General features: G+C 52.1%; 166 protein-coding genes (2 of these 166 running past the window's edge). 112 read left to right on the forward strand and 54 right to left on the reverse strand.

The window, feature by feature from the left end:
- Positions 1-1954, forward strand: the 3' portion of a protein-coding gene (locus D4L85_RS22725; protein WP_119756458.1) for a response regulator. Its footprint begins 806 nt before the window's first position; 1954 of the gene's 2760 nt are visible here — the last part of the coding sequence; the start codon falls outside the window, past its left edge; the stop codon is at positions 1952-1954.
- 65 nt (positions 1955-2019) lie between these two features.
- Here D4L85_RS22725 and mddA read toward each other — a convergent pair whose 3' ends face one another.
- The gene (gene mddA, locus D4L85_RS22730) at positions 2020-2793 is read right to left on the reverse strand and encodes a methanethiol S-methyltransferase (RefSeq protein ID WP_119756459.1); all 774 of its coding nucleotides are present in this window, start codon (positions 2791-2793) and stop codon (positions 2020-2022) included.
- Positions 2794-3292: 499 nt separating this feature from the next.
- Between mddA and D4L85_RS22735 the strand changes: the two genes are divergently transcribed.
- The 10 genes from D4L85_RS22735 (at position 3293) to ligD (ending at position 15752) form a co-directional block, all read left to right on the forward strand.
- On the forward strand, positions 3293-3937 hold the full coding sequence (locus D4L85_RS22735; RefSeq protein WP_119756460.1) for a hypothetical protein: 645 nt from the start codon (positions 3293-3295) through the stop codon (positions 3935-3937).
- Positions 3938-4267: 330 nt separating this feature from the next.
- Positions 4268-5815 carry an MFS transporter gene (locus tag D4L85_RS22740; protein ID WP_119756461.1) on the forward strand — a complete coding sequence of 516 codons (1548 nt, stop codon included), beginning with the start codon at positions 4268-4270 and terminating at the stop codon, positions 5813-5815.
- 68 nt (positions 5816-5883) lie between these two features.
- Positions 5884-6426, forward strand: a complete 543-nt coding sequence (locus D4L85_RS22745) for a hypothetical protein (protein WP_119756462.1) — start codon at positions 5884-5886, stop codon at positions 6424-6426.
- Between the two features lie 296 nt (positions 6427-6722).
- On the forward strand, positions 6723-7286 hold the full coding sequence (locus D4L85_RS22750) for a carboxymuconolactone decarboxylase family protein (protein WP_119756463.1): 564 nt from the start codon (positions 6723-6725) through the stop codon (positions 7284-7286).
- Positions 7287-7337: 51 nt separating this feature from the next.
- A complete protein-coding gene (locus tag D4L85_RS22755) occupies positions 7338-10109 on the forward strand; it encodes a TonB-dependent receptor (RefSeq protein ID WP_119756464.1) in 2772 nt (923 codons plus the stop codon).
- Between the two features lie 30 nt (positions 10110-10139).
- Positions 10140-11396, forward strand: a complete 1257-nt coding sequence (locus D4L85_RS22760; RefSeq protein ID WP_119756465.1) for an MFS transporter — start codon at positions 10140-10142, stop codon at positions 11394-11396.
- A 12-nt stretch (positions 11397-11408) separates the two neighbouring features.
- Positions 11409-11963: a carboxymuconolactone decarboxylase family protein gene (locus D4L85_RS22765; RefSeq protein WP_119756466.1), complete on the forward strand. Its 555-nt coding sequence runs from the start codon at positions 11409-11411 to the stop codon at positions 11961-11963.
- A 1-nt stretch (position 11964) separates the two neighbouring features.
- The gene (locus D4L85_RS22770; protein WP_119756467.1) at positions 11965-12513 is read left to right on the forward strand and encodes a carboxymuconolactone decarboxylase family protein; all 549 of its coding nucleotides are present in this window, start codon (positions 11965-11967) and stop codon (positions 12511-12513) included.
- A 154-nt stretch (positions 12514-12667) separates the two neighbouring features.
- Positions 12668-13411, forward strand: a complete 744-nt coding sequence (locus D4L85_RS22775; RefSeq protein WP_119756468.1) for a DUF4184 family protein — start codon at positions 12668-12670, stop codon at positions 13409-13411.
- Positions 13412-13424: 13 nt separating this feature from the next.
- Positions 13425-15752 (forward strand): non-homologous end-joining DNA ligase, encoded by a 2328-nt coding sequence (gene ligD, locus D4L85_RS22780; protein ID WP_119756469.1) that lies wholly within the window; start codon positions 13425-13427, stop codon positions 15750-15752.
- Between the two features lie 9 nt (positions 15753-15761).
- On the opposite strand, the gene D4L85_RS22785 is transcribed toward ligD, so the two are convergent.
- Entirely contained in the window at positions 15762-16964 is a 1203-nt protein-coding gene (locus D4L85_RS22785; protein WP_119756470.1) for a tetratricopeptide repeat protein, read from the reverse strand.
- Positions 16965-17036: 72 nt separating this feature from the next.
- Between D4L85_RS22785 and D4L85_RS22790 the strand changes: the two genes are divergently transcribed.
- A complete protein-coding gene (locus D4L85_RS22790; protein WP_119756471.1) occupies positions 17037-17753 on the forward strand; it encodes a TetR family transcriptional regulator C-terminal domain-containing protein in 717 nt (238 codons plus the stop codon).
- Between the two features lie 16 nt (positions 17754-17769).
- Complete coding sequence (locus D4L85_RS22795; protein WP_119756472.1) at positions 17770-19062, forward strand: ABC1 kinase family protein; 1293 nt, start codon at positions 17770-17772, stop codon at positions 19060-19062.
- A 108-nt stretch (positions 19063-19170) separates the two neighbouring features.
- Here D4L85_RS22795 and D4L85_RS22800 read toward each other — a convergent pair whose 3' ends face one another.
- A complete protein-coding gene (locus D4L85_RS22800) occupies positions 19171-19755 on the reverse strand; it encodes a DUF7010 family protein (protein WP_119756473.1) in 585 nt (194 codons plus the stop codon).
- 33 nt (positions 19756-19788) lie between these two features.
- Complete coding sequence (locus tag D4L85_RS22805) at positions 19789-20661, reverse strand: alpha/beta fold hydrolase (protein ID WP_160143929.1); 873 nt, start codon at positions 20659-20661, stop codon at positions 19789-19791.
- A gap of 289 nt (positions 20662-20950) precedes the next feature.
- On the opposite strand from D4L85_RS22805, the gene D4L85_RS22810 reads away from it, so the two are divergent.
- The 4 genes from D4L85_RS22810 (at position 20951) to D4L85_RS22825 (ending at position 24348) form a co-directional block, all read left to right on the forward strand.
- The gene (locus D4L85_RS22810) at positions 20951-21982 is read left to right on the forward strand and encodes a sensor histidine kinase (RefSeq protein WP_160143930.1); all 1032 of its coding nucleotides are present in this window, start codon (positions 20951-20953) and stop codon (positions 21980-21982) included.
- Positions 21979-22686 (forward strand): LytR/AlgR family response regulator transcription factor, encoded by a 708-nt coding sequence (locus D4L85_RS22815; protein WP_119756476.1) that lies wholly within the window; start codon positions 21979-21981, stop codon positions 22684-22686. Before D4L85_RS22810 ends, D4L85_RS22815 begins: the two co-directional genes overlap by 4 nt.
- Positions 22687-22761: 75 nt before the next feature.
- Positions 22762-23628 carry a non-homologous end joining protein Ku gene (gene ku, locus D4L85_RS22820; RefSeq protein WP_119756477.1) on the forward strand — a complete coding sequence of 289 codons (867 nt, stop codon included), beginning with the start codon at positions 22762-22764 and terminating at the stop codon, positions 23626-23628.
- 120 nt (positions 23629-23748) lie between these two features.
- Positions 23749-24348, forward strand: a complete 600-nt coding sequence (locus D4L85_RS22825) for a tetratricopeptide repeat protein (protein WP_119756478.1) — start codon at positions 23749-23751, stop codon at positions 24346-24348.
- Between the two features lie 20 nt (positions 24349-24368).
- Here D4L85_RS22825 and D4L85_RS22830 read toward each other — a convergent pair whose 3' ends face one another.
- From D4L85_RS22830 to D4L85_RS22840, 3 genes are all read right to left on the reverse strand, one after another.
- On the reverse strand, positions 24369-25229 hold the full coding sequence (locus D4L85_RS22830; protein WP_119756479.1) for a DUF3667 domain-containing protein: 861 nt from the start codon (positions 25227-25229) through the stop codon (positions 24369-24371).
- Positions 25230-25275: 46 nt separating this feature from the next.
- On the reverse strand, positions 25276-25578 hold the full coding sequence (locus D4L85_RS22835; protein ID WP_119756480.1) for a hypothetical protein: 303 nt from the start codon (positions 25576-25578) through the stop codon (positions 25276-25278).
- A gap of 425 nt (positions 25579-26003) precedes the next feature.
- Entirely contained in the window at positions 26004-27218 is a 1215-nt protein-coding gene (locus D4L85_RS22840) for a Pycsar system effector family protein (RefSeq protein WP_119756481.1), read from the reverse strand.
- Between the two features lie 149 nt (positions 27219-27367).
- Here D4L85_RS22840 and D4L85_RS22845 point away from each other — a divergent pair, with 149 nt between their 5' ends.
- Positions 27368-31099, forward strand: a complete 3732-nt coding sequence (locus D4L85_RS22845; protein WP_119756482.1) for a BamA/TamA family outer membrane protein — start codon at positions 27368-27370, stop codon at positions 31097-31099.
- Positions 31100-31165: 66 nt separating this feature from the next.
- The gene (locus D4L85_RS22850; RefSeq protein ID WP_160143931.1) at positions 31166-34480 is read left to right on the forward strand and encodes a DUF7948 domain-containing protein; all 3315 of its coding nucleotides are present in this window, start codon (positions 31166-31168) and stop codon (positions 34478-34480) included.
- Between the two features lie 10 nt (positions 34481-34490).
- Here the strand turns inward: D4L85_RS22850 and D4L85_RS22855 are convergent, their stop codons facing one another.
- Positions 34491-34916 (reverse strand): DUF1801 domain-containing protein, encoded by a 426-nt coding sequence (locus tag D4L85_RS22855; protein ID WP_119756484.1) that lies wholly within the window; start codon positions 34914-34916, stop codon positions 34491-34493.
- Positions 34917-35046: 130 nt separating this feature from the next.
- On the opposite strand from D4L85_RS22855, the gene D4L85_RS22860 reads away from it, so the two are divergent.
- The 4 genes from D4L85_RS22860 to D4L85_RS22875 all read left to right on the forward strand — a co-directional run bounded on the left by D4L85_RS22860 (position 35047) and on the right by D4L85_RS22875 (position 40613).
- A complete protein-coding gene (locus D4L85_RS22860; protein WP_119756485.1) occupies positions 35047-36954 on the forward strand; it encodes a M61 family metallopeptidase in 1908 nt (635 codons plus the stop codon).
- A gap of 47 nt (positions 36955-37001) precedes the next feature.
- Positions 37002-37553 carry a cupin domain-containing protein gene (locus D4L85_RS22865; protein ID WP_119756486.1) on the forward strand — a complete coding sequence of 184 codons (552 nt, stop codon included), beginning with the start codon at positions 37002-37004 and terminating at the stop codon, positions 37551-37553.
- Positions 37554-37743: 190 nt separating this feature from the next.
- On the forward strand, positions 37744-38187 hold the full coding sequence (locus tag D4L85_RS22870) for a response regulator (RefSeq protein ID WP_119756487.1): 444 nt from the start codon (positions 37744-37746) through the stop codon (positions 38185-38187).
- Between the two features lie 2 nt (positions 38188-38189).
- Complete coding sequence (locus D4L85_RS22875; protein WP_160143932.1) at positions 38190-40613, forward strand: PAS domain-containing sensor histidine kinase; 2424 nt, start codon at positions 38190-38192, stop codon at positions 40611-40613.
- A 24-nt stretch (positions 40614-40637) separates the two neighbouring features.
- Here the strand turns inward: D4L85_RS22875 and D4L85_RS22880 are convergent, their stop codons facing one another.
- Complete coding sequence (locus tag D4L85_RS22880) at positions 40638-41807, reverse strand: metallophosphoesterase family protein (RefSeq protein WP_119756489.1); 1170 nt, start codon at positions 41805-41807, stop codon at positions 40638-40640.
- A gap of 142 nt (positions 41808-41949) precedes the next feature.
- On the opposite strand from D4L85_RS22880, the gene D4L85_RS22885 reads away from it, so the two are divergent.
- A complete protein-coding gene (locus tag D4L85_RS22885) occupies positions 41950-42468 on the forward strand; it encodes a hypothetical protein (RefSeq protein WP_119756490.1) in 519 nt (172 codons plus the stop codon).
- A gap of 269 nt (positions 42469-42737) precedes the next feature.
- The gene (locus D4L85_RS22890) at positions 42738-45914 is read left to right on the forward strand and encodes a PKD domain-containing protein (protein WP_119756491.1); all 3177 of its coding nucleotides are present in this window, start codon (positions 42738-42740) and stop codon (positions 45912-45914) included.
- 162 nt (positions 45915-46076) lie between these two features.
- On the opposite strand, the gene pckA is transcribed toward D4L85_RS22890, so the two are convergent.
- Positions 46077-47690 carry a phosphoenolpyruvate carboxykinase (ATP) gene (pckA, locus tag D4L85_RS22895; protein ID WP_119756492.1) on the reverse strand — a complete coding sequence of 538 codons (1614 nt, stop codon included), beginning with the start codon at positions 47688-47690 and terminating at the stop codon, positions 46077-46079.
- A 234-nt stretch (positions 47691-47924) separates the two neighbouring features.
- On the opposite strand from pckA, the gene D4L85_RS22900 reads away from it, so the two are divergent.
- Together D4L85_RS22900 and D4L85_RS22905 are read left to right on the forward strand one after the other, a co-directional pair.
- On the forward strand, positions 47925-49187 hold the full coding sequence (locus D4L85_RS22900; protein WP_119756493.1) for an MFS transporter: 1263 nt from the start codon (positions 47925-47927) through the stop codon (positions 49185-49187).
- A gap of 26 nt (positions 49188-49213) precedes the next feature.
- The gene (locus tag D4L85_RS22905) at positions 49214-51250 is read left to right on the forward strand and encodes an OPT family oligopeptide transporter (protein WP_119756494.1); all 2037 of its coding nucleotides are present in this window, start codon (positions 49214-49216) and stop codon (positions 51248-51250) included.
- Between the two features lie 88 nt (positions 51251-51338).
- Here the strand turns inward: D4L85_RS22905 and D4L85_RS22910 are convergent, their stop codons facing one another.
- Positions 51339-52775, reverse strand: coding sequence for an alpha-L-fucosidase (locus D4L85_RS22910; RefSeq protein WP_119756495.1), 1437 nt, complete (start codon positions 52773-52775; stop codon positions 51339-51341).
- Here D4L85_RS22910 and D4L85_RS22915 point away from each other — a divergent pair.
- Complete coding sequence (locus tag D4L85_RS22915) at positions 52774-53007, forward strand: hypothetical protein (protein WP_119756496.1); 234 nt, start codon at positions 52774-52776, stop codon at positions 53005-53007. The two genes, D4L85_RS22910 and D4L85_RS22915, sit on opposite strands and share 2 nt — an antisense overlap.
- A 65-nt stretch (positions 53008-53072) precedes the next feature.
- Here D4L85_RS22915 and D4L85_RS22920 read toward each other — a convergent pair whose 3' ends face one another.
- The 4 genes from D4L85_RS22920 to D4L85_RS22935 all read right to left on the reverse strand — a co-directional run bounded on the left by D4L85_RS22920 (position 53073) and on the right by D4L85_RS22935 (position 56128).
- On the reverse strand, positions 53073-53588 hold the full coding sequence (locus tag D4L85_RS22920; protein ID WP_119756497.1) for a hypothetical protein: 516 nt from the start codon (positions 53586-53588) through the stop codon (positions 53073-53075).
- Entirely contained in the window at positions 53585-53968 is a 384-nt protein-coding gene (locus D4L85_RS22925) for a tellurite resistance TerB family protein (RefSeq protein WP_160143933.1), read from the reverse strand. Before D4L85_RS22925 ends, D4L85_RS22920 begins: the two co-directional genes overlap by 4 nt.
- A 214-nt stretch (positions 53969-54182) precedes the next feature.
- Positions 54183-55823, reverse strand: coding sequence for a chaperonin GroEL (groL, locus tag D4L85_RS22930; RefSeq protein WP_119756499.1), 1641 nt, complete (start codon positions 55821-55823; stop codon positions 54183-54185).
- Between the two features lie 26 nt (positions 55824-55849).
- A complete protein-coding gene (locus D4L85_RS22935) occupies positions 55850-56128 on the reverse strand; it encodes a co-chaperone GroES (RefSeq protein WP_079686059.1) in 279 nt (92 codons plus the stop codon).
- Positions 56129-56490: 362 nt separating this feature from the next.
- Here D4L85_RS22935 and D4L85_RS22945 point away from each other — a divergent pair, with 362 nt between their 5' ends.
- Positions 56491-57207, forward strand: a complete 717-nt coding sequence (locus D4L85_RS22945) for a hypothetical protein (RefSeq protein WP_119756501.1) — start codon at positions 56491-56493, stop codon at positions 57205-57207.
- A 73-nt stretch (positions 57208-57280) separates the two neighbouring features.
- Here the strand turns inward: D4L85_RS22945 and secG are convergent, their stop codons facing one another.
- The 5 genes from secG to miaB all read right to left on the reverse strand — a co-directional run bounded on the left by secG (position 57281) and on the right by miaB (position 62051).
- Positions 57281-57637: a preprotein translocase subunit SecG gene (secG, locus tag D4L85_RS22950; RefSeq protein ID WP_119756502.1), complete on the reverse strand. Its 357-nt coding sequence runs from the start codon at positions 57635-57637 to the stop codon at positions 57281-57283.
- A 2-nt stretch (positions 57638-57639) separates the two neighbouring features.
- On the reverse strand, positions 57640-58647 hold the full coding sequence (locus D4L85_RS22955) for a tetratricopeptide repeat protein (RefSeq protein WP_119756503.1): 1008 nt from the start codon (positions 58645-58647) through the stop codon (positions 57640-57642).
- Between the two features lie 33 nt (positions 58648-58680).
- A complete protein-coding gene (locus D4L85_RS22960) occupies positions 58681-59241 on the reverse strand; it encodes an LptE family protein (RefSeq protein WP_228450587.1) in 561 nt (186 codons plus the stop codon).
- Positions 59231-60502 carry a sigma-54 interaction domain-containing protein gene (locus D4L85_RS22965; protein ID WP_119756505.1) on the reverse strand — a complete coding sequence of 424 codons (1272 nt, stop codon included), beginning with the start codon at positions 60500-60502 and terminating at the stop codon, positions 59231-59233. The genes D4L85_RS22960 and D4L85_RS22965 overlap by 11 nt, the downstream gene beginning before the upstream one ends.
- 94 nt (positions 60503-60596) lie before the next feature.
- The gene (gene miaB / locus D4L85_RS22970; protein ID WP_119756506.1) at positions 60597-62051 is read right to left on the reverse strand and encodes a tRNA (N6-isopentenyl adenosine(37)-C2)-methylthiotransferase MiaB; all 1455 of its coding nucleotides are present in this window, start codon (positions 62049-62051) and stop codon (positions 60597-60599) included.
- 319 nt (positions 62052-62370) lie between these two features.
- Between miaB and D4L85_RS22975 the strand changes: the two genes are divergently transcribed.
- The 12 genes from D4L85_RS22975 (at position 62371) to D4L85_RS23030 (ending at position 75938) form a co-directional block, all read left to right on the forward strand.
- Entirely contained in the window at positions 62371-62880 is a 510-nt protein-coding gene (locus D4L85_RS22975) for a gamma carbonic anhydrase family protein (RefSeq protein WP_119756507.1), read from the forward strand.
- Positions 62881-62972: 92 nt separating this feature from the next.
- Complete coding sequence (locus D4L85_RS22980) at positions 62973-63551, forward strand: hypothetical protein (RefSeq protein WP_119756508.1); 579 nt, start codon at positions 62973-62975, stop codon at positions 63549-63551.
- Between the two features lie 272 nt (positions 63552-63823).
- On the forward strand, positions 63824-64441 hold the full coding sequence (locus D4L85_RS22985; protein ID WP_119756509.1) for an OmpH/Skp family outer membrane protein: 618 nt from the start codon (positions 63824-63826) through the stop codon (positions 64439-64441).
- Between the two features lie 69 nt (positions 64442-64510).
- Entirely contained in the window at positions 64511-67669 is a 3159-nt protein-coding gene (locus D4L85_RS22990; protein ID WP_119756510.1) for a HEAT repeat domain-containing protein, read from the forward strand.
- Positions 67670-67673: 4 nt separating this feature from the next.
- On the forward strand, positions 67674-67871 hold the full coding sequence (locus D4L85_RS22995) for a hypothetical protein (protein WP_119756511.1): 198 nt from the start codon (positions 67674-67676) through the stop codon (positions 67869-67871).
- A gap of 689 nt (positions 67872-68560) precedes the next feature.
- Positions 68561-68947, forward strand: coding sequence for a hypothetical protein (locus D4L85_RS23000; protein ID WP_160143934.1), 387 nt, complete (start codon positions 68561-68563; stop codon positions 68945-68947).
- A 134-nt stretch (positions 68948-69081) separates the two neighbouring features.
- Positions 69082-69627: a YceI family protein gene (locus D4L85_RS23005; RefSeq protein ID WP_119756513.1), complete on the forward strand. Its 546-nt coding sequence runs from the start codon at positions 69082-69084 to the stop codon at positions 69625-69627.
- Between the two features lie 10 nt (positions 69628-69637).
- Positions 69638-70519 (forward strand): DUF5777 family beta-barrel protein, encoded by an 882-nt coding sequence (locus tag D4L85_RS23010; protein ID WP_119756514.1) that lies wholly within the window; start codon positions 69638-69640, stop codon positions 70517-70519.
- A 77-nt stretch (positions 70520-70596) separates the two neighbouring features.
- Positions 70597-72009 (forward strand): high affinity choline transporter 1, encoded by a 1413-nt coding sequence (locus D4L85_RS23015; RefSeq protein WP_119756515.1) that lies wholly within the window; start codon positions 70597-70599, stop codon positions 72007-72009.
- Positions 71978-72397, forward strand: a complete 420-nt coding sequence (locus D4L85_RS23020; RefSeq protein ID WP_119756516.1) for an OsmC family protein — start codon at positions 71978-71980, stop codon at positions 72395-72397. The genes D4L85_RS23015 and D4L85_RS23020 overlap by 32 nt, the downstream gene beginning before the upstream one ends.
- 47 nt (positions 72398-72444) lie before the next feature.
- Positions 72445-73623, forward strand: coding sequence for a trans-sulfuration enzyme family protein (locus tag D4L85_RS23025; protein ID WP_119756517.1), 1179 nt, complete (start codon positions 72445-72447; stop codon positions 73621-73623).
- 938 nt (positions 73624-74561) lie between these two features.
- Positions 74562-75938: an amidohydrolase family protein gene (locus tag D4L85_RS23030; RefSeq protein WP_119756518.1), complete on the forward strand. Its 1377-nt coding sequence runs from the start codon at positions 74562-74564 to the stop codon at positions 75936-75938.
- A 506-nt stretch (positions 75939-76444) separates the two neighbouring features.
- Here D4L85_RS23030 and moeB read toward each other — a convergent pair.
- Positions 76445-77602: a molybdopterin-synthase adenylyltransferase MoeB gene (moeB, locus tag D4L85_RS23035; protein WP_119756519.1), complete on the reverse strand. Its 1158-nt coding sequence runs from the start codon at positions 77600-77602 to the stop codon at positions 76445-76447.
- A gap of 272 nt (positions 77603-77874) precedes the next feature.
- Here moeB and D4L85_RS23040 point away from each other — a divergent pair, with 272 nt between their 5' ends.
- Positions 77875-78306, forward strand: a complete 432-nt coding sequence (locus D4L85_RS23040; protein ID WP_119756520.1) for a PRC-barrel domain-containing protein — start codon at positions 77875-77877, stop codon at positions 78304-78306.
- 84 nt (positions 78307-78390) lie between these two features.
- Here the strand turns inward: D4L85_RS23040 and D4L85_RS23045 are convergent, their stop codons facing one another.
- Entirely contained in the window at positions 78391-79695 is a 1305-nt protein-coding gene (locus D4L85_RS23045) for a hypothetical protein (RefSeq protein WP_119756521.1), read from the reverse strand.
- 243 nt (positions 79696-79938) lie between these two features.
- Here D4L85_RS23045 and D4L85_RS23050 point away from each other — a divergent pair, with 243 nt between their 5' ends.
- The 15 genes from D4L85_RS23050 (at position 79939) to D4L85_RS23120 (ending at position 109567) form a co-directional block, all read left to right on the forward strand.
- On the forward strand, positions 79939-80679 hold the full coding sequence (locus tag D4L85_RS23050) for an electron transfer flavoprotein subunit beta/FixA family protein (protein ID WP_119756522.1): 741 nt from the start codon (positions 79939-79941) through the stop codon (positions 80677-80679).
- Positions 80680-80727: 48 nt separating this feature from the next.
- The gene (locus D4L85_RS23055) at positions 80728-81681 is read left to right on the forward strand and encodes an electron transfer flavoprotein subunit alpha/FixB family protein (RefSeq protein WP_119756523.1); all 954 of its coding nucleotides are present in this window, start codon (positions 80728-80730) and stop codon (positions 81679-81681) included.
- Positions 81682-82281 carry a bifunctional nuclease family protein gene (locus D4L85_RS23060; protein ID WP_119756524.1) on the forward strand — a complete coding sequence of 200 codons (600 nt, stop codon included), beginning with the start codon at positions 81682-81684 and terminating at the stop codon, positions 82279-82281.
- 139 nt (positions 82282-82420) lie between these two features.
- Positions 82421-83728, forward strand: coding sequence for a NupC/NupG family nucleoside CNT transporter (locus tag D4L85_RS23065; protein WP_119756525.1), 1308 nt, complete (start codon positions 82421-82423; stop codon positions 83726-83728).
- A 103-nt stretch (positions 83729-83831) separates the two neighbouring features.
- A complete protein-coding gene (locus D4L85_RS23070) occupies positions 83832-84518 on the forward strand; it encodes a TrmH family RNA methyltransferase (protein ID WP_119756526.1) in 687 nt (228 codons plus the stop codon).
- Between the two features lie 26 nt (positions 84519-84544).
- Entirely contained in the window at positions 84545-85198 is a 654-nt protein-coding gene (locus tag D4L85_RS23075; RefSeq protein WP_119756527.1) for a SanA/YdcF family protein, read from the forward strand.
- A 59-nt stretch (positions 85199-85257) separates the two neighbouring features.
- Positions 85258-87798 (forward strand): DUF5686 and carboxypeptidase-like regulatory domain-containing protein, encoded by a 2541-nt coding sequence (locus tag D4L85_RS23080; RefSeq protein ID WP_160143935.1) that lies wholly within the window; start codon positions 85258-85260, stop codon positions 87796-87798.
- A gap of 136 nt (positions 87799-87934) precedes the next feature.
- Positions 87935-89869, forward strand: coding sequence for a threonine--tRNA ligase (gene thrS, locus D4L85_RS23085; protein ID WP_119756529.1), 1935 nt, complete (start codon positions 87935-87937; stop codon positions 89867-89869).
- A 73-nt stretch (positions 89870-89942) separates the two neighbouring features.
- Entirely contained in the window at positions 89943-90515 is a 573-nt protein-coding gene (gene infC / locus D4L85_RS23090) for a translation initiation factor IF-3 (protein WP_073141136.1), read from the forward strand.
- 22 nt (positions 90516-90537) lie between these two features.
- Entirely contained in the window at positions 90538-90732 is a 195-nt protein-coding gene (rpmI, locus tag D4L85_RS23095) for a 50S ribosomal protein L35 (RefSeq protein WP_119756531.1), read from the forward strand.
- 82 nt (positions 90733-90814) lie between these two features.
- Entirely contained in the window at positions 90815-91159 is a 345-nt protein-coding gene (rplT, locus tag D4L85_RS23100) for a 50S ribosomal protein L20 (RefSeq protein WP_073141140.1), read from the forward strand.
- A 186-nt stretch (positions 91160-91345) separates the two neighbouring features.
- Entirely contained in the window at positions 91346-94501 is a 3156-nt protein-coding gene (locus D4L85_RS23105) for an nSTAND1 domain-containing NTPase (RefSeq protein WP_160143936.1), read from the forward strand.
- A complete protein-coding gene (locus D4L85_RS23110) occupies positions 94501-95625 on the forward strand; it encodes an outer membrane beta-barrel protein (RefSeq protein WP_119756533.1) in 1125 nt (374 codons plus the stop codon). Before D4L85_RS23105 ends, D4L85_RS23110 begins: the two co-directional genes overlap by 1 nt.
- On the forward strand, positions 95612-96871 hold the full coding sequence (locus tag D4L85_RS23115) for a hypothetical protein (protein WP_119756534.1): 1260 nt from the start codon (positions 95612-95614) through the stop codon (positions 96869-96871). Before D4L85_RS23110 ends, D4L85_RS23115 begins: the two co-directional genes overlap by 14 nt.
- Before the next feature lie 144 nt (positions 96872-97015).
- Positions 97016-109567 carry an immunoglobulin domain-containing protein gene (locus tag D4L85_RS23120; RefSeq protein ID WP_160143937.1) on the forward strand — a complete coding sequence of 4184 codons (12552 nt, stop codon included), beginning with the start codon at positions 97016-97018 and terminating at the stop codon, positions 109565-109567.
- A 38-nt stretch (positions 109568-109605) separates the two neighbouring features.
- Here the strand turns inward: D4L85_RS23120 and D4L85_RS23125 are convergent, their stop codons facing one another.
- Together D4L85_RS23125 and D4L85_RS23130 are read right to left on the reverse strand one after the other, a co-directional pair.
- On the reverse strand, positions 109606-111519 hold the full coding sequence (locus D4L85_RS23125) for a PAS domain-containing hybrid sensor histidine kinase/response regulator (protein WP_119756536.1): 1914 nt from the start codon (positions 111517-111519) through the stop codon (positions 109606-109608).
- A 9-nt stretch (positions 111520-111528) separates the two neighbouring features.
- Positions 111529-112890: a sigma-54-dependent transcriptional regulator gene (locus tag D4L85_RS23130; protein ID WP_119756537.1), complete on the reverse strand. Its 1362-nt coding sequence runs from the start codon at positions 112888-112890 to the stop codon at positions 111529-111531.
- A gap of 194 nt (positions 112891-113084) precedes the next feature.
- On the opposite strand from D4L85_RS23130, the gene D4L85_RS23135 reads away from it, so the two are divergent.
- The 13 genes from D4L85_RS23135 to D4L85_RS23195 all read left to right on the forward strand — a co-directional run bounded on the left by D4L85_RS23135 (position 113085) and on the right by D4L85_RS23195 (position 127058).
- Positions 113085-113549 (forward strand): hypothetical protein, encoded by a 465-nt coding sequence (locus tag D4L85_RS23135; protein ID WP_119756538.1) that lies wholly within the window; start codon positions 113085-113087, stop codon positions 113547-113549.
- 79 nt (positions 113550-113628) lie between these two features.
- Positions 113629-114192, forward strand: a complete 564-nt coding sequence (locus tag D4L85_RS23140; protein WP_228450589.1) for a rhomboid family intramembrane serine protease — start codon at positions 113629-113631, stop codon at positions 114190-114192.
- Between the two features lies 1 nt (position 114193).
- The gene (holA, locus tag D4L85_RS23145; protein WP_119756539.1) at positions 114194-115228 is read left to right on the forward strand and encodes a DNA polymerase III subunit delta; all 1035 of its coding nucleotides are present in this window, start codon (positions 114194-114196) and stop codon (positions 115226-115228) included.
- 155 nt (positions 115229-115383) lie between these two features.
- Positions 115384-118419: a tetratricopeptide repeat protein gene (locus D4L85_RS23150; RefSeq protein ID WP_160143938.1), complete on the forward strand. Its 3036-nt coding sequence runs from the start codon at positions 115384-115386 to the stop codon at positions 118417-118419.
- Between the two features lie 12 nt (positions 118420-118431).
- Entirely contained in the window at positions 118432-120147 is a 1716-nt protein-coding gene (locus tag D4L85_RS23155) for a porin family protein (RefSeq protein ID WP_119756541.1), read from the forward strand.
- Positions 120148-120262: 115 nt separating this feature from the next.
- Positions 120263-121024 (forward strand): hypothetical protein, encoded by a 762-nt coding sequence (locus D4L85_RS23160; protein WP_119756542.1) that lies wholly within the window; start codon positions 120263-120265, stop codon positions 121022-121024.
- A gap of 108 nt (positions 121025-121132) precedes the next feature.
- Positions 121133-122098, forward strand: coding sequence for a hypothetical protein (locus tag D4L85_RS23165; RefSeq protein WP_119756543.1), 966 nt, complete (start codon positions 121133-121135; stop codon positions 122096-122098).
- A gap of 9 nt (positions 122099-122107) precedes the next feature.
- On the forward strand, positions 122108-122314 hold the full coding sequence (locus D4L85_RS23170) for a hypothetical protein (RefSeq protein WP_119756544.1): 207 nt from the start codon (positions 122108-122110) through the stop codon (positions 122312-122314).
- 43 nt (positions 122315-122357) lie between these two features.
- Positions 122358-123653 carry a bifunctional folylpolyglutamate synthase/dihydrofolate synthase gene (locus D4L85_RS23175; RefSeq protein WP_119756545.1) on the forward strand — a complete coding sequence of 432 codons (1296 nt, stop codon included), beginning with the start codon at positions 122358-122360 and terminating at the stop codon, positions 123651-123653.
- On the forward strand, positions 123650-124303 hold the full coding sequence (gene trmB, locus D4L85_RS23180) for a tRNA (guanosine(46)-N7)-methyltransferase TrmB (protein ID WP_119756546.1): 654 nt from the start codon (positions 123650-123652) through the stop codon (positions 124301-124303). The genes D4L85_RS23175 and trmB overlap by 4 nt, the downstream gene beginning before the upstream one ends.
- A 145-nt stretch (positions 124304-124448) precedes the next feature.
- Complete coding sequence (locus D4L85_RS23185) at positions 124449-125303, forward strand: UDP-2,3-diacylglucosamine diphosphatase (RefSeq protein ID WP_119756547.1); 855 nt, start codon at positions 124449-124451, stop codon at positions 125301-125303.
- Positions 125300-126292 (forward strand): glycosyltransferase family protein, encoded by a 993-nt coding sequence (locus D4L85_RS23190; RefSeq protein ID WP_119756548.1) that lies wholly within the window; start codon positions 125300-125302, stop codon positions 126290-126292. Before D4L85_RS23185 ends, D4L85_RS23190 begins: the two co-directional genes overlap by 4 nt.
- 76 nt (positions 126293-126368) lie before the next feature.
- The gene (locus D4L85_RS23195; protein WP_119756549.1) at positions 126369-127058 is read left to right on the forward strand and encodes a response regulator transcription factor; all 690 of its coding nucleotides are present in this window, start codon (positions 126369-126371) and stop codon (positions 127056-127058) included.
- A gap of 142 nt (positions 127059-127200) precedes the next feature.
- Here the strand turns inward: D4L85_RS23195 and D4L85_RS23200 are convergent, their stop codons facing one another.
- Positions 127201-130653: a ThuA domain-containing protein gene (locus D4L85_RS23200; protein WP_228450591.1), complete on the reverse strand. Its 3453-nt coding sequence runs from the start codon at positions 130651-130653 to the stop codon at positions 127201-127203.
- 625 nt (positions 130654-131278) lie between these two features.
- Between D4L85_RS23200 and D4L85_RS23205 the strand changes: the two genes are divergently transcribed.
- From D4L85_RS23205 to D4L85_RS23220, 4 genes are all read left to right on the forward strand, one after another.
- Complete coding sequence (locus D4L85_RS23205) at positions 131279-136009, forward strand: T9SS type A sorting domain-containing protein (protein WP_119756551.1); 4731 nt, start codon at positions 131279-131281, stop codon at positions 136007-136009.
- Positions 136010-136272: 263 nt separating this feature from the next.
- Positions 136273-136860 carry a restriction endonuclease subunit S gene (locus D4L85_RS23210; RefSeq protein ID WP_119756552.1) on the forward strand — a complete coding sequence of 196 codons (588 nt, stop codon included), beginning with the start codon at positions 136273-136275 and terminating at the stop codon, positions 136858-136860.
- A gap of 9 nt (positions 136861-136869) precedes the next feature.
- Positions 136870-138618, forward strand: a complete 1749-nt coding sequence (locus D4L85_RS23215) for an N-6 DNA methylase (protein ID WP_119756553.1) — start codon at positions 136870-136872, stop codon at positions 138616-138618.
- A gap of 74 nt (positions 138619-138692) precedes the next feature.
- Positions 138693-138902, forward strand: coding sequence for a hypothetical protein (locus D4L85_RS23220; RefSeq protein ID WP_160143939.1), 210 nt, complete (start codon positions 138693-138695; stop codon positions 138900-138902).
- Positions 138903-138935: 33 nt separating this feature from the next.
- Here the strand turns inward: D4L85_RS23220 and D4L85_RS23225 are convergent, their stop codons facing one another.
- Positions 138936-140891: an acetoacetate--CoA ligase gene (locus tag D4L85_RS23225; RefSeq protein WP_119756555.1), complete on the reverse strand. Its 1956-nt coding sequence runs from the start codon at positions 140889-140891 to the stop codon at positions 138936-138938.
- Between the two features lies 1 nt (position 140892).
- Positions 140893-141819 carry a bifunctional riboflavin kinase/FAD synthetase gene (locus D4L85_RS23230; protein WP_119756556.1) on the reverse strand — a complete coding sequence of 309 codons (927 nt, stop codon included), beginning with the start codon at positions 141817-141819 and terminating at the stop codon, positions 140893-140895.
- Between the two features lie 479 nt (positions 141820-142298).
- Between D4L85_RS23230 and D4L85_RS23235 the strand changes: the two genes are divergently transcribed.
- The 5 genes from D4L85_RS23235 (at position 142299) to D4L85_RS23255 (ending at position 145522) form a co-directional block, all read left to right on the forward strand.
- Positions 142299-142943: a dihydrofolate reductase family protein gene (locus D4L85_RS23235; protein WP_119756557.1), complete on the forward strand. Its 645-nt coding sequence runs from the start codon at positions 142299-142301 to the stop codon at positions 142941-142943.
- Positions 142944-143112: 169 nt separating this feature from the next.
- Entirely contained in the window at positions 143113-143559 is a 447-nt protein-coding gene (locus D4L85_RS23240) for an SRPBCC family protein (protein WP_119756558.1), read from the forward strand.
- Between the two features lie 572 nt (positions 143560-144131).
- Positions 144132-144671 carry a DUF2199 domain-containing protein gene (locus D4L85_RS23245; protein ID WP_160143940.1) on the forward strand — a complete coding sequence of 180 codons (540 nt, stop codon included), beginning with the start codon at positions 144132-144134 and terminating at the stop codon, positions 144669-144671.
- A gap of 162 nt (positions 144672-144833) precedes the next feature.
- Positions 144834-145292: a DUF6934 family protein gene (locus D4L85_RS23250; RefSeq protein WP_119756560.1), complete on the forward strand. Its 459-nt coding sequence runs from the start codon at positions 144834-144836 to the stop codon at positions 145290-145292.
- The gene (locus tag D4L85_RS23255; protein WP_119756561.1) at positions 145289-145522 is read left to right on the forward strand and encodes a hypothetical protein; all 234 of its coding nucleotides are present in this window, start codon (positions 145289-145291) and stop codon (positions 145520-145522) included. Before D4L85_RS23250 ends, D4L85_RS23255 begins: the two co-directional genes overlap by 4 nt.
- Before the next feature lie 43 nt (positions 145523-145565).
- On the opposite strand, the gene D4L85_RS23260 is transcribed toward D4L85_RS23255, so the two are convergent.
- The 10 genes from D4L85_RS23260 to D4L85_RS23305 form a co-directional block, all read right to left on the reverse strand.
- The gene (locus tag D4L85_RS23260) at positions 145566-145808 is read right to left on the reverse strand and encodes a hypothetical protein (protein WP_119756562.1); all 243 of its coding nucleotides are present in this window, start codon (positions 145806-145808) and stop codon (positions 145566-145568) included.
- A gap of 303 nt (positions 145809-146111) precedes the next feature.
- Positions 146112-146741 carry a DMP19 family protein gene (locus D4L85_RS23265; protein WP_119756563.1) on the reverse strand — a complete coding sequence of 210 codons (630 nt, stop codon included), beginning with the start codon at positions 146739-146741 and terminating at the stop codon, positions 146112-146114.
- Positions 146742-146968: 227 nt separating this feature from the next.
- Complete coding sequence (locus tag D4L85_RS23270) at positions 146969-147376, reverse strand: hypothetical protein (RefSeq protein ID WP_119758907.1); 408 nt, start codon at positions 147374-147376, stop codon at positions 146969-146971.
- A gap of 53 nt (positions 147377-147429) precedes the next feature.
- Positions 147430-148032 carry an FISUMP domain-containing protein gene (locus D4L85_RS23275; RefSeq protein ID WP_119756564.1) on the reverse strand — a complete coding sequence of 201 codons (603 nt, stop codon included), beginning with the start codon at positions 148030-148032 and terminating at the stop codon, positions 147430-147432.
- 109 nt (positions 148033-148141) lie between these two features.
- On the reverse strand, positions 148142-148666 hold the full coding sequence (locus tag D4L85_RS23280; RefSeq protein WP_119756565.1) for a hypothetical protein: 525 nt from the start codon (positions 148664-148666) through the stop codon (positions 148142-148144).
- Positions 148667-149408: 742 nt separating this feature from the next.
- Positions 149409-149696, reverse strand: a complete 288-nt coding sequence (locus D4L85_RS23285; protein WP_119756566.1) for a hypothetical protein — start codon at positions 149694-149696, stop codon at positions 149409-149411.
- A complete protein-coding gene (locus D4L85_RS23290) occupies positions 149693-149998 on the reverse strand; it encodes a DUF1360 domain-containing protein (RefSeq protein WP_228450592.1) in 306 nt (101 codons plus the stop codon). Before D4L85_RS23290 ends, D4L85_RS23285 begins: the two co-directional genes overlap by 4 nt.
- Positions 149995-152271, reverse strand: a complete 2277-nt coding sequence (locus D4L85_RS23295) for a hypothetical protein (protein WP_160143941.1) — start codon at positions 152269-152271, stop codon at positions 149995-149997. The genes D4L85_RS23290 and D4L85_RS23295 overlap by 4 nt, the downstream gene beginning before the upstream one ends.
- 601 nt (positions 152272-152872) lie before the next feature.
- Positions 152873-153361, reverse strand: coding sequence for a hypothetical protein (locus tag D4L85_RS23300; RefSeq protein ID WP_119756568.1), 489 nt, complete (start codon positions 153359-153361; stop codon positions 152873-152875).
- 275 nt (positions 153362-153636) lie between these two features.
- Positions 153637-153951: a hypothetical protein gene (locus D4L85_RS23305; protein WP_119756569.1), complete on the reverse strand. Its 315-nt coding sequence runs from the start codon at positions 153949-153951 to the stop codon at positions 153637-153639.
- Positions 153952-154379: 428 nt separating this feature from the next.
- Between D4L85_RS23305 and D4L85_RS23310 the strand changes: the two genes are divergently transcribed.
- From D4L85_RS23310 to D4L85_RS23350, 7 genes are all read left to right on the forward strand, one after another.
- A complete protein-coding gene (locus tag D4L85_RS23310) occupies positions 154380-154820 on the forward strand; it encodes a helix-turn-helix domain-containing protein (RefSeq protein WP_119756570.1) in 441 nt (146 codons plus the stop codon).
- Positions 154821-154900: 80 nt separating this feature from the next.
- Positions 154901-155578, forward strand: coding sequence for a hypothetical protein (locus D4L85_RS23315; protein WP_119756571.1), 678 nt, complete (start codon positions 154901-154903; stop codon positions 155576-155578).
- 59 nt (positions 155579-155637) lie between these two features.
- Positions 155638-156135, forward strand: coding sequence for a hypothetical protein (locus tag D4L85_RS23320; protein ID WP_119756572.1), 498 nt, complete (start codon positions 155638-155640; stop codon positions 156133-156135).
- 863 nt (positions 156136-156998) lie between these two features.
- Positions 156999-159377 carry a COR domain-containing protein gene (locus D4L85_RS23330; RefSeq protein WP_119756574.1) on the forward strand — a complete coding sequence of 793 codons (2379 nt, stop codon included), beginning with the start codon at positions 156999-157001 and terminating at the stop codon, positions 159375-159377.
- Positions 159378-159966: 589 nt separating this feature from the next.
- Complete coding sequence (locus D4L85_RS23340; protein ID WP_119756576.1) at positions 159967-160665, forward strand: hypothetical protein; 699 nt, start codon at positions 159967-159969, stop codon at positions 160663-160665.
- Between the two features lie 16 nt (positions 160666-160681).
- Positions 160682-161422: a hypothetical protein gene (locus tag D4L85_RS23345; protein WP_160143942.1), complete on the forward strand. Its 741-nt coding sequence runs from the start codon at positions 160682-160684 to the stop codon at positions 161420-161422.
- 9 nt (positions 161423-161431) lie between these two features.
- On the forward strand, positions 161432-161782 hold the full coding sequence (locus tag D4L85_RS23350) for a hypothetical protein (protein ID WP_119756578.1): 351 nt from the start codon (positions 161432-161434) through the stop codon (positions 161780-161782).
- A gap of 191 nt (positions 161783-161973) precedes the next feature.
- On the opposite strand, the gene D4L85_RS23355 is transcribed toward D4L85_RS23350, so the two are convergent.
- Positions 161974-162441, reverse strand: coding sequence for a hypothetical protein (locus D4L85_RS23355; protein WP_119756579.1), 468 nt, complete (start codon positions 162439-162441; stop codon positions 161974-161976).
- A gap of 36 nt (positions 162442-162477) precedes the next feature.
- Positions 162478-162885, reverse strand: a complete 408-nt coding sequence (locus D4L85_RS23360; RefSeq protein ID WP_119756580.1) for a DUF5946 family protein — start codon at positions 162883-162885, stop codon at positions 162478-162480.
- 199 nt (positions 162886-163084) lie between these two features.
- Between D4L85_RS23360 and D4L85_RS23365 the strand changes: the two genes are divergently transcribed.
- The 9 genes from D4L85_RS23365 (at position 163085) to D4L85_RS23405 (ending at position 176746) form a co-directional block, all read left to right on the forward strand.
- Positions 163085-164086 (forward strand): FecR domain-containing protein, encoded by a 1002-nt coding sequence (locus tag D4L85_RS23365; protein WP_119756581.1) that lies wholly within the window; start codon positions 163085-163087, stop codon positions 164084-164086.
- 111 nt (positions 164087-164197) lie between these two features.
- Positions 164198-167824 (forward strand): SusC/RagA family TonB-linked outer membrane protein, encoded by a 3627-nt coding sequence (locus D4L85_RS23370; protein WP_228450594.1) that lies wholly within the window; start codon positions 164198-164200, stop codon positions 167822-167824.
- A 12-nt stretch (positions 167825-167836) separates the two neighbouring features.
- Entirely contained in the window at positions 167837-169363 is a 1527-nt protein-coding gene (locus D4L85_RS23375; protein WP_119756582.1) for a SusD/RagB family nutrient-binding outer membrane lipoprotein, read from the forward strand.
- A 41-nt stretch (positions 169364-169404) separates the two neighbouring features.
- On the forward strand, positions 169405-170346 hold the full coding sequence (locus D4L85_RS23380; protein WP_119756583.1) for an RraA family protein: 942 nt from the start codon (positions 169405-169407) through the stop codon (positions 170344-170346).
- Positions 170347-170374: 28 nt separating this feature from the next.
- Positions 170375-171658 (forward strand): mandelate racemase/muconate lactonizing enzyme family protein, encoded by a 1284-nt coding sequence (locus tag D4L85_RS23385; protein WP_119756584.1) that lies wholly within the window; start codon positions 170375-170377, stop codon positions 171656-171658.
- Positions 171659-171956: 298 nt separating this feature from the next.
- Positions 171957-172883 carry an RraA family protein gene (locus tag D4L85_RS23390; RefSeq protein ID WP_119758910.1) on the forward strand — a complete coding sequence of 309 codons (927 nt, stop codon included), beginning with the start codon at positions 171957-171959 and terminating at the stop codon, positions 172881-172883.
- Between the two features lie 117 nt (positions 172884-173000).
- On the forward strand, positions 173001-174410 hold the full coding sequence (locus tag D4L85_RS23395; RefSeq protein WP_228450957.1) for a mandelate racemase/muconate lactonizing enzyme family protein: 1410 nt from the start codon (positions 173001-173003) through the stop codon (positions 174408-174410).
- A gap of 110 nt (positions 174411-174520) precedes the next feature.
- Positions 174521-175684, forward strand: a complete 1164-nt coding sequence (locus tag D4L85_RS23400; RefSeq protein WP_119756586.1) for a bile acid:sodium symporter family protein — start codon at positions 174521-174523, stop codon at positions 175682-175684.
- A gap of 126 nt (positions 175685-175810) precedes the next feature.
- The gene (locus D4L85_RS23405; RefSeq protein WP_119756587.1) at positions 175811-176746 is read left to right on the forward strand and encodes a ribose-phosphate diphosphokinase; all 936 of its coding nucleotides are present in this window, start codon (positions 175811-175813) and stop codon (positions 176744-176746) included.
- Between the two features lie 46 nt (positions 176747-176792).
- Here D4L85_RS23405 and D4L85_RS23410 read toward each other — a convergent pair whose 3' ends face one another.
- Complete coding sequence (locus D4L85_RS23410; protein WP_119756588.1) at positions 176793-177506, reverse strand: DUF3667 domain-containing protein; 714 nt, start codon at positions 177504-177506, stop codon at positions 176793-176795.
- 232 nt (positions 177507-177738) lie between these two features.
- Here D4L85_RS23410 and D4L85_RS23415 point away from each other — a divergent pair, with 232 nt between their 5' ends.
- The 5 genes from D4L85_RS23415 to D4L85_RS23435 all read left to right on the forward strand — a co-directional run bounded on the left by D4L85_RS23415 (position 177739) and on the right by D4L85_RS23435 (position 182984).
- Positions 177739-179889 carry a TonB-dependent receptor gene (locus tag D4L85_RS23415; protein WP_119756589.1) on the forward strand — a complete coding sequence of 717 codons (2151 nt, stop codon included), beginning with the start codon at positions 177739-177741 and terminating at the stop codon, positions 179887-179889.
- Between the two features lie 45 nt (positions 179890-179934).
- Positions 179935-180588, forward strand: a complete 654-nt coding sequence (locus tag D4L85_RS23420; protein WP_160143943.1) for a hypothetical protein — start codon at positions 179935-179937, stop codon at positions 180586-180588.
- Between the two features lie 187 nt (positions 180589-180775).
- Positions 180776-181183, forward strand: coding sequence for a hypothetical protein (locus D4L85_RS23425; protein WP_119756591.1), 408 nt, complete (start codon positions 180776-180778; stop codon positions 181181-181183).
- 23 nt (positions 181184-181206) lie between these two features.
- Complete coding sequence (locus D4L85_RS23430) at positions 181207-182223, forward strand: sensor histidine kinase (RefSeq protein ID WP_119756592.1); 1017 nt, start codon at positions 181207-181209, stop codon at positions 182221-182223.
- Positions 182220-182984, forward strand: a complete 765-nt coding sequence (locus tag D4L85_RS23435) for a LytR/AlgR family response regulator transcription factor (RefSeq protein WP_119756593.1) — start codon at positions 182220-182222, stop codon at positions 182982-182984. Before D4L85_RS23430 ends, D4L85_RS23435 begins: the two co-directional genes overlap by 4 nt.
- A gap of 239 nt (positions 182985-183223) precedes the next feature.
- Here D4L85_RS23435 and D4L85_RS23440 read toward each other — a convergent pair whose 3' ends face one another.
- Positions 183224-183634 (reverse strand): response regulator, encoded by a 411-nt coding sequence (locus tag D4L85_RS23440; protein WP_119756594.1) that lies wholly within the window; start codon positions 183632-183634, stop codon positions 183224-183226.
- Positions 183635-183774: 140 nt separating this feature from the next.
- Here D4L85_RS23440 and D4L85_RS23445 point away from each other — a divergent pair, with 140 nt between their 5' ends.
- The 4 genes from D4L85_RS23445 to D4L85_RS23460 all read left to right on the forward strand — a co-directional run bounded on the left by D4L85_RS23445 (position 183775) and on the right by D4L85_RS23460 (position 189154).
- The gene (locus tag D4L85_RS23445; protein ID WP_119756595.1) at positions 183775-184662 is read left to right on the forward strand and encodes a hypothetical protein; all 888 of its coding nucleotides are present in this window, start codon (positions 183775-183777) and stop codon (positions 184660-184662) included.
- A 116-nt stretch (positions 184663-184778) separates the two neighbouring features.
- Positions 184779-187838, forward strand: coding sequence for an ATP-binding cassette domain-containing protein (locus tag D4L85_RS23450; RefSeq protein WP_119756596.1), 3060 nt, complete (start codon positions 184779-184781; stop codon positions 187836-187838).
- A 55-nt stretch (positions 187839-187893) separates the two neighbouring features.
- The gene (locus D4L85_RS23455; RefSeq protein ID WP_119756597.1) at positions 187894-188658 is read left to right on the forward strand and encodes a YdcF family protein; all 765 of its coding nucleotides are present in this window, start codon (positions 187894-187896) and stop codon (positions 188656-188658) included.
- Between the two features lie 55 nt (positions 188659-188713).
- Positions 188714-189154 carry a rhodanese-like domain-containing protein gene (locus D4L85_RS23460; protein WP_228450596.1) on the forward strand — a complete coding sequence of 147 codons (441 nt, stop codon included), beginning with the start codon at positions 188714-188716 and terminating at the stop codon, positions 189152-189154.
- A gap of 119 nt (positions 189155-189273) precedes the next feature.
- Here D4L85_RS23460 and D4L85_RS23465 read toward each other — a convergent pair whose 3' ends face one another.
- From D4L85_RS23465 to D4L85_RS23505, 8 genes are all read right to left on the reverse strand, one after another.
- Entirely contained in the window at positions 189274-190818 is a 1545-nt protein-coding gene (locus tag D4L85_RS23465) for an SGNH/GDSL hydrolase family protein (RefSeq protein WP_119756598.1), read from the reverse strand.
- Positions 190819-190837: 19 nt separating this feature from the next.
- Positions 190838-193759, reverse strand: a complete 2922-nt coding sequence (locus D4L85_RS23470; protein ID WP_119756599.1) for a TonB-dependent receptor — start codon at positions 193757-193759, stop codon at positions 190838-190840.
- A 152-nt stretch (positions 193760-193911) separates the two neighbouring features.
- Complete coding sequence (gene gldC, locus D4L85_RS23475; protein ID WP_119756600.1) at positions 193912-194244, reverse strand: gliding motility protein GldC; 333 nt, start codon at positions 194242-194244, stop codon at positions 193912-193914.
- Positions 194245-194905: 661 nt separating this feature from the next.
- A complete protein-coding gene (locus tag D4L85_RS23480) occupies positions 194906-195490 on the reverse strand; it encodes a hypothetical protein (RefSeq protein ID WP_119756601.1) in 585 nt (194 codons plus the stop codon).
- Between the two features lie 220 nt (positions 195491-195710).
- Complete coding sequence (locus tag D4L85_RS35160; protein WP_418219837.1) at positions 195711-195953, reverse strand: RHS repeat-associated core domain-containing protein; 243 nt, start codon at positions 195951-195953, stop codon at positions 195711-195713.
- Between the two features lie 48 nt (positions 195954-196001).
- A complete protein-coding gene (locus D4L85_RS34515; RefSeq protein ID WP_160143945.1) occupies positions 196002-196265 on the reverse strand; it encodes a hypothetical protein in 264 nt (87 codons plus the stop codon).
- Between the two features lie 1215 nt (positions 196266-197480).
- Positions 197481-203417 carry a DUF6443 domain-containing protein gene (locus D4L85_RS23500; protein WP_160143946.1) on the reverse strand — a complete coding sequence of 1979 codons (5937 nt, stop codon included), beginning with the start codon at positions 203415-203417 and terminating at the stop codon, positions 197481-197483.
- Positions 203418-203449: 32 nt separating this feature from the next.
- Complete coding sequence (locus D4L85_RS23505) at positions 203450-207268, reverse strand: hypothetical protein (protein WP_119756606.1); 3819 nt, start codon at positions 207266-207268, stop codon at positions 203450-203452.
- Between the two features lie 610 nt (positions 207269-207878).
- Here D4L85_RS23505 and D4L85_RS23510 point away from each other — a divergent pair.
- The gene (locus D4L85_RS23510) at positions 207879-211175 is read left to right on the forward strand and encodes an immunoglobulin domain-containing protein (RefSeq protein ID WP_119756607.1); all 3297 of its coding nucleotides are present in this window, start codon (positions 207879-207881) and stop codon (positions 211173-211175) included.
- 171 nt (positions 211176-211346) lie between these two features.
- Complete coding sequence (locus D4L85_RS23515; RefSeq protein WP_119756608.1) at positions 211347-214262, forward strand: IPT/TIG domain-containing protein; 2916 nt, start codon at positions 211347-211349, stop codon at positions 214260-214262.
- 11 nt (positions 214263-214273) lie between these two features.
- On the opposite strand, the gene D4L85_RS23520 is transcribed toward D4L85_RS23515, so the two are convergent.
- Together D4L85_RS23520 and D4L85_RS23525 are read right to left on the reverse strand one after the other, a co-directional pair.
- Positions 214274-215200, reverse strand: a complete 927-nt coding sequence (locus tag D4L85_RS23520) for a porin family protein (protein ID WP_119756609.1) — start codon at positions 215198-215200, stop codon at positions 214274-214276.
- Entirely contained in the window at positions 215200-216051 is an 852-nt protein-coding gene (locus D4L85_RS23525) for a hypothetical protein (protein WP_119756610.1), read from the reverse strand. The genes D4L85_RS23520 and D4L85_RS23525 overlap by 1 nt, the downstream gene beginning before the upstream one ends.
- 126 nt (positions 216052-216177) lie before the next feature.
- On the opposite strand from D4L85_RS23525, the gene D4L85_RS23530 reads away from it, so the two are divergent.
- The 4 genes from D4L85_RS23530 (at position 216178) to D4L85_RS23545 (ending at position 224853) form a co-directional block, all read left to right on the forward strand.
- Positions 216178-216990 (forward strand): caspase family protein, encoded by an 813-nt coding sequence (locus tag D4L85_RS23530; RefSeq protein WP_119756611.1) that lies wholly within the window; start codon positions 216178-216180, stop codon positions 216988-216990.
- Between the two features lie 2171 nt (positions 216991-219161).
- Positions 219162-222758, forward strand: coding sequence for an Ig-like domain-containing protein (locus D4L85_RS23535; protein ID WP_160143947.1), 3597 nt, complete (start codon positions 219162-219164; stop codon positions 222756-222758).
- Positions 222758-222958, forward strand: coding sequence for a hypothetical protein (locus D4L85_RS23540; protein ID WP_119756613.1), 201 nt, complete (start codon positions 222758-222760; stop codon positions 222956-222958). Before D4L85_RS23535 ends, D4L85_RS23540 begins: the two co-directional genes overlap by 1 nt.
- A complete protein-coding gene (locus D4L85_RS23545; RefSeq protein ID WP_119756614.1) occupies positions 222955-224853 on the forward strand; it encodes a polysaccharide biosynthesis protein in 1899 nt (632 codons plus the stop codon). Before D4L85_RS23540 ends, D4L85_RS23545 begins: the two co-directional genes overlap by 4 nt.
- An 815-nt stretch (positions 224854-225668) precedes the next feature.
- On the opposite strand, the gene D4L85_RS23550 is transcribed toward D4L85_RS23545, so the two are convergent.
- Together D4L85_RS23550 and D4L85_RS23555 are read right to left on the reverse strand one after the other, a co-directional pair.
- A complete protein-coding gene (locus D4L85_RS23550) occupies positions 225669-226148 on the reverse strand; it encodes a hypothetical protein (RefSeq protein ID WP_185154860.1) in 480 nt (159 codons plus the stop codon).
- Positions 226149-226292: 144 nt separating this feature from the next.
- A complete protein-coding gene (locus D4L85_RS23555) occupies positions 226293-228041 on the reverse strand; it encodes an ABC transporter ATP-binding protein (RefSeq protein WP_119756616.1) in 1749 nt (582 codons plus the stop codon).
- 317 nt (positions 228042-228358) lie between these two features.
- Here D4L85_RS23555 and D4L85_RS23560 point away from each other — a divergent pair, with 317 nt between their 5' ends.
- On the forward strand, positions 228359-228823 hold the full coding sequence (locus tag D4L85_RS23560; RefSeq protein WP_160143948.1) for a hypothetical protein: 465 nt from the start codon (positions 228359-228361) through the stop codon (positions 228821-228823).
- Positions 228824-228859: 36 nt separating this feature from the next.
- On the opposite strand, the gene D4L85_RS23565 is transcribed toward D4L85_RS23560, so the two are convergent.
- Entirely contained in the window at positions 228860-230479 is a 1620-nt protein-coding gene (locus tag D4L85_RS23565; RefSeq protein ID WP_119756618.1) for an ABC-F family ATP-binding cassette domain-containing protein, read from the reverse strand.
- A gap of 124 nt (positions 230480-230603) precedes the next feature.
- On the opposite strand from D4L85_RS23565, the gene D4L85_RS23570 reads away from it, so the two are divergent.
- Positions 230604-230686: the start of an SAM hydrolase/SAM-dependent halogenase family protein gene (locus D4L85_RS23570; protein ID WP_119756619.1), read on the forward strand. Its footprint extends 823 nt past the window's final position; only the first 83 of its 906 coding nucleotides appear in the window; it begins with the start codon at positions 230604-230606; its stop codon lies off the right edge, out of view.

Genomic DNA, 230686 nt, shown 5'->3' on the forward strand with positions numbered 1-230686 from the left:
CGAACTTGGTACCAAGAGTGCCCTGCTGGAAACCTACGCGGGGCTCGTCACGATCAAAACAAAAACCGGTCACCTCGCAGAGGCACAGGCCTACCAACAAAAGTATTTCAATTTAAAAGACAGTCTCTATGGTCTGGAAAGCGGCCGGCAAATTGCGGAGCTGGAAACACGATACGAAACCGAAAAAAAGGACCAGACCATCAAATTGCTGGAACAGGAAAAACGGATCCACCAGATCTGGAGAGACGTGTTGATGGGTGGTGTGGTGTTGACGCTGGCGATCGCTTTCCTGATCTACCGCCTGCAGCGGTCGCGCACGCAAAAAACAAAACAACTGCTCGACATCCAGCAAGTCCTCAACGACAAGCTGAAAGAGGTCGACAAATTCAAAACTGACTTCTTCGCCAACATCTCGCACGAGTTCCGCACGCCGCTCACGCTGATCCTCGCCCCGCTGGAAAATGAGTTGAAAAAGAAGTTGCCGGCCGGCGGAAAAAAGAACCTGGTCTTGATCAGGAGAAATGCCAACCGGCTGCTGGAACTGGTGAACCAGTTGCTCGACCTCTCCAAGCTCGAGTCTGGAAAGATGGAGCTGCACATCCGCCAGGGCGAACTCAAACAATTCCTGCTGGCCATCACCGAGTCGTTCGAGTCGTTGGCGCAGTATAAACAAATTGAGTTCATCCGGAACATCAACCTCGGCGACAAGCGTTATTGGTTCGATCAGGACAAAACCGAAAAGATCGTCACCAACCTGGTGTCGAATGCATTTAAATATACACCGGCTGGCGGCACCGTGAGCATTTCGGCCGACCTCGTCGACAACCGGCAGCTTTCCCTGGTGGTGATCGACACCGGCACAGGAATTCCCAAGGAAGAACAAGAGCACGTGTTCTCCGCTTTCTATCAGACCAAACAGGCGGCCTCGCAGCAACAAGGCACGGGACTTGGTCTTCCGCTTGTAAAAGAATTGATAAAGCTCTACCACGGAACCATCTCCCTGCAAAGCGAACCTGGCCAAGGCACATCCCTCACGGCGATGATCCCGGTGTACAAAGAAGCCTTCGATGCCAACGTGGTGGCCGACGACAGCGATGTGCTCTCACCGTTTTACATCGGTCACCAAACCGTTGACACCGACGGCAATCACACCACTTCGCAATCCCTTCTCCACAACAAAGACTCCATATTGGTGATCGAAGACAACACCGACTTGCGGGAATTTATGGCGGCCACCTTGCAAAATAATAATTACGCGGTGCTGTCGGCCGGCGATGGAGAGGAGGCGTTGCCACTGGCCTTGAAGTATGTTCCCAGCCTGGTGCTCAGCGATCTGATGATGCCCCGGATGGATGGCATCGCGTTCACCAAAAAAATCAAAGACGACGAACGCACCAGTCACATTCCCGTCATTTTGCTTACGGCAAAAAATGAATCGCAATCCCGCATCGATGGCCTGAAAACCGGGGCCGACGATTATCTCACCAAACCCTTTTCACCGGACGAACTCCTGGTTCGCATCGACAACCTGATCAGCCAAAGAAAGAAACTGGCCCAGAAGTTCCGCGAAAGGATCCTGGTCGCCCCAACCCCCACACGCGAAGCCTCCCTCGACGACAAATTTCTCGACAAGGCCCGCACCATCGTCGACGCCTACCTGGGCGACTATACGTTCACGGTCGAGCAGATGGCCGAAGAAATGAACCTCAGCCGCACACAATTGTTCCGGAAAATCAAAGCCCTCACCGGTCTCTCACCCAACGATTTTATCAAGGACATCCGGCTGAAACGCGCCGCCGAAATGATCCGGCAAAAAGTGGACATCATCACACAGATCGGCTATGCCGTTGGGTTCAACGACCAATCGTATTTCACCAAATGCTTCAAGAAGCAATTTGGCGTCACACCCACCGAATTCTCCATGATGACATCCACTCCAAAAATAACCTCCTGATAATTTTTCACGACCTGCCCGTTGGTCATGAACATTACCAGGAGATAATGATCCTGTCTAAAAATTTAAACCGTCACTTTCGACGCTTCCTGATCTGCCTTTTTATCTTTTGATGCTTTTGTGAAAGGGATCAGCATCGGAGCGGAACGTTTGTATTCTTTGTACCTCGCACCGAAGTGCGCGGTCAGGTCGCGTTCCTCGAATTGGATGGCCGTCAGCATATAGAGCGTGGTCATGATCGCAAAGAACAAATGCGCTGCCGTCATCACGGGTGTTGCCCAGAAGGCGATCATAAATCCCAGATACAAGGGATGACGCACATACTTATAAAAGAAGGGGGTCCGGAAGGGGAGGTCGGTATATTTTTCACCCCTGAAATTCAACCACACCTGGCGCAACCCAAACAGGTCGAAGTGATTGATCAGAAAGGTGGCGACCAAAACAATGCCGAAGCCGAGCATAGAGAGCGATTTCAGAAAGGTGGCCGCCCCTTCCGATTCGACCGACCAGATGATGCCGCCCATGGGCTGCCACTTCCAGAACAGCAGGATCAGGCACAAGCTGGCCAGCAATACGTACGTGCTCCGCTCGATGGCCGTCGGAACGAATTGTGTCCACCAGCGCTTGAAAGCGGGCCGCGCCATAACGCTGTGCTGGATGGCAAACAGGGAGAGAAGCCCTGCATTGACCAGCAGTGCAAATCCCAACGACGACTGCGGCGGGCTGTCGATATGCTTCGGCACGAACCACGAACTGACGAAGCCGACGGCATAAAGGAACGTTCCAAAGAAGATTGCGTAGGCAATGATCCCGTAGAGAAGCATGAGAGTCTTTTTCATAACTTGAGTTGTTTAATTAGTTTCCCGCAAAGGAACCCACGACAACCCACCCCAGCTTGTAATTACGATGCAAACCCAGGTAATTTTGAGGAGGTTAGCAGCCAAGTCCCCGAGACGGGAGACTTGGCCGCGACGTGATACACGAGAAAGGCTATATAGCAGCGGCGACGCGCATCCGAAGGGCCCGCGTCCCAATCAAAGTCTCCCGTCTCGGGGACTTTGATTGCTCAGAATTTACTCTTCCATGCAACATTTCTCCTTGCCGCGGCGCGACACATGAGATGGAATGGAATCCGTTGGCAGCCAAGTCCCCGAGACGGGAGACTTGGCTGCGGCGAGGATGGATCGCCGCTGTGACGCGCACCCGAAGGGCCAGCGTCCCAATCAAAGTCTCCCGCCTCGGGGACTTTGATGGCTCAAAAATTTCCTTGTCACATTCAATCCCTGATAAAAGCTTGACAGGTGTTTTGTTCTAACTTGGCAGGCAAAAAATAACGACATGTTTCAAGTTGAAACCAGAGAAGCATTAATTGAAAATCTCGCTCCTTTTCTTCGGCAGTATGGCTTCAAGTATCGTGAGGAGCCTCCTGGTTTGTGTTTTTTGAAAGAAAGCGATGGTGATGCTATAGATTTCTTTTTCCAAATCCTTTCCGGTGGTGATTACCTTATTTCACCTTTTCAAATTTCGATCGGTAAAGTTGAGAAGATACTCGGCCCCGTGTTTCAAAAATTTGCAGTCCTCTCCGAAAACACTACCGTATCATACCAATTGGCTGAAACAGTGCTGGCGATACATTCTTTGAGAAAAGAGAAAGCTCCGATTCCTGTCGTGATGGAAAAATTCAAATCGTCATTTAAGGCGCAGATGTATCAGCGGTGTCTCGATTTGCTTAACGTCGATGAGGCATATCGTGTTCTCAGAGACTACAATCAATCAAAGGAGAAGGGAGTAAGCATCGGCGGTGTTGGTGTTCCCAGAAGACTCCGGTTCCTGACGCTATGCATGCTTTGCAACGACTCAGAAAACTTTGATGTTGCACTTAGAAAATTTAATGAAGACCCTGGTGTATATGAGAGAAGTCCCGATAACCATAAGGAGATGTTTGAAGAAGGTGCTAAACTTATTCAGGACATCAAGAAATGATTCGGGTCAACTTGTTTAAAACAGCGGAGGGCAGAATCCCGGGTTTGAATTTACCTGGCGGGGAGAGGATCGGGAGAGCATGGGAAAAATATGTCCTGAATTGTACGACAAGTTCAACGGCCACGGGTAGTTACAACGGTTAGTGACTCATGCATTTCGCTCATCTTTATATCCCTTCTTTAAAGTCACTAACGACAGCCTATCGATTGGTAGGCATGCGTGTGAAAGGCTTGAGAATTTGTGCACGGCCGAAACAACCCGTCCCAAATACCTTTGCATCATTTGCATTTCTCTTTATCTTTCCACTCACAGAAATGCCAACCCTAATCCATGCAACCTACCGCCATCACCTCACAGGAAAAATCAAAACTTTGGTTCGTCATCACCGCCTCGTCGCTGGGCACTTTAATAGAGTGGTATGACTTCTACATTTTCGGGAGCCTGGCCGTCATTCTTTCCGAACAGTTTTTTCCGCAGACCCACCCCACGGCGGCCTTCCTTTCCACCTTGGCCACCTTTGCCGCCGGTTTCATCGTGCGGCCTTTTGGGGCACTGGTGTTTGGGCGGTTGGGCGATTTGGTGGGAAGAAAATATACCTTCCTGATCACGCTCGTCCTCATGGGCGGGTCCACGTTTGCTATCGGTTTGATCCCCGGGTATCAAACCATTGGCCTGGCGGCACCGGCGTTGGTGTTGGTGCTGCGTTTATTGCAGGGGTTGGCCCTGGGGGGCGAATATGGGGGTGCGGCCACCTATGTGGCGGAACACTCGCCGGCCGCTAAAAGAGGTTTTTATACGAGTTTTATACAGACCACGGCCTCGCTCGGACTCTTTGTTTCCATTGGTGTGATCCTGGCCGTCAGGCAGTCGGTGGGGGTGGAGAAATTTGCGGATTGGGGTTGGCGTATACCCTTCTTGTTGTCGTCGTTGTTGGTGGCCGTCTCGGTTTTTATCCGGATGCGGATGCAAGAGTCGCCGTTGTTTGCCAAGTTGAAGTCGGAAGGGAAGGTGTCGAAGAACCCGCTCAAGGAAAGCTTTATGCATAAAGAGAATCTCCTGTTGGTGCTCATCGCCTTGTTCGGCGCCACGGCAGGGCAGGGGGTGGTGTGGTACACCGGCCAATTCTATGCCATGACCTTTATCGAAAAGACCTGTAGCGTCGAGTTCGTGCAAACCCGGAACATCATTGCCGTAGCCTTATTAATTGGTACACCACTGTTTATTTATTTCGGATGGCTTTCCGATCGCGTCGGCCGCAAGATGATCATGATGGCGGGCTTGCTCATGGCCGTCATATTATATAGACCGGTTTATATGCAGATGTATGCCCTGGCGGACACCACGCACCAAAAAGAGGCGACCCAAGAGAAGCGCATCGAAAAAACACACACCATCAACGCGGACGGCGACTCGGTGGTGACCGTTCAGACCATCCGGATGTTCGAAGCGGGGAATCACCAGAAGGAGACCTCAACCCATTTCATCCCCAAAGCCGGCAGTGAGAAGAAAGAAAAGACGGACTCCAAGAAGGAGATCGTGTTGGGCGACTACGCCTTCTGGGCTATGGTGGTGTTGGTCTTGGTCCAGGTTGTACTGGTGACGATGGTGTACGGACCGATCGCCGCATTCCTGGTAGAGTTGTTTCCCACGCGCATCCGCTATACCTCCATGTCGTTGCCCTACCACATTGGAAATGGCATTTTTGGTGGCTTGACGCCGTTTGTCGCCACCGCGCTTTATGAGTCCAGCAAAACGGACGCAAACCCCGGGGGAGACCCGTTTGCGGGCCTTTGGTACCCGATTATCGTGGCTGCGGTCTGCTTTATTATCGGCATGATCTTCCTGAAAAATCGCAAAGTTGCGGACGTAATCGATTGAAATTCTTTATCCGAACCATTGTTATTCTGAAAATTTTCGCGAAATATGCTTTATGATCTAACCCGGATTTGAAAAAGATATTCTCCATAGCGCTCCTTTTCGTCTTCCTCTTCCAGTACGTGGGGTACTATTTTGTATATCTCGGGCTCCGTCATCAGGCCAAAACAGAGATGATCTCGCGCCTGGATGCGCGCAATTATTCTCAAGAAGAAACCGTCACGCTAAAGATCCCTTTTGCGCTGCCGTATTGGATGGACGCTAAAGACTACGAACGTGTAGACGGCGAGTTCCAGCACGATGGTCAGTTCTATAAACTCGTAGAACAAAAGCTCGAAAAGGACACATTGTATGTGGTCTGCATCAGGGATACACACGAGAAAAAGCTCTTCGACACCATGTCGGACTATGCCAAGCTCGCCAACGACCTGCCTACCTCATCGCATCAAACGTTGAAACTGCTCAGCGGCCTCATGAAAGACTATGTGCCCGGCAGCCTGCAACATGAAGTAAACTTATCACAAGGATGGACTCAAGAATGTTCTTACGCCGAGCCTTCCTTCACCCTCTTGTCTCAAACTTCCCCGGTGTTTTCACCACCTCCCGAAGCCTAGTGCTGACACCCGTCGGCGCTTACTCAATTTGTCATTCCCTTTTTACTTTCCCCGGACCCCTTATCCGGTGATGTAATACATGACAGTTTGCTAGCTGCCGTCGCGGTCAAGATTATTCCCTTTGGTCATTTTCTAAGTTTCTTCCGGTACAACATGCGTTTGGTTGCGCATGGCGAAGAACTTGGATGGTCTGAATGAAGGATGTGTCTGCCGGCTCGTTTGGGTTGTCGGCAGACCTCCTTACCCTCTCTCTCACTACAGCTTGGAGCCCCTTAGTTTTTTGTAACCTAATACCTATGCCTTATATTCCTGTTGAAGAGCATTTGCCCGGCATTACCGGCTTGCTTGAATACCGCAAAGATTCTGCGGAACCGATCCGCGACCTCACGCAATTCCTGTTGCGTGGACCCAATTCATTAACCGAAGGCGAGCGCGAACTCATCGCCACCATCGTCTCCCACAACAATCAATGCAAGTTCTGCACCACGGCCCACACCGCCGCTGCCGATCTGCTCTACGGTGAGTGCGACACCACCGACAAAGTAAAACACGATCTCGAAAATGCACCCCTCAGCGAAAAGATGAAAGCCCTGCTGGTCATCGCCCGCCAGGTGCAGCAAAGCGGCAAGAACGTGACGGCCCAATCCGTGGACCGCGCCCGCCAGGCCGGCGCCACCGATGTGGAGATCCACGACACCGTGCTCATCGCCGCTCTCTTCTGCCTCTACAACCGCTACGTCGACGGACTGGCCACCTTGGAGCCCGCCGACCCGGCTTACTACGGCACACTCGCCGACCGTTTAGTCAACCATGGCTACACGCGGCTGCCGCAAGGCTATGATCATTTGAAAAAGAAATAAAAGACCCTTTCATATACCTATCCCCACTACCAAATACCTTAACCGCCCCCTATGAAAAAACTTTTACTCTTTGTTTGTCTCACACTTCCCACGCTCCTCGTCGCCCAGACCGTCAACACGGTCACGGGCACGATCACCGACTCCGGCACCAATGCGCCGGTCAGCGGTGCCTCCCTGGTCATCAAAGGAAAACTCACCGGAACGACGACGGATGAGAATGGGAATTTTAAATTGAATACGACCGCAGCCTTACCGTTGACCCTTGTGGTGACCGGTGTAGGATTCCAGAAACAGGAAGTGACCGTGAGCTCGGCCAGTCAGCCCGTAGCCATCGGGCTCTCATCCCAAACCGAACTGCTCAACGAGATGGTGGTCACTGCCTCGCGTGTGGAAGAAAGCATTTTGGAATCACCCGTCAGCATCGAGAAGATGGATACGCGGGCGATCCGCGAAACACCTTCGTTCAGCTTCTACGAAGGTCTTCAGAATGTGAAGTCCGTAGAGATGGTCACCAGCGGGCTCACCTTCAAGCAGATCAACACCCGCGGCTTCAACAGCACCGGCAACTCGCGCTTCCTGCAATTGGTAGACGGCGTCGATAACCAGACACCGGGATTGAATTTTGCTGTTGGCAATTTATTCGGCTCGTCCGATCTCGATATGGAAAGCGTCGAACTCATTCCCGGTTCCGCCTCCGCGCTCTATGGTCCTGTGGCCTTCAATGGCGTGTTGATGATGCGCACGAAAAACCCGTTCCAATACCAGGGCCTCAGCGCCCAGGCGCGCGTGGGGGTCAACCACATCAACGAACAATATGCCGACCCGCATGGTCTCTACGACTTTGCCGTGCGTTATGCCAAAGCCTTTAACAACAAGTTTGCCTTCAAAGTAAACGCCTCCTATTTCACGGGCCTCGACTGGTATGCCACCAACTACACGGACGTCGATCCCGGCACATCGCCCGAGCAACGCGGCGACAACAACCCCGCCCGCAACGCCCTCAACATCTACGGCGACGACGAAGCCCGCCAGCTTGCCGATGTGGGTCGCGTATCGCGCACCGGCTACGAAGAACGCGATCTCATGAACTACAACAGCTACAGCGTGAAGCTGAACGGCGCACTCCACTACCGCATCAACGACAACATGGAGTTGATCTATCAATACAACTACAATCAAGGCCGCGCCGCCTACACGGGCAGCAACCGCTTTATGCTCAACAACTTCAACTTCCAGCAACACCGCGTGGAATTGAAGGGCAGCAACTATTTCGTGCGCGCCTATGCCAGCCTTGAAGACTCTAAAGATTCCTACAACGGGAAGGGACTTGGGCAACTCATCAACAAAACCTGGGTACGCGACCTCAGTGGCAACATCGTTCCCGAAGCCCAGGCCGACGACATGTGGTTTACGCGGTATCGCGAAGCCTACATCGGCGACATTGCCAACGTAACGGCCGGCAGCCATTCTGCCGCGCGTGCTTTCGCGGACCAAGACAGATTCTTACCGGGCTCTGCTGATTTCAATGCCCAAAAAGACAGACTCATTGCTACACAAGGTTTGGCCGGAGCGGGCATCCTAAGCCAAAGCAAGCTCTACCATGCAGAAGGTCAATACGACTTCAGCAGCAAGATCAAAGTGTTCGACCTGTTGGCCGGTGGCAACTTCCGCATGTACGATATGTTCACCAACGGCACACTGTTCGACGACAAGGACCACAAGATCACCATCAAAGAAGGCGGCGCATTTGTGCAGGCCTCCAAGCGTGTCATCAACGAAAAGCTGAAGCTCACGGCCTCCCTGCGCTTCGACAAGAACCAGAACTTCGAAGGCCGGTTCACGCCGCGCGCCTCGGCGGTATATACCGTGGCGACCAATCACCACTTCCGCACCTCGTACCAGACCGGCTTCCGCAATCCTACACCCGGCGATCAGTACATCAAGCTGAATGCAGGTCCCATCACCATCCTCGGGGGCGTACCGGACAACAGCAAAGGCATGAATGTGTATGAAAACACATTCACCTCCACGTCGCTCGGTCCCTTCTTCGGCGCATTTGGTGCAGCCGTAGGTTCAGGCACCCCGCCACAACAAGCGGTGATGCAAACCAAAGACCTGCTGGTGAAATCGGATGTACCCTATATCAAACCCGAGCGCGTACAAACCTTCGAAATAGGCTACAAAGGATTGCTCAACAACAATCTCCTCGTCGACGCCAACTATTACTTCAGCAGCTACAACGACTTCATCCTGAACCAAGTGGTGATGCAACCCCTCAGCCATTCCGTATTAGGGCCAGATGGCAAGATCAATCCCGACGCTGCCATGGATCTGCTCAATGGCAACAGCCACCTGTATCAGCTCTACACAAACGCCAGCGAGCGCGTAACGTCGCAGGGCGCAACGGTGGGTTTCACCTACCTGCTTCCCCGCAACTATACCCTGGGGGCCAACGGTACCTGGGCTGACTTCAACTTGCGCAACGCCAATCCCAACGACATCCCGGCATTCAATACACCGAAATACAGAACTACCGTAACGTTTGGAAACACCGAGATCGCCAAGAACATCGGCTTCAACGTGGCCTGGCGCTGGCAAGACACCTTCGAGTGGACCAGCACCTTCAACCAATTGCGCCCCGGCACCATCAACGCCTACTCGATTGTAGACGCGCAGTTGAGCTACAAGATGTCGCCCATCAAATCCATCGTGAAGCTGGGCGCCAACAACGTGTTCAACAACCAGGTGTACCAGGCATACGGTTCGCCTTCTATCGGCGCGGTGTATTATGTGAGCATTGTGTTTGACCAACTCATGAAATAGGTTTTGGAATCCAGAGTGGAAAACGATCTTATGAAAACAGATATAGACTTGCCGGCAGCGTCGTTGCAGGCTACGGAAAATGTGAGTGTAGGCCTGTGGTTCACGTTTGGGATATGTTTGCTGAGCAACATATTCGGCGGCACCGTGTCCACGCTCATGTCCGTTTACCTGCCCGTGGTGGTGCGCGACTTGTTGGGCACCGTGGACGCGGCGCGTCTTAGCGAAGTGAGTGCCTACATCAATGCCCTCTATATTCTGGGCTGGGCCTTCGGGGGAGTCACCTGGGGGCTGATCAGCGATCGCATGGGAAGAGCGAAAGCCCTGGTGCTGGCCGTAGGTTTATACGGGGCCTTCACCATCGCCACGGGCTTTGCTTCTTCATGGGAAATGGTAGTGGCCTGCCGCTTGCTGGCAGGCTTTGGCGTAGGAGGGGTGCTGGTGATCTCCGCCACCTTGCTCTCGGAAGTCTGGCCGGAGCGCACACGTGCTATTGCCATTGGCATCCTTTCGATCGGTTTCCCGGTCGGTATATTTTCCGCAGGCCTGGTGAACTTTGTTGTTTCCGATTGGCGGCAAGGTTTCCTGATCGGTGCGTTGCCGGTAGGGCTGGCGTTGCTTTCGTTTTGGGTCGTGCAGGAATCGGAGAAATGGAAAGCGTCGCGTCTCAATCCCACGGGAGATGGCTTGTTTAAGAAGGCGCAACTTCACCAGGGTAACCTGGTGCGGGGCTCGCTCATCTTCGGGTCTATGCTCATCGGCTTGTGGGCTACCTTTTCATGGCTGCCTACCTGGGTGCAAAGCCTGTTGGTGGGAACCGACGGTCAATCACAACGGGGTCTGTCCATGATGCTGCTGGGCGCCGGTGGTCTTACCGGCGGATTCTTTTCCGGTTGGGTAGCGCGCGCGTTGGGTGTGCGCAAGGCGATGATGCTTTGCTTTGGCGGGTGCTTCATCCTGGCGATATTGCTGTTCAAGTTCAATACGTCATTCTCTCCGGTGATCTATGCCGAGATCGCTTGCCTCGCTTTGTTCTTTGGCATCAGCCAGGGATTGTTGTCGGCCTATGTGCCGCAGCTTTTCCCGTCAGACATTCGTGCTACGGCCACCGGCTTTTGCTTTAATATCGGTCGCATTGTTACGGCGGTTGCTGTGTTCTTCATCGGGGCGCTGGTCACTTCGCTGAATGGCTATGGCAATGCCATCCTTACTTTTTCGGTTGTATTTCTGATCGGATTGGTGACGTTGTCTTTGACAAAAGACGAATCGTCTGCTGATCCTAAACCTTAAACTTTAAAAATTATGGCACACATAAAAGTACCTGAAGGTGTACCCGGCATCCGGAGTCTGGTGATGTTCCGGCCGGAAACCGGCAAGCCCCTGTATGAACTGGCGCAAGTGCTGCTGCGCGATCCTTCGCCGCTCACCCCGGCCGAACGCGAGCTCATCGCCACCCACGTGTCGTCGCGCAACGACTGCATGTTTTGCATGAGCAGCCACGCTGCGGCGGCGCGCGAACTCTATGGTTCCGAAGGCGAAGTGGTGGATTGCGTTATCCAAAACGTGGCCACCGCGCCCGTCACCGAAAAGATGAAAGCCCTGTTGAACATCGCCGGCAAGGTGCAGATCAGTGGCAAGGCCGTCACGGCCGATGATGTGGCCGAGGCCCGCAAACACGGCGCCACCGACCGCGACATCCACGACACCGTGCTGATCGCCGCCGCCTTCTGCATGTTCAACCGCTACGTGGATGGGCTCGCCAGCTACACGCCCACGAACTTTGAAGACTATGTTCCCATGGGCAAGCGCATGGCCACCATGGGATATGTTTTACCACATCCACAACCTGCAAACTAAGATGCCACACATCACCCTGGATGCACAACTGCCCGGCATACGCGGCCCCATGGCCTTCCGCCCGGAGACCGCCAAACCACTGAACGAACTGGCAGAAGTATTGCTTCGCAGCGAAAACTCGTTGTCGCGCGGCGACCGCGAGCTGATCGCCACATACGTATCGTCATTGAACGACTGCTTCTTTTGCCAGAATGCTCACGGGGGCATCGCGCAACATTACCTGCAATGCGATATGGCCTTTATCGACAACGTCAAAAAAGATTATGAAGCCATGCCGCTGTCCGGCAAATTGAAATCGCTGCTGGCCATTGCGAGCAGCGTTCAAAAAGGAGGGAAGAACGTGACGCCACAGCAGGTCGAGAAAGCCCGTAGCCTGGGCGCGACCGATCGCGAAATACACGACACGGTACTGATCGCCGCCGCCTTTTGCATGTTCAACCGGTATGTTGATGGATTGGATACCTGGGCACCACAGGATCGCGAGATCTATGTGAAGCGCGGCCCCCAACGCGCCGCAGATGGTTATGTGAATTTCGACCTGTATAAATGATCTTATTTCCGCCTATGGGTTAGAGCGTGAAGTTTGACCGCTACGGCCCGGCGACGAAAAGGAAACACAAACCCTCTCTGTGTCTCCCCCCAAAGTCCCGGTGCCGTGCGGTTAATTTATTTTTCCTACTTTCACCAAAATTGTAGTAGGAAAAATGCCTTTCACGCCCGCACATCCGGCCCTTGTCCTTCCCCTTCTCCGTTGGCGTTACGTTTCGGCCACAGCGCTCGTCATCGGCAGCATGGCGCCCGACTTTGAGTACTTTTTCAAAATGAGCGTGAACGGCCACCACGGCCACACCTTCTGGGGAATCCTGTATTTCGACCTACCCGTTACGTTCCTGCTGGCCTGGCTCTTTCATGCTGTCGTAAAACGCAACGCCATCCATAACCTGCCGATTTCTCTTCAACGCAAATTTCAGGATACGCTCGCACTTGATTTCGTAACATACTTCAGATCGCACGCCACCATCTTTGTGACGTCGGCGCTGATAGGGATAGCCTCTCATCTTTTGTGGGACAACTTTACCCATAACTCCGGATTCTTTGTTCAGGAAATGGAGGTCTACCAAACGGTTCACGTCCACTACGATGGCGTGCGGTACCCGCTTTTCTATGCCCTGCAAAACATCAGCAGCGGCGTGGGACTGTTCATTGTGCTGGTGTATTTGCTGGCAAAAAAACCGACCTACAGCAGGATCACGAGACTGTACAATCCGCGGATTGACTATTGGGCACTGTTGGTCGTGATAACGTTGATCGTGGTAGCCTTGCGGTTTTGGATCAAGTCGTCCGACTATCACCTGGGCAATGCCGTGGTGACTACCATTTCCGGCTTCCTGGTGGCGTTGGTGTTGTGCGGATGGATTAACTTTAACAACAACAAAGCATCATCCTAAACCAACGAAACCGGTGGCGAAGCGAAAATCACAATGGGCGCAGGTAGGCAAACGCGAAGTGGAACTTTCCAACCTCGAGAAAGTCCTTTTCCCCGAAGACCACGTCGTGAAGGCGGAGATCATCGAATACTATCTCAAGATCGCTCCCACGTTGCTCAACTACGCCAACGGCCGCGCGCTCACCCTCATCCGCTATCCCGACGGTATTACGGGCGAAAGCTTCTACCAAAAGAACCGCCCCGAATGGGCGCCGCAGTGGATCGAGTTTGTGACGCTGGGAAAAGAAAAGAAAGACTATATCATTGCCACCGAGCCGGCGTTGCTGGTGTGGCTGGCCAACCTGGCCTCCTTGGAGCTCCACCAATTGCACAGTCGCAAGCCGAGTTATGATTTGCCCGACTACATGGTGTTTGACCTCGATCCGCCGGAAGGCTATTCCTTTCCGAAATTAATACCCATAGCGCTTTCGCTGAGAACGGTACTGGAGAGTTACGGCTACACGCCGTTTGTGAAAACCACGGGAGGGAAGGGGCTGCACATTTGTTGCCCCATCGAAGCCACGCACGACTTTCACACGGTGTTTGAAGCCGCACAGGACATCGCCAAACCCTTCGTGGAGAAGTATCCCAACGACGTCACCCTCCAGATCAAGAAAGACGCCCGGAAAGGCCGCGTGCTCGTCGATATCTTCCGAATCCGCTCCGGCCAAAGCATTGTGTCGGCTTATAGTTTGCGGGGTCGCAACGGCGCGCCGGTATCCATGCCGTTGACTTGGGATGAGTTGGAGCAGGTGAAAAGCCCGCTGGAATTCAACATCCACACCGCGGTGGAAAAAGTGATGCGCGATGGCGATGCCTGGCAAGGCTTCGATGCCTACGCCGTCCCCATCCACACCCACCGCCCCAAACCGACGGCCAAAAAGAAAAACATCAACCCGGCCGGAACGAAACACAAATCGCCCGAGCAACTGGAGACCTACACAAAAAAACGCGACTTCACCAAAACCCCCGAACCCGCAGGCGCCACGCCCGATGTGGTGGGGAGTAAATTCGTGGTGCACCGCCACCATGCCTCGCGATTGCACTATGACTTGCGGCTGGAGAAAGACGGCGTGCTCAAATCCTGGGCCGTGCCAAAGGGATTGCCGCCCTACCCGGGGGTGAAACGCCTGGCCGTGCAAACCGAAGACCATCCCCTGGAATACCTCACCTTCGACGGCGCCATCCCCAAAGGCCAATACGGCGCCGGCGACATGTGGATCTATGCGCTGGGCAAATACCAGATCACCAAAGACAAAAAAGACGGCTTCTATTTCCGGCTCAACAGCAAGGAGGTGAACGGCGAATACCGCATCCACAAAATGAAAGAAAAAGAGTGGCTGCTCGAGCGCGTAGACCAACCCCAGGTCGACTACCTCCATCAAGACATCGAACCCATGCTGGCCGACCAGGACGCCGTCGTGCCGAAAGGCGAGGGCTACCTTTATGAGATCAAGTGGGATGGCATCCGCGCCCTCGTCACGCTGGAAGACGGCCACATAAAGATCAAAACACGCAACCAACGCGACGTCACCGCGCAGTTCCCCGAACTTCAGATCGGCGAGAAAGCCTTTCGCGCCACCAACGCTTTATTCGACGCTGAGATCGTGTGCTTGGATCCCTCCGGCAAACCCATATTTAAGCGCGTGATCAACCGCCTCATGAGCACCGGCGAAACCAACATCCAGAAGCTGACCAAGTCCAACCCCGCTTTCTGCTACATCTTCGACTGCCTCTACCTCGATGGCCGGTCGCTGGTAAACGAACCCCTCATCCGCCGTAAAGAGTGGCTGGCCGACACCATCCGCCCCGAAACACCCTACCGCGTCAGCGAACACGTCGACGACGGCCCATCGCTCCTGGAAGCCGCCCGCGAACACAACCTGGAAGGCATCATGGCCAAGCGCGCCGACAGCAAATACATGCCCGGCCGCCGCACCGACCTCTGGCTGAAAGTAAAGATCCGTGAGTCCGCCGAAGCGGTCATCATCGGCTACACCCCTGGCAAAGGCAACCGCGGCCAAACCTTTGGCGCCCTCCACATCGCCGAGCGCATAGGCAAGGAGTTACACTACCGCGGCAAAGTCGGCACCGGGTTTGATGATGCCACGATGAAGGAGATTTCTGAGGTGCTGAAAAAGGTGGAGACAACCCCCAAGCCGGACGTCATTGGCAAATTGCTGGATGAAAAAATATCTACGTGGCTGGAGCCGGTTACGATAGTGGAAATAAGTTACTCTAAGCTTACGCCGGACAATATGTTCAGAGAGCCTGTGTTTATAAGGTTGCGACCGGATCTGTAACAAGGCGCCTCATTCCTTACAAAACTCCTTCTTCATCTTCTCCGTCACCGCCTGCCCCAAGGCTTCCGCCTTCTTCAAATCATCACACGCCTCGGTAAGTAATTTCAGCTTCTGCTTCGCGATCGCCCGGTTGTAATAAGCCGTAGCTGACTCAGCATTATAAAGTAGCACGATCGTGTAATCTTCAACAGCCTCCTTATACCGGCTCTGCTTAATAAGCACATTACCCCGATTCAACCAAGCCTTGTCAAATTTCTCGTCCAATTCAATAGCCTGGGTGTAATCGCTGAAAGCCCCTTTCAAATCATTAAGCCTTTCCTTCACGATACCACGGTTGGTCCAGATGCGGGGATCTTTGTCGTTTATGGTGAGGGCTTTGTCATAGTCGTCGAGGGCGCCTTTGTAGTAGCCGCCTTCCAGGCGTTGGTTGGCGCGTTCCAGGTAGGGGTAGAGCATGCTGGAGTCGCTTTCGATGGCGGCCTCCAGTTGGTCGCGCGAGGCGTCTTTTTTGCCTTCATTTCGCTTCAGGATGGCGATGTTGTGTAGTGCGACGGCGTGTTGTGGGTTGATCTTCAAGGCTTTTTGATAGTCGGCGAGGGCTGTGGAGTCTTTTAATCCCTCTTTGGCGATGCCGCGGTTCACGTAATAGTCGGCATCCTTGCTTTGAAGTTGAATGGCGGAGTCGATCCAGTGGATGGCGGTCTTGTAGTTTTTGAGTTTGGTTTCGGTCAGGCCGAGGTAGTTGTAGAGCGGGGCTTGCATGGGGCCTTGCATGGTCATTACCTGGTTCTTGCTTGTGGCCGACGCCGAAGTGTTGAAGTACACCGTGGTGGTTTCACCGGGGTGGAGGGTGAGCAGTTTGGTGAAGTCGTCTTTGGCTTGGGCATACAGTCCCAGGCGGAACAGCACCTGCGCGCGGCTGTAGAGGGCGTCGGCACGGTCAGGGTAGTGTTCCAGGTAAATGCTGTAGTCGGTGTTGGCGCCGGCCAGATCGTTCAATTGTTCGCGGGTGGCGGCGCGCAACAGGTAGGCGTCCATATTGCCTGGAGCTTCCTGCAGCGTTTTGTCGAAGAGCGGCAGCGCCTCAGCAAACTTTCCTGCGTCGTAGGCCGCGATCGCCTGCTCAAAACGTTGACGTGTCGTCGATTTCTTTTCCTGTGCCCAGGAATACGTTGAAAGGAATAGAATCGTTAGGGTCAGGAGCGCTCTCATGCCGGGAAATTTAACGAAATATTCTGCGGCAAAGTGTAAACTCTTTTTTGGAATTCATGTTTAACTACGTGTATGGCAGCTGCAAAAAAATCAACCCAAAAATCCGGAACCTCATCAGCTTCCGGCGCAACAGTTACATCGGAAAACAAGGGTAACACCCAAACCGGGGAACGCATTCGAACCGCCTATGTGGAATATGTTTTGACCCAGGGCCAGCGCCCTGCATCGGTCTACAAATTTTGCCTCGACCTGGGCATCAAAGAGGAAGCGTTCTACAGCCACTACGGCTCGTTCGACGGCCTCGAAAAGCAGATCTGGAAAGGCTTCATCGACAAAACCATCACCCGCCTGAGGGCAGACGAGACGTTTGCCGAATTCAGCACCCGCGAAAAGATCCTGGCCTTCTACTACACGCTGCTGGAAGAGTTGAAGAACAACCGCAGCTACGTGCTCTATCAATTGGAACATTCCCGCAAACTGGAACTCATACCGGACTATATTAAAGGCTTTAAAACCGAGTTCGAGACCTTCTTCGAAACCCTCCTCAATGAAGGCAAAGGCAACGGCGAAGTGGCCACCCGGCCTTTGCTCGACAAGCGCTACCCGCAACTTTTCTGGATGCACCAGGGCTTTATCCTCCTCTTCTGGAAGGAAGACGACAGCCCCGGCTTCGAAAAAACGGATGCCGCCGTGGAGAAATCTGTAAACCTGGCATTCGATCTCATCGGCAAGGGCGCAGTTGACTCGGCCATGGACTTTGCCAAGTTCCTATACCAGAACAAGAAGTGACATTACCCCTGATAACGTGAAAGAATTCGATCGCATACCCGTCACCAAAGTGCAACGGGCCTCAAAGTTCCTGTCTGCCGGGGCCAAGATCGGCACAAACTATCTCAAGCACTACGGCAAACAGCTCGTTACCGGCGAAACCGACCGCGACCAACTGCACGCCGACAATGCCAAAGACATCTACAACTCCCTCAGCGAACTGAAAGGTGGCGCCCTGAAAGTGGCCCAGATGCTGAGCATGGATAAAAACCTGTTGCCCACTGCCTACCAGCAAAAGTTTGCCATGGCGCAATACAGTGCGCCGCCGCTGTCGTATCCACTGGTCGTAAAAACATTCCAAAAATACTTCGGCAAGTCCCCCGACAAGATCTTCGAAACCTTCACCACCAAAGCGGTAAACGCCGCCTCCATGGGGCAGGTGCACCAGGCCACGCTGAAGGGCAAAAAGCTCGCCGTCAAGATCCAATATCCCGGCGTCGGCGACAGTGTGAAGTCGGACCTGGCCATGGTGAAGCCCATCGCGCTCACCATGTTCAAATTGAATCCGGTAGAATACAATGAGTTTATCCAGGAAGTGGAATCGCGCATGCTGGAGGAGACGGACTATACCCTTGAGTTAAAGCGGTCTATGGACCTGTCGGAGAAGAGTAAAGGCGTCAAAAACATTCTCTTCCCCACCTATTATCCCGAATATTCGTCGGCCCGGGTGCTCACCATGGACTGGCTGGAAGGCAAACCCCTCGGCCAGGCCCTCACGGAAGAGATTCCCCAGGAAGCCCGCAACACCCTGGGACAGGCCATGTGGGACTTCTACCATTTCCAGATGCACACCCTCCGCGCCGTCCACGCCGACCCGCACCCCGGCAACTTCATCATCACCCCGGACTACAAACTCGGCATCATCGATTTCGGCTGCGTGAAAGAGATCCCCGAAGATTTCTACAACATCTACTTCCAACTCCTCGACAGCAAAATATTAACAGACGCCGCTGTCCAGAAAAAGGTGTTCAGCGACCTGCGTTTCGTCTATCCTGAAGACACGCCAAAGGAGAAGGAATTCTTCACGGGCATTTTCGTGAAGCTGGTCGAGCTGCTCAGCCGCCCGTTCCGCTCCGAACAATTCGACTTTGCCGATAATGCCTATTTCGAGGAGCTCTTTTCTTTTGGAGAGAAGCTCTCCACGATGAAGGAATTGCGCGATTCAAAAAAGGCGAGGGGCGTGAGCGATGCGGTGTATATCAATCGCACCTACTTTGGATTGTATACCATTCTTCACGATCTGAAGGCCACGATTAAAACCGCTTACTAGAAACAACAGATAAAGAAAGACGCAAGCCCGTGCATATTTCGATGCACGGGCTTGCGTCTTTTATTTGCTCACCAGGGAGAATCTGCTGAGATCCTGGCAGATAATGATCTAAACCACAGGCTGGCTTACGGTCTGAAGTGCACCCTGTGCCTGCACCCGTTTCACCTCCGCCTTGATCACAAACACCGTGATCAAATACACCCCCGACACAAAAAGAGGTACCATCACAAACCTGGCGTCGGGAAAAGCATACCACAAGGCGGTAGCCCCCACGGTGCGCACAACGGCGTGGCCAAGGTACAGCCACCGTCCGTACACCCATCCGATCACTGGCCAATGAATGCCCATACCCACCCCGATAGCCAGCGGAACAAAAGAGAGGTTGGTCTGCGCTCCGGCAAACGCCAGGGGCCAAAACATCAGCATGGAAATGAAGGCCGGCAACAACAGGTCAGTCAAGGCCGACTTGTTCATGATGTCCGACTTCAACGGCTTGGCTAACAACAGGCCCAGGGGGAAGATCAGGCCCGACGTGAATGCGGCCACCGGAAACCACATCCGTGGCGACAGGTAGAGGCCGGCAATACCCAACGCAAGCCAGTAGAGAAAACCGGCGGCGGGCAGGGCCAGGCCGCCGTTGGCCTTGAGGAATGCGTTTCGTTTTTCCTGGCGAAGAAGTTCTTTCAGTTCCATGCGTTTTGTGGTTTAAGGTGAGAATGTTGGGGGTTATTTCAAGAAGCCATCTACGGTTTCAAAGAACCATGCCGGTTCGTCGTAGAAGATAAAGTGTTTTGCCGTATCGTTGATGGCCACCTTTGCATTTTTGATGTTAGACACTTGCGCCTGGTAGGCTGCCAGCGAGCCGTCGTGGGTGGCGCCATAATCCTTGTAGGCGCTCCATGCACCAAGCAAAAGCACAGGGCTTTGGATGGCGGCTACTTGCGGGCGGAGGTCGGTGGTGAACATCTCATACATCACTTCGGCTTGTGTGGCGGGGTCGGCCTTCGAGGCGATCTCGGCTACCTGTGCCACGCGATCGGAGCTGGAGATCATGCTGGCCAGGATGCGGAGTTGATTGCTCTTGATTTGTTCGGGGGTTTGTTTGGCCATGGCGGCTTTCATGTTCTCGGCCATGGGCTTCATGCTTTCACCGGTGGCGCCGGGCGATTGCAACACGCTCAGAAAGGGGAGGCCATCTACGGCGATCACTTTTTCAAACAGGTCCGGTGCGCTGGCGGCGGTCCAGAACGACAGGAACCCGCCCATGCTGTGGCCCATGATGACGGGCTTCTTCAATTTTTTTTCCTTCACATAAGCGACGAGGTCGTTCTTCACGTCTTCCATAAAATGGTCGCTCAGGGCAGGGGCATTGCCGCCAAAGCCGGCCAGTGTAACCACATGGCATTCATAGCGATCCTGGTAATGTGCTACAGTTTCCTTCCAGACTTCGCCGGTGCAATACAGTCCATGGATAAGGATCATGGGTTTCCCTTTGCCGGTAACGTTCACCGTGAAATGTGTCTGACCGTTGGCGATAAGGTTGGCCAGCAAGAAGGACAACAGCAGGCCAATGGCGGGGAGAGAGTAGATGCGTTTCATAATGTTGGTGTTTTGCGTTTTCATAAGCCAAAGGAACGGCCCCGATTCCGCCTCGTAAATTTTTATTGACTAACTGCTTCAAAGAACTGACGAACCTACGCTGCCCGGTATTTGCGCCCACCGGAGCCCTCCTTCGGGGCAGGCTCATCCCCCGAAAATGCCGTTGGCTACGGATGGTCAATGGATTGCAGCGTTTGGTCAACGGGATTATTGGGTTTGATCCGGGATGCTTTACTTTGGTGTCCAATAGTCTCCTGTCTCAGGGACTATGTTGCTTCAAAAAAATACCATGACAGCACCGCATCTATCCCTTTGGCAAAAGCTCTATCGCATCAAGGCACATCATGTGCTGCTTTGGGTCTTATATTTTATTTTCTGGGCCGCGGTCTATAAGCATCAGTACACCTCGATGCTCTTTCTGCTCTTCGTGATCTCCATGTATTTCATATTTAATGCAGGGACCTTCTATAGTGTGGTTTATTATCTGATACCCAAGTACTTTAACACCCATCGCTACGGGCTTTTCATCCTTACGTTCATTGCAACGATCCTGCTAATGTCCGTCGGTTTGGCGGTGACGCTCCACCTTATTTTCAAAGCACACGACAATCCCTATGCGGAGTTTTACGGTCCCATTTTCATGATGTCGCTCAGCTCCAACGGCACGGTACTGGCAGCGTTGGGGGCGGTCAAACTGTTCACCGACAAGGTGAAGGGCGAGCGCCACCTGCGTGCGGTGGAGCATCAAAGGCTGGAGTCGGAATTGCAATACCTGAAGGCGCAGGTGAACCCCCACTTCCTGTTCAATGCCATCAACAGCGTTTACTTCCTCATCAAAAAAGATCCCGACAAGGCTTCCGAAACCCTCATCAAGTTGTCGGACCTGCTGCGGTTCCAGTTGTATGATTGTTCCGATGAAAAGATCGCCATCGAAAAAGAGCTCGAGTATCTCCAGAACTACATCGCCCTCGAAAAGCTGCGAAAGGGCGACAAAATTAAAGTGGCCTACGCCCCCGAAGGTATCTTGTCGGGTTTCCAGATCGCACCCTTTCTCCTGATCCCTTTCCTGGAGAATGCTTTTAAGTTTGTATCCAACAGCAACGACAAGCTGAACGAGATCCGCTTTAAGCTTTCACGCACCGACGACCAACTGACGGCCGTCTTTTACAACACCCACGATGCCCAGCCGAAAGGCCCCGTGGGCGGCATCGGCCTGAAGAACGTGAAGCGCCGGTTGGAGCTCTTATATCCCAACCGCCACACGCTGCACATCGACGACACCCCTGGCACCTACACTGTAACCCTCACGTTAACCCTATGAGCACCAAGATCCAAACCATCATCGTCGAAGACGAGCCCCTGGCGCGCGAAGGGTTGCTTTCTTATGTCCGCGAGATCGACTTCCTGGATGTGAAGGCCGTCTGCGAAGACGCCCTGGAAGCCAACCGGGTGCTGGGTTCCATGCCGGTGGACCTCATGTTCCTCGATATTCAAATGCCTAAGATCACCGGCATAGAATTCCTTAAGTCCCTCAAGGAGCCGCCCATGGCCATCATGACCACAGCCTATCCCAACTTCGCATTGCAGGGCTATGAACTCGACGTAGTGGACTACCTGGTGAAACCCTTCCCGTTCGAGCGCTTCCTGAAATCGGTAAACAAAGCCCGCGACTTTTTTGACCTGAAACGGGGGAGCAAGGAAGGCCGGGGAGGGGAAGACTACTTCTTTGTGAAGGTGGACTACCGCTACGAAAAGATCCACTTCCAGGATGTCACCTTCGTTGAGGGCATGGAAAACTATGTCGTCATTCACACGCCGACCCAAACCTACATGACGTTGTTGCGTATGAAGAACATGGAGGAGATCCTCCAGTCGCCCGCATTTTTGCGGATCCACAAGTCGTATATCGTCGCCGTGAGGGCTATCTCGGCCATCGATGGCAACGAGGTGGTGGTGGGCAACAAGCGGCTGCCCATCAGCCGGGAGAAGAAGCAAGAGATCCTGGAGCGGCTAATTAAAAATTGAGTTAGAGTTTTTAAACTTTAACATTTTCAATAACTTAGCAGCACCTGATTCATTTTTTAATCTAACTACTTTGTTATGAGAGCAATCTGGAAAGGACACATCCAATTCTCCCTGGTCACCATTCCCGTACGCATCTACAACGCCATTGATACGGGTCAAACCATCAGCTTCAACCTGCTTTCCAAAGAAGGTCACAACCCCGTGAGCTATGAGAAAAAAGACAAGGTGACGGGCCAGACCCTGCGCCAGGAAGACATCGTGAAAGGCTACCAATACGAGACCGGCCAATATGTGATCATCGACAACGAGGACTTCGCCAAGGTGAAGCTCAAAAGCGAAAAGGTGATCGAGATCGAAGGCTTCGTAGATGCTTCCGAAGTTCACCCCACGTTATTTGAAACGCCTTACTATATCGGTCCCGACGGCGACATTGCCGCCAAGACCTATGGCCTGCTCAGCGAAACCCTGAAACAATCGGGCAAGATCGCCGTGGGCAAGGTCGTGCTCCGCGACCGCGAAACACCCCTGTTGCTGGCGCCCTTCGAAGGCGGTATTGTCATGTACCGGCTCCGTTATCCCAGCGAGGTACGCAGCATGCGCGAGGTACCCCAACTCCTGGAAGTGAAGGCCGACAAAGAGCAGCTCAAGCTGGCCAAGACCCTGGTGGACTCCATGACCACCAAGTTTGCCAACATCGAGATGAAAGACCACTACTACAGCGCGCTGATGAACATCATCGACGCTAAGATCGCCGGCAAGGAAGTGGTGATCGTAGAAGAGGAAGAGCCGAAGGTAGTCGACATCATGACCGCCCTCAAAGCCAGCATCGACGCCGCCAAGAAACCCATGGAGAAAGCCAAGGGAACAACGGCCGCCAAAGCCGAGAAAGCTTCCGAGAAGACCGCCGAAAAAACAAAGACCAAGAGCCGCAAAGCCAGCTGATATTCCGCGCGGCAGAACGTGCTCGCCGCCGTCGGTTGGATCCACAATCCGTCCGCTGAAATACGGCATCGGCATCCGCGAAAGCGTGAACATTGAGAAAAACCCACTACCTTTGCGGGAATGGCGAAGGTTGTAAAATTTCCACTCCCCACTCCTGAGAAATTCGGTCCCGTAAGGGTCGAAAAGAAGAAGGATGTGCCCACGGAAAATAAGGCGGGCCAGCTCAACCTTTTCACCGGCGCCAAGATCGTGCGCCTCCATCAACTCACCGAATTCGAAGAAGCCCTGATCACCGACAACCAGGGAGACAGCAACGGAGCCCGCAAGCTCTACCTCAAAGCCATCGAGGAAGGCGAAGCCCTGGCCGATGCCTATTGCAACCTGGGCATCATCGAATGGCAGGAGGGCAACACCACCAAGGCCATCGACAGCTTCACGTTGAGCCTCAAGAACGAACCGCGCCACTTTGAGGCCCACTATAACCTCGCCAACCTCTATGGCGAGATCGGCAACTTCCCGTTGGCCAAGGTGCACTACGAAGTGTCCATCGAGGTGGAGCCGACATTCCCCAACAGCTATTTCAACCTGGCCCTCACGTTGGCCATGAACAAAGAATTTGACGCGGCCGTGAAAGCCCTCTCCCAATACCGCCAGCTCACCTCCCCCGAAAACCACCAACAGGCCGACGACCTGATCCGCAAGTTCCAGGAAGCGCGCTAGCCCGTTTTTGATCGCTGCGCTTAAATCGAATACATCGTAATGATGAAGAGCACGAAGCGATAGGCTTCCAGTGCCAGGAACAATCCCACCACACCCAACATGGCCTTGATGACCAACCGCTTACCCTTCTGGTTGTAGAAGGTCTTGGCCGCCCGGAAAATGAAGTAGACGTTGGTGAAGATAAAGATGAGCGTCAGCGTGATGTCGTTGAGGTAGCTGCCCCAGGTGAAATGGCCCCAATGAAAAAGCTTGCTGAATACCAGGAACAGCAGCGACAACCCGATGGCATTCAAGGCCATGTTAAAGCTGGTGAGCTCCACGGCAAGGGCCACGTGGTCGGTGAAGTAACGGTTCTTTTTTTGGAAGATGGCGCTCAGCGGCAGGGAGGCCAGCAGCACGAAGATGACCACCAGCAGCTTGGCGAGGTTGGTGGTTTTGTCGTTGTAGATGAGCTCGAATCCTTGCTGGCTAAGTCCCTCATGAACAATCTTTTGAGCCACCATGCGCCGGGCGAGGTTGCTGTGGGGCAGCACGTTCAATTGGGTGTACAGCGAGGCGTTGAACATCTGCAGCACCGGGAAAAAGAAATACACCAGGTTCAGGATGAAGAACATCTGCAGGGGCTTCATATACATCACGCGGCGGCCGTCGACATACTCACGGGAAAGGAACCCGGGGTTGCCCAGGGTAAGACGCAGCGACTTCAGGAATTTGTTGTCCACAATGGTGGTGGAGATCAGCACCGTGGCCAGGAATTCAAGCTTGCGGTCTTTGGGCTCGATCACTTTCTCGCCACAAATATTGCAGTAGGTGCCGTGGAAGGAATGACCACAGCTTTTGCAGACGTGTGGCACAAGAATGGGCTCTTGAGAAGTATTCATTCGAAGGCGAAAGTACTTGAAAAATCGGTAATGAAAACCGGGCGATCTATCCAATCGCCTTCAGTACCCTCATCGCGCGTGAACGGATCGCGGGGGATGCATAGGGAAGTTGGTCCTCGATGATGATCTTCAGTTCCGTTCCGAGTTCGGGTTGTACTTCCACAATGCGCTGCAACACAGTGAGGGAGAAGGCCTTCACGGCAATGGGTTCGCGCTTGCTTTGGAGGTATTGAAAACACAGGTCGGCCACCCGCCCGTGAATCCGCTCGGGCAGCTCGATATACTGTAACAGGCGCAGGGTGTTTCGCTTCACGGCATGGTGGATCCCGGGTTTGTTCAGAAAATCCAATAGACGCTTTAAATGGGGCTTTACGAGCTCAGGATGGCGCTCTACGCAGTAGCTAAGGGGCCAGGCAGCCCTTTGAGTAACTCTATAAGGGCCAGCAAGATAAACTTCAACTAAAACTTTAAATCGGGCCTGATTTTGACCCACATAATCAACAATTTTGGTCATTTGAGCTTTAGAATGCTCTTTCAACAGGGCTTTGGTCAAATCCATTCGAAGGGTTATTTGATCGGTTATCGGAACAAAAGCCGTGTGGTCATGTGGCCGTAAACGGATTTAAATTCCTTGACCTACTTTCACACCACGGAATCAAAACAGAAGGCGGTATGGAATTATTCAGTGTGTTCTTCTCAATCGTAGCCGTGCAAATCGGCCTCTGCATTTTCTGCTTCGTCAAGAAACGTTCCCATGTCGGCATGCGCCGTCACTCAGAGGTTAGCCTTAGCCGCTAACTGAAAGGCCACAAAAAACGACAGGATCGCGACCACAAAGCCGAACATAAAAATGCTGTACGCAATCCGCAAAAAGCGGTACTTTCTACCCAGCACTTTCCCCAGGTAGTAAATGTCCTTGATCAGACTGCCATATAAATAGTCTGCGTCCTTCATCATCTCCTTCATGCTCCACTCGTATTCCTCGATGCCCATGGCATGAAAGTTTCCAAAGAATAACAAATTGGTCTTCTTGTTCTTGATGTCCTCGCGTGTAAATTTTCCCGACGATACATTGGGCCGGCTGGCCAAAATGGAAAATACCATGGTGGCCAGACACACCGTGATGAGGATGATCGTGGGAATGGTCAGGTAGGGATTCTCCTCCAGCTTCCGCACCAGCACCGACACCACCAACGAAATGATGATGGAATTGATCGTGATGAGGATGTTGGCCTTGTTGTCCACCATCTGGCTCAGCATGATATGGTTGTGCGACGTGGTCCGGAACATGGTCTCGATCCCCCGGTCGGGCTTCAGCGTTTTCGCCTTTTCGAGCTTGGCCTGTAGCGAGACCACCTCTTCTTCCAGCTTGCGGTATTTCTTCTCGCTGATGCCGTCGCCGTTCAGAAGCTTCTTCAGATGCTTCATGTTCTTCTTCTTTCCTTCTTCCAAAATAGTTTGCCCATAAGGGGTTTGATAGTGATGTTGTTTCATGAAGTCGAGGGTGGTTTGCACCCAATCTTTTTCGGAGAGCTCGCGGATCCCGAGCAGCTTCCACTCTTCACGCAGTTGGTTGCTTTTGATCTCAAACGATTTGTTGGAGAGGTGAAACAAGTCCGCATCACACAGCACCTTGCCGATCAGGGTGAGGGGCTGTTGAGGAACTTTGGTAGCCGCGATGGCTTCCACCACATCGCGGATCTTTTGTTGAGAAGCTCCCAGGCCGGCCATCCACTCGGACGCCATTTTCATGGACGCTTCTTCGTGATTTTGAAATCCATTCCGGTAGCCCACGTCGTGAAGCCAGGCGGCCACGATGAGCGACTCCATTTCGTCCGCGTTCAACTGACTGTGTTTGCCAATGGTCGTGGCCGCTTCCACCACATCCCGGGTATGTTCCAGGTTGTGGAAACTGTGCCGTTCAAAAGCCTTGTCGTTGAAGATCTCCTCTGCCAGCGTTTGCGCTTGTTTAATGAGTGCCGAATCCATAAACGTTAAAAGCTAAAGGTAGAAAATATTTCATCTTCGCTGATCCGGACCATCCCGCGGATGAAACAAAGTTTTTAGCTTCGTGCTCAGGATATTCCCGGAACGGCAGAAGGCGACCGGCAACCCCCACATTCAACTGACGTGCCTGCATGATAAGAGCGATACCCTTTCTTCTTTGTGTACTCCTTTCAGCCTCCATCCAAGGCCAGACCCCAGCCACCGACGTGGCCTATACCCTCTACCTCGTGGGCGATGCCGGCGAACCCGACATCGTGAACCAACCCCTGGGCAAGGTGCTGCGCCGCCAGGTGGAACAGACCGGCCCGAATGCCACGCTCCTGTACCTGGGCGACAACATCTATCCCAAGGGCATGCCTCCGGAAGGCGCCCAAAGCCGCGCCGCAGCAGAGCTAACCCTGAGAACCCAAGCGGGCTGGATCGAGGGCCTTGGCGTGCGCGGCATTTTTGTGCCGGGCAATCACGACTGGCAAAGAGGCCGGAAGAACGGCCAGGCCATGCTGATGAACCAGCAACAATTCATTGACTCCCTGAACGACAAGAACATCACCCTGCTGCCGCGCGACGGCTGCCCCGGCCCGGTAGAGATCCCCCTGCCCGGCAACGCCGTGCTGGTCATCCTCGACACGCAATGGTTCCTTCATCCCTGGGACAAACCCCGCGGCGATGAAAGTCCGTGCGACGTGAAAAATGGGGCGGAAGCCTGGGTGGCGATCAACGATATTTTCGCCCGCAATGCCGGCAAGCGCGTGATCGTGGCGGCCCATCACCCCCTCATCACCCACGGCGAACACGGCGGCGTCTTCACCTGGAAAGATCACCTGTTCCCACTCACCGCGGTGAAACACAACTTGTACATACCGATGCCGGTGATCGGCTCGATCTATCCGCTCTATCGCAAATGGTTTGGCGATGTGCAGGACACGTCGCACCCGCTGTATAAGGAGGTGAGTACCCTGATTCAAAACATCATGCTGCAATACCCCGGCAGTGTCTACGCCGCGGGACACGAGCATGCCCTTCAATACCTGGTGCGCGACAGCCTGCACATGATCGGCAGCGGCTCGGGATCGAAGACCACTTACGTGAAAATGAAAAAGTACTCGCGTTATGCCGGTTCGGTCCAGGGGTTTGTAAAGCTGTTGATAAAGACGGATGGCTCGGCCGTTACCGAATACTGGCAAGTGGACGATGCGTTTCCCGAAGGCAAAGAAGTTTACCGCGATGTGCTTCCTGCTTTGCAGCGATTGAAGCCCCAGCCTCCCGTGCAGGAGATCTCCTTTAAAGACAAGGTGGTGAAAATAGAGGGCAGCAAACAATACACCGCAGGCAAGCGGCACGAAGCCTTGCTTGGCGCCAACTACCGGGCGGCCTGGGCGCAGCCGATTGACGTGCCCGTCTTTGATATCGGTTCCGAGCAAGGTGGGTTGAAAGTCGTTCAAAAAGGAGGGGGCATGCAGACCTTGTCGCTCCGGTTGCAGGACTCTACCGGTCGCGAGTTCGTGCTCCGCTCGGTGGAAAAATATCCCGAGAACGCCGTGCCCGAAATGCTCCGCAAAACCTTCGCCCAGGACCTGGTGCAGGACCAGATCTCGGCCTCCCATCCCTACGCCGCCGTGGTGGTTCCGGGTCTCGCACAAGCCGCGGGGATCTATCACACCAACCCCCGCGTTGTCTACATTCCCGACGATCCGCGCCTGGGGATCTACCGGAAAACCTTCGCCAACACCTTAGCGCTCTTTGAAGAACGACCGGCTGGGGATTGGTCTGACAAGGACTTCTTTGGTAATTCAAAGAACATTATTAATACAAGTAAAGTATTAGAGCGCCTCGAAAAAGACAACGACAACCAGGTGGACCAGCAGTTTGTGCTCCGCTCCAGGGTGTTCGACATGTGGATCGGCGACTGGGACCGGCACGACGACCAGTGGCGTTGGGCCACCTTCAAGTCCAAAAAAGGAGAGACCTACCGCCCCGTGCCCCGCGACCGCGACCAGGCCTTTTTCGTGAACGAGGGATTTATCCCGAAGATCTGGAGCCGCAAGTGGGCGCTCCCCAAATTTGAAGGTTTCAACGATGCCATCCGCTGGCCTTCGGGGCTATCCTTCAACGCCCGTTATTTCGATCGGACCTTCCTCACCGAACCATCCGAAGAAGACTGGATCAAGGCCGCCAAAGAACTCCAGGCAAACATGACGGACGACAAGATCGAACAAGCCATTAAAGCATGGCCTCCCGAGATCTATGCGCTCAACGGCGAGGCGGTGATCCGTAAATTGAAAGCCCGCCGGGCGCACATGGTCGAGTATGCCGTGTCGCACTACAAATTTTTAGCGAAGGCGGTCGACGTGGTGGGGTCAGATAAGGATGAACATTTTGAAGTGACGCGGTTGCCCGAAGGCAATGTGCAGGTGAAGGTGTTCAAGGTCGGCAAGGATGGTGAGCAGGGTAAAAAGCTGTATGACCGCCTCTTCCTGAGATCCGAAACGAAAGAGATCCGCCTCTGCGGAAAGGGAGGCGAAGACAAGTTTGATATCGAGGGAAGCACCGCCCACAGCATCCTGGTGCGGGTGATTGGAGGAGATGGAAAGGACTCGCTCGTGGACAACTCCCACGTCCGTGGTCTGGCGCGCAAGACCTTGTATTACGATCAAAAGAAAAGCAATACGCTGGTCTCAGACGGCGAAGCGGGCGATCGGACAAGTACTGATCCAATGGTGAACCTATATGATCGTAAAGTTTTCAAATACAACACATTGGCCCCCCTGGTAACGGGCAACGTAAACCCTGACGACGGCCTCTTTATTGGCGGCGGTTTTCTCTATCAGACCCAGGGTTTCCGCAAGGGACTCTTCAAGGCCCGGCACGTGGCCTTGTTCAGCATGGCCCCGAGAACAAGCTCGTTCAACCTGTCCTACCGCGGCGACTTCACGGACGTGATCGGCAAGTTTGGGTTGGAGATCAATGCCGACATCAAGCAACCCAACTATGTGAACAACTTCTTCGGCTGGGGCAACGAAAGCGTCTTCGATCAGAACATCGACCAGAAGCCGGGTCACGAGTCGCTGCCGTCGGCGGTGCAATATTACCGGTATCGTTTTGAGGAATGGCGCCTGGATGCCTACATCACCCGCAAGGTGGGGAACTGGGGACTGATCCAGGTGGGCCCGGCCATTCAGCGGGTGGAGGTGGAGGACCCCGGAACCAAAGACCGCTATATCAAGACCTATGCAGAGACGTTGCCGTACAAGCTTTTTGAAGGACACAACACCTACACCGGCACCACCTGGCGTTTCACCATCGACAAACGGGATCACCCTGTGTTCACTACCCGGGGCGTTGTGTTCACGGTGGCGGGGCGCAACATGGCCGGGGTGGAAAACCGGGCGGCCGATTTTTCGTCGTATGATGGTTCAGTATCTTTCTATCATTCCTTCCGCTTCCCGTCGCGCATCGTTTTCGCGGCGCGTGTGGGAGGAGGGGCCAACACAGGGCGGTATGAATTTTACCAGGCACAGATCCTCAGCGGTCGCACCGAGGTGAGAGGTTACCGGAAGACCCGCTTTTATGGTGAACAGAAATTGTATACCAACCTGGAAATGCGGATCAAACTGCTCAGCCTGAAGACGTATCTTTTCCCTGCCAGCCTGGGCATCCTCGGTTTCCACGACATTGGCCGGATCTGGTATAAGGACGCCAACGGAGTCGACCCCACGGCCCCCGACGGTTCTTCGAACGTGTGGCACAAGAGCTGGGGTGGTGGCGTCTGGTTCACGCCGTTCAACCTCGCCATTTTGTCGCTGGAAGCCGCCCATTCGTCGGAAGGTACGCTCAGCTATATCCGCCTGGGCTATTTGTTTTGACGCCGCTCGGGATTATCCCTATCTTTACAAACTTCAAGTACCCCTCTCGGCTTAAACTGAATGTGTATGTCATCGCGGACGATCAGGAGAAAGGTTATGTGGCTCGGGGTAGGGTTGCTTTGTATTTGCAGGGCAGCCTGGGGTGGACCGGGCGATCCTGCGCCTGCAAAGTTTATTGAGAATAAAAACCAGTGGCCGGCCGGCGTTCAGTTCTCGGCCAAAATTCCCGGGGGCAACATGGTGTTGCAGCCCGGTAAATTCAGCTATCGTTTTTTGGATCAAGGCAAGCTGCAGAAGCTTCATGAGCAAACGCATCACCACCAGGAAAACGGCCCGTCTTCACAGAAAGAAGAACGCATCCAGGGGCATGTGGTAGACGTCACTTTTGGCGGGGCCAACCGGGCTTCTCAGCCGCTTCCTTTTGGACAATCGTCAACGTATTATAACTACTTTTTAGGGGACGACAGTACCCGGTGGGCGTCGGGGGCGCATGCCTATTCGGGCGTGTTGTATCCTTCCTTTTATCCGGGTATCGATCTGAAAGTATACGGTCTGGGTCAGCATGTGAAATATGATCTAACGGTAGCACCCTATGCCGACCCTTCGGCGATCAACATGACCTATGAAGGCATGGACGCCTTGTTGCTGGACAAAGGCAACCTCTATGCAAAAACCTCCCTGGCCGACATCATCGAGCAGCGGCCCGTAGCCTATCAGTTTATTGATGGCCAGCGCACGGCCGTCGTGTGCGAATTTCACCTGGAAGGAAATACCTTGTCATTCTGTTTCCCGAAAGGATATGATCCGTGTTATGAACTCGTCATCGATCCGCTCCTGATCTTCTCCACCTACTCGGGCTCCACGGCCGACAACTGGGGCAGCACCGCTACGCCGGGCGAGCACGGAACGCTCTATTCATCGGGGGTGACTAACCACGATCTCGGAGGTTTCTTTCCGGTCACGGCCGGCGCCTTTCAAACCACTTTTGGCGGCAACTATGACGTGGCGCTTCTCAAATACGATTCTACGGGCGCTCAACTGTTATACGCTTCATACCTTGGCGGCAGTGACGTGGAGAGTCCGCACAGTCTCGTGATGAACTCCAGCCATGACCTTATCATTCTCGGCACCACGGGCTCCTCAAATTTTCCCACTACAGCGACAGCCTATGACAAGCACTTTGAAGGAGGGCCATTTGCTTCCAATGTTGTGGTGTACCAAGGGGGTACCGATATTTTTCTGGCGCGGGTGGCCAGCGATGGAAAGAAACTCCTGGCGTCCACTTTCCTGGGCGGTGTGGACAACGATGGACTGAACCCCAGGATAGGGCCCCTGACAAAAAATTATGGTGACGAGCTCCGGGGTGACGTCATCACCGATGCACAAGACAATATCTACATCAGTTCGGTGACCGCCTCTTCGGATTTCCCCATGGAGAACAGTATCGACCCATCCTTTAATGGTGGGGTTACGGATGCTATTCTTCTAAAGATCGACAAAGATCTTTCTGATATTCAATGGTCCACCTATCTTGGCGGTACGGGATACGACGCCTCGCATACCTTGAAGTTCGACAAGAGTGGTGACATCTACATTGCAGGCGGCACCACCAGCACCGATTTCCCCGTCACGGCCGGTGTGTATCAGACGGCATTGGCGGGTGATGCCGATGGTTGGATCGCCAAGGTGGGGCAGGCGGGCGATGCGATCAAAGCTGCAACGTTTACCGGCACCACCGGTTTTGACCAGGTCTATTTTTTGGACCTGAACGAAGACGACGAAGTGTTTGTCTATGGGCAGACCGACGGCCAGTTTCCCGTCACCCCGGGAGTATACAACAACCCCCACAGCGGGCAATTCATCCAGAAGCTGGACCCCACCTTGACGCAACGGATGTTCTCTACAGTGTTCGGGTCAGGTCGTGGTATTCCCGACATTTCCCCGACGGCCTTTTTGGTGAACGAGTGTAACAATATCTACGTGTCGGGTTGGGGCGGATTGATCAATGAAGGGCAAGGTTACTGGAATAGCGATACCTATGGCATGCCTGTGAGCGCCGATGCTTACCAACGCACCACGTCGGGCTCCGACTTCTATTTCATGGTGCTCACCGACGACGCTTCCAGATTCTTGTATGGCACCTACCTGGGCGGCAGTCAGTCGCGGACCCACGTCGATGGGGGCACGAGTCGTTTCGACAAAGGCGGCATTGTGTATCACGCCGTGTGTTCAGGCTGCGAGGCCTACAATGCCAGTGGCCGGTCTACTTCAGATTTCCCAACCACAGCCAATGCGTGGTCGCGACGAAACCGCAGTGAGAACTGCAACAACGCCGCCTTCAAGTTCGACCTCTCTTCTCTGAAGGCCCGCATTCAAACCAACTCCGTAGCGCTCGACCATCCCGGTCTGAACACGATCTGCATCCCAGAGAAGATTGTCTTCCAAAACCTGAGCACCGGTGGCGAGACCTACGAATGGGACCTGGGCGACGGCACTTACATCACCAAGCAAGACACCTCCCTGATCGTGCATCAATACCTGAACACCGGCCAATACACCGTCTGGCTGAAAGCGATCGACAAGGGAACCTGCAAAGTAAAAGACTCCACCAGCACCAAGGTGTTCGTCAACATTGCCCAGGCCAAAGTGCAGGATGACGATGCGCTCTGCCTGGGGTCGACCTACACCCTGAAGGCCAGCGGCGGCGCAACCTATGCCTGGACCAGCAGGGATGGCACGTTCAGTTCCGGTGCGGCCACGCCTAGTGTTAGTCCACAGGACACCACCATCTATTACATCACCATTGTCGAGGCCAACGGGTGTATTCATAAGGACACGGTGCAGCTCGATGTGATCCCCGTGATCCTGCCGGAATTTGAGATCGACCGGTCGGCCGAATGTTTTAACCGGCCCATCATCACCGTGCGAAGCACAACGGACAGCCTATGGCAAGGCGACCGCTTGTTCTTTGACTTTGGCGACGGCACCACGGCCGATACCGAGGAGGCCCAACACGAATATGCGAAAGACGGTTTGTATAACGTGAAGCTGGTCGGCGTCCGCGAGTTTTGCGTGACCGAAAAAGTGATGCCCATGCCCGTGTTCCGCTTGCTCATCCCCAACATCATCACTCCCGGAAAAGCGGACAATACCAACGATGTGTTCACCATTCAATACGGCGATCAAAAAGGCGCCACCCCCGCGGACTACGGATTCAAGACATCGGTAGTGATCTATAACCGGTGGGGAAAGAAAGTGTATGAGTCGCCGGATTATCAGTATGACTGGGAAGGAGAGGGGTTAGCGGCCGGCGTGTATTTTTATGAAGTCACCGTGAGCGATCATGCGGCGTGTAAGAGTTGGATCCAGTTGGTGAAGTAAGGAGCGATGCTTACGCCGGGGGCTTTGTTTGCTTGTTCTTTCGGAACGTACCGTCGATCATGTCGGCTTCATAGAGCAGCGCTTTGATCTTGTTATCATCGACTTCTTTCAATGTTTTGAAGTACATGCAGTATACCTGTTTCCGGTTCTCGGCCAGCAGGAGCCCGTCTGGATTGGCCATGAGGTTGCCCTGACAGAAGCCCAGGGTAACGCCCTTTTCCAGGTAGGACTCTTTTTTCTTTCCCCATGAGATCGAGGGAGGCCAGATGAAACAGATCAGGCGGTTTTGGCTGTAGAAGGGAACACCATACACCAGTTTTTCGGTGGCAAAAGGAAGGCACTCCAGCACCAGGTAGCGCAGGCGTTTCACGAGGACCTGTTCGCGGCGGGGGAGGTCTGGGAGAATTTCGTCAACGGTCTTTTTGGTGCTCAGCATGTACTTAAAAATACAACCCTGGAACGAAAAAACCTGCCTTCCTACCGTGTAATACAGTATTTGAGCCCTCGATTAAAACAAATGTGCCTATCCCCGCAAAATAAAATTATCTTGCGCCAAAATTATAACTATGCGGTTACGGCTGATCGGGGTGTTTCTGGGTTTTTGTGTAGCTTCTTTTGCGCAATCCGGTAAAAATCAGGGATATGTATACACAGTGGACATCACCAAAGTGGTGAAAGACAAAGTGCACGTGGAACTCGTCGCGCCGCCCATCTCCACCAACGAGATCATTTTCTACCTCCCCAAGATCGTGCCCGGCACCTACGACATTGCCGACTATGGCCGCTACGTCTCCGAGTTCACGGCTGTGGACAAAAAAGGAAAGAAACTTGAAGTGGAAAAGATCGACGACAACTCGTGGAAAATCAAAGGTGCCACCCGCCTGCACAAGATCGGCTATTGGGTAGACGACACGATCGACACGCCCATGAAAGGTCCCGAGATCTTTCAACCGGCCGGCACCAACATCGAAGAGGGCAAGAACTTCATCATAAACTCCGGCGGCTACTACGGCTATTTCGACGGCATGAAGAACATGCCGTTCCAATTCAACATCATCCGCCCCAAAGATTTCTATGGCACCACGGGCCTCATCGCCCAGCAAACCGGCAAGCCCCTGAGCATCCTGAAACTGGAGAAGGGTGGCAATGAAAAAGACAAGCTGGTCGATGTTTATAAAACCACGGACTATGACCAGTTGGTGGACTCGCCCGTCATGTACAACAAGCCCGACACGGCGGTGATTCACGTAGCCAACGCCGAAGTGCTGGTGGGGGCCTATTCGCCCACGGGCAAGATCAACGCCAAACAGATCGCGGCCAGCATCCGCGAAGTACTGATGGCGCAAAAAGAATTTCTCGGTGGCAAACTGCCCGTCGATAAGTATGCCTTCATTTTCTATTTCACCGACAAGCCCCTTTATAGCTACGGCGCACTGGAGCATTCTTACTCGTCGACGTACTACATGCCGGAGATGACCATCGACCAGATCAACCAGCAACTGCGTGATTTTGCAGCGCATGAATTCTTTCACATCATCACGCCGCTGGGCATTCACTCCGAAGAGATCGGACATTTTGATTTCAATCATCCTAAAATGTCGCAACACTTGTGGATGTATGAAGGTGTGACCGAATATTTTGCCGGTCTCGTGCAGCTTAAATACGACCTGATCGACCTGGGCCAATACCTGGAAGTGCTGTATGAGAAAATGGTCACAGCCGATCCGTTTAAAAACGATGTGCCGTTCACTGAAATCAGTAAGTACACCCTGGACAAGTATAACGATCAATATTATAACGTTTACCAGAAGGGGCCGCTCATCGGCCTCTGTCTCGACGTGAAGCTGCGCAAGCTTTCGAATGGAAAATACGGTTTGCAAAACCTGATGCTGGATTTGTCGAAGAAGTTTGGTAAGGACAAAGCCTTTGAGGACGATCAACTGTTCGACGAGATCACCCGCATGACCTATCCCGAGATCGGCACGTTCTTCGACCGCTATGTGAAGGGCGCGGAGAAACTTCCCATAAAAGAAACTTTGCAAGATATCGGCATCCTCTATGCGGAAGAAGCATCCTACTACACCGTAAGCCTCGGCATCGACGACGATGTGATCGGAGTAGAGGAAGTGGAAGGCAAGCAAAGATTGAAGATCATCAGCACCGACCACATGAACGCCGTGGCCAAAGCATTGGGCTTCCAGAAAGAAGACATCCTCATCAAGATGAACGGCGAAGTGATGCCCGAGGTGGGCCCTGATTTTGAGCCGTTCCTGAAAACACAATTCGCCAACCTGGGCGAGGGCAAGACCCTGGCCTATACCGTGTGGCGCAAAGATGAAAAGGGAAAATTCAAAACTGTGGAGCTGTCCACACCCAACGCCCGCATCGAAATCACGCGTCGCCACATCATGGAGATCGACCCGGATGCTACGCCCGAACAACTGGCATTGCGCGATGCATGGATGAAGCCGTGAACGCAACGTTGAACGCTACCCGCCGTTAAAGGAGGAAACGAAAGTTCATGGCGTACAAAAACAAGGTCATCACCAATCCTTACACGGGGCAGGCATTTAAATTTCTTCAAACGGCAAAAGACACCGGCGGCGAATTGCTGGAAATGGAGACCACCTACCGCGGTCATTCCAAAGAACCCGTGGCACACTATCATCCCTCGCAAGACGAAGATTTCAAAGTGCTGCAAGGTGAAGTGACCGTGCGCCTCGACGGCGCCCTGAGAACGTTGAGAACCGGCGACACGCTCCACATTCCCCGCGGCATGGTGCACGCCATGTGGAACCGTTCCGACCGAGAAGCGGTGGTGAACTGGCAGGTGCGGCCCGCGCTGGATACCGAAAATTTATTCGAAGTCACTACCGGCCTGGCCATGGATGGCAAGACCAAAGCCGACGGCATGCCCGGCATTCTGCAAGTGGCGCTGACTATAAAAAAATATCATCACGTGTTTCGCATGGCAAAGCCTTCCTTCGCGGTGCAGAAGATCGTGTTCGCATTGTTGTCGCCGATCGCGTATGTACTGGGCTATCGGGCAACCTATTCCAAGTATATCGATTAAAATTCAATCCGCCCATAGCGCGTGTTCTCGTCGCGCTCCTGATTTTGTGGGGAAGTAAAACGCCGTCGTGCGGGGTTGTCGCTTCATACAGGCTGCGAATCGCTTTAAAGCTCGCCGAAGTTACTTTGGAAGTGGGCCAGGACTTGGGTATTTTAGGGGACTCCTAGGCTTAGCCCATAAGCATTTTCCGATGAAACCCGAAAAAACGATTTTCCTGGCGGATGACGATGCGGACGATCGCCTTCTCTTTGAGGAGGCCCTCCGGGAGATCTCTGGCGAGACACAACTCACCATGGCCCAGGACGGACAACAATTGATGACGATCCTGGAGAATGCGCTTCTTCCCGACGTGATCTTCCTCGATTTGAACATGCCCCGCAAAAATGGGATGGAGTGTTTGCAGGAGCTGAAACAATCGCCCAAACTTAAGCATATTCCCATTGTTATTTTCTCGACTTCAACCCAACCGGAAATGATCGACAAGGTATACGAAGGCGGTGCGCACTACTACATTTCCAAACCCAGGAACTTCGGTGTACTGAAAAATATCATCCACCAAATACTGAATACGAACTGGCACGCATTTCCGCAGCCCTCTAAGGAGAAATTCATCATCCAACCCCGGCAGCGATGATCATGGAGAGCCCGCATAGCACGGAACAATTCCTTTCGGGAGGCGGCGAGCTGGGGGAATGCATACGGGCCATCGACTGGAGCCAGACGCCCATCGGACCTCCCTCCGGATGGCCACAAAGCTTGCGCACCACGCTGAGCATTTTACTCTCCTCGCGGTTTCCCATGTTTCTTTGGTGGGGACCAGAGCTCATCCAATTCTACAACGATGCATACCGGCCCAGCCTGGGGACCAACGGGAAACATCCGCATGCTGTTGGGCAACGCGGAGTGGAATGCTGGCCGGAAGTTTGGGACACCATCGGCCCGCTCATCGAAAGGGTGATGGAGAATGGCGAGTCGTTTTATTTTGAAGATCAACTGATCCCCATCTATCGCAATGGCGGTCTGGAGGACGTGTATTGGACGTTCAGCTACAGTCCCGTTCGCGGTGAATCCGGAACGGTGGAAGGCGTGCTGGTGGTTTGCAACGAGACCACTGGAAAGGTGCTGAACCTCGAGCAGGCGGAAGAAACCGGCCGGCAACTGAAAAGCCTCATTGCCGAGGCACCCATTTCTACCGCCGTGTTTAGTGGCCCTCAGTTCATCATCGAGTTGGCAAACGACGAGTCCCTGAAATTGTGGGGTAAAGACCGCCGCGTGATGGGCAAGCCCCTGCTGGAGGCCATACCCGAACTGAAAGGCCAACCTTTCCTGGACCTGATGATCGACGTGTACAAAACCGGCAAGACGTATGAAGGCCGGGAATCGGTGGCCCGTTTGGAACGCGATGGAAGTATCCGCGATGTGTATGTAAATTTTATTTTCAAGACCCTGCGGGACGCGAGCGGCAAGACCAATGCCATCCTCGCCATGGGCTATGACGTAACCGAACAGGTGGCGGCACGGCAGCAAGTTTCCGACGCCGCCGAACGCCTCACGCTGGCCACGGAAGGCACACGGATGGCCACCTGGGACCTCGACCTCAAGACTTCCGACATCATCCATTCGCCGCGCCTGGCCCGCATCTTCGGTCACCCGGAAAGCATGCATCTCAGTTTCCTGGCCATGCGCCAGGCCGTGCACCCGCGCGACTTGCGTGTGGTGGAAAAAGCATTCGACAACGCACTGAAGAAGGGAACCTACTATTACGAAGCCCGGGTCATTCACCCTGACCAGTCAGTGCACTGGATCCAGACCCGCGGCAAAGTATTTTATAGCGACGACCACGTTCCCCTGCGTATGCTGGGCACAATGATCGACATCACCGAACGCAAACGCGCCGAACGCGTCATCGAAGAAAGCGAAAAGAAGTTCAGGACCCTGGCCGACTCCATGCCTCAATTCATCTGGACCGCCGACAAGACCGGTAACCTGAACTATTTCAGCCGGTCGGTATACCAATACACCGGCATCACCGACCCCAAGCAGCTTGCCGAAAGCTGGTGGAAGACCATACACCCCGAAGACCGCAAGGCAACCCTGAAAGCCTGGCAGGAAGCGCTGACCACAGGAACCGATTTCTTGTTCGAACACCGCTTCCGTCATCACGAGGACACCTATCGCTGGCAGTTGAGCCGCGCCGTGCCCCAACGCGATGTGTCTGGAAAAATTGAGATGTGGGTGGGCACCAGCACCGACATACACGACCGCAAGCTCTTCACCGACGAGTTGGAGAACAAGGTGTTGCAACGCACCAACGAACTGAACCTGCTCAATCAAAACTTGTTGAAAAGCAACGACGAACTGGCGCAGTTTGCCTACGTGGCCAGTCACGACTTGCAAGAACCCCTGCGAAAGATTCAGACCTTCGCCGGCCGCATCCTGGACGTGGAGTCAAAAAATCTTTCGGACCGGGGTAAAGATTATTTTCAGCGCATGCAATCGGCCTCGGTGCGCATGCAGCAGCTCATTGTGGACTTGCTGTCTTTCTCGCGGGCCAACACCAACGAAAAATATTTTGAGGTGACCGACCTCAACTACATCCTGCAAATTGTGAAGGAGCAGTTGAAGGACACCATCGATCAAAAACAAGCCGTGATCTTGTCGAGCACGTTGCCGGTGTTGAACATCATCAGCTTCCAGTTCGAGCAGTTGTTCACCAACCTCATCGCCAACGCCCTGAAGTTTTCAAAGACGGATGTGCCTCCGCTCATCGCCATCCACGCCGACAAGGTGGGGCGTGATCACGTTCATCACAAGGATGCAGAAGACATCCTCTATCACCGGATCGTGATCACCGACAATGGTATCGGCTTCGAACCGCAGTTCAACGAGCGTATCTTCCAGGTGTTCCAACGGCTCCATGGCAAAGACGAATATCCCGGCACCGGCATCGGATTGGCCATCTGTAAAAAAATTATCGAGAACCACCAGGGCTTCATCGAAGCCTCCGGACAATTGAACAAGGGCGCGGTATTCACCGTCTATGTTCCTGCCAGGAACTGATCTTATTATTTTATAAACCGATGGCTACTTCGTATCGAGGCGAATGAATTTCCCTTCGCTGATCTTGCCATCCTTCACGGTATACAGCGTGAAACCCGACGGCAATTTTATTGTGCCTTCCTCCGAAGGGCCGACGATGGCCGCGGTTTGCTCATAACGCGTGGGCTGCCCGTACGACTCGAATGTGAATACCTGGCGAAAATGAAAATGACCCGCCAGCGAAAGCGGGTAGGGGCGTTGACTTAGGATGGTCACCAACTCCTGTGCGTTAGAGACCACGTGGCGATAGTGAAGGGTGCCATGCTGCCGCTCCAACGACCGGCCCGGCCCGGTTTCCTCAAAATTAGAGAGACTCAACCCGCCCGAGAAGAACGGCATGTGCGCAAAGGTGACCACCGGTTGGGTGGGAGGGATCGCGGCCAGATCGTTTTTCAGCCAGACTACCTGCGTGGAATCCACGTGGCCGTAATACCACAAGTCTTCATAGTCGATATCATCCAAGGCAACAAAGTGAATGCCGCCGTAGTTGAAGCTATAGTAGTTGGGGCCGAAATAGTGATGAAACATTTTTTTGCCGTACAAGGGATTATTTTTTCCCACCAGCGACAAATGGCGTTCGATCCCAAAGTTGTCGTGGTTGCCGGCAGCGCTCCACACGGGCATGGAGAATTTATGGGTCTCGCTCAGGTAAAGATCATACAATGCGGTCACTTCTTTTTCGGGGACTCTCAACGCATCGCGAATGAGATCGCCCGTGACCAAAACAAAAGCCGGTTTCAGGGAGTCGGCCATCGCGCGCAACCGTTGGGTGCGGGGAAGACTGGTTTCGCTGATGTGGGTGTCCGAAGCATGCAGGAATGTGAAGGACGTCACCGCCGGAGTTTTGACGAGCGCGAAATTCAACTCACCCCCGGCTTCGGGGGCCCTTTGCCAATAGGTTGGCACAGCTTTATAGCCGTCGGGTAAACTGATCATGATCAAACCATAGCCTTTCACATCGTTGATCGCATAGCGCCCATTGCCATCCGTTTGCACGACTTGTACCTGGTCCGACACGACCACGCCCCGAAGGCCGGCTTCATCCTTATCCTTCTGGCCGTTGTTGTTTTTATCGGCAAACACAAATCCCGTCACGGCCGTGGCGTGAAGGGCGGGGGAAAGCGTAATGAATAGCAGGAATAGAAAGGGTCTCATACATTTTGTTTTAATAAATGAAGATGGTGATTATGCGGGATATTAGCAATCGGCCAACGACAAGCGCATGGACCGTCTCGATACGTAATGAAAAGGTAATTTCGATTTCTGTTTTGAATTGGCTACCTTCATCACCCAGTTTATGAGCAAAGCCGAAACCAAAGACCTGTCGAAATTTCTGAAACCATTTCCTAGCGAGATCCAGGAAACGGTTTGGTTTCTACGGGATTTTGTGTGGGATCTTTACCCTCAAACCAACGAACTCATCTACGACAATTACAATGCCGTGGCGTTCGGTTGGTCGCCCACGGATCGGGTAGGGCACACGTTTTGTTCCATCGCCGTTGGGCGCACCAGCATGAATGTTCACTTCGGGTTCTATTGGGGCTCCGAAATTGCCGACCCCGAAAAGCGCTTGCTGGGTGAAGGCAATCAATACCGTTATATCCTGGTGAAAGATCCGGCAGAATTTCCAAAGGCTTATATCAAAAAGCTGATGGAGGATGCCTATGCCAATTCACTCGCCAAGGTAAAAGACAAAAAACAAATCGTCGAGGGACTGACCATCACCAAGTCCATCTCTGCAAAGAAAAGAACAACCAAAGCCAAGGCCGTTAAAAAGCCTGCGAAAAAGAAAGCGCCGGCAAAAAAGAAAAAGTAAATTGTGATGATGAAGTTCGGCCTGGCGTCGGCAAGGCGATAGCCACACTGGTCACCCACAAGATTTGCGTTAGACATTATTCAGAGTTTCCACTCTTGTGGTGATATTTTAAAAAAATGAAAGATGAAGGATGTGTCAATGAAGTGATAGACCACTGCGAAGTAACCTCGAAGGTCAACCTTCGACGAATACGGCTTGCCGAATAGGCTAAAAACAAAACACGACATGTTGTAAAATTTTAAAAATCAAATAAATCCTCAAACCAATCCATGAAAATTAAAATCCTCTTACTCTGGGTGCTCATTGTGGGCGCCGTGCAGGCTCGCGGCCAAAGTACTGCGAGACAAACGATCCGCACATTGCCAAACGGCAAGCATTATTGGGAATATCTTCCACCAACCTATTCCGCGACCGGACAAAAGATCCCTGTGGTGATCTTTCTGCACGGCCTGCTGGAACGGGGCGACACGGAGGCCGACATGAGCAAAATCATAAACGTGAATAACACTCCGCCCAACTATGTGGAGGATGGTCACGATTTTCAATTTGTATTGATCTCCCCCCAACTGCCGTCGAACCAAGGGGGCTGGAATAATAAAAATCACATCAACCCCGTAGTGGACTATGTTTTGCAAAACTACAACGTAGATCCCGACCAGCTTTATCTCACGGGGTTGAGCCTCGGTGGCGGTGGCGTGTGGGGCTATGCGCAAGACCCGGTATATGGTCAGAAGGTCAGGGGTATCGCGCCCGTGTGTGGTCATCAAAACGATAAGACCAAAGCGTGTAACATCGCCAACAACGGCATCCGCGTTTGGGCGTTTCACGGCGAGGACGATACTACCGTGAGCGTATCCAAAACCATCAACATGGTAGACGCCATCAACGCCTGCATCCCGGCGCCCAATCCCCTGGCCATCAAAACCATTTATCCAGGCGTCAATCACAACGCATGGGATAATGCCTACCGGATAGACAATGCCCTCCACAATCCAAACGTGTATGATTGGATGATGCAAACCTTCAACAAGCCTGCGGCCAACGCGGGTGTCGACCGGAGCATCACCCTTCCCAAGGACAGTGTAATACTCATGGGTAGCGGCACATCTCCCAGCAGCACCATCACCGGTTACGCATGGCAACAAGTATCGGGACCTACCTGCACGCTAAGCGGAACCACAACCAGCACCCTTTCGGTATCGGGCATGACGCAAGGTACATATGTGTTCAGCCTCGCGGTGACAGACGCTGCCAGCAACGTATCGCCGCCCGACCAGGTGACCATTACGGTCTTAGGAACCAACGTGCCCCCCGTGGCGAATGCCGGCGGCGATGTAACCATCACCCTTTCTCAATCGCCCGCAACCTTCAACGGCTCCGGCTCGGACAGCGATGGATTGATCGCCACCTACTTATGGACAAAACAAAGCGGCGGTACGTGCACCTTATCGGGAGCCAACACGGCGACGCTTTCCGTGAGCAATCTTTCGACAGGTACGTATACATTCAGGCTTACCGTCACGGATAACAACAGTGCCACCGCCTTCGACGATGTTAACCTCGTTGTCAATCCCGACCCGATTGGCGCGGCAACCAGTTGGAATGCCTATGACATTGTGATGCAGTCAACCCAGGCGCATCAGGGTTTGGTGAACAGTACAGACAACAGCGTACAGGCCACCGTTTCTTTTTTTCAGTCCACGAACGACGGCGGCGTCAAGAAGAGTGCGCTGCTGAGTACTTACAATGCAGGAGCCCACCCCAACGCTAACAGCTTTGTCGCCACCTACTGGGCCCTTGGATCCGGCAATGTCTATCCTTACGCCGGCAAGAGCACGGTGGGAAGAGGAAGCGAGACGGGCGAAGGCAATGTCCCTTCACCTACCGGTGTGTTCGATCTGCAACTACACCCACCGAACTCCGCCAAACTCATTGTGTCGGCATTTGTCGTTCCGGTAGCAGGCGAATACACGCTCAGTAACCTGGCGGTGAGAAGAGTCTCTTCGGCCACGGGAACAACGCGGCTAAAAGTATTTGACAGCGACCAATTGCCGGTTGCCGATCTTCAGGCGACCAACAACCAGGACTGGGTACAAAACACCAATACGCTTGCGCTGGGAACCCTGAGCGTGGGTGACAGCATTTACTTTGCGGTTGACCGGGAAGGAAACTACGCCTCCGATTTCACCGAAGTCATGTGGACCGTCAACCGGCTCGTCCCCAATACCCCTCCCGTTGCGAATGCCGGCACGGACGTCGCGATCACGCTCCCCCAAGACAGCGTCACCTTATCCGGATCGGGAATGGATAGCGACGGTACCATCGCCGCATACGCATGGACACAACAAAGTGGTCCTTTGGCAACGATCTCCGGAGCCGGCACGCAAAACGCCAAGCTCAGCCAACTTTCCGAAGGAGAGTATGTGTTCCGCCTCACCGTAACCGACGATGACGGCGCCACAGCTTTCGACGAGGTGACCGTTGTGGTGAATGCTCCCGTGGAGATCAGTTGGAATTCTTATGACATCGTCATGCAATCCACGCAGGCGCAACAAGGCAAGGTGAATAGCACCGATAACAGCACGCAGGCCACGATAGCGTTCTTTCAGTCGACCAACGACGGCGGTGTCCGGAAAAACGCGCTGCTCCCTACTTACAATTCCGGTGCGCACCCGAATGTCAATAGCTTTGTCGCCACCTATTGGGCGAACGCATCGGGCAACACGTATCCGTATGCTGGCAAGAGTACGGTGGGCAGAGGCAGTGAGACCGGCGAAGGCAATGTGCCTTCACCCACCGGTGTTTTCGACCTGCAATTGCATCCACCAAATTCACTCAAGCTGATCGTGGCGGCGTTTGTCGTCCCCGCAGACGGCGAATATGCCGTCAGCAGCGCAGCGGTGAGGAGAGTGTCATCCGCTGCCGGCACTGCGCGGCTCAAAGTTTTTAACAACCTCCAATCCGTCATCCTGAATCTCCAGGCCACCAACAACCAGGACTGGGTGCAAAGCCCGACCCCGCTGTCGCTGGGCGTTTTAGCCGTTGGCGACAGCATTTACTTCGCGGTTGACCGCGATGGGAACTATGCCTCCGATTTCACCGAAGTAGCCTGGACAGTCACCATGACCCCGCCTTCGAGCCAAGCGCGCATGGCCCCCAGGCAGACCGTGGCGGAGACCACGCCAAAGCAACCTTCGGTCCCGGACGAAACGCCGATCGGTTTCTATCCCAACCCGGTTAAGAATGTGATCTCTTTTCAAGGCGTTACCGCCGAAACCCAGGTCACCTTTTATAATTCCATGGGCGCCCTGTTGCAACAAACCAAAATAGATCAAGCCCACAATACGCTTGACATGAATTCGGCAACTTTCTCACCTGGCATGTACATCATGATCCTGAAAAATCCCGGCGCGCAGAAACATTTCAAGTTTTTGATCGAGCGTTGAGCTAAGATCAGGTGTAATAAAAAGAAGAGAGCATTGTGCTCTCTTTTTTTTTGTTTCATGGCGTACCGGTCTCAATACTCCAATTGCGTAGCTGTTTTACGGATAGATAAAAAAAGCCGCCCCAAAGGGCGGCTCTCCAACTACAGCCATCGGTAAGAAAAATTATGCGTGCACCTTGATCTGTGGCGCGCCCATGAGGATCTCTTCCGAAGCGGAAGATGAAAACTTTTCGAAATTTTTCAGGAACGATTCGGCCAGGTAATTTGCCTTTTGGTCGTAGGCGTCCTTATCGGTCCAGGTATTGCGCGGATCCAGGAGCTCGGAAGGGACCTGCGGGCAACTTACCGGGAAGGCTACGCCAAAGACATCGTGCGTTTTATAGTCGACCGTATGCAACGCGCCATTCAGCGCGGCCGTGATGAGGGCGCGGGTGACTTTCAAGCTCATGCGCTTGCCAACGCCATAGGCACCACCGGACCAACCGGTATTCACCAGCCACACCGTTACACCGGCTTCCTGCATCTTGGTGCTCAACATGCCGGCATACACTGTGGGGTGCAGGGGCATAAACGGCGCACCAAAGCAGGCCGAGAACGTCATGGTAGGTTCGGTCACACCTTCTTCGGTTCCCGCCACCTTAGCGGTGTACCCGGAGATGAAGTGGAACGCGGCCTGGCCTGGGGTGAGCTTTGAAATAGGGGGGAGCACACCGTAGGCATCGCAGGTAAGGAAGAAAATGTTCTTCGGGTTCAGCCCCAACGAGGGCATTGCGATATTAGGGATGTGATGGATGGGATAACTCACGCGGGTGTTTTCGGTCTTCGAGCAGTTCGTATAATCCACGTCGGTGGTACCCGGCTTGAAGCAAATGTTTTCCAGCAGCGCACCGGGGCGAATGGCGTGGAAGATCTCCGGTTCGCGTTCTTCGTCCAGGTCGATGGTCTTGGCATAACAGCCACCTTCGAAATTGAAGATCACGTTATCCGGCGTCCAGCCATGCTCGTCGTCGCCGATGAGTTTGCGATCGGGGTCGGCCGACAACGTGGTCTTGCCCGTGCCCGACAGCCCAAAGAAAATAGCGGTGTCGCCGCTCTTGCCAGTGTTGGCAGAGCAGTGCATGGACAACACATTTTTCTGATGGGGAAGAATAAAGTTCAACGCGGTGAACACACCCTTCTTGATCTCGCCCGTGTAGCCGGAGCCGCCAATGAGGATGATCTTGCGTTTGAAGTCGATGATAGAAAAGTTGTGCTGGCGCGTGCCGTCGGTGGCGGGATCGGCATGGAAGCCGGGCGCATTCAGGACGTGCCATTCGGCGGAGAACGTCTTCAGCTCGCGTTCCCAGGGCCGCAGAAACATATTATGGACAAACAGATTAGACCACGCGTATTCGGTGATCACCCGCAGGTTCATGCGATAGCGCGGATCGGCGCACGCATAAACATCGCGCACATAAAACTCCTTGCCATTGAAGTAGGAGATCATCTTGGCGTAGAGCCGGTCGAAATTGGCTGGCGAGAAAGGGATGTTGAAGTTGTTCCACCACACCGCGTCGGTGGTCAGTTCGTCTTTGACGGTGAACTTGTCTTTGGGGGACCTGCCGGTAAATTCACCGGTGTTTACAGTGACGGCGCCGTTGCTGGCGAGAGCAACCTGGCCTTCGTTCAGCGCACGGGCGGCGAGTTGTTCGGGAGGTAAATTCCAGTGCGCCTTCCCCTCCTCAATGCCGAGGTCTTCGACCGAGGCATCGGCCGGTTTTATTCCGAGTTCTTGCATGATAAATGGGTTAATGAGTTGCTCAAAGATACCTCAATTTTATACCATTTCAATCGTTTGCATTAGTAATTTTGTTACATTTGCCCGCCTTCAGGGATACTTGCGAAAATGGATTTATCGGCCTACTTTGACACCCGATTTGGAGGAAGAGGCGTGCCACTTAAAAAGATTTTTTAAAAGGCCCCTTTTGCAAAATTTTGATTGGAATTTTTACCAAAAACCTAACCGCAATTAATGGCGTTTTCACAACGACTTCACGAGATCCGTACCGGCTTTTCCTCCAACTTCTGGATCGCAAACACCCTCGAACTTTTCGAACGCATGGCTTTTTATGGTGCCAAAGCCGTGCTCGTCGTTTTTCTTGCTGAACGAGTCGGCCTGAACGAAGAGGCGGGAACCTTGGCAGGTATCTTCTCCGGTCTCATTTTTTCGCTCCCCATTGTTGCCGGCGTATTGGTAGATCGCTATGGGTTCAAGAAAACCCTGATGGCTTGCTTCTTTATTTTTTGTATTGGATACTTTCTCATCGGCCTGGCCGGCATGCAGTACGGAGAATCCATCGTGAACGTCGTCGGCAAAAAAGCCTACGCGCTATCGGTGTTGATCCTCACGGCCGTTGGCGGCTCGCTCATCAAGCCGTGTATTGTCGGCACCGTTGCGAAAACCACAAAACCCGAGGCGAAAGCGTTGGGTTTTTCTGTTTATTATACCATGGCGAATATCGGCGGCGCCATTGGGCCTATCGTTGCCTTGTATGTTCGGGAAGATTGGGGCATTGAATATGTATTGATCATGTCGTCGTTCACTTCATTCTTGCTTTTTCTTGGCGCCTGGTTTTTTTATCGCGAGCCTGTGGATCACAGCAACGAAGTAGTGGAGAAGCGCACCTTGGGTAAAGTATTTGCGGACATGCTGTTGGTCTTTGCCAACTTCAGATTCATGATCTTCCTGGTCATCTTTTCCGGGATCTGGATCATGTTCTGGCAGATTTTCTATCTCATCCCTTTTTATGCACGCACAGTGTTGGACTTTAAGGCGTTCGAATGGTTCGAAACCGTAGACGCGGCAGGCATCATTCTCCTAACGGTACCGATGGCTGCGCTCGTAAAAGAATGGAAGCCAATCACCGCCATGACGCTCGGTTTTATCTTCGCCAGCTTCGCCTGGATATTGATCGGCACTGTTCCCACCGTGTGGGCTACGGTAGCCGGCATCGCGCTATACGCCCTGGGAGAAGCCACACAAGCACCACGCTTTTATGAATACGTGAGCAACCTTGCGCCTAGGGGACAAACCGGCACCTACATGGGCTTTGCCTTCCTGCCTGTAGCCATAGGATCATTTTCAGCAGGAGCCGTTTCCGATTGGCTGCGCTTGAACTACCTGGATACGAATCCCGCATTGATGTGGTACATCGTCGCCGGCATTGGCTTCACATCAACCACGTTGATGATCCTCTACAATTTGTACCTGGCGCCCAAGCCCCAGGAATCCTGACACCGACTCATTAACCTAAACTTCCCATGGAAGAAAATAAATCGTTCAAACCTTATGTACCTCCCGAAGCCAACGTGGCCGAGTTCACCATTAAGTCGGTGGTGTTCGGCTCGCTCTTCGGCATTCTCTTTGGATCGTCCACGGTGTACCTGGCCCTGAAAGCCGGTCTCACGGTAACGGCCTCCATACCCATCGCCGTGATCGCCATCACGCTGGGGCGGAAATTTTTAAAGACAACTATTCTCGAAAACAATATCATTCAAACCACGGGTTCGGCAGGGGAGTCCATTGCTGCGGGCGTGGTGTTCACATTGCCCGGCTTTTTGTTTCTCTCACCGGGACCCGACGGGAATAGCGTGGGCGATGCCTATTTCAATTACCTCATCATTCTTATCCTGGCCGCCTTTGGTGGTATGTTGGGTACACTCATGATGATCCCACTTCGGCGTTCGCTCATCGTAAAAGAACACGGGGTATTGCCCTACCCGGAAGGAACGGCTTGCGCTTCGGTGTTGCAGGCTGGTGAGAAGGGTGGCGTATTCGCGCAAACGGCGTTCTATGGCATGGCCGTAGCGATGGTGTATGCGTTGATGCAAAAAGTATTTCACGTCATTTCCGAGCTGCCTACATACATCACAACACAGGCCAACAAATACTGGCCCTCGGCCGCCACGCGCGGTGAGATCACGCCCGAATACCTTGGCGTTGGCTACATCATCGGACCCCGCATTTCGGGTATCCTGGTGGCAGGCTCTGTTTTGGCATGGTGGGCCATGATCCCGTTGCTGGCCACATTGGTATCTCCGGATACCATAGCCCTGCAGTTGGTAAAGCTCGGCTATCTGGCGAACATCAACACCGCCGGTGGAGTAGGGGCCTGGGACCCGCAAACCCACACCTTTGCCAATTATGCCGACGCGATCTATCGTGCCTATATCCGCCAGATCGGAGCCGGCGCAGTGGCTTCCGGTGGGTTCATCACGCTGGTCAAAACCATTCCCACCATTGTCAGCTCCTTCCGTGAAAGCATCGGTTCAATGAAAGACAAGGGCGGCGAAAGCAGCATCCTGCGTACGGACCGTGACCTGTCGTTCAAGGTGGTGATCATCGGCAGTATTGCATTGGTATTGCTCACCACCTTCCTGCCCATTATTCCCGGCGACAACTTTGTTCAGAAATTTCTGATCGGCATCCTGGTCATCGTCTTCGGCTTTTTCTTCGTGACTGTGTCCAGCCGTATCGTTGGATTGGTGGGCACCAGCAATAATCCTATTTCGGGCATGACCATCGCCACACTGATGGGTACCTGTCTTATATTCACAAGTGTGGGTTGGTCCGGTAAATTCTATGAGCCGTTGGCCCTGGTCGTGGGCGGCATGATCTGCATCGCGGCTGCCAACGCCGGTGGAACATCACAGGATTTGAAAACGGGTTATATCGTAGGCGCTACACCGAAATATCAACAGCTCGCTTTGTTCATCGGGGCCATTGTTTCGTCCGTCGCCATCGGTTTGGTGGTGAAGATCCTGGATACACCCACACCGGCGATGCTCGCGCAAGGATTAACGCACGCGATCGGCAGCGATACCTATCCGGCTCCCCAAGCCACGCTAATGGCTACACTCGCAAAAGGCATCTTATCGTTCAATCTCGATTGGCAGTTTGTGATGGTGGGCGTGTTCATTTCCGTCACGATGGAATTGTGCGGCATCAAAGCCTTGGCGTTTGCCATCGGGTTATACTTACCTCTATCCACCACGTTGCCCATCTTTGCCGGTGGCGCTCTGAAGGGCTATGTCGACTGGCGTGCCGAACGCAAAGGTGAAAAGAAAGAAGACGATGAACTGGGGAAAGGAAGCTTGTTCGCTACGGGGCTTATTGCAGGCGGTGCACTCACCGGCGTGATCGTGGCCATCCTCGCCGTATTGGTGCCGAACATTGGCGTCATGAGCCTGGAACACGACCTGGTCGGAATCCTGGGTCATGGTGGCTATATGCTCATGGGCACAGTGTTCTTTGTAGCCATGATGGTGATGTTATATCGCCTCGCCACGAAGAAATAGCACAACGGCATTATAAAAAAATTGCTATCCTGGAAGCTTCTACAACGAAGGCCTTCCAGGATAGCAATTTTAGTTTTAAGGCTGACCGCTATTCTTTAAAGGAAAGCACAGCAGCAGGATAATATCCGTTGGGATCTTTCACAGCGGGCAACGTCAACGAAACGCCGTCCGTGGTTTTCGTCCAGGATAAGCTACGCCCCGTGCTGATTACTTTCAGCTTGGTTCCTTTTTTTGGTTGATGGCCTTTCCAGGAAATGGTTGTAGGGGAGGCAGGAGGGGTTTTAAAACAGATCAGCGCATACATGGTGCCGTCCTTGCCCCGTGTAAAAAACGTATCGCCATCGCGGAAATGCTCGACACTGCGGGTGCCATAGATCCCCTCACCATTCACCTTCAGCCAGTCGCCGATCTCTTTCAAACGTTGAACTTCCGAGTCACCGATCGTTCCATCCGGTCGCGGGCCAACGCCCAGCAACAGGCTGCCGCCTTTCGCCACCACTTCAATCAGGTTGTGGACCACCGTCGCTGCCGATTTGTATTGGTCGTTCGGCACAAAGCCCCAGGCACCTCCCAAGGTAATGCAGCTTTCCCACGGGGTCTCCTGGCGGTTGGCAGGAATGCTTTGTTCCGGGGTCTGATAATTTTCATAAGGGCCATGCACCGTGCGATCTACGATGAGCAGGCCGGGTTGTTTCTCGCGGGCCATCGTTGCAATGGCGGGCATATCGATGTCCTGGCTCCAGGCGGGGATGGCGGCACCCCACGCGCGTACTTCATCGTTCACGGTCTCAAGCGGTCTCACCCAGCCGCCGTCAAGCCACAGGATGTCGATCTTGTTGTAGTCGGTCATCAGCTCGCCGATCTGTGCTTTGGTGTAGGACTTGAATTTGTTCCAACGCCAGGGATTGGTGCGGATGTCGTAATTGTTGTTGCGATCAGGAGTGGCATAGCGGGGCCACCAGTAATATTCCGTGTGCCAGTCCGGCTTGGAGAAATAGGCACCGATCATGAAATTTTGTTTCCGGAAAGCATCAAACACTTCCTTGGCCACGTTGGCCTTGGGATGATCGGCAAATGGCCCGGCCGTTATTTTGAAGTCCGTCTGGTGCGTGTCGAACATGCAAAAGCCGTCGTGGTGTTTGGTGGTGAAGACCAGGTAGCGCATTCCTGCCGCCTTAGCTGCTGTAGCCCATTGATCGGGGTTGAATTGACGGGGATTGAATTTATCCTTCATCCCCCAATACCATGTCTTAAAGCCATCGTACGTCATGGTGCTGTCGCGGTTTATCCACGGCTCCGAACACAGTCCCCACGACTCAATGATGCCCGGCACGGCATAGAGCCCCCAGTGAATGATGACGCCGAACTTGAGGTCGCGCCAGGCTTCGAGTTTCTTTTTTACCAGCGAGTCGGTAGGCCATTCATATTCCTTCGATTGCTGATGGATGTTGCCCTGGCCGATCACCGGGCAGGCAGCGAAGGTCAACAGTACAATGATGATAGGGAGCTTGCGAAAATTGATCATGGGTTTAGGAGAATTAAAAAGTAAAGGTAATAAAAAGGCTGACCCGTTTTTGGATCAGCCTTGGGGGTTGTGGGGATTGGTCTTTGTAAAGGAAAGACCTGGCGAGCTGCCACTGCCGACTTTACCTCATCCACGGCAGATGGCAGCCCTCAGGTCCATTTATGAACGTTATGACTACCCAAGTATAGCGCGCATCACTGCAACGAATTTGCAGTCGCTAAAATATTTTTAAATAGGTAACTTTTTTCGACGTAAAAAATGGATCAAGAGGAAGATCAGCAATCGAATGCAGGCCAATCAAAGCATGGAAAGTAATTCGATACGATGCAGCACCTGCCCCGAAGTCTTGCTGACGAGGAGCGTATGTTTCCAGGGCGCCTTGATGCATTCGTATGCCTCAACGTTATGGTTAAGCGCTTGCCAAAAGAAATCAGCGTACTGCGATTCGACGGAGGAGAGATGGGCATATTCGTATTGCAAGGCAGCGGTCGCAACGGGACGGCACAGCGTATCGGCGATCTTGGCGTGCTTCGAAAAAGGAAGCCCTGCAATCGTGTTCAAAGCGACTTGCCGACTGGCTGGATAGACGAAATAACTGGCCGAACGGCCATCGATATATTGGACTTTGACGCCCGTCACATCCGACAACCCGAGGGCCGTCATGGCCTTTTGCGGAAGACTGTCGTGGAGCGAAACGGCCAGGGCTATGGGCAGTCTCCCGGCGTCTGCAGAGCCGTCGCCAAGGTTGGCGGGTTTCTCGCAGGCGAGAAAACAAAAGAGGAGAAATCCCTGAAAGAGCAGGCAGGCCCTCATAGAAGACTTTTGGCCGCGTGATGATCGATCACTTTTTTCAAGGCTTCCAGCGCTTTGGTTTCCGACTGGTCAACTTTGCCATCGGCCTGCACGATCTCATAAAGATCGGCATACATATCGTTGCTCACCGTAGCCCCAGGATCACCGCTAAAATGGCGGAACGATGTTTCGATCACCCCGCCCAGGGACGAACGATCCAACGCGTTGTACTCGCGCAGGGCGGCGTACAGTTTCCGTTCGATGTCGGTACCTTCCGGGAACAGACTTTTCATTTTGGTTTTGATGGCCGCCAGCTCGTTGGGATCATAGCTGTCGTCGGCATGCGACATGTGGACATAAAGGAAAAGAATAAAGTCGCTAAAGGTCTTGTGAAGCAGCATAGACATGGAGTTGAACCCCAAAATAGCAAAAAATCATATTACCTGTATCCGGGACTGTCGCGATCGCGCCTTCTCGCCTTGCGGATTCGGGGCACCCGCCTTCTCCGCCCAGGCGGATTCGGCGGGTAAATAAAAAAAAGGCCTCGCCCGTAGACGAAGCCTTTTTTATAGAGACTCTTCGTGCTCCCGTTGGTGGGGAGCCTTGGAGAATGGATTACATCATGCCGCCCATTCCACCGCCGCCGTGAGGCATAGCAGGTGCAGGGTTTTCTTCGGGGATATCCGACACCACAGCTTCCGTAGTCAACAAGAGACCTGCGATAGAAGCAGCGTTCTCCAGGGCCAGACGGGTCACTTTCGTAGGGTCGATGATACCGGCTTCGAAGAAGTTCTCGAACTTGTTGTCGCGGGCGTTGTAACCGAAGTCTTTCTTGCCATCGCGAACTTTGTTCACGATCACAGAACCTTCTTGTCCAGCGTTCTCAGCAATAGTTCTCAAAGGAGATTCCAGCGCCAGGCGAACGATGTTCACACCGGTAGCTTGATCTTCATTGCTCAGGCCAAGGTCAGCGACGTTTTTCAGGGCTTCGATAGCGCGGATATACGCTACACCACCACCAGGGACGATGCCTTCTTGTACAGCGGCGCGTGTGGCGTGCAATGCATCGTCAACGCGGTCTTTCTTCTCTTTCATTTCCACTTCAGTAGCGGCACCCACGTAGAGGATGGCCACACCACCGGAAAGTTTCGCCAGACGTTCCTGGAGTTTTTCCTTGTCGTAGTCAGAAGTAGTGGTATCGATTTGTGCTTTGATTTGCGCGATGCGGGCTTGGATCTCAGGTTTCTTGCCAGCGCCGTTCACGATCGTCGTGTTGTCTTTGTCGATGTTCACTTTTTCAGCGCGGCCCAGCATGTCCAACGTAGCGTTTTCCAGCTTGAAGCCTTGTTCTTCGGAGATCACTTTTCCACCGGTCAATACGGCGATGTCTTCCAGCATGGCTTTTCTTCTGTCGCCAAAGCCGGGAGCTTTCACAGCCGCTACGCGAAGGGCGCCACGGATCTTGTTCACTACCAGGGTAGCGAGCGCTTCGCCGTCAACTTCTTCGGCGATGATCACCAAAGGCTTGCCGGTTTGTGCGGATTGCTCCAATACAGGAAGCAATTCTTTCATGCTGCTGATCTTCTTGTCGTAGATGAGGATGTAAGGCTGATCGAGGTCAGCTTCCATTTTCTCAGTGTTGGTCACGAAGTAAGCGGAAAGATAGCCTCTGTCGAATTGCATACCTTCTACGGTCTTCACTTCGGTTTCAGTTCCTTTGGCTTCTTCAACAGTGATCACACCGTCTTTGCCAACTTTATCCATAGCATCCGCGATCATCTTGCCGATGGTCTCATCGCTGTTGGAAGAGATGGTAGCCACTTGCGCGATCTCGCTGGAATCTTTGATTTTCTTGGATTGTTTGATGAGGTTTTGAACCACAGCATCAACGGCTTTGTCGATACCGCGTTTCAGGTCCATCGGGTTGGCACCAGCGGCCACGTTCTTGATGCCGTGGGCGTAGATGGATTGTGCCAATACGGTTGCCGTTGTCGTACCGTCGCCGGCGGCGTCAGCGGTCTTGGAAGCTACTTCTTTCACGAGTTGTGCACCCATGTTTTCGATAGCGTCTTTCAATTCGATTTCCTTTGCTACGGATACACCGTCCTTGGTCACCGTGGGAGCGCCGAATTTTTTATCAAGAATAACGTTGCGTCCCTTAGGGCCCAGCGTCACTTTCACTGCATCTGCAAGCTTGTCAACACCTTTCTTGATCTTGTCTCTCGCGTTGGTATCAAAGGTTATTTCTTTAGCCATAATTGTAATTTTTTGGGTTGATTCGATTAGATGATTCCGAAAATGTCAGAGTTTCTCATGATAAGGTACTCCTTGCCATCGATGTTGATTTCCGTGCCGGCGTATTTACCATACAACACGTTGTCTCCCACCTTTACCGTAACAGGTTTGTCTTTCAGGCCTTCGCCAACGGCGACGATGACGCCCTTCTGGGGTTTTTCTTTTGCTGTGTCAGGAATGATGATGCCTGATGCGGTTTTGGTTTCAGCTTCAGCGGGTTCAACAAGTACCCTGTCCTCATTTGGTTTGAAGTTGATTTTTGCCATATCTCTAATGGTTTAAAAGGTTAACAAATTTGACTGTTTCCGCCTATCACCTACCGTGCCAAGGCGAAAAGTGACGCGAATTACGACTAATTTTTTTACATACTGTCAGGTTTTACAGGGTATTTCGACGGGGGGACTGTCAGTCAATCGTTGGAAATAGCCAGGTTGGCAGGCTCGCCCCGCCATAGCTTTAGCGACGGCAGGCTTGCTCGGCATAGCTTTGGCCGACCCAGGGCCACCGTCCTTTTGGGCGCCTTCCGGGCCCATCGCACGAAGGTGCCTTTCCTCCCCGAATGCTGCTTTTTTTAAGTTGTGACCCATTTGCGGAATCGCTAAATTGGTAGTACTGAAGCTCCGCTAATATGGAAAAACTATCGAAAGACTGGCTCACCCAGGGATTGATCGACTTCGAGTACAAGAAATATGTGCTGATGGCCTATCTCCAGACCGTGAAAAACTCTTTCGGGAAAGTAGAACTTTACCCATTCCTGGCCGACCTTGTCTTTCACTATCGCAACCTGGTGGCCCTCAAGGAGAACAAGACTCTTTTCCGCGAATCGTTTCCTAAAGAGCTCTCCGTCGAGGAATTGAAAAAACTGGAGTTGCGCTACCGCGAGATCATCGAAGACGACGCCATCATGGTAGAGCTGGAATCCATCATCAACTTTGCGCTGCCCCAGATCCGCGACTCGCTGCAGGAAGGCTCTGTGATCTATGAATATGTGGAATCGCAATGCGAGATCTCGCCCGTGGGTGTCACGCCACTCTATGCCAAGGAAGGCTATTTGTTCGTGACCCAGCCACCGGAAAAGGAAACGCACATCTACCGCTATCAAATGAGCATTTTCGAAGGCAGCCAGGAACAATTAAGAAGCCTCAACACGCAATTTATCGACCGGGTGGAGAAAAGTGCTGCCAATACCTATGAGCGGCTCAAACTCGACCTGATCCGCAGATTCAGAGACCTGCCTAATCCCGCGGCCTACCTCATCCTGGCCCGCATGAAATTCCCCTTCTCCGAAACCCTGATGCCCGTGGCCAAGAGGTTGTTCGTGAAACACATTTCAGAAGCGGCTTGATCTGCTTCGCTGATGGCAAAATAAAAAGGCTGCTTTTGGGCAGCCTTTTTTGATATAAATGGGGTTGTAAATCCTATTTGGAAGAATCGGACGCAGCCGGAGCACCCGCGCTGGTCGAATCCAGGTTCAGGCTGGGCGTTGAAGGAGCCGGAGCTTGCTGGCCTGCGCGATCCAAAAGATCGTTGGACGAGCCGCCGCCTGCCGAAGGCGTGATAAAGTTAGTCGCCAGGGAAAGCAGCATGATGCCGATGATGAACGACCATGTGAGTTTCTCCAAAAGATCGCCGGTTTTTTTCACGCCGATAATGTTGCTGGCCGTAGAGCCGCCAAACTGGCTGGTCAAGCCACCACCCTTGGAATTTTGGGCCAGGATCACCAACACCAACAGAACAGCAAAAAGAATGATCAGAGAGATAACAAGCGTGTACATGGCTAATTTTTTAATTCCTCAATTTGAGCCGCAAAGTAAGCCTTTTTTTGTGGAAACTTCCAAATCAGCTTCTTCAAAACCTCGATGGCCTTGTCTTTTTTACCTTGTTTAAGCAGGATATCCACCAATGTTTCCGACACGATGTTGTCGCTGAATTCCCCGGTTTTTATGGTGCTAAGGTCGCCCGACGCGATGTTCGAAGGCTTGTCCTTGGCATTGCTGATGGAGGGTTGTGTTTTGATGAACTGATCGATCATTTCCAACTGCTCCTTTTGCTTTTCGCTCTCGGGCTCGATCGTTTCCTTCGTGCTGGCGATCTCCTCGATGATGTCTTCGCCGGGGTTATCTCTTTTTTTCTTTACGGGCGGCCGCGGTTCAACCGCGGGTGGGTTCGGTTGCTGGCGCTGGGCTTCCAGGGCCTTGGCCAGTTCGATAATACGTTCTTTCTTGGTCTTGGGAGGCTCTTCCAGGGCTTTTGCGAGTTCGACGATCCGTTCCTTTTTCGATTTGGAAAGGTCGCGGTGAAACGAGACGGGAAGAGGCGTTTCTGTTTTAGCGGGCTTTGGCTTTTCCTCTGCCGGGGCTGTCTTGGCTTTGCCTTCAATGAACAGGGCCTCAAAGTTTTGCTTCAACTCATGGAGCTTCTCCAGGTCGTGCATCACCTCATCGGCCAGCGAATCGGGGTCCAAATCATCCTGCGGCGTTACGGGGTCGGTCATCACCGCAGCGGCGCTGCTAATGGCCGACGAAAGCCTGGCTGATTTTACCACCGACAATTGATCGGCCTGCATCACTTCCTTCAAAATACCGCGGTCGGCCGCATAAACGGCTGCCAGCTGCAATTCCTGGGTCTGGGTGCTGAATCCCTGCTCTTTGCTGAGCCGGGCCGACAGGGTGTGGAGCACCTGACTGTAGGGGAAAGCTTCCTTTAGCATGATCACTGCCTGGGCCTCTTCAGCCGTGCTTTCAGGGTAGCGTTCCAGTAATTTTATGAAGGTTTCTTTTTCCACAGTTGGATTGCCTTAAGGTAAAAATAGTAAAATTTACCAATTGGCCACCGATGCGTTGAAAAGGTCGTTGATGATCCGGTCAAAAATGGCCTTGCTGTATTGCTCCTGGACGTCCGTGAGGTTCTGGTCGTTGGGGAAGTCTTTATAGAACGAAAAGGTCTTATCCTTAAAGCTAAACGAGTCGTCGAGCGTGTTCACATAGGTGGCTTTCACCGTGATGGTCAGGCGGGTAGAGGAGGCCTGGTTGATCTGGTTCGGGTCGCTGGTGGCCACCGGCGCAATGGGGGTGACCCTAAAATCGGTGATCTCGCCCTCCATTTGAAGCTCGCCTTCTTCGGCCACCACGGCGATGCTTGAATTTTGTATAAAATAAGTTTTAAGCTGGTTCGTAAAGGTCTGCCCAAGGTTGGCGGGGCCGAGGTCGGTGTTGTTATAGAATTCGGAAATGGAGATGGTCTTTGCCGGCGTGGAAGTTCCGGTCATGGAGTAATTCACGGACACGCCGCACCCGTTAAAGAGGAGCAGGATGGCGGCTGCCGGCAAAAGGGAATACAACCATTGCTTCATTCCAGGGATCACGCCGTTAGTCTTCAAGATCGTATTGTTTAATTTTTCGATACAAAGTGCGTTCGGATATGCCCAAATCGCGTGCCGCATATTTGCGTTTGTTGTTGTTTTTCCGGAGCGCCCGCAGAATAAGTTCCTTCTCCTTCTTCTCGATCGACAGCGAGTCATCTTCCGTTTCGTGCGTAATATCGTGCACGTCCTCCAGATGTCCATTCCCCTGATCGTTGGATGACGGATTCAGATTCAAGACCACGTGGTCGGAGGCGATAGGATGATGGATCTCCTCCGCGTGGTGGATGCCCTCGAACAGTTCGGGATGATCTTTCACCAGTTGAGCGGCCTTCGCCTGGCTGGGCAGCGTGTCGAGCACCAGTTTCTTCAGGTCGTTGAAATCCTTCTTCATGTCGAAGAGAACCTTGTAGAGGATGTCGCGCTCGGAGAGGTTTTCTTTTTCTCCACCGGTGGTCTTATAGAGCGCCGGCAAGGTGTTCGCTTTGGGAAGATACCGTTGCAACGAATCGGCCGAGATTTCCTTGTTCTCGCTCGACAAAACAGAGATCTGCTCCACGAGATTTTTGAGCTGACGGATGTTTCCGGGGAACCGGTATTGCAGCAGCAGTTCCTTCGCTTCGTCGGTGAGCGTAATGGGTTTCACTTTGTATTTATCGGCAAAGTCGGAAGCAAATTTCCGGAAGAGGAGTTCGATATCCCGGCCGCGTTCGCGCAGGGGCGGAACGTATATGGGTACCGTGCTAAGCCGGTAATACAGGTCTTCCCTGAATTTTCCTTCCTCCACATTGTGCATCAGGTTCACGTTCGTGGCCGCTACCACGCGCACGTCCGTCTTCTGCACTTTCGACGAACCTACTTTTATAAATTCTCCATTCTCCAGGACGCGCAGCAAACGTGCTTGTGTGCCCAGCGGCATTTCGCCGATCTCATCCAAAAAGATGGTTCCACCGTTCGACACTTCGAAGTATCCCTTGCGGGCTTCGTGGGCGCCGGTGAACGAGCCCTTCTCGTGTCCGAATAGTTCTGAGTCGATGGTGCCTTGCGGGATGGATCCGCAGTTGATGGCAATGAATTGCCCGTGACGGCGCGCGCTCAGGTGGTGAATGATCTTGGAGAATGACTCCTTCCCACTTCCACTCTCACCGGTAATGAGCACCGACATGTCCGTCGGGGCAACTTGTAAGGCTACGCTCACGGCATTGTTCAACAACGGCGAGTTGCCGATGATGCCAAACCGTTGCTTCACACTTTGTATTTCTGAATCTGTTATGGCCATGTTGTTTCATCGTCACTGATCCTTATCAGTGTTTTTAATTTGAGGGTCTACTTCGAAAACGGCCGCAGGAAAAGAATTAAAGATGGCCAACGGGTCACACGGCTTTTCCAACCAACGTACCCCCTGTACAATCTTCCACTAAAACGTTAACATACTGCCCCTTCTGATAGTGCTCTTTCGGAAACACAATCACTTTGTTTGCTGAGTTCCTTCCCTGCAGAAAGTCGGCAGAGCGCCTGGAAAATCCTTCTGCCAGAACCTTATGAACCTTGCCCACATCGGTTTGGTTACGGATCAATGAATGTTCGCGTTGTTTTTTTATGATCTCTTCCAATCGTGTCTTCTTGGTAGAGTCGGAAATGTCATCTTTATATTTTTTCGCGGCCACCGTTCCTGGCCTTTCCGAGTAAAAGAACATGTAAGCATAGTCATACTTCACCAGGTCCATCAGGGTGAGGGTGTCCTGGTGCTCTTCTTCGGTCTCGGAACAAAAGCCGGCGATCATGTCGGAGGTAATGGCGCAATCTTCTCCAAGTATCTCCCTGATCTTCTGGACCTTAGACATGTACCACTCCCGGGTGTAGCCCCGGTCCATCAGCTCCAGGATGCGGCTGTTTCCGCTTTGCAGGGGCAAATGGATGCATTTGCAGATGTTCTCGTGGCGTGCCATGGTGTGCAGCACGTCGTCGGTGATGTCTTTGGGGTGCGACGTGGCAAACCGAACGCGCAGGTCGGGGTGCACCAGGGCCACTTGCTCCAGTAATTCGGCAAAGGTGGTCACTTCCGACACCTGGTTCTTTTCCAGGCGGGCCTTGTTATTTTCTGCTGCACTCCATTTGTAGGAGTCCACATTCTGGCCCAGCAGGGTCACTTCGCGATAGCCATTCTCAAACAATTGTCGTGCTTCGGCTACGACAGAATGGGGGTCGCGGCTCCGTTCCCGGCCGCGGGTAAACGGTACAACGCAAAACGAGCACATATTGTCGCATCCCCGCATGATGGAGATGAAGGCTGTTACGCCGTTGGAGTTCAATCGAACCGGGCTGATGTCGGCATAGGTCTCCTCGCGCGACAGGAAGGTGTTCACGGCCCGGGCGCCATCGTCAACTTGCGAAATGAGGTTGGGGAGGTCGCGATAGGCATCGGGACCCGCCACCAGGTCGACGATCTTCTCCTCCTCCAAAAGCTTGGATTTCAGGCGCTCGGCCATACAGCCCAACACGCCCACCAACATCTCGGGTTTGTGCTTTTTCAGACCATTGATGTGCATCAGGCGGTGACGCACGGTAGTTTCGGCCTTTTCGCGGATGGAGCACGTGTTCAGAAAGATCACATCGGCCTCATTGATATCGGAGGTAGTGTCAAAACCGTTTTTTTGGAGAATGGAGGCCACGATCTCGCTGTCGGAGAAATTCATCTGGCAACCGTAGCTTTCGATGTATAATTTCCGGCTGTTGCCCGTGGACGAATCCTTGGAAACATGCACCGTTTCACAAGCTTCGCCGTCCTGCTCCTTTAAAATCTCAAGTTCACTTATCAGATTATCCATTTCAGCCTGTTTCGAAGCGCAAAAATAATACATTTTACCGTCCTCGTGACATCTTGTCAGGTTAAATCTGAGGGGTTTGGTGGTGAAAAACACCGATCGGTTAAAAAAGGTTGGCCCGAGTGACTCCGGGCCACCCCGACGACTGGCGACTGATTGCCGATTTCCGGATTTAGCTACTGGCTACTGACTGCTGGCTACTGAATTCCGCCTCCCAAATTCTGGCTCCTGGATTCTGGCTCCTGGCTCCTGATAAGTTTTCTGCCCCGACTTGTTTTTACCGTCATCCGCATTGTAGCTTCGCTCCAAATTTCAACGACGTATGGCGCTCATCAAAACCGTTAGAGGGAACACCCCCCAATTCGGCAACAATTGTTTCCTGGCGGATAACGCTACGGTGGTAGGAGAGGTGGTGATGGGCGACAATTGTACTGTGTGGTTCAATGCCGTCGTGCGGGGCGATGTGCATTCCATCACCATTGGCAACAACACTAATATCCAGGACGGGGCCATCATCCATTGCACCTATCAGAAAGCAAAGACAGTCATCGGCAGCAACGTTTCCATCGCGCATAACGCCATCGTTCACGGCTGCACCATCCACGACGACGTGCTCGTGGGCATGGGCGCCATCATCATGGACGACGCCGTCATTGGATCAAATGCGGTCATTGCCGCCGGCGCCGTGATCTTGCCCGGCACCCAGGTCGAACCCGGCAGCACCTATGCCGGCATGCCCGCCAAAAGAATCAAGGATACGAGCGAAGAAATGAAGGCCGTGATCCAGCGCACGGCCCGGAACTATCCCATGTATGCCGAGTGGTTCAAATGATCTTTCAACCACCGAAAGATTCCCCCAATTTGAACAGATAGAAAGAACAAAATTCACTTTTATTGTTTATATTCAAAAGCTAAGAGACACTTATGCCCTTAACAAACAATCCATTGGTAGAGAACGACGGCTTCGATCCGCAGTACATTGCAGACTACAAAGCAAAAATGACTGCTGCGGGAAAGAACTATCTGCTGGACGAAGAGGACGAGAACTCCGACGAATATGCGCACTTCTATTTCGTGGGCAAGTTCGAAGGACGCGACGTGATCTATGACACCGTGATCTACACGCTACGGCTACAGCACGAGAGCGAGATGTATGAGATCGCCGAGCACCGCGCCGCGCAACACTTCCCTGCCTATAAAAAAATCACTTACGACGAAGACGAAAACGGCAACCTCGAAGCCCTCGATCCCCTCGAAGAAGAGATCGGTCTCTTCATGGCCGAAGTGATCCTGGAACTCGAAGAAGAAGAAGCCATCAAAGTAAAAGAACACATCGACACCGACCCCCACGCCGAATTTGGCGTCAGCCTGGACGTGGGCCTGCATGTTGAAACGATCACCCCCAAAGTGATTGAGAAATTCATCAAGGAATACAATGAGGACAGCGTGCGGCTGGATGAGACGTTGTATACTTTTCAGACGCAGGACCAGGAAGCGGAGTAAATCAGGAGCCAGATTCTTAGGAGGTTGAGCTCCTGAATGCTGACCATCGAATGCCGGCCCAGCATGCAAAACTCTAGAGACCGCTGCTCAGCTTCCGGCCGTTGAATTATTTGACTACGGGCTACTGAATACCGCCTCCCAGCTCCTGAATACTGGCTCCCGAATACCAATTCCCAACTCCTGGCCCCTTGATTCTGGCTCCTGGCTCCTGATTCCCCTTGCCAAAGCTTTTATTTCTCCACATATTTGCGCCCTGAAACTTAAAATCCTAAATGAAGAATCTGTCGCTTATTTTAAACGTCGTGCTGCTGGTGGCAGTGGGTGTTTTGTTTTATTTACATTTTTCCTCCGGGAAACCCGCCGCCGCATCATCCTCCAGTGTGCCCGCCGGCGATTTGAAAATAGCTTATATCAATTCCGACAGTGTTTTAAAGCACTATGACTACCTGGAAGTGAACCGCCAGTTGTTGGAAGATAAGACCAAGAGAGCGGAGCAGGATTACCGCAACCGCGCTATCAGCCTTCAAAACGAGATCGCTGCCTACCAACGCAACGTGTCCAGCATGACCCTGGGCCAGGTGAAAGCCACCGAAGAAGATCTCGGCAAAAAACAACAAAACCTTCAAATGTATCAGCAGAGCCTCAGCCAGGCCATGATGGAAGAAGAAGCCAAGTTGAACAAGGCCCTCTATGACCGCATCACCGTGTACTTGAAAAAGATCGGCGATGAAAAGGGCTACCAGGTGGTATTGAAATTCGACCCCACCAGCGACGTGCTGTATGCCGGCCAGAGCCTCGACATTTCCAAGGACGTGATCGACGGATTGAATGCCGAATACAAACAAGAAAAGACCGGCGCACCCGACAGCACCGCGACGAAAAAGAAATAGAACTTTCTTACATCACTATAGGGAAACCGGCCGCAAGCCGGTTTTTCTTTTTATATTTGGTTCTATACTATGGCAAATCGTTTCGTCGGAGCCCTTCAGATACAGACGCAAGAGCAGAAGCAGATCATGCTCATGCTCGCCACCGGCTTTTTCATGGGCATGTTCATCGCCACCTACCAGGTAACGGTCGACTCGCTCTTCCTCAACCGCATGGGCGACCAACTGGACAAGGCCTTCCTGGTGGCCGGCGCCCTGGGCATCGTCACGACAGCCCTCTTTTCTTTCTTCCAGAGTTGGATCAAGTTCACCACGCTGGCCCTGTGGAGCGTCGGGTTGATCTGCATATTCACCCTCAGCGCTTATTGGCTGATCCACTTTGGTGACCCTGCATTAAAAGACCGGTTCATTTTTGCGTTGTATTGTATGTCGGGCCCCAACACCGCCATCCTGCTGCTCAGCTTCTGGGGCATCTTCGGACGCCTGTTCAACTTCCGGCAGTCCAAGCGCATCATCGGGTGGATCGATACGGGGCAACTCATCGCCGCCATTCTCGCCACGCTGTTTCTCATACCGTTCACCAGCGAGTTGGTGCGGGACACTTCGAATTACCTGTTGCTTTGCGCCATCAGCATCGCCGTCGTATCGGTACTCATGTTTGTGATCGCATCCGTTTTTCCCATCTCCAAAAACGATCCACGCGAGTTTGGGGTCACCGTCCGGCGCGAGACCTCGCTGGGAAAAATATTTTCGGATCAATACATCGTGTTGCTCTCCGTTTTCCTGTTGGTGTCCATGGTCATGTTCGTGTTGAGCCAGTATAGTTTTCAAACGCTGGTAACAGAACAATACCCTAATGAACGCGACCTCACAAACTTCAACTCCTTTTTCATCGGTGCGGTGTATGGCATCAGCTTGATCTTGCAGACGTTCGTGAACCAGCGGATCATCAGTAATTATGGATTGCGTATTTCATTGTTCGTGCTTCCCATTGTGATGATCATTTTCTCCGTGGGTTCCGTCACCATGGGAACGGTCTTTGGGTTTGACAAGACCATTTCGCCCACCGGGTTCATCTACTTCTTCCTGTTCGTGTCGCTGAGTCGCTTGTTCAACTGGACGCTGCGCGACTCGATGGAGAACCCCGTGTTCAAGCTCTTTTTTATCCCCCTCGACAACCGGCTGAGGTTCAACATCCAGGCAAAAGTGGAAGGCCTGGTGAACGAAAGTGCGCGTTTCGTCGCGGGTCTGTTGATCTTCGTGTTGGCGTTCATCCCCGTCTTCAACGTCATCCACATCTCCATTTTCCTCATCGTGTTGTCGGGTGTTTATTTTATCGTAGTAAACAATTTGTATCGCGGATATCGCAACAAGATCCACCTGAAACTGGAGAGCAAGGAGGAGGCCCAGGAGAAGTTGGAGAAAGGATATGCCCAGATCACCACGCGGCTGGAGAACATGCTGAATGTTCCCTATTCCGGCAAAGCAGTTTTCTCCTACAAGCTGCTGGAAAAGATCAACGCCGCGCAGGTGCCCGTGTGGGCCAACAGCCTCATGAAGAACGAGGACGAGGCGGCACGCTATTACGCCCAGGAAAAAATAAACGAGCTCAAGGGTCTGTCGGTGTCCGACCAATACGTGATCCGCATGGACCAATCGAAAGCCGACGGTAGCGTGAAAAACGTTCTCAGTAAACTGGATCTTCAGCTCATCATCGAGAACGGGGGCGACATCACGAAAACGCGCATCCAAAAACTAACCCGTTCTGCCAATCCCAACGACCGTCACTACGCCGCCGAGTTATTGTTGCACACTTCAAAGGATGAATGCACCTCGTTCCTGATGGAATTGTTGAACGACTCGGAGCCCAAAGTAAGAAACACGGCCATCAAGACGTCGATAAAAAAGAACAACTCCGAAGTGATCAACGCCGTGATCGAAAACCTGGGCAACCCTGTGTTCAGTAACCAGGCCATGAACGCCTTGGTACTCATCGGTAACGAGACACTCATGGCCCTCGATTCTGGTTTTTACCGAAGCGGCCAGAGTACGCAAATGATGTTGCGCATCATCCAGGTGATTGGGCGCATCGGGGGGCAGCGTGCGCGAGAGATCCTCTGGGGAAAGATCGACTACCCGAACAAGATCATCGTCTCGCAAGTGCTGTTGTCGCTCGGCGAGTGCGGTTTCAAGGCAGGTATCTCACAGATCACCCGCATCAAATATGCCATCGAGTCGGATATTGCCGACATCAGTTGGAACCTCAGTGCTTTGCAAGAGGTAGGGGAGGACGGCTTCTCCGACCAGATCAAAGCTACCCTGCGCTGGGAGATCCAGAACGACATCGAACACATCTACATGCTGCTTACGATGTTGTATGACACCCGCTCCATCCAGTTGGTAAAGGAAAACATCGACAGCGGCACGGCCGAGGGCATCACCTACGCCATCGAGTTGCTCGACGTATTCTTGTCCGAACAATTGAAGCAGCGCGTTATCCCCATCCTCGACGACCTCACCGACGCCGAGCGCACCAAGCGCCTGGAAGATTACTATCCGCGGGTGCGGCTCGATTCCAAGCTCGTGCTGAAGTTTTTGATCAACCGCGACTTTGCCCAATCCAACCGCTGGACAAAGGCCTGTGTGTTGTTCCAGATCGGCATCCTGGGGATCGAAGACTTTAAGCTCGACCTCATCGCCCAACTCTTCAACCCCGACACCCTCATCCGCGAAGTGTCGGCCTGGGCGCTCTACAAGCTCAACCCGGAAGAGTATCTGAAAAACACAAAACGCCTCGGTGAAGGCATGCAGAAAGAACTGGATGCGCTCATCCTGCATTCCAGAAAAAAGACCCGGTTCGAGCTGGTGTTGTTTTTTCAGAAAAATAACTTCTTCGAAAACGTGCCCGGCATCACGCTGTCTTACCTGGCCGACATCAGTGAGGAAGTGCGCATGCGTCCGCAAGACTCCCTGCCCCTGGACGAAAAGCACAACAACAATTTCTACGTCATGATCTCCGGGTCGGTCGACTTCTACCAGCGCGGCGAAAAAGTATCGGAGTTTGAGGCCGGCCAGTTCATCGGCGAAATGTTGGGATTGCCCAACTTCGTAAACACCAACATCATCATTGCCAAAACGGAAGTGGTGATCCTGAAATTTAACAAAGACCAGTTTTACGAACTTTTGTCCGACAACGTGAAGCTGGCCGATAAGGTATTAGAGTATATTTGAGGCGATGTCGCGTGGTAAAAAGATCTTTGTAGTCCTGGCCATCGTGTTTGTGATCTTGCTGGCCTATGCCAGCTATGACATAAGCCGGAAAACGACTTTCCCCGGATCCAAGTCGCAATTGAAAGAGCGGCTCAAAGAAAAGTATGTGGGGAAAGATTCCGTTTCAAACGATAGCGTTAACGTATTTTCAAAGAAAAATTAATATTTTATTACAAATTTATGATGCAAACGGTTGTTTTGACAATCATAATTTGTATCTTGCTGCCAGATTAAAGCCAACTATAGACATGACAATCCCCCTTAGTCGAGTACTTTGGGGGATTTTCAATTTATAGACCTTCGCTTTATCCTCAGAATCGGCCTTTCGACCCTCATATTCTCCAATGACCGATTTCTGGGATGGCAATTTCGACGCCTTGTATTACCTTTACATTAAGATTAAAGCCAACTATAGACAATAACAATCCCCCGGAGTCCAGGATTTCGGGGGATTGTTATTTTATACCCCCTGGCTTCGCCCGCCGTAGCTACGCCCGCCGTAGGCAGGTGTAGCGTAGGAGGGTCCCTTATCTTGAAATAGCCCCATTCGTCTGTCTATTTTTCCAGTCGCCGATTGCGGGTAGGCGTGCCTCACAACCCCACATTACCTTTGACTCAAGATTAAAGCCAACTATAGACAATAAGAATCCCCCGGAGGTCCAGGACTTTCGGGGGATTCTTAGTTTATGCCCGCCCAGCTTTTCTGCCGGTCCAGCCAACCCTTCGCGCAGTTTTCGCGTCCCGTCCTAATTGAAGAGCCTGCAAGATGGAGCATCCGGAACCTTATTTTTGTCTTGCCAGGGATCTTTTCTACGGTAATTGTTACTATAATTGTTTTAACTAACTTTTAGCATGAGAACCCTAAATCCCCTCAGGTTGATGTTGGCCTGTACATGCGCGCTGTTGACGGCTTCGGTAGCCTCTTGCGTTGACCACAGCGCCCCCGAAAGTGAATACGGTTGCGAGTCGGCCGAAACCGTGAGCTTCACCTCCCAGATCAACCCGATCATTCAATCGAATTGTGCCATTGTAGGCGATGGCGGATGCCACAACGGAGGCAACGGCCCTTCGCTGGACTGGCGCGTGTTTGAAAACTTTCAAAGCCACGCCCTCCACGTGAAAGACCGCATCACGCGGCCGGCAAACGCCGCAGGACACATGCCCAAGATCGGCGCCATCACCGACGACCAGATCCGGCTCATTGTATGTTGGGTAGAACAGGGTGCGCAGGATAATTAATCAGCAAGGATGTGCAGCGACCTTCACCCGTTGATTTTTTTTGCTTCACATCTTTCGCGACTTGCGTTCGGCAGGATGAAGCATTCCCTGATTTTTTAAGAAACTGTTACTGGCCTTCCACCAAAACCTAACCTATGAAGTCTTTGACAAAACTCCTGCTTTTGCTCCCCGTTGCCATACCCTGGCAAGTAACGGCGCAGCAACGTTACTTCGCAGAGAAGTCGGTCGTTTCGTTTTTCTCCGATGGCGTGGTAGAAGACATCTCGGCCACCAACTCGAAAGTGACCAGCATCTTCGATGCACACGACGGCGAGGTGGCGTATTTGTTAAGCATCAAAGACTTTCAGTTCGTAAACAAATTGATGCAGGTGCACTTCAACGAAAAGTATATGGACACGGAAAAATTTCCGAAGTCATCTTTTCAGGGACAGATCACCGGCTTCAATCTCAGCAGCACCGGCAAGCAGCAGGTCAAAGCTAAAGGAAAGCTCACCCTGCACGGCGTCACCCACGACATCGATGTGCCCGGCACCATCGAAGTGGTAGACAACCGGTTGGCGCTGAAATCCAAGTTCATTATAAAACTGGCAGACTACGATATCAAGATCCCGCAGATCGTGTGGCAGAATATCGCGCAACAAGTGGAAGTCACGGTAGACTTCATGTATCGACCTCTTTAATTAAAGCAACATGAAAAAAATAATTTTACTCTTTTTGCTCACCCCTTGCGTGGCCCTGGCACAAAACGATTTGCTGGGCGAGCTCGAAAAAGATTCCAAGAAAGAAACGGAATTTGTATACGCCACCTTCAAAGGCACGCGCCTTGGCAACGGCCACACCATCGAAACCAAAGCCGGCGGCACGCTCGAATTTATTTTCGGCCACCGCTTCGGCGCCATCAACGGCGGCGCCTACGAAATGTATGGTCTCGACCAAGCCTATGTGCGTCTCGGATTGGACTATGGCATCACCGACCGCCTCTCCGTCAGCATCGGCCGCAACTCCACCGACAAGACGATGGACGGCTATCTGAAATACAAATTGCTGCGGCAATCGTCTGGTGAGCGGAACTTCCCCATCTCCGTCACGGCGTTGGGTGGCATTGCTTATAAACTCTCTCCTAAAAATAATAGCGAGGTGGCGCCTGGTTTTGAAAATGTCGACCGTCTTTCCTACACCGGCCAGTTGCTCATCGCGCGCAAGTTCTCGACGAATTTCTCTTTCCAACTCATGCCCACGTTAGTGCATAAAAACTACGTCACGCAATCCATCGAGAGCAACGACCAGTTTGCCATCGGTTTTGGCGGACGCATCAAGCTCACCAAAAGCATCGCGCTCACCGGCGAATATTACTACAATGCCAGCCGCATCAGCGGATCGCCCTACTACGACGCCATGTCGCTCGGCATCGACATCGAGACCGGCGGCCACGTGTTCCAGTTGTTGCTCACCAACGCGATCGGGCTTACCGAGCGCGCCTTCATCACGGAGACCCGAGACAACTTCTGGGACGGCGGCATCCACCTGGGCTTCAACGTGACGCGGGCGTTCCAGCTGAAAAAAAGACAGTAACATCCACGGGCGGCTATTGAAATAAACCTCCTGTTCTTTACTTTTAGACCCTTAACCGTCTAAATAGCACAAGCGCATTGTTACTTTTTTCCATCATCGCCTACCTTTTGCTTACGGTGTTGGTGGGGTTTTGGGCGTCCCGCAAGGTGAAGACCTCGGGCGATTTCATGCTAGCCGGCCGCAGCCTGCCGCTCATGCTCAGCTCGGCCGCTATGTTCGCCACCTGGTTCGGGTCCGAGACCGTGTTTGGTGCCTCCTCCGAATTTCTGAAAAGCGGCCTCTATGGCGTCATCGAAGATCCCTTTGGCGCAGCGCTTTGCCTCGTTCTTTTTGGAGCTTTCTTCGCCGGCAAACTCTACCGGATGAACCTGCTCACGCTGGGCGACTATTTTAAGATCCGTTTTGGCGGCCGCACCGAACGCGTCGCCAGCATCTTCCTGGCGCCACCCTACATCGGCTACACCGCCGCGCAACTGGTGGCGATGGGCATCATCCTCAACGTGGTCACCGGCCTGGCCACCTGGCAAGGGGTCGTGGTCAGCGCCCTGGTGGTGACCCTCTACACCTACGTGGGCGGCATGTGGGCCATCTCCATCACCGACTTCATCCAAAGTATCATCATCATTTCGGGATTGCTGGTGCTGGCCATCATCCTCGCGGGCAAGGCCGGGGGAGCGGGGCTGGTCCTTTCCGAGATGCCTAAGGAAAGCCTGAAATTTCTTCCCGACCCCAACCCGAAAGCGATCGTCACCTACATTGCCATGTGGGCGGTGCTGGGTTTGGGATCGCTGCCTTCGCAGGATGTCTATCAACGCGCCATGTCGTCGTCGTCGGAACGGACCGCCGTGTGGTCGTGTTATATTGCCGCATTCTTGTATCTGTCCGTCGCCATGTTGCCTTTGTTCATCAGCTTATGCGTGCGCCACCTGTATCCCGACCAACTGGCGGGCGACACGCAATTGGCCTTGCCCAACATGGTGCTCCAGCACACGTCGTTGCCCATCCAGATCCTGTTTTTCGGATCGTTGCTGTCGGCCATCATGAGTACCACCAGCTCGTCCATCCTGGCTCCATCCGCGATTTTTTCCGAGAACCTGCTCAAACCCCTCATCGGCCACCGCTACACCGACAAGCAACTGCTGATGATGACCCGGATTTGTGTTTTAATTTTCGCTGCATCCGCCACCATTATGGCGTGTTTACGTTCCAACATCTACGAACTGGTAGGGGAGTCGTCCATCCTCAGCCTGGTCTCCTTGTTTGTGCCCCTCACGCTGGGGCTCTACTGGAAGAAGGCCAATAGCACCGGGGCCTTGTTGTCGATGGTGTTAGGAATGATTACTTGGATTATCTTTGAAGTTTGTGACACATCGTGGCCCAGCCTTGTGCCGGCCACGATCGTCAGTTTGTTAGGCATGCTGGCAGGGGTATACTTCTGGCCGGCAAAATTTAAAAAGTATGGTAAAGATCGAGATCAATCGTTTGAATGACAACTTCCACATGGAAGCCGTCAACGAGCAGGGCGCCAAACTCCAGATGGATGCGTCGCCCGATGTGGGGGGAGAAAACCTGGGCATGCGCCCGATGCAACTGCTGCTGGCCGCCATGGGCGGATGCAGCTCCATTGACGTGATCAATATTTTAAAGAAACAAAAACAGCCCTTAAGGGACATCAAGGTGACCGTGACCGGCGAACGCGAAAAGGACGTAGTGCCCTCCGTCTACACGGAAGTACACGCCCATTTCAAACTTTATGGCGATCTCGATAAGGAGAAAGTGGCCAGGGCCGTAAACCTCGGCGTGGAAAAGTATTGCTCCGTGGCCAAGACCCTGGAGGCCAACGCCAAGATCACCTACACCATCGAGATCTTACCCTAAACCGGCATTGACAATTTTTTAGAAGTTTATTGATTTTATACGCACCCATGGAAGAAGAATTCTATTTCGAAACCAACGCCATCCGCGGACAACACGAGCGCTCGGAGTTTCGTGAACACTCCGTCCCCTTGTACCTCACTTCTAGTTTCGTTTTCGACGACGCCGAACAAGCCCGCGCCATGTTCGCCGACGAGATCGCCGGCAACATCTACAGCCGCTACTCCAACCCCAACACCAACGAGTTCATCGCCAAACTCTGCGTCATGGAAGGCACCGAAGACGGCATCGCCACCTCCTCCGGCATGGCCGCCATGTGGAGCAGCATGGCCGCGTTATTAAAATCGGGCGACCATGTACTGGCCAGCCGTTCGGTCTTTGGTTCAACCCATCAGATCCTGAATACGATTTTCCCCCGCTTCGGCATCACCTATTCCTATGCCGACATCGATCAACCCGAAACCTGGGAAAGCAAAATACAACCCAACACGAAGATGATCTTCGTGGAAACCCCGTCCAACCCCGCGCTCGACCTCATCGACCTGGAGTGGCTCGGCAAACTGGCCGCAAAACACAAGTTGATCCTCAACGTCGACAACTGTTTTGCCACACCCTATCTGCAAACACCAGCCAAGTGGGGCGCGCATATCGTCACGCACTCTGCTACTAAATTCATGGACGGCCAAGGCCGCGTCATCGGTGGCGCCATCCTCGGCACTAAAGAGCTCATCAAAGAGATTCGCTTCTTCACACGCCACACCGGACCGGCCATGTCACCGTTCAATGCGTGGATCCTTTCCAAGAGCCTTGAGACGTTGGCTGTGCGCATGGATCGTCATTGTGACAATTCGCTGAAGCTGGCAGAGTTCCTCGAAAGCCATCCTCAGGTCGTCAAAGTAAAATATCCATTCCTGCCTTCCCATCCGCAATATGCATTAGCTAAAAAACAAATGCGTCTTGGCGGAGGCATTGTCACGTTCGAGATCAAAGGAGGCCTGGAGCAAGGACGCAAGTTTTTGAACGCGCTGAAAATGATCTCGCATACACCTAACCTTGGCGACACACGCACCATAGCCATTCACCCCGCATCGACAACGCATTCCAAGTTGTCGGACGAGGAGCGCGCCGTGGTGGGCATCACGCCTGGGCTGATCCGCATTGCCGTAGGGTTAGAGGATGTGCGAGACATCATCAATGATGTGAAGCAGGCGATTCAATCGTCCATGTAGCCAGTCGACATCACTCAATCAGCAGATTTGCCGCAGGGCCTTAGCCCGAATCAGCGGTCCGCAACATATTAATGCCAGGATTCACTATTGGTAAAGGAATCCCCATCATCTCCATAACCCCAGGCTTTAGCCTGGGGTAGCGAGACACCCCATACATCTGCGCCACGCTCGCCCTATGTCAAGGATGCGCACGTTCATGGCGCACACATCTCAATACTTGCATCGAAGCGCGCAGGGTACTGCCTCACTATATTGGCGTCAAGCACACGATCAGCGTCATGCGGCCCCCCTCGGAAGCCTCGGGGCCGGGCTTTCCGTTCCAAGTCCGTCTACGCTCAAGCCCAGCGCGCTTCGGGCTTTCCACTGCAATCCCTGGCCGAGCTCGATGATATTTCCTCAAAAAACGATAACAAATATCTCGATTGGAATTTGCACATAACGATCTATCTTGATTTTAAGAGGAGGCTGACTTTCATATTGAAAGGGCATATCTGAAGAATTGAATTCGGAATGACTTCAATGAACATATTTAAAACTTATGTGATGATATGAAAAACTTTAAAACGATATCAATTATCATTTTGCTAGTATTTAGTGTTTTGCTAGTGTTTTTTGCTTACGCACAAAAAAAACAAAGTGATCGCACACGTCAAGAAAACCATAGAACCGTCAATTACTTGATTCCATGCGAATACAATTATTAGAATGTCAGCAGGGTAGTAAATAGCACTCATCCTCCGTCAAGGTATATGAAATATTTTTTCACGTATTACGAATTCAGCTATTTCAGCACTGGAATGATATTGACTGAAATGACGTAGTTGAGACGGGCACCGATTGGTTTATTCCGCGTACAAAAGATCTCACACGAATTCTGGGATAAGAAATGCGTTGAAAACTACTTAAATTCATCGTTGAGAACCCTAAACGACCTTCTTATGCCTGCGAAGAAACTTTACCTGTTACTCATCACACTGGTTCTATGTCAGTGTGCCATAGCCCAACAAGAAGTCCTTGTACTGAAAGGCGGAACAATCATAGACGTCACAGACTTTGGTAATTCCGAACGCGACATCTCCAACGCTACGGTGGTGATCGAGGGAGGCCGGATCAAAGCTGCAGGCAGCGCATCGTCAGTGAAGGTTCCAAAAGGAGCCAAAGTGATCGACGTCTCAGGAAAATATATCGTTCCTGGGTTGATCGATTGCTTTGGCATCATCAACGACCAAGCCTATGCGAACGCCTACCTGTACATGGGGGTGACCACCGCGGTCATGACAGAGGATAACCGCCGTGGAAAAATTGATTGGACGGTCAATCCCTCCCCCCACAAGATCATACTCGATGCCTACTGGGGGGCGAAGTCCAAGCGAGTTAGCGTGGGCGGCGTGGAGAATGCCGGTTTTGAGATTGTTCGGTCATGGAGTAAAGAAGAAATAGATCATGATATCGACTCGCTGGGGAAGGCGGGAGTGAAGGTGTTACTCGTTCATTATGCGGTTGTGCCCGCGCAACTTCCGGCCATTGTTGCAGCTTGTAAGCGAAACAAGATCGCAACGATTGGCGAGTTGGGCTTGTCGTCTTACCGGGAAGCGGTTCAGGCCGGCATTCAGAGCTTCGTGCACACATCGCGCTATTCGGCCGATATGTTGCCCGACTCGTTGCGAAAGGTCTATAGCACATCTCCGTTTGGTCCGCCGGCAAGGGCTTATTATGAATACATTACCGGTCAAAAAAATATAGCTGACGACCCAAAACTGTTGGAGCTGTCGAAGCTGTATCGCGATCATCGCATCGGGTTGATTTCTACTGCAGGTATGATACAATATCCTGAGATGGAATTTGCCACCAACCCCTGGCTGGAGCCGATCGCCTCCATCATCGACGAGCGAACGATCGAGTTCGAGCCGTTGGACAAGAGCACAGGGAAACCAAAAAATCCGTCGCCTGTGCGGCAGCACGCTGTGCCCGCGCTGGTCGAGATCGACAAGGTTTTTGCTAAGCAGGGGGTGCGCTATATCACGGGAACGGGTACCGATGCCTTTGGTACGCTACCCGGCATTTCCCTTCACAACGAACTGGCCATGCTCTCGCACTTTGGGCTCACCAATCGCCAGGCCCTTGCTGCGGCTACTCATAATTTTTCTTTATTGTGGGAATGGACGTCGATTGGCAAAGTGGAGACGGGAAGAGACGCCAACATCCTGGTGCTCGATCAAAACCCGGTGACCTCGCTGAAGCATCTAAAAGCGATTAGTCTTTTGATCGTTGAGGGGAAAATTGTCGACCGGAATAAATTGATGCAGAAGCCGTGAATGCGACTTCTTTTTTGAGGGTATGCTTGCGCTATTTCTATAAATTGAATACTGGATTACATGCCCATCAACCAAGTGTCAGACTCGGTGCTCAACGAAATATCGTTCGTCGCCAACGAAATGCCGTCTTAGCCTAACGCGTATTCCACTGAACCCACACGCAAATCATCCCTCAGCATCCCGGAAGATCATCCAGAGAAAAAAGATAGTAACGGTAAAAGTCATCAATAAGCTAAAACCTGAATTGCGGGTGAATGCATTGAAGGCGACGAAGACGCCATAGGCAAGAATAGGAGTAAATAAGAGTTTGACCCTCTTCTTCATTTTGACCTAGGATTAGGATGTAGCAGAGGGATACTGATTGTACGTGCACTACGGACAACAGGTTGCAACGACACCGATAGAGCGCAGACACCAACGCAAGCCCAAATAAAAAAGCCGCCTCAAATCTGAGACGGCTTCAATGTTTTAACACCTAAGATGCAACGATTGCGTAGACTCTTTGCTCAAGAAACATGCATCTCCGGATCGATCTCTCTCGCCCAGGCGAGAATACCGCCCTTCAGGTTGTAAAGATTTTCAAACTTATGATTTTTTTCCAGCCACTGCACCATGTTGCCGCTGCGTGCACCGCTCCGGCAGTGGATCACCACTTTTTTGTCACGCGAGATCTTGTCTACGCTCGACGGGATGTCGCCTTGGGGAATCAGTTCGCCGTCCAGGTTGGCGGCTTCGTATTCGTGGGGCTCGCGGACGTCGATCAGTTGAAAGTCGGCGCCGGAGTCCATGAGTTGTTTCAGTTCTTGTACGGTAATCTCCTTCATAATTTCACGTTCGTTAAAAGTCAAAGATTTATTTTTATGCTGATTTAAACCACAAAAATCTTCATAATCTATCAGTGTGGTAATAACGTAGCGATCGCGCTGCGGGTGATAACGGATAATGGTGACATTCATACTCAACGCATCCACGATGGCCAGCTTCTCGGCCAGCGGTTCGCCCAGCCCGGTAATGATCTTGATGGCCTCGGCCGCCTGCATGGTGCCCACCATGCCCGGCAAAATACCGAGCACACCGGCCTCCTCGCAATTTGGCACACTCGATGGATCGGGCGGCTCCGGGAAAAGGTCGCGGTAGTTGGCGCTGCGGTGACCGTCTTTCTGTGAAAGATTAAAAACAGAGACATGCCCCTCGAAGCGAAGAATGGAGCCATACACCAGCGGCTTGCCAAGCAGACCACAGGCGTCGTTCAATAAATAGCGCGTCGGGAAATTATCGGTGCCGTCGATCACCACGTCGTAGTCTTTCAGCACGTCGAGTGCGTTGGACGATGTGAGGGCGGTCGGATAGGGATGGATAGTGATGCCGGGGTTGAGCCGGGAGAGTCTGGTGCGGGCGCTTTGGGCTTTGTTGTGCCCGATGTCGTCGACGGTGAAGAGGATCTGGCGTTGCAGGTTAGAGAGGTCCACCGTGTCGCCGTCCGCGATGCCCAGCGTGCCGATGCCGGCGGCGGCCAGGTAGAGAAGGGCAGGGGAGCCCAGGCCGCCTGCGCCTACCACCAAAACTTTGGCTTGCTTCAGCTTCAGTTGGTTCTCCAGGCCAAATTCCCGGAGCGCGAGGTGGCGGCTGTAGCGTATAGTTTCTTCGCGGGTCAGTGTCGTCATAGCGGGTGCTGCCAAATATAAGCGGAATTATGATGCTATAAGTTCCCAGTTTAGTCGTTAGTCCTTAGTCTTGAGTACTTAGGACTAACGACTAACCGACTAGCCCCTGTGTACCCACACCCCGCTTTGAACCGACTGTAGAGAATTAATCACACTGTTTTTCACGCCACCCTCCACCAAACAAAAGCCAACCGAGATTTAAGGAGTGGCACAATTTTTACACCCATCGCGAAAGAGTACACAAAATTTCCAACCCTTAAATTCACACGGTCATGAAAAATGAAAATTTGGACGTAGACAACCTCACTGGTCGCAACCACGAAGGCGCGCATGCCAACACGCCCGTCAGGCTGCTCACGGCATCATCGGTCATGAAAGACACCATCATTGGCCCCACAGGCGAGAAGCTGGGCTATATCAAAGACATCATGCTGAACCTTGAAGACGGCACCATCGAATACATCGTCATGGAAAGCGGCGGCTTCCTCGGTCTCGGCGGAAAATTCTTCGCCCTTCCCTTCAGGGTACTTCGCCTCGATGCAGAAGAACACGCCTTCGTGCTCGACCTCGACAAAGACATCCTGAAAGCCGCCCCGGGTTTCGACAAAGACCATTGGCCCGGCACAAACGCCCACGACTTTGACACCGCCAACACCTACTGGGGTGGTTTCATGGGCCCCAACACGGGATCCGAACCGTATTGAAATCCTATCTGCAAAAGGAAAAGCACGCGTCAAAAGGCACGTGCTTTTTTTTAATGCTCGATCCTGAAAAAAGCAGGGTTGCGCCTATTTTTTTGCCGAAAGCTGATAACAGAAACTTAACAGCGCGCGCAGGTCACTTTCGTTTTTAAAATCCACATCGTTTGCTTTCAGATAGTCCTCTATTTTATTCCTTTGAGAATAGAACGAATGGATCAGGACATCCTTCGTAGCGGGGTAGACCCTGGCGTCTTTGTCGATCAGATAATAGGCGACCTCTTTCCGGTAGACCCGGTCGCCTGGCTTCAGAACAAAGTAGGGGGTAGGCGCCGAACCGGCACGAGCCTCGGCCGACAGCTCGTCGTTGATCATCTTCAACCGGCTGTGTTCCCCCAGCGACAACGGGCCCTGCATCAATACTTCAATGTAGCCCTTTGCCGCGTCGTGGTAGTACAGAAAATCATCGATAAACAACGACCGGATTTCTTGCTGATTTTTTAGGGTAGAAGTGTCTCCCGCTTGTCCGATCGATTCCATCTCTCCGGTCAGCAAATTGTAATTGAGATGGTCCACCGACGCTGCCGTTCGCTGGCTGCGATAGGTGATGCGGCCCTCCATGAAGCTGGGAAAACGTCGCAGGCTGTCACGCCACCAGAGGCTGGCAGCCGGCTGGTGCGCTTTCCAAAGCAGGAGGCGCGTGGTGTCGGAGGGATGTGAAGCAACTTTGCCATTGCAAAAGGCCAGGAGCGTCAGCAGATCTTCTTTGCGCCTGAAATTCAGGTCGCGGGCTTTTACCAGCGTCTTGATGTCTTCTTTGTAGTTTGGAAACAATTTGTTGAGTACAGCGAGCGTGGCCTTGTGCGTGGCATTGTTAATGTCAATAAAATAAAACTCTTCGCCTTTTCGATACACGCGGGTATAATCGATGCGCACGCCTCTGAAGTCGGTGCTGGTTTTTAGAAGCGGAGGTTTTCCGATGCCCATGTCTTCACCCAGCAAGATGAAGTTGTGTTTTATGCCCAAGGCCACCGGCGTGCGGGTCACTACTTCGACATAGCCGTGTTGTGGGTCGTTGATAAAGTTCACCTCGCCGATCGTCACCATTTTGACAAGGCTATAGTCCTTCACTTGCAGCGTGTCGCCTTTTTTATTGACGAGGTACATGTGCTCGAAGTACGTGTTGTAGTTGAGCATGACTTGTTGGTCGGGGGTGAAGTTGTTGTCGAAGGTGATCTTGCCGGGAAGAAAATGGGCAAACCGGTAAACGCTGTCGCGCCATGGCATTTGGTGTACTTCTTTTCGCAGCTCAAGTTTATAAAGTTGATCCGGTTGTCCTTGCGCATGGAAAGGAAACAGCAGTAACAGCAGGGCGAAACAAAATAACGCTTTCATAACTTTTGCGAACGGCGATGATGTACATTAAATATACATAATGTAAAGCTCCTGCAAGTCCCGTCGCGCACACCGCGATGGTCGTCATCACCAACCTCAGGGACGCCGTGTTTGTGAAGCTGGAAGTATGGTCGCAAAGGGGGCATTTTGAAAAATATGGCCGTTTTGGCGTTTGGAGAGCGGTTTTTTGTATCTTGACCGCAGTTTGGAAAAGCAATTTTCAACTTATTGATTTAGAGCCAGATGAAGATTTTAGTTTGCATTACGCACGTTCCGGATACGACTTCAAAAATCAATTTTACGGACAACAATACGAAGTTTGACACCACTGGAGTTCAGTTTATAATAGGCCCTTACGATGATTATGCTTTGGCGCGCGCCATCGAATTGAAAGATGCTATTGCCGGCACCACGGTAACGGTGCTGAACGTCGGCCCTGCCGACACCGAGCCTACATTGCGCAAGGGTCTGGCCATCGGCGCCGACGACGCCATCCGCGTGAATGCCGAACCCACCGACTCATTTTTTGTGGCCAGCCAAATCGCTGCCATTGCCAAAGAAACACCCTACGATCTCATCCTCATGGGAAGAGAGTCTATCGACTATAACAGCGGCGTCGTGCACGGCATCGTGGCCGAGTTGCTGGGCATACCCTCGATCTCGCCCGTCATGAAGCTAGATCTCGAGGGAACCAAGGCCAAGCTGGCACGCGAAATCGAAGGGGGCAAGGAATACCTGGAAGTGTCGTTGCCGTTTGTGGCCGGATGCCAGGAGCCCATTGCCGAATGGAAGATCCCCAACATGCGTGGCATCATGTCGGCCCGGACCAAGCCGTTAAAAGTGGTCGAACCCAAAGCCGCCGACAGCGGCGTGAAGCTTCAGAAATTCGAATTGCCACCTCCCAAAGGATCCGTGAAAATGATCCCCGCCGATAACGTGCCGGAGTTGGTCAACCTGTTGAAGAACGAAGCCAAAGTATTGTAATCCCGATTCATCGTTTTAATTCCATAAATTTTCTAACCTAATTCTTGTATGGCGATACTCGTTTTTGTCGAGAGTGCTGAAGGAAAGATCAAAAAGACTTCCATTGAAGCGGTAGCCTATGCGCATGCCCTGGGAGGGCCCGTAACGGCCATCGCCCTCGGTGCCGTGGAAAAAGCCGAACTGGAAGCCCTGGGAAAATATGGCGCGCAAAAAGTGTTGCACGTCGCAGATGAAAGACTAAGCCAGGGCATCATCCAAGCCTATGCTACCGTGCTGGAGAAAGCGCTCCAGGACGAAGGCGCAGACATCCTGGTGCTGGCAAACTCATCGTTGGGCACACCCGTGGCGGCTCGCGTGGCCACCAAGCTTGGCGCCAGCCTGGCCTCCAATGTGGTAGAGCTCCCCAAGACCGACGGCGGTTTTGTGGTGAAACGCAGCATCTACACCGGAAAGGCATTTGCCTGGGTGGAGTTGAAAAATCAAAAGAAAGTGATCGCCCTGCGCAAGAACGCGGCCGACATAAAAGAAGTTGGAAGTCCCGTACAGGTAACGCCCTATAGCGTCACCCTGGGCGACGCCGACTTTGCCACAAAGATCACCTCCTCCGAAAAGGCCACCGGCGAAGTATTGCTCCCGGAAGCTAACATCGTGGTGTCGGGTGGTCGCGGCATGAAGGGCCCCGAGCACTGGGGCATCCTCGAAGAATTGGCCAAAACCCTGCACGCCGCCACCGGCTGCAGCAAGCCCGTGTCCGACATGGGATGGCGGCCGCACCACGAGCACGTGGGCCAGACCGGCGTGAAAGTTGCACCCCAACTCTACATTGCCGTGGGCATTTCGGGAGCCATCCAGCATTTGGCGGGGGTAAACTCTTCGAAGTACATCGTGGTTATAAATAAAGACCCGGAAGCGCCATTTTTTAAGGCCGCCGATTATGGTATTGTTGGCGATGCTTTCGAAATAATTCCTAAATTGACTGAGGCGATCAAAGCTGCGAAGTAAGTGAAGAAAATAAAACTGGAAATACTCGGACTATCATCAAGTCAATCACAGACTGGTTCGTTTGCCTTGGTGTTGGGTGAAACCGAAGGCAGCCGCCGGCTTCCCATCATCATCGGGATGTTCGAAGCCCAGGCCATAGCCATCGAAATCGAAAAGATCATCCCGAACCGGCCGATGACACACGACCTGTTCAAAGCCTTTGCCAACAACTTTCATTTCACCGTAGATGAGATCATCATCTCCGATCTGAAGGAAGGCGTGTTCTTTGCCAAGATCGTTTGCTCGGATGGCCTCAAGAAAAGTGAAGTAGATGCCCGTCCCTCAGACGCCATTGCTATCGGCCTGCGTTTTGACTCGCCCATCTACACCTACGAAAACATCCTGGCCGAAGCCGGCATCGTGCTCACCGACGAGGTGGAAGAAGACAAGCCCGAGCCCAAAACAGAACCCAAAGCCAAGGTGAAGAAAGAAGCTGGACGCAAAGACGACTTCAAAAACTATTCCATCGAAAAGCTGAACGAGCTCCTCAAAGACGCCATCGACAAAGAGGACTACGAACGCGCCGCCAAGATCCGCGACGAGTTGAGCAAACGGAACTAAGAAAAAGAATAACATAAAGCATGAAGATCCGACCCTTCGTGCTTTTTGTGTGTATACGAATTACTAAATCTAAAACCAATTTGAAGACAATGCCTGGTCCGCCAAGGCGGAAACCAGCGTTGTGCTTTCGCTCTTCGTTATGGATTATTTACGCGCGCTGGGTGGCCTGGTATTTATTGTGGGTGTGGCCTACCTCTTCTCTACGAACCGCAAAGCAGTAGACTGGCGTCTGGTGGCTGCCGGCATCGCCCTACAGGTGGTTTTTGGTTTGCTCATTGCCAAAGTGGACGCAGTGCAGTCGGGTTTCGAATACGTCAGCGAGAAATTTATCGTGTTCCTCAGTTTTGCCCAGAAGGGCGCGGCGTTTTTGTATGGTGATCTATCCAAAAACTCGGATGCTGTGCAAGGCGTTCGCCACAATCTCGGATTCCTTTTTGCTTTTCAAACCTTGCCCACGATTATTTTCTTCTCGGCCGTAACAGCCGGGTTGTATCATCTGGGCGTCCTCCAAAAGATCGTATACGTATTTGCCTGGGTGATGACACGCACCATGCGCATGTCGGGCGCAGAGAGCCTCTCCGTTGCCGGCGACGTGTTCATGGGACAAACGGAAGCACCCCTGCTGGTAAGACCGTTCATTCCGGGCATGACGCAATCGGAATTGCACTGTCTCATGGTCGGTGGGATGGCCACCATTGCCGGGAGCGTGTTTGGAGCATACGTTTCCTTTCTCGGAGGGAGCGATCCCGCGGAGCAAACCAAATTTGCCACCTACCTGCTCACGGCCTCCATCATGAGCGCGCCGGCGTCGGTGGTCATGGCAAAGCTCTTCCTGCCGGAGACCGAACCCATCGACAAAGAATTGAAATTGACCAAAGACCACGTGGGCGTAAACCTGATCGACTCCATCGCCATCGGCGCATCGGACGGGTTGAAGCTGGCCCTGAACGTTGGCGCCATGTTGCTCGCCTTCATTGCCGTGATCTATGCCGTGAACTGGATCCTGGTGGGACTGATCGGCCACTATACCGGCCTCAACGAATTTGTCGTGACCAGCACCAACGGCACTTTCGACGGCTTCTCTTTGCAATATATTTTAGGCCAGGTCTTCCGCGTGTTCGCCTTCTGCATTGGTGTAGAGTGGCACGACACGCTGGCGGTGGGAAGCTTGCTGGGACAAAAAATGGTGATCAACGAATTTGTGGCCTACTCAGATTTGGGCGTCATGAAAACGGCAGGCGTGTTGAGCGAGAAGTCGATACTCATTTCGACGTATGCGCTGTGCGGATTCGCTAATTTCAGTTCGATAGCCATCCAGATCGGGGGAACAGGAGGGATGGCGCCCTCACGCCAGGCCGACATCTCCCGGTTGGGTCTGCGCGCCATGATCGCCGCCACCCTGGCCACCATGATGACGGCCACCATCGCGGGCGCTTTATTCAGTTGACCGGTGTGGCCGGGCGCTGCGTCTAGGCTGACCGGTATTTTCAGGAACGCAACGTTCAAACCGCTTTTATGGAATCCAGGAACAACCCCCTTACGTTTGGAGTATGCTAACCCGCGAAGAGAAACTGGTGTCGGCCCACCTGGCCCAATTCATTTCCGAGCATAAGCTGCAAGGCGTCGAAAAGGTATTGGACCAGCGTACGCGCCAAGTAACGGTGGTCCTGGAAGACATCTTTCAATCGCAAAATGCCAGCGCCGTCGTGCGCACCTGCGAGTGTATGGGCTTGCAAGCCATTCACATCGTGGAAAACATCAGCAAATACAGCGTCAATCCCAAAGTGCTGAAGGGTTCGCACAAGTGGCTGGACATCATCCACCACACCTCCAAAACAGAAGACAACACCGTGGCCTGCGTGCAGAAACTGAAAGGGGAGGGCTACAAGATCCTGGCCGCCGATCCCGACGAAGACGGCCTGTCTATCCACGAAGTCGACGCTTCGCAAAATAAGGTGGCGCTATTGTTCGGTAACGAACTGCGCGGCGTGTCCAAACAAGCTTTGGCCCTTTGCGATGCGAAGGTCCGCATACCGATGTATGGCTTCACGGAAAGCTTTAACATCTCGGTAAGCGTCGCCATTTGTCTCAATTCAATCGTTAGCAAGCTGCACCAGTCCGGCACGGCGTTTGGTCTCAGCGAGGAGGAGAAGGATGCTATACGGCTGCAGTGGTATCGGAAAATTGTACGGAAGTCGGACCTGATCGAACAGGAGTTTCTCCGCGCAATTGAGTAGCTTTGTTGGCAACGGGTCCATTTGCTATGCGCAGGCTGAAGAAAATTTTGTTGATCGTTATTGGGGTATGCCTGCTTTTCGTTATCGGCACCAACGTCTGGGTGGTGAGCAGCACAACCTCCAAAGTCTTCAGCGACCTCACCCTGCTTCCCGACCATCGCGTAGCGTTGGTGTTGGGCACGAGCCACAAGACCGTGGGAGGGGGCTCCAATCCTTTTTTTCAAAAACGCATGGAGAAAGCCGCGGAGCTCTACCGCATGGGGAAGATCGACCATTTCATTCTCAGTGGCGATAACCGGTCGCGCTACTACAACGAACCCATGGCCATGCAAAAAGCGCTTGTCAAAATGGGTGTGCCCGAATACGCCATCACCCTCGACTATGCCGGCCTCCGCACGCTGGACTCCGTCGTGCGCTGCCAAAAAATATTTGGTCAGAACAAGATCATTATCATCACGCAACCTTTTCACAGTTATCGGGCTCTATTCATCAGCCGGTACTATAACATCGACGCTGTGGCCATGGTGGCCGACGAACCTGACTTTGACTCCTCCATGAAAGTGCGGTTTCGCGAATACCTGGCCCGGCCAAAAGCTGTTTTGGACCTGTATGTGCTCAAAACAGCCCCCCGCTTTTTAGGGGAGAAAGAGCAGATTAAAGTCAGCACCGTGCGGCAGTAGAAAATTAGGATGGCTAACCATAGTTAATCCTTAGATTGAAAATCATAAATCCCCCCAGCGTGCGAAGAGACGTTGCTAACGTATTCTCAGTTCAATTTATTCTCTTTACCGTACTGATGTGCGGGCTCCCCTGGCTATCACAGGCTCAGGAAACCACCATCAGTGGCAAAGTGACCGATGCCAATTCAGGCGATCCCATACCTTTTGCCAATCTGATCTTCCCCGGAACATCGACGGGTGCTACCACCGATTTCGACGGCAACTACGAGATCCGCACCACTCACCCGGGCGACACGCTCGTCGTTTCCTACATCGGCTACACGCCGCGAAAAAAAGCCGTCGTAAAAGGAAAGAAGCAGGTCATCAATTTTCAGATCGTGGAAAATGCGCAGAGCCTCCAGGAAGTGGTGGTGCTGTCGGGCGAAAACCCGGCGTTCGCCATCCTGCGCAATGTGGTGAAGAACAAAAACAAGAACGATAAACGCAAAATGGTGGCCTATGAATACGACACCTACACCAAGATCGAAATAGACGTCGACAACCTGACCGACAAATTCAGGAAGCGAAAGGTTATCCAGAAAATCACCCAGGTGCTCGACAGCATCGACCGCATTGCCGGCGAGGATGGCAAGCCCATTTTGCCGATCCTCATCACCGAAAGCGTATCCAAAGTCTACTACCGCGACAACCCTTCGTTGCGCTATGAAAACATTCTGCGTTCAAAAGTAAACGGCGTCGGCGTGGAAGATGGAACCACCGTAACGCAGCTGATCGGCTCTTCATTCCAGGAGTACAATTTTTATCAAAACTGGGTCAACATCGTCACCAAAGATTTCGTGTCGCCCATTGCCGATGGGTGGCGGTTGTACTATGACTACGACTTGGTGGACAGTTTATATGTGGGCGACCAATTTTGTTATCGCCTCGATTTCACACCCCGCAGTCCGCAAGATCTCGCGTTCACCGGCTCGATCTGGATTACAAAAGAAGGCTATGCCTTAAAACAAATCGACGCCACCGTGGGGCGGCAGGCCAACCTTAACTTCGTCGAGAAAATAAAAATTCAACAAGAACTCGAGCGGGTTGAAGGCGGCGCGTGGTTGCCGGTAAAGAACCGCGTGCTCATCGACGTGAGTGAAGTCACCAACTTCAGCGCGGGCATGCTGGCAAAGTTCTACACCAGCAACAAGAACTTCGTCGTCAACAAACCGCATGAAGTGAATTTCTACCAGTTGCCCATCACCATGGCCGAAGATGCGCGCATGAATGAACAGGAAGTATACTGGGATTCCATTCGCCACGAGCCGCTCACGCCCACGGAGAAGAACGTCTACAAAATGATCGACACGCTGCAAACCATCCCCGTGGTGCGCACCTACACCGACCTGATCAAGATCGCCGTCAACGGCTATTACAAAGTAGGCAAAGTTGACCTTGGCCCCTACATCGCGCTCTTTGCGGTAAACAATATCGAAGGCGTTCGCATACAGCCGGGATTTCGCACCAACATCAACTTCAGCAACAAATGGGTGCTGGGTGGCCAATTGGGTTATGGCTTTCGCGATCAACGGATCAAGTACACGGCACAAGTCCAGAACATCCTGTCGCGGCAACACTGGACCACGCTCACCGTCCGGGCCCGCAGCGACCTGGGGCGTGTGGGCATCGACGGCGAAACCGCCGGCGACAACTTCTTGTTGCTGGCCTCCCAACGGTTTGGCTATTTCCGCCGCGGTTACTACACACAGGAAGGGCGGGTTGATTTTAGACGCGAGGTTTTCAAAGGCTTCACACAACGGGTGGGGTTCCGTTACTTCACCTTCCGGCCTACTTACGCCTTTGCGTATTACGACAACCCCGAAGATCTATCAGCGTCTACTGTAAGTCAGAATTTTGAATCGGCCGAAATGATCCTCGAAGCGCGCTACGCCCGCGATGAACTCTTTCTCCAATCCGACAACGACCGCATCAGCCTCGGCACCACGCGTTGGCCCATCATCACAGTGCGCTACACACGGGGGTTCAAAGGCATCCTCAACAGTGATTTTGACTACGACAAACTGCGGCTCAGCCTCTTCAAACGCATCCGCTTTGGCCCACTGGGCACGGCCTATGTCGACCTTATGGGAGAATACGTGTTCACCGACATACCGTACCCGCTACTGGGCCTGCACCTGGGGAACCAGACGCCGCTCTACAACAGCGTGACCTACAACCTCATGAACTATGGCGAGTTTGTGAGCGACCGTTATGCCGCGTTGCAATACCGTCACTACTTCGAGGGCTTGTTCCTGAATCGAATCCCTTTGCTCCGGAAACTAAAATGGCGTTTGCTCGGCACCGCCAACGTCATCTATGGCGGTCTGAGCCCGGGCAACCAAGCGTTGATCGCACCCTATACGCCGTCGGGCGAACCTACTTTGCCCGTGGGCTATTTCAACAAGGGACCCTATGTGGAACTGGGGTATGGCGTGGAAAACATCTTCCGGTTTTTGCGCATCGATTTCATTCACCGGCTCAACTACCTCGATCACCAGCAGCAGCCCAATGTTCCCGTGCGTAAGTTCGGGGTGTTCTTCAGCTTTCAATTCCAACTGTGATCGATTTTCATAACCTGGAAAAAGTCCAGTCCGTTACACCGAAATAAAATCCTGCTTTCCTCAAAAATCTGCGTAATCCAGGGTTTAATGTTGCATATTTGCACCCTGAATTAATTTTGTAGTTTAGTTCACGTCCATGAATGTAAAAATATCACTTCCCGACGGAAGCGTCCGCGAATATCCCCAGGGCGTTAAGGGTTCCGAAATTGCGTCCAGCATCAGTGAAGGACTGGCGCGTGTCTCATTAGCCATCGAAGTAAACGGAGAGGTATGGGATCTGTCCCGCCCGATCACCACGGATGCCTCCATCAAAATACTGACCTGGAACGACAAACCCGGCAAGACCACTTTCTGGCACTCGTCGGCCCACTTGCTGGCCGAGGCTCTGGAAGCATTGTATCCGGGGGTGAAGTTCGGCACTGGCCCGGCCATCGAGAACGGCTTTTATTATGACGTCGACCTCAATGGCAAGCCTTTCGGCGACGATGATCTGGCCGCTGTGGAGGCCAAAATGAAAGAGCTCGCCAAACGCGACAGCCAATACGTCCGCAAGGAAGTGACCAAGGCCGACGCGCTTAAATACTTTACCGAGAAAGGCGATCCCTACAAAATCGAGATCATCAACGGTCTGGAAGATGGCAAGATCACCTTCTATCAGCAAGGCGATTTCACCGATCTCTGCATCGGTCCGCATATTCCCAACACCGGCTTCATCAAAGCCGTGAAGCTGCTGAACGTGGCAGGAGCCTACTGGCGCAACAACGAAAACAACAAGATGCTTACCCGCATCTATGGCATTACATTCCCCAAGGCTAAAGAGCTCGAGGAATACCTGCACCTGATCGAGGAAGCCAAGAAACGCGACCACCGGAAGCTGGGCAAGGAATTGGAACTGTTTGCCTTCTCCGAAAGAGTGGGTATGGGCCTGCCGTTGTGGTTGCCCAAAGGCACGATCCTGCGCGAGCGCCTGGAGCAATTCATGCGCAAAGCCCAGATCAAAGCCGGCTACGACCCCGTGGTGACGCCGCATATCGGGAGCAAGGCCCTGTATGTCACTTCCGGTCACTATGAGAAATACGGCAAAGACTCCTTCCAACCCATCCACACCCCGGATGAAGGCGAGGAGTTCCTGCTGAAACCCATGAACTGTCCGCACCACTGCGAGATCTATAGAACCAAGCCGCGCTCATACCGCGACCTGCCGGTCCGCCTGGCCGAGTTCGGCACGGTGTATCGCTACGAACAAAGCGGCGAGCTCCACGGCCTCACCCGCGTGCGAGGCTTCACCCAGGACGACGCGCACATTTTCTGCCGTCCCGACCAGGTGAAGGAAGAATTTGTCAAGGTAATCGACCTGGTGTTGCATGTGTTCAAATCCCTTGGATTCGAGAACTATACCGCCCAGGTGTCGTTGCGCGACCCCGAGAATAAGGCAAAATACATCGGCGAAGACAGCGCCTGGGAGCGTGCTGAACGCGAAATCCAGGAGGCAGCAGATGAAAGAGGCCTGAGCACCGTCGCCGTAAAGGGCGAAGCGGCTTTCTATGGCCCCAAGCTGGACTTTATGGTGAAAGATGCCCTGGGCCGTCAATGGCAGCTGGGAACCATCCAGGTGGACTATCAGTTACCCCAACGCTTCGAGTTGGAGTATGTGGGCTCGGATAACCAGAAACACACCCCGGTGATGATCCACCGCGCCCCTTTTGGGTCGCTGGAGCGGTTTGTCGCCGTGTTGATCGAGCACTGCGCCGGTAATTTCCCGCTGTGGCTGGCGCCCGACCAGATCGCCGTATTGCCCATTTCCGAGCGTTTCAACGACTATGCCAAGTTGGTCTACGAGAAGCTTAAAGAGCAGGATATCAGGGGCTTACTGGACGACCGCGACGAAAAGATCGGCCGCAAGATCCGCGATGCGGAAACCAAGAAGATCCCGTTCATGCTCATTGTGGGCGAGAAAGAGGCCGCCGATCAGACGGTAGCAGTGCGCAAGCACGGACAAGGCGACCAAGGTAGCGTTCCACTGGAAGAATTCGTAAATCGCTTCAGAATTGAGTGTTCTGCCCCGATTTGATTTTGTGAAAAGCAAAAATTATAACGATATTTGCACCCTGTTTTTTGAAACTTAAATTTTTAATAGTATCGCAATCTTTAATAACAACAGACCCGGTTTTAACAAACCGTTCAGAAGAGGGCCCCAGCGACCGGAAGAGCCTTATCGGATCAACGAAAGGATAACCGCACAACGCGTGAGGGTGGTAGGAGAGGATATCAAAGTAGACGTTTATCCAATCCAGCAGGCCATTAAATTGGCACAGGACCAGGGGTTGGACCTTGTGGAGATCTCTCCCAATGCCGATCCCCCGGTGTGTAAGATCGTAGACTATTCGAAGTTTAAGTACGAACAGAAAAAGAAACAGAAGGAGATCAAGGCGAAAGCCCTGAAGGTGGTGTTGAAGGAAATCCGCTTTGGCCCGAACACGGACGAGCACGATTTCAACTTCAAGCTCAAGCACGCCGAAAACTTCCTCAAGGAAGGCGCCAAGGTGAAAGCCACGGTATTCTTCCCCGGCCGTTCGATCGTGTACAAGGAAAGGGGCGAGATCCTCTTGCTGAAGTTCGCGCAAGGACTGGAAGAGTTTGGCAAGGTAGAGCAACTGCCCAAGCTGGAAGGCAAGCGGATGGGGATGATCATCATGCCCAAAGCCGGTAAAAAGTAGTGTTTTCTAATTTTTATATATAATGCCTAAGTTAAAAACAAAATCAGGCGCCAAGAAACGGTTTAAAGTTACTGGCACTGGTAAAATTAAGCGTAAGCACGCTTTCAAAAATCATATCCTGACCAAGAAGGAGACCAAGCAGAAGCGCAGACTTTCTGCCAAAGGCCTGGTTGCCAAGTCAGATATGAACAATGTGAAAGCCATGCTCGTGCTTTAGTGGTTAAATGTTAAACCCGATTGCTGGCGCCTAAGAGTCCTGAACAAATGAAGGAACGCCATCCGTCAAAAAATGCAATGAAATGCCAAGATCAGTCAACAATGTAGCTTCACGAGCAAAACGCAAACGCATCCTGAAGCTGGCCAAAGGTTTCTTCGGCCGAAAGAAAAATGTATGGACAGTTGCCAAAAACGCTGTCGAAAAAGGTTTAGTCTACGCGTATCGCGATAGAAAACAAAAGAAGAGAGAGTTCCGCGGTATCTGGATCGCCCGTATCAACGCCGGCGCCCGTGTTCACGGATTGTCTTACTCTGCACTTATGGGTAAACTCAACAAGGCAGGCATCGGTCTCAACCGCAAGGTGATTGCCGACCTGGCTATGAACCATCCAGCTGCTTTTGAAGCACTGGTAAATAAGGTAAAGTAATTTAAAAACCTTACGGATAGGTAGTAAAGGGGCTTCGGGCCCCTTTTCTTTTTAACTATTTTCGCCTAAATTCGGCCTTAGCATAGTTCAGCTTAGAGACAGGAGCTATTTTTTTAAACTTAAACCTGAAGTGCGCAGTATAACTTTTCCATCTCGGTTATCTATTCTGGCTTCTCCGGTGTGCCCATGCTGAACGAGCCATTACATAGCGACTCTGGATATTCAAAGGACGTCACCATTAACGTCCAGGCAGGAGGCGAAAACCCGTTTCCCGGCCTTCGCGCATTTTCCATCGATGATTCTCACCTCTTCTTCGGCCGCGACGGCCAGATAGACGATATCCTGCTCAAGATTGCCCGCAACCGCTTTGTCACCGTCATGGGTTACTCCGGTAGCGGTAAGTCTTCGCTCATGGCCTGCGGGCTTGTGCCCGTGCTCTATGGCGGTTTTGTGACCGAGTCAGGGTCGTTCTGGAACGTGATCACCACCCGCCCGGGCCCGTCGCCGATCAACAGCCTCACCGACTCCATCGTGGAATTTTTGGTGAAGAGCAAGCGGCTGGACGCCAATGACGCACAGATCCAAAAAGCGATCTTCAACTCCATTCTGCGCAGCGGCGCCGACGGCCTCATTGAAATCGCCCGCCACGTGCAGCGGTCGGGTGAAGAAAATGTATTCTTCCTGGTCGACCAATTCGAAGAGATCTTTCGCTACCGCGAAATGAACAACAGCGAGGAGGGCTTGAACGAGGCCCAACTGTATGTGAACCTCATCCTGACCGCCATCCAGCAAAATGAAGTGCCGCTGTACATCGCGCTCTCCATGCGCTCGGATTTCATCGGCGAATGCTCCGTGTTCTCGGGATTGACCCAACAGATCAACAGCAGCAACTACCTGGTGCCCCAACTGACGCGCGAACAAAAGCGCTCCATCATCGAGGGGCCCGTCACGGTGGCCGGTGGTGCCATCTCCAACCGCCTGGTGAAGCGCCTGCTCAACGATGTGGGGAACAACCAGGACCAACTCCCCATCCTGCAGCACGCCCTCATGCGCACGTGGGACTATTGGATCTCCAACCACGAACCCGGCGAGCCCATCGACATCCGGCATTACAACGCCGTGGGTAAAGTGAGCCAGGCTCTGGCCCAACACGCCAACGAAGCTTACGACGAACTTTCCACGAGAGACAAGCAGATCGCTGAAGTCCTCTTTAAAAATATCACCGAAAAGAACCAGAACAACCTCGGCAAGCGCAGAGCCTGCCGGCTTGGGCTGGTCGCTGAATTGGCCGAAGCCAGCGAGGAGGAAGTGATCAACATCGTCGATCATTTCCGCCGGGCAGGACGCTCTTTCCTCATGCCTGCAGCCAACATCCCGCTGAACACCGACTCCATGATCGAGCTTTCGCACGAAAGCCTCATGCGCATCTGGAACCGCCTGGCCGGTTGGGTGGACGACGAATTTGAATCCGCGTCGATGTATAAGCGTTTGTCGGAAGCGGCCGCGATGTACCAGATCGGTAAGACCGGTTTGTGGCGTCCGCCCGATTTGCAACTGGCGCTCAACTGGCAAAAGAAACAAAACCCCACACGCGAATGGGGCCAACGCTACGACGAAGCCTTCGAACGGGCCATCGTGTTCCTCGACACCAGCCGCATCACGTACGAGGCCGAATTGAAGAACCAGGAAATGATGCAACGCCGCGTGTTGAGAAGAACACGCGCTACGGCTATTATCCTGGGGATCGCTTTTATTGTGGCCATCATCTTCTTTGTGTTTGCGTATCTCCAGAAACTGCAGGCCGATGCCGATAAGCTTCGCGCCGACAAGAACCGGGAGGAGGCCGTCACGCAGTCGAAGATCGCCCAGGAAAACCAACGCAAGGCGGAAGAGCAGGCAGAGATCGTACAGAAACAAAAAGAAGAGCTCCAAAAAGCTTTTGATCAGATCACCGAAACCACCGAGCAGTTGCAGGTTGCCTTGAACACCGCGCGCGAGGCCCGCAACGAAGCCTTGAGCAACCTGGTGGAGGCTAACATTCAACGCGACTCTGCGCGCGTGGAACGAAACCGCGCCCAAACGGAATTTGTCCGTGCAGAAGAAAACTACAAAGAAGCCAACCGCTTGTTCATGCTCACCAAAGCCCAGGAATTGGCGTCTAAAGCAGCCGTTGAAGACGACGACAATGATCTGAGCGGCTTGATGGCCATGCAAGGATTTTTATTCCACCGTCGCTATGAAGGCAAAAAGTATGAGCCTTACATCTACACCGGCTTGTACAGTGCCCTCACCAAGATCAATGGGTTGACGTATAACGCCATGAAGATCCAGGGGCCGCCGCGCGTGCACATGAAGTCGCTCGTGATGACGGGTAAGAGCAACGAGTTCTATGCCGCCGGGGCAGACGGCCGGATCTACAAAGGTGATTTCGACAAACTCACAAACGCCGCCACGGCCTACGCCAATCCTTACCCTTCGAAAGTAATTGCCCTGAGCAAAGACGAAACCTACCTGGTGAACGGCAGCGACTCGGCTTTTGTGCAGATCTACAATTTGAAAAACGGCAACAGCCGGCCGATGGTGGTAAAAGGCCTGAGCGGTGCGAGCAACAGTATTGAATTCCTCCCCGACAATTCTGCCTTCATCGTCTCCAGTGCCGGCAACACCTTGTCGCAGGTCGACCCTAAAACGGGCAGTGTACAGGTATTGGCAAGGTTGCCTTACGAACTAAAGTCCATCAACATCAGCGGCGACGGCAAGCAATTGGCGGGCGTGTCGTGGTCCGGGCAGGTCATCCTGTTCAACCTCGCCGACAAAACCACCACACTCATTGCCGACGACAATCCAAACCGCGTGCTCACCGTGAAGTTCAGCCCCAGCGGCCGCTACCTGGCCTATGGTGTTGATGATGTGGTGAACAAGCGCGGCCTGGTAAAGATATACGACTTCAAGACCAAAGAGACCCGGCAATTCACCGGTCACCGCGCCGGTGTGAACGATGTGGCCTTCAGTCCGGATGAAAAACTGCTGGCGAGCGCCGGGTTGGATAAACGCCTGCAGCTCTATGTGCTGGACTACCCCGAAGACCTGCCGGTAGTGATGGGAAACAACAATGGATTTATCTGGGATATTGAATTTGCAAAAGGATCGGATTATCTTATCGCTGCATGTAGTGAGTCCGAGATCCGCGTGTGGCCAACAGACCCCTCGTTGCTGGCCGAGCAGATCTGTCCCAAGTTGACGCGCAACATGACACAAGACGAGTGGAAGAAGTATGTAGGTAATGTGGATGAGATCCCCTATGAAAATACCTGCGTGCGATTATTAATCAAGGAGTATTGATGGTTGGCAAAAAAATTATAGGCTGTTTTCTGGTTCTTCTCACATTCTCCACGGCGCCGCTCTTTGCGCAGGACGAATGCGAGTTGACGCTGGCGCGTGCCCAGGAAGAATTCAACGAAGGCCACCTCTATGGTATTCCCGGCCTCTTGAGTGATTGCCTTGAGAAAAATCAAAACACCGAATGGCGCCAGCGCGCCTATCTGCTCTTAGCAGAGACCTATTTGCTGCTGGAAGATCCGCTGGGCGCCGAACAAAGCTACCTCAACGTGCTGCGGGCCAACCCCGAATTTCTTCCCGATCAAAGCCGTGATCCCATCGACCTGGTTTACCTCAGCCGGAAATTTACAGCCAGCCCCATCTTTTCGTTCTGGGCATCGGCAGGCCCCAACGTATCGCCCGTACGCATCATACACGACGTGAACATCGGGGGTGAATCCGGGATAAAACAAAAGTATAGCCTAAAGGTAGGGTACCATGCGGACGCCGGGTTTGACTATCACTATGACGAACACATCAGCGCCTCGCTGGGCGTGAGTTTTTCTTCTACGGTTTTTAAGCATACGACGAACAATCTGTTCGGACAAAACAAGGACATCGTGGAAATGACGGATCGCCAGAGCTGGATCTCGATCCCGGTCTCCGTAAAGTATAGCGACAACGTGGGGCGCATCCGTCCCTATGGCTATCTTGGATTTACCTTCCGCACGCTGCTGACCGACAACGCCAACATCAAGATCTTTAACCGCGACACGAAAGACCTGACAGGGGGAACCGAAGAAATTGCTTCCAGCGACAAACAAAGCCCAACGCTCAACTTTAAAGACAAACGCCAAACCTTCAACCAGGCCGCGTTTGTCGGCGGCGGTATAAAATATAAATACAAACTCGACTACTTCTTTGTCGATGTGCGATACGCTTTTGGCTTGAAGAACATGGTGAATGCGGACCGGCGTTATGACGACATTACCTACCGGTGGACCTATGTGGACGATGACTTTCGCTTGGACAATCTGTCGATCTCCATAGGCTATATACATCCCTTTTACAAGGCCCGGAAGCTGAAGCATGCACGAACCAAATCGGTGCTGCGTAAAATTAAAAAAGACGACAATGCGGATAAGTAAACTAACCATCATCGCGCTTGTGGTCATGTTGCTGGGGTGTGACACCGGCAACAGGGTGGATCCTTTTTTTGAAGACTATTTTATCAAATACTACGGCGAAGACGGCAACCAGGAAGGCGCAGACATTTACGTGAACGACGACGATTCGATGATCCTGTTGGGAAATTCTTCATCACTGACGGAGAAGAGCAAACCCTTCATCGTAAAAACAGACCCCCAGGGGAATATTTTGTGGCAGCGTCAAATGGGCGAGCGCGATGAGGTGGCGGTAGATGTGGAGTTGATCACGCAAGGAACGCACCAGGGCAAGTTAGTGGTGATCTCCAATGTGGAGACCAGCACATCCTCCCGGATACGGGTGACTATTATTGACCAAACCGGCCACGGTGTTGACAGCGTGGTGGTGAACAGTGCCGTATGGCAAAAGGCAAAGGCCGTGACCATTGCCTCTAATGATGACTTTTTGATCACGGGCTCCATCGCGCCCGATCCGAATAAAAACGCAAAACTGCCAAACCCGGCGGATGATACGGCGGACGTTCTCTGCATGCATGTAAGCCAGGCGTTGCAAACGGACCCAACGACCTGGGCCTGGCTGGGAGGCCAATACAAAGGCTCGGGCGATAAAGTGTTTGAGGTCATGTCAGGGAACACCTTGAATTATGCCATCTTTGGGTGGTCTGATTACCCTGATGCTTCTGCGGTTTACGAAAATAAGTTCGAAGTATCAGTGGTAGAGGAGGGGGGCGACCCCGCAAGTTTCGGGTCTAAGAGCAACGGCATAAAGGGAGAAGAACAAATCTGTTCGCAGGTGATCCGCGTGCCCGCCGCACAGGAAGACGGGTTCTTCATGGTGGGCACAAGCACCAGCGGTTCCAACAGCAACATTTACATCACCAAGTTCAGCAAGGATCTGACCGCCGCCAAAAAACTCGATCAGAAGCTACTGTATGGTCAAAAATTGGAAGGCGTCGCCGCAGCGGCCGCCGTGCAGGACGAAGGCTATTTTGTGCTGGCCAACGAGATCCAGGACAACAACAACAGCAACATCTTCCTGGTCCATATCCGCTTTGACGGGTCGGAAGTGTGGAATTCCACCTTTGGCACCGACGATGGAGACGACAAGGCCGGGGCGGTAGCCGCATTGAAAGATGGCCGGGTTGCGGTTTTGGGAACCATGGACCTGGAAACCCAGAAGAAAATGGCCTTGATCATTGTCACCCCGAAGGGCGGCTTTTCGAATTAATGGAAGTAGAAGTATATTAAGTGGTTACATTTTTTGATTTAAAAAAATTAAGTCATATCCTTTATCCAGACCTAAATGGTTAGACTTTACAAGTCAGGGCTTCGTTTTCTAACAGTAATAGGGATAGCCTTATTCACGCCCTTCTTGGCGTGGTCACAATGCAATTTCACAAACCTCAATCCGGCTTATTGCACCACTGACGCCGCTTTTACCCTAACCGGCGGCACAACATACTATGGCCCTGGCGTCAGCGGTTCCACGTTTAGTCCTTCGGTGGCCGGTGCAGGAACGCACACGCTATACACGACCAATGGTGCCACGACATCTTATACCGTAAACACAACCAGCAGCTATTACAACCCCGATGCTACCGCAGGCACAACCGTTTCGTTCCCTTCTTTGCCCGGCGACGAAAGCAGCCCCAGCACCTCAATCGGCTTCAATTTTTCATTCTACGGCAATACTTACAGCGCATTGACCATCAATGCCAACGGTTATCTCATTTTCGGAGCACCGACCAATTCAGGAACGAATCAGACCCTGCCCTCTGCTACCGCGCCCAACAACCTGATCGCTGCAGCCTGGGACAATCTCGATATTTCCACGGGGGGAACCGTTACAACAGCGTTGGTAGGCACAGCACCCCGGCGCAGGTTTATTGTCAACTTTATCGGCGTGCGACACTCCGGCGCGCCGCAGTCGGTGACCGTGCAGGTGCAGCTTCACGAATCGACAAACATCATCGAGTTACACTGCCAGAACATCCAATTCGATGGGGGAGCGGGGATGACCCAAGGTATTGAAAACTCGGGAGGCACTGCCGCCACGGTGGTGACCGGACGAAACAATACCAACTGGACCACCGCCGCCAGCTACGTAGCATTTATTCCTTCGTGTACAAGTCAACAATCGGTCGTGATCACCGCGCCGCCCACAGCGTTGGTCCCTACCAACATCACCTCGACCATTTGCAACGGACAAAAAGCGCAGTTCACCATTCCCGCACAGGCCAACGTCATCTATCAACTGCTGCGCGTCTCCGACAACAGTCCGATGAGTCCGACCTATACATTTACTGCGGGTTCCAACATCATCGAGAGCAACGCACTCACGACCACTACCGACATAAAGATCCACGCCACCAACACCGCTGCTCCAGGTTGTCAGGCCGACGTCTACAGCTTTGCGACCATCACGGTTTTGCAACCGGCAGCCATCACCGTGCAGCCGGTGGCCTCACAGACGATTTGCGAAGGAGGTAACGCCAATTTCAGCGTAACCGCTACGGGCAGCAGTCTGTCTTATCAATGGCGTAAGAACGGTGTCGACATCCCCAGCGCAACCGCGAATACTTATTCTATAACCGGCGTTGCTGCAGCCGACAATGCCACGTATACCGTCGTGGTCAGCAACGGGTGCACACCCGGCATCAATAGCTCGGCCTCTGTTTTGACGGTTCAGGAGAATGCTGAAATAACCTCACCGCCGGCTAACGTGACCGTATGCGCAGGAGGTCCGGCCACGTTCACCGTAAACCCCGGCGTCACCACGACCCCGAGCTATCAATGGTTCAAGGGAGCGACACCCGTCGGTACGAACAGTGCGACCTATACCATACCCTCTACCGTAGTAGGCGATGCAGGAAGTTATAGCGTTCGGGTAAGCGGAGTCTGTGGCACACCCGTGAACAGCGCGGCAGTGACCTTGACCGTGAACACGGCTCCGGCCATCAGCGCGCAGCCGGTAGCAAGCCAGGCGTTGTGCGAAGGTGTGTCGGCCTCATTTAGTGTAACGGCAACCGGAACAGCTCCAACCTATCAATGGAAAAAGAATGGCGTTAGCATAGGAGGGGCAACCGCAGCAACGTATACCATTCCGAGTATTGCTACAGCGGACGGGGCAATATATACCGTAGAAGTATCGGGCACCTGTACGCCGCCTGTGACCAGTACGGGTTCTGTTTTAACCGTACGAGAGTTGCCGGAAGTGTTAGCTGATCCCGCCAGTCAAACGGTATGTGTAGGCAGCCCTGTGACATTCAGCGTGAACGTTGGAGCAACAACCAACCCCACCTATCAATGGCGCAAAAACGGTGCGATCATCGTTGGAGCAACCAACCCGACCTACACCATCGCGAGTGTCGCCACCGGCGATGCCGCCAACTATAGCGTGACCGTCAATGGCATTTGCGGCACTCCCGTTACCAGCGGCAACGGACTCTTGACCGTAGACACGGCTCCGGCCATCACCGCGCAGCCGGTAGCCAGCCAGGCGCTGTGCGAAGGGGTGTCTGCATCGTTTAGCGTAACCGCCACCGGAACGGCGCTCACGTATCAATGGAAAAAGAACGGCGTTAACATCGGAGGAGCGACCTCGTCAACCTATACCATCCCTAGTATTGTTACGGCAGATGGAGCAACGTACACCGTAATGGTCAGCGGTACGTGTACGCCTCCTGTGACCAGCACGGGTTCTGTTTTGACCGTGCGAGAGTTGCCGGAGATCCTTGCCGACCCCGCCAGCCAAACGGTATGTGCAGGTAGCCCGGTGACGTTCAGCGTGAACGTTGGAGTAACAACCAATCCCACCTATCAATGGCGCAAAAACGGTGCGATCATCGTTGGGGCAACCAACCCGACCTACACCATCGCGAGTGTTGTCACCGGCGATGCTGCCAACTATAGCGTGACCGTCAATGGCATTTGCAGCACTCCCGTGACCAGCGGCAACGGACTGTTGACAGTAGACACGGCCCCGGCCATCAGCGCGCAGCCGGTAGCCAGCCAGGCGTTGTGCGAAGGGGTGTCTGTATCGTTTAGCGTAACGGCAACGGGAACGGCGCTCACGTATCAATGGAAAAAGAATGGCGTCAATATTGGTGGCGCGACCTCATCGACCTATACCATCCCCAGCATTGTTACAGCAGATGGAGCCACGTACACCGTAATGGTCAGTGGTACGTGTACGCCTCCCGTGACCAGCACCGGTTCTGTTTTGACTGTGCGAGAGTTGCCGGAGATCCTTGCCGACCCCGCCAGTCAGACCCTATGCGCCGGCAGCCCGGTGACCTTTAGCGTGAATGTTGGTGCAACGACCACCCCAAGTTATCAATGGCTTAAAAACGGTTCACCCATCGGTGGTGCGACCAACCCAACCTACAGCATTGCGAGTGTTGCCACCGGCGACGCAGGCAACTATAGTGTGACCGTCAACGGCATCTGCGGCACTCCGGTGACCAGTGGAAATGCGCTTTTGACCGTGAATACATCACCGGCTATCACCGCGCAGCCCGTAGCGAGTCAGGCGTTGTGCGAAGGGGTGTCTGCATCGTTTAGTGTAACGGCAACGGGGACGGCGCTTACGTATCAATGGAGAAAGAATGGCGTCAATATCGGAGGGGCGACGGCATCAACCTATACCATCCCTAGTATTGTTACAGCAGATGGCGCAACGTACACCGTAGTAATCAGTGGTACCTGTACGCCTCCCGTGACCAGCACGGGTTCTGTTTTGACCGTACGAGAGTTACCGGAAGTGCTTGCTGATCCCGCCAGTCAAACGGTTTGTGCCGGCAGCCCGGTGACGTTCACCGTGAACGTTGGCGTAACGACCAGCCCAACCTATCAATGGCTTAAAAACGGTTCGCCGATCGGTGGCGCGACCAATCCAACCTATAGTATCGCGAGTGTGGCAACAACCGACGCAGGCAACTATAGTGTAACGGTCAATGGTATCTGCGGCACTCCCGTCACGAGCGGCAACGCGGTCTTGACCGTGGACACCGCTCCGGCCATCACGGCACAGCCCGTCGCCAGTCAGGCATTGTGCGAAGGCGTTCCGGCATCGTTTAGTGTAACAGCCACAGGAACGTCACTTACGTATCAATGGAAAAAGAATGGTGTCAACATAGGAGGGGCAACCTCGTCAACGTATACCATCCCTAGTATTGCTACTGCGGACGGAGCCACCTACACGGTTACCATTAGCGGTACGTGTACACCAGCCGTAACCAGCACAGGTTCTGTTTTAACCGTACGCGAGTTGCCGGAGATCCTTGCCGACCCCGCCAGTCAGACCTTATGCGCCGGCAGCCCGGTGACGTTCAGCGTGAATGTTGGTGTAACAACAAACCCTACGTATCAATGGCGTAAAAACGGTTCACCCATCGGTGGAGCGACCAACCCGACGTATAGCATACCTAGTGTAGCGACCACTGATGCAGGCAACTACAGTGTAATCGTCAACGGCATCTGCGGTACTCCTGTCACCAGCGGCAATGCAGTATTGACCGTAGACACCGCACCGGCCATCACGGCACAGCCCGTCGCCAGTCAGGCGTTGTGCGAAGGTGTTCCCGCATCGTTTAGTGTAACGGCCACCGGAACCGCGCTCACGTATCAATGGAGAAAGAACGGCATCAATATTGGCGGAGCGACGTCATCAACCTATACCATTCCCAGCATTGTTACGGCGGATGGAGCAACGTACACCGTAGTCATAAGTGGCACGTGCACACCACCCGTGACCAGTACCGGTTCAGTGTTGACCGTGCGCGAGTTACCTGAGATCCTGGCCGACCCGGTGAGCCAAACCTTATGCGCGGGCAGCCCGGTGACCTTCAGCGTGAATGTTGGTGTAACGACCAATCCAAGCTATCAGTGGCGTAAAAACGGTTCACCCATCGGTGGGGCAACCAATCCTACCTACACCATAGCCAGCATTGCGACAACCGATGCCGGCAACTATAGCGTGACCGTCAACGGCATCTGTGGCACTCCGGTCACCAGCGGCAATGCAGTATTGACCGTAGACACCGCACCGGCCATCACGGCACAGCCCGTCGCCAGTCAGGCGTTGTGCGAAGGTGTTCCCGCATCGTTTAGTGTGACGGCCACCGGAACAGCACTAACCTATCAATGGAGAAAGAACGGCGTCAATATTGGCGGAGCGACGTCATCAACCTATACCATCCCCAGCATTGTTACAGCGGATGGAGCAACGTATACGGTGATGATTAGTGGTACGTGTACCCCTCCTGTAACCAGCACCGGTTCTGTTTTGACCGTCCGAGAATTGCCCGAGATCCTTGCCGATCCGGTGAGCCAAACCTTATGCGCCGGCAGCCCGGTGACGTTCAGTGTGAACGTTGGCGTAACGACCAACCCAACCTATCAGTGGCTTAAAAACGGTTCACCCATCGGCGGTGCGACCAACCCGACCTACACCATAGCCAGTGTTGCGACCACTGATGCCGGCAACTATAGCGTAACCGTCAACGGCATCTGTGGCACTCCGGTCACCAGCGGCGATGCCGTATTGACCGTGAACACCGCACCGGCCATCACCGCACAGCCGGTAGCGAGCCAGGCATTGTGTGAGGGTGTTCCGGCATCCTTTAGTGTAACGGCAACGGGGACAGCACTCACGTATCAATGGAAAAAGAATGGTGTCAATATAGGAGGCGCAACCGCTGCGACCTACACTATCCCAAGCCTGGTAACGGCAGATGGAGGTACCTACACGGTCATGATAAGTGGTACGTGTACGCCGACTGTGACCAGCAATGCTTCTGTTTTAACCGTGCAAGAATTGCCGGAAGTGCTCACCGGTCCCGCCAGCCAAACGGTGTGCGAAGGTTCCCCGGTGACGTTCAGCGTGAACGTTGGCGCGACCACCAACCCGACCTATCAGTGGCTTAAAAATGGCTCACCCATCGGTGGTGCGACCAACCCGACTTATAGCATTGCGAATGTCACCACGAGCGATGCGGGCAACTATAGCGTGACCGTCAACGGCATCTGTGGTAGCCCGGTCACCAGCGGTACGGCCGCCTTAACGGTGAACACGTCACCCGTGATCACCGCGCAGCCTATCGCAAGCCAGTCATTGTGCGAAGGTGTTCCGGCTTCTTTTAGCGTAACGGCCACCGGAACGGCACTCACGTATCAGTGGAGAAAGAATGGCGTGAACATTGGAGGGGCAACGTCATCGACCTACACCATCCCGAGCATTGTTACTGCTGATGGCGGCACATACACCGTGGTAATAACCGGTACTTGTACGCCTGCAGTAACCAGCAACGCGTCCGTTCTGACGATTCGGGAGTTGCCTGAGATCCTGGCCGGCCCTGTCAGCCAAACATTATGTGCCGGTAACCCGGTGACCTTCAGCGTGAATGTTGGTGTAACGACCAACCCGACCTATCAGTGGCTTAAAAACGGTTCACCGATCGGCGGTGCAACCAACCCAACCTACACGATCGCCAGTGTTGCTACCACTGACGCCGGCAACTACAGCGTGACCGTCAACGGTATCTGTGGTAGTCCGGTTACTAGTGCCACGGCGACCTTGACGGTGGACACGTCACCCGTCATCACGGTACAGCCCGTTGCCAGTCAGGCATTGTGCGAAGGTGTTCCGGCTTCGTTTAGTGTAACAGCAACCGGAACCGCGCTCACGTATCAATGGAGAAAAAATGGCGTCAACATAGGAGGAGCAACCTCATCGACCTATACGATCCCCAGCCTTGTTACGGCAGACGGCGCGACGTACACGGTCGTAATCAGTGGCACATGTACACCGCCGGTGACCAGCAATGCATCTGTTCTAACGGTGCAGGAATTGCCCGAAGTGCTGGCGAATCCCGCCAGCCAAACGGTGTGCGAAGGCTCCCCGGTGACCTTCAGTGTGAACGTTGGTGTCACGACCAACCCAACCTATCAGTGGCTTAAAAACGGTTCGCCTATTGGCGGTGCCACCAACCCTACCTACAGCATCGCCAGCGTCACCACGAGCGATGCGGGCAACTATAGCGTGACCGTCAATGGCATTTGTGGTAGTCCGGTCACCAGTGGCAATGCCGTTTTGACGGTGAACACTTCCCCTGTAATCACTGTGCAGCCTGTCGCAACGCAATCATTGTGCGAAGGAGTCCCGGCGTCGTTTAGTGTAACAGCAACCGGAACGGCGCTCACGTATCAGTGGAAAAAGAACGGGGTCAACATAGGAGGGGCCACGGCCTCTACGTACACGATCCCTGCAATTGCCACTGCCGATGGAGCAACCTACACCGTAGCCGTAACGGGCACTTGTGTGCCCCCGGTAACCAGCACCGCGTCGGTATTGATCGTTCAAGAGCACCCCGAAATCATTACGGGCCCGGTCGGCAGGACGGTCTGCGAAGGAAGCCCGGTTACATTCACGGTGGATGCAGGGGTCACCACGTCGCCTACCTACCAGTGGAACAAAGGCGGTTCTCCCATTGGCGGCGCTATTGCATCCACGTTCACCATACCGGCTGCCGCGTTGACGGATGCTGGTAATTACACGGTAACGGTAAGTGGCATTTGCGCGCCTCCCATCACCAGCGCGATTGCTACCCTGAACGTCAATAAAAATCCCAACGCCACCGCGGCCGACGCTGCTATCTGCAGCGGTCAAACCACGAGCATTGCCATCACCAATCCTAACGGGGTTCCCGGAACATCCTTTACCTGGACGGTTCAGAGTGCTACGAATGTGTCCGGCGCTTCGGCCGGAAGCGGCAACCTGATCGGCCAGTTGCTCACGGCGACAGATGGCGTGAACCCTGGCTATGTAACATACTTGATCCTTCCCACCAGCGGCGCCGGTTGCAACGGAGCAACCTACGCTGTGAACGTTACGGTGAAGCCGGTACCTACCGTAGCCGCTTCGCCGCAAAGCATTTGCTCGGGTTCCAGCACCAGCGTCCTCATCACCAACCCCAACGGAGTTTCGGGTACAACGTTTAGCTGGACCGTGCTAACCACGACCAATGTCACCGGGGCAGTGGCCGGCAACGGTTCTACGATCAGCCAGATATTAACGTCGACCAACGGTGTCACACCGGGAAGCGCCACCTACCGCATTGTCCCTAGCGCCGCAGGTTGCGACGGAAGCTTTGTCGATGTAACGGTGACGGTGAACCCGAAACCTGTCATCACCAATTCGCCCACGTCGCTGGTACAAGAAATTTGCAGTGGTACTCCGCTCAACTTTTTGCCGACCTCCACGATTGGAGGAACCACCTTCACCTGGACATCCACCGTTGTGGGTGCGCTGACCGGCGTGTCGGCCAGTGGAAACAGCGCGATTACCGATACTCCGATAAACACTTCGAACGCCACGGGATTCATCATCTATGACATCACGCCTGCCTACTCAGGCTGCAGCGGTACCAAGGTGTCTTACGTGGTGATGGTGAAACCCATACCGAACGTCTTTGCCTCGCCTCAAACCATTTGCTCCGGATCGTCGACCTCCATCGCGATCACCAATCCAAACGGGGTTACGGGCACAACATTTACGTGGACCGTATTGTCCAGTACAAATGTTACGGGCGCCGCCGCGGGTTCGGGCAACCTGATCTCGCAGGTGCTCACCAGCACCGACGGCATCAACACCGGATCGGTCACCTATCGGATTACACCCATGGCCAACGGCTGTCCGGGTACACCATTCGACGTCACGGCGACCGTGAAGCCCGTGCCGGTAATGACAAACCCGGTGGCCAGCTTATCGAAACAAATATGCAGCATACAGCCCCTGAGCTTTGTGCCGACGTCGACCATCGCGGGAACCACCTTTAGCTGGACCGCCACCATCACAGGTCCGATCGACCCGTCGACCGTGACGGCAACCGGCGCAGGCAATATCACCGACGCCCCGAAAAACACCGGTAATGTCGCCGGTACCGTCATTTACCGGATCGTGCCCAACAACAATGGTTGCGCCGGAACGCCGGTCGATTTTATTGTAACCGTGAATCCGCTGCCTTCGGCCACCGCGACGGACGTTGTGATCTGCAGTGGCGGAACAGCCGTGATTACCATTACCCCCGCGCCTCAGAATGTGGCGGGAACAACTTTCCAATGGACCGCTTCGGCAACGGCCAACGTGACGGGCGCAGTCAACGGCAATGGCTCCGTGATCAGTCAGATGTTAAGCACAACCAATGCTTTGCAAGGAACCGTAACGTATACCATCACGCCGTCCGCTAACACGTGTGCCGGCCCTGTTAAAATCGTGACCGCAACGGTCAACCCGGTGGCTACGGTCAGCGCCGGAACGGATTTTGAAGTTTGTGAGCCGGTCACAATTCCCGTAACCGGAACCTTAGGAGGAAGCGCAACGAGTGGTACCTGGACTATTGTCGGGGGCGGTGGAACGATCTCTTCTTCGACCGTGAGTGGAACAACCGTGACGGCTACCTATACCGTTGTTGCTGGCGATATCGGAAATAACGTTGTATTGCGATTGACGACCAACGATCCGGACGGCCCCGGCGCCACGGGACCTTGCACTACGGTATCGGATGACGTTACCATTGGCGTGCACCGCAAGGCCCGCCTGACGTTACCCCCGAACTATACTGTTTGTGAACCTGCGATGATCAACCTCACGGGAACGCTGAGCGGAAGTGCCACATCGGGTCTTTGGAGCAGCGTCAGCTCGAACGGAACCTTATCCGCTACCAGCGTCACCGGAACCACCGTCGCCTCGAACTATAGCGTCGTGCTCGCCGACGTGACCAACACGTTGACTTTCCGCCTTACCACGAATGACCCCGATGGCCTCGGACCTTGTTTAGCGGAATCTGCCGACATCAATATTCATGTCAACGAATCAGCGAAGGTCAACGCCGGTGTTGACTTCCCCGTTTGCGAGGACAAGATCGTGAACCTCGCCGGGTCTTATAGTGGTACCACATCGATGGTGACCTGGAGCGGGGGCAGCGGTGCTTCGCGGTTCTCGAACGTGAATAGCCCTACGTCAACCTATTCGCTGACACCTGCAGATATCGCTGCCGGTGGCATCACACTGACCCTGACCACCAATGATCCGGATGGTGCCGGTCCTTCAGGGCCTTGCGGACCATCTTCTGACCAGGTGTTTATCAAGATCAACAAACTGCCGGAGGTTAGCTTTGCAAACCTGAAAGCGCAATACGCCGAAAATAATCCCATCGAAGTGTTAGAGGGCTTCCCGAAAACAGGCGGTGTAGGCATCTTCACAGGACCCGGTATCATCGCCGGCACCGACCAGTTCAACCCGGCTAACGCAGGCTATGGCTTGATCACCATCACCTATACCTTCACAGACGCCAACACCTGCCAGAATTCGTTCTCACGGAACACCATTGTGAACCCCGTGACCACCATCGACTTCAGCATCGAGAACCAGACCACAGACGTGAATGGATTGCCGCAGATCTGTGCAGAGTCGGGTTCGCCACGATTGATCGGCTATCCGTCGGTAAACGATCCGTCCGCCAAGAGTCCTACGTTTTTCTCCAGCACCATTCCGATGATCCAGAGTCGGATCAGTTCGGTGACCACGGGCTCTACCACAGAGTTTATGCTCAATACGGTGGGGCTCCCGGCCGGCAGCTATACCATCGACTACACCTTTACCAATACGCTGAACGCCACCACTACATTGACCAAGTCTTTCACCGTGTTCTCGGCGCCCGTAGCGGACATCACGATTTCCAGCATCTGTATCGAATCTCAGGTAACGTTTTCCGATAACTCCAGCATCCCCAACAACACTTCCGGGGGCACCATCATTTCCTATGAGTGGATCTATGGTGAGGCTGGAAATGGAAACGACGGGGTTACACGCGATCCGGTGTACAAGTATCAAACGCCAGGACTGAAGGCCGTGACCTTAACGGTGACTACCGATCAGGGATGTTCCAATACAGACGCGCAGGATCTTCGCGTAGGTCCCGTGCCGATCGTGGACTTTACCTCGACAAAATTCTGTAGCGGACTAGAAACCACCGAGTTCAGAGATGCGACCCAAACCGGTGGCTTCAGTTCCATTGTCCACTACGATTGGGATTTTGGCGACGGCGATGTGATCAGCGGTCCAACGGGCGACCCTGTGCCTACCGGAGGAAAGAACTCCGGTACCTATACCGACCCCAACCACCGCTACGACCTCTTTAAAGTCTATGACGTGCAACTGACCGTGCAAACCAACGACGGCTGTACGAGCGCCAAGAAAAAGAAAATATTTATTCTCGACTATAACATTCCCAGTCCGATCGCAGGCTATAGCACCGACTTTGCCAACGGTCCCGGTTCATGGGTAGCGGTGACCAGCGGCGCGCAAGCGGCCTCCGACACGAGCTGGATCTTTGGCCCTCCAAACGGTAACGTGATCGTTCCCTCATCACCCGGACATAACGCGTGGTGGACCGGTAAAAACAATCAAACGGCCACCGACAACAGTACCTATTTCAACAATGAGAACTCGCAGGTGATTGGCCCTTGCCTCAACTTGGAGAAACTGAAACGCCCGATGATCTCTCTCAACTATTGGGTCGATACCCAAGAAGGTTTTGACGGTGCCGTGGTACAATACAGCGTCGATGGCGGAAACTCGTGGGAAACCGTGGGCAATGCGGATGGCTATGGCATTGAATGGTACAACAAGCGTGACGTTTCCAGCGAACCCGGCGGACAAGATAACTTTGCCTGGTCGCAGTCCGATGACACAAAACAATGGCGCAATGCCCGCTTCAATCTCGACAAGATCCCGTTGGACAAACGGTCGCTGGTTGTTTTCCGCATAGCCTTTGCCAGCAACGACGACAACCCTGGTAGCAGTGACCATGCCGTGTTTAATGGATTTGCTTTCGACGAGATCTACATCGGAGAGAAGACCCGGAACGTGCTGGTCGAACATTTCACAAACGACAACTATGGCCCGGCCAACGTGGCGGATCAAACACTGCAGGATCTGTATGACGCGGAGATGGCCGAAAGAGATTCTTCCGACTTTATTCTCGTGCAATATCACATGTCCTCACCGGTGTTTGACCAATTGAACAAAGACAACCCGGGCGATCAGCAGGCACGTGCTCGCTTCTATGGCGTATCTCAACCGCCGACCACCATTATGGATGGTATCCAGGGACAATACTTCAACACCTACTTCACCGGCGGCTACGATAAGATCTCCCGCGACGAGATCGATCGCCGCGCGCTGGAAGACGCATTGTTCGATATCAACATCGACAGCGTGCACGATAGCGGCGGGAACGATACCCATATGCGTCCACGCATCACCTATACATATTCCAACGCGAAGACTGCTTTGTCGGAGCCGGTGATCCTGCAGGCTGCCTTATTGGAACGCGGCGTGGCGGGCAATGGAAACGTATTGCGGAAGTTGCTGCTGCAAAGCGAGGGCGTCACGGTAACAAAAACCTGGAACAAAGGCGATCTCGAATTGGCGTCGCCCGAATATACGCTCGACGTCCCCATCGTGGACCCCGATAGTTTATTCATCCTGGCCTGGGTTCAACAGAAGAACGCGCCACAGCGAATTTTGCAATCCAAGATTGTCGCCACCAAACGCAAAAAGGGAATTGTTGTAGTGGGTGTGGATGATCCGGTGATGGCCGAGTTGAACGGATTGAACATCTATCCCAACCCTGCCAAACATCGCCTGAACATCAGCACGGACATTGTCCTGAAGAAAACCTACACTTGGAAGATGATCGACCAACGCGGCGTCACCGTTCTTTCCGGTGATCTGCAACGCAATTTCTCGGATGGCCCGCAACAGGTCGACGTGAGTGGATTGCCCAACGCCATCTATATCATGTCTATCCAAACGGGTGACACGTCGGTGATCTACAGAAAAATTGCCGTGATGAATTGAGATCCGGAAGCGTGAGCGGGGAGGGCGTGATCGACAACCTATCCCGGTAGCGCTTCCCGCGCCAGTTCGGGAAGGATGAGGTCGCATTGCCGGATAAAGTCGGCAACCACCTGTGGCAATTCGTCCAGCTTGGTCAATTGCTTGCTGTTCTCTTCAATGAACAAAATGTTGGTACGCAGCGCATTCAATCCCATCAGCGTAAACGACGGTTTGATCTGGTGAGCCAACCGGGCAAGCTTCTCCCAATCCGAACTTTCGACGGCCGATTTCATGTCCACCAGCACGGGCGGGATGGTTTGGGTGAAGGTGAGCACCATCTCGCGGATAAACTCCTCATTGTTACCGGAGACCGAACGCAGGTATTCCAGGTTATAGGCCTTGGGCTTGCTAGTGGTCTTCTTTTTGGTTTTCTGAAGGGGCTGGATCTTCAGTTCTTTGAACAATTTCCGGTAAAGGTCATCTGGGGTGAAAGGCTTAGGCAAATAGTCATTCATGCCGGCCGCGATGCATTTCTCTACATCGGCTTTCGTGGCATTGGCCGTGAGCGCCAGGATAGGAATGTTGCTGACGGGCGGGTCCATCATGCGGATGGCTTTGGTGGTCTCGTAGCCATCCATGACCGGCATCTGGATGTCCATCAGCACCACGTCATATTCCTGGTTCTTGATCTTTTCCAAGGCCACCAGCCCGTTCTCGGCGGTGTCGGTAAAACACTGCCAGTTCTTCAAAATGCTTTTCGCATAGAGGCGGTTGATGTCGTTGTCTTCCACCAGTAGCACATAGAGCTGCGACGCGTTTACTTCTTTTAATGCTTTTTCATTTTTTGGTGAGGTCACCGAAAAGGAGTTCACTTTCCCCACAGCATAGGGCACGAGCACAATGAATGCTGAGCCGACGTGTTCCTTACTCTTCACCGTGATGCTCCCGTTCTGAAGCTCTACCAACTGCTTCACGATGGTGAGCCCGAGCCCGGTGCCGCCATATTTGCGGGTCACGCTGGCATCGGCCTGGCTGAAGCTTTCAAAGATGGTGTTCAGCTTTTCGTCAGGAATGCCCACGCCGGTATCGATCACTTCGGTACGCACCCAGCAAATGCCTTTCTGCTCGCGCTCCAGGGAACAAATGACTTGTATGGAGCCGTTGTGCGTAAATTTTACTGCATTGCTGATGAGGTTGATCAACACTTGATTCAATCGCACCGGGTCACCGAGGAGGATCTTGTTGAGTTTTTCGTCGATCTTATGTTCCAGGGAGATCCGCTTTTCGCGCGCCTGGTAGGTGAACGTGCTCAGCAGGGAGGGCACGAGATCGTTGAGGTTGAACGCGATTTTCTCCAGCCGCAATTTGCCGGATTCGATGGCCGCCAGGTCGAGGATGTCGTTGATGATCACCTTCAGGTTTTCGGCGGAATGGCGTATAGCGTTGAGGTAGGTCTCGCGTTCCTCGGGGCTTGGATTCTGGCTCAGCAGGTTGGCCATCCCGGCAATGCCGTTGATGGGCGTACGGATCTCATGACTCATGTTGGCCAGGAATTGCTCCTTGGCCTTTTGAAGTCTCACCAGTTCCGCTTCGTCTTCCTTGCGCTGGGCAATGTCGCGGCAGTCCAGAATGAACCCATCGAGTCCTTCTTTGTGCTTCAGATTGATGGCGTTGAATTCCAGGTAGCGGTAGGAGAGGTCCTTGCAAAGAAATTGGAACTCCACATTTTCGGAATAGGCGCGCTTCTGGCTCTTTTTGAATTGCTCCTTCAAGTCCTGTACCGTCGAAGGCAGGATGTAATCGAAAAAATTCTTTCCGATCAAACTCTTCGACCGGTAGCCCAGCGTCTCGTGAACCGACGCGTTGTGGTAGCGGATCTTTCCCGTGAAATCTACAATGAAGATGATATCCGATCCATCTTCCACCACCGCCTCGTAGAAGGCGCCCTTGTTCACATAGTTCTGAAGCTTCATGCCATAGGTCTAAATTCCTGCTTCCTCCATCTCTTTCAAATAGCGGTACAACGACGATTTTCCGATATCCAATTTCTTGGCTACTTCCAAAACGTTGTTGTCGTACTTGTTGAGAAAATGACGAATGATGCGGTACATGAACTCCTGCATGGTCATTTCCTGGTAGAGGAACGACTCCATGCGGGCCGTACTGTTAAAGCTGATGTCTTGTGGCCGTATCTCCTGGTCTTCGGCCATCACGGCCGACAACTCGATAATGGATTTCAACTCGCGTATGTTTCCGGGGAAGGGATATTGCATCAGTTTCTCCTGGGCTTCGGGCGTGATCTTGAATTTGCGCATCTGGTTTTCGGTGGCAAACTGATCCAGGAAATGTTTGGCGACCAGCAGCACGTCGTTGCCGCGTTCGCGGAGGGGAGGGAGCATGATGGGCAATCCCAGCAGGCGATAGTATAAGTCCTCCCTAAAACGTCCGCCCTTAACCTCTTCCGCCAGATCCTTGTGCGTGGCGGCGATGATGCGCACGTCGAGCTTGATCACCTGGTTGCCCCCGATGCGGGTAACTTCGCGCTCTTGTAAAACGCGGAGCAGCTTTGCCTGGAGGTTCAGGTCCATTTCGCCGATCTCGTCCAAAAAGATGCTGCCACCTTCGGCTTCTTCGAACTTGCCGATCCGGCGCGTAACGGCCCCGGTGAAGGCCCCTTTCTCGTGGCCGAACAATTCGCTTTCGATCAGCTCGCGGGGAATCGCGGCAATGTTAACCGCGACAAAGGGTTTGCTTTTTCGCTTCGAATTATAGTGTATGGCCTTCGCTACCAGCTCCTTACCGGTCCCGGTTTCACCCGAAATGCTGACCGAGATATTGGTTTGGACTGCCTTTTCCAGCAATGCGAACGTACGCCGTATAGCCGGGCTGGTGCCCACAATGCTTTTTTCGAATTCGTATTTCTCTGAGATTTCCTTCTTGAGGTGGTCGATCTCCTTGATGAGGGAGGTCTTGTTCCGGGCGTTGTTGATCGAGTTGAGCAGGCGCTCTTTGGTCTCGTGATCTTTGGAGATGTAATCGTATGCGCCGGATTTTAACAACTCCACGGCTGTGTGGATCTTCTCCTGCGCCGACACGATAATGACGTTGATGTTGGGATCATGACCACGGATCTGGCCCAACACTTTTTCACCCGGCATATCCGGCAAGGAATAGTCCAGTGTGATGATCGCGGGGTTTTTATACAAGTTTGCCAGGCAGTCCTTGCCGGTTGTATAATATTCCACCTCGTAATCCGGATTTAGTCCCAGAACGTATTTGAGGAATTTCGTGTAGGCGGGGTCATCTTCAACAACAAAGATCTTAACAGGGTCTTTTTCGTACATGATCTACGCTAAGGTTAAATAGTACATTCTCCGCTCATGGCTAGGGCCTGGTTCATTTCCTAGCCAAGCCTTATAAAAAAATGGAAATCCATACAATATATGTCATTGGAGATAAACCGGGGCAATTCGTGAAAAGAAAAATTTGGAAATCGCCTTGCTTTGGGAAATTTTGATTAGCTTTTATGGTAGGTGTTATGGTAAAAGGATTCTCCGGTCTGAACGACGCAGAAATGGAGCTCATGCTAAAAGCTCCCCTCTTGGTATGCATACTCATTGCAGGAGCCGATGGCGATATTGACCGCAAGGAAATCCGGGAGGCCATCAACCTAACCCAGGCCCGTCAAAAGGGCGACACGGAACTGACCGGCTATTTCAAAGAAGTTTCCCAGGATTTTGAAGATAAACTCAAGATCCTCATCCAAAGCTATCCCTACGAGTCCACACAACGCACCCCCTTGCTCGTCCAGGAATTGGGGCAGATCAGCACCCTGTGGAAGAAGATCGACAACGCTTTTGCCATCCAGCTATACAAAGTCCTGAAAGAGCTTGCCGCAAAAATAGCCTCCTCGTCCGGCGGGCTGTGGGGCATGAACAAGGTGAACGCCGAGGAGGCCAAACTCCTGCAGCTGACCATGATCAGCGACCCTGCCAAAAATTAATTTTCGCCTTCCCGGCCTTTTTTTTATTTTCATTTCGAAGCAATTTTCATCTTTGCAGTTGGTGAAAAGCCGGTTGCATATGGCGTCAGATACTTCGGTGATTGGTAGTTCGGTAGTTCCGATTCGACTGGTTTTTCTGATGTGGGCTGCTTTTTATGTAGAGGTGATGTTCGGATTACCCTTGAGGCAATTTGGCATCGTACCCCGCACATTCCAGGGCTTGCTTGGCATTTTCTTGGGACCGTTGCTTCATGGCAGCATCCTCCACTTGATCTCCAACACCATCCCGCTCCTGTTCCTGGGCGCGGTGCTTTTCTTCTTTTATAACCGCATCGGCGCGCAGGTATTCTTTCGCGGCTATTTCTGGACCAACATCCTGGTGTGGCTCTTTGCCCGGCCGGCCAACCACATCGGCGCGAGCGGGTTGGTCTATGCCCTGGCGTTCTTCCTGATCTTCTTCGGCATCTTCCGGCGCGATTTCCTGTCCATCTTCGTTTCCGTGGTCGTGCTGATCCTCTATGGCAGCGTCTTCTATGGCGTGTTGCCGACCGATCCGGAGATTTCGTGGGAATCGCATTTTGCCGGAGCGTTGGTGGGTATCGGTTCGGCCATTACCTTTAGCAAGAAAAAGAACGTGAGTTGATATGGATGCCAGTGTTAAGAAAGTATTAACCGACCTCAAGGCCCGCAAATATGCGCCGGTCTATTTCCTGCAAGGGGAGGAGACCTTCTACATCGACCTGCTCTCCGACTACGTCGAGCAGCACGCGTTGTCGGAAGCGGAAAAAGGATTTAACCAGGTGATCGTCTATGGCAAGGACGTGACCATGGCGACCATCCTCACCCATGCCCGCCGCTTTCCCATGATGGCCGAGCGGCAGGTGGTGATCGTGAAAGAAGCGCAAGACATCCAGGACCTCAACAAAGAGATCGGCGCCAAATTGTTGCTGGACTACCTGGCCAAGCAAGTGCCCAGCACTGTGTTGGTCTTCTGCCACAAACACAAATCGCTCGACAAACGGCGCGAATTGGGCAAGAAGATCGATCAACTGGCCGTCACCATCACCACGAAAAAGATCTACGAGAACCAGCTTCCCGAATTTGTGCTGGAATACACCAAGGAGAAGAAGATATCGATCGACGATCGCGCCGTCCAAAGCCTCTGCGAGTTTGTGGGCAACGACCTCCATCGCCTGGCCAACGAGATCGACAAGATCATCATCTCCCTTCCGGCAGGGGAGAGCATTTCCGCCGAGCGCGTGATGAGCCAGGTGGGCGTGAGCAAAGAGTATAATATCTTTGAACTTCAAAAAGCCATCCTTCACCGCGACACCTTGCTGGCCAACAAGATCGTGAACTACTTCGAAAGCAACTCCAAAAAGAATCCCATGATCCCCGTGGTGGCCTATCTTTACTCGTTCTTCAGCAAGCTGCTCATCGCTACGCAAGCTCCAGATAAGAGTGAGAAGGGACTAGCTAGTGAACTGAAAGTGAGTCCTTATGCCGTGCGTGATTACAGTTTGGCTTTACGTCAATATCCACCCCAAAGCATCATCGACAACATCGCATCGTTGAAAGATGCCGATCTGAAGTTGAAAGGCGTGAACACGGGGTCAGCTGACGAGGGACAAATTTTCAGAGAGCTGGTATGGCGCCTCATGCACGGGGCAAGTGCATAATTGCACCACAAATTTGGACAATCACACCTTCGCGCATTACCTTTAAGTCCATGCAATTTGGGCAGCGGACAATTTTTTCAACTTATTTTTTTGGTTCTTTATTTGCAATAATTTTTTTGCAACGCTGTTTTACTCACAACTCATACACACGTGTAATGTACAGATTTACGATTCTCTCTGTTTTTGTCTTTGGCAGTTATGGACTCTTCGCGCAGGATCAGCTCTCTCAAAACAAAGTGGAGAAGCTCTACCGCCGCGGCACCGAATTGGTGAACCACTCCAATTATGGAGCCGCCCGCCAGGTGTTCACCGACTTTCTCGCCCAGGCGTCGCCCACCGATTCGCGCAGGAGCGAGGCTGAATACTACGTCGCCTTCAGTGCCCTCAGCTTGGGGCATCGCGATGGTGAGAAACTCATCGACGATTTCATCGATCATAACCCCTCCAGCCCCAAAGCCTCGACCGCTTTTTACGACCTGGCCAATTTCTTTTATGGGGAAGGCAACTATATAAAGGCCTCGACCTATTTCAAAAAAGTGGACTTCCCCGCGCTCACCCTGGACCAGCAAAGCCAGGGACATTTTAAGTGGGGTTACAGCTATTTCAACCAAAAGAAACTCGACGAAGCGCTGGAACAATTCAACTTTGTGAAGCGCCTCAGCAATGCCTACACACCGGCCTCCAATTATTATGCAGGTTTTATCGAATACTCCCGCGGCAAATACGAAGAGGCCCTCTTCGATCTGAAGAAGGCGGAGAGCAGCCCATCCTATGCCAACATTGTGCCTTACCTGATCGCGAATATTTATTATAAGCAAGGACGCTATGACACCGTGATCGAATATGCCAACAGTTTGAAAGGACGCTCCGACTTGGGCAATGCCAACGAGATTGCCATGCTCGTAGCAGAAGCCCAATACTATAAAGGAGACTACAAAAAAGCGCTGGACTCCTATCAAAAATACCTAGACAACAATGCCAAGCCCGAGACCGGAGTCCTCTTCCGTGCCGGCTATGCCAACTATGCGGCGGGCAACACCGCCAAAGGCATCGAGTATTTGGATAAGGCCGCCGCGGCCAAAGATACCGTGAGCTACTATGCCTCCTATTACCTGGGCATTCTCTATCTCAAACAAGGCAACAAGCCTTATGCACTGAACGCCTTTAGCTATGCCCGTAAAAACCCGAAAGACGAAAAGCTGGCCGAAGAGAGCTCGTTCCAATATGCAAAAGTATCCTACGATGCCGGCAAGCCCGACCAGGCCATCGACGAGTTTGAACGCTACCTCAAGGCGTATCCGTCCAGTAACCATACCGTGGAGGTGAAGGAGTTGCTGGCGCAAGCCTATGTGAACGGGAATAATTTCAACAAAGCCATCGAGTACATTGATGCATTGCCCACCCGCAACCAATACATCAACCAAGCATACCAGAAGGCGGCCTACCTCAAAGGCTCCGAGCTGTTCAATAAAGAAGAATATGAAGAAGCGGTGACGTATTTCAAAAAGTCACTGGAGTTCCCCATCGACCCCAACTACGTGGCGTTGGCAAGCTTTTGGTGTGGAGAGGCATTTTCCATTGGAAAGCAGTACGAGGAAGCCGCCACAAACTATTTGCGCGTTGTTGGATTGGGAGGAGCGGTAGACCCCGACGTGTTGTTGAAGACCCGTTATGGATTGGGTTATGCCTACTTCAACCTTCAGACCTACGACAAAGCCCTGTTCAGCTTTAAAGAATTTGTGAACAAAGGCAATAAAGCCACCGTCAACTACGCCGACGGAGTGATCCGCCTGGGCGACTGCTACTATGTGAACCGTCAATACGACGATGCACTGGCCAACTACAACAAGGCGCGCACCCTCGGCTCGACGGATAGCGACTACGTGCTGTTGCAGTCGGCCATGATCAACGGCATCCAACGCAAGTATGGGGAGGCACGCAACCAGTTTGGCGACCTGATCAAAAACTATCCGAAGTCACAATACCGTGACGAGGCGGTTTTCCAACGGGCACAGTTTGAGATCGAACAAGGTAACTACCAGGCCGCTGCCGATGGTCTTTCGCAGCTGATCCGCGAAGGCACCAACTCACGCTTCCTGCCCTATGCCTATATGCGCAGGGGAGCATCCTACTTTAATCTGAAACAATACGATCGCACCATTTCGGACTACACGGCCGTGATCAATAAATTCCCGGGCCACCCGGCAGCCCAGGAAGCGCTGTTGCCCCTGCAAGAAGTGTTGAGCATTGCCGGCCGTTCGGCAGAGTTTGAGAAGTACCTCGCGCAGGTGAAACAATCCAGTCCCGACAACAAGGGTTTTGAGAACATCGAGTTTGAAACGGCGAAGAATTTTTACTTTGATCAGCAATATCAAAAGACTGTGAGCAGCTTCACCAGCTACCTGGCCGCCTATCCGCAAAGCACAAAAATTCCGGAAGCGCGCTACTACATGGCCGAGTCCTATTACCGGTTGAAGGACCTGGACAAAGCGCTGCCCATTTATCGTGAACTGAGCAATGATGCCACGTTCACGCAAGCCAACAAAACCATCGCCCGGGTGGCCGATATTGAATTCAAGCAAGGCAAATACGATCAGGCGGTAAAATCCTTTCACCGGGTGGAACGGGTAGCGGCAAACAAGAAGGACCAATACAATGCCTGGTCGGGACTCATGGAGTCGTTCTACCTGCTCGGGCAATACGACTCGGCCGACGTGTATGCCAAGATCATCATGGAACGGGGCAACGTGAATGCTGCCGCACAAAACAAAGCATCGCTGTACCTGGGTAAAACCGCCATGGCGCGGGGTGATCTGGAAGGTGCGAAAGATGAATTTTTGAATACCTTGAACTCAGCTCACGATGAATTCGGCGCGGAAGCCAAATATTCCCTGGCGCTCATCCTATATCAACAAAAGCAATACAAGGCGTCCTACGAAACACTGGTGAGCCTGAACAACGATTTCTCTTCCTATCAGGATTGGGTAGGGAAGTCCTTCCTCTTGCTGGCCGACAATTTTGTGGCCATGGACGACCTGTTCCAGGCGAAAGCCACCTTGCAGTCGCTCATTGATAAATTCCCACTGCAAAGCGTGAAAGATGAAGCGCGTCGCCGGTTGACCGAACTGGACCAGAAAGAGGCCGAAAAACAAAAACAGCTCCAGGCCGATACCCTGGACAACAATCGTTAATCATTTTTTGCGATGAAGAGCAACAACATGCACGTAAGACATACAAAATCATTTTGGACCATACGCCTGGGAGTCCTCTTTGTGGCAGGACTTCTGGGGCACTATAGCGTGAGTGCGCAGCAAGGCACGACGCCAAAAAAGGATTGGGAAAAAGAGGGGGAGATCGAGGACGTAGAGATCGAGATCGTGAACAAACGCGAGATCACGTTGCCAAAGGCCAACCGGAATTTTGAAAAGATTCCTCCGCGTCCAGCCGAAACCATCAAGCCGCCGATCACCTACGACTTCCGGACCTTCAGTGTGCAGGCGCCTCCCATCAACCCGCCAATCAAACCCCTGAAGCTGAAAGTGGAAAGCCCCTCGAATGTTTATGGTGGCTATGTGCGGGCCGGATTTGGAAACTACGTTTCGCCATTGCTCGAAGCCTATTACAACACGCGACGCGACAAGAACAAGCTCGTGGGCGCACACCTCTACCACAACAGCTCCGACAGGGGGCCGGTGGACGGACGCAATTCGGGTAGTGGCTCTACGGGTCTGTCGGTTTTTGGAAAGTCATTCAGCAATGCCATAGCCTTATCGGGCAATGCCGGATTTGAAAATCGAACCACACACTTCTACGGTTATAAGCCGGGCACAGAGGTGGATGCAGCTTCGATAAAACAATCGTATAACCTCTTCAAACTTGGTGGCGAGCTGACCAATGCGACAAACGCTGATTTTGCCTACACCTTGGGTGCTACGTTCAGCCACATGGCCGACAAATACAAAGCCCGCGAAACAGAAGTAGACCTCAATTTCAGATCGGCCTATAAGCTGGACGAGGACTCGCGCATCGCCATCAAAGCCGACTATTTTATGATCAGCCGCAAAGACGAGAAGGTGGAGGCAAAACCCCGCAGCTTGTTCCAGGTCACGCCGACCTATGAGTTCAAGGTCATCGACGACCTGAAGCTCAGCGTTGGGTTTGTGGCGGCCTTTGAGAACGATTCGATCGACAAGAAGAACACACACGTCTATCCCGACGTGAAGGCCTCCTATCCTTTGAGCCCTTCCGTGGAGGCTGTGGCCTACCTCAGTGGCGGCATGGAGAAGGTATCGCTGCAATCCCTGAGCAACGAAAACATCTGGCTGGCACCGAACGTGCCGGTATTCCACACCAACAAAACGTTCGACTTTGGCGCCGGCCTTCGCGCCAAAGTAGGCAACAAGGTCTCGGCCCACGCCGGTCTGGCCTTCACCAACCTGAAGAACTGGTATTACTTTGTGAACACGACAACGGACGTCTCCAAGTTCACCACCGTGTATGACATCGACGGCACGAAGCGAACAAACTTCTATGCGGCCCTTAGCTATGCACAATCGGAAACGGCGAAGTTCATGGTGCGCGGAGACTATTACAGCTATGCAGCGGGAAGTGTTGCCGAAGCATGGCATCGCCCCACGTATAAGCTTACGGCTAACGCTTCCATCAACGTGTATGATAAGATTCTCTTTAATGCCGACCTGATCGCGCAAGGTGGCATGAAGGCGCTGGATCCGGAAACCAGCAAGGCGGTATCCCTGAAAGGAGCGTTCGACCTGAACCTGAAGACGGAGTATTTGTTCTCGCAGAGCTTCTCGGCCTTTGTGCAGTTGAACAACATCACCTCGAGCAAGTATCCGTTGTTTCTCAACTATCCGGTGCGCGGGTTTCAGGTCATGGCAGGGATCACATGGAGCTTTTAGACGGGGCGAAGGAGCGAAGGTAAGGGGTTGGCAAGCGGGGCATATTTTGTAACCGTGAAATTTTCGTTTATTTTTGTATAATTACCCTGTTCCATCAACCCTTAACGCCCAGAACATGGCTAGAAGAAAAAAGACTACTGACGAACAAGTACCCGAGAATACAGATAATACCGACGATACCTTTGGCTTGCCCGAGGTGGACTACGAACCTTTGAAGCGCGACACGCCTCCCGAACCCGAAGCGGTCGCCCCAGAACCTGAACCGATCACTCCCGAACCCGAGGCTCTTCCAGAAGGCGACTTGCAAGACACGCCGCCGCGCTTTGAGGAATTTGAGCAACAGAAATTCAGCGACACCGAATATGAAGAAGAGCGCCCTGCAGTCTGGCCAAAAGTGCTGGGCATATTGTTATTACTGGCTGCCATAGGAGCGGGCGTATGGTATTTTGCCTATGAACAGCCGCGGGCGAAAGCATTAGCGGAAAAGATCGCACGCGAAAAACGGGAAGTCGAAGAAGCAAAGAGCAGACATATTGCCGACAGCATTGCCTCCGCCGAAGCAGAGGCTGCACGCCTAAAAGCAGAGGCTGAAAAGGCAGCTGCCAACCCGGCGCCAGGAACCATCGAAACCTTGAGTGGCCGCACAGGACGTTACTATGTTGTGATCGCAAGCTCGATCGACGGAGACCTGATCATGGATTTCGCAAAGAAACTCGCCGCCAAAGGCACGGGTTCCAAGATCATTCCACCGTTCGGTAAAACGAAATTTCACCGCCTGGCGGTGGCCGAAGCCGACACCTATGCCAACGCCCAAGGCACCGCCGACGGCATGAAGGGTGGCGATTATGGCGATAAGGTCTGGGTTGTGAAATATTAACAGCCGCTGCCGGAAGGTCCTCCAAAACCTGCCGGCAATGATTTTTTAAACTGGTTTCTAAACGGATCTGCCTCTCCGGAGCGTTATAGAAACACGATCGGTCTCACTATGAAAGCACGAGAAGAAGAAAGCAAAAACCGGGTTATCGCCTTTTTCACCACGACGGGCATACAGGTGCTTTTGATCGTTTTGTCCTTTTTCATCATCGGATGGCGCGCTCCCGATCCCCCGTGGGAAGTGCTCGACCCGGGAGGCATCGAATTGAACTTTGGCACCGACAAGCAGGGCTACGGCGATGTGCAGCCGACCGAACCCATCGGCAACAACGGAGACCAGCCCGAAGAAGCGAAGCAGCCTCAACCTCAACCCGAGGAGACCAAAGCCGAAGAAAAACAACCCGAAGTACGCGAGACAGCAAAACCGGTAGAGACCAAAGCTGCCGACGAGAAGATCTTGGCTAGCAAAGACGAAGAAAGCCCGGTTGCTGTAAAGGAAAAGAAGGAAGAAGTCAAGGAGAAACCCAAGGAAAAAACGGAGGAGAAAAAGCCAGAGGTGAAACCGGAGACCAAGCCCGAAGTGAAGGTCGAACCGGTTAAACCCAAAGTCGATTCAAAGGCCGTATACACACCGCCCAGCAACAGCAGTGCTCAAACAGAAGGAGACAATGCGGGCAAGAAAGAAGGCAAACCTGGCAACAATGGTGATGACCCCGGCAAGACGGGCGATAAAGGAAATCCGCAGGGAACATTAGATTCAAAAGCATTGTATGGCTCCCCGGGAAGTGGAGGAGGAACCGGTGGAGGAACCGGGATTGGCCTGGAGCTATCCGGGTGGGCCTGGGATGAGAAGCCCAACCCCAAAACGCCAAGCAACGAAACCGGCCGTCTCGTGTTTGAGATCGAGGTGGACCAGGATGGCAACGTGATAAAGGTGACGCGCCTGCAGAGTACCGTGAGTGCGGAAGCTGAACGGATCTGTCGCAATGCCGTACAGGATCTCACCTTTAGCAAGACGGGCGCTAACGTGCCCGATAAGTCCGTGGGCAAGGTCACTTTCGTGTTCCGCTCCAGATAAGGTACGGGTATGCAGCCCCGCTACATCGAATTTATCCACGACGTGCTCATCACGCTGCACCAAAACATCCGCGAGCTCAAGGAACGCCGGGGCTTTGCCGATCCCGAAGAACTTACCCACATCGAAGCGAAATTACTGGCCTACCAGGAAGTGCTGGCCATTCTTCAAGCCAGCGCCGACGAATTTCATATTCCCCGGGAAGAATCCGGGCTTTGAAAATACTGGCGTTGCATAAAGGCAACGCTTACCTTTGTGCCCCATGTCCCAAACGTACGCGGAGACGCTTCAATATCTCTACAGCAACCTGCCCATGTTCCAGCGCATCGGGGCAGCGGCGTTAAAGAACGACCTTAGCAACACCCAGAAATTATGCGAGGCGCTGGGCAATCCCCAGAACAAATTCAAAAGCATTCACATCGCAGGAACCAATGGCAAAGGCAGCACGTCGCACATGCTGGCGTCGGTGTTTCAGTCGGCAGGCTATAAGACCGGGCTGTATACTTCGCCGCACCTGAAAGAGTTTACCGAGCGAATTCGTGTGAATGGAGCTGAGATTGAAAAGTCATTTGTGGTTGATTTCGCAGAGCGTGTAAAGCCGTTGATTGCAGAAATCGAGCCGTCGTTCTTTGAGATCACGGTGGTGATGGCGTTTGATTATTTTGTGTTTTGCGGCGTAGACATTGCCATCGTGGAGGTGGGATTGGGAGGACGACTGGATTCCACCAACGTGATACGGCCCGAGTTGTCGGTCATCACGAATATCGGGTGGGATCACAAGGATATTTTGGGCGATACGTTGGAGAAGATCGCTGGCGAAAAGGCCGGCATCATCAAACCCAACGTGCCGGTGGTGATCAGCGAACGGCAACCGGGTATCGACAAGGTGTTTCTGGATCGCACAAAAAAACAAAAAGCTACCCTCTTCTTTGCTTCGGAGGAATATCATGTCGAGCAACATGTGGTAGAGGGGCGAGTAACGCTTGAGGTTTTGCGCGATCGTGAAGTTCTATTGAATGAAATAACCCTGCCGTTGCAGGGGTTCTATCAACGCAAAAATATCGCGGGCGTTTTGAAGGCGGTAAACCTGATGCGGGGCATGGGATGGACGATCACCGGCCAGCAACTCCGTCAGGGCCTGGAACAGGTTGTCCAGCAAACCGGATTGAAGGGACGCTGGCAAATACTCTCCACCCAACCGCTGACGGTATGCGATACTGGACACAATGTGGATGGCATGCACGAAGTGGTGCGCCAGATTGAAGCGCAAGCCTACCAAAAGCTTTTTATGGTGATCGGCATGGTGAAAGACAAGGACATCCGCGATGTGCTGGCCCTTTTGCCAAAAGACGCGAACTATTACTTTTGCCAGGCTAAAATCCCCCGGGCATTGGATGCTGAGTCGCTGTCGGCCATGGCGCTCGCAGCAGGGCTCCATGGAAAAGTAGTGTCCGATGTAAACGAAGCCATCGGGGAGGCAAGGAAACAAGCCACAAAGGACGACATGATCTTCATTGGGGGGAGCACCTTTGTGGTGGCGGAAATAAACGATTTATGAAACGAAAGCAGGAAAGATTTAGGATCATCGAAGCGCGCGAAAACGTCATCGAGCGCACCAAGGATATTTATGAGACCATCAAAGGGAACTGGCGCACCACCTATTTCAAGAACGACAACCCCATCACGGTGGAACTGGCTTGTGGCCGTGGCGAATATACGGTGAGCCTGGCAAAACTTTTCCCCGAGAAGAATTTCATTGGTATCGACATAAAAGGCGAGCGCATTTGGAAAGGAAGCACGCTGGCCACCGAACAAAACCTGACCAACGTAGCCTTCTTGCGCACACCGATTTTATTGTTGGAGAATTTTTTCACACCCGGTGAGTTGGACGAAGTGTGGATCACGTTTCCCGACCCGCGGCCGCGCAAGCGCGACATCAAGCGAAGGCTCACCAGTCCTCGCTACATGGACATCTACAAAAAGCTGGTAAAACCCGGCAGCTACATCCGGCTGAAAACCGACAATACGCCACTCTACGAATACAGCCTGGAAGAAGCCCAAAATCGCACCGATATTTCCGATCTGCAGTTTACGGACGACATGTATAACTCCGCCTTGCGTCCCGAGTGTTTCGATATAAAAACACGTTATGAGGAACATTTTGCGGCCCTGGGCGAGAAAATAAAATACCTGCGGTTTCATTTCTGAAATCAGCCTATATTTAGGTAACAATTTGATAACGGATCGTCCGCCGGGATGTCACACAACCTGTGTACTTTTGTAGCGTAAGGTCAAGACATCATAGGTTTGAAGATTCCTTCGGATTCGTCTGAGGGAATCATTGTTTGCGAAAATGGGTAAGAAAAGAAAACGGGACGTTGAGCTCGTTATATTGTCCGATATCCATCTTGGCACATACGGGTGCCATGCAGAAGACCTGCTGCGTTATCTCAAGACCATCCGGCCCAAAAAACTCATTCTGAACGGCGACATCATCGATATGTGGCAATTTAGCAAACGCTATTGGCCCAAGTCGCACATGCAGGTGGTGAAGCACATCACCGGGCTTCTCGCCAAAAACACCAAGATCATTTACCTCACCGGCAACCACGACGAGATGCTGCGCAAGTTTGCCAATTTCCGGATCGGCTCTTTCCAGATCGACAATAAAGTGGTGCTGCGGCTGAACGGCAAACGCGCCTGGATCTTCCATGGCGACGTTTTTGACGTGACCATGCAATACTCAAAATGGCTGGCCAAACTGGGGGCCATTGGCTACGACACGCTCATTCTCATAAACACCTTAGTGAATTGGATCGCGGTGAAACTGGGCAGGGAAAAAATATCCCTTTCCAAACGCGTGAAAGATAGCGTGAAATCCGCCGTGAAGTTCATCAATGATTTTGAGGTAACGGCCGCCGACATTGCCATCGAGAACCAATACGACTACGTTATTTGTGGCCATATTCACCATCCCGAAATGAAAAAGATCACCACCGAGAAAGGTGAAGTTATTTACTTAAATTCGGGTGACTGGATTGAAAATCTAACGTCCCTGGAGTACGACGCAGGCCAATGGCGCATCTACCGCTACAGCGAAGATGCCCAGGCGCAAGCGGTAAAGCTCCCCAAGCGTCTCAACGAGAACCTGGACAACGAAAAGATTTTCAAAGGACTGGTCAACGAATTCTTAAACCTGAAAAAGTGAAGATCTTATACGCCATCCAAGGCACCGGCAACGGCCACCTCGCCCGCGCCGAAGACATCATCCCCGCCCTGAAGCAACATGGCGACCTCGACCTGTTTGTGAGCGGTTCCCAAGCGGATATCAAGCTGTCCTATCCCGTGAAATACAAATCGAAAGGACTGAGTTTTATTTTTGGCACCAATGGGGGGATAGACTTCGTGAAAACCTTCAAGCGAAACAGCTCGAAGGAAGTCTACAAAGAGATCAAGAAATTCCCGGTTGAGAAATACGACTTGGTGATCAATGACTTCGAGCCCGTGTCGGCCTGGGCCTGTCGCAAGCGAGACATTCCTTGCGTCGGGTTGAGCCATCAGTCTGCTTTGCTGTCGTCTAAGATTCCAACGCCGCGAAAGATCGACCCGGTAGGGGAGTGGGTGCTTCACAATTATGCGCCTGTGGAGAAGTATGTTTCATTTCATTTCGATCGCTACGACAACAACATGTTTACCCCGGTTATCCGTAGCGCGGTAAGGAAAAGCAAGGTCGAAACGAAAGATCACTACACCGTTTATTTGCCCGCTTACGACGATAAGAAACTCGTGCCGTTGCTCACACGCATTCCGCAGGTGCGCTGGCATATTTTCTCCAAACACGCAAAAAAGCCGTATCATGTGGGCAAGCTCTCCGTGTACCCTGTGAGCAAGGACGAGTTTGCGGCCAGCATGACCTCTGCTACGGGCGTTTTGTGCGGCGCTGGTTTTGAAACACCGGCGGAGGCACTTTACCTTGGAAAAAAATTGTTGGTGGTGCCGATGAAATCTCAATTGGAGCAACATTACAATGCCGCCTCGCTGAAGCAATTGGGCGTGCCCGTGCTGAAAAAAGTCAAGAAGAAAAGTCTCGAAAAGATCATCGAATGGCTCGATACCGACACCCGCGTGACGGTAAATTACAACGACAACACCGCCGAGGCTGTTGCGCTAGCCGTGTCGTTGGGCTCCCAAAAATAAGAAACATTAAACTTTTCATAACTGCCTTGTAAAGGTGGGGTAATAACTGTTTCCTACTTTGTCGTTCGTTAAAGATATGAGCGACAAGAAATCATTTCGGGTATTGTTGGTAGACGACGACAGGGACATTCTGGAGCTGCTGGAATACAATCTCGAAAAGGAAGGATTCAAGGTAAGGTCCATCGACGACAGCCTCCAGGCCATCGACGTCGCCAAAGAATTCCGCCCCGACCTCATCATTCTCGACATCATGATGCCACACCCCAACGGCATAGAGATTTGCAAAGCTCTGCGCGCCCTCAAGCGTTTTGAAGAAACCTATATTTTTTTCCTCACCGCAAAGTCGGAAAGTTATTACCAGGAGGCCGCGCTCGATACGGGCGGTGATGACTACATTGAAAAAGTGATCGGACTTCGCGCCCTTACTTACAAAGTGAACACGGTGTTGAAACGCAATTTTGTGATTCGCAAAAGCATCCGCGAGCTGAAGATCGGCGACCTGGTGATCAACCGGAAGCTGAGCTCTGTAAAAATGAAGGAGGCAGAGATCACGCTGAGCCGGCCCGAATTTGAATTGCTATTCTTCTTTGCGCAGAATCCCCGCAAAGCCATTTCTCACGAAAGTCTTCTCCGGAACATCTGGGGCTCTGAGATCTATTTGTTCGACACTTCCATCGACGTCTACATCGAAAACCTGCGCCAAAAACTTGGCCTCAACCTGATCCACCGGACCTCTGATAACCGTTACCGGTTGGATATTCGATAGTACCCGTGAGATAAATTAAGCCGAAGGTGCAGAGGCGCAAAGTCAACGCAGAGAAATTCTTCGTACATTTTTGCGTTGACTTTGCGCGTTAGCGCGCCTTTCTGTGCTCACCGAAGCTTAGCAAAGGAGATGTGGTTAAACTTTACTCCACAAATTCGATCGTATTGATCTTCGCGATATCCTCGTTGGGCTTCTCCGGCTTCACCACCACAAAGAATACGTTATGCATCCCAGACACAGGCTTCTCGAACGTTGCTGTGGTCGTTCCGGGTTTATCAAATCCGCCGGTCGATTTCACGCTCGCTTTTCCAATCACAGGTCCGGCCTGCGAATCCATGCGCACTTCGATGAATCCCTCTTTGTCGGAGGCATATTCGAAAGAAACCTGGCGGATGCCAGTGAGGTCGATGTTTTTGAGGAGCATAAAGGCTTTGTGATCACCGGCGGTAAGATTATTGCCAAACCGTGAGAATCCCACCTGCACATCCGTATAGATCGTTTTCATTTTTGCGTGGCGTAGCGTCACCACATCGGTTTGAGAAACGGGTCCGATGCCGTGTGCGCCTTTGTCGGTATACACCGCTGTCAACCGGTAGATGCCACGGGGCTCGTCTTCGCGATTGTCGGTCAAGGCCACGGTACCTTGAAGCGGCAGGTTGGACTTTTCTTTCTTCGTCCGCGAAAGCGACAAGATGTATTTCACCATCTCGTTGACATCTTTTTCATCCAGCTGCGGGTGGGCCGCCATCACGTGTTCTGTTCCCCACACCCCGCCACCACCAGCAATGATCTTCTTGGTGAGTGTGGCCACGGCGTCCGGTTTATCGATGTAGCGTTGCGACACAGCTTGATAGGAGGGACCAACCGAAACCTTGTCCAAGGTATGACACGCCTTGCAGTCGCTTCCCGCGATCAATGAATAGCCGATCGGCACATTCCCAGTTGCCGCGATGCCTTCTGATTTTCCATTCGCATCCACGTTGACCGGCTCGGGAATGTATTCGTAAGAAACGTGCACCGCTTTTGGGTCGATCTTGCCATCCTCGTGGTCGGTCACTTTCACAGCATAGCTGAAGGGCTTCTTGGGCCAGAAAAACGACCGGTTATTATGTGACGTGATGGCTACCAGCGGACGGTCATCACCCGCCTTCACGATGATCGTGTCGGTGTCGGTCAGGCCGGCTTTGTCCTTGACGCGCAAGATGGCGGTGTAGGTGCCCGGTGTCGTATAGGTATATTTCGGGTTGGCCTCGGTCGAGCCGACGGTCTTGCCATCGAACAGCCATTCATAGCGGATGGCATCGTCATCGTCAGGGTCGCTGGTGCCGGCGCTGCTAAAAAGAACCCGCAGCGGTGTCTCACCCACAGCCTCGCGTACAACGGGCAGGTTCCGAAGCTCGGAGGTAAGAAATACTTTTTTGCTCAATTCAGCTTGTGCTACCGAATCCGTGACGCGGGCACTGGCCTGGGGTGGTCTGTTGCCGGTATTGTATTCGATCTTCACAAGCCGTGCGTCGTCGTTGTCGGCACCGTATACCGAACCATATTCCAGCATGTACATCACCCCATCGCTGCCAAAAGCCAGGTCGATGGGTCTCCTGAAGTCGCCGTTCGCCGACATGAAGGGTTCACTGCGCACATAATTTTCGTTCTTATCGAAACGCAGGGCCAGCACCCAGTTGCGCATCCAATCGAAAACAAATAGTGCGCCGTCATAGTAGTCGGGGAATTTGTTTTTCGAAGGAGAATCTTTGTCGTAGGTATAAAACGATCCGGCCATGGCGCTGCGGCCACCCTGACCCAGCTCGGGAAACTCTTTGGAGGCCGCATAAGGATACCAGATCATGGCCGGTTGAGCGGGCGGCAGCTCCTGGAGGCCGGTATTGTTGGGGGAATTGTTTATGGGTTTTGCCGGATCGAAGCGCGGGCCTGCAGTTTGCTTGGCAAAATCCCAATCGGCGTAAGCATAATTGTTTCCCACAAAGTAGGGCCAGCCGAAATTACCAGCCTTCTTGGCCTGATTAAATTCGTCGTAACCACGGGGACCCTGTACACTGTCTTTGCCCGCATCGGGTCCGATCTCTCCCCAATACAAAACAGAGGTCTTCGGATTGACAGCAATGCGATAAGGATTGCGGCAACCCATCACATAGATCTCGGGCAGGGTCTTTTCTTTTCCTTTGGGAAACAGATTGCCTTCGGGGATGGTGTACGTGCCATCGGCCTCGGGATGAATGCGAAGTACCTTGCCTTTTAAGTCGTTGGTGTTGGAGGGGCCGCGTTGGGCGTCCTGTGAATAGTATTGCTTGTCCGGTCGTTCATCCAGCGGAGGGTAGCCATTGGCGGGGAAAGGGGTTGAGCTGTCGCCGGTGGACAAGTAGAGATTTCCATCCTTGTCCCAGGCCAGTGAACCGCCATGGTGAGAGCCGCTGTTTTCCTGTACGGGCACTTTTAACAGGACCTTTTCAGATGCCAGGTCGAGTGTATTATCCTCTTTCAAAACGAAGCGCGAAAGATTAAAAATGATCGGCTCTTTGTCGGTGGGAGGAGAGTAGTACAGGTAGATGTAAGGTTGTTTTGGGAAACCCGGATCCAAGGTCACGCCAATGAGGCCGGTGCCGCCCTTGATACACACGTCGAAGCGATGTACGATTTTATATTCGCCGGTTTTGGAATTATACAGGCTCAGGTTGGCGCTGCGCAATTCCGTAAAGAAGATGCGGCCGTCGTTGGCCACGGCGAGTTCCATCGGGGTGTTGAGGTCGTTGACCAGTGTGGTTTTGACAAACCGGTTTTCTTCGGGAGTGACCACCGAATATGACTTGCTGTAGTCCAGGACACCATTGCCCATGGCATATTTAATACCGCCCAGAAGATGCTCCACGTACAGGGGTTCGGTATAGCTGGAATCCACGTGGCCGCTGGCGGTATAGAACGCCCGGCCGCCGTCGAACTCGTGATACCAGGCGATGGGGTGGTTGGCGCCGTTGGTTCCACCTTCATAGGTGTTTTCGTCCAGGTAGGCCAGCACTTTTATGCCCGGATAGAAGGAGCGGTAGTTATACCATTCGTCCTTGCGTTCCCAATGGTCGGGGAGGCCTTTGGTGGAAATATGGGTTTTGTCGGTCACATTGATGGTCGCCATGCGGATGTTGGAGTTGTGTGGATGGCTGGAGAAAAAGGCACCCATCAATTTTCCATACCAGGGCCATTCATACTCCGTATCAGCTGCAGAGTGAATGCCAACGTAGCCGCCACCCGCCTGAATGTAGCGTTCGAATGCAGCTTGCTGTTCGGCATTCAGCACGTTGCGCGTGGTGTTGTTGAACACGACGGCGTGATAGTTTTTCAGACTGTCGTCGATGAAGTATGCGGCGTTTTTAGTGGTGTCGACGGCAAATCCATTTTCTTTCCCCAACTTTTGGATCGCGGCGTCCGCAAAAGGGATGGACGAGTGTTTCCATCCTTTCGTTTTGGAAAACACCAGCACGCGCGGAGGCGTGGGTTTCCCGGTGTTGCAGGAATGGAGGACTAGCGAGGAGGCGACGAGAATAAGAAACGGACCGAGCCGTTTCAGAAATTTTGGTAAGAACATGGTGGTTTGGTTATCGTGCTGATAAAGTAGTGAAAAAACACACATTGCCCAGGAGATACTTTGCCGCTGGAGGGACTGGCTTTTAAAAGGAAATTAGGCCAGAGAGAAATGTGCGGCGAGTATTTTTTTCAGGACATCAAGCTTAAGCCCTTCACTATTTTTTGAATTCAGGTAGCCAAAAAGCCATCAAAGGATTTTTTAACCTGAGTAAAATGCACCTGTTCGGCAGCTTTCCTTCAAAGAGAATAAACATGCCCACGTTCCAAGCAGTAGCAACCTTGGCCTTACCCCGCCGCTGGTAGCTGAAATTACCCGTTGCTGGAAGAGTGGCAGGGTCACAGGATAATGGACCTGAATTTCTTCGACAAATCCGGACCGAATGTTACATGAGCCATGTAATGTTTCAATCGCGTACCTGGGAGAAACTGCAAAATGGCTAGTTTTGGGGTGTTACTTAACACAGGTGTGGGTTATTAATCAGGTGAGGCTTGTTAATGGACGGGGCGATGTGCAGTGAATAGAATAACTTCATAATCGGGAAAAAGCATACCCTCGACATTCTCCTGCCATCGTTATAATTCTTATCTTTATCTTCGTAAACAATAACGTCTATAGAAAGTTTTTTATGGTTACTTTATCAAAACAAGGGACGGCTACGCTTCGCGCCATTTTTTTAGCTGCTTTTTGCCTCATCGGCTCCCTGACTTTCGCACAAACCACTTATTACGCTCGCCAGAACGGTAACTGGGCTACCCCGTCAACATGGTCCACCGTGTCTTGTTCCGGTGCAGCTGCAACCACCGTACCGGGATCGACCTCCAATGTGGTGATCTGCGCGGGGCGCACGGTGACTGCGTCTTCTAATACGAGCACGACCGTGGCCAACGTGACCATCCAGGCTACGGGTATTCTAACCCGGACGGGCAACGGTCATATTTACATGAATTCATTAGTGCTGGATGGCCTCGTGGACGGCAACGGTCAGGGCGATCTCCGGATGGGAAATACGGCAGGATCTACGCTTAGCGGAACCGGGGTTTACAGTGTCGACAATGGCAGCAGCGATATCCGCCTCCAAAGTAACGTAACCATTCTCGCAGGTACCGACCTCACCTTCGACGATGATGGCACCTTTCGTATCAATGGAAAAACCGCAACCAACAACGGCAAAATTTCCATCATCACACCTTCGAACTTTTCCGGCAACGGAATCTTCCTGAATAATACAACAACATCCTATTTGCTGTACAGTCGGGGCGCTAATTTTGGCGGAACCACGCTCAATGCTGCCAACACAGGCAACACAGTTGAATTCAAACCCACTTCAGGCTCCAGAACAATGGGTGGCGCAGGAAGTTTTTATCATTTGATCATCAGCGGGGCAACTTCCAACTGCAGCGCCGCCACAACCATTCGGGGCAACCTCACCATTAACGCCGGTGCTACCTTGAACTCCAACGGAAGGGACATTAGTATTGCCGGCAATTGGACCAATAACGGCTCGTTTACCGAGGGTACTAGAAAAGTAACTTTCAACGGCAGCGCGAACAACCAAACCGTTACAGCCGAAACATTCTACGACCTCACCATCAATAACACATTCGCTAGCGGTAAGGTTACGGCCACCGGGAATATCAGTATCACCAACGGCCGCACGTTGACGATGACCTCCGGTATTTTCGACATGCAAACCAATACGCTCACGCAAACTGCTGGCTCGGCCAAACTGACTGCGAGCGGGGGGGATCTTCGCATGGCAAAGACGGGAGTGACGCTGCCTGAACTTACCGGAACCTACACGATCACCGGGGGAACGATCACCTTCAGTGGATCGGGTGCCCAGACGGCAAGAGCCCTTAACACAGGCTCCAGTACGTATTATCACATTGCCTTCAGCGGTGGTGGTACCACTACACTTGCCGGGGACATTACGGTTAAGGGTAACTGGACGAATACAGGAAACACGGTGACAGGCAACGTGATCACGACCTTTGGTGGCACAGGGACGCAGACCATAACCAACACTGCGGGTCAGATCTTTTACACCCTTAAGACAAACACCACTGGGCCTTTGACCCTGGCGGCTTCAACGAATGCTACGGTTTCCAATACCCTCAACATGACGTCAGGTAATATCAATCTGAATGGTCAAACCCTTCAATTGGGTAATGGAAGTGGTGCGGCGCTTTCCCGCACTGCGGGAATTTGCTATGGTGGCTTCTTCAAGAGATATTTCCCTGCCGCTACGGCCATCAGCCCGACGGCAGGATCGTTGTATGGTTTGTTCCCGGTTGGAAGCTCAGTGAGCTATCGACCGGTTCAGGTGACCTCAACAGCCAACGCTACAACCGGCGGATATGTGATTGTTGAACACAACGATGCTTTAACCACTGTAGATGTTAGCTATAATGACAATGAGGGTACGGCGATCCAGCGGGTTACCGACATGAACGATTTGATCTCTACTTCGGGACTTGTAGGAGGAACATACACGCTAAGTGTGACCATGGGTTCACTCTCGAGTCAGGGCGTAGTTTCTGATTTGAAACTGGAGACACAGGATGGCCCCCCGTATGGCGTCGGTACACACGTTACCTCAACAGGCACGCCAGCTTCACCTGTGGTAGCCCGGTCTGGATTGGCCGCAGGTGATTTCAACCATACGTTCGTTCTGGGTACAAAAAACGCCAGTGCGACGCCCATGGTAGCGTCTTATTACTCCAGAATAACCGGCACGTGGACAGGCACCTCGACATGGTCACTGACTAACGGTGGCCCGAGTTGCACTTGTGTTCCTTCATCGTCGTCAATTGTGTACATCACCTCCGGAACAGTGGTGACGATTACAACCGGTGCTCAGACAGTCGATTTTGTGTTTATCAAATCCGGAGGGACACTGAACTCCTCATCCGGCTCCTTGACTGCTAACTACGACATGTCCACGGAAGGTAGCGGCAAATTTGGAGCGGGAGGAACTACTGCCTGGACAATCAAAAGAGATCTTACATTTTCCGGAACGGGTACATCTACATCAACTGTGGCCATAAACGTTACCGGTGACCTTGAAATTGATGCCGGTACTACTTTTAATACAACCAGTGCCTTATCCGTTGCTGGCGATGAGATTACCATCGATGGAACACTGGGTATTGGCTCGAGTACGCTGACCCTGTCAGGGGCCAACGCCACCATTTCCGGTTCTGCGGGAAGTATCACGGGGACATCTTCGGCTAATATAAATTTCACTACCTCTAAGAGCATTCTGTCGGGAAGCAGTTTGACAATTCAACCCAACATCAACTTGTCTTCTGGAGTTGTATTAACCAATTCGGGTACCGTTACCCATTCCGGAAACCTAACAGGCGCCGCCGCTTCATCCACATGGGTTAACGACGCCGGCTCCGTTTATAACGTCACCGGTGCCGTGCTCGCAACCGGCGTGCTCAACACCGATGCGATTCCCAACTTGGTAAACTACAATGGAAGTGGTGCCCAAACCGTCAAAGCGCCCAACACCACGTACTATGATCTTCAAATATCCAACGCAGGCACAAAGTCCCTCACCGGAAATTTGACAGTTGACAACTCACTGACGATCCAAGATGCTGCCATTCTGGATGCGAGCACGTTCACACTCGGTGGCGGCGGGGATTTAAACATGACGGGAACGTCTCAACTTCTCATCGGCAGAACCAATACCGGAACCTATCCTGAAATGACCGGCGGCTATAACCTCGACGGCGGCACGATCACGTTCAACCAAGCCGGCACCGGAACCTATAGCGCGCTGGCGGTAGATTACTACAACCTTTCGTTTGCCGGAAGCAGCTCAGCTACCTTTGATTTTCCTTCAGGAGGTAACGTCGTGAACAACTTGAGTGTGACCCTTGGTGGAACCGCCAAGATGAGCGTGGTGGTCGATCTTGTTGTAGGCAACACGTTTACATTCAACAGTCCCAGCTCAAACACGTCAACCCTGGGAGCGAACGTGACCGTGGGATCATTTGCCATGTTGGCCGGAAAACTTTCAACAACTGGAACTTTTGTGTTCGAAATAAACGACGGCGACTGGACTTATAACACCGGTGCGACGTTCACCGAAGCCACTACAACCAGCGTGCTCTTCTCCAGTGTTAATGATCAAAACATTGGCGGAACTCAGGCTACTTCGTTAACGAACCTGGAACTTAACAACTCCGGCCCTACAGGCGTTACACTGGCAAAAGGTCTTAACCTGAGCGGTATATTAACGTTTACAGGAGGTAACCTGATCAGCTCCAGCGCAAACATGCTCGTCATGGCTGCCGGCTCGTCCGTTACCACGCCCTCCAACGACAGCTATGTTGACGGGCCGATGCAAAAAGTTGGTAATACAGACTTTACGTTCCCGGTGGGTAAGGATGGCGAATATCGTCCCATTGCCATCACGGGGATAACGACGGCCAGCCCGACATTCCAGGCAGAGTATTTCCACAGCAACCCCGACGCCAGCTACAGCCTCGCCAGCAAAGATGCTACCCTGATCCGTATGCAAACCAGCGAATACTGGATCCTGGCCCCCACGATAGTGGGCCCTCAAGCCTTTGTTTGGCTCAGTTGGGATGACTTTTCCGGATGGGTTAATGACTTGACCAGTATTCGTGTGGCCCGCTGGAATGGCACCACCTGGAAGGATCACGGCAACGGCGGAACCACGGGCAACGTATCGCCCGCCACCGGCACGGTGAGAAGCTCAGCGATTGTGACATCGTTCAGTCCCTTTACCTTGGGCTCCGGAAACGGCAACAATCCCTTGCCCGTAGAGCTGCTCGCGTTCACAGCCAAGCTGGATGGAACCCAGGTGTTGTTGGATTGGAACACGGCTTCCGAGCTCGACAACGACTACTTCACCATCGACAAAACCAAGGACACGAAAAAATTTGCCGAGGTCGCTCGCATCCAAGGTGCGGGCACTACCAACCTGCCTTCGGTTTATTCTACGATCGACAAAACACCTTATACAGGCGTGTCGTACTATCGTCTGCGTCAGACCGACTTTGAAGGACGCGTAACCGATATGGGTATGGTGGCGGTCAATAATACCGGCGGCACAGAAACACAGACGTTGATCGTTTTCCCCAACCCGGCGCAAAACGTACCGCTCAATGTTAATCTCCGCGGTTATGGCTCGGGCGAACAGATTGCCCTGGATATGAGAGACGCCAAAGGACAAACGATGTTGTCCAAGGCGTTGGCGACGGAGAATACAGGCGAGTTGATCTATGCTGTGGATACCACAGTCCTGTCACCTGGCGTGTATATACTGACGGTTCGCGGAAGCCTGGGACCCATCAGCGTTAAAGTCGTAATACAATAGCATTGCTTCTCCATTTTGAAAAGGCAGGACATTAGTCCTGCCTTTTTTGTTGTGCGATACTTTAAAAGTGGGCGAAAAAATAGTCGGAAATGAAAAAAGATCGGGCTGCGGGTTTTTGAATAGTATTTTGATAGCCAGGCGCTTGATGCCATGGTGTTTGAATCTGCAAATGAAGCCTGAATTACATCTTATCGATTATGCAGGAAAAAAAATTTGCATAACCCTTTCGAATTAAATTTCCTTTGTACCATAGCTTCACCGTTATGGTCACGAAAAAGAACATCAAAACCGTGGTCTTCAATATTTTCTCGGGATACTCTTTTCGGAAAAGGGTGACGGCCGAGCCGGGTGGCGACCTGCGGGTCATCCAAATGAAAGATCTTTCCAATCGCTACACGGCCATCAAGACCGACACGCTCACCCCTGTGCTTTCCCGAAAGATCAGTCCCAATTCCTTTCTTCAACCGGGCGATATTCTTTTCATTGCGAAAGGTGCGCATAACTATGCCATTGTGTTTGAACTGAACCTCCCGAAAGCAATCGCTTCGTCTGCATTTTTTGTATTGCGACCCGATCCTGAAAAAATTGTGCCGGCGTACCTGGCTTGGTATCTTAACCAATCTACCGTCCAGCGATTTTTTTTGAACAATGCTTCGGGGGCTTATATGCCTAACGTCGCAAAGACAACCCTGGAGCGGGTCACGGTGATCATCCCTTCGGAAGATATTCAGCGCAAAATTGTGAGCATCGATAAATTGGTGAAAAAAGAAGAACTTCTTTTGAAGCGAATCATGCAGAAGAAGCATCGCGTCGTTACCCAGGCACTGATGAAAATTGTTGAAACAAAATAAGGAAAGACAATGGAAGAAATGGCTCAGGAACGTATCAACAGGTTGGTGACCCTCGCGGGGAAATCATTTTTCGGCCACGCCCATTCGCGCGAGCAACTTCACCAGGTTATGGCCGTGTTGCTGCTAAAGCACGCCAGTGATCGTTGGAATAAGACGCACAAGATGCTTCGCGAAAAACTTGGCGACGATGATGCAGCGATCGATCAACGAATGAAACGTCTCCGGTTTCCGCTGTTGTGGGAGAATAGGATCGAGCACTTGTTTGATCACCGAAATCATCCCGGATTTGTGGCAAGGATCGACAACGCATTTTCTGACATGGTGAGCGGGAGCCGTGGCGTGTTGGATGAGGTTTTCAAGGAGATCAATTTTAATGCGCCGGCATTGGGACAGCGAAACCGGAAGTTGAAAACGCTGATCGCCGATATTGCCAACCCAATGCTCGATCTGAGCGATGATTTTCGCCTTGGGGAGGCCGTTTCGTGTCTTCTGGAAAGTTTTTTTAACGGGTTGCCTACAGTTGGCGAGCACTACACGCAGCGCAAGGTTTCGATGTTGCTGGCCAGGTTGTTGGACCCGCAGGAAGGCATGCAGATCTGTGATCCGTTTATGGGCACAGGATCGACGTTGATCGAAACAGCCAAACACGTGCGCGGCCCCAATGGAATGCGTTCAAGGAATGTTTCACTCTACGGCCAGGACAATAACCGGGAGGCCTGGACCACAGCGAAGCTCAATTTTCTTCTTCACCATTGGGATGATGTGCACCTGGGAGTGGGGGATATTTTTAATAACCCCCTTCACCTTGAGCATGGTGGGTTGATGCGTTTTGACATCGTTGTCGGGGCGCCACCCATGGAGGCGGAAGGGCCGACGGCTGAAGAGGCGAGACGCGATCCCTATCAGCGGTTTTTGAGGGGCTGTCCGCCAAAGGGCAGGGGAGATTTTGCATACATTCTGCATGCTGTCGAGACGCTTGGGCCGGGGGGAAGAGCGGGGCTTGTTGTTCCGCAAGGCGTGCTGTTCAGAGGCCAGCGGGAAGGGGTGATCCGGCGATCGCTAATCGAAGAGAACCTCATCGATGCCGTGATTGCTTTGCCGCAGCATCAGGTCTATGGCATGGGAGTTCCCGCCGCTATTATAATTTTCAATAAAGCGCGTAAAACAAAAAGCGTCGTGTTCATCGATGCGAGCAAGAAACAAACCATCGGCAGGAAAGCTATGAGATGGAGTGACGAAGACATTGACCGGATCGTTTCCATCTACCGCAAGCGGGAGAGCGTTGCAAAATATGCCTATGTGTCGTCGCAGGCTCAGATCCGGAATAATCAATTCAACCTAAGCGTTTCCCGTTACGTCGGTAGCGATAGAGGTGATGAGTTGTCGACAGCTATTATTTTGAATGAAGACGACATCCTGAAATTGGAGTCCGAATTGGGGCAAGTCAGGAACGACATTCGGATAGAGCTGCGCAACCTGCTGGGCAGCGATGGAGACGACATTCTATCGATCGTGAATGAACCCCTACCGCCATACGTACGCGAAATAGGTCTGGTAATGATATGGAAGAACGGGCAACTTGGAATTTTGATGGTGGATGTGGCCTCATTCTTCGACCGGAGAAACGATGAACAGACACGAGTGCCTCAGAAAATCTCCTACCTCAGGAAAAGCAACAAGAACAGGCAGCCCTTTAAAAAGGCTGCACGCTCAAAAAAGCCGAAGGAGGTTCTACAGGAAGAAGCAACAATGATTTAGATTAAGCCTATATGCCGACCACGAATGAGCATGACCACACCACTGTGATATTACCAAAATCTTCGCGATTGACGATGGAGATTGTAGAGCAATTGGATCAACTATTGAACTCGTCGACCGCCGAGGAATACCGGAACACCCTTTTAGAGGTGTATCACCTCTACATCTTGCACGAGCACGGTCATCTTCCGGTTCATTTTGACAGCATGGCGAACCATATGTACGCGCTGACCGAGTTTTTCAGAATAACGGAAGCTGAAATGCGTAAAAAGCCCGACCATTAGCCCACGCGTAGGGGCTGCGGCCACCAAAGCGAATCACTTCACAAACCTGGTAAAAAACGCGATGGCTTCCGGATTCTTCAGCGCACCGGCATTCACCACCTCCTTCACGGCCTTTCCCATCAAGACCTTCTTCACCGGGGTCTCTGTTTTCTTGCCGCTGAGTGTATAAGGAATGTCCGGCACAGCGATGATCTCATCCGGCACATGCCGGGGGCTGTAGTCGTTGCGCAAGGTAGTGTTGATCTTTGTCTTAATGGCATCGTTCAACGACGCGCCGTCTTGCATCACCACGAACAAGGGCATCCAAAATTGTCCGCCCTCTTTTTCCAGGCAAATGATCAGACTGTCCTTTACTTCTTTCACTTTGTCGACTGCCCGGTAGATCTCGCTCGTTCCAATGCGCACGCCGCCGCGGTTGAGGGTGGCGTCCGACCGGCCATAGATCACCACACCCTGGCGCGGTGTGATCCGCGCCCAGTCACCATGCCGCCACACGCCGGGGAAGGTCTCGAAATAGCTTTCCGTATAGCGCTTGAAGGCGGAGTCGTTCCAAAAATAGATCGGCATCGAAGGCATGGCTTGGGTGATCACCATTTCGCCAACTTCGTCCTTGATCGCTTCCCCGTTCTCGTCAAAAGTTTCCAACGCACAACCCAGGGCCCTGCACTGAATCTCCCCGGCATAGACCGGCCATATCGGGTTGCCCCCTACAAAAGCGCTGCACACATCCGTGCCCCCGCTCATAGACACCAACCAGATCTCCGGTTTCACTTCTTTATATACCCACGTAAATCCTTCCGGTGGCAACGTGCTTCCGGTAGAACTGATCGAGCGCAGCTGCGAGAGATCAAAGTCACGCGCGGGAGCAATGCCGGCTTTCATGTTGGCCAATAGATAGCCCGCGCTTGTGCCGAAGTGATGAATGCCCACCTCCTCCGAAAACTGCCACAAGGCGTTCAAATCAGGGAATGCGGGGCTGCCGTCATAAAGCACCATCACGCCCCCGGCCAGCAGGCTGCCGTGAATGTAATTCCACATCATCCAGCCCGTGGTGGTATACCAGAAGCAGCGGTCGCCCGCGCGGAAGTCGTTGTGAAACGTACCGTACTTCAATTGTTCCAGGAGGATGCCGCCTTGCGAGTGTACGATGGCTTTTGGCAAACCAGTGGTCCCCGAAGAATAGAGCACCCACAACGGATGGCCAAAAGGCACCCGTTGAAAGATAAGGGGCAACGCCTTGTTGCGCGTCACCTCTTCCCAATGCACGATCGTTACTTTGGGATGGATGAACGCGGTGTTATTTTCCGCCAGCACGATCACGGTCTCCACCGTGGGCAATGCCTGCAGCAATTCTTGTATGGTTGTGGTCTTGTCAAACACCTTACCACCGTAGCGATAGTGGTCCACGGCAATCAGCACCTTGGGTTCGATCTGTGCAAAGCGGTCGATCACCGCCGGTGTGCCAAAGTCGGGCGAGCAACTGGACCAGGTAGCTCCCAATCCACTCGCGGCCAGAAAAGCGGCCGAAGCTTCAGGGATGCAAGGCATATAGGCCGCCACACGATCGCCTGCCTTCACCCCACGGCTCGCCAGGTAATGCTGCAAGGCCGCCACCTGTCCCTTCAACTCTTCCCACGACACTTCCCGCACATCGCCCGTTTCGCCTTTAAACACAATGGCCGGCTGCTTCGTCGTGGCCTTGCGAAAGATATGTTCCGCATAGTTCAACCGCGTGCCTTCAAACCACTGCGTGTGGGGCATAGGCTGGCCGTTGGTAACGGTCTTGTAGGAGCCGTCGTGGAGGATGTCGAAGTATTGCCACACGTGGTCCCAGAATTGATCGGGCTCTGTTGTGGACCATTCCCACAGTTGGCTGTAGTTGTTCACCTGCATGTGCTTCTTGCTTCCCAGCCAGCGCATGAAGGCCGTCAGGTTGGCTTGGTCGATAGCCGTTTGAGAGGGTGTCCAGAGTGGGGTCGGGGTCTTCATGCTAGCCTAATATCTTCATTGCCGCGATCTTATCTAAGTGGAGCTGTTCCTTCAAGGCTTCCAGGTCGTTGAACTTGATGTCGCCGCGGATCAGCTTGTGAAAGTGGACGGTGAGCGATTCGCCGTAAATGTCCTGGGCAAAGTCGAAGATATTCACTTCGATGTTGCGTTTCACACCGTTCACGGTCGGTCGGTTGCCGATGTAGAGCATGCCCTTGTAGCGTTTGTTGGCATGGTCCACCGTCACGGCGTAGATGCCATCGGCGGGGATCAGTTTGTAGGCGGTGTCCACTTCAATGTTGGCCGTGGGGTAGCCCAGCAAGCGACCCAGTTTGTCGCCCATCACCACGCGACCGGTCAGGCTGTAGAAGTTGCCCAGGAAGTGGGTAGCCGTGTCGATGTCGCCATCCTCCAGCGCTTGCCGGATCTTGGTCGAGCTCACCCCCACATGATCGATGTCCTGCCGCGGGATCTCTTCCACGGCAAAGCCATACTTCGGACCGTCGGCCAGCAGTTGCTCGAAGCTGCCTTCGCGGTTCTTTCCAAAGTGATGGTCGTGGCCGATCACCAGCTTCCGGGTGCCGATCGTGTTCACAATAATTTGGGTAATAAACTCCTCCGACGACAACTGCGAAAACTCTTTCGTGAACGGTATCCGAACCAGGTGATGGATCCCCTGGGCCTTCAACAGGGCTGCCTTTTCCTCGAAGGTGTTCAACAATTTCAGCGACGTATGTTCCGGGTGCAACACCAACCGTGGGTGGGGCCAGAAGGTGATCACCACCGTTTCGCCCCCGTTTTTCCCTGCTGTTTCGCGCAGCCGCGACAAGATCTTCTGATGGCCCACGTGCACGCCGTCGAACGTCCCGCTGGTCACCACCGCATAGTTCAGCCGCACAAAATCATCGATACCGTGATAGATCTTCATGAGTTTCCTCTTTTGGAAAGGTAAAGGTATACATTTTTAAAAAGCCCAAAACGCAGCCACCGCCAGGCCGTGTGCCCTCCGTTGGAAGATATTAAGAATCAAATGTATAGCATGGGGGCCTGCCCCCGAGGCGGGGGCACCGGGCTCTCCGTTCCAAGTCCTCGCCCCGCGCACCGCCCGGCCCGTCGCTGTGGGCTTTCCACTGCGATCCCTGGCCCGGGTGTTCCCCTTGGTGGATGGTGACAGGTGGCGGTCGAGTGTGTTGCCTTGGAGTTATGCTGTGTTTGGGGAGTGTGTTGTCCGGCTGTGAGAAAGCGAAGTCCCCGAGGCGGGAGACTTCGCTTTGGCGGAGGGTCGGCATATTAATGCCATCCTTTTGACGCATACCACCTCTACGATGTCGCAATTATAGCCATCATGTCACGCGCCGTCTGCAGACATTTGTGATAACAAAAACAATCACTTTAAATAATATCAATATGAGCAAAGTTAAAGTAACAGCATTTTCAGTTTCACTGGATGGTTATGGAGCTGGACTTGATCAAAGCAAGGAGAACCCTTTAGGTAGGAGAGGCGAAGAACTTCATGAGTGGATCTTCCCAACCCGGATGTTTCAGAAAATGTATGGAGAAGAAGAAGGAACGAAAGGAGTGGATAATGACTTTGCGGAAAGATCATTTGACAACCTCGGTGCGTGGATCATGGGACGCAACATGTTCGGGCCCATTCGCGGACCCTGGCAGGATGATGAATGGAAAGGTTGGTGGGGCAAAAATCCTCCCTATCATGTTCCGGTATATGTTTTAACAAATCATGCCAGACCATCCATCCACATGGAGGGAGGAACGGTATTTCACTTTGTTACCGGCGGTATCGAATCCGCGCTTGAAGCAGCCATGAAATCCGCCAACGGAAAAGATATACGCATCGGTGGAGGAACATCAACCATTCATCAATTCTTGCAAGCCGGTTATATCGATGAAATGCATCTTGCTTTTGCGCCTGTATTTCTCGGCGCCGGAGAACACTTCTTTGCGGGAATTGACTTGCCGCGGCTGGGATTCACGGAAACAAAAGCCGTGTATGGCGAGCGGGCAACCCATGTGATTTTAAAGAAAGCATGATGTCGCGATCACCCTTCAATCTGTCGTTTTCTACCTCAGTGGATAACATTTTTTTTGTCACCTTTGTTTTGTTGAAGTTAACACAACATGCAGTGGAGCAGCACCACTTAAAAAACGGGCGCATCCGAAAAGCCTGACGAGTAGGAAAAAAAGAATAAATAAGTCTCTCATGTCCAACAGTGTCTCCCTACATAGAATACTAAAAGCAGAACCAGAAAAAGTATTCCGCGCCTTTACACAAGCTTCGGCCATCGCGTCGTGGTTGCCTCCCTACGGCTTTCTTTGCACAGTCCACCAAATGAGTGCCGAGAAAGGCGGTTCATTCCGGATGTCATTCGAAAACTTTTCAACCGGCCACAGTCACTCCTTCGGAGGCACATACCTGGAAGTAAAGCCCGGTGAATTTTTGAAGTATACCGATAAGTTTGACGATCCGAACCTCCCGGGAGAAATGATCACTTCGGTGTCGCTCCGGAAAACTATTGCCGGCACGGAAATAAAAATTGTTCAAGAAGGAATTCCCGCCGTAATACCGGCAGAGATGTGCTATTTGGGCTGGCAGGAATCGCTGGAAAAGCTGGCCAAGCTGGTAGAGCCGGTGATCCCCGATGCTTAAGACAAATTGCCGTCGGTTCGCCTAATGTAGTACGCAAATCAGGGTCAGCAACCTGGTCAAATGCAATTTGAATAATCCTGGCCTTTAGACCTGGTCTATGCACGCAAGTTTACAATGAATAGTGTATAACCCCAGGCTTTAGCCTGGGGTTAGCGCAACTTATAGTAACTGCACCACGCTCACATTTCCTCGTAGCACGAGCGGTCATGGCGCACCCTCACTACCTCTGGCTTCGAAGTGCCATTAGGATACTTCGCTCAAAGGATACGTCACTCTAGATGAAGGGGCTCGCCACGTCGGATCCAGAGGCCGCGTGTACGGGCGGTGCCATGAAACGTCAAGATCGATCCGGCTTTCCTATGGCACCTTTTTTCACCATAAGGATCAACCCCAGGCTAAAGCCTGGGGTTAATTATGAATACCTTAGCGTGAAGGGTATACTATCCAATAAAGTGATGTGCTTAGACTAGGCCTAAAGCCGGGATTACCCGTCCCGTTGATACCTTGCCAGACGCGCTTTGACGGCGAGCGGCCAACTAATATCTTCACGCCACGGATCAAATCTACACACCTTGACACTGGTCAAAAAGAAAAGATGGGGGAGAACAGTCTATCAATGTTCTTGCTGTGGCCGAACGTACGATGACGTACCCCTTACATTTGGAAGCGACCGTCCAGACTACTATCATTCCATTCCGCCCGATGAAAGAACGCAAAGAATCAGTCTGGCCGAAAGTCTTTGCGTTGTGGACGCACAGCACTTCTTTCACCGTGGAAGACTCACGATTCCCATCATAGCTCACCACCAGAATTTGATCTTCGACGTCTGGACATCTATCAGCGAAGACAATTTCCGGACGCGAAATCAACTTTGGAACAGCCCAGAACGCATGAATGAAGGGCCGTATTTTGGATGGCTGCAAACAACCGTACCCACCTATGGCAACACAATTAATATAAAGACTGTTGCCACAGAGAATGAAGTAGGTCTCATTCCCTCTATACATGTAATCGAAGAAGAACACCCTCTCGCCATCGCCCAGCAAAACGGGATCACTTTCGAGAAAGCCCTCCAAATTGCCGGCAGCATTCTGGCTGGTGAGCATCCCTGAGCGGAAGGAGCTTTATGAGACCCTTCATTCCTTTAGCGGAATAATATTTTTGCCACTGCAAATTCTTTGCAGTGGCGGACGATAAATTTAGGTCTGTCAACTGAGACAGTTCGTTGTGTTTTAATGTGCCCGAATGAGCTTGGGCATTTTTACCCGTTAGCTATGGATTTAAAATCTTATGAATCACATCTGACCAGCAATCACTTGTGCTACACCTTCACCAGCAAGGGGCCACGCGGGGAAATTCAGAAGGTGGTTAAATTCAAGTTGATTCACACACAGCCGATTGTTGTATATAATTTGGCATTCGGCGATGCTAATGACAGTGAACTTGGGTTTGACGAGGACGTGATTTCGGATAATGGTGACCGGGTTAAAGTATTACAGACAGTGGCTAACATCGCTATTCTATTTTGCCGCCGGTATCCGCAAGTGTATGTTATGGCCAAGGGGAGGTCGGCGGCCCGGAACAGATTGTACCAAATGATGATCTCGAATCGACTAGCCGAAATCGAGGACCGCTGCGAAATTTTTGGTATCTTAGGATCAGCCGCCCTTGCATTTCGGAAGAATGTAAACTATGAAGGTTTCTTAGTCAAAGAAAAAAGGAACAAGCGATGAAATCAAAGACTACATCATCCAAAAAGTCGGTATCACAAACAACAGCCAAGAAAAGAAGTAGAAAAATCTATCTCAACGATGTAGCCTGGTACTACGAGGACGACCCGTTTGATAAACAAAAGACGGTAGAGGCTGTAGAGCTTTTGAGAAAACTTGATTTTTCCACTCTTCTGGAGAGCGATAGGAAAGCCGAGGAGCAATCCGAACAAGGCACAGCCCCTACAGAGTAGGTGGATATCGCTCAAACGGCGTCCGCCGTGAAAATTCGGGTGCCTATAGCCTTCCCCGCTTAAACGTTTTAATCCAACTCATCAAAAGAACCAAAGTCGGAATAAGAAAAATGACGGCCAGCAAACCATAGAGGCCCCCGTAATCACTATAGTTAGTTGACGTCGCTTCGTCAAAATGCCCATTCTCCTCATAGGTCCAAGTCAGTCTGCGGACGGCAATTTTTGTAAGCAACAACGTGATGGTACCAAAAAATACTGCCCCTATAATTTTAAGCCATTGCTTCATTTTAATTGTCTCGGTTATGTTTTGGGTCGACTGGTAGGAGATAATAATCTCCCTCGTTCAGGGATAGGTAAGGAGAATAATCAAGCATCAGTTTGAAGCCAACGATTGTTAGATTCTTAATATGGATCATACTCATCAGATTTACGACACCCCAATAGAACGTCAATTATTCTGCGCGTTGCGCTCACAGCCCAGCAGACCTAATAGTATTGTCAACATTATTATGATAGGTTTGCAGTATCTCATTCTTAAAGACGGCCAAACGTTGTGCGTGTGATATGTCCTTGGTGGCGGTGTTTATTCCTAGTCCGTCACAAATTCCTTTATATTGCTCCTTATATATTTAACCCTTAATTTGCTTAAGGTCCCATCTTCGTCTAACGCATAAAATTTATCATCCAGGTCGTTTAAAGGATTGTTATCATACGATTCGCTGAAACTCTCGGTTGTTCCGTCCTTATACTTCTCCAAGTCCTCCTTTATTCCTGCATAAACTGTGTTTGCCTGCTTCACCAGGTCGGCATACTGATTGGCTTCAATGATGTTGAAGGCGTCCTCCATCATGTCGGCAAACTGTCCGCTGGGATTATAGTAGAACTGATTGAATCCGCCGTTATCTACTTCTCCCTCCACGATCATGGTCACGTAGATCGCGCGTTGTCCGGGGGTTAACGATTTAACGATTCCCAGTTCGTCGCCATCGTCAGCTATTCTTGCGGCGATATTGTAAAGGATCACTTGTTCTAATTCGTCGTCCTTAACTTTTGAGAGTATCTCCGGTGTCAAAGTCTTATGGACGAGTCCATTTTGAACGTCATCAACCGAATTGAGGGGCTCTTCATTTGTTGGGTCGGCTGTTTTCTTTGCCTGTCCGGTGCACCCGAATAGGTTTAGCAAAACTCCCATCGCGAGTATAATTGCTAGTCGTCTCATTGTTCCAATAATTACCGCCAACAATTTCAATATAGAACCATTATTCCTGTATCCCTATTGGCTTCCGCCAAGTTAGAGGCATCGTCTAAATTATCCAAAAGGGTTAATCATTTTATCCGGACAAACAGGTAAACTCAAAGGTAGACGAAGTTTCGCAATGGTTTCCGAGTCTGATGCCCCGTGGCGTCGACAACTGCGAAAGCTCGTTTTCTCATCATGCCCATGATCTATTGCGCATCATCGTACCCATCAAAAGCTTCATCAACGCCCGCTCCGTCGAGCAGGCAGAATACGGCGTAAGAGATATTGTTAATCCAAGCTTCCATTAAATCGACTTGCTCTTGTGAAATTAGATTGTTACTTCTAAGCATTCCATTCTTATCAATAGCCCAACTCCTCCCCAGATAACATATGGCCCACAACGAAGCGATGATTTCGCGGTCAATTTGTTCGCGCTCCAGCGAAACATGAAGAACTTTGATCGCTTCCATCACCTCATGATAATTTTCCTGAACTAACTCCCCGTTGAAAGGCCTGAGCATGCCCAGGAAGCCCCGAGTTGATTTGGGATGAGAAGTATCTTCGTGTGCAAAGGAATGATGCAATAAAATATTTTTGGCTTCGTCTGGTGTCATGATTTTTTTAATAGTAAGAAAGCATTCCGTTTTAATAGCTAATAAGACAAAGTTCACTTCGCCCAATCCTTGACACACCGCACCGGAAACCCATGACTATTCTTCTGCTCCAAGATCGTCGCCTTGTGCAAAAAATTGAACACTAACGCGGGCGAAATTCTTTTGCCGGCGGGCGCGGTCCAAAACATGGTCGACCGGTTCATGGATTTAAATTCGCCAAATCTTTCGTTGTCGTAAACATAGAACCATCCCACCATAAGCGCATTAAAACCAGAATGGCCCTCGGGTTGTAGCTCGAAATAAGCCTCTTTTTTAGAGGAGAACATGTTCAGCAGTTTTTCACATTCATACCGGGTGGGCAGGTGCCAACCGGCAGGGCAGGATTTTTGGGCGGCTTCACAAGTGTAGTACAGGCCATACTTGTCGCCGAGGGCGAGGGAGTCGCCGTAAGATAAGATCCGTTCTTTTTTGTGGCGATCAAGCCTATGATCGAGCTCGTTGGCATAGGCCAGGTTTTGGGCCATCCAGATTTGGTCTCCGATCTTTACGGTTTTGTATTGTTTTCCGTCCCTGGCGTCGACCAGCAGATCGGTTTGCGCATAGACGCCCGTTGCCAATAGGGAAATCAGCAAGGTAATGATTCTTCCTTTTGCCATAATGATAAGGCCGCCAAGACCAATGTAGCATTTTTTGGTATCAGAAAAAAAGCATTGAAAAAGATCATTCCAAGAAGGGAACGCGATTGGCTTTGGGAAAGCGCGGGTACTATTTCACGATCTCGACCAATCTTAGTCCGTCCCTGGCGGGGTCGGGTGGTGCGCTGGCGTCGTAGACTACTTTGTTTTTATAAGTCACCTTGTTGACCGTCATCGAGCTGTATTTGATGCGGGTCATCTCGGTGTAGATCGTGTCGATGTCGGTGTTGTCGCCGGCGCGCCATTGGAGGAGGGTGACGGTGGTTTCTTTGTCCGACCTGACGGCCCAGTCGGCAGAGAAGCGCAGGGTGGTTTCGCCGTCGGTTTGCAGGATGGAGAAATGGCGGGGAGCGTCCAAGTAGGGCTGGTAGACCTCATAGGCGCCGCCGTCTTTTAGGTAGTAAAGGCGTATGTCCTCGGCTACATAGTGATTGTCAGTGGCAGAGTCCAGTAAATTCTTCCCGGCTTTGTTTTTCACGATCACATCAACGTCAATGTCGATCACCGTGCAGCAGTCGTCTTTATCGTGAAGTATGCACGAAGTCACGAAGCCGGCACAGCTCAGCAGAAGGAGGAGTTTTATAATAACGTTCATCGCACTAGGATTTAAGACAACTCATCATTTGGGTGCAGTAAGATACAACTGTATAGATGCATTGTCCAGGCCAAAGGTTGGAATGGGAATGTTATAAGATTGTTAACCGACGCGTCCGGCTTTCTTGGCGCGAAGCCGGGCCTTTTGAATCGTAGTGACTGAATTAAAAACTCCGCCGGCGACGTTCCAAACGCTGGTCTTCGAGCTCAGCCTGCAACCGTCAAGGTTCGGAACGCGCGCACTGGAGTACAATACGCTTCCGTCGGAGGTCCGGATCCAGAGACTTGTGTTCTGAGCCCGGCCGCCTGGGTTCAGAACTCAGCGGTTGTCAGTATTTCGCGATTGCGTTAGGCAAATTAGTGCGACAATTCAGACCATAAGTCTACCGGTTAGTTTCGACGTTGCGACACTTGGCCGGCAACACGAAACATGCAAGCTTTTTTCCTGACCGATTGGATCCTTGGTCGCAACGTAAATAAAAAAGGGCCAGTCCGCTGACCCTAAAACTCCGGTAACGCACCGCATAGCTTCGACACCGTGTAGAACCCCGACGGTTCAGTTCAAAGCTGCGATAGTTCATCTCATCACTCGAATGACTGCCAGAATAGCCGTTCAAAGCCTGACACACGAGGTCGTGAAGTTCGGCATCGGCATGTCACAAAAAATGAGGCTCAGTCCATTCCGGGGCGCTCTTTGGTCGGATAGATTTTTTGGATAAGCATCTGATCCGTTCGCTTGGCTACTACAGAATCGTTGCTGTTTTCCCGGGTATTTCGGGCACGACGATTAAATCTCTTTCAGCCCTCATCGCGAAGACGTCCTGGTGGTCGACCTGGAGTTTGTCTCCTTTGCCCTGGAAGTGATAGATCTTTCCGGTAACGCCCAGGACTTTCAAAGAGGTCGCGCCAGTATATTCAAATACTTTGGATTGGCCCTGTTCTGCCGGGCGAGTTTGCACTTCGCTCGCCTGGTGAGGGGATGATTTGGTTTGTTGCCGCCATGCAGCCCTTTTGTTTCCGCAACAGCTCATATTTTTTCTTGTTTCTGATTTTTCTCCGATATCTTAAATAACAAACTGGCGGCACCCGAAAGTGCCAGCCAGGTTATCAGTCCGGAGATCCATTCGCCGCAAAGCCACCAGGCAAACGGCATGGCGATCCACAGACTGAGACAATAAAAGCAGTCGAGCAGGTTTCCGAAGAAACCATGCCCGAAAAGCTTTCTGAATTTTAGCACCAGGTCGAAGGGCCCATCCTCTTGTGAGAACAAATGGGTGAGGCGCCACACGGCCAGGGTGCAGAGTATGAAGGCTATGCCATCCACATTCATCATGGTGTCAGCCGTTCCATCAGGATTTGTCTATAGGCGGGGTAGGTGCTGGACAATCCTGTGTTGTAGCCGTTCGTCACCCGTTGGTTGGCGGTCAGGGCCAGGGAATAGATCGTGAAGTATTCGCCCGTCTTGATCCATCCTTCTCCCATCGCGAGCGGTTGCACTTGCACCGCCACGGGATTTCCCGTACTGTAGTCGTCGCCCGTGCCCTTGTAGCCAGGGCAAGCGTTGTGGACATTCGAGGCGTTGCTTCCTCCGGGGAAGGTGTGGCTTCCGGTGATCGTGAAATTGCCTTCGATGTTGGCATTGAGGTCCAGTGCCGTTCCGGGGCACCTCGACATGGTGAGGTTGTAGTGGTCGACAAATCCGTAGGGGTCGTTGGCCCTGAACGAAAACAGCATCGGCGTTTTCAATTGGGCGTCGGTGAGGCGGAACAACCCGCAGCCGGCGTTTACGATGGTGGGATCATTCAACACCATGTCCGACAGCTCGAATTCCAGGCCGTTGTTGTGAATGAACAGGGCGATCAGGTCCGTAGCGCCGGGCACGTGATTTCCGGAAGCATCGTAACCGTCGACCCTGACATAGGTTTTTCCAGGTGTCCGTATGCCAACCACGATGTCATAGAGCGCCGTGTTCAAGCGCATGTAACGGTCCAGGTTCGAGAATTCCCAGTCAACGCCATCGACAAAGATCTCGCGCTGGATGTTGATGTAGGAGGGAACCGTCCCATTCAGCGTGCCCCCGACGACGGGATAGAAAGGTCCCACATCATCGCCGTAGTAGTTGGCAAGATTGCGTTTTGAAAATTTGGGATGCTTATAGTTTTCGGTCACATAGCTCCATCCGATCGTCCCTGATCTTCTAACGCGAATGGTGTACCATTTAATTTTATTATCAGCAGCGCTCTTGGCTGCGTCATACATGCATCCCTTGATGTCGATCGTGCCGGCCCATGCGGCGCACTCAATGCCGAAACCGGCCAGGGGACTGTTCACCGTGATCACGCCGGTGGATTCCAGGAAGTTCCCATATTGATACCGTTGGGTAGCAGCGGGTGCCGTGGATCCGCTGGCATTCTGATTGCCTCCAATAAAAATGTTACCGAGACTTCCGATCAGGTTGCCATTGAAGCATGCCGACGAAACGTGTACGGTAGATTCGGGCAAGCACAAATCGATTCTTTTGAGATTGGGGATGTTGTAGTACGGTGCACTTTCGAACCTTACTTGAAAAGGGACATAGTCCACGATCTTCACGATCACATCCGGAAACATAACGACATCAACATTTTCACCGGCCGCGATATCGGCGGCATCTTCCAGGCCGGGGAAGGTCATGTCAAATCTGAATCTGAAAATGTAATTGCCATGCTGGTCTGTGATGGTATCGCCCAAGAGTCTCCGGTTGCCGGTGCCGGTGTAGGCTCCTCCGGCCAGTTCGGCGGACGTGCGGTCGTATTCCTCGAAGGTGAGCGTGAGGTTTGAGCCCGGTCCCGTGTGACAGGGATAATAGAGCCGTTCGATATCCTTGATCAACGCGATGGTGTCCAGGGCCGCCGTCGTCGATTCTGATCTTGCCGATGCTTCGCGAATCAATTCAAAGTTTGTGGCAGCAAATTCGGAGCCTCCTTCTTTCGCGGCTTTGGTTTCCTTTTTCTTTTCGTCTGTAGCGATGCGAGCGTACTTGAGCACCGTCTTCGGTTTCATAGCCTCTCCGGACAAATCAAAAACCAACGGTTTAAAATACGGGGGATCCGGCGGATTGGGATCGTCGATGAACGGCGGTTTTCTTTCCGCATAATACTGGCTGAGCCATTCGGCGATGCGTGGATTCTTGAGGGCCTTGCGCCACCCGGTGTAGGTGTCGATCACAAAGGGATTGCGACGGCAGGGATTGAAGATACAACCATCATACAGGCGCACATTGCCATAGATGAGAAATTCATTGATGCTCACCGGTGTGGAGCACGTGAGAATGAGATCATCGTAGTCCTGGTCGCCACCGGCGTCGTTCGACTGGATGTCGAATTCATAGTGGCTTCCCACCTGGTGGGGAAATTTGAGTTGTGTGCCCGATGCTTGCCAGCCGGTGCCGGGATCGTTTTGAATAGAGATGCTCCATTGTGGTCCGGTCACGTTCACCGACGTGCCGGGGGTGCCGCTGTGGGCGCCGTTGCCTGACGAAGCTCCCAGCACAACGAAACGCTGCGGGAAGGAAGCGTTTTTGGACTTGACCGAAACGGTCCAGTTACCTTGCATTGAAATGATCATAACATGAGAGGGTTAATTGTTGCCTACTCTATTGTGGATTTTCGGCTAACTCCATTTATCAGTTTAACATCAAACGAAATGGCACAAAGTGATCCTAACCCGCAGCGCTTCTGGCACCCGGTGATCTTGATTCGAACATCGATCTAAAATGCTCCTGGTGGGCTTGCGGAAAATCGCGTCGAGGAGCTGAGTAAATTTACGACAGTTGTCAGAGTTTCGTTGACGTTTGCAACGTGTAAAAACGAAGATGTAACAAGATCGATAGCATTAGAAACAATTCGATCATCCAACGCTTTCCGTTTCTTCGAGCGTGCTGCGCTGTCATCACGGTTTATCAGGAGAGAAATATTTTTTTTCAAACCATCATTCTTTCGCAGATCATCTGATGGTATCCCTGAAAATCATGACAGCGTTTATTAAAAAAGTTTGCGTTGACCGGTTTCAATTTTGAAACCGATGAATGATGTTCAAGCGCGCGAACCGATTCGGAGGAGTGATGGTGGTAGAAGAAGGAGAAAAAAATACAGGCAGCCGATAACGATGTTATCGCGCTGCCTGTTCAGCAAATCCGTCAAGGCGGATACCGGATAAGCGGAGTGCACTACGCTTGCGGCTCGGGAGTTGGCTCGGGGCCTTTGCCTTGGCCGGCGAATCGCGCCGAGAGGTCGGAGGCGATCACCTTGGCACCGGCGGCGTTGGCCTTCGAGGCCGTCTTCACCGTAGCATAGTATGCCCGGGCGGCCAGGAAGGCCTCGCTTCCCGACAGCAACATGCTGTCGTCGATCTGCGACACCAGTTGTGACAAAGACTGGAGCAGATTGTTCAGCATGCGGGCTGCCTTGAAGTCGGCCTCGAACTCCTCCACCTTTACAAACGGCGGAAGGAACTCCGGATTGGTTCTGGCATAGTCCGCTGCCTTTTCCGTAAAAGGTAACGAACCATCGCCCATCTTCGTGATCGTCTGCCGCTGTTTGGCGGTGAGACTGACCAGCTGGCCCTCAAACAATTTCTTCAATGTTTGCACCGCTGTTTCAGCCTCCTGCCACTGGGCATCGGAAAGCGAAAGGGAAATCAGGTTTTCCATCATCATACACCTCCTTTCTATGGCTCAATGTTTCCATGCCAACGCCTTAGCCAAAAGTCCAGCCAAAATTAATGTGGGCAAACACTACCAATTTGAGGATAGGAGAGAAGACTACCGACGATATTTCGTTGGCACGACGAAATATCGTTGGATAGGTTATCGGAAGGATGATGTGTACTGCAAGTTTTTTGCAGTATAAGAATAGAGCAATCCCCACAGCAGGATGCCACTCACACTTTCACCGCGACCACAGCCCGCAACATAGTCTCCCGCCTCGGGGACTATGTTGCCTCCAACCGATCCCCCGCATCCAGGTTGGCAACAGAAGGTTTACCTTTCCCTCCATCGATCACACTCTTAAAGAAGTTATCCAAACAATAAAAGTGCGTCGCCATCTCATCAAACTCCAACGGCAGGTTGTCGTGTTCATGCATGACATAGGACTGGTAGAACTCCAGCAGCGTGTTGCGCACATCCTGGGCCGGGAAGTTGCAGAGCAAATCGTGAAGCTGGTTGAGGGCCGGCAAGCTGAGGGGCGTGTTAGACGGCAGCCGAAACGTTGTGTATTCGATCCGCGATGGGTTGGGAAGACTCATATTTCTTTTTTGATTGGTTTAGGTGAAGCCCTCAATCTCGCACCACGCCCAACCCGACACAAATCTGTTTTTAGCCGTTTGCAATCGGATAAAACTCTCTTGTATTTCTGATCCGCCAAGGCGGATCTCCGAACAATGGCCCCGGGTGAAACCCGGGGAGAAAAAAGCGATGATAAAGACGTGCCATAGGAAAGTCTTCATCAAGGCTTCAGGCTGTCTGGCACGCATTTGCGCACGGCATCCGGGCGCTGCGACGCATGCGCCAGGAACGCTCGCATGTCGATGTTCGTGCGCACGTGGCGCATAGCCGTTTTTGATGCGTTCCTTTTCCCCGGGTTTCACCCGGGGCCATTGTTCGGGAATCCGCCTAAGGCGGATTGAATAGCGCAGGTCTTGGGTGGATTCCGAAATAATTTATATTTGTAACCATGACAACCGACCAAACACCCAAAGCCCACCTGGGCCGCAACGTTCGCCACTTCCGCCTGGAAAATAACCTCAGTCAAGAAGCGTTTGCCGATCTGCTCGGCGCGCCGTGGTCGCAGAAGAAAGTGTCTCAACTTGAAAACAAAGCTGACATAGAAGCTGACGTGCTGGAAGAAATAGCCAGGGTATTGAATGTCTCTTCAGAGGTGATTAAAGAGTATAGTGAGGCGCCGGTGGTGAATAATATTCAGAACAATTATGAGGGGTCGAATAATCAGGCGACGGTGAGCAATCAGCAAGGGCCTAACTATGGTTGTACTTTCAATCCGTTGGATAAATTGATCGAAGCACATGAGGAGATAAAGAAATTACATGCTGCGTTGTTGAAAGAGAAAGACGATAAGATTGTGTTGTTGAATAGAATGTTGCAGGAGAAGCGATAAGCTTGTATAATACTCCACACCAAACGCTACCCGCCTTGAGAAGGTGCCCAATCTTGTCCATCAGATAACTTAGCTTGTTCATGAAGAAGCATTTACTATTTATACTCTGCGTATGGCTCCTCGTTGCGTGTGCGGCGCAGCAAAAAGAATCCACGAAAAAAGATCGCCCCTCGTTAAAAGAGCGTTTCAAGACGGGTGTCATCAGTCTACGGCAGGCGGGCTTGTTTGAAGACTACAAAAGCCTAAGCGACGATTCCCTCACACAACTGCTGTCTTCGATGGCGGCAGAGCAACACCTATGGGAAGTGTTTGAAACCTACGATTCCACTCAAGACGGCGACTACATTAACTTGAAAATTGCCCAACTAGATCCCAAAAGAGTTTGGTGGCATGATCTGGAGGCAGACGTGTTAAATGGCAACATGGTCTATGCCAGCACCGTGAAGGAATTCGTCGAATTATCAGGAGGCTATCTGCGCGCCGAAAAAATCAAAGAGGAGTGGGAGACCGACAACGGGCCCGTCCATATTTCATTTCAGGATGGCGAGACCCTCCGTGCGTTCCAATTAAGGTCTATTGATGATTGGTATGACGAGGACTTTTTCAGTTACATGGAGAAGTTCATGACTGCCAACGGGTCCCCTTATAATTTTTACATCTACGTTGGCACCGGCCAGGATGTATTCCTCATCAGGCTCACTAAAGCAGAGAAGGAAATGGTGGAGCAGAAAATGCGGTGGAAGCTGGAGAGGTTTTAGGATACGCAGGTTGTCGACGGCAGGTATAGGTTAAAAAAAACAGAAACATAAAAAATTAAATGAGCGTGAGGGGATTGAGCGATTTGCTATTTAATGGTCATGTAAATGGCATTCAAGTAGGCGCAAGAATAGAGCCTCACAAGTCGGACAAAGATATAATCCTTTGGCAAGTGCAGGAGGGCGATATTCCTGCCGTATATGATTTTAGTTTTGAGGGGCTTAAATATGAAATCGCTTCCTTGCAAGGAACCGTTGTGGGTATAACAGTCAAACTTGATTTTTATCCGGATGGATATTTCCGAATTCAAAGTGAGAAGAGTGAGCGCACAATCGATTTTGGGGTAAAGACGAATTTTATTGATTTTATTGAATTTTTAAATGAGTTAGGAGTCAATTGGCGTGTCGATGAGGATGACACTGGAGAGAAGGCTATTGGCGTGCTTCTGGATTCAAAAACAAAAGTGATGTACTCTTTTGAAAAGGATTTTTTTGGGTTTTATCGAGTGATAAATTTTAATCTAGACCTTTATCAGGAACTCCGAAAGGAGATATTATAACCGGACTATACACATGCTGGATTGCTAGTGTATTCCTGATTCACAGGAAACCCCAGAGTATCCGATCGATGAAGACTATATCGATTCTTTTACATTAGAGGAATTTAAATTGCAATAGGTTATGAACGCACGGACAAAGTTGGCACTTACGTTATTTTCGACAATAATCCTCACCAGTTGTGACTATTACAACGACACAAGAGTATGCAATCAAACGGGCCAGGATATTACCTTGATCATAAGATTTGACACCGATGGTATCAAGAACGGGGGTTTAGAGCCGAGGAAATTCACAAAGACGTTCCATAACTGGCGAGAAAATTTAACACCCATCCACTTCGATACTATTAATTTTATTTCGACCTATTTAATAAACCGGGACTCCTGTGGCCAAATTGAAGGGGGACCTAACCGTAGACCCAATTTCCGGTTCATAAAGGCGATGACCGTTGTCACAAAATCTGACACGATAGAATTGAAGACAAAAGGGGAGATGAGAAAGGCGTTTGGCGCCGATAGGGAAGAGCCTGAATATTATTTTGATTTGCTGATAAAGTAGCAAATCGTTGCAATGCTCGGCATTATCTATTTGGAAAGTAAAATTCTCCAGGTCGGAAAAAAATAATTTGAGATATTGCTTTACTGAAGTAAAACCATAATTTAGAGAAACGATTCCTTGCCCCACCTGATCCAATCTGATCGCTAGCCCACATGGAATCGTCAGTTAAAATTTTCTTGATATCACTACTCTTGAAAGCTAGCGTGTCTATCGAAACAGGCATTTGTTATACTGAAATTGATGTCGTACGGATGACTGCTTTCGCTTTTTGAATTTTACATCTTGTTTAATTAATAGCTAGATCATGACCCCGATACAAATAATTCGTAAGATCGAAAGCCAAACCAGAACCAAGCTTCAAAATATTGATGATATAGAGGTGCCAAGAGAATTTCGCCCCTCACCAGGAGATTGGAATAGTACATTGTTTGAATTCTTAAAGGTTGCCTTTAGGGTTTCTGATTCAGGCAAGAAATGGTATGACGTCGTGGATCACAAAATCGCTGCCTATCAGATCGAAGATGACGAATTAACCACGTTGGTTTTGATAAACGTAGGGTTGGCCGATATTCCCGATACAATCTTTGAGTGCAAGTATTTACACAGATTGGTTCTTAATAGTAACCATATTGCCAAAATTAATTCAAAACTTAGTTCTCTATCGCGACTGCAATTTCTAGATATTAGCAATAATAGTATTGAAAAACTATCTGAGAATTTAGGGTTGCCCAATAGTCTATCGGTATTAGATCTCAGTTATAATAGTATCGAAAAGATTCCGCAGAGTATCAACAGGCTTAAAAATCTTACCTCACTCTTTATTTCCGGGAATGACATTAGAGAGATGCCAACCACAGTTCTCGACATAGTCCCACTGTGTATGGCTCATGACAAGTTGCGAGAGGTAAAAAGCCAAAAAGACTTAATAATTAGAAGTCAAAAATATGAAGAAGCTGCTGGTCTAAGGGATATTGAATTGACCTTACTAGACAAAATGGAAGTTGGTTTATATGCATTTGATACCAATATTTCAAATTTGCCCCCTGAAATTTTGTCTCGAGGAATTGATTCAATCAAGGAATATTGGAAGTCTCTTGAGATAGGTAGCCGTCAACCACTTAATGAAGTCAAATTAATCCTTGTTGGCGAAGGGGGGTGCGGCAAGACATCTTTAATGAAAAGACTAACAAGAGATGAGTTCAATTCAAATGAAAGTCAAACTCACGGAATTAATATTCGCGAGTGGAGCATGATTAGGGAAAAGGATAGCAGCGTGATGGCTAGGATCTGGGATTTTGGCGGCCAAGAAATAATGCATTCGACACATCAGTTTTTTTTGTCCAAAAGAAGCATCTACCTGGTTGTTATTGATAGCAGAAAAGACGAGAAAGTTGAGTATTGGCTTAAGAATATTGAAAGCTTTGGCGGCGATTCTCCTGTGTTGCTTGTTATCAATAAAGTGGACGAGAATCCTGGATTCGACATTAATAGAAAATTTATTCAAAATAAATATAAATCTATAGCCGGTTTTTTTCGTGTCTCTTGTAGCAACGGGGAAGGATTAAACGAATTGAAGCGGGGAATTGTCAGCTCTTTAATGAATGTTAAGCATTTAGACACGCTTTGGAGGAAGGAATGGTTTTTAATAAAGGAAGGCCTTCAGGAGGCAAACAAAAACTACATTTCATATGATAGTTTTATTGCGATTTGTGTAGAAAACAAAGTTGTAGATCCTGCTGAACAATCGGAGTTATTAAGTTTCCTTAGTGACCTGGGCATAATGCTGAATTATAGAGATTTAGCCTTGCAGGACACGAATGTGCTAAACCCACATTGGATCACCAATGCAGTCTATCAGATTATTAATTCAAGATTGATAATTGAAGCACAGGGAGTGTTGAATTTTAAATCCCTTTCTTCTATTCTAGACAAAAAAAATTATCCTGAAAATAAGTTCAACTATATAATTTCTTTGATGAAGAAGTTTGAACTTTGCTACGACTTAGACAACCAACGAGTACTGATTCCAGACTTGTTAGGCATTGAGGAACCTGAGTTGCAAATAACCCCACAGATAAAGTTCTACATTCAATACGCATTTCTCCCCAAATCAATTATTCCACGTTTTATAGTAAGAATGCACAGGGATATCAAGAAGAACAATAGCTGGCGTACCGGTGCTATTCTTACAAATGCAAAATATGCGGCAAGGGCAATTGTAAAATCTGACGAGGAGGAAAAACGCATTTCTATATATGTTGAAGGAAAGCAGCCACGTGATTTTTTTGCAATCATTAGACATACGTTGGAGGATATTAATAACTCGTTCGAAAAACTGGTTTTTGAAGAGCGTGTTGCAATTCCCAACTCTGAGCTATCAATCAGTTTTAATCATTTGTTGACCCTTGAGGGAAAGGGTATTCAAGATTATGTGCCAGAAGGATCATCGGAAGAAATAGATGTAAGCGAGGTGTTGGGTACAGTAAGAAAGACTGCGAAGGAGGAATTTGAAGAAAAAATTATGGAGCAATTGTCCTTTTTGAGAAATAAGTTCGATGACAAAGATACGGTGCTAAGTGAGGCCAACAAAATCTTAGAACTTAAACCAAACATAGCCGGGATAGGGATAAATTTAAATGCCTTGGTGGATAAGGTCTTTAAAAGAAAGAGGAAGAAAACTTGACTGATGGTAGTGGCGAACTTTTAGAGGCATGTTCTGAATGGAGTCCGGCGATTTCAGATGCAAGAATGCGGTCAATGAAGAACAGATTCAACTGTCCTGATAACCAGCCCGTTATCTGATCTATGGCGCGTTTACAGAGAGAGATAAATTAGAGAATCCAGGGCATGAAAAACACGCCAAAATATCTATCTTTCGACTTCAATATTCCACCGGCTACTTTTTTCAATCTTCATGGCGCAACGAAAGCCCATAAATATATTCTCCATATTTAACTGGGCTTTGCTCACCGTGGGTATTTCACAAATTGCCTTTAAAGTATTTGGTCCAATTCAGTTTGTTTTCGCGGTCGGCCTTTGTTCCTGTTTCTATGGATTTTTCCTGGTTAAATCTCCAGACACAAAAGGTTCGCCTCAGTCCATTTCCATCGCCCTTTTATGCTGCTCCGTAAAAATACTGATGGATAATCTCCTTTTCAGCTACTTAATCTTTGTCGACTGGAATAATGGATGGATCGTCCTTCATTTGATGGCGTCCGGTTTGTTCTTCGGAGTGGGTTTGTTGTTGTCCTTGATGTTCTCAAAGATCTTCCATGTCGCCTGATTATTTGTATCTCATCGTCGGGTTGATCTTTGTGACCGTTATTGGGTTCGATATCTATAATTGGTCGAGGGGGCATTCCTTTGTGGCGCCCGAGGTGCGGATCAAGCGTTTGTGGTCGAAACTCAATTATTCGGTTTTGATCCTGGGGGTCACGGCGCTGGTGACGGCAATCTTATTGAATGTGAATGTGCTGTCGTACCGCCGTCCAATGGCCTATGCGTTGGTGAAGACCATTACGTTGAAAGATTTCAGGGGATTCAAGATGCCGAATGAGACGCTGGATGGGGGCAACGAGTTTGCCTTTATTACGACTTCCATTGAATGGGATAGGGAAGGAGACCAGGTCGTTGTCAATGCGCTTTTTCATCCTTCGCGGTCTTATGTTTATAATAACCGGACAGGGGATGGGTTTCTGTTGCAGCACGAGCTATACCATTTTCATGTGACGGAATATTTTGCCAGGCTCTGCCGCCAGGAATTGTCTGGCCGGTCAACGCCTCCCGCCAGTGCTGAGATAGCGGCTATCATCAAAAAGAATAGACTACAAGAGCGTAGAGTGCAATACCGGTATGATGATGAGGCGTATCATGGCGTTATTTTGCAAAAGCAGAAGCAATGGGAACAAAAAGTGGATAGTTTATTATCTTCGGTGAAAGCATTTGAGAACCCTAAAGTCGGATACAATTAATTGATATATGATTAAAATGAAGCGTTTTTTATTTGTGATTTGTTGTGGCGTTGCCATCCTGGGATGTAGCAGTAAGCAGAGATTCCCGATCGACAAGCGTTTCTGGACCCCCGAGGATTACCAGACCGTTATTTTTGAAATTCAGTATCAGACTCCCAAAGACGAGCTGTATCCGAAGTTTTCGGATCCCGAAAATGCCGTCGTCATTCAAAAGCTGGTGGATGCTCAGAACTACCTGGTGGTGGCGGATGATAAAGAACTTGGTCTGAACTATAAGAACGAAGTGACCAAGGAATTTTTTCATAAGTACCGCGACCTGTACGATACCTATAAAGGCATGGACGTACAAGACAAATATATTTATCCCGAAGAATTGATCGCGGTCGAGAAGTTTGGACTGGGGCTTCAGATCTACTACTTCAAGCTGGGGAACGATCGGATCGCCGAGCAAGCAGATGCAGCAGACTCCACAGAAACCAAACGCGTTTTGACGTCTAACCGGCAAACGATCATTGGGAATTTTAATTTATACCTGGACAATGTGAAGGATGAAAAGCGCTTTGGCTCTTACGCGCCATCGTTGGCCGAGGGAATCACCACCCATTTCTTCAAGCTGATCGAGACTTTCCCCGATGCGAATTATGGGGAGATGCTGGCAAAGGCTAAAGGCATGTCTGCGAAAACTCAGGTTCCGGAGATTAAGATTGCGTTGGAGGGCTTGGTGAGTAAGCTGGAGGGGATGAAGAAGCCTGTTTAGTTTTTTTTTATGAAGAAAGTCATTCTGATAGTTTTTTTTGGGATTAGCAGCATTCTGATGTTTGGGCAAACAAAGTTCTCATCAAACGGAATAAAGTTTTCTCTCCCTAAAGGTTTTAACCGAACCCGCTCACGAGGCTCCGAATTTGCAACATTTAATCGCGGCGATACATTGCAAATCGCATTTGCAAATGGATGTGATAACTACGTGGGACGTAGTGATTCAAAGCTGAGCAAAGACATGACCGCGGATATATGTTTTGAGACCTTGTTTGTTAAAATAAAAGCAGGAGAAAAACTGACTTGGGTGTCGAACCCCAAAAGACACGATAATTCAAAAGTTTCCCTGCAAGTGGGCTGAGTTTCACACAACGGTAGACAAGCAAGATTACTACGCGGTTTATTTCCTCGTGAAGGGAAAGAATCATAGATACGAAATTATGTTTTCCGGGCACTTGGCCAATAAAAAGGATGACCTCAAGGTCTTACAGAAAATAATGTCCACTTACAAGGAGGAAAAAGTGACGAAGGGATCTTAACTGTTGTTGCTATTCAAGGTGCTTTTAATGCGTCCCATGGCGTAGTGGCGGGGGACGCTTTATAAATAGCAACATTGTCCGGGCTGCGTTTGAAATGTACCAGCCAGTTGTATTTCTTGTCCCCAATATAAAAATCCACTTGCCATAGGCTTACGAGCGTGAGAATCACTGCGGGCTTGGCGTCGTACACTCGGGCGGTTTTTCCAGGTAATGCCTCGGCGAGCACTATCCAGTAATTCTGTTTTGGATCAAGCACCGTCAACTCCCAATGGAGATGGGGTGGCAGCAGTTCCTTCACCTTTTCTTTGTCCTTGAGACCATCCGGCCAGTTCTGGAAGCCTTCGTTGTAGTCTAGCGTATAGGTTGTCAGAAACCGATCATGTATCTTTTTAAGGATGTCCAAACCTTCAGTGAAAGGATCCCTAAAGTCTTTTGGATCGGTTGTTTTCTTTAATCTCTCAATTTTCTCTTCCCAGTACATGTGTTTGTCGTTCTTGATAGCTCAACAAATTCTACCTTATTTTAAATTCTCATCACAATATCTAATTATTATATCCCGAACGCTTCTGTATGCTTCCCAAACCGAAACACACCAATCTCTGATCGCGGCGTCTCGCTCTGGTCCAGGCGGTGCTTTCAAAACTTCCTGTACGGTTATTTCGCCTCTTTTTTCGGGTAAACGGAAAGACGGTAAGTTCTTTTTGTTTTTGGAGAGCTGCAGGTGGGCTTGTTGAACTTGGCGGCCTGTGTAGTTTTTCTCAATCATTAAGTATAATCCTGACAAAGCATAAATAATAGCGATGGGCTTTGTCCTGGCATCTGCCGTCTGTGCGGTTTGCGCGTCTACTATATGTTGATGGATGAAATATAAATTGTCGGGGTGGGCGAGGGTATAGAAGGAGAGTTCGTGGTATTGTTCTGACATAATTGCTCTATTCAATAAAGTGCCCGTTGCCTTTCACCCCCTAAGATACTTGTCCTTTCTGAATCTTGGTCTCCCGCATTAAACCAATGCACCGGGCCTAAATACACCCCCCTCAAAAAAAATCTCAAAAAAAACGGTGAGAAATCGATTGTAGCCCCCTCTTAAGGCTTATTCGTCCAAAATCCTAGACCCACGACCCGTGAAAAAGTACGTTAACTTCTCTGTAAATGACTTCGTTACCGATGATTATTTTCAGTATTGGGTGTCACACCCCGCCGAGGAGAACCCGCGCATCTTTTGGGAAGCCTGGCTTGAGCAGCATCCCGAAAAACGCGAGGATGTAGAGGAAGCCCGCGCGATCCTGGAGAGCATCCGTTTCTCCAACCATACCCTCAGCCACGAAGACCTTACCCAACTTTGGGACCGCATCCGCGACATTGACAACAGCCGAGAACTGAAACGCCATCAGCCGGGGATTGCTCGCGGATGGTACGCCGCGGCCGCTGTTACACTCATTCTTATGCTGAGCGCATTTTTTCTATTCCAACAGCAAAAGCCCTGGAGAGAATACCACACTGCCTATGGCGAAACCAAAACCGTGGTGTTGCCCGACAACTCACAGGTCATCCTCAACGCAAACTCGACCCTACGCATTCTTAAGGGTTGGGATGAGAAAGCCGACCGCGAGATCTGGCTCGAAGGCGAAGGGCTCTTCTCGGTGGTGCACACCAAAAATAACCAACCCTTTCGCGTGCGCACCGACGACGGTGTGAGTGTCGATGTGTTGGGCACGGTGTTCAATGTCTATAAGCGGACGCTCAAAACCACGGTCATTCTCAAGTCCGGTCAGATCCGCCTGAACCTGCCGATGGCCAAATCGCAGGAAAAGATCCTGATGAAGCCGGGTGAGATGGTCGAATTCAAGGGCAAGAAATACAAGAAGGAAGAAGTGGACCCGCAGCTCTACACGGCCTGGACGCAAAACAAGATCATTCTCAACCACACCAGCCTCGGCGAGATGGTGCGCATGCTCCGCGACAACTATGGGTTGGAAGTGAAAGTGACCGACGCCACACTGCTGGAACAAACCGTGTCGGGATCCATGCCCTTGGCGAATGCCGAAGAGCTGTTGCAGCAAATGGCAAAGGCTTTTCAATTGAAGATCACGCGCGACGGCTCTACGATCACCATCGAAGAATAGTAAAGAAATGTATCACCCTAAATGAATAGAGAATGAGAGAGACACAACCTAACGCATTTTAAATGTGTAGACCCTAAGAAACTAATCCGCTACAATCTAAAACCCTAACCTATGAAAAATCGCTACCTATTGCTCGGCATGTTGCTCGTGGCGCATCTGCAGGCCATGTCGCAGCACGACCCCGTCTACGCGGCGGCTACCCGTCCCCGCGTCGCGCAGCAACGTACGGGCGACGCGAGCTCGTTAAAGCAAGCGTTGACCGATTTGGAACATTCCTTTGCGATCTCCATCGCCTACAAGGACGAGTGGATTGAAAACAAACAGGTACGCTTTTCGGCCCGCAACTTCAAGGCCGTGGAACAAGCGCTGGATAGTGTCTTGAAAGACACGGGCCTCTATTATGAAAAGGCTGGCGATGGCTTCTATGTCATCTACAAGAAGACTGCCCGCACTGCCGAGCAACCCCAAAGTTCGACCGTGCTCGTGCCTGCGCTCGCGCTCAACAAGGTGGAAGATTTTGACACCTTCCTCGAACGCGACATGGTGCGTGATGTGGCGCGCCGCGAAGAACTGTTGGCTCAGACGGTGACCGGTACCATCCGCGAAGAAGGCGGAGCGGGTTTCCCCGGGGTGAACGTGGTGGTGAAGGGAACAACCACCGGGACCACTACCGATGCCGACGGTCGCTACTCCATTGTAGTGGACAACGAGAACGCCGTACTGGTGTTTTCTTTTGTCGGTTATGCCACGCAGGAAATAACCGTGGCGGGACGCAGCGTGATTGACGTGAACATGGCGCCCGACTTGAAATCATTGGATGAAGTGGTGGTCACTGCGCTGGGTATCGAGCGGTCGGCAAAGAGCTTGGGCTATTCCACTTCGAAAGTGAGCTCCGATGCGTTTGCCGTGAACCGTTCGACCAATGTGATGAACACGCTGCAAGGCAAGATCGCCGGTGTGAACGTGACCTCGTTGGGCACAGGTCCCGGGGGGTCGTCCAAGATCCGCATCCGGGGTCAGTCTTCGATCGGTGGTCAGAACACGCCACTGATCGTAGTCAACGGCGTGCCGATAGATAACACCAATTTCGGTACTAACCAGGGAAATACGGCCGGCGATAATTCGGTGAACAACAAAGGCGGTGGCGCCTCGACCGACGGCGGCGACGGCCTCAACAGCATCAACCCCGACGACGTCGAAAGCATGACGGTGTTGAAAGGCGCAACGGCTGCAGCCTTGTACGGATCACGTGCCCAGAACGGTGTGATCATGATCACCACCAAGTCGCGGAATTCCCTCACCAAGGGTGTGGGCGTGACGTATAACATGAACTTTACCGACGAAAAAGTGCTGGACTACACGGACTATCAATATGAGTACGGGCAGGGCGAGAACGGCCTCGGCCCCGCTTCTGCGGGAGCGTTGCCCAACCCCACGACCGGCCAGTGGTCTTTCGGACCCAAGATCGAGCCGGGCATGACGCAGCTTTTGTTCAACAACGTGCAGGTTCCCTATGTTGCGCAAAAGGGTATCATCAACCAGTTCTACCGCCACGGTCAGAATTTTACCAATAGCGTTTCCGTGTCTGCCAATGGCGAAAAGGGAGGGATGAATTTGTCGGTGTCCAACATGGACAGCAAGGGCGTCACACCCAACAACACTTTCAACCGCAAAACGTTGAACCTGGGCTTTGGCTATGACCTGTCGTCCAAGTTGAGTTTTAAGGGAAACGTGAACTATGCCAACGAGTACAGCAAAAATCCCCCGGTAGTGTCCGACCAGGACAATTCCATACCGACATCGTTGTACGCTATGGCGAACACCATGCCGCTCGATGTGTTAAGAGATAACCGGTACAACGCCGGCGGAGGCGAATATGTGTACTCCCGGTTTACCAACCGTACGAATCCGTACTGGGTGCTGGACCAGGTGAAGCAGAACATCCGGAGAGACCGGATATTCGGAAACCTTTCGGCGAAATACAATTTTACCAAGTGGCTTAATCTGCAGGTTCGCGGCGGACAGGATTACTGGTCGCGGGATGCGGACTACATCAACCTGCCCACGGGAAAAGCCTCCATCAGTTCGGGTTCGGTGAACTCGGCCGTGTCTGGGTTCTACAACGGCCTCTACACGCAGGAGTCACGCCGGTTCCGCGAAACCAATATCGACTTTCTGCTGAGGGCCAACAAGGACTTCCAGAACTTTGGGGTGGATGTGAGCGTAGGTGGAAACCGGATGCACCGGCGTTCGGACACCAACACCGTGCAGGTGACAGACTTTGCGGTAAAAGATTTGTACACCGTTCAAAACGGTCGCGCAAAGGATCCGACCTATGACCTGGTAACACGCAGCGTGAATTCCCTCTATGGTATGGCAGAAGTGAACTACAAACAATTCCTGTACTTGAATCTCACCACCCGCGACGACTGGTTTTCCACCTTGTCGCCCGGAAAGCGGAAGAAGAACTATTCTTCGGTATCGGCCAGCTATGTCTTTTCGCAAATGATGGGTGGCGATTTGAATTGGCTAGACTTCGGCAAGATCAGGGCTGCCTATGCACGTGTGGGTAGCGACTCGGATGTGCCGCCGTACTCACAACAGTTGATCTATACGGTCAATGCCAATCAGTTTCAGGGCCAGCCCGTGGGAACCTCCGGGACCATCGTACCCAATCTCACCTTGAGTCCCATGCAGGTGGACGAAACGGAGTTGGGACTCGAGTTGAAGATGTTCGGCAACCGCGTCAACATGGATGTGGCCGTCTATAGGAAGATCACCACCGATCAAATCGTTCGGGCGCAGATCTCGGATGCCTCCGGGTTTATCAACACGCTGATCAACCATGGCAAAAGCCAAAACAAGGGTATCGAACTCATGCTGAACGTGGTGCCCCTGAGGACCGATAATTTTCAGTGGGACCTTACCTTCAACGGTGCCTATAACATCACGAAGGTGCTCAGTCTATTGACTACCAATGATGGTGAGAATATCACGGTGGGAACGCACGTATTCAACGGCTATGTACAGCAGATCGTCGGACAAGAAATGGGTCAGATCGTTGGCTTCGGCTACCGGAGAGACGATGGGTCCGTCGAGGCCGATCACAAGGGTATGATTGTTTACGGGGCCAACGGCGTGGCCTTGCCCACGACCAAACTGATCCCCTTCGGCAGTGCGTTGCCAAAATGGGTCGGGGGGATCACAAACTCCTTCAACTACAAAGGCATCACGGCTTCCGTCCTCATCGACTTCAAGCTGGGTGGTAAGGTGCTGTCGGGAACAAACTTTAACGCCTATCGTCACGGGCTCTCCAAGGAAACACTGTTTGGCAGAGAAGGTGGCATTGACCCGGTCACGGGTGCTCAAAAGGGTGCCGTGGTGGGCGTGGGTGTCGACGTCAACAGCAACATCAACACGAAGGCCGCCGGAGCAGAAGACTTCTATTCAGTGGTGCGGGGCTCGGGAATCGTGGAGCCGGTCATTTACAATGCGGGTTACTGGAAACTTCGCCAGATCACGGTGGGCTATGACTTCACGAAATTTCTCAAAGCGACATTCCCCATCAAGGGTATCCGGTTGAGCTTTGTGGCCAACAACGTGCTGATGATCAAAAAGTGGGTTCCCAACATCGACCCCGAGAGCTTCAGCTACAGTTCAGACAACGTAGTGGGCTTGGAGTCGCCGAGTGTACCCACCACACGGAGCATCGGGTTCAACTTGAATGTCAAATTTTAATCTACACATCGCATGAAAAAGATATTAAACCTCAGTTTGCTGGTGTTTGCTTTTAGCATCATCACGTCTTGCGAAAAGGATTTTGACGATATCAATACAAGCAAGACCGGCATCACCAATCTGGACCCCGCGTTGGTCCTGAACGATGCCGTGATCTTTTTATCGTATCCCGCCGGAACGGCGAGCTATGAATTGGGTATTGTGCAGCAGGCCATTTCGTCTAATACGGGCGTGCTGTTGGGTGCCAATTTCAACCAGGTGAACATCAACAATACGCCTGCGAATTGGACAAACTACTATCAGAACGTCGTGAAGTATACCAGCGACGCCATCGGCAAAACCCAGTCTGATCCGACGCGCGCCAACCTGATGAACATGACCCGCATCGTGCAAGCTATGGCGTTCATGATCCTCACCGACACCTATGGAAGCATACCGTATACCGACGCGGGAAAAGGTTTTCCCGACCAGGTTTTCTTTCCGGACTATCAAAAACAGGACGTCGTCTATTCCAGCATATTGGCCGAGTTAACCGCCGCCACGGACGCCCTGGATGCCAGCGGCAAAATTGAAACCTCCGATGTGCTGTTTGGCGGAAACATTGCGAAGTGGAAAAAATTCGGATACTCGCTTTTGCTGCGGGCCGGTATGCGTCTGAGCGAAAGGGATGCTACGGCAGCCGCTGCGGCAGTAGCCCATGCGTTCGCCGGTGGAGTGATTACGGACAACGCAGACAATGCCGTGGTCAAGCACGACGCCAATTTTGTTAACCCACTCGGTAATTTGTTAAATGGCACAGAAGCGGCCAACTTCTATCTGGCGGAGCCTTTTGTGAAGGCCCTTCAAAACAACAACGATCCAAGGCTGTCGGCCATCGCGGTTCGTTATGTTGGAGCATCGTCGGGCCCGGCGCAAGTCGCAGGTGTGGCAACGACCGCAGCGGCCAACCAGTATGGCATGCCGATGGGAAGCACGGACGGCACGGCCGACGTGGCCGGCGCAGCCTTGCCGGGTGGTGGCAGTCGCTATGCATTCAGCCAGATCGACCGGACGCGCCTGGTGAAACGAACCTCGCCCATGTTTCTGGTCACTGCCGGTCAATCCAATTTGTTGCTGGCCGAAGCCCGTGTGCGGGGATGGATCACCAGTGGCGTGGCATCGGACTATTTCGTGGCGGGCATTAAGGCGCACATGAATCAGATGGCGTTGTACGATGCAAACTCCGCCGTGGCGGCCGCCGATCGTGATACCTATTCAGACGCTATGCTGGCAACTTTCGCGGGCAATGAAATGACCCAGATCGGATACGAATATTGGATCGCTTCCTTCCTGAATGGTCCCGAGGCCTGGGCAAATTTCAGACGCACCGGATTTCCGGTCCTGGCGGTCAATCCCTATCCCGGAAGGACGGTTGATTTCATCACCCGACTCACATATCCGCCTTCGGAGATCCTGGTGAACAGCACCAACGTTCAGCAGGCCATCAGTGACCAAGGGCCCGACAACCTGGATACAAAATTATGGTGGGATGCCAATTGATCCCGAATCTTAACTATTTCATTGACCCGAGACTTTGACTCATGAAGCGACTTGTTTTATTTCTGTGTGCCGCGTTGTCGATGCTGGCCACGCAAGCTCAACAGATCTCCAAAGAGGAACTGCTCTTTCTGACGCCCGAATGGAAAGGCGAACGCTTTCCTGACGGGCGCCCGAAAGTGCCGGACAATATCCTGAAGCGCATGAAGCTGGTCACGCTGGAAGAAGCGTGGGCCGTGTTGAAAGGCGAGAACTATAAACACAACTACGAAGACGGCTGGGAATGCATCAATCCCGACAGCGTGCTGGTGGGCCGGGCATTAACGGCCACCTTCATGCCGGGCCGGCCCGATGTGCAACGTGTCATCGACAAGAAAGGGCATGAACAGGACGGCCGCATCAAGTCGCAAAACTCGTGGCCGATCGACATGCTGGTGAAGGGTGACGTTTATGTGGTAGATCAATTCGGTGCGCATGAGGACGGCCCCACGATTGGCGACAACCTGGGCAATTCCATTTACACCAAAAGCGGCAACGGCATTGTTTACGACGGTGCCATCCGCGACATCGTAGGCTTGAAGGAGATCGGATCGTTTACGTCGTTTTTCAGGACCTATCATCCTTCACACCATCTCAACGATCCCAACGGCGAGTTGAACACTACGTTGGTAGGCATTAACAAGCCCACGCGCATCGGTCATGCGATGGTGCTTCCGGGCGATGTGGTGTTGGGGCGCAACGGAGGTGTGATCTTTATTCCGCCACACCTCGCCGAAAAGGTGGTGAAGACTTCCGAGATCGTGCGGCTGCGCGACATGTTTGGTCATCAGCGCTTGCGCGAACAGAAGTACACGCCGGGTCAGATCGACTCCAAGTGGTCCGACGCCATCGAAAAAGATTTCTCCCAATGGCTCAATCAACACATCGACAAACTTCCCGTGCCCAAAGATCAGATCCAGGAGTATCTGAAGACGCGCACATGGTAACACATCTATCATCTAATAGCACAACCACATGACTTATCAATCATCGCGACGCGCGTTCATCACCAAAAGTGCCCTGGCGGGTGCGTTGGGTTTTTCTGCTTTATCAGGTTTTGGAAAAGGATTGGAGACGGCGTTGCAGCGAACGCCTATGTTGTCTGCACCTTCTGATCTGAAGATCACCGACATCAAATGCGGTTACATTCGCAATGGTCATAGTCTTTTTGTAAAGATCTTGACCAATCAAAACATATGGGGCTGCGGCGAGGGTGTGGATGCTACACCCGGCACGTATCATCTCGTGAAAATGTTTGGCGAGCGTCTCAAAGGCAAGAGTCCGCTCAACGTGAACCGATTGTTTGAGGACATCCGCAAGTCGGGATTTTTTGAAGGGGCGCAGTCGGGCATGTTTGTCGCGGTGCTGTCGGCGGTGGAAAGCGCATTGTGGGATCTTGCGGGGAAAGCGTTGGGTTTGCCGGTGTATCAATTGCTGGGTGGAAAATTCAGGGATCGCATCCGGGTATATTGTGATACCGCGTTGTATCGCGCTGACTCACCACCGCCTGAAAAGTTTGCCGAGAGTGCCATGGAAGCCGTGAAGATGGGCTTCAATGCCGTGAAGTTTGACGTCGATGAGGCAAGGGACCCCAATAAATACGACGCTTACAATTGGACGGCAAGTCCCGCGGAATTGCAACGCATGTACGACCAGATCTCGGCCGTGAGAAAAGCCGTCGGTCCCAAGATCGACATCTGTGTGGATATGCATGGCAAGTATGATGCGGTGACGGGTCAACAAGTAGCCAAACGTTTTGAGTCCCTAAACTTGCTCTGGCTGGAAGAACCCATACCCGCCGAGAACGTAGAGGCCTACAAAAACATCACCGAGTCGACGACCACGCCCATTTGCGCCGGCGAAAATCATTACCTCGCCTATGGTTTCCGGCGGATGCTGGAGATCGGTGCGGTGGACATTGTGATGCCCGACTTGCAAAAGGCCGGTGGGCTGGGAGAGGGGCAGCGCATTGCGAACCTGGCCAATCTTTACTATGTGCCCTTTGCGCCGCACATGGTAGCGTCCTATCTCGGCGCGATGGCGTCCTGTCATGTATGTGCGTCTGTGCCCAACTTCCTGATCCTGGAGTGGCAGATCTATTTCCACACCGACCCGATGTTCAAAGAGATCGTCACCTTCGAGGGGCCGATGGTGAAAGATGGATTCATCACGCTTTCGGAGAAACCCGGCATCGGCGTGGAGATCAACGAGGAGGGCATGCGCAAGTATGCCACCAAAGGCGTTCCTTTTTTTGAATGAAGATGTTTTTGCGATTCATCACAAAAGGTGTGCGATGTGTGAGGATCGGGCGTGGCCGATAATTTTCTTGGGAGAACAAGGGATAATTTCAGGTGTTGCGGTCTATTCCGCAAAGGTGAACTATCACTGTTTAGGAAAAGCAATAAATGCGTAATTTAAGGAAGGCTTCAGAAGGTGCGTGTGCTGAAACGAACACGCAAAATTATGACCGAAACTGTAGCCTTATTACCCCTCTCGTAACAGCGGGCGGTTTACGCGGAATAATCTCCTAAATTTTTTCAAAATATCCATGTACAAAATGAAAGCCAAACACCTACTCCTCGCCAGTTTACTTGTAGTATCATCGCTCGCCACCCAAGCACAGGTGGCGTTATCCAAAGAACAGATCGTGGCCCTCACCCCCGAATGGAAAGGCGACCGCCTGCCGGACGGACGCCCCAATGTTCCCGACAAATTTCTGACGCGACTGAGGAACATCTCGCTGGAAGAAGCGTGGGGCATCCTGCGCAACGCCGGCTACAACAACCAGTTTGAAGGCGATTGGATGCTGTTGCGTTCCGAACAAGTGTTAACCGGCCGTGCAGTCACCGTGCAATATTGGCCCCGTCGCCCCGACTACGACAAGATAGTTAAAGACAAAGGCAAAGCCGAAGGCCGCATCGGCGGCTTCAATTCGTGGCCCATCGACGTGCTGAAACCCGGCGACGTATACGTGGCCGATAGCTATGGCAAGATCGTCGACGGCACGCTCATTGGCGACAACCTGGGCAACTCCATTTATTCCAAATCCAAAAACGGCGTGATCTTCTATGGTTCTGTTCGCGACACCGAAGGCCTCGAAAAAATTGAAGGCTTCAATGCGTGGATCAAGGGCTATGACCCGTCGTATATCCAGGAAATGATGCTGGGCGGTATCAATGTGCCCATCCGCATCGGCCGTGTTACGGTATTGCCTGGCGACGCGGTGCTGGCCAAGAAGGGTGGCATCGTGTTCATCCCCGCCCACATGGTGGAAGAAGTCGTGGTCAACGCCGAGTTCATCGCCTTGCGTGACGCCTTTGGCCACCAACGCCTCCGCGAAGGAAAATATACTCCCGGTCAGATCGACCAGCAGTGGACCGACGATATCAAGAAGGACTTCCTGAAATGGCTCGATCAGAATCCCGACAAGCTGCCGATGACCCGCGCAGAGCTGGACGAGTTCATGAAGAAGAGAACGTGGTGATCTCCGCCTAGGCGGAGGCGCCAATAATAGTGATTTATCAAAACCTAACCAGACTAGCCTATTATGAAGACACCGTCACAAAAATTCCTGGAACGACTGGGATTGAAAGACCCCGTAATGAGCGAAACGAGTGCCCCCCAGGGCAATGGCAACGACCGCCGCGACTTTTTGAAGAAAGTGGGCGCAGGCGGATTGATGCTGGGCGGTTTCATGTTCAGCCCCATAGAAGACACGCTGGCACAGGCCACTTCGAAGGTGAACAAGATGTCGTCGCCAACCGATCTGAAGATCACCGACATGCGTTTTGCCGTGGTCATGAACGGACATGCGCGCTGTCCCATCATACGGATCGACACCAACCAGGGCATCTCCGGTTATGGGGAAGTGCGCGATGGAGCCAGCTGGCGTTATGCTATGTTCTTGAAGAGCCGCATCATGGGCATGAACCCCTGTAGCGTGGAGTTGCTCTTTAAACGCATCAAACAATTCGGCTTTCACGGACGTCAGGGCGGCGGTGTGTGTGGCGTAGAGATGGCGTTGTGGGACCTGGCCGGAAAAGCGTATAACGTACCGGCCTATCAATTGCTTGGCGGACGCTACAGAGACAAAGTGCGTCTTTACGCCGACACCCCTGAAGGAGAGAACGAGGCCGACTTCGCCCAAAAGGTGAATGTGCGGATGGTGGAGCAAGGCTTCACATTCATGAAGATGGACTTTGGTATTGAATTATTGAAGGGCATCCCGGGAACCACCGTGAACAGCAACTATTGGGACATCGGCCGGCAATGGTCAAACGAAGCGATGACCTACGGTGGCACGGAGCACCCGTTCACACAAGTGCAGATCACCGACAAAGGATTGGAGCTGATGACGCAGCGCATCGCGTTTGTCCGAGAAAAGATCGGCTACGAAATTCCGCTGGCCTCCGATCACTATGGACACTTTGATCACAACAACGCCATCCGCCTGGGCAGGGCTGTCGAGAAATATCGCCTCGCCTGGCTGGAAGACCTCATTCCCTGGAAGTTCACTGACCAATGGCGCCAGATCACGGAAGCCATCGAAACTCCGACGTTGACGGGCGAAGATATTTATCTGAAAGAGGAGTTCATCAAATTGATAGACGCCCGCGCCATCGACCTCGTGCATCCCGACTTGGCCACGTCCGGCGGATTGCTGGAAACCAAAAAGATCGGCGACTATGCCGAAGAACGTGGTGTGGCCATGGCCATGCACTTTGCGGGCACGCCCATTTCGTTTATGGCCAATGTGCATTGTGCGGCAGCCACACAAAACTTTGTGGCGCTCGAACACCACTCCGTGGATGTTGACTATTGGAACAGCCTCGTGAAAACAAAAAAACCGATGATTGAAAAGGGCTATGCCCTCGTGCCGGATTCACCCGGCCTGGGTATCGAGCTCAACGAAGAGGTGGTGAAGAAACACCTGGATCCTGAATATCCCGCCTACTTCGCACCGTCGACAGATTGGGACAAAGACCGTTCATGGGACAGACTTTGGAGTTAATCTGATTTTAGTAAATTACCTTGCTTTGCGTCCTTGCTTCTTTGCGGTGTGCGCGTGTGTGTCACAACGAAAAGGAGGGAGGACGCAAAGTCTTTAACAAGCTTGTACGTATGAACAAAACCACTTCAAAGATCTTCTTTTTTCTCGCAGCACTTTTTATTCTTGGTTACATTGTCCTGCTGTATACACAGCCTCAGGAAGTAAATCTCACGCCCCGCAGTGCCACGGCACCTGTCGAGCCCGAATCGTTTCGCTTTGGAGGCCTGTTGTTGATGGGCTTCTTTGTGATGATCGCGCTGGCCTTTCGCGGCCATGAACTGCTGAAAGGATATTCCTATACCATCATGATCTTCGCCGCCGTGAGCGTGGCGATGTACTACCCGCAATATTTCGTGACGGTGGGCGATTTCAAACTCTCCAAGCTCATCGTTCCCCTGCTGCAACTTATTATGTTTGGCATGGGCACGGCATTGAGTTGGAAAGACTTTACCCGCGTACTTCAGATGCCAAAGGGTGTCATCGTAGGCGTGTTGTGTCACTACACCGTCATGCCTTTTGTGGGGTGGACGGTGACACAGATCTTTTCATTTCCACCCGAGATCGCCGCGGGCATCATATTGATCGGAAGCTGTCCGAACGGGCTTGCTTCGAACGTGATGACGTTCCTGGCGCGCGGCAACCTGGCCTTGTCCATTACGCTGACGGCCATCTCGACCTTGATCGCGCCCCTGGTAACACCGATGTTCATGAAGCTGCTCGCCGGGCAATATGTGCCGGTCAACTTCCTGGATATGGTGTGGCACATCACCCAGATCATCGTGCTTCCGATTGGCGTTGGTTTGATCTTCAATCATTTCCTTCACGGCAAATTCAAATGGCTGGATGCGGTCATGCCGCTGGTCTCGATGATCAGCATCGCGCTGATCATCGTGGTGATCACGGCCGCCGGCCGCAATGATCTGTTGCTGGTGGGTAAATTGCTGGTCGTGGCGGTGTTGATGCATAACATTACGGGTTACATACTCGGGTATTGGATCAGCCGTGGTTTGCGTATGAGCGAAAAAGATTGTCGAACGCTGGCGCTGGAAGTGGGGCTGCAGAATGGTGGCCTCGCTTCGGGCATTGCGCTCAAGATGGGCAAGCTGGCAACGGTGGGACTGGCTGCGGCGGTGTTTGGTCCGGCTATGAACATTACTGGTTCGTCGTTGGCGCTTTGGTGGCGGAGTCGTACGCCGCCGGAAGACCAGGAGACGGATGAACGTCACCACGCCTAAAAATGCATTAAAACTGCTAAGACGCAAAGACGCAAGAAAAAGCGCAAAGTTAACGCAAAGTTGGCTTTGCGCTTTTTTCTTTGCGTCCTTACGCCTCTGCGGTTAAAAAAATTCGTATACTGGCGCATGGAAAATTCGGTAAAACTTTACGCCACCTCCACTGCTGTTGAACTTGCGGGAAAGATCGCCACTGCGCTCGGTTTGCCCCTTCACTATATTCAAACTGAAAAGTTCTCCGACGGCGAACTGTCGGTACGCTTCAATGAAAGCGTCCGTGGCCAGATGGTGTTCCTGGTCGCGAAGGTAAACATGCCCTACGAGCACTTCTTCGAAATGCTCATGACGGTGGACGCCGCCCGGCGCTCGTCGGCGAAGGAGGTCGTGCTGGTTTTGCCCTATCTTCCCCACAGCCGCCAGGAGCGCCGTGACGGCCAGCGCACTTCCATTTCTTCGCGCATGGTGGCCGACATTATTCAGTTGATGGGGGCCGACCGCATCATCACGCTCGACCTGCACACCAATGCCATCGAAGGTTTTTATAAAATACCCCTTGACCCGTTGTCGTCACTTCGGCTGTTCTGCGACCACATCAAGAACTCGGGGCTCGATCACCTCTGTCTTTGCAGCCCCGATTTCGGCGGCATCAAGCGCATTCGCGAATACAAAAAACACCTTGACGCCGAAATGGTCGTCATCAACAAAGAGCGACTCAAAGCCAATCAGGTGGCGCATATGGAGATCATCGGGGAAGTAAAGAACCGGAACATCATCATTGTCGACGACCTGGTGGACACGGCGGGTACGCTTTGCAAGGCGGCCGATGTGTTGATGGAACATGGTGCGACCTCGGTGCGCGCCTATTGTACCCATGGCGTGTTGAGCGGTGCGGCGCTGGACACCATTCAAAACTCACAACTTCAGAAATTATGTATTTCCGATACGGTGAACGAAAAGTTCGAGCACCCCAAAATTGAAGTGGTCAGTTGTGCTCCTTTGCTTGCCCGTGCCATCGAGCACCTGGTGAACAACAAAAGCCTGTCGGTGTTGGATAAGGTATCGTAAAAATCGGAATGTTGGAACGTGAGGATCTGAGAGAACGATCGTAAGCTCAGTGCATATACCGTTCTACAATAAAATCCTGCAGGTTGATGACGGAGAGATAGAAAATCAGTCCGCAGGCGATAGCCTTCAGGATCACTTTCCATTTTGCCTGATACAGGAAGAAGTTTTTAAAGGTGAATACGGTATACACCAAAAAACACGGCAGTTCAATGTAGCGGGTCTCCAGCGCTGGCCAGATCAATTTTAGAAACTGGATCAGCATGACCATCAGGAAAAAGATCGAAAGCATATACAGCTGCATCACGCCGATCTCGGCAAATCCGAATTCACTGTTGTAAAAGAAGAGCCAGGTCAGCAACGCGCTTGCCGGAATGATGACTAGCAGCATCATGACCAGGTATTTATTAAAGAACGCCATCTCGCTTCCCCCGCCCACGTGATGGTAATGCAAGATCACATAGTTGATCCAATACAGCCCCAGGGCTGCCACGGACGCGGCGACGAAGTACATGGAAAAAGGCTTTTGATGCCGGTTCCGGTTCCCGGCCAGGAAGTCACGCTGCATGGTGCCGGGAGAGGTGATGAGATGTTTTAGCGTGTAGCCGATGCCCTTATCCAGGTGCGTAAAAAAATGGAACACCTCGTGGAGCAGGTAGGGCAGGGTCACCTTCTTGATCACGAGAGACTGCCCGCAGTTGCTGCAAAATTTCCCTGTACCTTCCGTTTGACAAGCCCTACAGGTCGTGGATGTCGAATTCATTTTAAGGTCGTTATAACCAAATATAATGGAAACGGTGTGGATTTCCCCGCGAGATTTCGGCACAGTCCTATGAAGTTTTAATGAACTAATTTGTCATCTCGCTAGTCTGCACACCGGTCCAGCCTTAGGGACGACACTTCATCCACCCCATACCACAGTTCGGTAACTCGCGTTCGCAAAACCTCTTCTTTGCATGAATCTTTGACGTGTAAGCCCTAAAAACAGGCAACGTATGAAGATACTTTTTACCCTTTGCTTTCTTTTTCCCCTGGCTGCCCTGGCGCAGACCACACTTTCCGGAAAGATCCTGGACGACAAAGGCGAGGGCATCCCCGGCGCCAACGTGGTGCTGGAGGGCACCTATGACGGCGGTACCACTGACGTGGAAGGCAAATTCCAGTTCACCACCACCGAGCAAGGGAAACACGTGTTGGTGGTTTCGTTCGTCGGTTACAAAGAATACCGGCAAGCAGTAGCCCTTGAGGGTAGCCCGATCGTTGTTGACACCCGGCTGGAAGAGACCATTAACGAACTGGAGGTCGTCACCATCAATGCCGGCGCTTTCACGGCCAGTGATGCCTCGCGCCGAACGGTGTTCAAAGCGCTGGACATTGCCACCACTGCCGGTGCCACGGCTGACATTGCGGGAGCGCTCAATACGCTGCCGGGCACGCAGAAAGTAGGGGAGAGCGGCCGTCTTTTTGTTCGCGGCGGCGATAGCAACGAGACACGCACGTTTATCGACGGCATGCTGGTGTTGGATGCCTATGGCCCGTCGGCGCCCAACACCCCTTCGCGTGGCAGGTTCCTGCCGTTTATGTTCAAAGGTGTGAGCTTTAGCACCGGGGGATATTCGGCTGAATACGGTCAGGCGCTCTCGTCCGTGTTGGCGCTGGATTCGAAAGACGAGGCCGCGATGACCCGCACGGATATCGGCATTCTTTCCGTGGGCGCGGATGTGGCGCATACGCAGGCCTGGGATGGTGGTTCTATGGCGGCCAAGGTGCAGTACACCAACATCCGTCCCTATTTCGGGTTGATCAATCAACGGATCGATTGGAAAACGGCGCCCGCTTCTATAGAAGGCATCGGCGCCTTCCGGCAGAAAGTCGGCAAACAGGGCATGGTGAAGGTGTATGGGAACTTCAATCATTCCGATTACTCCCTGTATAACCACGATATCAACGACTATAACCACCTCACGGTCTACGATCTGGTCAACAACTACCGATACCTGAACGGCTTCTACAAGACCGTGCTGAATGAAAAGTGGAACGTGCGCGGCGGCCTTTCCTATACGTCCATCGAAAACAACAATTGGACTGGGTTGGACCATACGGTGGAAACACAAAAGGGCGCCCACGCGAAAACGGTGTTCGAGGGCTCGCTGTCGGACAAGGCGGAATTGCGCACCGGGGTGGAAGTGATTCAAAGAAACTATGACCAGGTCAATGACCTGAATGCAGGGCAGGATTACACGTTGTCCTTCAACGAGGTGATCACCGCTGGCTTTGCCGAGATGGATCTGTACACCAGCAATGCGTTTGTGATGCAGGGTGGTTTGCGTTCAGAATACAATAGCCTGAATAAAAAAATCAGCATCGACCCCCGGCTGTCGTTGGCCTACAAGACGGGCAAAAGCAGCCAGATCCATTTTGCCTATGGCTCCTTTCGTCAAACGGCCAAGAACGAGTTGGTGCGGATCGATCACCAATTGGGAGCCGAAAAAGCCGAGCACTTTATTTTGAATTACCAGATCATGGAGAACAACCGGACGCTGCGTGTGCAAGGCTACTACAAACGCTATCGCGACCTGGTGAAATACGTGAACGGCGACCCCATGCAATTGGCCAACACGGGCGACGGCTATGCCAAAGGACTTGAGTTCTTTTGGAGAGACAACCGGACCGTGCGCAACCTCGACTATTGGGTATCCTATTCTTACCTCGACACGCAACGCGACTACCTGGATTCTCCCTACCGCGCCACCCCCAGCTTTGCATCCGCCCATAATTTCTCGGTGGTGACGAAATATTTCTTTACCGATGTCCGGACCCAACTCGGTCTCACGTATTCCTACACCTCGGGCCGCCCATACAACGACCCCAATGCCGATACATTCAACGGGGGTAAGACACCCTATTATTCCGACCTGAGCGTGAATGTGTCGTATCTGCCCAAGCCTTACATCATCGTCCACCTGTCGTGCACGAATGTGCTCGGTCGCGATAACATCTTCGGCTACGAGTACAGCACTTCGCCCGATGCGCAAGGGACTTTCAACAGCCGGCCTATACGCCAACCCGCGCCGCGCTTTTTGTTCCTGGGCATTTTCATTACGCTGTCAAAAGATAAAACCACCAATCAATTGCCTACACTATAAATCGATCTCTCTAAAAAAAAATCTTTCACCCAAAACAACAAAACTATGAAACTCGCTATGTTCACCTATCGCCTCCTCGTGTTGCTTACCCTCGTTCTTCCGGCCGCCGTTATGGCTGCCGATGACAAATACACGGAAACCATGCAGAAGAATATCAACATTGTCTACACCGCCACGGCACCCGCCGAGTTGCAAAATGCAGTGAATACGCTGGAACGCATTGGCGCGGCAGAGAAGTCGAAGTGGGAGCCATTCTACTACGCTTCTTTTGGTTATGTGATGATGGCCAACAAGGAAAGCGACGCATCCAAGAAAGACACGTACCTTGACCAGGCCACCGCCGCCTTGGCAAAAGCCCAGGCCTTGCGCCCGAATGATTCCGAGATCGTGGCCATGGAAGGATTCATCCACATGATCCGCATCAACGTTGATCCCGCCACGCGCGGCCAACAATATTCTGGCCTGGCCACGCAAAACTTCCGCAAAGCCGTAAGCCTGAATCCCGAAAACCCGCGCGCGTTGGCCCTGCTCGCCCAGATCCAATTCGGCACCGCCGCCTTCTTCGGCTCCCCCGCCACCGAAGCCTGCGCCACCAACACCCAGGCCCTCGAAAAATTCGAAACCTTCAAACCCGCCGACGCCCTAGCCCCCCGTTGGGGCAAAGGCATGGCGGAAAGCATGAAAGAAAAATGTAAATAGTACTACCGTAACCGGGAGTCTTGCATAACCCCAGGCTTTAGCCTGGGGTTCAGGCACCCACCCACACCCAGGCGCCGAGCACGCACTTGCTAGAAGTAAGATCGTTCATGACGCCGATATCACCGAACCCTGCTCGACGCACCGACGCCGGGATCATCCTTGAGAGTACACTAATTTTTTTACAACTATGACACCTGAAGCAAAACTCATGTCCGGCATCACCCTCCTCACCATTCCCTCCATCGAATACGGCGGCTACTTTCTGTTGACCGTGCTCTCCGGAAAATTCAAAGGTGCGGAGTTCACCGGTTTTCAAAAGTCCATGTTCCGCGCCGGCCACGCACACGCCGGTGTGATCGTCATCCTGTCGCTCGTCTGCCAGGTGCTGGCCGACGATGCAAACTTGTCCATCGTCTTGTTGTGGCTCGTCCGTGCCGGCGTTCCCACGGCGGCCTTGCTCATCAGTGGCGGCTTTTTCTTTTGTGCCCTCGACAAAGGAGCAACCCAGCCCAACGGGCTCATCAAACTTATTTACACCGGTATTTTTGTTTTGGCCGCTGCGCTTATTATTCTTGGTGTTGGATTGCTGCGCTAAGCCATCCTCCGAAACCGACCGGCATGAATTTCTTCACGTACCTCAAAGGACGTCTCATCGTGATTCCCTGGCTTCTCCTCGGCGGCCTGGTGATGACGTATTTCGAATGCCGCACCTGCCGCATTTCGCTGGAGACGTTCCTTGTCGTGTCTTCCTTCATTGTCACGTCGTGGTTCTTTATGTGGTTCGGTAACGAGTACCTCTCCGAATACCTCTCCGAGAAGATCGCGTGGATCAAGGCACCGGTGAAGCGCTTCCTGTGGGGCATCGTCGTTACGGTCGTCTATACGGTTGCCGCCATCACCGGGCTCATTTATTTTTTCGAGGCTGTCTACAACCGGAATTTTTCCTCTGTCGAAGACACACTTTTCACAACCCTCGCCATCACATTGATCATCAATCTGTTCATGACCGGCCGCTCGTTTCTCATCAACTGGCGAAAAACCATCGTGGAAGCGGAAAAATTTCAGAGAGAAAGTGCCGTCGCCAAATATGAAAGCCTGAAGAACCAGGTGAACCCCCACTTCCTTTTCAACTCTTTCAATGCACTGAGCAACCTGGTCTACGAAGACCCCGACAAAGCCGTGAAGTTCATCAAACAACTCTCGGATGTCTACCGCTATGTGCTCGACACGCGCGACAAGGAGGCCGTGAACCTTGAGGAAGAACACAAATTCCTGGAGGCCTACCTGTTTCTGCAACAGATCCGCTTTGGCGACAAGCTGAAACTGGACGTGCGGCTTGCCCACGTGAAAAGCATGGTGGCGCCGTTGGTGTTGCAGATGCTGGTGGAGAACGCTATCAAACACAACGAGATCTCGGAGGACAATCCGCTGACCATCCGCGTCTACGAGGATGCCGGCTACATCGTGGTGGAAAACAATCTACAAAAGAAGTCACTCACGCTGGAAGATTCTCCAGGCATCGGGTTGGACAACATTGTGAAGCGATACGCCTTTCTCAGCGACCGGAAGGTGGAGATCCAGCAACAAGATCGTTTCCTCGTAAAACTCCCCATCATTCCCGTCACCGCCGCATGAACATCCTCATCATCGAAGACGAGCCGCAAGCCGCCAAACGGCTGGAGACCCTGGTGAAAACCCTCGAACCGGGGGCTACCGTGCTGCGCAAGATCGACACCGTAAAAAACGCTGTGGCCTGGATAAAAAGCAACCCGGCGCCCGACCTCATCTTCATGGACATCCAACTGGCCGATGGCATCAGCTTCCAGGTATTTGAGCAATGCGAGGTGCTTTCCCCTGTCATCTTCACCACGGCCTATGACGAATATGCGCTGAAGGCCTTCAAGGTAAACAGCATCGACTATATCCTGAAGCCCGTTGACCAGGAGGAATTGTCGGCGGCGTTGACAAAATTCCGGCGCCTCGTAAAAGCGGAGGCCGCGCCCCAGCATGCCGTGCTGGACAACATCGGGAAGGCGATTGCCATGCTGACAAAGAAATATAAAACCCGCTTTGTCATGAAAGTGGGCGAGCATTTGAAGTCGGTGGAGGTGGAGGATATCTTGTTTTTTTTAAGCCTGGAGAAGACCACGTTTTGTCACAGTCGCGATGGGCGGAAAAACATCCTGGACTACACGCTGGATCAGGTGGAGGGGCTGGTGGATCCGGAGCGTTTTTTTCGGATCAACCGGAAGTATATTGTGAGTGCGGACGCTATACAGGATATGATTCATTATACGAATAGCCGGTTGAGGTTGGTGTTGAAGAACTCGGATGATCCGGAGGTGATTGTGGCGAGGGAGAGGGTGCAGGAGTTTAAGGACTGGTTGGATCGGTAGGGTTTGGTAAGGGAGAGATGTTGTTGGTGGGACACCAACAACGGTGTTGGTTGGATGTGGCGTGGTATGGAAAATGTTTTAGGTGATGGGTACTAACGATGGCGTTGATTGGGGTGCGGGATGGAAATGTCTGTTGGTGGGACATCTAGAACGGTATCTGATGGCGTTGATCACGTGCCATGCTGCCGGTTGATTTTCCGGTTAGGCGGTTGGGCTGGGGTGGGCACACCCAGGCTGCGTTAATTTTTGTTGATGAGTTTTTTTAGTTCTTCGATGTCGGATTGTTTCAGGGGCTTGGTGATGAATTGGATCACGTTGGTGTAGGAGAATGCCTGGTCGCGGTCTTTCATGCTGTTGGAGCTGGTGAGGACGACGATCTTGGACTTGACCTTGATTTTTTCGGGGAGTTCCTTGAAGGTCTTCAGAAAAGAAAATCCATCGATTTCGGGCATGTTCAAATCAAGGAAAATGATGTCGGGGGCGGCTTCGCCGTTGATGTTCTTTAGCCATGACAAGGCTTCCTCGGCAGATCTGTAAAGGAATAGCTCAGAAGAGAAATTATAGACTTCCAGAAACCGACGCTGTATGAACAGATCTATGTCACTGTCGTCAATCAACACTGTTTTATCTACAAGAGTTGGCTTGGGCATAACACTTTTTCAAAGGTGCATTATTAAACTTAGTAAAAAGTACGCAAAAGGGGAAAAAATCATTTAAAATTATAAAACGCGGGTTTTAAAGCTTTGAAAAATGTAGTAAAATTGAAACTCTAAACACCTAAGCATTAACCATGAAATTCAAACACCTCCTTTATTTCTCTTTTAGCGCCCTGATAGCCACGGGTTTGGCTTCATGTGGAAAGTCTTCCAGCGAAAAAGATCAGAACTCTTCCGATTTCAAAGCAGCCGAAGACAGTTTGTCGAAACGAATCGAAGAAGTTGTCTATAATATCCCTTCGCCCACCGAAATTCCCTATTTACTCCAGAATACGGGCGCAGAATTCAACGAGAGTCTCATCAACGCCCGTACGAAAGTTGACCAATATGCCACCCGCACCGACAAGGCAGCCCTGAACCTCGGTGTATATGCCGCCGACATCGGCTACCTGAGCTCGTATGACAAAACCCAGGAAGCCATCGACTACCTCAATTCAGCCAAAACCCTGGCCGATAACATGGGGGTGATCGGTACTTTCGATGCGGACGTGCTGAAGCAGCTTGAGGCCAATATCTCCAACAAAGATTCCCTGACCAAGATCCTCGACGCGACCATGAAGAAAACGGAAGATTTCCTGAAGGACGACAACCGCACCAAGCTGTCGGCCCTGGTCATCACCGGAAGCTTTATCGAAGGTCTTTACATTTCCACAGGCCTTGTGAAATCGTATCCCAAAGACCTCAAGGAAAGCGAACGTAACATTGTGTTAACGGACCTGATGCGCGTTATCCTGCAACAAAAGAAATCGGTTTCCGAATTGCTGAAAATGCTTAGCGCAACAGAACAAACCGAATCGGTAACACCTATCGTAGCCGACCTGAAGTCCCTGGAAACTGCCTACACGGCCCTCAACATCGAAGAACAGATCAAGAACAATAAAGGAAGCCTGGTGCTTAGCGATAAGAACCTGATCGACATCACCAACATCGTCGACAAAATCCGCAAAGGCATCACCGAGTAATTTCAAACGTCTGAAAGGAAAGCAAGGGACTGGTTCAAACGCCAGTCCCTTATTTTTTTTCAGCCCATACCGGATACGGCATCTTTAATTATCTTTAGGAACAGACATCCATTTTTATGAGCGAACAGTTACTCAAAGCCATTCTCCGTTTGTTTGCAGTAGTGGCCCGGGAAGACGACGTTACCCAGCAGGAGCGTGACCAGATCCGCCGTTTCCTCGACGAGCACTTAAGCCGCACATCCGTAGAGTCCTACCTGAAACTTTTCGACGAATACATCCACGGCCTTCCACCCCGAACCGGCGAACTCACCGAGGAGTTGGCCAGCGTGGAGAATCTCTGCCGCGAAGTGAACGCACAGCTCACCCAAAAACAAAAGGTGGTCATCGTGCTGGAACTCATCAACATCATCCAGGCCGACGGCAACATCTCGCCCCGCGAAGAAGCCCTGCTGAACGCCATCGGCGAAAACTTTAAAATTCCCACCGCCGACATCGAGGCCATCAAGATCTTTATCCGCGGCCAAAATGCAAAAGCGTTGGACAACGATCATATCCTCATCGTAGACGCGTCGCCTGCCGGGCAAATACATAAAGCCCATCACCTGGAACGCGCGCACCTCAACGGCTTCGTTGCTGTGCTGCACGTTGCCCAGGCAGAGCTGTATTTCATCAAATACCTGGGGGGAACTGATGTGTACCTCAACGGTGTGCCCGTCAAGTCGGGTAGGATTGGGGTGCTCGCTGTGGGCAGCATGTTGCGCTGGGAAAAGGATGAGCCCGTCTACTATGGGGACATTCTGAACCGCTTCAAGAAATTTGGGAGCTATCCCCGCCTTTCCTTCGAAGGCCGCAACATCAGCTTCAAATTCAAGAACGGCAAGCTCGGGTTGCGCGAGGTGAGCCTGGCCGAAGAATCGGGCAACCTCATTGCCCTCATGGGTGGCAGCGGCGCCGGCAAATCCACGCTCCTGCACGTGCTCAACGGCTCCGACGGCCCCTCGCAAGGCCAGGTGCTCATCAACGGCATCGACATACACAAAGAACCCAAGAAAATTGAAGGAGTGATTGGATTCGTGCCGCAGGACGACCTGCTGATCGAAGACCTCACCGTATACCAAAACCTGTATTTCGCCGCCAAACTGTGTTTCAGCGACAAGCCGGAAACCGAGATCGACACCCTCGTCATGAAAGTGCTGGAAGACCTCGGCCTGGCCGAAACAAAAGACCTGAAGGTGGGCTCGCCCTTGCGCAAGACCATCAGCGGCGGCCAGCGCAAACGCCTCAACATCGGGCTGGAGCTGCTGCGAGAACCGGCGGTACTTTTCTGTGACGAGCCCACCAGCGGCCTATCGTCGCGCGATTCCGAAAACATCATCGACCTGCTCAAAGAGCTTTCGCTGAAAGGCAAGCTGGTGTTCGCGGTGATCCACCAGCCCTCGTCCGACATCTTCAAAATGTTCGACAAGCTTTTGATCCTCGACTCGGGCGGCTACCAGATCTATTATGGCAACCCCGTGGACTCGATCGTCTATTTCAAGAAAAGCATCAACCTGGTGAACAGCGACGAAGGGGAATGTCACGAATGCGGGAATGTGAACCCCGAGCAGATCTTCAACATCATCGAAACGAAAGTGATCAACGAGTACGGTCACTTCACCAACGAGCGCAAGATCTCGGCCGAACAGTGGAACACCATCTTCAAAAACAACTACCGGCCCTTCTCGGTGGAGACCAGCAAGGAAGTGCCGCATTCCACGCTAAACATTCCCACCCGGTTCAAACAGGCGCACCTGTTTTCGATGCGCGACATCCAGGCGAAGATCCACAACCGGCAGTACATGATCATCAACCTGCTGGAAGCCCCCGTGCTGGCCTTTATCCTGGCCTTCATCGTGCGCTATTACAACGTGGACGATAAATTGCTGACGGGTTACTCGTTTGGCAAGAACCTGAACCTGCCGGCCTATCTTTTCATGAGTGTGATCGTGGCCCTGTTCATGGGCCTGACCGTGAGCGCGGAGGAGATCATCCGCGATCGCAAAATATTGAAACGCGAAGCTTTCCTGCACCTGAGCCGCAGCAGCTATATTCTCTCGAAGATCTCCATACTTTTCATCCTGTCGGCCATCCAAACCCTGGCCTTTGTGGCCGTGGGGAATTATATCCTGGAAATCAAGGGCATGTTCTTTCACCATTGGTTCATCCTGTTTTCGGCGGCGTGCTTTGCCAACCTGTTGGGATTGAATATATCGTCGGCCTTTAACTCGGCGGTGACCATTTATATTTTGATCCCCTTGTTGCTGATTCCGCAACTCATCCTAAGCGGCGTGGTGGTGAAGTTCGACAAGCTGAATCCATCCATCGGCAACTCGGCTACGGTGCCGCTGGTGGGCGATCTCATGGCGTCGCGGTGGGCGTTTGAAGCGGCTATGGTCTCGCAATTCAAAGACAACCGCTATGAGCGGGAGTTTTATGTGTACGACAAAGTGATGGCCGACGCCGACTATCAAAAGGTATACTTCATTCCCGAGATCGAAACAAAGCTCCAGTATTGCCTCAATAATTTCAGATCCACCGACGCCGAAGTGAAGGCCCGGGTAACCACCGACCTGGAACTCATCCGGCGGGAGGTGTCGGAGACCCTCGAGGACACCGGACAAAAACTGGATGCCCTGGCCCGCCTGACACCAACCCAGTTCGACTCCGTCACCTATGCATCGGTGACGGGCTACCTGGAGCATTTGAAAAAGTATTACGTGAACCGCTACAATTCGGCGGACCAGTCGAAGGAGAAGAAATTGTATGATCTCACCAACACCCCCGAAAAGCAGGAAGCGTTCAACGCGTACCGCGAAGCCTACCACAACGAGGCGATCATGGAGTTGGTGAAAAACCTGCAGGAAACCCACCGCATCGTGGAGATGGATGGCAAGCTGATCCAGAAGATCTATCCCATCTACAAAGACCCGGACCCCGAACACGCCATCGACTTCAACGCGCAGTTCTACATGCCGGCCAAACATTTCATGAGCCGGAATATCGACACGTTCTATTTCAACACGGGCGTGATCTGGTCCATGTCGCTGGTACTGGCCCTGATGCTGTATTTCGATGTGCTGCGACGGATCATTGACGGCATCGGCAACCTGTCGAATCCTTTGTACCGGAAGAAATAAACACGTTACTTTCGTGAACAGGAGTCCACTTTTTTCATACTAGCGACAAACGACTATGTTCTTCATTCTTTCCAAGACCTTGAGTTACCTGGCCATGCCGTTCACCGTGATTTGTGTGCTGCTGGCCCTGTCGGTGATCCTCAAGCCTGCCAAGTGGCGAAAGCGCTGCTTTTGGTCGGGGTTCGGAATGCTGCTGTTCTTTTCCAACGGTTTTATTTCCAACGCGGTGATGCACTGGTGGGAGATCCCAACTGTAGCCTATAAGGACATGCGACCCCACCAACTGGGCATTGTGCTCACAGGGTCCACGCTTCCTTTCCTCAAACCCGAGGACCGCGTTTATTTCCAACGCGGCGCCGATCGCGTCACGCACACCGTACAATTGTATTCCCTGGGATTGGTCAAGAAAATACTCATCAGCGGTGGCAGCGGCATGCTGCTGCACGAAGAAGAGCCCGAGGCGAACAAGTTTCGCAAGGCCATGATCCTGATGGGCGTGGCCCCGGAAGATATCTATATCGAAAACGAGACCCGCAACACTTACGAGTCGGCCGTGGCCGTAAAGCCGATGCTGGACTCGCTGCACTATGAAGCAAAGGATTGTCTGCTCATCACTTCGGCATTTCACATGCGCCGTTCGCTGGCCTGCTATCGCAAAGCGGGCGTGGAGCTGGAGCCCTTCTCCACCGACTTCTATGCGCACCCCAGCATTTGGGGATTTGAAAACATCTTTCCCCAATTGGATTCCATCATGATCTGGAACAAGCTGGCTAAGGAATGGGTCGGGATGGCGGCGTATAAACTGGCCGGCTATATCTAGCGGCGCAACGGAATTATTTCTGACGAAAATGCATTCATTTTAAAAGAACCAAACTATGAGTATGAACCTAACAACCCTCCTGATCCTATTGTCCTTAACGGGCTGCTCGCCCGATAAGAAGGAAGCAAAGACCGAGACAGAAACCGCTGTAGCGACGCCGCAATCCAGGGCGGTGAACGATGTGCTGGAACCTGCCGACTTCAAACAGAAACTGGCCGCCAATACAGGCGCTGTACTACTCGATGTGCGCACGCCCGAAGAGGTCGCCGAGGGGGCTCTTCCCGGGGCGGTGAACATCAATTTTAACGCACCTGATTTTAAGGAAAAGATCGCCGCACTGGATAAGACAAAACCTTATTTTGTTTATTGTAAAGTGGGTGGCCGGAGCGGCAAGGCGGCAACGTTAATGAATGAAAGTGGTTTTCAAGAAGTCCATAATCTCAAAGGGGGTTATGATGCGTGGGTAGGGCAGGGGTTGGCAGTGGAGAAGAAGTAAATTTTCACCGCAAAAGGCGCGGAGGACGCGGACGCAATGAGAACGCAGAGAAAATACAAAAGTCAGCGCGTGAGCGCTGACTTTCTTTTTTATAGGTTCAGGTTTAGGTTAAGTTCTATCTACTGTACGGGCAACTCGTTGCCGGCAAAGTTGTTGGGGTTGCAGAGGGGGATGCCGGATTTGAATTTTGCATTGATGGCGGTGATGAAGGCGTTGGCCAGGTAGCCGTTGCCGCGCGCGTTCGGGTAAACGCCATCAAGTCCGAAACCTCCAAACGGAGGGGAGATGGATGCGGTGATGGTGGCTCCGTTGACCCTGGCGCCATTTGTTTTCAGCGAAGCCAGGATGGCGTTGGCGTCCACGAACGCAAGCCGGTCAGCATGGGCATCCACCGCTGTTTTGATGATGCCGTTGAAGGCGCTGATGCTGGCTTGGATCTGGGTGATCTCTTGCGGGATTAGGATTAGGTCGTCGCCCTTCAAAGCTTGGGCGTTGGCACTGCTGGTGTTGGTGAGCGGGGCCGACACACCGTTCACACCGTTGGCGCCCAGATTAGCACCGATATAAGATCCTGCGGTCAGGCAGACATAATCCCGTTTGGTGGGGTCGATAGCATCAAATTTCGTTTGTCTCGCAATGGCATAGGGTTTCAAACCTGCGTACGGGCCGGCCATATAGGGTTCGAGATTGGTCAGGGTCTCGTCGTTGATCAGGATGGGGTTGTTGCCCGCGATGTAGGTCAGTTTTCGGTAGGCGGCTTCATCGGCTGTGATAATCTGGTTGGCGACCATCGCGTCCAGAAAGGCATTATAGTTTACGGCCAATTGCGACGTGAGATACGCGGCCGTAGCGGCATCGAGTGGAATGGGGTTATAGGCCACCGTGCTAAAGAACGGCAGGCTGGTAACGTCGGGGATATTGGCCACAACGCCCTTTGCGTTGGCTGAGGCGGAAAGCATTGTATTGAGGGCCGTGTTATAGCGAGTGTTAAAATCATCGTTCGTGGTCAACGGCACGGCCGCTGATGCACCGGCGGTGGCATAGCCCAACACGTCGTCGTTGCCCAGCCAGAAAGTCAGGAACGTACCGCCATTGCCAAACGCCTTGGCTGCGTCACCAATGATTGTGGACACACTAGGAATTGACGCGATGCGGCCATAGTAGGGATTGTAGGCGGGATTCTGCGGAACAGCCGGGCCGCCAGTTTGAGGGATCAGGGAAAGGAGCAACGTGGTGGCCGGCACGGCAAAGTTGTTCAGGTTGGCCGAACCGCTGTAGGGCGCCAGGGCCTTGCCGCCATCACCCGGTTTTGGTGTTGGGCCGGGAGAACCTGTCGTGGGATTGATCTTGAGATAAAGTCGTCCGGCCGTGCAATTGGCCGCAGGGTTGTAGCAGCCGTTCTCCGACGCTACATCCGGCTGTGTAAACGTTCCCCCGCCCACAGCCTGCATCTGTTGGGCCAAGATCCTAACGAAGGAGGCGTCTTGTCCAGCCGTATACAACGCGCCGTTCATAAAGCCGGTAGACAGGCCGCTGCCCACGGAAATCATCTTGGTGAAGTCTGCCTCACCCGCTGTGGGCTCGGCGGTTTCGGGGAAATCGTATGTACAAGCACCCGCCATCATGCCGAAGGCCAGGGCGAAATATTTTCTGCTGTTTCTCATAGCTTAAACCGGTTGGGGATTAATTCATCAATTGATCAAAAGTGATGGATATGTAATAGATGGCACCCAAGGTCGGGCCGCCATAGTTCAGCACATAGCGCTTGTTGAAAATGTCGGAGCCTCCGAGTTTGAAGGTCGACTTCATCGCTTTCACCTTGTAGCTCACTTGTGCATCCATCAGACCCACGGCGGGTACATTGCCCTGGGCAAACGTGGCTTCCCACAGAAAGCCTGCCTGCCAGCGATAGGCGAGATTGAACCCGATCTTCTCGGTCACCTTCCGGTTGCCGAACGTCAGGTTGAATTTATGCTCAGGTGTATTGAACTCCGATAAGTAGCCGTCGCCCAGTTCCTGGTTCAGCTTGTTCCAGTTATAGTTACCACCCACTTTGTAGCCGCGGGGAAGGCTGTACTCCAAACCGATGGCTGCGCCTTGCGCGCTCACGCGTTTGCTGAGGTTGGTGTAGGCTGAGTAAGAATTCTGGCGACCATTCTCATCCGTTCCCGGGGTGAGGAGGGTAGAAGCGTTGCGAATGTTTTGTTCGGTGGGTGCAGTCGCCGTGAGATCGAGCGGGCCTGCCGCCTGGCGGAGGATCACTTGCGTGATGAAGTTGTCATACGAGTTGTGATAGTAGACGAGGTCGAACAGCAACCGGTCGCCGAGCAAACCTTTGTAGCCGACTTCGATGGCCTTCACTTTCTCCGGTGTCACAGGCTTGGCATCCGTGACGGGCGTGAGCTGGGCAAGTGCCTCGGGATCGGCAATGGCCAAACCGGCATTGGAGCCGCTGTAGGCGCCCTTGCCCGCCTTTGACGCCACGACGGCGGTATAGCGGTTCACAGACGCCACGGTATAGGCGTTCTCGAAAATGTTATACGCCTTGGCATATTCAGGCAAGCCGCCCAATAGCCGGTACGATAACACGTCGAGGTTGATGTGCTGGCCTTGCGTGGTCGGGTTGCGGAAACCGCTTTGATAAGACACGCGGAAATTGTGGTTTGGCGTGGGCGAGTACACCGCCGAAATGCGCGGGTTCACCAGGCCTTTAAAGTTCTCGTTCTTGTCGTAGCGCAGCGAACCGGTGAGCTTCACTTTGTCGGCAAAGAATTTCTTGGCCGCTTGAATGTAGGCACCCACTTCCTGGATGGTGATGTTGTTGCCGGCCGTGTCGGCAAAAATGGTTCCGTTGGAATTCAGATCGTAGAGCCGGTAGCTGGCGCCAATCATCAGGTCCATGAAGTCGATCTGGTTTTTGAAATCGTACTTGCCTTCGAAATGATAGAGCGCGGTCTTGTCGTCGAACAAAGAGCCGCCGGGGATCACCGACGAACGGGCCTTGCTTTTCGCATTGTCAAATTCAGGCGTCCCTGGTTTGTACATGCCTACGTTTGCTGCGTCTCTGGCTATATTGTGCGCAGCTTCTCGTTGTTCGATCGTGCCCAGATCTCCAGGATTAACGCCCCCTCCCTTCAAAGCTCCCAGATAGGCGACGGCATATTGAGCAAACCAGTCATTGTCGGCCTTCCACGCGCGATTAACCAGCACGCCGGTTAGGTCAGCAATGTAGGAATCACCGGAATTTTCGAGCGTGGCATAGCCTCTTAGGAAAAAATTGCTGCCTTTTAACTCGACCTTGTGTTGTTGGATGCTAAAGTCTTTCAGAGAGTAACGTTGTGCGCCTGTGTAGACCGAAGTACCGGCGCCGTAATTCAACGCATAAAGCAATTCAACCTTATCATTGATGCGATAGTTCAAGCCGACGTTTGCCTTGAAGTTGTGAGCGTTGTAATCTACCAGGTATTGCTCGGCATATGCTGAGCGCGACACAATGTCGGTGGGGAGGCTGCCAAGGTAGTTGCCTAACCCTGCTCCATTAACTACGTTTTGAAATCCAGGATTCAAACCCAGCAACGCAATATTCGTCGATACTTCATCGCCAAAGGCATGAACCCTGTCGGCACCAGGGTTCTTGGAATAGCCCGGGTTAACTGCGGCATTTTTGTCCTGCGTATTCGTGCCATACCAATCGGTGGCCTTGCTATAAGAAAGAGCCACCTTGAAAGCAAACCGGTTGTTGAACGCCTTAGCATAGCGGATCGCACCTTCATACATGGGCTTGGCCGAACCGGGGCCGATCTTGGTGCCGTCATAAGAGTTGAGGTCGGAGTCGCCGATGTGGTTCACACCCATCTTGGCGAAGGCGCTAAGGCCTTGATATTCGAATGGGTTCTTGCTGTTCACCAGCAAAATGCCGTTGAAGGCGTTGGGACCATAAAGGGCTGAAGCCGATCCCGGGATAAATTCCACGCTCTCCACGTCGAGTTCGGATGGACCGTTGAGGTTACCGATGGGAAAGTTCAGCGCGGGGGCTTGCGTATCCATCCCGTCCGTGAGCTGGACGAAGCGGGTGTTACCCGTGGAGTTGAAACCGCGGGCGTTGATGATCTGGAAGTTCACGCTGCTCTGCGTCATGTCCAGACCTTTCATGTTGATGAGGCCCTTGTAGTAGTTCTCGCTGGCCGTGTTCTGCACACCGAGAATGTCCATCTTCTCGATAGACACTGGCGATTGCATGATGGCTTCTTCCGCCCGGCTGGCCGACACCACGATCTCCTGACCTAAGATGGTTTGTTCCTCCATCTTGATGTCGAGCCCCGCAGTAGTGGCATTGCTCACTTCGATTTCCTGGCTGCGGAAACCTACGAACGAGAAGTTGAGGGTAAAGGGAGGGGCGTCGTTCACTTTCAACGTGTAGGCCCCATTCACATCGGTAACGGTGCCGATCACACGGCCTTTCACCACAATGTTCACCCCGGCGAGGGGTTCTCCGCTCACCCCATCGGTCACCTTTCCCGAAATGGTGGTTTGGGCAAAAACGGCGGTGATCGCCAGCAGCAGAAGGGCAACGGAAACCCCGGCATGCTTGTAAAATCTCTTCATAAACGTTTTGGGTTTAGTGACTTTTATGAAAAAACAGCTGGGCACAAAATGGTATGCATACCGAGCTTTTTTTTAGCAAAGTACAAAAAAATAGCAAAAAGCAAACGTTTGTGGGAGGGTTTGACTATCGCAGCCGGCTCAAAAACGAGCAATTATTGATTCTCTTTCCGCAGGTGTTGCACCAACCGCTCGCACACCGCGTTCAGTTCGCCCGCCATATATTCGTCGCCGGTAGCCGACAACGCACTCTGCGCCAGCCCGCCAATGCAGTCTATATAAAAGCGCTTCATATCCTCCACAGGCATATCTTTTGACCACAAATCGATGCGCAGGGTGTTCTTCTGCGTATGGTCCCACAGTGCCACGCTGATCGACTTGGTTTCCGACAGCCCCGGATCCGGCTTATCGGTCGCTTCCCACAGGATCTTCTCCGGCACATTATTCTGATCGAGCTCTACAGTAAAGTTGATAGATGATTTTTTCATGGGCGCAAGTTAATGAGTGGGTAGGTTTGGTTGGGGGGTTGGGGGAGGTTTTTTCGTGGGGGATTTCCCGATAGGAATGAAAGATTTCCCTGAGCCGTTTGAAAAATGGGATCGTTCGTTGAGCAACTCCTGGGCGGCCCCCTCGGAAGCCTCGGGCCGGGCTATCCGTTACAAGTCCGTCCGCGCCTGAGCCAGCGCACTTCGGGCTTTTCACTACTATCCCTGGCCGGTGTCATTAGAATCATCCCTTGCCGCTAAGGGCGGGAGAATTGGGTATGAGTCGAAGGTTGAGTATATGTTTTCGAACGTGACCAACGAAGGGAGGCTTTCACTTGCTTCTAACCCTGCCGGATTGCCATTGGGATAGTTGTAATGGATTTAGCGAACTATAACTATCTGCCATTGGATCGACTTGATGGAATCTTCCTAAGACCGGATCAAAATTCCGATACACCAAGTCATTACATAAAGTTATGTTTTATATACTTTAAAGTGACGTGATTTTCGGGGTAAGCACAGTAGATGCAAACCAACATCACTTATTCAAATCCATCTACCTAGCAAATCCTGCCACCAACGTTACGACCAATACATCTTTGTATTCATATCGTGTTAACATGAAAGTGTAACGGTTCTAAAGAAAATTCATATTTGTAGTCATCTATAACTCCTTGACTGCAATTCGTTTGTAGCGCGCACCATCGATTAAATATTCTCTTCCTCTGCTTGTCGCAAAAGAAATTTCTAATACCGCCCCATCGTCACATATTCTTTGAATTACTCTACGGACTTCGTCGATTCCGTTGTAATCAATGCCGGAAGTGCTTATGATTATATTTTTTGACAGGCTAATGGCTGCTTCTAATGCCAATAGCCTCCTTTCATTTGCACCTAGTCGATAAATATTGACATTGGGTTCGATATTCATTTTTTTAAGCAGCGAGAATATCTCCTCCTTTAAAAAAGTACCATTTTCCAATAGATATTGAAAAGATGTCTTGTTGGAAAGAAACGCCGGTCCAGGCTTTGCTATCGGAGCTACTACCGGATTAATTTTTGAATTAACCCTAACTCCATTCATCTTTTTTTTGCCGGACAGAACTTCAAGAAGTTTTTCTTCCAGCTTAAAATCATGATGACTTGTATAAAAATCTATGGACAAGTATTCGCCTTTTGAAATATCAAAGCTTTCAAAATAGAAATTGTCAATTGTAAAGCCCGAGGAACTCAAAATTGTGGTTTCCATAATTGCGTTTCTGTTTTAAAGTTTCAACCAGTTTCTTAATTGATCAAACCAGCCCAAGCCAGACATTGGCCTGGTGGCGGCTGGTGCTGATCTAACTGACTCCCATATGCCGTTGGCGCTTAATTGCTCCAGCGGACGTGAATTTCCAGTTGTACGCAATACCTCCAAGGCGGCGACGACCCTATGATTGCCGTCAGAAATATAGTATAATTTGAGTCTTTCACGTTGGGATCAAACATGCACATGAGCAACCGCCCTGCGAGCCTACCTCAAGGCCAGCAGGATGATTATAGCTGACAGGATCGTTGTAAGCAAAGTTGTAAGGAGAAAGCGAACTGTATTTATCTGCTAACGGGTCGGCCTGGTGGAACCTTCCTAGCGCCGGATCAAAATTCCGATAAGCAAGATCATAGAGACCTGTGGTTGTATTCTGCTCCGTGCCACCGTAAGCCTCCACCTTCACCTTTATTACCCTGGTAGACCTTACAGCTCTTGGACAAGCCTACTATATTCAATCCATGAGCGCACCAGTTTCTAATTTTTCAAAATCTTCGATTAAAGAACGACTTAGCTTGTTAGATGATACTCCATGAAACGGAGATTTAATTCCAATCTGATTAAATCTAGAAACATTAATCAGGACGTCTTCATCGTCAAGAAGAACGATTATCCTCATGGCAAACCCCCAGAGACTACCTCTTCTGTAATAGGTCATAATCTGATCTCCTTCATACAACAGATCTGTTTTAAATTTATTTCTGAGAAGCGAGGACATTAGTATCTTGTTTTTTTCAAGACTCTTCCCTTTAAATCTTATGAGTCTGTTGTCTTTTACTAGTGAATACAAAGAGAGGGAACCAACCAAAAAAAACACGCTAAGCGCAATTAGTCCAGTTGCATTCAATGTACCCTGATCCAACATTCTCAGAAAAAAAATATCGACAAGACTATTCCGATAAAAATAAACACCAAAGAGATAAGTCCATACATCACAATACTTGCCCAGTGACTCACATTTATATCTGCGACAAAAAGCCTGTTCCTTTCGAGTGACTTTTTGATATTGACATTAATTCGCATACTCTGTGAGTTTTAAAATTCGAATCCGACATTTCCGGTCGAAGCATCCAAACATTTGCTATACGATCGGTAATACTTGCGTAGGAATTTATAATGATCTATTATTCGGCCATAGGTGCCATACCCATCACCGTATGCATTTAGTGATCGCTGTTAGGGTAGCCGTAAGTGAGAGCGAGCTATAGTCGTCTGCCAACGGATCCACTTGATTGAAACGGCCTAGCGCAGGGATCAAAATTCCGATACGCCAAGCATATAGTCCGGTAGTGGTATTCTGCTCTGTCCCTCCGTTATAAAGGAAGCTGTTACAATTTTCCTTCGCGCGTCCAAGAGCTAGCAGTTTGTAGCCCCATACAGGTAGTGCTATTGCTTTTAGGTAGCCATTCCGTCATTTCAAAACGTAATTCGACGGAGTAGCATCTGTCGGTTTGACTCTCTTCTTTGCCCAAACGATCCCGGTCGTCCAACGGCAGCCGAAGAGTTTAAAGATATAAACAATGCTATTCATAGCTTAGTTACAAGCGCGAGCGGAACAAAAACCAAGACTACAGTCAAGGCGATTAATAATCCCTTGACTCTTCGGGACTTTCTTGCCTCTCCTCTCCATTTTTCTTCCATTTTATCAAAATTGCTATTGTATTTCTTATAATTCAAAAACAACAGCAAGAATCCAAGCGCGGTCGCTGAATAAGCTATCTGCCTTGCATATGGGGCCAATACCGGACCTCTCACAAAGACCTCCATTATAAATATACCTACGTCAAGTATTGCAAGGGACTGAATCAGAGTAATCACTGCCGCTGCTGGGAATCCCTGAAAATCCCCTTTATTTGAGTTTAAGTGATACAGTCGGTAATAAAAGTAAGAGAAAAAGAAATTATTCGGATTGTACATATTAAAGTTTGTAGTTTCAATTTCTATCTATACCAGCTGCGATACGATCTGTTATCGAGGTTCCTGTATAAATGGCCACCCCGAGATCGACAATACCATAAACGGCGACTGCAGGCGCTAAGAAGGTGAACGACGCCCCTACCATTGCTGCTCCGATTCCGATTTTAACCCAATCTCCCGTGCTAAGATGACCATCATCGAAATAAGCCTCGTAGCCGGTAAAAAGCACACCGGCGAACCCAAGGCTCGGTCCAACAATTTTTCCCATTACTCTTGCACCGTTCGCGCTTGCAGCCCTCATCGCAGTCGCTGAAGTATAAAAGGTGCCTGGGGAAATTTTAGAATCCACAATCAATCCCCACTCCGCAACCGTTCCTACAGAACCCCAGGCACTTGTCGCGTATGAACCAGTAATAAAATTCGATTTATTTCTTGGATTCTCGAAGTGATCCCAAAACCCATTATCTCCATCCGATCCTGAAAATCCACTTTTGAAGACCAAAGACCATTTTTTAGTTCCGTCTATTGCAAAATCCCCATAAAGGTTGGCCCTTTTCGCACTATACAGGCCAACCAATTTGTCATTGATAAACCAGGCAGTCCGCTTTGACCGAGTATTAATTGTTGTCGTTTCCTGCACGCCATCATATGCAATCATCACATTAATATTCTCGCCGAACATACTAGCAATCTCCCCAAGTGCATCAGTATCTCCATCGCGGGCACTACGTAACAACCTCAATGCCCTAGCGAACGACTCTAGGTCGCCTGAGCTTGTAGAATGATAGCTTGACGCTTGGCCAGTTGTAAGGTCTAAAGTACCGTATGCTAAATCGATAATCATAGGCCTGAAGACCGAATTAACATATGCCTCGTAAGCTTGACTATCCATAATCCCATTACGCGGTAATACCGGAGCCGGGGCACACCAAGAGCACGTGGTTTGAAGTCCATTGGGGTCGTTTGAGAAAACAGGATCGTTGTTTGCATAACTGTAAGGAGATATCGATGCATATGGATCCGTTAACGGATCCACTTGGTGGAATCTACCTAACACAGGATCAAAGTTTCTGTATCTTAAATCATACAACCCCGTAGTTGCATTCTGCTCAGTGCCGCCGTTATATAGGAAATTATTCACATTCCCTTCTCTTGTCCAGGAACTAGCAGTTTGTAACCCATATGGATAATACTCATTCACCTGCAAAATATTCGTAGGCGTATATGTCATCGTCACATCATCAAAATAAACATCAACCTCGGTGGGGGTCTCATTGCTTATGTAAATATAAGCATATCCCGCCTCCTTCACCGTATACTCTTTCGACATGTAATCATGTGCCGTCTTCGGTGTGGCCCCCACTTGCTCTCCTCCATCGATCTGATCGGCAACGGCATCTATGAGTTGGAAATTCTTATCGAACAACAGGATCGTTACGAAAGCCTTGGGAAAGTTGGTGTTCCCCCCGCCACCACCGCCTGCGATAACGGCGCCGTAACTATTCAGGCTGTTATAGGCCAACAATGCGTCACCGGTAGAAGCCGCACTTACACCAAAGGCCGACGTCAAGGCTGTGGCAAAGGCATCGATATTGCTAGAATTACTTTGCGGGTTGAAGTTGAAGTATTTTGCATAGGCTTCCACTTTCACTTTGTCGCCCGGGTAAACCTTAAGGTTCCTGGTCAATCCGACGATGCTGTTGTTTCCGCCATTGAGCAATTGTGAATACGTGTAAGTTGAGCCGCTCACGTCCGTATGATCATATAACTCAAGACCGCTCCGGTTACCTCCGGTAGGGTAGCTGTCAGGAAAATTGTTTATCTCCGTGGTTTGTGTGGCGTTCTCGAAGGTCGCCGTTACTACCTGGGGCGCCGGTGTTACCGGGCTAAACAACACGCGGGTGTTACCCTGGTGATCGGTTATGGCGTACTGGAATTCGTAAGTGGCGCCTTTCTTCACCACCCTGCCTTCGGGCGAGCCAAAGTAGCTGAGCGCGCCATTCTCATAGACAAAACCACCCACGTAGTCGACTGTGCTCGCCGGTGTGCTGCTGCCGGCAGCATAGGTTTTCACGGTCAATTTATTGCCGTCGAGGTCGTAGGTATACTCCAGCTTGCGGCCGTCGGTGTAAGTGATCGTCTTGGGCTTGCCCAGCGCGTTGTACACAATGCCCGTCGTGCCGATGCCCTTGTTGAGATCGCCTGCCAGACTGCCGTCGGCGGTGTAGGTATATTCGTCTGTGCTGTTGCTGCCGTTCGTAAATCCTGCCGTGTTGGCCGTGGCGTCTTCTACTTTTTGGAGGGCGTTGGATTGGTTCTTATACGTATAAGTGAGGTTGTCGATAGATAACGGTGTGGCCGTCAATTTACCGCCGGTGAACGTCCGTTGTACTGTGTTGCGTTGCAGCGTTAAAATGTTGCCGTTCGCGTCGTAGGTCATCTGCTCGTTCAGTGTGCCGGCTTCTTTGGTCCAGGCCGTGCCTGTGTTGGCCTGGAAGGTAGCAGTCTTCAGCTTGTCGCTTTTGTCATAGCCGTATTTGTAGCTGCGCTGGTCGGCAGCGCCCGCGGGCAGGCCGGCATTGTGCCATTTGATGGCGCTGATGTTGCCGTTCCAGTACGTTTTGTCACCGGCCTGGTCGTTGAGGCCCGTCGCCGTTTTTTCATAGAGCAATTCCATGCCAAAATAGTCGGCAGTGGCGTCCGTATCCGTTCCGTTTACCTGTGCGTTGTTGATGGACGTCAGCCAGCCGCGTTCGTTGTAGCGATAATCGATGCTCTGCAAAAAAACGTTGGCCGCTGTACTGTGCAGTTTTTTGTCGACAAGCTGTCCCAATTCGTTATATGCGTAGCTGGCCACCAGTTGTTCGGTTGCCCCAGGCACGGTCTGGTATATGCCGGTGAGGCGTCCGCCATTGTCGTATGCGTAGCGCCCCAACACGGTGAGTTGGTTTGTGCCGCCAGCGTTGTGATCGGTCTTCGTATACTTCATTTTCCCTTCCAGGTCATAGACGATCGTGCTCAGGTTATCCATTGCCGCAGAAAGGTGATTGTTACTACGTTGCTGGATCACATGCCCGTAGCCATCGTAGAACACGACGGACGTAAGCCACGTGGTGGTGCCTTCAATAAGCTTGGTATGCCCGGTCGGTTTGCCTTCTACAAAAAGAGCAGGGGGTAGTTCTTCGGTCAGGCCTTGAACGGTGTAAGTATAGTCGGCCGATCCGTCGCGGTTGAAATCATAGTGGTCATAATAATTCACGGCATGAAGGGTGAGCGCCGTGCCGTCGTAGTTCGTGGCGGGGAAAGAAAGATTGGTGTAGCCCTTGAGGGTCGTGCCTTCCTCCTCGTATGTGGCCATCGTGGGCGCGGTGGTGGTCACGTAGCTTTGCATGGTGGCCTGTGTGTTGTGGGTGGCGTCGAGGTAACGGCCAGTCATCACTACGCGGTCGCGGCTGTCGTACTTCACGAAGAACCATTCGTTGGTGGCGCGCAGGTTGCCGTCTTGTATGAGCACGGGGCGGTCGTAAGTGTCGTACACAATATATTGCGCGGCGCTATTGGGCACTTTCTTTTGGATGAGCCGGCCGGCCGCATCGTAGGTGTACTGATAGATCAACTCAGTGATTGCAGCGTCGGCGGCCGTGAGACTGGCGCCGGTGCCCAACAGGGCCATGGCCTTGGGCGGCAGTTGATAGATCAGGTCGCCAAAGGCGTCGTAGACGTAGTATGTCTCCAGCCAGGGGGTGGAGCGTGTTTCCACGGTTTCGTCGAGTTGGACCTGTTTCAAGACCACATTGCCGAGTTTGTCGGTGAAGGCGCGCACCTGGTTGCCATTCTCGTCGGTTACCTGGTTCACGGCCAGGGTATTGGCCGCGTAGTACGAATTTGTAGTGCCGTCGGCTTGCCAGTAGCGCACCTGGTTGGTGGTGTTCATCACCAGGTCGGTCTTCACGCTGTGGGCGCCGGGCTGCCAGTCCGTGCCCGGGGCCCCTTGCTCGCGCAGGTTGGCCAGCGGGCTGGCGGCGAGTTTGGACACGGCATAGGGTGCGTCGCTCACGGCGAGCGTGGCGCCGAGGTGATAGAAAGCATATTGTTCGGTCGTTGGCGTAGCGCGTTTCTGACCATCGCTTATTCCCGATGTTGCATAAGGCAGGTAGCGTTTTTCCGAAAGACCATAGGCCGAGTATTCGATGTATTGGATCACGTCGCGCACCGCGGGCGAAGTGCCCACGCCGATGATCTGTTCGGGGCGGCCCATGCCGTCGCTATACGTGACGGTCTGTGAGAGTTCATTCTTCTTCAGCGAATATATCGACGTTGTCGGCTTCACGCCGGATTTGCGAATGATGATGGTGGACTCTGCATTGGTCTGCGTGGCCAGCACACCGGTAATCACCAACTGACCGGTTGTTTGCCATTCCAGGCCTACGCCTTGTACGGTGAGGGAGTATTTTCCCGGTTGCGTCACGGTATAGCTCGTGCCGGTAGCGCCGGGTATGTTCACGCCGTTCCTTTGCCAGCTCCTGGCAGCGTAGCCGCTGCCGCCCGCCAGCGTGACGGTGCCTCCATAGGGAATGATGGTGCCGGAGTATGTGATGGTCGGCAAAGGATAAACCCTCACCGCAGCCGTGGCGGAATATACGGCGGCGCAAACGCCGCTTTGAATTTTTGCCCGGAAGGTTATGGTCGTAGGCACCGGGGCTGTCAGGTTGCTGTAGTTATAGGTTGTGAGGCCGGCTGTGTTGGCGATCACCTGCCAGTTGCCGCTGCCGACCATTTTCTCCCACTGCACTACCGACCCGGTATGGCCGGAAAGGGACAAGCTGCCGGTAGCCACGGAGTAATAGTAAAAGACTGCCGGGCTTACAGTACCGCCCACAGAGGCCGGATTGGCCGTGAGCGTTGCCGATCCGTTCATGAGCGGGGAGCAGGCATTGTGCTCACTAATAGCTTTCACGGTGTAGCTTCCCGGTGGCAAATTGCTCCAGGTAAGCGCGCTGCCGGTACCTTGCACCAAGGCACCATAGGGTACATTATCTTTATCAAGTTCGTATTTCACATTGGCCTGCGAGCCGTTCAATGTTACCAACGGTGGTGTGCCACTGTCACAATATATTCCGCCACCACTGACCGTATAAACGGATGGTGGCACGTCGACGGGCACAGTCAGTTGTGTTGACGGCCCTGTGCAACCTGTACTGGGATTGTATCCCTCGACGGAAAAAGTTGTTGTGGATGTAAGGGTTTGCGTTGGGCTAATCGGTTGCCAATTTGAGTCGCGCCATACATAGTAGCCTGCTGGCTCCGAAGGCGACAGGGTTACCTGCCCGGAGCCGCAAACGGCAGCGGGTGTAGCGTATACATTAGAGGGGGCTGAGGGTGCCGCGTTTCCCGTTACGGAGACGTTAACGAGTGAGCTTCCACAATTGTATGTTGTATTGTAGGCCTGAACCTGGATAGTCTTTTGTCCCGCTGTGGTGAGCAAAACCTGATAACTCGTACCGGAAGCTACAACTGAACCATTATCGATCCACCGGATGATGGAGCCCGCTGTGGTAGATGCCGACAGCGTCACTGTACCCGGTATACAGACAGCGTTGCCGCCGCCACTCACCGTAGGCACACCCGGACAAGAAGTGCCGGTTACCGTCACCACAAACGTGTCGTACACGGTGCCACCATTGGCGATAAATTTGATCGTTTGATTGCTTCCCGTGTTGAACGTTACCGTGACCTTGTATCTGAACCCGATTTTTGTTTGGGAAACAATTGAAGCGCCGCCATCAACATCAAAGCGCCAGTTGTTGTATGTGGCGTCGTCGTTTACTTCGTAGTCGGTGGTTGTTCCAAATTCAACCGAGGAAAGTCCGGCAATGAGTCCATTGCCTGCCAGGGCTGTATGGTCCAACAGGAAAAGAGAAACGATAAAAGCAAAAACAATTTTTCTTGCCATAGCAAAAGTAATTAAAATATCGGTGGTGATTTTTATTGGCATTTCTCGGCGGGCGTCAGGTACGTGATGTATTGACTCGTGGATTGTGAAATAGTGGCACAACCACAGGCTGACGTGACGGTACATTGCATTTGGTAATTTGACTTGAGATCCATCATCGAGTCGAATATATATTCAGGGCCGCCGGATGACGTCAAAACTTGCGTAACGCCGGCACCATACGTTATCGTCCATTTGTAAGTGTAGGTTCCACAACCTCCGGTAAGGTTCGTTACAGTGAACTTCTTCCAGTTCTCCGAGCAGTCTTCACCTCCATACGTGTTGTTTTGTTCACCCGTGGGGACGGTGTGTACCAAGTCCCTTACGGCAACATCGAAATCAATGGCCTGACCTACGATGCAATATGTATTGGTAGTCGTGACAGGATTCAATGTCGGATACGACACGGTGACCGAAACGGTAAGCGATCCACTTGCCATGGGTGTATAGCTCATCGTCTGCCCGGTGGCAGATTGTGTGGTTCCATTGACCACCCAGGTGTATGAAACGCCCAGGCAATTGTCGGGCGCGGTAAAGTTTATCGAGTTGCCAACATAAAACACGCGACCATCGGCGGGCGAAAGGCCCGCATTGATTTCTTGTGGTGCACTGGCGGTGGGGCTTGCAAAACTGTACTCCTTGAGCAGGCGAATGTCTTTGTTCTGATCCAGCACAGTGACCACGCGATTCAGGTCGTCGTAGTTGGTGAACGCAGCCTCGCCACGCTCGCCTACTTCCGACGTTTTTCCTTTCAGAATGTTGTAAGTGAAAGTGCTCATGGTGGCATCGGCGGGGTAAAATCTTACTTCGTCTATCGTGGCAGTGGCATTGCCGCTCACTTCAAGCGAGAATGTTGCACTGGCCGCACTCATGTCTACCACGGCTTCCAGATATTTCCAATTGTTGGCCGATGCCGTGCCATAGGTGAGCACCGTGGAGGCTTGCGTGGTGGCACCGGAATAAATCCTGAACGTGATGTTCGTGGCTGCCGCGGCATATACCCAGCAGGAAGCACGGTAGCGCCTGCCACCCTTCGACAAATTGTCGCGTACCAGTTTCGTCGTTGCTGAAACGCTCTCTCCATAACTGCCCGCCCAGGCATTGGTCTTCGTTCGGGTTGCATTGGTTGCTGTGAAGAAGGTGGTGGCGTCCTCAAATCCGTCATAGGCTACCTCTTCCGCTAACGCGTTGGCCACTACAGCGTAAGGCAATTCACCTTTGTAGTCATAGAGCAAGCCCGCGCGCTTTTGCCGGTAGTCTTTCACGCTCATGGCGTTGCCCACGGTAGAATAGCTTTGGACGGTGGAAAGATATTGATTGACAAAGGTGATCTCCTGCTTACCTGTGCCGTTGGTTTGTACGGCCAGCGCGGCGAAGCCCGAACCCCGCGGATAATTTCCTTTCAGGGATGGCAACACTTTGCCATTGCCATAGTCTTTGTAGAGCACGATCGAAGCACCCGTTAAAGCGCCTGCCCGGCTGGTCTGTGTTTCGATGAGCGTACCATGGCGATAGTTGTCGTTCAGCGCCTTCAGGCCCACGGCCTCGGGTTTTGCCGGATCGGGATTGGTGAGCGAAGCAAAGTCCTTGGCATAACGAAAGCTGGTGACATAATTCACGGCGTCGCTGTTGGTCACCGTCACAGACTGTAACATTTGGTGCGCGGTACTGTAGGCATAGGTGGTGGTGCTGGCCAGCACATTGGTCGGGTTGGCCGGGTCGGCCCCTGGATTGAGTTCGTCGGCACGCTTCACGGTTTCTGTCTGCACCACTTTGCCGGTGTTGGCCAGGATGCTATAAAAACCGTAGACGATGTTGGTGGTCGACAGTCGCTCCAACCGCACGCCTTTGATGGTGACCGTTGCAGGAGTGAGACGCTGGTAGGTGTAGGACCGTTCCTGCACCTTGGCATTGGTTTCGGAATAGTCGGTAACGACCTGTGGCAAGCCGCGCTCGAATTCGAAGTTCGTCGTGGGGGCAAAGGGGTAAGTATAGTAACCGTTCACCTGGTTGCCGATCGATGTACAGGGCGGATTGCTGATCACGGGCACAAAGCGGGCTACCCGGCTTTTGGTCGCGCTCCAATCCAGGTCGGTGTTGAGCGGGTACATGGCGGGCAGCGCATAGTCATAAACCGTCCGGCCCCTGCCGCTTTGCCGCACTACGGCGCGGCTGTACAACACATAGCTTTCCGGTCCCAGATGGAAAGTCGTGCGCAGGGTGGACGTGCCATCGACAAAAGCATACACGGGTGGGTACGACAGCTTGCCGCTGGTGGCATCGGTACTATTGGCGTTGCCGGTCGTGTTGTAGTAATATTCCGTGGTAGTGCTTTCAAATCGCACGCTTTTCACACGTGCGCCGCCGCCGGCGATCTTTTTAGCGGCGGCCGCGTCCCAATACGTATTGGATTCGTATTGAATGTAGGAGGAAGATCCCGTTGGATACTGAATAATAACGGGCATTCCGGATGCCACAAAGGAATCGTCTGCCGCCCGGGCGTCGCCTGATAGCGTGGCTGTCTCGCTGGCTATTGGAATCATCCGCATGCGTTCGCCATCGCCATTAGCAGCATTCACGTACACCGCGGGAATGCTAGAAGTGGATGTGCCATTGCAATAACCCCACAAGTCGGTCCGTCCGGCCGTACTAAAAGGCAGGCTTACGGTGTTGTTGATGTCGTCGACGCCATTGTAACTGAAAACATATGCAGGATAAGAAATGCAATTGCTTTCTTGCGTCACACTGTTCAAGAAGCCTCTCTTACTGCCACTTCCCGTATTCCATTTGTCTTTGTATTCCTTATACTCAAAGTTATAATCAATGTGCAGGGGATTGCCCAGGTTATCGTTGAGCGCAATGCTTTGAATGCGATGGTTCGCCCAAGTAAAGGAAAGGACATTCAGATTTGTTTGTACAGACCACAGCTCGCGGGGATTGGTGATGTTGGTCGTTGTATATTGGTTCGATACCGTGCCTGCCTCTGTTACAACAGCGGTTGTCTGCTGCTTTCCCTTTTGGTAGGGCTGATAATAAGAATACTCCACCTTACTGCCATCGGGTGCGGTGATTTTGTAAAGATTCCACGCACTGGTGTAGTTAAGCAACTGCTGATAGTAGCCATAGCCGTTGGCCAGATAAGACACCGTGGCATTGATAGCCGTCGTTTCGCGCGATGCCGTTTCCAGCATGTTAAAAGTATAAACTACTCCTGTATTGGTAGTAATATCGAAAGCTGTGATCTTTCCGTTGCCATCTTTCGTGGGCGTGATCCTGATGTCCTGATATGGAATGGGTCTGGGTACACCGTCGGCGCCGAACATAAATTGCCCGCTCAGTCCGGGAGCAGAAAAAGAAAACAGGTCAGGCTCGGGATCGATGTTGTAATTGAGCGCATTTACAAAATTAAAATCATCGCGCTCGTCCACGCACGCAGTCAGGTCGTCGTCCGATGCGGGTACAAAAGTTTGGATGGAGGCCGTGGTAGATCCGTTAAGCCACCCCATTCGGGTATCTGTGCCTGTACCTTTATAGTCGTCAGGTAGCGCGCGCAGTTCCCGCCGCACGGCGCCCGACACAGCAATGTCCCATCCAACGCCAGCCGATCCTTCTTCGGCACTGGATTGTACGCCGCTGCCGGCCGTGTATACCAACACGACGGGCACGCTAATGCTGCCGGAATGCAATTCCGTTACCGGCAGTGTTAGCGCCAGGCGGCCGGTTAGCGGATCCACCGGAACAGTAGTTACCTGCGCGAAACATAAGGTGGCCGTAACGCCGATTGCGATGATGAATGAAAATAACGTTTTCATGTATTTTTAAAATAGAGGTAGATGCAATTCAAAACTTAATAGTCGCGGAGAACGGCTAAAGTAATGCTAGCAACGCTTTGCAGCGCTCTGATGGATATTTAGCAGTGAAAAGGGTGGAACGAAATTGTAAAAGGGCATTTGGGGGATGGTACACAACAAGTGAAATCCGTCGCAATGATAGATGAAAGTTTATTTGAAAAGAAGGGGCAGTAGCAATTTTTTTTACGCACCGGCCCAGCCGTAGATAGGGCCATACATAAGCCTATAGATAAGCCGAGTCAACGTCAACCCAATCCTGGAAATGCGAGCGCCACACAAACCGCAACGCATAACGTTGTACTGTATTCGCCTGGAAGAACGTTTGAAAAAGAACGCAACAAAAGAAACATGTAAAAATATCAGAGACAATTTTTGAAACGAAATGCGCCAAACTCCCGCCCCCTGAATTCTGGCTCCCGGCTCCTGGATTCTGGCTCCTGAATTCTAACGCTTAAAACTTCCAACTCAAAATCTTCCCCAAATTGATTCCGCTTCCAATATAATTTCTCCCAAACATTGTTTGCCTCCAATTATTCCCTAACTTCGGATGTTGTCTATTGCTTGATCTTACATGAGAACCCTCCTCTTTGTTATTTCGGCATTTCTATGCTTGCCTGGTTACGGGCAGTTCTACCAGTCGTGTATCGACGTACCCACGTATACGGACGACGGCTCCAATCACAATAATATCCGAAACAGTATCGTGAGGAATGCCACGGGCGATATGGCGATGGTGGGCAATTTGAAGATGTACAAGCTCACAAAAGCCGGGGTGGTAAGTTGGTCGAAGGACCTCACGCTGAGCGTGCGCGATTTTGAAGTCGACAACAGTGGCAATGTGTTGGCCATTCACAACCAGGACCTAAGCATCATCAAATACGCTTCCGCCAATGGTGCTAAGGCGTGGGAAAATACATTTACTTCGGTTGCCCTCATTGACGCAGTTCCCGATAACAACGGAAACGTCTATGCTACCGGCTATGATTATGGAAATGACGAGCTCTACATAGCAAAATATGATCCCGCCACCGGTGCTGATCTGTGGCAGGGAGTGTCATTGGTATCTTTGCCGAACTACAACGGTCAGTCGATTGCCGTATCCTCGACAGGCGACGTGTATATTCTTGCCTATAATTTTGGCACCACCCAGTATAAACTTATTAAGTATTCATCAGCAGGAGCGCTGCAATGGCAGATCGACTATAATAACAACCTGAACATAGGCGGGGTCAAGGTTGGTCCGGATGGGAATGCCTACATCACCGCTGCCGACTTTAATTCCTCTCGCTTGATTAAGGTACGAGCATCCGACGGTGCCATCCTCGAAAATGAACTTTTCGACCTGGGCAAGATCATCGTGGCGTTCCGCGGTAACGATTTTGTTGTTGTCGGACAAAATGGAAGCGGCAACTATGCCTTGGTCAATTACCCTAGCACTTTTCCGACGCCTACGGCGGCTGACTACATCGACACGTTCAGCGCTTTCGACATCGACTATCCGTACGTGTCCATTAATATAGAAGCCGACGGCACAGCGGGTCTTGTTTTCTCCATTCAGGACTTTATAGAAACGAGTACGCTGATCCGGTATTCGCCTACCGGAGATAAACTTACCCCCCAGGTAGTTCTCCCTACCTTTGTTACAGGCGCAGTCCTGGATAGCAATGGAGACTATATCATACCAACCCGGCAGCAATGCGTCAAACGCCTCACGTCTTGTGACAAACTCGCCATCACCATCATCACACCACCCCAAAGCCAAAAAGTCTGCGCGGGTAGTACGGTTCAGTTTACGGTAGCCGCCACAGGAACGGGGTTGTTGTATCAATGGAAAAAAGGCGCCGACTTGTTGGCCAACGGTGGCCATATTTCGGGAGCGACCACGGCAACACTCACCATCACCGGTGCAGATAACGTGAACGACGGCGGTTCCTACACCTGCACGATCTATGATGGCTGCAATCATACGAAAACGACAACGGCCGTCACGCTGACCTTTGTGGACGGCCCGATCATCACCGGTCAGCCCACTGCTGTTGAAGCGTGCGCCGGATCCAATATCAATTTCACGATTACGGCCACAGGCCAGAATGTGAAATACCAATGGAAAAAAGGAGGCGTGGCCCTGGTGGACAACACCTTGATCACCGGCGCTAAAACGGCCAACCTAGGTCTGAAAACCATTGCCGCGACGGATGCCGGCTTATATACCTGCGACGTAACGTCCGATTGTTTTGCAACCCCCATCACCAGTCAAAGCGCGTCACTGACCGTCTTCCTGCCCGCATCGGTCATCACACCGCCACCCGCCACGGCCGCGGCATGCGCGGGCAACGACCTCTCGATCACGCTGGTGGCCAGCGGTGCCAACCTCACGTATCAATGGCGCAAGGGGGCGAACAATCTTGTGGAAAGTGGTACGGTGGTAGGCACAAAAACCAACACGCTCACCCTAAAGCAACTGGCGGCGGGCGATGTGGGCCAATATTCCTGTGTGATCACCGGCATGTGTGGCAATCCGGCCACGTCGTCGGCCACGACCGTGAGCATTAGTACACCTTCACAGATCACTTCGCAACCAGTGTCCAAGTCGGTTTGCACGGGGACCAACGTTTCCTTCAGCATCACCGCTTCGGGTCCGTCGCTGACGTATACCTGGCGAAAAGGAAATACAGTAGTCAACAACGGAGGCAAATATAGCGGGGCCACCACGGCCACGCTCACCATTACCGGTGCCACAGAACTGGAAGCAGGCGCTTATACCTGTACCATCAACAATCCCTGCGGCAGTGAAATTGCTTCCTCCGCGGCACAGCTCAACATTGATCCCGCCCCGTCGATTGTTTCCCAATCCGGCAATACTGCATTGTGCGAAGGCGATGTGGGCAGAATTTCGGTGACGACAGGCACAGGAAACTTCCAGTTCCAATGGAAGAAAGACGGCGTAGTGCTCACCGACGGAATGGCCCATACGGGGACAACAACGGACGAGCTACTGATCATCTCCGCCTCGACTGCCGACGCGGGCGTATACACCTGCGAAGTGAAATCCGGATGTGGCAACCCGATCAACTCGACGGGCATCACGGTTGCCGTGAGCAACGGAACCCAGATCGTCTCGCAAACCACCGACTTGAAAACATGCCAGGACGACAAACTTACGCTCTCCGTGACTGCAAGCGGCAACGGATTGACCTATAGCTGGAAAAAGAACGGCTCGCTCTTGTCCGACGCGGGCACCATCAGTGGCTCAAAGACCGCCACACTCACCATCCAACACATCTCACCCCTGGATGAAGGCCGATACACCTGCGAAGTGACCGGCACATGCAAAGGCACGGCCATCAGCGATGGCATCGACGTAGACATCGATCCGAAACCCAACCTGGTGCTGGCTACCGACATAGATTGCAAAAGCTTCCAGCCCGTGTGGTCCGAATTGGTCACCGATACCAACTTCACCGAGGGCGAATACACGCTTTTCAAAAAAGGCAGCACCACACCCCTCGGCCTCATGGACATCGACGGCCTTGGTGAATACCTGATCGTAAAGAACACCGGCACCTGCGCCGACACGGTGATCTGGAACAACACCTGCGTCATCACCGGAACCGAAAGCACGTTCTCTTCCCACGTCAGCGTAGCACCCAACCCCAGCAACGGCCTGTTCAAAATTCAAAACCTCGCCAGACCCTTACCTTTCGAACTCTATAACGCCCAAGGAAAATTGGTGCTATCGGCCAAAGAACCCCGTGCAGATGGATTTGTAGATGCCCAGCACCTGAGCGACGGATTGTATTTACTTTCGATCCAGAATGAAAGCGGGAAGGGGGAGACGCTGCGGGTCATTATTAGTAAGGAGCAGTAAGATCAGGAGCCAGAATCAGTAGCCAGTAGTCAGGAGCCAATATCTAGTCAGTAGAAAAAGGAATTTGAAGTCGTCGCGTCTTTGTCGTACTGGGGCGTGACGTCAAGGCAATAGCCATAAATTGTAAACGGCTCCTGGCTCCTGACTACAAGGCTTATAACCGAATATAGAATGAAACGGATCTTACGCGCTGTCCAAATGGCCGTCCTGGCCCTGTTATTGGTCTGGGTTGATGGTTGTATTCGGGATGAGGTTTTGTTGCCTCCGGAAATTACTTCTGTCAGTAAGACGTCGGCGCCGTCCGGGGAGATCGTGACGATCAATGGTAATAATTTCGATGGATCGCTGCAGGTGTTGGTTGACAATGGGGTCATCAGTACAGCCGGTACGCCGACGCGGACGGAGGCGCAGTTCATTGTTCCGTTCCGAACGCAACCAGAAGAAGTTTCCCTCACGGTTAAAACAAAATATGGGGCCTCGCAGCCAAAGGCCTTCACGGTGTTGCCGCCTGTTCCTATCATTCGCACGTTGAAACCTAACCGTTCGGGTATTGGCACGCTCGTTAAGATTGCTGGTAGTTATTTTACCAACGTGTCGGCTGTTAGGTTCAAGTCGTCCGACCAGGAAACGGAGCGAGATGCGGTCTTTACCGTTGCCGGCGATACTATTCTGGTGACCGTACCTGCGGGGCTGTTGCCGGATGCAGCCGATATCAAGGTCACCTCAGCCAGCGGCGTGTCAGAGCCCGCGGCTTTCCTGGTGTTGATGGCGCCTAAAATTATTTCATTCACGCCCGACAACGGCGCTGCTGGGAAAGTGATCAAACTGGAAGGGGAAAATCTTTCGGACGCACAAAAAGTGACCTTCGGGCCGATCCTGGAGGCAGAGATCATCACCGACGCGCCCGAATCCATCACGGTGCGGGTACCCGACGGTGCGCCTACCGATACGATCTACGTATACACACCCGGAGGAAAAGGGAAGACGCCGAAAAAGTTTTCCGCCATCCCCGGGCCCGCTATTCAGACCATAGACAAGACCACGGGGGGAGTGGGCACTGACGTGCTTATCACCGGATTGAATTTTACGGGAGCATTCGAATTGAAATTCGGTACCACACCCGCACAGATCGTATCCAATGATGGCACGAAGATCAAAACTAAAGTGCCCATAGGCGGAAGCAGCGGGAAAATATCCGTGACCACGCCGGCCGGCACAGCGCTATCGACGACCGACTTCCTGGTGCAGGGTGCACCGCTCATTTCGAAGTTCGACCCGCCCTCGGGGGTGACGGGAACGCAGATCGTTCTGACGGGGATGAACCTGGCCTCGATCACGTCGGCGAAAGTGGCATTGAAAGACCTGAAGATCGTGAGCAAGACCGACACCGAGGTGACCGTGGAAGTATTGGCCGGCACCGTGACCGGGAAGATCTCTGTGCAGACCCCGGGCGGTACGTTTGAAACCACGGATCTCTTCACCGTGCTCGGTGCGCCGCAGATCACGGCTGTCAATCCCAGCTCGGGCATCGTCGGAACGGTGGTCACCATCACCGGTATCAATTTGCCGAGTTCGCCTTATGTGCGCTTCACGAATAATATTCAGGCCACCACGATTTTAAAATCGTTGTCGACACAGATCATTTGCCAGGTGCCGCAGGGAGCGTCCACGGGTAAGATCAATGTGAATGGTGCGTTGAGCTTGACGGATTTTGTTTTGAATGTGAAGCCGATCATCACGTCGTTCACACCGGCAAAAGGAGGGGTGGACACGCAGGTCACCATCAACGGTTCTTATCTTACGGGCGCTACCGTAAAGTTCGCGAATAACTTAACCGCCACGAAAGTTGGTGCCGGAACAGACAATCAGGTGATAGTGAAAGTGCCTGCCGGGGCAGTGACCGGCGCCATCAGCGTGACCACCACACCGGGTACAACAAATACGGCCAGTAAGTTTGAAATACTCTCCCCGCCATCGATCACATCGTTCAATCCCACGGGTGGTGTTTCAGGGACCAGTGTGACCATCACCGGCACTAATCTCCAGCACAATCCAACGGTTCAGTTCTTCAACGGGGTAAACGCAACGGTCAAATCCGTATCGGCCACGCAATTGGTGGTGCAGGTTCCGGCGGGGGCGTCCACGGGGAGGATCAGCGTGACGACCGATGCTGTGCAAACTGCGGTGGCGTCGGCCACAGACTTTACGATCGTGGGGAAACCTTCTATCACCAGCATCTCGCCGGCGAGCGGAACGGTGGGGCAGCCGATCACGGTCAACGGTACGAATTTTACAAACCCCATAACCGTCATCGTCAACGGTACGTCTGTAGCGGGAACATGGGTGAGTAACAATGTGGTGAAGGTGAACGTGCCGGTCAACAGCACGGTGAACAAGAGCGTGAACGTGAGCGTGAAGACCGCTGCCGACTATTCCAATAATTATCCTTTCCTGCTCTTGGCCGAGCCGGCCACGGCGCAGCTCAAACTAAAACCGAACAACAACCCCGTGGATTGGCCCGTCTTGCTGGAAGGACCCAACCTGGGCACCGTTACGCGGATCACGCTAAACGGAAAAGTGATCACCCCCAATTTTCGGCAAGCCAACGCGATCACGTTCGTGGTCCCCAACGACATCGGCTCGACCGGCGCCATGACACTACGGTTGTTCTACACGTCCGACATTTCAACGTCGTATAAAGTCGACCTTAACTTCACCGTCCTGAATGCACCGCCGCCGGGTCCCATTCCGCCACCCATCATCATCCTTCCGCCGCCGCCCCCGGTTAACCTGACGACCAACATCGATGCCGATTGGTCTGTGGCCTTCAATGAAAACAATGACACCGATGGCTTCTATTGGGAGTCTACTGTAAGGCTGGACACCGATCAGGACTTTCAGGTGGCGGGCACCATTTCCAGCAGCGACGCAACGGGAAGTTTTGCCAGCGGCTATCTCACGCTCACCATCAATGGCGACACCTACGATGGCCAGTTCTACAACAACAACATCTATCTCACCAGCCGCACTACCGGGCGGCAGCTTGTGCTGGGAAGCAGCCCGTGTAGTACACCGGATTGTAAATAACGGCAAGCCTATCAGAAGACATAACGAAGACACACATTGGCCCCGCTCCATTTGCCGTAGTTGCGCGCCATCAACGTGCCGGTATAGCTGGCGTTGACAAAGAACCGCTTGCTAAAAAGGTGCTGATAGCCCAGGCCGTATTGCGCGAAGTCGCTGTCGGCCCCTTCGCTGATCTTGCTAATGTCAATGTTGGTCCAACTGTAGGAGAGGGTGCCAAACAGCAGGTCCTTGCGTGTGAGCACATAACTCAGTGAAACGCTTATCGGAAGATAAAATTCGGTCTTGGCTCCGGTCTCGCTGTTGGCGGAAGGAAATGCCAGGGCAAAGTTGAGTTGTGAAAAGAAGCCGAGCTTGTCGGTGAAGTACTTGTAAAAGAAGAACGTGTTTCCCCAGTTCACCTTGCTGCTGCCCAAAGCGACCTGATTTTCTTTCGGGCCCACTGGCAGCCACACATAGCTTTGATACGTAAAATTGCGAATCCTCCGAAACGGTTGGAAGCGGAGGCGCGGGCCCACATAGGATACGGCTGTCTTGTTGCCCGGATTGTCCTGGAACAACGAGAGCACTTTGCTGCTTTTATCGATGTCGTACCGGTAAGCCCTGAAATTAACATCCACCCCAAGGTTGACACGACGGTTGCGCGAAAGGCCGTAGTTGACCTGGAACAGCGAATTGAATAGTAACTGTTTGCCCGTCAGGTTGGCGTTGGTGCCGTTTTTGTCATTGAACTGTGTGCTGGTGAGAAAGGTGTTGAAGGAGTACAATTCCAGCTCGCCCTTTTTCACCAGGATGGCCGATGCGGTAGGATTGATCACCAACAGGTTGTCGAGCGAATCGCGCATGTGCAGGAGCTTGTCCTGGTCGATTTCCTGGGCTTGGCTGCACCATGTGGTCAGCACGAGGGCGAACAGAAGGAGAGGGGTGACGCGGGTTTTCATTATCGGTTGGAGAGGGTGTACAAGATCCGGTTGGCCCGCCGTTCCAATTCCTGGATACGCTTGTCCAGCTGGCCGGTATTTTGGTAGATGCTCATCAACACCTTCTCCTTCGCGTCGCGTTCGTTCTTGCGTCCGGCTATTTTGCCGAGGTTGATGTCATTGATCGTAGACAAAGCGCTGTTCAGTTCGAGCACGTTGGCCGAGTGCAGTTCACCCAGGGCATAGTCGAAAAGGTAGCGCACGTCGTTATACAGGGCTTCGTTATTCCAGTAGAGCAGCACTTCCTTTTCGTAGGACATGCGGTCGTTGTTGAGCTTGTTAAAGGCCGTGTTGTAGTTGATAACCGCGTCGGTGAGTTGGCGCAGCATCAGGTTGTCTTCAAACATCGTGTCGTTGCTTTTGCGGAAAGCGATCACCAGGTCTTTGGCTTCGATGATAAAACTGCCCAGCGCCGACGACATCTCGGCATAGACGGCCGATTTTTTTTCTTCCGGCGATGCGGCCGTCACTACGGGGCCGGTGGCGGTCGAGGCCGAGGGGTTCATGTCGTTCAAGACGAGCGCCCGTATTTCGAACGACACCTTGCCCGTCAGTTTAGGGCGGTCTTTCAAGACATCCCAGATAACCGTTTTCTGCCCATTGCCCTGCACGTGATCGCCCGCCCCATTCCCGGAGAGACTGACCAGCCCAGTCTTGAAGTCGTCGTCGGAGCAATAGAGGTTCACTTCCAGGTGCTGGTTGGAGGCGAGGCCGTTCACGGTGTAGGTGAGCAAGACCTTCTGCCGGAAGGCTTCGTGTTTGATGTCGCCGATGATCTGGGCATGCAGGGGTATACCAAAAGCCGTTATCAAAACAAGTACCTGTAAAAAGGGAGATAGGGATAATAAACCAGGAGGGAGCGGCTTTAAAATGAGAGAGAGGGATTTCATGAAAGGAAGATATTATTGTAATTTAACAAAAACGACGCGACCCTTCCAATGAAAAAGCTTTTTGTTCTCCTGCTGTTGAGCGCCTTGGTGTGGCCCGCCGCAGCGCAGCAAGTTATCAAGGCAAAAAGCGGGGAGCAAGCCTACAACATCCAGGCCGATACAGCGCATAACGCCACCGCTAAAGCGGCAGAGCGCAAGATCGCCCTCGTCATTGGCAACAAGGGTTACAAGATCTCGCCCCTGGCAAACGCCGTGAACGACGCCAACGATCTGGCTGAGCTATTGAAACAAAAGAATTTCGACGTCACCAAGGTCATCGACGGCACCCGCCTGGAGATGCGCAACGCCGTGCGGCAGTTCACGGAAAAGATCGCCCAGGGTGGGGTTGGGCTGTTCTATTATTCCGGGCATGGCGTCCAGGTGGATGGCGACAACTTCCTGGTGCCCATCGACGCTTCGTTTGAGTATAAAGAAGAGGTACCCGATGTGTGTGTTAGCGTGTCGTCCATTCTGAGGTTTATGGAGTCGTCGAACAACCGTCTGAACATCATGATCTTGGATGCATGCCGGAACAGTCCCTTCAAATCGTTCTCGCGTTCCGGTGAAAAAGGCATGGTAAGGGTGGAGGCACCGACCGGGTCCATCGTGGCCTATTCCACGGCCCCGGGCAAGACCGCGTCCGATGGCACGGACCGGAATGGGCTTTACACGGCCAAGTTGATGAAATACATGAACGTGCCCGGTTTGAAGATCGAGGACATCTTCAAGCAAGTGCGGATCGAAGTGAGCAACGAATCGGGGAACCGCCAAGTGCCCTGGGAAAGCAACTCGTTGATGGGCGACTTCTATTTCACCCCCTGAAACGCTGGTTTGGGATGGCGATACGGCTTAAATGCAGGCTTTGGATGGTCAATTATGCCGGATTTGACCCGCCAGACCCTTTATTTACCACCCATCAGGGATTTCTTTCAATGCGATGGGCCGGGTTATAAAGCGTTTCAAAGCGAATTTTAAAGTTTGTGAGGGACTCGATTACAACATATCTTTACTTAAGGTAATTATCTCCCCCATGCCGTCAGAAATTCTTTTTAAAAGAAGATGTTTTCGCCTCAAAATCTCTGGGTAGCGCAAACTTGTAAGGTAATTGTGTGTTATGAAAGAATTTCAGATGCATCCCTGCGCGAAGCCGACGCGAAATCAGGGAAAGTTTTCCACAGGAAGGTTACGATTTTGATTTTAAAAGTATGGAATCGGGTGAAGCGGAGCAGTTTGAGGACTTCATGTAAATTTCATTACTTTTGCAGCAAAGTTTTCCCGGCCAGGTAGAGGGGGACGTAATTTTTTACTTCCTTTTTGCAAAGCCGGGTTACCGCTGGGTTAGGTTGGGGAAAGCCCTCTGGGATCCAGTGACCAGACTTAAACGAACTATTGAAAGACGTCTATATTAGGATATGATGAAAAGGACTTTACTACTTATTGGTGCCATAGGATTTGTTGTGATGGATTTGTGGGGGCAGGCCTCCGGCGATTATCGAAGCGCAGGCACGGGTCCTTGGAGTACGGCAGGAACATGGGAGACTTTTAACGGCACGAGTTGGGTAGTGGCCGGGGCCAGCCCGACCAGCGCAAACGGTGTAATAACTATCCGGAGCCCGCACGTGGTGACTGTTACGGCAAACGTGACAATTGATCAGACGGTTGTTGACGCTGGGGGTACAGTGACAATCAACGCAGGTGTCATCGTGACCCTTGCGAATGGTTCAGGCACCGAAGTAACGTTAAACGGAGTGCTAAATAACAATGGGACACTGGCATTTACGTCGGCAATCCCAAACCGTACGGTGCTGGTTTCTGGCACTGTTAACAATAATGGCGCCTTCACCAATGTTTCCGCTTCAAAACTAACGTTTGGAGCCGGTTCAAATTATTTTCACCTATTTACCGATGCTGGAACGATACCGACATCAACATGGAATGCAACGTCGACTTTAAATATCGTTGGATATGCGTCTGGAGGGTCGACTCCCCCCACTGGACTTAATCAAGCGTTTGGGAATTTCATTTGGAATTCGCCCAATCAAGATGCCACGGTGAACCTCAACGGTCAGCCTATTACCGTCGTTGGCAATTTCAGGGTGCTGAGCACAGGGATAGATGCGTTATATCATTCACTGGGCGCCGGAGGAAACCTTTCTATTGGTGGCTCCTTTGAAGTATCGGATGCCGCTTTTGGCTTTGCTAGCGGAACAACGGGTAATCTGACCATAAACGGAGACATACATGTGCATGGAAACGACGGGTATGCTCAACTCGCTGATGATCAAAACTTACATCTCATTTGCAACGGCAATTTTCTGCTCGAGGATAACGCCATTATAGATTTTTCGGCAACCTCAGCGGTAACAACATTTGATCTGAAAGGAAACTATACTCAGACAGGGGGATCAATATATAGCAGTGGTGCAGATACAAATCTAAATTTCATAGGGTCCACCGCCCAAGTATACACATCTGTCTTAACGCCTGCAGGAGGAGCAATAAACTATAGTATCGCGAATGGCGCGACCTTGTCATTGCCCGGAGTTAACTTTCTCGGAGGATCGGGAACATTCTCCCTGCTTGCAGGAGGAACGTTACAGGTAGGTTCAACGCAAGCCTTGGGAGCCATACAACCCGGCCCCTTTAGCGGTAACCTTCAAGTGAGTGGTACCAGAACCTATGCGTCGGGATCGACTATCGTCTACAATGGAACCGCGGCCCAGTTCATTGGATCAGGACACCCCTCCAGCGTCTCTACCCAAATAGCAAACTCGAGTGGTGTTTCATTGGCTTCTGACGTGACTTTTAGCGGGTCTTTGACTTTGGTCTCCGGGAATTTATCAGTTCAAGGCAATACGCTTACCATCGGGGGAGATTTCGTTCCAGGTACTAGTTCTATCGCGGTACTTCCAACATCAAGTATTTCAATTACTGGAAATGGAACCTTTCCCTCCAATCCAGGCGGAACAATTCCCCTTACTGGCGCAGCGCCATTGACCATCAACAATTTCACCCTCAACCGCAGCAGCGGAAGAGTTTATGTATTTGATGACTTGATCGTAAACGGCACTACCACGCTAACAAACGGCGTCCTGGATATCCGTGGATTTTTGTTCACCATGAACGGAAACATCGCCCTCAGTGGCGGCCAGTTCGCTGTCAACGAGTTTGCACGACTGCAGGTCACCGGAACAGGTACGATCTCCGGTAACGCGAACTTTACGAATGAAAGCGCTGGCGGACTCCCTATGCTGGCGATTGCCATGAACCGTCCCAGTTCAACCTTTACGATTGGTTCAAACCTCGATCTGAGTATTCTGAACCTGGTGGTTGGAGCATTCGCTCCCTCCGGTACTTTCCGTATGGGAACGGGCGGTACGATCACCCGTACAGACGGCACGATGACCACTGCGCCCGGAGCCGTCTCCAGTTACAATGTGGTCTACAATGGTTCATCCAGCATCAGCACAGGACCCGAATTACCATACAATCCAAACACCACCAGGCTCACGGATTTGACCAACCAGGGCGCCGGTACCATCACCCTTTCTCAGCCGACAACCATTAACGGAACGCTCACGCTCACCAACGGAACGTTCAACGCCGGGTCCAATGCCGTGACATTCAAAGGGAACATTGTGAGCAATGCGTCGGGTATCTTCACATCAAGTCCTGTAGTATTTGACGGCACCTCGGCGATCAGCGGCTCAATTCCCTTGACCTTGGGAGCGTTCCAAGTCAATACTTCCCATTCCTTGAATTTGGGAACAGGAACCACCGTGAACATTGCTGGCAATGTGACCAACAACGGATCCATTTACGGAGGCACCAGCACAGCCATATTCAATGGCACTACCACGCTGACCAACACCAACGACGCCCTGTTGCTCGGACGGTTCAACAACGTTCAGATCACCGGCGCGCTTACCCTGTCAATAACCGATTTTATTGAACCTGTCCCGGACTCCGCACTCTACCGTATTAAAGTCTCCGGCGATTGGACCGTGACCGGCGGTACGTTTACAGCCGGTGTGAGCCGTGTTGATTTTAATGGAACCGGAGCACAGGCCATCACTTCGGGCGGACAGAATTTTTATTCAACCTATTTCCTCGGTTCCGGGGTAGCCACGTTGGGCAGTGCCCTGACCGCGACAAACGATATCATGGTCAGCTCGACCTCCAGCCTGGATGTTTCTACAAACAATTACCAGGTCGCAGTCGCCGAAGATTTTGTTGTCGATGGCACCTATACGGCACGCCAGGGTACACTGTTGCTCAATGGTATTGGCCGGCCTCAATCGATCACCCGGACCACGGGTTCCGGACCGATCCACTTGTATAACCTGCAGGTGAACAAAACCGGCGCAGTAGCCGCCGTCACCGTCCTGACGAACGTAGACGTTGAACACTTCCTCACGGTAACTTCGGCCACCACGGTGAACGCCGGTACCAACCTGCTTCGCTTGTTGTCCACCGCAGCCGCCACGGCGCGGGTCACAGCATTGGGTGCGGGTGCCGTCATCAACGGTTCAGTAATCGTTCAGCGTCATATGCCGAACACCGCCGGCGCGAACAGCTTCCGCTACTTGTCTGCCCCTGTAACGGGCACTACCGTTGCGGACTGGCGTAGCGAAATTCCCATCACGTCCATCTTCTATTACGACGAGACCTTTAATACGGGCTCTTCTTCGCTCGAAGCACGCTACCGGTCATACTCGCTCACCGGTGCCCTCACACCCCAGGGACGCGGCTATTCAGCCAAGGTGAACAGCACGGCGGCACAGATCTTCGATTCCCGTGGTACACTTGGACAAGGCGCCGTGCCGGTCAACGTGACGGCACATTCGGCAGGTGGGCTTGATGGTTGGAACCTTATCGGTAACCCGTATCCCTCGGCCATCGACTGGAACCAGGTAACGGTGCCTACGGGGTTGAACAATGCGATTTATATCACCGACAACTTTAATAATAGCGGCCAGGGCACCGGATTGAAATACGTATCCTACGTGGATGGCGTACCGAGTGTACAAGGCTATGCAGGGATCATTGCACAAGGCCAGGCCTTCTGGGTGCGGGCGACAGCGCCCGCTACGGTGACGTTCCAGGAAGACGATAAGACCACTACCGCGGCACAATTCTTCCGTGAAGACAGCGCGGCACTGGTCCTCCCTAATATTCTGCGCATCAAAATGGCCGGCAACGGCCTGCAGGACGAGACCGTGTTGCGTTTGCACGAACCGGCTACCGACGGGTTCGATCCGAAATACGATGCCTACAAATTGATGAACAGCGCGCTTAGCCTCATGACGAGGGCCGGCGACAACCAGTACCTTTCCATCAACTCCTTGGCAAGCCTGGATTGCGATAAGAGTATCCCCGTGTCTGTGGTGGGCGCTGTGAAGGGAAGCTACCAGATGTCATTCGCTGGCTTGGAGACCTTCAACGCCAACCTGAACTTCTACTTGGTGGATTCGCTGCTCAACACTTCGGTGAACATCCGCGATGCGGCGAGCTATAGTTTTACAGTTTCTGCTACGGACTTACCCAACCTTTGGAAACGTTTTTACGTCACGGTGGGCAAAGCTGCGGTGAAAACAGATTTGAAGACCCAGGGTGAAAGCATTTGCGTCGACAATACATTGGCTACGGTAACGCTGGAGCAATCACAGGCTGACGTACTGTATGCGATCACCTACAACGGCCAGACCACGGACTATGTGAAAGGTAATGGCAGTACACTCGCCTTGCCTGTGAGCACGTCCCTGTTGACCGCCGGCGACAATGAACTGACCATCCTGGCGAAGTCCTCGTCTTGCTTAACCCTGCCTTTACTGGCAAAACCTGTCATCACGGTAGTGAGCAAAGGCGTTGTGGCGAGTACACGTGAAGGAAATACCTGCGACGCGGGAAGCGTGACGCTGACGGCTACGGGTGCTCCTGAATCGGGTTGGTACAACTGGTATGAAGAAGAAACCGACACCACACCGATTGCCGGCCAGCAAGGTGCATCGTTCACCACGCCGGTGATTCCCAAGACCAAAACGTATTTCGTGTCGGTAGTAAATGCCGCCGGATGTGAAGGCGACCGTGTAGCCGTGAAAGCAAACGTGACGAACCTGGATCCCGTAACCTTATCGGGCGAGGGCACCACGCTGATCTCCAGCTATGCGACCGGCAACCAATGGTATCGCGACGGCGTGGCCTTGGAAGGGGCCACCACCAACAAGATCGAGGCCGTGGAAAGCGGTGTCTACACCGTGGAGGTGACGTCGGGCGATTGCAAGACTTCGGCTTCACGCGAAGTGACGATCACGGCCAGTGAAGCAGGTCTGAATGGGTTCGGTGCTGTGACAATCTATCCCAACCCAACCCAGCGCAAGGCGTTGGTGCAGGTTAAAACGACAAACAAGAATGTGATGGCCACGCTGATCAATGCTTCCGGGGTTGACCTGGAGGCGAAAGAGCTGAAAGGTGAAGGCGGCGTGAAGGAGGCGGAATTTGATTTGGGCACAAGCGCCATCGGCGTATACTATGTCCTGATTGTAGATGGTTCGAAAAAGTACACTGAAAAAATCGTTAAAATAAAATAATGAAAGTCCTTCTCGCTAGTATTTCATTACTGTTGCTAACTACGTTATGGGTTTACGGTCAGGTAACGCCACCGGGCGGGGGAGGCCCTCCCGGTAACCCAGTTCCCATCACTGGCCTTGAATACCTGTTGATTGGTGGCGGTGCCTATGGTGTTTCGCGGCTCATGAAAAAAAAGAATAAAAGCGAAGACAAAGATTGATACAGAGAGTATTTAATCAGCTCACGGTGTTGCCTCGCGGGGTAGTGATCCTCATCGACCAGGTGTTGATCCTTTTCTCCGTGAGCCTGGCGTTCCTGTTGCGCTTCAATTTCAACGTCGAGGAGATCCGGAACTTTAATCCGGCGTTGGGCGCCGTGCTTTGTATTGCTGCGGCCTTGTTGTCTACCCTGATCACGAAAAGTTATGCGGGCATCGTTCGGTATACGGGCATCCAGGACGGCCTTCGCATCGTGGGGACCGAATTGCTGAGCCTCACCATCGTGGTGGTGTTCAACCTGTGGTATTTCTATAACTTTGGCAAGAACGTCATTCCGTATTCGGTCGTCTTCATTTCCTTCTTTATCTCGTCGTTGTTGTTGTATCAATACCGGCTGTTGGTAAAGAATGTCTTCACGTATTACAAATCCGATTTTTCCCAACGCATTCCGGTCATCATTTTCGGTGCCGGCGCCGCGGGCTTCCTCACCAAGCAAGCCATCGAGGCCGACGTATCCAGCCTCTACAAGCTGGTGGCCTTTTTGGACGATGATGTGAAGAAAAATAACAAAGAGATCAACGGCACCCGCATTTATCATTCCGATCGCCTTGCAGAGATTGTGAAGCGCCACAAGGCAAAGAAGCTGGTCATCGCTTCCAAGAACCTGAATATCGAACGCAAGAATGAGATCGTGGACATGGCGTTGCAATTTCACCTGAAGGTCAGCTATGTGCCGTCGTTCGAGAAGTGGCTGCGCAACGAGTGGGACATGAAGCAGATCCGCGACATCAACATCGAGGACCTGCTGGGCCGCGAAGTGATCCGGCTGGACAATCCCGCCATCGAAAAAGAAATCGCCAACCGCGTGATCTGCATCACCGGGGCTGCAGGCTCCATCGGGTCAGAGCTGGCCCGCCAGGTGCTCAACTACAAGCCACAAACCCTGGTGCTCATCGACCAGGCCGAGTCGCCCCTCTATGAAATTGAGCGCGAGCTGCGCGCCCGCAACCAACAGACCCGTCTTTTTGTTTTTGTGGCCAGCGTCTGCAACAAGCAACGCATCCACAGCATCTTCCGTGACTTCAAGCCGGAGATCGTCTTTCACGCGGCGGCCTATAAGCACGTGCCCCTCATGGAGAGCAACCCTTCGGAGGCCGTCACCACCAATATTTTTGGCACCCGCCTGCTGGCCGACCTGGCCGTGCTGCACAAGGTGAAAAAATTTGTCATGATCTCGACCGACAAGGCCGTGAACCCCACCAACATCATGGGCTGTTCCAAGCGCATTGCCGAGATCTATGTACAGTCCCTGGACCGTCATAACAGCCGTCTCGGCCTGTCGCGCACCTCGTTTGTGACCACGCGCTTTGGCAACGTGCTGGGCTCTAACGGCTCGGTGATTCCCATCTTCAAAGACCAGATCCTCAAGGGAGGTCCCGTCACCGTGACCCACCCGGAGATCACGCGCTTCTTCATGACCATTCCCGAAGCCTGCGAACTGGTGATCGAAGCCGGCTCGATGGGGCAGGGGGGCGAGATCTTCATCTTCGACATGGGCAAACCGGTCAAGATCTTCGACCTGGCCAAGAAAACCATCCAGCTCTCCGGCAAGGAACTCGGCAAAGACATCGAGATCGTCTTCACGGGTCTCCGCGACGGCGAAAAGCTCTACGAAGAACTTCTCAACGACCACGAGAATACCATTCCCACACACCACGAAAAGATCCTGAAGGCCCAGGTAAGCGAATATCTCCACGAAGAGGTATGTCAGCACCTCGGTTTGCTCGAGGACCTTATGGGCGACAAGAATGAGCTTAAAATGGTGGCGTTGATGAAGGAGATCGTACCGGAGTTTAAGAGCAATTATTCGCGGTTTGAAGTGTTGGATGTCAATTAGCCAGGAGCCAGAATCCAGGAGCCAGGAGCCAGGAGTTCGTATTCGGAATTCGGAATTCAGAATCCAGAATCCAGAATCCAGTAGTCAGTAGTCAGTTACTCAAGGGCGCTAGCCGTGAGCATGGCGTCATGCTTGGTGGATAGTGTCAGGGGTCAGAATCCAGAAGGTAGGAGTTGTGCTGGCGTAAGTGTGCGCCTCTTGCGGGCAGTTAGGTTTAAGGGGCCAGCGATTCGGAGTTAAAGAGAATTGGGATCCATTTATTACTCCAGTATCAAGTGTCAAGGATCCGGGTACCTCAGCATTAAGTGGTCAGAGCATCGCGTCATAGAACGATTTAGCCCCACCAACTGGAGGCATTCACTGTCCCGGTTAAAAATAAAAGAGATCATGATTCCTTCTCTGGGATGGGGACTTCATAGTCGTTGATTTGACTTATAATAAAAAATAAGAAAAATCGGCTGAGCCAATTGGAGCTGTACAATTCCTCTCCGCTGTTGAATGGAGCGCCCGCGACTCAGGAACCTCAACGAGATAATTGCCCACGAATGCTTCCCCAGGAACCCAATCCATTGCGCCTAACATCCCCCGAATTCCGCCGCCTGAAATCCATTCACCGGCTTCTATCTCCCGGACTTTGAACACTAACTCCTGGCTACTGACCTTCCGAAATGTTGGCTACTGGCTACTGACTACCGACTCCCAAAAAAATTCTGGCTCCTGGCTCCTGGATTCTGGCTCCTGACTAATTCCCCCGAATAAAAAAAGCGATGACCAAATCACCGCTTCCTTCAGTAAGGTTTAGGTTATGAAAATGCCTAAGCTCCGAAGAGATTTTTTTGAATATCGGATGCTTTGTTTTCGATGGCTTCTTTTGCTTCGGCCACTTTTTCGCCTACGTTTTCGGCTACCGATGCTGCGGTGTCTACTACGGCTTCTTTCACTTCAACAGCTTTGTCAGCGGCGGCTTGCGAGATGGCTTTTGCCTTCTTCACCACTTTCTTCTTGATGGATTTTGCCTTGGTGGCTACAGCGCTGACCACTGATTTTTTAGGAGCCGATTTCTTTGCTGCTTTTTTGGGAGCGGCCTTCTTTGCGGCAGATTTCTTAGCAGCCTTCTTGGGGGCGGATTTCTTCTTAGCAGCTTTTTTAGGTGCCGATTTTTTGGCGGCCTTCTTGGCTACTTTTTTAGCGGCCTTCTTCGCCGCTTTCTTTGCAACCTTTTTTGATGTTTTCTTAGCTTTTTTTGCCATAGCTATTAATGTTTTAGTACCCAAAAGATAAATATTATATCTCACTTTTCACTATGAAGCATAAAATATTTACAACACAACCCGACGAACGGGGTGTACAGGGGGAGTTGTATCCTTCACATTTTTCCCTCTGATGAGGGGCATCGGAGCACTCGAAACGAGGTGTCTCGCGCGAGAAATTTCACTCGGTCAGATGCGTGCCTGGTAGGTATACAATTCGAAATAGCGGCCCTTCTTCGCGATCAATTCCTCGTGCCGGCCCCGCTCGGCAATGGCACCGTGCTCGACTACCAGGATCTGGTCGGCCTGCCGGATGGTGCTCAGCCGGTGGGCGATCACGAAGGTGGTGCGTCCCTGCATGAGGCTTCGCAGGCTCTGCTGGATGAACGTTTCGCTCTCGGTGTCGAGGTTGGAGGTGGCCTCATCCAGGATCAGCACCCGTGGGTCGGCCAGGATGGCGCGGGCGATGGCAATGCGTTGACGCTGGCCGCCGGAGAGCTTCACGCCGCGTTCGCCGATCACCGTGTCCAGCCCTTTCTCGAATCGATCGGTGAACTCCTGTACATAGGCTGCCCGCACCGCGCTCTGCAGTGCCTCTTCGGAGGCCTGTGGCCGGGGGAAAAGAATGTTCTGACGAATGGTGCCCTCGAACAAAAAGTCGTCCTGAAGGACCACCCCAAGCTGACTGCGGTAGCTGTTCAGCGACACGCGCGAGAGGTCCAGGCCGTCGACGGTGATGGTGCCGCTGTCGGGGGAAATGAAGCTGGCGGCCAACCCGGCAATGGTCGTCTTCCCCGAGCCGGAGGTGCCCACCAGCGCCGTCACGCTCCCCGCGGGGGCATGAAAGCTGATGTCGTTCAGCACGGGTTTACCGGCTTCATAGGCGAAAGAAATGTTGTTAAAAATGATGTCGCCGTCGATGCGTTTGGCTTCGATCGTGCGCACCGTCCCGTCATCTTCGGGGGCCATGTTCATCAGTTCTTCGGTGCGGTCCAGTCCGGCAAAAGCTTCGGTGAGTTGGCTGCCGATGTTGCTCATCTGCACGATGGGGGCGATCATAAAGCCCAGGAACAACGTGAACGAGAGAAAATCACCCAAGGTCATTTCACCTTTGATGATCATCCAGCCGCCGATCCCCATGATCCCCGTGCTGGCCAATCCCAGCAGCAAGGTGGCTGAGCTGGTGACCAGGCTGGTGGAGGTGAGGCTCTTCCGTACGTTCTGAAAAAGACGGGTCACGCCGTCTTCAAAGGTCTTGATCTCTTGTGCCTCCGCATTGAACCCCTTGATCACCCGCACACCGCTGAGCGTCTCCGTGAGCCGGCCGGTTACCTCGGCGTTCAGCTTGCTGCGCTCCCGGAAGATGGGCCGGATGTAGGCAAAGGCTTTCAGGGCAATGAGACCAAACACGATCACGGGCACCAGCACATAGAGCGTCATGAGGGGGCTGATCTTGATAAGAAAATAAAGGGCGATCACGGCCGTGAAAAGGCCGCCAACGAGTTGAACCAACCCGGTGCCCACCAGGTTGCGCACGCCTTCCACGTCGTTCATCACACGCGATACGAGGGCGCCGGACTTGTTGTTGTCGAAGAAACGAATGGGCAGCCGGAGCAATTGTTTTTGCACTTGGGCACGCAGCACGGAGATGAGACGCTGGGCTTCGACGCTCAACAATTGGGTGAGCAGATAGGATGTAACGGCTTGTATGGCAATGGAGGCTACCACGCCGACGACGAGCAGCTTGAGCATTCGAAGATCACCTTTCGTGATCACATCGTCTACCAGCGACTTACTGGCGTAGGGCAGGACCAGGCTGGACAGTCGGCTGATCACGATCAGGAGCAGGCCGACGAAGAGCAGGTTCTTCCGGGGCCAGATGATCGTCTTGAAAACATGGGCTATGGTGATTTTGGATTTTGCTTTAGGTTCGGACATAGGTGGCGTTGTGAAATGACATTAAGGATGTCGTGCAGCATCCTGTTTTTATTTTATCGATCGGAAAAGAAAAAAATCTTTCCAGACCTGAACACGAACCGTTGGGGAAAAGTTACGCGCAAAAGTGTGATTATTTCTCCCCACCAAACCGGGTTAAAAGCTTCATTTTAAGCTGCAGACGGGCGGCATGATTTTTCACGCTTCTTCATTGACTTCCTGCGGAAAAATGATGCTGCCAGCCTCACGCCGCAGAGCGAAGGAAGCGCTGACCTGGCTTTGGATGGTCGGCACTTCAGCCCAACTAAACGATAAACTTTATGCTCGTCAAGAAATGTATGTATGCCCTGGTTTTGGGAATACTTTTTAGCACAGCGCTGCTGGCGCAGGATGCTAAAAAGGTTCCACCCAAAACCATTGAAGCCATCCGCGGATCCTGGAAGATCGCCAAGATCATGTCCGGTACCCAGGAGGTGGCGAAGAACCCCACGTCGGGTCAATGGATTGCTTTCCGGTCCGACGGCACCTATGTGAACCATGGCACGGCGCTCGACAGCGGTTCGTATCGTCTCAACGAAAACCAGTCCTCGCTGTACCTGGAAAGCCATGTGAACCCGGGTAAAGGTAAGGATTCGCCCAAATTGATCACCGAATACAAGATCACGCTGCAAGACGACAACATGATCCTCCAGCGCAAAAATGAAAAGTCTACCCAGGGTAAGCACGCCGACAATATGAAATACTATTACGTGCGAATAGGCGAAGAGACTTCCTCTGTAAATTAAAGAAGGTGAAAAGGTTAGGACGTGAGCTACTGTGCGTTATGCGTACAGTAGCTCTTTTTGTTCCGATACTTTTTCGCTGGTGATGTACTCGTCGTACGACATCAGCTTGTCGATGAAGCCGTTCGGGGTGATCTCCACGATGCGGTTGGCTACGGTTTGTGTGAACTCGTGGTCATGCGACGTGAACAGGACCGTGCCGGGGAAATCTTTCAGCGCGTTGTTGAACGCGGTGATGGACTCCAGGTCGAGGTGGTTGGTGGGCTCGTCCAGCATCAACAGGTTGCCGCCGGCGAGCATCATCCGGGAGATCATGCAGCGCACTTTCTCGCCTCCCGAGAGCACATTGCATTTTTTGAAAACCTCTTCTCCCGAGAAAAGCATCTTGCCCAGGAAACCCCGCACATACACCTCATCCTTATTCTCTTCTTCAGCAAACTGGCGCAGCCAATCGATCAGGTTATCGTCCGATTGGAAGAACTTCTCGTTGTTGCCGGGCAGGTAGGCGGTGGTGATGGTCTGTCCGAACTTGAACTCGCCGGTGGTGGGCTTCAGCTCGTTGTTCAGGATCTGGAATAGCGAGGTTATGGCCAGGCTGTCTTTGCTGAGGAACGCGATCTTGTCGCCTTTGTTGACGTAGAGGTCGAGGTTCTTGAACAGCACGGTATCGGCCGTGGAGTAGGTCAGGTTTTCGATGTGGAGGATCTGGTCGCCCGCGGTTCGTTTTTGCTGGTAGATGATGGCCGGGTAGCGGCGCGTAGACGGCTGGATGTCGTCCACGTTGATCTTCTCCAACAGCTTGCGGCGGCTGGTCGCCTGGCGCGATTTGGAGGCATTGGCGCTGAAGCGGGCAATGAACTCCTGCAACTCCTTCTTCTTTTCTTCCGCCTTCTTATTGGCCGACGAACGCTGCGACAATGCCAACTGGCTGGACTGGTACCAGAACGTATAGTTACCGGTGTACAACTTGATGGCACTGAAGTCGATGTCGACGATGTGGGTACAGACGGTATCCAAAAAGTGACGGTCGTGCGATACGACGATCACGGTGTTCTTGAATTCAAGCAGGAAATCCTCCAACCAGGTGATGGTGTGAATATCCAAGTCGTTGGTAGGCTCATCGAGGATGAGGATGTCGGGGTTGCCAAAGATGGCTTGCGCCAGGAGGACGCGAACTTTCTGGTTACCGGCGAGCTCTTTCACGAGCTTGTAATGATCTTCCTCGCCGATGCCCAGGCCGCTCAACAACGCGGCAGCGTCGGACTGCGCATTCCATCCGTTCATTTCGGCAAACTCGGCTTCAAGGTCCGATGCCCGCATGCCATCGGCTTCCGAGAAATCGGGTTTTTCGTAGATGGCGTCTTTTTCCTTCATGACGCTCCACAGTTTGCTGTGGCCCATCATCACCGTGTCGAGCACGGGCACTTCGTCGAACTCGTAGTGGTTCTGACGCAACACGGCCATCCGTTTGCCGGGCTCGATGCTGATGTTTCCGCGCGTCGGGTCTACGTCGCCGGCGAGGATTTTCAGGAAGGTGGATTTGCCGGCACCGTTTGCGCCGATCACGCCGTAGCAGTTGCCGGGCGTGAATTTGATGTTGACTTCGTCGAAGAGAACCCGTTTTCCAAACTGGAGGGATACGTTATTAGCAGCAATCATGATATCTTAAAATGATCAAGCTACAAAGATACGCAAAAGCCTCGTGCCGTCCCTTGCAGGCGCCTTCGATACTTTATTAATTCTGCTATTTTTGCCATAGACCTAACATAAATTTTCCAGGAACATGCGTGCACTGAATTTTCTGTTTCTCACCGGCTTTCTTTTCGCAGGCTCACTCGCGTTAGGGCAGCACCGGCCACTGGTTTT

This window comes from Chryseolinea soli (genome assembly GCF_003589925.1).
GTDB lineage: Bacteria > Bacteroidota > Bacteroidia > Cytophagales > Cyclobacteriaceae > Chryseolinea > Chryseolinea soli.

What these genes read in the sequence shown, in the direction of transcription:
- mddA (WP_119756459.1), bottom strand. Translation starts at nt 2,793, where the DNA reads ATGAAAAAGACTCTCATGCTTCTCTACGGGATCATTGCCTACGCAATC.
- D4L85_RS22735 (WP_119756460.1), top strand. Translation starts at nt 3,293, where the DNA reads ATGTTTCAAGTTGAAACCAGAGAAGCATTAATTGAAAATCTCGCTCCT.
- D4L85_RS22740 (WP_119756461.1), top strand. Translation starts at nt 4,268, where the DNA reads ATGCAACCTACCGCCATCACCTCACAGGAAAAATCAAAACTTTGGTTC.
- D4L85_RS22750 (WP_119756463.1), top strand. Translation starts at nt 6,723, where the DNA reads ATGCCTTATATTCCTGTTGAAGAGCATTTGCCCGGCATTACCGGCTTG.
- D4L85_RS22755 (WP_119756464.1), top strand. Translation starts at nt 7,338, where the DNA reads ATGAAAAAACTTTTACTCTTTGTTTGTCTCACACTTCCCACGCTCCTC.
- D4L85_RS22760 (WP_119756465.1), top strand. Translation starts at nt 10,140, where the DNA reads ATGAAAACAGATATAGACTTGCCGGCAGCGTCGTTGCAGGCTACGGAA.
- D4L85_RS22765 (WP_119756466.1), top strand. Translation starts at nt 11,409, where the DNA reads ATGGCACACATAAAAGTACCTGAAGGTGTACCCGGCATCCGGAGTCTG.
- D4L85_RS22770 (WP_119756467.1), top strand. Translation starts at nt 11,965, where the DNA reads ATGCCACACATCACCCTGGATGCACAACTGCCCGGCATACGCGGCCCC.
- D4L85_RS22775 (WP_119756468.1), top strand. Translation starts at nt 12,668, where the DNA reads ATGCCTTTCACGCCCGCACATCCGGCCCTTGTCCTTCCCCTTCTCCGT.
- D4L85_RS22785 (WP_119756470.1), bottom strand. Translation starts at nt 16,964, where the DNA reads ATGAGAGCGCTCCTGACCCTAACGATTCTATTCCTTTCAACGTATTCC.
- D4L85_RS22790 (WP_119756471.1), top strand. Translation starts at nt 17,037, where the DNA reads ATGGCAGCTGCAAAAAAATCAACCCAAAAATCCGGAACCTCATCAGCT.
- D4L85_RS22800 (WP_119756473.1), bottom strand. Translation starts at nt 19,755, where the DNA reads ATGGAACTGAAAGAACTTCTTCGCCAGGAAAAACGAAACGCATTCCTC.
- D4L85_RS22805 (WP_160143929.1), bottom strand. Translation starts at nt 20,661, where the DNA reads ATGAAACGCATCTACTCTCTCCCCGCCATTGGCCTGCTGTTGTCCTTC.
- D4L85_RS22810 (WP_160143930.1), top strand. Translation starts at nt 20,951, where the DNA reads ATGACAGCACCGCATCTATCCCTTTGGCAAAAGCTCTATCGCATCAAG.
- D4L85_RS22815 (WP_119756476.1), top strand. Translation starts at nt 21,979, where the DNA reads ATGAGCACCAAGATCCAAACCATCATCGTCGAAGACGAGCCCCTGGCG.
- ku (WP_119756477.1), top strand. Translation starts at nt 22,762, where the DNA reads ATGAGAGCAATCTGGAAAGGACACATCCAATTCTCCCTGGTCACCATT.
- D4L85_RS22825 (WP_119756478.1), top strand. Translation starts at nt 23,749, where the DNA reads ATGGCGAAGGTTGTAAAATTTCCACTCCCCACTCCTGAGAAATTCGGT.
- D4L85_RS22830 (WP_119756479.1), bottom strand. Translation starts at nt 25,229, where the DNA reads ATGAATACTTCTCAAGAGCCCATTCTTGTGCCACACGTCTGCAAAAGC.
- D4L85_RS22840 (WP_119756481.1), bottom strand. Translation starts at nt 27,218, where the DNA reads ATGGATTCGGCACTCATTAAACAAGCGCAAACGCTGGCAGAGGAGATC.
- D4L85_RS22845 (WP_119756482.1), top strand. Translation starts at nt 27,368, where the DNA reads ATGATAAGAGCGATACCCTTTCTTCTTTGTGTACTCCTTTCAGCCTCC.
- D4L85_RS22850 (WP_160143931.1), top strand. Translation starts at nt 31,166, where the DNA reads ATGTCATCGCGGACGATCAGGAGAAAGGTTATGTGGCTCGGGGTAGGG.
- D4L85_RS22855 (WP_119756484.1), bottom strand. Translation starts at nt 34,916, where the DNA reads ATGCTGAGCACCAAAAAGACCGTTGACGAAATTCTCCCAGACCTCCCC.
- D4L85_RS22860 (WP_119756485.1), top strand. Translation starts at nt 35,047, where the DNA reads ATGCGGTTACGGCTGATCGGGGTGTTTCTGGGTTTTTGTGTAGCTTCT.
- D4L85_RS22865 (WP_119756486.1), top strand. Translation starts at nt 37,002, where the DNA reads ATGGCGTACAAAAACAAGGTCATCACCAATCCTTACACGGGGCAGGCA.
- D4L85_RS22870 (WP_119756487.1), top strand. Translation starts at nt 37,744, where the DNA reads ATGAAACCCGAAAAAACGATTTTCCTGGCGGATGACGATGCGGACGAT.
- D4L85_RS22875 (WP_160143932.1), top strand. Translation starts at nt 38,190, where the DNA reads ATGGAGAGCCCGCATAGCACGGAACAATTCCTTTCGGGAGGCGGCGAG.
- D4L85_RS22880 (WP_119756489.1), bottom strand. Translation starts at nt 41,807, where the DNA reads ATGAGACCCTTTCTATTCCTGCTATTCATTACGCTTTCCCCCGCCCTT.
- D4L85_RS22885 (WP_119756490.1), top strand. Translation starts at nt 41,950, where the DNA reads ATGAGCAAAGCCGAAACCAAAGACCTGTCGAAATTTCTGAAACCATTT.
- D4L85_RS22890 (WP_119756491.1), top strand. Translation starts at nt 42,738, where the DNA reads ATGAAAATTAAAATCCTCTTACTCTGGGTGCTCATTGTGGGCGCCGTG.
- pckA (WP_119756492.1), bottom strand. Translation starts at nt 47,690, where the DNA reads ATGCAAGAACTCGGAATAAAACCGGCCGATGCCTCGGTCGAAGACCTC.
- D4L85_RS22900 (WP_119756493.1), top strand. Translation starts at nt 47,925, where the DNA reads ATGGCGTTTTCACAACGACTTCACGAGATCCGTACCGGCTTTTCCTCC.
- D4L85_RS22905 (WP_119756494.1), top strand. Translation starts at nt 49,214, where the DNA reads ATGGAAGAAAATAAATCGTTCAAACCTTATGTACCTCCCGAAGCCAAC.
- D4L85_RS22915 (WP_119756496.1), top strand. Translation starts at nt 52,774, where the DNA reads ATGGGTTTAGGAGAATTAAAAAGTAAAGGTAATAAAAAGGCTGACCCG.
- D4L85_RS22910 (WP_119756495.1), bottom strand. Translation starts at nt 52,775, where the DNA reads ATGATCAATTTTCGCAAGCTCCCTATCATCATTGTACTGTTGACCTTC.
- D4L85_RS22920 (WP_119756497.1), bottom strand. Translation starts at nt 53,588, where the DNA reads ATGAGGGCCTGCCTGCTCTTTCAGGGATTTCTCCTCTTTTGTTTTCTC.
- D4L85_RS22925 (WP_160143933.1), bottom strand. Translation starts at nt 53,968, where the DNA reads ATGCTGCTTCACAAGACCTTTAGCGACTTTATTCTTTTCCTTTATGTC.
- groL (WP_119756499.1), bottom strand. Translation starts at nt 55,823, where the DNA reads ATGGCTAAAGAAATAACCTTTGATACCAACGCGAGAGACAAGATCAAG.
- D4L85_RS22935 (WP_079686059.1), bottom strand. Translation starts at nt 56,128, where the DNA reads ATGGCAAAAATCAACTTCAAACCAAATGAGGACAGGGTACTTGTTGAA.
- D4L85_RS22945 (WP_119756501.1), top strand. Translation starts at nt 56,491, where the DNA reads ATGGAAAAACTATCGAAAGACTGGCTCACCCAGGGATTGATCGACTTC.
- secG (WP_119756502.1), bottom strand. Translation starts at nt 57,637, where the DNA reads ATGTACACGCTTGTTATCTCTCTGATCATTCTTTTTGCTGTTCTGTTG.
- D4L85_RS22965 (WP_119756505.1), bottom strand. Translation starts at nt 60,502, where the DNA reads ATGGCCATAACAGATTCAGAAATACAAAGTGTGAAGCAACGGTTTGGC.
- miaB (WP_119756506.1), bottom strand. Translation starts at nt 62,051, where the DNA reads ATGGATAATCTGATAAGTGAACTTGAGATTTTAAAGGAGCAGGACGGC.
- D4L85_RS22975 (WP_119756507.1), top strand. Translation starts at nt 62,371, where the DNA reads ATGGCGCTCATCAAAACCGTTAGAGGGAACACCCCCCAATTCGGCAAC.
- D4L85_RS22980 (WP_119756508.1), top strand. Translation starts at nt 62,973, where the DNA reads ATGCCCTTAACAAACAATCCATTGGTAGAGAACGACGGCTTCGATCCG.
- D4L85_RS22985 (WP_119756509.1), top strand. Translation starts at nt 63,824, where the DNA reads ATGAAGAATCTGTCGCTTATTTTAAACGTCGTGCTGCTGGTGGCAGTG.
- D4L85_RS22990 (WP_119756510.1), top strand. Translation starts at nt 64,511, where the DNA reads ATGGCAAATCGTTTCGTCGGAGCCCTTCAGATACAGACGCAAGAGCAG.
- D4L85_RS22995 (WP_119756511.1), top strand. Translation starts at nt 67,674, where the DNA reads ATGTCGCGTGGTAAAAAGATCTTTGTAGTCCTGGCCATCGTGTTTGTG.
- D4L85_RS23000 (WP_160143934.1), top strand. Translation starts at nt 68,561, where the DNA reads ATGAGAACCCTAAATCCCCTCAGGTTGATGTTGGCCTGTACATGCGCG.
- D4L85_RS23005 (WP_119756513.1), top strand. Translation starts at nt 69,082, where the DNA reads ATGAAGTCTTTGACAAAACTCCTGCTTTTGCTCCCCGTTGCCATACCC.
- D4L85_RS23010 (WP_119756514.1), top strand. Translation starts at nt 69,638, where the DNA reads ATGAAAAAAATAATTTTACTCTTTTTGCTCACCCCTTGCGTGGCCCTG.
- D4L85_RS23020 (WP_119756516.1), top strand. Translation starts at nt 71,978, where the DNA reads ATGGTAAAGATCGAGATCAATCGTTTGAATGACAACTTCCACATGGAA.
- D4L85_RS23025 (WP_119756517.1), top strand. Translation starts at nt 72,445, where the DNA reads ATGGAAGAAGAATTCTATTTCGAAACCAACGCCATCCGCGGACAACAC.
- D4L85_RS23030 (WP_119756518.1), top strand. Translation starts at nt 74,562, where the DNA reads ATGCCTGCGAAGAAACTTTACCTGTTACTCATCACACTGGTTCTATGT.
- moeB (WP_119756519.1), bottom strand. Translation starts at nt 77,602, where the DNA reads ATGACGACACTGACCCGCGAAGAAACTATACGCTACAGCCGCCACCTC.
- D4L85_RS23040 (WP_119756520.1), top strand. Translation starts at nt 77,875, where the DNA reads ATGAAAAATGAAAATTTGGACGTAGACAACCTCACTGGTCGCAACCAC.
- D4L85_RS23045 (WP_119756521.1), bottom strand. Translation starts at nt 79,695, where the DNA reads ATGAAAGCGTTATTTTGTTTCGCCCTGCTGTTACTGCTGTTTCCTTTC.
- D4L85_RS23050 (WP_119756522.1), top strand. Translation starts at nt 79,939, where the DNA reads ATGAAGATTTTAGTTTGCATTACGCACGTTCCGGATACGACTTCAAAA.
- D4L85_RS23055 (WP_119756523.1), top strand. Translation starts at nt 80,728, where the DNA reads ATGGCGATACTCGTTTTTGTCGAGAGTGCTGAAGGAAAGATCAAAAAG.
- D4L85_RS23065 (WP_119756525.1), top strand. Translation starts at nt 82,421, where the DNA reads ATGGATTATTTACGCGCGCTGGGTGGCCTGGTATTTATTGTGGGTGTG.
- D4L85_RS23070 (WP_119756526.1), top strand. Translation starts at nt 83,832, where the DNA reads ATGCTAACCCGCGAAGAGAAACTGGTGTCGGCCCACCTGGCCCAATTC.
- D4L85_RS23075 (WP_119756527.1), top strand. Translation starts at nt 84,545, where the DNA reads ATGCGCAGGCTGAAGAAAATTTTGTTGATCGTTATTGGGGTATGCCTG.
- thrS (WP_119756529.1), top strand. Translation starts at nt 87,935, where the DNA reads ATGAATGTAAAAATATCACTTCCCGACGGAAGCGTCCGCGAATATCCC.
- rpmI (WP_119756531.1), top strand. Translation starts at nt 90,538, where the DNA reads ATGCCTAAGTTAAAAACAAAATCAGGCGCCAAGAAACGGTTTAAAGTT.
- rplT (WP_073141140.1), top strand. Translation starts at nt 90,815, where the DNA reads ATGCCAAGATCAGTCAACAATGTAGCTTCACGAGCAAAACGCAAACGC.
- D4L85_RS23105 (WP_160143936.1), top strand. Translation starts at nt 91,346, where the DNA reads ATGCTGAACGAGCCATTACATAGCGACTCTGGATATTCAAAGGACGTC.
- D4L85_RS23110 (WP_119756533.1), top strand. Translation starts at nt 94,501, where the DNA reads ATGGTTGGCAAAAAAATTATAGGCTGTTTTCTGGTTCTTCTCACATTC.
- D4L85_RS23115 (WP_119756534.1), top strand. Translation starts at nt 95,612, where the DNA reads ATGCGGATAAGTAAACTAACCATCATCGCGCTTGTGGTCATGTTGCTG.
- D4L85_RS23125 (WP_119756536.1), bottom strand. Translation starts at nt 111,519, where the DNA reads ATGAAGCTTCAGAACTATGTGAACAAGGGCGCCTTCTACGAGGCGGTG.
- D4L85_RS23130 (WP_119756537.1), bottom strand. Translation starts at nt 112,890, where the DNA reads ATGTACGAAAAAGACCCTGTTAAGATCTTTGTTGTTGAAGATGACCCC.
- D4L85_RS23135 (WP_119756538.1), top strand. Translation starts at nt 113,085, where the DNA reads ATGGTAAAAGGATTCTCCGGTCTGAACGACGCAGAAATGGAGCTCATG.
- D4L85_RS23140 (WP_228450589.1), top strand. Translation starts at nt 113,629, where the DNA reads ATGGCGTCAGATACTTCGGTGATTGGTAGTTCGGTAGTTCCGATTCGA.
- holA (WP_119756539.1), top strand. Translation starts at nt 114,194, where the DNA reads ATGGATGCCAGTGTTAAGAAAGTATTAACCGACCTCAAGGCCCGCAAA.
- D4L85_RS23150 (WP_160143938.1), top strand. Translation starts at nt 115,384, where the DNA reads ATGTACAGATTTACGATTCTCTCTGTTTTTGTCTTTGGCAGTTATGGA.
- D4L85_RS23155 (WP_119756541.1), top strand. Translation starts at nt 118,432, where the DNA reads ATGAAGAGCAACAACATGCACGTAAGACATACAAAATCATTTTGGACC.
- D4L85_RS23160 (WP_119756542.1), top strand. Translation starts at nt 120,263, where the DNA reads ATGGCTAGAAGAAAAAAGACTACTGACGAACAAGTACCCGAGAATACA.
- D4L85_RS23165 (WP_119756543.1), top strand. Translation starts at nt 121,133, where the DNA reads ATGAAAGCACGAGAAGAAGAAAGCAAAAACCGGGTTATCGCCTTTTTC.
- D4L85_RS23170 (WP_119756544.1), top strand. Translation starts at nt 122,108, where the DNA reads ATGCAGCCCCGCTACATCGAATTTATCCACGACGTGCTCATCACGCTG.
- D4L85_RS23175 (WP_119756545.1), top strand. Translation starts at nt 122,358, where the DNA reads ATGTCCCAAACGTACGCGGAGACGCTTCAATATCTCTACAGCAACCTG.
- trmB (WP_119756546.1), top strand. Translation starts at nt 123,650, where the DNA reads ATGAAACGAAAGCAGGAAAGATTTAGGATCATCGAAGCGCGCGAAAAC.
- D4L85_RS23185 (WP_119756547.1), top strand. Translation starts at nt 124,449, where the DNA reads ATGGGTAAGAAAAGAAAACGGGACGTTGAGCTCGTTATATTGTCCGAT.
- D4L85_RS23195 (WP_119756549.1), top strand. Translation starts at nt 126,369, where the DNA reads ATGAGCGACAAGAAATCATTTCGGGTATTGTTGGTAGACGACGACAGG.
- D4L85_RS23200 (WP_228450591.1), bottom strand. Translation starts at nt 130,653, where the DNA reads ATGTTCTTACCAAAATTTCTGAAACGGCTCGGTCCGTTTCTTATTCTC.
- D4L85_RS23205 (WP_119756551.1), top strand. Translation starts at nt 131,279, where the DNA reads ATGGTTACTTTATCAAAACAAGGGACGGCTACGCTTCGCGCCATTTTT.
- D4L85_RS23210 (WP_119756552.1), top strand. Translation starts at nt 136,273, where the DNA reads ATGGTCACGAAAAAGAACATCAAAACCGTGGTCTTCAATATTTTCTCG.
- D4L85_RS23215 (WP_119756553.1), top strand. Translation starts at nt 136,870, where the DNA reads ATGGAAGAAATGGCTCAGGAACGTATCAACAGGTTGGTGACCCTCGCG.
- D4L85_RS23220 (WP_160143939.1), top strand. Translation starts at nt 138,693, where the DNA reads ATGGAGATTGTAGAGCAATTGGATCAACTATTGAACTCGTCGACCGCC.
- D4L85_RS23225 (WP_119756555.1), bottom strand. Translation starts at nt 140,891, where the DNA reads ATGAAGACCCCGACCCCACTCTGGACACCCTCTCAAACGGCTATCGAC.
- D4L85_RS23230 (WP_119756556.1), bottom strand. Translation starts at nt 141,819, where the DNA reads ATGAAGATCTATCACGGTATCGATGATTTTGTGCGGCTGAACTATGCG.
- D4L85_RS23235 (WP_119756557.1), top strand. Translation starts at nt 142,299, where the DNA reads ATGAGCAAAGTTAAAGTAACAGCATTTTCAGTTTCACTGGATGGTTAT.
- D4L85_RS23240 (WP_119756558.1), top strand. Translation starts at nt 143,113, where the DNA reads ATGTCCAACAGTGTCTCCCTACATAGAATACTAAAAGCAGAACCAGAA.
- D4L85_RS23250 (WP_119756560.1), top strand. Translation starts at nt 144,834, where the DNA reads ATGGATTTAAAATCTTATGAATCACATCTGACCAGCAATCACTTGTGC.
- D4L85_RS23255 (WP_119756561.1), top strand. Translation starts at nt 145,289, where the DNA reads ATGAAATCAAAGACTACATCATCCAAAAAGTCGGTATCACAAACAACA.
- D4L85_RS23260 (WP_119756562.1), bottom strand. Translation starts at nt 145,808, where the DNA reads ATGAAGCAATGGCTTAAAATTATAGGGGCAGTATTTTTTGGTACCATC.
- D4L85_RS23265 (WP_119756563.1), bottom strand. Translation starts at nt 146,741, where the DNA reads ATGAGACGACTAGCAATTATACTCGCGATGGGAGTTTTGCTAAACCTA.
- D4L85_RS23270 (WP_119758907.1), bottom strand. Translation starts at nt 147,376, where the DNA reads ATGACACCAGACGAAGCCAAAAATATTTTATTGCATCATTCCTTTGCA.
- D4L85_RS23275 (WP_119756564.1), bottom strand. Translation starts at nt 148,032, where the DNA reads ATGGCAAAAGGAAGAATCATTACCTTGCTGATTTCCCTATTGGCAACG.
- D4L85_RS23280 (WP_119756565.1), bottom strand. Translation starts at nt 148,666, where the DNA reads ATGAACGTTATTATAAAACTCCTCCTTCTGCTGAGCTGTGCCGGCTTC.
- D4L85_RS23285 (WP_119756566.1), bottom strand. Translation starts at nt 149,696, where the DNA reads ATGAGCTGTTGCGGAAACAAAAGGGCTGCATGGCGGCAACAAACCAAA.
- D4L85_RS23290 (WP_228450592.1), bottom strand. Translation starts at nt 149,998, where the DNA reads ATGATGAATGTGGATGGCATAGCCTTCATACTCTGCACCCTGGCCGTG.
- D4L85_RS23295 (WP_160143941.1), bottom strand. Translation starts at nt 152,271, where the DNA reads ATGATCATTTCAATGCAAGGTAACTGGACCGTTTCGGTCAAGTCCAAA.
- D4L85_RS23300 (WP_119756568.1), bottom strand. Translation starts at nt 153,361, where the DNA reads ATGATGATGGAAAACCTGATTTCCCTTTCGCTTTCCGATGCCCAGTGG.
- D4L85_RS23305 (WP_119756569.1), bottom strand. Translation starts at nt 153,951, where the DNA reads ATGAGTCTTCCCAACCCATCGCGGATCGAATACACAACGTTTCGGCTG.
- D4L85_RS23310 (WP_119756570.1), top strand. Translation starts at nt 154,380, where the DNA reads ATGACAACCGACCAAACACCCAAAGCCCACCTGGGCCGCAACGTTCGC.
- D4L85_RS23315 (WP_119756571.1), top strand. Translation starts at nt 154,901, where the DNA reads ATGAAGAAGCATTTACTATTTATACTCTGCGTATGGCTCCTCGTTGCG.
- D4L85_RS23320 (WP_119756572.1), top strand. Translation starts at nt 155,638, where the DNA reads ATGAGCGTGAGGGGATTGAGCGATTTGCTATTTAATGGTCATGTAAAT.
- D4L85_RS23330 (WP_119756574.1), top strand. Translation starts at nt 156,999, where the DNA reads ATGACCCCGATACAAATAATTCGTAAGATCGAAAGCCAAACCAGAACC.
- D4L85_RS23340 (WP_119756576.1), top strand. Translation starts at nt 159,967, where the DNA reads ATGTCGCCTGATTATTTGTATCTCATCGTCGGGTTGATCTTTGTGACC.
- D4L85_RS23345 (WP_160143942.1), top strand. Translation starts at nt 160,682, where the DNA reads ATGAAGCGTTTTTTATTTGTGATTTGTTGTGGCGTTGCCATCCTGGGA.
- D4L85_RS23350 (WP_119756578.1), top strand. Translation starts at nt 161,432, where the DNA reads ATGAAGAAAGTCATTCTGATAGTTTTTTTTGGGATTAGCAGCATTCTG.
- D4L85_RS23355 (WP_119756579.1), bottom strand. Translation starts at nt 162,441, where the DNA reads ATGTACTGGGAAGAGAAAATTGAGAGATTAAAGAAAACAACCGATCCA.
- D4L85_RS23360 (WP_119756580.1), bottom strand. Translation starts at nt 162,885, where the DNA reads ATGTCAGAACAATACCACGAACTCTCCTTCTATACCCTCGCCCACCCC.
- D4L85_RS23370 (WP_228450594.1), top strand. Translation starts at nt 164,198, where the DNA reads ATGAAAAATCGCTACCTATTGCTCGGCATGTTGCTCGTGGCGCATCTG.
- D4L85_RS23375 (WP_119756582.1), top strand. Translation starts at nt 167,837, where the DNA reads ATGAAAAAGATATTAAACCTCAGTTTGCTGGTGTTTGCTTTTAGCATC.
- D4L85_RS23380 (WP_119756583.1), top strand. Translation starts at nt 169,405, where the DNA reads ATGAAGCGACTTGTTTTATTTCTGTGTGCCGCGTTGTCGATGCTGGCC.
- D4L85_RS23385 (WP_119756584.1), top strand. Translation starts at nt 170,375, where the DNA reads ATGACTTATCAATCATCGCGACGCGCGTTCATCACCAAAAGTGCCCTG.
- D4L85_RS23390 (WP_119758910.1), top strand. Translation starts at nt 171,957, where the DNA reads ATGAAAGCCAAACACCTACTCCTCGCCAGTTTACTTGTAGTATCATCG.
- D4L85_RS23395 (WP_228450957.1), top strand. Translation starts at nt 173,001, where the DNA reads ATGAGCGAAACGAGTGCCCCCCAGGGCAATGGCAACGACCGCCGCGAC.
- D4L85_RS23400 (WP_119756586.1), top strand. Translation starts at nt 174,521, where the DNA reads ATGAACAAAACCACTTCAAAGATCTTCTTTTTTCTCGCAGCACTTTTT.
- D4L85_RS23405 (WP_119756587.1), top strand. Translation starts at nt 175,811, where the DNA reads ATGGAAAATTCGGTAAAACTTTACGCCACCTCCACTGCTGTTGAACTT.
- D4L85_RS23410 (WP_119756588.1), bottom strand. Translation starts at nt 177,506, where the DNA reads ATGAATTCGACATCCACGACCTGTAGGGCTTGTCAAACGGAAGGTACA.
- D4L85_RS23415 (WP_119756589.1), top strand. Translation starts at nt 177,739, where the DNA reads ATGAAGATACTTTTTACCCTTTGCTTTCTTTTTCCCCTGGCTGCCCTG.
- D4L85_RS23420 (WP_160143943.1), top strand. Translation starts at nt 179,935, where the DNA reads ATGAAACTCGCTATGTTCACCTATCGCCTCCTCGTGTTGCTTACCCTC.
- D4L85_RS23425 (WP_119756591.1), top strand. Translation starts at nt 180,776, where the DNA reads ATGACACCTGAAGCAAAACTCATGTCCGGCATCACCCTCCTCACCATT.
- D4L85_RS23430 (WP_119756592.1), top strand. Translation starts at nt 181,207, where the DNA reads ATGAATTTCTTCACGTACCTCAAAGGACGTCTCATCGTGATTCCCTGG.
- D4L85_RS23435 (WP_119756593.1), top strand. Translation starts at nt 182,220, where the DNA reads ATGAACATCCTCATCATCGAAGACGAGCCGCAAGCCGCCAAACGGCTG.
- D4L85_RS23440 (WP_119756594.1), bottom strand. Translation starts at nt 183,634, where the DNA reads ATGCCCAAGCCAACTCTTGTAGATAAAACAGTGTTGATTGACGACAGT.
- D4L85_RS23445 (WP_119756595.1), top strand. Translation starts at nt 183,775, where the DNA reads ATGAAATTCAAACACCTCCTTTATTTCTCTTTTAGCGCCCTGATAGCC.
- D4L85_RS23450 (WP_119756596.1), top strand. Translation starts at nt 184,779, where the DNA reads ATGAGCGAACAGTTACTCAAAGCCATTCTCCGTTTGTTTGCAGTAGTG.
- D4L85_RS23455 (WP_119756597.1), top strand. Translation starts at nt 187,894, where the DNA reads ATGTTCTTCATTCTTTCCAAGACCTTGAGTTACCTGGCCATGCCGTTC.
- D4L85_RS23460 (WP_228450596.1), top strand. Translation starts at nt 188,714, where the DNA reads ATGAGTATGAACCTAACAACCCTCCTGATCCTATTGTCCTTAACGGGC.
- D4L85_RS23465 (WP_119756598.1), bottom strand. Translation starts at nt 190,818, where the DNA reads ATGAGAAACAGCAGAAAATATTTCGCCCTGGCCTTCGGCATGATGGCG.
- D4L85_RS23470 (WP_119756599.1), bottom strand. Translation starts at nt 193,759, where the DNA reads ATGAAGAGATTTTACAAGCATGCCGGGGTTTCCGTTGCCCTTCTGCTG.
- gldC (WP_119756600.1), bottom strand. Translation starts at nt 194,244, where the DNA reads ATGAAAAAATCATCTATCAACTTTACTGTAGAGCTCGATCAGAATAAT.
- D4L85_RS23480 (WP_119756601.1), bottom strand. Translation starts at nt 195,490, where the DNA reads ATGGAAACCACAATTTTGAGTTCCTCGGGCTTTACAATTGACAATTTC.
- D4L85_RS34515 (WP_160143945.1), bottom strand. Translation starts at nt 196,265, where the DNA reads ATGTCCTCGCTTCTCAGAAATAAATTTAAAACAGATCTGTTGTATGAA.
- D4L85_RS23500 (WP_160143946.1), bottom strand. Translation starts at nt 203,417, where the DNA reads ATGGCAAGAAAAATTGTTTTTGCTTTTATCGTTTCTCTTTTCCTGTTG.
- D4L85_RS23505 (WP_119756606.1), bottom strand. Translation starts at nt 207,268, where the DNA reads ATGAAAACGTTATTTTCATTCATCATCGCAATCGGCGTTACGGCCACC.
- D4L85_RS23510 (WP_119756607.1), top strand. Translation starts at nt 207,879, where the DNA reads ATGAGAACCCTCCTCTTTGTTATTTCGGCATTTCTATGCTTGCCTGGT.
- D4L85_RS23515 (WP_119756608.1), top strand. Translation starts at nt 211,347, where the DNA reads ATGAAACGGATCTTACGCGCTGTCCAAATGGCCGTCCTGGCCCTGTTA.
- D4L85_RS23520 (WP_119756609.1), bottom strand. Translation starts at nt 215,200, where the DNA reads ATGAAAACCCGCGTCACCCCTCTCCTTCTGTTCGCCCTCGTGCTGACC.
- D4L85_RS23530 (WP_119756611.1), top strand. Translation starts at nt 216,178, where the DNA reads ATGAAAAAGCTTTTTGTTCTCCTGCTGTTGAGCGCCTTGGTGTGGCCC.
- D4L85_RS23540 (WP_119756613.1), top strand. Translation starts at nt 222,758, where the DNA reads ATGAAAGTCCTTCTCGCTAGTATTTCATTACTGTTGCTAACTACGTTA.
- D4L85_RS23555 (WP_119756616.1), bottom strand. Translation starts at nt 228,041, where the DNA reads ATGTCCGAACCTAAAGCAAAATCCAAAATCACCATAGCCCATGTTTTC.
- D4L85_RS23560 (WP_160143948.1), top strand. Translation starts at nt 228,359, where the DNA reads ATGCTCGTCAAGAAATGTATGTATGCCCTGGTTTTGGGAATACTTTTT.
- D4L85_RS23565 (WP_119756618.1), bottom strand. Translation starts at nt 230,479, where the DNA reads ATGATTGCTGCTAATAACGTATCCCTCCAGTTTGGAAAACGGGTTCTC.